At 36.7% G+C, this 230,686-nt stretch carries 224 protein-coding genes, 17 tRNA genes and 36 pseudogenes (1 of these 277 cut by a window edge); 232 read left to right on the forward strand and 45 right to left on the reverse strand.

The features are described 5' to 3' along the window. The first annotated feature begins 12 nt into the window (after window positions 1-12). The 15 genes from JCM19034_RS06080 to JCM19034_RS06150 all read left to right on the forward strand — a co-directional run bounded on the left by JCM19034_RS06080 (window position 13) and on the right by JCM19034_RS06150 (window position 1,458). Window positions 13-88: transfer RNA gene (locus tag JCM19034_RS06080), tRNA-Ala, on the forward strand. 26 nt (window positions 89-114) lie between these two features. Further along, a tRNA-Ser gene (locus JCM19034_RS06085) sits at window positions 115-207 on the forward strand. 100 nt (window positions 208-307) lie between these two features. Then, window positions 308-381 (forward strand) — tRNA-Met (locus tag JCM19034_RS06090). Between the two features lie 8 nt (window positions 382-389). Continuing rightward, window positions 390-466, forward strand: a tRNA-Asp gene (locus tag JCM19034_RS06095). A gap of 16 nt (window positions 467-482) precedes the next feature. Next, window positions 483-567 (forward strand) — tRNA-Tyr (locus JCM19034_RS06100). A gap of 6 nt (window positions 568-573) precedes the next feature. Then, a tRNA-His gene (locus tag JCM19034_RS06105) sits at window positions 574-649 on the forward strand. Between the two features lie 5 nt (window positions 650-654). Next, window positions 655-729 (forward strand) — tRNA-Gln (locus JCM19034_RS06110). Window positions 730-732: 3 nt separating this feature from the next. Continuing rightward, window positions 733-804, forward strand: a tRNA-Gly gene (locus JCM19034_RS06115). A gap of 53 nt (window positions 805-857) precedes the next feature. Next, window positions 858-928 (forward strand) — tRNA-Gly (locus JCM19034_RS06120). Window positions 929-939: 11 nt separating this feature from the next. Then, window positions 940-1,013 (forward strand) — tRNA-Ile (locus JCM19034_RS06125). Between the two features lie 4 nt (window positions 1,014-1,017). Next, window positions 1,018-1,089, forward strand: a tRNA-Asn gene (locus JCM19034_RS06130). Window positions 1,090-1,093: 4 nt separating this feature from the next. After that, window positions 1,094-1,183, forward strand: a tRNA-Ser gene (locus tag JCM19034_RS06135). A gap of 12 nt (window positions 1,184-1,195) precedes the next feature. After that, window positions 1,196-1,270: transfer RNA gene (locus tag JCM19034_RS06140), tRNA-Glu, on the forward strand. 13 nt (window positions 1,271-1,283) lie between these two features. After that, window positions 1,284-1,357: transfer RNA gene (locus JCM19034_RS06145), tRNA-Lys, on the forward strand. Between the two features lie 19 nt (window positions 1,358-1,376). After that, a tRNA-Leu gene (locus JCM19034_RS06150) sits at window positions 1,377-1,458 on the forward strand. Window positions 1,459-1,629: 171 nt separating this feature from the next. Here JCM19034_RS06150 and yidD read toward each other — a convergent pair. After that, the gene (gene yidD / locus JCM19034_RS06155) at window positions 1,630-1,857 is read right to left on the reverse strand and encodes a membrane protein insertion efficiency factor YidD (protein WP_062048149.1); all 228 of its coding nucleotides are present in this window, start codon (window positions 1,855-1,857) and stop codon (window positions 1,630-1,632) included. A 164-nt stretch (window positions 1,858-2,021) separates the two neighbouring features. Between yidD and comGC the strand changes: the two genes are divergently transcribed. The 9 genes from comGC to JCM19034_RS06190 all read left to right on the forward strand — a co-directional run bounded on the left by comGC (window position 2,022) and on the right by JCM19034_RS06190 (window position 5,056). After that, window positions 2,022-2,336 (forward strand): competence type IV pilus major pilin ComGC, encoded by a 315-nt coding sequence (gene comGC / locus JCM19034_RS06160; protein WP_370621828.1) that lies wholly within the window; start codon window positions 2,022-2,024, stop codon window positions 2,334-2,336. Continuing rightward, window positions 2,336-2,770: a competence type IV pilus minor pilin ComGD gene (gene comGD, locus JCM19034_RS06165; protein WP_062048153.1), complete on the forward strand. Its 435-nt coding sequence runs from the start codon at window positions 2,336-2,338 to the stop codon at window positions 2,768-2,770. Before comGC ends, comGD begins: the two co-directional genes overlap by 1 nt. A gap of 22 nt (window positions 2,771-2,792) precedes the next feature. Then, window positions 2,793-3,080, forward strand: coding sequence for a hypothetical protein (locus JCM19034_RS06170; protein WP_062048155.1), 288 nt, complete (start codon window positions 2,793-2,795; stop codon window positions 3,078-3,080). Continuing rightward, entirely contained in the window at window positions 3,064-3,297 is a 234-nt protein-coding gene (locus tag JCM19034_RS06175) for a prepilin-type N-terminal cleavage/methylation domain-containing protein (protein WP_062048157.1), read from the forward strand. Before JCM19034_RS06170 ends, JCM19034_RS06175 begins: the two co-directional genes overlap by 17 nt. Window positions 3,298-3,337: 40 nt before the next feature. Continuing rightward, window positions 3,338-3,508 carry a ComGF family competence protein gene (locus tag JCM19034_RS20880; protein ID WP_231686868.1) on the forward strand — a complete coding sequence of 57 codons (171 nt, stop codon included), beginning with the start codon at window positions 3,338-3,340 and terminating at the stop codon, window positions 3,506-3,508. Next, window positions 3,501-3,890 (forward strand): competence type IV pilus minor pilin ComGG, encoded by a 390-nt coding sequence (comGG, locus tag JCM19034_RS06180; protein ID WP_062048158.1) that lies wholly within the window; start codon window positions 3,501-3,503, stop codon window positions 3,888-3,890. The genes JCM19034_RS20880 and comGG overlap by 8 nt, the downstream gene beginning before the upstream one ends. Then, a complete protein-coding gene (locus tag JCM19034_RS06185; protein ID WP_370621829.1) occupies window positions 3,880-4,386 on the forward strand; it encodes a shikimate kinase in 507 nt (168 codons plus the stop codon). Before comGG ends, JCM19034_RS06185 begins: the two co-directional genes overlap by 11 nt. 89 nt (window positions 4,387-4,475) lie before the next feature. Beyond that, a complete protein-coding gene (locus JCM19034_RS21625) occupies window positions 4,476-4,631 on the forward strand; it encodes a YqzE family protein (protein ID WP_156323903.1) in 156 nt (51 codons plus the stop codon). 182 nt (window positions 4,632-4,813) lie between these two features. Then, window positions 4,814-5,056, forward strand: coding sequence for a DUF2626 domain-containing protein (locus JCM19034_RS06190; protein WP_062048161.1), 243 nt, complete (start codon window positions 4,814-4,816; stop codon window positions 5,054-5,056). An 80-nt stretch (window positions 5,057-5,136) separates the two neighbouring features. On the opposite strand, the gene JCM19034_RS06195 is transcribed toward JCM19034_RS06190, so the two are convergent. Next, window positions 5,137-5,772, reverse strand: a complete 636-nt coding sequence (locus JCM19034_RS06195; RefSeq protein ID WP_062048162.1) for an MBL fold metallo-hydrolase — start codon at window positions 5,770-5,772, stop codon at window positions 5,137-5,139. A gap of 224 nt (window positions 5,773-5,996) precedes the next feature. Between JCM19034_RS06195 and JCM19034_RS06200 the strand changes: the two genes are divergently transcribed. Further along, the gene (locus JCM19034_RS06200; protein ID WP_062048163.1) at window positions 5,997-6,182 is read left to right on the forward strand and encodes a DUF2759 domain-containing protein; all 186 of its coding nucleotides are present in this window, start codon (window positions 5,997-5,999) and stop codon (window positions 6,180-6,182) included. 82 nt (window positions 6,183-6,264) lie between these two features. Here the strand turns inward: JCM19034_RS06200 and JCM19034_RS06205 are convergent, their stop codons facing one another. Further along, on the reverse strand, window positions 6,265-7,059 hold the full coding sequence (locus tag JCM19034_RS06205) for a YqhG family protein (RefSeq protein WP_062048165.1): 795 nt from the start codon (window positions 7,057-7,059) through the stop codon (window positions 6,265-6,267). Beyond that, window positions 7,037-8,704, reverse strand: a complete 1,668-nt coding sequence (locus tag JCM19034_RS06210; protein WP_062048166.1) for a DEAD/DEAH box helicase — start codon at window positions 8,702-8,704, stop codon at window positions 7,037-7,039. The genes JCM19034_RS06205 and JCM19034_RS06210 overlap by 23 nt, the downstream gene beginning before the upstream one ends. Window positions 8,705-8,960: 256 nt before the next feature. Between JCM19034_RS06210 and JCM19034_RS06215 the strand changes: the two genes are divergently transcribed. Further along, window positions 8,961-9,977 (forward strand): LCP family protein, encoded by a 1,017-nt coding sequence (locus JCM19034_RS06215; protein ID WP_062048167.1) that lies wholly within the window; start codon window positions 8,961-8,963, stop codon window positions 9,975-9,977. 86 nt (window positions 9,978-10,063) lie between these two features. Here the strand turns inward: JCM19034_RS06215 and JCM19034_RS06220 are convergent. Further along, window positions 10,064-10,449, reverse strand: a pseudogene (locus JCM19034_RS06220) (rhodanese-like domain-containing protein). 213 nt (window positions 10,450-10,662) lie between these two features. On the opposite strand from JCM19034_RS06220, the pseudogene JCM19034_RS24660 reads away from it, so the two are divergent. Next, window positions 10,663-11,495 (forward strand): annotated as a pseudogene (locus JCM19034_RS24660) (biotin/lipoate A/B protein ligase family protein). 107 nt (window positions 11,496-11,602) lie between these two features. On the opposite strand, the pseudogene dat reads toward JCM19034_RS24660, so the two are convergent. Continuing rightward, window positions 11,603-12,432 (reverse strand): annotated as a pseudogene (dat, locus tag JCM19034_RS06230) (D-amino-acid transaminase). A 381-nt stretch (window positions 12,433-12,813) separates the two neighbouring features. Here dat and JCM19034_RS06235 point away from each other — a divergent pair. From JCM19034_RS06235 to JCM19034_RS06250, 4 genes and pseudogenes are all read left to right on the forward strand, one after another. After that, window positions 12,814-15,371, forward strand: a pseudogene (locus JCM19034_RS06235) (vitamin B12-dependent ribonucleotide reductase). A gap of 287 nt (window positions 15,372-15,658) precedes the next feature. Next, window positions 15,659-16,684, forward strand: coding sequence for a spore photoproduct lyase (splB, locus tag JCM19034_RS06240; protein WP_062048169.1), 1,026 nt, complete (start codon window positions 15,659-15,661; stop codon window positions 16,682-16,684). Window positions 16,685-16,822: 138 nt separating this feature from the next. Then, window positions 16,823-17,240 (forward strand): annotated as a pseudogene (gene mntR, locus JCM19034_RS06245) (transcriptional regulator MntR). Between the two features lie 147 nt (window positions 17,241-17,387). Further along, window positions 17,388-18,284, forward strand: a complete 897-nt coding sequence (locus JCM19034_RS06250; protein ID WP_062048171.1) for a patatin-like phospholipase family protein — start codon at window positions 17,388-17,390, stop codon at window positions 18,282-18,284. 114 nt (window positions 18,285-18,398) lie between these two features. On the opposite strand, the gene JCM19034_RS06255 is transcribed toward JCM19034_RS06250, so the two are convergent. Further along, a complete protein-coding gene (locus JCM19034_RS06255) occupies window positions 18,399-18,782 on the reverse strand; it encodes a hypothetical protein (protein ID WP_062048172.1) in 384 nt (127 codons plus the stop codon). 199 nt (window positions 18,783-18,981) lie between these two features. On the opposite strand from JCM19034_RS06255, the gene JCM19034_RS06260 reads away from it, so the two are divergent. From JCM19034_RS06260 to JCM19034_RS06420, 34 genes and pseudogenes are all read left to right on the forward strand, one after another. After that, window positions 18,982-19,449, forward strand: coding sequence for a YqhR family membrane protein (locus JCM19034_RS06260; RefSeq protein WP_062048174.1), 468 nt, complete (start codon window positions 18,982-18,984; stop codon window positions 19,447-19,449). A 67-nt stretch (window positions 19,450-19,516) separates the two neighbouring features. Next, window positions 19,517-19,954, forward strand: coding sequence for a type II 3-dehydroquinate dehydratase (gene aroQ / locus JCM19034_RS06265; protein WP_062048177.1), 438 nt, complete (start codon window positions 19,517-19,519; stop codon window positions 19,952-19,954). Then, a complete protein-coding gene (locus JCM19034_RS06270) occupies window positions 19,951-21,021 on the forward strand; it encodes a Xaa-Pro peptidase family protein (protein ID WP_062048179.1) in 1,071 nt (356 codons plus the stop codon). The genes aroQ and JCM19034_RS06270 overlap by 4 nt, the downstream gene beginning before the upstream one ends. Window positions 21,022-21,110: 89 nt before the next feature. After that, on the forward strand, window positions 21,111-21,668 hold the full coding sequence (efp, locus tag JCM19034_RS06275; RefSeq protein ID WP_062048182.1) for an elongation factor P: 558 nt from the start codon (window positions 21,111-21,113) through the stop codon (window positions 21,666-21,668). Between the two features lie 374 nt (window positions 21,669-22,042). Continuing rightward, window positions 22,043-22,448: pseudogene (locus JCM19034_RS21630) on the forward strand (transposase); the annotation flags it as partial. Window positions 22,449-22,858: 410 nt separating this feature from the next. Continuing rightward, window positions 22,859-23,140, forward strand: a complete 282-nt coding sequence (locus JCM19034_RS06285) for a DUF2619 domain-containing protein (RefSeq protein ID WP_062048186.1) — start codon at window positions 22,859-22,861, stop codon at window positions 23,138-23,140. A gap of 19 nt (window positions 23,141-23,159) precedes the next feature. Further along, window positions 23,160-24,089: a stage III sporulation protein AA gene (spoIIIAA, locus tag JCM19034_RS06290; RefSeq protein WP_062048773.1), complete on the forward strand. Its 930-nt coding sequence runs from the start codon at window positions 23,160-23,162 to the stop codon at window positions 24,087-24,089. Then, complete coding sequence (spoIIIAB, locus tag JCM19034_RS06295) at window positions 24,086-24,598, forward strand: stage III sporulation protein SpoIIIAB (RefSeq protein ID WP_197276356.1); 513 nt, start codon at window positions 24,086-24,088, stop codon at window positions 24,596-24,598. The genes spoIIIAA and spoIIIAB overlap by 4 nt, the downstream gene beginning before the upstream one ends. 15 nt (window positions 24,599-24,613) lie before the next feature. Then, window positions 24,614-24,820, forward strand: a complete 207-nt coding sequence (spoIIIAC, locus tag JCM19034_RS06300) for a stage III sporulation protein AC (protein WP_148296518.1) — start codon at window positions 24,614-24,616, stop codon at window positions 24,818-24,820. A gap of 11 nt (window positions 24,821-24,831) precedes the next feature. Continuing rightward, a pseudogene (gene spoIIIAD, locus JCM19034_RS06305) lies at window positions 24,832-25,220 on the forward strand (stage III sporulation protein AD). A 23-nt stretch (window positions 25,221-25,243) separates the two neighbouring features. Further along, window positions 25,244-26,422, forward strand: coding sequence for a stage III sporulation protein AE (gene spoIIIAE, locus JCM19034_RS06310; protein WP_062048190.1), 1,179 nt, complete (start codon window positions 25,244-25,246; stop codon window positions 26,420-26,422). 12 nt (window positions 26,423-26,434) lie between these two features. Further along, complete coding sequence (gene spoIIIAF, locus JCM19034_RS06315) at window positions 26,435-27,091, forward strand: stage III sporulation protein AF (protein WP_062048192.1); 657 nt, start codon at window positions 26,435-26,437, stop codon at window positions 27,089-27,091. Then, window positions 27,088-27,216, forward strand: coding sequence for a hypothetical protein (locus JCM19034_RS23980; protein WP_269431668.1), 129 nt, complete (start codon window positions 27,088-27,090; stop codon window positions 27,214-27,216). The genes spoIIIAF and JCM19034_RS23980 overlap by 4 nt, the downstream gene beginning before the upstream one ends. Further along, complete coding sequence (spoIIIAG, locus tag JCM19034_RS06320; RefSeq protein ID WP_231686837.1) at window positions 27,213-27,758, forward strand: stage III sporulation protein AG; 546 nt, start codon at window positions 27,213-27,215, stop codon at window positions 27,756-27,758. The genes JCM19034_RS23980 and spoIIIAG overlap by 4 nt, the downstream gene beginning before the upstream one ends. Window positions 27,759-27,784: 26 nt before the next feature. Further along, a pseudogene (locus JCM19034_RS06325) lies at window positions 27,785-28,405 on the forward strand (SpoIIIAH-like family protein); the annotation flags it as partial. Between the two features lie 197 nt (window positions 28,406-28,602). Continuing rightward, window positions 28,603-28,970: pseudogene (locus JCM19034_RS06330) on the forward strand (hypothetical protein). 142 nt (window positions 28,971-29,112) lie between these two features. Continuing rightward, window positions 29,113-29,622, forward strand: a complete 510-nt coding sequence (gene accB, locus JCM19034_RS06335) for an acetyl-CoA carboxylase biotin carboxyl carrier protein (protein ID WP_062048196.1) — start codon at window positions 29,113-29,115, stop codon at window positions 29,620-29,622. Between the two features lie 17 nt (window positions 29,623-29,639). Then, the gene (gene accC / locus JCM19034_RS06340; RefSeq protein WP_062048199.1) at window positions 29,640-31,007 is read left to right on the forward strand and encodes an acetyl-CoA carboxylase biotin carboxylase subunit; all 1,368 of its coding nucleotides are present in this window, start codon (window positions 29,640-29,642) and stop codon (window positions 31,005-31,007) included. A gap of 22 nt (window positions 31,008-31,029) precedes the next feature. Beyond that, window positions 31,030-31,428 carry an Asp23/Gls24 family envelope stress response protein gene (locus JCM19034_RS06345; protein ID WP_062048201.1) on the forward strand — a complete coding sequence of 133 codons (399 nt, stop codon included), beginning with the start codon at window positions 31,030-31,032 and terminating at the stop codon, window positions 31,426-31,428. Window positions 31,429-31,917: 489 nt separating this feature from the next. Next, complete coding sequence (nusB, locus tag JCM19034_RS06350) at window positions 31,918-32,319, forward strand: transcription antitermination factor NusB (protein ID WP_062048203.1); 402 nt, start codon at window positions 31,918-31,920, stop codon at window positions 32,317-32,319. Continuing rightward, on the forward strand, window positions 32,319-33,164 hold the full coding sequence (folD, locus tag JCM19034_RS06355; RefSeq protein WP_062048205.1) for a bifunctional methylenetetrahydrofolate dehydrogenase/methenyltetrahydrofolate cyclohydrolase FolD: 846 nt from the start codon (window positions 32,319-32,321) through the stop codon (window positions 33,162-33,164). The genes nusB and folD overlap by 1 nt, the downstream gene beginning before the upstream one ends. 8 nt (window positions 33,165-33,172) lie before the next feature. Further along, the gene (xseA, locus tag JCM19034_RS06360) at window positions 33,173-34,528 is read left to right on the forward strand and encodes an exodeoxyribonuclease VII large subunit (protein WP_062048209.1); all 1,356 of its coding nucleotides are present in this window, start codon (window positions 33,173-33,175) and stop codon (window positions 34,526-34,528) included. Window positions 34,529-34,532: 4 nt separating this feature from the next. Continuing rightward, window positions 34,533-34,772 carry an exodeoxyribonuclease VII small subunit gene (locus JCM19034_RS06365; RefSeq protein WP_062048211.1) on the forward strand — a complete coding sequence of 80 codons (240 nt, stop codon included), beginning with the start codon at window positions 34,533-34,535 and terminating at the stop codon, window positions 34,770-34,772. Beyond that, the gene (locus JCM19034_RS06370) at window positions 34,766-35,653 is read left to right on the forward strand and encodes a polyprenyl synthetase family protein (RefSeq protein ID WP_062048215.1); all 888 of its coding nucleotides are present in this window, start codon (window positions 34,766-34,768) and stop codon (window positions 35,651-35,653) included. Before JCM19034_RS06365 ends, JCM19034_RS06370 begins: the two co-directional genes overlap by 7 nt. Window positions 35,654-36,336: 683 nt before the next feature. Next, window positions 36,337-36,945 (forward strand): hypothetical protein, encoded by a 609-nt coding sequence (locus JCM19034_RS06375; protein WP_062048218.1) that lies wholly within the window; start codon window positions 36,337-36,339, stop codon window positions 36,943-36,945. A gap of 10 nt (window positions 36,946-36,955) precedes the next feature. After that, complete coding sequence (gene dxs, locus JCM19034_RS06380) at window positions 36,956-38,842, forward strand: 1-deoxy-D-xylulose-5-phosphate synthase (protein ID WP_062048220.1); 1,887 nt, start codon at window positions 36,956-36,958, stop codon at window positions 38,840-38,842. 1 nt (window position 38,843) lies between these two features. Next, entirely contained in the window at window positions 38,844-39,671 is an 828-nt protein-coding gene (locus tag JCM19034_RS06385; protein ID WP_156323904.1) for a TlyA family RNA methyltransferase, read from the forward strand. Window positions 39,672-39,793: 122 nt separating this feature from the next. Next, on the forward strand, window positions 39,794-40,243 hold the full coding sequence (gene ahrC, locus JCM19034_RS06390) for a transcriptional regulator AhrC/ArgR (protein ID WP_062048778.1): 450 nt from the start codon (window positions 39,794-39,796) through the stop codon (window positions 40,241-40,243). A gap of 13 nt (window positions 40,244-40,256) precedes the next feature. Then, window positions 40,257-41,975, forward strand: coding sequence for a DNA repair protein RecN (recN, locus tag JCM19034_RS06395; protein ID WP_062048227.1), 1,719 nt, complete (start codon window positions 40,257-40,259; stop codon window positions 41,973-41,975). A 134-nt stretch (window positions 41,976-42,109) separates the two neighbouring features. Then, window positions 42,110-43,348, forward strand: a complete 1,239-nt coding sequence (spoIVB, locus tag JCM19034_RS06400; RefSeq protein WP_062048229.1) for a SpoIVB peptidase — start codon at window positions 42,110-42,112, stop codon at window positions 43,346-43,348. Window positions 43,349-43,614: 266 nt separating this feature from the next. Then, window positions 43,615-44,429, forward strand: a pseudogene (spo0A, locus tag JCM19034_RS06405) (sporulation transcription factor Spo0A). A gap of 179 nt (window positions 44,430-44,608) precedes the next feature. Further along, complete coding sequence (gene steA / locus JCM19034_RS06410) at window positions 44,609-45,727, forward strand: putative cytokinetic ring protein SteA (protein ID WP_062048231.1); 1,119 nt, start codon at window positions 44,609-44,611, stop codon at window positions 45,725-45,727. A 1-nt stretch (window position 45,728) separates the two neighbouring features. Beyond that, a pseudogene (locus JCM19034_RS06415) lies at window positions 45,729-46,393 on the forward strand (glycosyltransferase family 2 protein). Continuing rightward, window positions 46,390-47,172 carry a hypothetical protein gene (locus JCM19034_RS06420; RefSeq protein ID WP_062048236.1) on the forward strand — a complete coding sequence of 261 codons (783 nt, stop codon included), beginning with the start codon at window positions 46,390-46,392 and terminating at the stop codon, window positions 47,170-47,172. The pseudogene JCM19034_RS06415 and the gene JCM19034_RS06420 overlap by 4 nt, the downstream one beginning before the upstream one ends. A gap of 9 nt (window positions 47,173-47,181) precedes the next feature. Here JCM19034_RS06420 and JCM19034_RS06425 read toward each other — a convergent pair whose 3' ends face one another. Next, complete coding sequence (locus JCM19034_RS06425; protein ID WP_062048240.1) at window positions 47,182-47,460, reverse strand: DUF2627 domain-containing protein; 279 nt, start codon at window positions 47,458-47,460, stop codon at window positions 47,182-47,184. Between the two features lie 330 nt (window positions 47,461-47,790). Here JCM19034_RS06425 and lpdA (JCM19034_RS06430) point away from each other — a divergent pair. From lpdA (JCM19034_RS06430) to JCM19034_RS06500, 16 genes and pseudogenes are all read left to right on the forward strand, one after another. After that, window positions 47,791-49,213 (forward strand): annotated as a pseudogene (gene lpdA / locus JCM19034_RS06430) (dihydrolipoyl dehydrogenase). 21 nt (window positions 49,214-49,234) lie between these two features. Continuing rightward, a complete protein-coding gene (locus JCM19034_RS06435; RefSeq protein WP_062048241.1) occupies window positions 49,235-50,233 on the forward strand; it encodes a thiamine pyrophosphate-dependent dehydrogenase E1 component subunit alpha in 999 nt (332 codons plus the stop codon). 14 nt (window positions 50,234-50,247) lie between these two features. After that, window positions 50,248-51,230: pseudogene (locus JCM19034_RS06440) on the forward strand (alpha-ketoacid dehydrogenase subunit beta). Between the two features lie 12 nt (window positions 51,231-51,242). After that, window positions 51,243-52,495 (forward strand): annotated as a pseudogene (locus JCM19034_RS06445) (dihydrolipoamide acetyltransferase family protein). A gap of 343 nt (window positions 52,496-52,838) precedes the next feature. Beyond that, window positions 52,839-53,222: a hypothetical protein gene (locus JCM19034_RS06450; protein WP_062048243.1), complete on the forward strand. Its 384-nt coding sequence runs from the start codon at window positions 52,839-52,841 to the stop codon at window positions 53,220-53,222. A gap of 530 nt (window positions 53,223-53,752) precedes the next feature. Beyond that, a complete protein-coding gene (locus tag JCM19034_RS06455; RefSeq protein ID WP_062048245.1) occupies window positions 53,753-54,214 on the forward strand; it encodes a hypothetical protein in 462 nt (153 codons plus the stop codon). Between the two features lie 188 nt (window positions 54,215-54,402). Then, window positions 54,403-55,515 carry a metal ABC transporter solute-binding protein, Zn/Mn family gene (locus JCM19034_RS06460; protein ID WP_062048246.1) on the forward strand — a complete coding sequence of 371 codons (1,113 nt, stop codon included), beginning with the start codon at window positions 54,403-54,405 and terminating at the stop codon, window positions 55,513-55,515. A 121-nt stretch (window positions 55,516-55,636) separates the two neighbouring features. Next, window positions 55,637-56,062, forward strand: coding sequence for a BrxA/BrxB family bacilliredoxin (locus tag JCM19034_RS06465; RefSeq protein ID WP_062048247.1), 426 nt, complete (start codon window positions 55,637-55,639; stop codon window positions 56,060-56,062). 146 nt (window positions 56,063-56,208) lie between these two features. Continuing rightward, on the forward strand, window positions 56,209-56,538 hold the full coding sequence (locus JCM19034_RS06470; RefSeq protein ID WP_370621830.1) for a hypothetical protein: 330 nt from the start codon (window positions 56,209-56,211) through the stop codon (window positions 56,536-56,538). A 658-nt stretch (window positions 56,539-57,196) separates the two neighbouring features. Further along, window positions 57,197-58,225 carry a cache domain-containing protein gene (locus JCM19034_RS22930; protein WP_231686838.1) on the forward strand — a complete coding sequence of 343 codons (1,029 nt, stop codon included), beginning with the start codon at window positions 57,197-57,199 and terminating at the stop codon, window positions 58,223-58,225. Window positions 58,226-58,286: 61 nt separating this feature from the next. Next, complete coding sequence (locus JCM19034_RS22935; RefSeq protein ID WP_231686839.1) at window positions 58,287-59,426, forward strand: AraC family transcriptional regulator; 1,140 nt, start codon at window positions 58,287-58,289, stop codon at window positions 59,424-59,426. A gap of 568 nt (window positions 59,427-59,994) precedes the next feature. Continuing rightward, window positions 59,995-60,672 carry an ABC transporter permease subunit gene (locus JCM19034_RS06480; protein WP_370621831.1) on the forward strand — a complete coding sequence of 226 codons (678 nt, stop codon included), beginning with the start codon at window positions 59,995-59,997 and terminating at the stop codon, window positions 60,670-60,672. Window positions 60,673-60,715: 43 nt separating this feature from the next. Then, on the forward strand, window positions 60,716-61,615 hold the full coding sequence (locus JCM19034_RS06485; protein WP_062048249.1) for a carbohydrate ABC transporter permease: 900 nt from the start codon (window positions 60,716-60,718) through the stop codon (window positions 61,613-61,615). 32 nt (window positions 61,616-61,647) lie between these two features. Then, window positions 61,648-63,276 (forward strand): extracellular solute-binding protein, encoded by a 1,629-nt coding sequence (locus JCM19034_RS06490; RefSeq protein WP_062048251.1) that lies wholly within the window; start codon window positions 61,648-61,650, stop codon window positions 63,274-63,276. Between the two features lie 55 nt (window positions 63,277-63,331). Further along, a pseudogene (locus tag JCM19034_RS06495) lies at window positions 63,332-64,400 on the forward strand (glycoside hydrolase family 105 protein). A gap of 131 nt (window positions 64,401-64,531) precedes the next feature. Then, a tRNA-Arg gene (locus JCM19034_RS06500) sits at window positions 64,532-64,603 on the forward strand. A 149-nt stretch (window positions 64,604-64,752) separates the two neighbouring features. Here JCM19034_RS06500 and JCM19034_RS06505 read toward each other — a convergent pair. Continuing rightward, on the reverse strand, window positions 64,753-65,997 hold the full coding sequence (locus JCM19034_RS06505) for a DNA polymerase IV (protein WP_062048252.1): 1,245 nt from the start codon (window positions 65,995-65,997) through the stop codon (window positions 64,753-64,755). A gap of 182 nt (window positions 65,998-66,179) precedes the next feature. Between JCM19034_RS06505 and JCM19034_RS06510 the strand changes: the two genes are divergently transcribed. Continuing rightward, window positions 66,180-66,252, forward strand: a tRNA-Val gene (locus JCM19034_RS06510). Window positions 66,253-66,424: 172 nt separating this feature from the next. Here JCM19034_RS06510 and JCM19034_RS06515 read toward each other — a convergent pair. Further along, window positions 66,425-66,625 (reverse strand): helix-turn-helix transcriptional regulator, encoded by a 201-nt coding sequence (locus JCM19034_RS06515; protein WP_062048254.1) that lies wholly within the window; start codon window positions 66,623-66,625, stop codon window positions 66,425-66,427. A gap of 702 nt (window positions 66,626-67,327) precedes the next feature. Further along, window positions 67,328-67,660 carry a YolD-like family protein gene (locus tag JCM19034_RS06520; protein ID WP_062048256.1) on the reverse strand — a complete coding sequence of 111 codons (333 nt, stop codon included), beginning with the start codon at window positions 67,658-67,660 and terminating at the stop codon, window positions 67,328-67,330. 349 nt (window positions 67,661-68,009) lie between these two features. On the opposite strand from JCM19034_RS06520, the gene JCM19034_RS06525 reads away from it, so the two are divergent. The 20 genes from JCM19034_RS06525 (at window position 68,010) to murF (ending at window position 85,397) form a co-directional block, all read left to right on the forward strand. Next, on the forward strand, window positions 68,010-68,789 hold the full coding sequence (locus JCM19034_RS06525; RefSeq protein ID WP_062048258.1) for a hypothetical protein: 780 nt from the start codon (window positions 68,010-68,012) through the stop codon (window positions 68,787-68,789). 10 nt (window positions 68,790-68,799) lie between these two features. Next, the gene (locus JCM19034_RS06530) at window positions 68,800-69,261 is read left to right on the forward strand and encodes a hypothetical protein (protein WP_062048260.1); all 462 of its coding nucleotides are present in this window, start codon (window positions 68,800-68,802) and stop codon (window positions 69,259-69,261) included. Between the two features lie 98 nt (window positions 69,262-69,359). Continuing rightward, a complete protein-coding gene (locus JCM19034_RS06535; protein WP_062048262.1) occupies window positions 69,360-69,863 on the forward strand; it encodes a CBO0543 family protein in 504 nt (167 codons plus the stop codon). A gap of 92 nt (window positions 69,864-69,955) precedes the next feature. Then, window positions 69,956-70,171 carry a hypothetical protein gene (locus tag JCM19034_RS06540; protein WP_062048264.1) on the forward strand — a complete coding sequence of 72 codons (216 nt, stop codon included), beginning with the start codon at window positions 69,956-69,958 and terminating at the stop codon, window positions 70,169-70,171. Window positions 70,172-70,386: 215 nt separating this feature from the next. Beyond that, window positions 70,387-70,518, forward strand: a complete 132-nt coding sequence (locus JCM19034_RS23985; protein ID WP_269431669.1) for a hypothetical protein — start codon at window positions 70,387-70,389, stop codon at window positions 70,516-70,518. A gap of 16 nt (window positions 70,519-70,534) precedes the next feature. After that, window positions 70,535-71,245: a sensor histidine kinase gene (locus JCM19034_RS06545; RefSeq protein ID WP_062048268.1), complete on the forward strand. Its 711-nt coding sequence runs from the start codon at window positions 70,535-70,537 to the stop codon at window positions 71,243-71,245. Then, window positions 71,214-71,864 carry a response regulator transcription factor gene (locus JCM19034_RS06550; protein ID WP_062048270.1) on the forward strand — a complete coding sequence of 217 codons (651 nt, stop codon included), beginning with the start codon at window positions 71,214-71,216 and terminating at the stop codon, window positions 71,862-71,864. The genes JCM19034_RS06545 and JCM19034_RS06550 overlap by 32 nt, the downstream gene beginning before the upstream one ends. A 107-nt stretch (window positions 71,865-71,971) precedes the next feature. Then, on the forward strand, window positions 71,972-72,901 hold the full coding sequence (locus tag JCM19034_RS06555) for a DUF4198 domain-containing protein (RefSeq protein WP_082393794.1): 930 nt from the start codon (window positions 71,972-71,974) through the stop codon (window positions 72,899-72,901). A gap of 66 nt (window positions 72,902-72,967) precedes the next feature. Beyond that, window positions 72,968-73,759, forward strand: a complete 792-nt coding sequence (locus JCM19034_RS06560; protein ID WP_062048274.1) for a copper resistance CopC family protein — start codon at window positions 72,968-72,970, stop codon at window positions 73,757-73,759. Between the two features lie 128 nt (window positions 73,760-73,887). Continuing rightward, entirely contained in the window at window positions 73,888-74,328 is a 441-nt protein-coding gene (locus tag JCM19034_RS06565) for a copper resistance D family protein (RefSeq protein WP_062048276.1), read from the forward strand. 475 nt (window positions 74,329-74,803) lie between these two features. Continuing rightward, on the forward strand, window positions 74,804-76,111 hold the full coding sequence (locus JCM19034_RS06570; RefSeq protein ID WP_231686840.1) for an ABC transporter substrate-binding protein: 1,308 nt from the start codon (window positions 74,804-74,806) through the stop codon (window positions 76,109-76,111). Continuing rightward, complete coding sequence (locus JCM19034_RS22940) at window positions 76,105-76,473, forward strand: hypothetical protein (protein ID WP_231686841.1); 369 nt, start codon at window positions 76,105-76,107, stop codon at window positions 76,471-76,473. The genes JCM19034_RS06570 and JCM19034_RS22940 overlap by 7 nt, the downstream gene beginning before the upstream one ends. A 340-nt stretch (window positions 76,474-76,813) precedes the next feature. Next, entirely contained in the window at window positions 76,814-77,818 is a 1,005-nt protein-coding gene (locus JCM19034_RS06575; protein ID WP_062048278.1) for a DUF3231 family protein, read from the forward strand. Between the two features lie 585 nt (window positions 77,819-78,403). Further along, the gene (locus JCM19034_RS06580) at window positions 78,404-78,730 is read left to right on the forward strand and encodes an ATP-binding protein (RefSeq protein WP_231686842.1); all 327 of its coding nucleotides are present in this window, start codon (window positions 78,404-78,406) and stop codon (window positions 78,728-78,730) included. Further along, window positions 78,705-79,307 carry a histidine kinase dimerization/phospho-acceptor domain-containing protein gene (locus tag JCM19034_RS06585; protein ID WP_062048281.1) on the forward strand — a complete coding sequence of 201 codons (603 nt, stop codon included), beginning with the start codon at window positions 78,705-78,707 and terminating at the stop codon, window positions 79,305-79,307. Before JCM19034_RS06580 ends, JCM19034_RS06585 begins: the two co-directional genes overlap by 26 nt. Then, window positions 79,298-80,266 carry an STAS domain-containing protein gene (locus JCM19034_RS06590; RefSeq protein ID WP_062048283.1) on the forward strand — a complete coding sequence of 323 codons (969 nt, stop codon included), beginning with the start codon at window positions 79,298-79,300 and terminating at the stop codon, window positions 80,264-80,266. Before JCM19034_RS06585 ends, JCM19034_RS06590 begins: the two co-directional genes overlap by 10 nt. A 128-nt stretch (window positions 80,267-80,394) precedes the next feature. Then, entirely contained in the window at window positions 80,395-80,805 is a 411-nt protein-coding gene (locus tag JCM19034_RS06595; RefSeq protein ID WP_231686843.1) for a uracil-DNA glycosylase family protein, read from the forward strand. Between the two features lie 685 nt (window positions 80,806-81,490). Then, window positions 81,491-82,585 carry an AI-2E family transporter gene (locus tag JCM19034_RS06600; protein ID WP_062048779.1) on the forward strand — a complete coding sequence of 365 codons (1,095 nt, stop codon included), beginning with the start codon at window positions 81,491-81,493 and terminating at the stop codon, window positions 82,583-82,585. Between the two features lie 249 nt (window positions 82,586-82,834). Continuing rightward, window positions 82,835-83,914 carry a D-alanine--D-alanine ligase gene (locus JCM19034_RS06605; RefSeq protein ID WP_062048285.1) on the forward strand — a complete coding sequence of 360 codons (1,080 nt, stop codon included), beginning with the start codon at window positions 82,835-82,837 and terminating at the stop codon, window positions 83,912-83,914. A gap of 112 nt (window positions 83,915-84,026) precedes the next feature. Next, entirely contained in the window at window positions 84,027-85,397 is a 1,371-nt protein-coding gene (gene murF / locus JCM19034_RS06610; protein ID WP_062048287.1) for a UDP-N-acetylmuramoyl-tripeptide--D-alanyl-D-alanine ligase, read from the forward strand. Between the two features lie 215 nt (window positions 85,398-85,612). On the opposite strand, the gene JCM19034_RS06615 is transcribed toward murF, so the two are convergent. Continuing rightward, window positions 85,613-86,413: a sensor domain-containing diguanylate cyclase gene (locus tag JCM19034_RS06615; RefSeq protein WP_082393802.1), complete on the reverse strand. Its 801-nt coding sequence runs from the start codon at window positions 86,411-86,413 to the stop codon at window positions 85,613-85,615. Window positions 86,414-86,732: 319 nt separating this feature from the next. Here JCM19034_RS06615 and JCM19034_RS06620 point away from each other — a divergent pair, with 319 nt between their 5' ends. The 3 genes from JCM19034_RS06620 to JCM19034_RS06630 all read left to right on the forward strand — a co-directional run bounded on the left by JCM19034_RS06620 (window position 86,733) and on the right by JCM19034_RS06630 (window position 88,633). Further along, window positions 86,733-86,972, forward strand: a complete 240-nt coding sequence (locus JCM19034_RS06620; protein ID WP_062048291.1) for a hypothetical protein — start codon at window positions 86,733-86,735, stop codon at window positions 86,970-86,972. Between the two features lie 112 nt (window positions 86,973-87,084). Next, window positions 87,085-87,780, forward strand: coding sequence for a hypothetical protein (locus JCM19034_RS06625; protein WP_062048293.1), 696 nt, complete (start codon window positions 87,085-87,087; stop codon window positions 87,778-87,780). Window positions 87,781-88,012: 232 nt separating this feature from the next. Beyond that, the gene (locus JCM19034_RS06630) at window positions 88,013-88,633 is read left to right on the forward strand and encodes a polysaccharide deacetylase family protein (protein ID WP_082393804.1); all 621 of its coding nucleotides are present in this window, start codon (window positions 88,013-88,015) and stop codon (window positions 88,631-88,633) included. Window positions 88,634-88,732: 99 nt separating this feature from the next. On the opposite strand, the gene JCM19034_RS06635 is transcribed toward JCM19034_RS06630, so the two are convergent. Together JCM19034_RS06635 and JCM19034_RS06640 are read right to left on the reverse strand one after the other, a co-directional pair. Then, on the reverse strand, window positions 88,733-89,230 hold the full coding sequence (locus tag JCM19034_RS06635) for an ImmA/IrrE family metallo-endopeptidase (RefSeq protein ID WP_062048295.1): 498 nt from the start codon (window positions 89,228-89,230) through the stop codon (window positions 88,733-88,735). A gap of 69 nt (window positions 89,231-89,299) precedes the next feature. After that, a complete protein-coding gene (locus tag JCM19034_RS06640) occupies window positions 89,300-89,641 on the reverse strand; it encodes a helix-turn-helix domain-containing protein (RefSeq protein ID WP_062048297.1) in 342 nt (113 codons plus the stop codon). Window positions 89,642-89,797: 156 nt separating this feature from the next. Between JCM19034_RS06640 and JCM19034_RS06645 the strand changes: the two genes are divergently transcribed. From JCM19034_RS06645 to JCM19034_RS06665, 5 genes are all read left to right on the forward strand, one after another. After that, the gene (locus JCM19034_RS06645) at window positions 89,798-90,013 is read left to right on the forward strand and encodes a helix-turn-helix domain-containing protein (RefSeq protein ID WP_370621832.1); all 216 of its coding nucleotides are present in this window, start codon (window positions 89,798-89,800) and stop codon (window positions 90,011-90,013) included. A 124-nt stretch (window positions 90,014-90,137) separates the two neighbouring features. Next, window positions 90,138-90,503, forward strand: a complete 366-nt coding sequence (locus tag JCM19034_RS06650; RefSeq protein WP_062048299.1) for a hypothetical protein — start codon at window positions 90,138-90,140, stop codon at window positions 90,501-90,503. Window positions 90,504-90,816: 313 nt separating this feature from the next. After that, the gene (locus JCM19034_RS06655) at window positions 90,817-91,230 is read left to right on the forward strand and encodes an alpha/beta hydrolase family protein (protein WP_062048301.1); all 414 of its coding nucleotides are present in this window, start codon (window positions 90,817-90,819) and stop codon (window positions 91,228-91,230) included. A gap of 83 nt (window positions 91,231-91,313) precedes the next feature. Next, window positions 91,314-91,805, forward strand: coding sequence for a S9 family peptidase (locus tag JCM19034_RS06660; RefSeq protein ID WP_062048303.1), 492 nt, complete (start codon window positions 91,314-91,316; stop codon window positions 91,803-91,805). 141 nt (window positions 91,806-91,946) lie between these two features. Next, window positions 91,947-92,360, forward strand: a complete 414-nt coding sequence (locus JCM19034_RS06665) for an NUDIX hydrolase (protein ID WP_269431674.1) — start codon at window positions 91,947-91,949, stop codon at window positions 92,358-92,360. A 103-nt stretch (window positions 92,361-92,463) separates the two neighbouring features. On the opposite strand, the gene JCM19034_RS06670 is transcribed toward JCM19034_RS06665, so the two are convergent. Beyond that, window positions 92,464-93,237, reverse strand: coding sequence for an AraC family transcriptional regulator (locus tag JCM19034_RS06670; protein WP_062048307.1), 774 nt, complete (start codon window positions 93,235-93,237; stop codon window positions 92,464-92,466). Window positions 93,238-93,363: 126 nt separating this feature from the next. On the opposite strand from JCM19034_RS06670, the gene JCM19034_RS06675 reads away from it, so the two are divergent. Together JCM19034_RS06675 and JCM19034_RS06680 are read left to right on the forward strand one after the other, a co-directional pair. After that, window positions 93,364-94,317, forward strand: a complete 954-nt coding sequence (locus tag JCM19034_RS06675) for a DMT family transporter (RefSeq protein ID WP_231686844.1) — start codon at window positions 93,364-93,366, stop codon at window positions 94,315-94,317. A 141-nt stretch (window positions 94,318-94,458) separates the two neighbouring features. Beyond that, window positions 94,459-95,226, forward strand: coding sequence for a sugar phosphate isomerase/epimerase (locus tag JCM19034_RS06680; protein WP_062048312.1), 768 nt, complete (start codon window positions 94,459-94,461; stop codon window positions 95,224-95,226). A 109-nt stretch (window positions 95,227-95,335) separates the two neighbouring features. Here JCM19034_RS06680 and JCM19034_RS06685 read toward each other — a convergent pair whose 3' ends face one another. Then, the gene (locus tag JCM19034_RS06685) at window positions 95,336-96,949 is read right to left on the reverse strand and encodes a glutathione ABC transporter substrate-binding protein (RefSeq protein ID WP_062048314.1); all 1,614 of its coding nucleotides are present in this window, start codon (window positions 96,947-96,949) and stop codon (window positions 95,336-95,338) included. Between the two features lie 353 nt (window positions 96,950-97,302). Between JCM19034_RS06685 and JCM19034_RS06690 the strand changes: the two genes are divergently transcribed. The 4 genes from JCM19034_RS06690 to JCM19034_RS06705 are packed head-to-tail and all read left to right on the forward strand — an operon-like array spanning window position 97,303 to window position 101,178. Further along, window positions 97,303-98,199 (forward strand): ABC transporter permease, encoded by an 897-nt coding sequence (locus JCM19034_RS06690; RefSeq protein WP_062048316.1) that lies wholly within the window; start codon window positions 97,303-97,305, stop codon window positions 98,197-98,199. Window positions 98,200-98,214: 15 nt separating this feature from the next. After that, window positions 98,215-99,135 carry a nickel ABC transporter permease gene (nikB, locus tag JCM19034_RS06695; RefSeq protein ID WP_062048318.1) on the forward strand — a complete coding sequence of 307 codons (921 nt, stop codon included), beginning with the start codon at window positions 98,215-98,217 and terminating at the stop codon, window positions 99,133-99,135. Between the two features lie 23 nt (window positions 99,136-99,158). After that, window positions 99,159-100,184, forward strand: a complete 1,026-nt coding sequence (locus JCM19034_RS06700; RefSeq protein WP_062048320.1) for an ABC transporter ATP-binding protein — start codon at window positions 99,159-99,161, stop codon at window positions 100,182-100,184. Further along, window positions 100,165-101,178, forward strand: coding sequence for an ABC transporter ATP-binding protein (locus tag JCM19034_RS06705; protein ID WP_062048322.1), 1,014 nt, complete (start codon window positions 100,165-100,167; stop codon window positions 101,176-101,178). The genes JCM19034_RS06700 and JCM19034_RS06705 overlap by 20 nt, the downstream gene beginning before the upstream one ends. 60 nt (window positions 101,179-101,238) lie before the next feature. Here the strand turns inward: JCM19034_RS06705 and JCM19034_RS06710 are convergent. Beyond that, window positions 101,239-102,199: pseudogene (locus tag JCM19034_RS06710) on the reverse strand (ABC transporter permease). Further along, complete coding sequence (locus JCM19034_RS06715) at window positions 102,199-103,110, reverse strand: ABC transporter ATP-binding protein (RefSeq protein ID WP_062048324.1); 912 nt, start codon at window positions 103,108-103,110, stop codon at window positions 102,199-102,201. Before JCM19034_RS06715 ends, JCM19034_RS06710 begins: the two are co-directional and overlap by 1 nt. Before the next feature lie 190 nt (window positions 103,111-103,300). Here JCM19034_RS06715 and JCM19034_RS06720 point away from each other — a divergent pair, with 190 nt between their 5' ends. From JCM19034_RS06720 to JCM19034_RS06740, 5 genes are all read left to right on the forward strand, one after another. Continuing rightward, window positions 103,301-103,879: a TetR/AcrR family transcriptional regulator gene (locus JCM19034_RS06720; RefSeq protein ID WP_062048326.1), complete on the forward strand. Its 579-nt coding sequence runs from the start codon at window positions 103,301-103,303 to the stop codon at window positions 103,877-103,879. Window positions 103,880-104,007: 128 nt separating this feature from the next. Then, window positions 104,008-106,155 carry a YhgE/Pip family protein gene (locus tag JCM19034_RS06725; RefSeq protein ID WP_062048328.1) on the forward strand — a complete coding sequence of 716 codons (2,148 nt, stop codon included), beginning with the start codon at window positions 104,008-104,010 and terminating at the stop codon, window positions 106,153-106,155. Then, on the forward strand, window positions 106,152-106,628 hold the full coding sequence (locus tag JCM19034_RS06730; RefSeq protein WP_062048336.1) for a YhgE/Pip family protein: 477 nt from the start codon (window positions 106,152-106,154) through the stop codon (window positions 106,626-106,628). Before JCM19034_RS06725 ends, JCM19034_RS06730 begins: the two co-directional genes overlap by 4 nt. A 593-nt stretch (window positions 106,629-107,221) precedes the next feature. Next, window positions 107,222-107,653: a disulfide oxidoreductase gene (locus JCM19034_RS06735; RefSeq protein WP_062048338.1), complete on the forward strand. Its 432-nt coding sequence runs from the start codon at window positions 107,222-107,224 to the stop codon at window positions 107,651-107,653. Then, window positions 107,654-108,115 (forward strand): co-chaperone YbbN, encoded by a 462-nt coding sequence (locus tag JCM19034_RS06740; RefSeq protein WP_062048340.1) that lies wholly within the window; start codon window positions 107,654-107,656, stop codon window positions 108,113-108,115. Between the two features lie 60 nt (window positions 108,116-108,175). Here JCM19034_RS06740 and JCM19034_RS06745 read toward each other — a convergent pair whose 3' ends face one another. Next, window positions 108,176-109,399 (reverse strand): helix-turn-helix domain-containing protein, encoded by a 1,224-nt coding sequence (locus JCM19034_RS06745; protein ID WP_062048342.1) that lies wholly within the window; start codon window positions 109,397-109,399, stop codon window positions 108,176-108,178. A 207-nt stretch (window positions 109,400-109,606) separates the two neighbouring features. Between JCM19034_RS06745 and JCM19034_RS06750 the strand changes: the two genes are divergently transcribed. From JCM19034_RS06750 to JCM19034_RS06880, 32 genes and pseudogenes are all read left to right on the forward strand, one after another. Next, a complete protein-coding gene (locus JCM19034_RS06750; RefSeq protein ID WP_231686845.1) occupies window positions 109,607-110,971 on the forward strand; it encodes an MFS transporter in 1,365 nt (454 codons plus the stop codon). 570 nt (window positions 110,972-111,541) lie between these two features. Further along, window positions 111,542-111,727 carry an HU family DNA-binding protein gene (locus JCM19034_RS06755; RefSeq protein ID WP_062048344.1) on the forward strand — a complete coding sequence of 62 codons (186 nt, stop codon included), beginning with the start codon at window positions 111,542-111,544 and terminating at the stop codon, window positions 111,725-111,727. Window positions 111,728-111,733: 6 nt separating this feature from the next. After that, a complete protein-coding gene (locus tag JCM19034_RS06760; protein ID WP_062048346.1) occupies window positions 111,734-112,648 on the forward strand; it encodes an ATP-binding cassette domain-containing protein in 915 nt (304 codons plus the stop codon). A 5-nt stretch (window positions 112,649-112,653) separates the two neighbouring features. Next, on the forward strand, window positions 112,654-113,439 hold the full coding sequence (locus JCM19034_RS06765) for an ABC transporter permease (RefSeq protein WP_231686846.1): 786 nt from the start codon (window positions 112,654-112,656) through the stop codon (window positions 113,437-113,439). 425 nt (window positions 113,440-113,864) lie between these two features. Beyond that, on the forward strand, window positions 113,865-114,911 hold the full coding sequence (locus JCM19034_RS06770; protein ID WP_062048348.1) for a ring-opening amidohydrolase: 1,047 nt from the start codon (window positions 113,865-113,867) through the stop codon (window positions 114,909-114,911). After that, complete coding sequence (locus JCM19034_RS06775) at window positions 114,908-115,915, forward strand: amidohydrolase family protein (protein WP_062048350.1); 1,008 nt, start codon at window positions 114,908-114,910, stop codon at window positions 115,913-115,915. The genes JCM19034_RS06770 and JCM19034_RS06775 overlap by 4 nt, the downstream gene beginning before the upstream one ends. 26 nt (window positions 115,916-115,941) lie before the next feature. Beyond that, the gene (locus JCM19034_RS06780) at window positions 115,942-116,769 is read left to right on the forward strand and encodes an ABC transporter permease (protein WP_062048352.1); all 828 of its coding nucleotides are present in this window, start codon (window positions 115,942-115,944) and stop codon (window positions 116,767-116,769) included. A gap of 1 nt (window position 116,770) precedes the next feature. Further along, window positions 116,771-117,565: an ABC transporter ATP-binding protein gene (locus JCM19034_RS06785; protein ID WP_062048354.1), complete on the forward strand. Its 795-nt coding sequence runs from the start codon at window positions 116,771-116,773 to the stop codon at window positions 117,563-117,565. A gap of 15 nt (window positions 117,566-117,580) precedes the next feature. Next, entirely contained in the window at window positions 117,581-118,657 is a 1,077-nt protein-coding gene (locus JCM19034_RS06790; protein WP_062048356.1) for an ABC transporter substrate-binding protein, read from the forward strand. Window positions 118,658-118,723: 66 nt separating this feature from the next. Further along, complete coding sequence (locus JCM19034_RS06795) at window positions 118,724-119,347, forward strand: cysteine hydrolase (protein ID WP_062048359.1); 624 nt, start codon at window positions 118,724-118,726, stop codon at window positions 119,345-119,347. 26 nt (window positions 119,348-119,373) lie between these two features. Further along, window positions 119,374-120,240, forward strand: coding sequence for a PucR family transcriptional regulator ligand-binding domain-containing protein (locus JCM19034_RS22945; protein ID WP_062048362.1), 867 nt, complete (start codon window positions 119,374-119,376; stop codon window positions 120,238-120,240). A gap of 56 nt (window positions 120,241-120,296) precedes the next feature. After that, entirely contained in the window at window positions 120,297-121,034 is a 738-nt protein-coding gene (locus JCM19034_RS22950; protein ID WP_231686847.1) for a CdaR family transcriptional regulator, read from the forward strand. A gap of 37 nt (window positions 121,035-121,071) precedes the next feature. After that, window positions 121,072-121,266 carry a hypothetical protein gene (locus JCM19034_RS22955; protein WP_231686848.1) on the forward strand — a complete coding sequence of 65 codons (195 nt, stop codon included), beginning with the start codon at window positions 121,072-121,074 and terminating at the stop codon, window positions 121,264-121,266. Further along, window positions 121,263-122,279, forward strand: a pseudogene (locus JCM19034_RS06810) (amidase); the annotation flags it as partial. The gene JCM19034_RS22955 and the pseudogene JCM19034_RS06810, both read left to right, overlap by 4 nt. Further along, the gene (locus tag JCM19034_RS06815) at window positions 122,260-123,108 is read left to right on the forward strand and encodes a fumarylacetoacetate hydrolase family protein (protein WP_062048365.1); all 849 of its coding nucleotides are present in this window, start codon (window positions 122,260-122,262) and stop codon (window positions 123,106-123,108) included. The pseudogene JCM19034_RS06810 and the gene JCM19034_RS06815, both read left to right, overlap by 20 nt. Window positions 123,109-123,124: 16 nt before the next feature. Continuing rightward, window positions 123,125-123,247 carry a hypothetical protein gene (locus JCM19034_RS23990; protein ID WP_269431670.1) on the forward strand — a complete coding sequence of 41 codons (123 nt, stop codon included), beginning with the start codon at window positions 123,125-123,127 and terminating at the stop codon, window positions 123,245-123,247. Between the two features lie 35 nt (window positions 123,248-123,282). Continuing rightward, on the forward strand, window positions 123,283-124,755 hold the full coding sequence (ggt, locus tag JCM19034_RS06820) for a gamma-glutamyltransferase (protein ID WP_231686849.1): 1,473 nt from the start codon (window positions 123,283-123,285) through the stop codon (window positions 124,753-124,755). 603 nt (window positions 124,756-125,358) lie between these two features. Beyond that, window positions 125,359-126,027, forward strand: coding sequence for a response regulator transcription factor (locus JCM19034_RS06825; RefSeq protein WP_062048372.1), 669 nt, complete (start codon window positions 125,359-125,361; stop codon window positions 126,025-126,027). A 1-nt stretch (window position 126,028) separates the two neighbouring features. After that, entirely contained in the window at window positions 126,029-127,018 is a 990-nt protein-coding gene (locus JCM19034_RS06830) for a histidine kinase dimerization/phospho-acceptor domain-containing protein (RefSeq protein ID WP_062048374.1), read from the forward strand. Between the two features lie 11 nt (window positions 127,019-127,029). After that, window positions 127,030-127,404 (forward strand): cell wall metabolism sensor histidine kinase WalK, encoded by a 375-nt coding sequence (locus tag JCM19034_RS06835; protein ID WP_062048376.1) that lies wholly within the window; start codon window positions 127,030-127,032, stop codon window positions 127,402-127,404. A 213-nt stretch (window positions 127,405-127,617) separates the two neighbouring features. Continuing rightward, window positions 127,618-127,779, forward strand: a complete 162-nt coding sequence (locus JCM19034_RS21635) for a hypothetical protein (protein ID WP_156323907.1) — start codon at window positions 127,618-127,620, stop codon at window positions 127,777-127,779. Window positions 127,780-127,795: 16 nt separating this feature from the next. Then, window positions 127,796-128,475 (forward strand): annotated as a pseudogene (locus JCM19034_RS06840) (zinc metallopeptidase). Between the two features lie 153 nt (window positions 128,476-128,628). Beyond that, the gene (locus tag JCM19034_RS06845) at window positions 128,629-129,087 is read left to right on the forward strand and encodes a DUF5392 family protein (protein WP_062048378.1); all 459 of its coding nucleotides are present in this window, start codon (window positions 128,629-128,631) and stop codon (window positions 129,085-129,087) included. A gap of 910 nt (window positions 129,088-129,997) precedes the next feature. Continuing rightward, the gene (locus JCM19034_RS06850) at window positions 129,998-131,266 is read left to right on the forward strand and encodes an extracellular solute-binding protein (protein ID WP_062048380.1); all 1,269 of its coding nucleotides are present in this window, start codon (window positions 129,998-130,000) and stop codon (window positions 131,264-131,266) included. Between the two features lie 114 nt (window positions 131,267-131,380). Further along, the gene (locus tag JCM19034_RS06855; protein ID WP_062048382.1) at window positions 131,381-132,262 is read left to right on the forward strand and encodes a carbohydrate ABC transporter permease; all 882 of its coding nucleotides are present in this window, start codon (window positions 131,381-131,383) and stop codon (window positions 132,260-132,262) included. Between the two features lie 46 nt (window positions 132,263-132,308). Further along, window positions 132,309-133,154, forward strand: a complete 846-nt coding sequence (locus JCM19034_RS06860) for a carbohydrate ABC transporter permease (RefSeq protein WP_082393822.1) — start codon at window positions 132,309-132,311, stop codon at window positions 133,152-133,154. A gap of 83 nt (window positions 133,155-133,237) precedes the next feature. Beyond that, window positions 133,238-133,672 (forward strand): hypothetical protein, encoded by a 435-nt coding sequence (locus JCM19034_RS06865; RefSeq protein WP_231686850.1) that lies wholly within the window; start codon window positions 133,238-133,240, stop codon window positions 133,670-133,672. An 87-nt stretch (window positions 133,673-133,759) separates the two neighbouring features. Further along, window positions 133,760-135,243, forward strand: a pseudogene (locus JCM19034_RS06870) (alpha-N-arabinofuranosidase). Between the two features lie 42 nt (window positions 135,244-135,285). Continuing rightward, window positions 135,286-135,510: a DUF6171 family protein gene (locus JCM19034_RS24665; protein ID WP_370621848.1), complete on the forward strand. Its 225-nt coding sequence runs from the start codon at window positions 135,286-135,288 to the stop codon at window positions 135,508-135,510. Between the two features lie 220 nt (window positions 135,511-135,730). After that, on the forward strand, window positions 135,731-136,138 hold the full coding sequence (gene sufU, locus JCM19034_RS06875; RefSeq protein WP_062048387.1) for a Fe-S cluster assembly sulfur transfer protein SufU: 408 nt from the start codon (window positions 135,731-135,733) through the stop codon (window positions 136,136-136,138). A 15-nt stretch (window positions 136,139-136,153) separates the two neighbouring features. Next, entirely contained in the window at window positions 136,154-136,270 is a 117-nt protein-coding gene (locus tag JCM19034_RS22960) for a CobW-like GTP-binding protein (protein ID WP_231686851.1), read from the forward strand. Further along, a complete protein-coding gene (locus tag JCM19034_RS06880; protein ID WP_231686871.1) occupies window positions 136,216-136,905 on the forward strand; it encodes a GTP-binding protein in 690 nt (229 codons plus the stop codon). Before JCM19034_RS22960 ends, JCM19034_RS06880 begins: the two co-directional genes overlap by 55 nt. A 419-nt stretch (window positions 136,906-137,324) precedes the next feature. Here JCM19034_RS06880 and JCM19034_RS06885 read toward each other — a convergent pair whose 3' ends face one another. Continuing rightward, window positions 137,325-138,503: a GTP-binding protein gene (locus JCM19034_RS06885; RefSeq protein WP_062048391.1), complete on the reverse strand. Its 1,179-nt coding sequence runs from the start codon at window positions 138,501-138,503 to the stop codon at window positions 137,325-137,327. A gap of 152 nt (window positions 138,504-138,655) precedes the next feature. On the opposite strand from JCM19034_RS06885, the pseudogene JCM19034_RS06890 reads away from it, so the two are divergent. From JCM19034_RS06890 to JCM19034_RS06920, 8 genes and pseudogenes are all read left to right on the forward strand, one after another. Beyond that, a pseudogene (locus JCM19034_RS06890) lies at window positions 138,656-139,854 on the forward strand (GTP-binding protein). 15 nt (window positions 139,855-139,869) lie between these two features. Further along, complete coding sequence (gene dcd, locus JCM19034_RS06895; RefSeq protein WP_062048393.1) at window positions 139,870-140,412, forward strand: dCTP deaminase; 543 nt, start codon at window positions 139,870-139,872, stop codon at window positions 140,410-140,412. A gap of 229 nt (window positions 140,413-140,641) precedes the next feature. Next, window positions 140,642-141,019, forward strand: a complete 378-nt coding sequence (locus JCM19034_RS06900) for a hypothetical protein (protein WP_062048396.1) — start codon at window positions 140,642-140,644, stop codon at window positions 141,017-141,019. Next, window positions 140,977-141,732: pseudogene (locus tag JCM19034_RS24670) on the forward strand (cache domain-containing protein); the annotation flags it as partial. The gene JCM19034_RS06900 and the pseudogene JCM19034_RS24670, both read left to right, overlap by 43 nt. Continuing rightward, window positions 141,733-142,608 (forward strand): methyl-accepting chemotaxis protein, encoded by an 876-nt coding sequence (locus JCM19034_RS24675; RefSeq protein ID WP_370621849.1) that lies wholly within the window; start codon window positions 141,733-141,735, stop codon window positions 142,606-142,608. A 193-nt stretch (window positions 142,609-142,801) separates the two neighbouring features. Continuing rightward, on the forward strand, window positions 142,802-143,563 hold the full coding sequence (locus JCM19034_RS06910; protein ID WP_062048400.1) for an MFS transporter: 762 nt from the start codon (window positions 142,802-142,804) through the stop codon (window positions 143,561-143,563). Further along, on the forward strand, window positions 143,545-144,024 hold the full coding sequence (locus tag JCM19034_RS06915) for an MFS transporter (protein ID WP_062048403.1): 480 nt from the start codon (window positions 143,545-143,547) through the stop codon (window positions 144,022-144,024). The genes JCM19034_RS06910 and JCM19034_RS06915 overlap by 19 nt, the downstream gene beginning before the upstream one ends. A gap of 120 nt (window positions 144,025-144,144) precedes the next feature. Then, window positions 144,145-144,594, forward strand: coding sequence for an immunoglobulin-like domain-containing protein (locus JCM19034_RS06920; protein WP_062048405.1), 450 nt, complete (start codon window positions 144,145-144,147; stop codon window positions 144,592-144,594). Between the two features lie 74 nt (window positions 144,595-144,668). Here JCM19034_RS06920 and JCM19034_RS22965 read toward each other — a convergent pair whose 3' ends face one another. Beyond that, the gene (locus JCM19034_RS22965) at window positions 144,669-145,586 is read right to left on the reverse strand and encodes an L-lactate permease (protein ID WP_062048407.1); all 918 of its coding nucleotides are present in this window, start codon (window positions 145,584-145,586) and stop codon (window positions 144,669-144,671) included. Next, window positions 145,561-146,337: an L-lactate permease gene (locus JCM19034_RS22970; protein WP_062048409.1), complete on the reverse strand. Its 777-nt coding sequence runs from the start codon at window positions 146,335-146,337 to the stop codon at window positions 145,561-145,563. The genes JCM19034_RS22965 and JCM19034_RS22970 overlap by 26 nt, the downstream gene beginning before the upstream one ends. A 278-nt stretch (window positions 146,338-146,615) precedes the next feature. Here JCM19034_RS22970 and JCM19034_RS06935 point away from each other — a divergent pair, with 278 nt between their 5' ends. The 6 genes and pseudogenes from JCM19034_RS06935 (at window position 146,616) to JCM19034_RS06960 (ending at window position 152,061) form a co-directional block, all read left to right on the forward strand. Continuing rightward, the gene (locus JCM19034_RS06935; protein WP_370621833.1) at window positions 146,616-147,125 is read left to right on the forward strand and encodes a DUF2243 domain-containing protein; all 510 of its coding nucleotides are present in this window, start codon (window positions 146,616-146,618) and stop codon (window positions 147,123-147,125) included. Next, window positions 147,122-147,927 (forward strand): annotated as a pseudogene (locus JCM19034_RS06940) (cytochrome c oxidase assembly protein). The gene JCM19034_RS06935 and the pseudogene JCM19034_RS06940 overlap by 4 nt, the downstream one beginning before the upstream one ends. 111 nt (window positions 147,928-148,038) lie before the next feature. Beyond that, a complete protein-coding gene (locus JCM19034_RS06945) occupies window positions 148,039-148,683 on the forward strand; it encodes a CBS domain-containing protein (protein ID WP_231686852.1) in 645 nt (214 codons plus the stop codon). 11 nt (window positions 148,684-148,694) lie between these two features. Then, on the forward strand, window positions 148,695-149,507 hold the full coding sequence (locus tag JCM19034_RS06950) for a pyruvate, water dikinase regulatory protein (RefSeq protein ID WP_062048413.1): 813 nt from the start codon (window positions 148,695-148,697) through the stop codon (window positions 149,505-149,507). Window positions 149,508-149,720: 213 nt separating this feature from the next. Beyond that, window positions 149,721-150,278, forward strand: coding sequence for a glycerol-3-phosphate responsive antiterminator (locus tag JCM19034_RS06955; protein ID WP_269431671.1), 558 nt, complete (start codon window positions 149,721-149,723; stop codon window positions 150,276-150,278). A gap of 135 nt (window positions 150,279-150,413) precedes the next feature. After that, window positions 150,414-152,061 (forward strand): annotated as a pseudogene (locus tag JCM19034_RS06960) (glycerol-3-phosphate dehydrogenase/oxidase). A 98-nt stretch (window positions 152,062-152,159) separates the two neighbouring features. On the opposite strand, the gene JCM19034_RS23995 reads toward JCM19034_RS06960, so the two are convergent. Then, complete coding sequence (locus JCM19034_RS23995) at window positions 152,160-152,552, reverse strand: glycosyltransferase (RefSeq protein ID WP_062048418.1); 393 nt, start codon at window positions 152,550-152,552, stop codon at window positions 152,160-152,162. A 14-nt stretch (window positions 152,553-152,566) separates the two neighbouring features. Beyond that, a complete protein-coding gene (locus tag JCM19034_RS06970) occupies window positions 152,567-153,343 on the reverse strand; it encodes a glycosyltransferase family 4 protein (RefSeq protein ID WP_062048421.1) in 777 nt (258 codons plus the stop codon). A gap of 326 nt (window positions 153,344-153,669) precedes the next feature. On the opposite strand from JCM19034_RS06970, the gene JCM19034_RS06975 reads away from it, so the two are divergent. From JCM19034_RS06975 to JCM19034_RS24695, 15 genes and pseudogenes are all read left to right on the forward strand, one after another. Beyond that, window positions 153,670-155,814, forward strand: a complete 2,145-nt coding sequence (locus JCM19034_RS06975) for a cellulase family glycosylhydrolase (protein ID WP_231686853.1) — start codon at window positions 153,670-153,672, stop codon at window positions 155,812-155,814. Window positions 155,815-156,008: 194 nt separating this feature from the next. After that, window positions 156,009-158,078, forward strand: a complete 2,070-nt coding sequence (locus JCM19034_RS06980; RefSeq protein ID WP_062048423.1) for a bifunctional aldolase/short-chain dehydrogenase — start codon at window positions 156,009-156,011, stop codon at window positions 158,076-158,078. Window positions 158,079-158,189: 111 nt separating this feature from the next. Continuing rightward, window positions 158,190-158,339 (forward strand): hypothetical protein, encoded by a 150-nt coding sequence (locus JCM19034_RS24680; protein ID WP_370621834.1) that lies wholly within the window; start codon window positions 158,190-158,192, stop codon window positions 158,337-158,339. Window positions 158,340-158,367: 28 nt separating this feature from the next. Then, on the forward strand, window positions 158,368-159,417 hold the full coding sequence (locus JCM19034_RS06985) for a rhamnulokinase family protein (protein WP_370621850.1): 1,050 nt from the start codon (window positions 158,368-158,370) through the stop codon (window positions 159,415-159,417). Beyond that, the gene (locus tag JCM19034_RS24685) at window positions 159,387-159,590 is read left to right on the forward strand and encodes an FGGY-family carbohydrate kinase (protein ID WP_370621851.1); all 204 of its coding nucleotides are present in this window, start codon (window positions 159,387-159,389) and stop codon (window positions 159,588-159,590) included. The genes JCM19034_RS06985 and JCM19034_RS24685 overlap by 31 nt, the downstream gene beginning before the upstream one ends. A gap of 23 nt (window positions 159,591-159,613) precedes the next feature. Further along, entirely contained in the window at window positions 159,614-160,870 is a 1,257-nt protein-coding gene (gene rhaA / locus JCM19034_RS06990) for an L-rhamnose isomerase (RefSeq protein ID WP_062048425.1), read from the forward strand. A gap of 175 nt (window positions 160,871-161,045) precedes the next feature. After that, a complete protein-coding gene (locus JCM19034_RS06995; protein ID WP_062048427.1) occupies window positions 161,046-161,765 on the forward strand; it encodes a (Fe-S)-binding protein in 720 nt (239 codons plus the stop codon). Window positions 161,766-161,779: 14 nt separating this feature from the next. Beyond that, window positions 161,780-163,205, forward strand: a pseudogene (locus JCM19034_RS07000) (LutB/LldF family L-lactate oxidation iron-sulfur protein). Continuing rightward, window positions 163,205-163,915: a lactate utilization protein C gene (locus JCM19034_RS07005; RefSeq protein ID WP_062048429.1), complete on the forward strand. Its 711-nt coding sequence runs from the start codon at window positions 163,205-163,207 to the stop codon at window positions 163,913-163,915. The pseudogene JCM19034_RS07000 and the gene JCM19034_RS07005 overlap by 1 nt, the downstream one beginning before the upstream one ends. A gap of 181 nt (window positions 163,916-164,096) precedes the next feature. Next, window positions 164,097-164,843, forward strand: a complete 747-nt coding sequence (locus JCM19034_RS07010; protein WP_370621835.1) for an ABC transporter ATP-binding protein — start codon at window positions 164,097-164,099, stop codon at window positions 164,841-164,843. 122 nt (window positions 164,844-164,965) lie between these two features. Further along, window positions 164,966-165,274, forward strand: a complete 309-nt coding sequence (locus tag JCM19034_RS07015) for a hypothetical protein (RefSeq protein ID WP_062048430.1) — start codon at window positions 164,966-164,968, stop codon at window positions 165,272-165,274. A 289-nt stretch (window positions 165,275-165,563) separates the two neighbouring features. Beyond that, complete coding sequence (locus JCM19034_RS07020) at window positions 165,564-165,734, forward strand: YozQ family protein (RefSeq protein WP_231686854.1); 171 nt, start codon at window positions 165,564-165,566, stop codon at window positions 165,732-165,734. A gap of 17 nt (window positions 165,735-165,751) precedes the next feature. Then, a complete protein-coding gene (locus JCM19034_RS07025; protein WP_197276358.1) occupies window positions 165,752-166,054 on the forward strand; it encodes a YtxH domain-containing protein in 303 nt (100 codons plus the stop codon). Between the two features lie 343 nt (window positions 166,055-166,397). Further along, window positions 166,398-166,844: a hypothetical protein gene (locus tag JCM19034_RS24690; RefSeq protein WP_370621836.1), complete on the forward strand. Its 447-nt coding sequence runs from the start codon at window positions 166,398-166,400 to the stop codon at window positions 166,842-166,844. A 95-nt stretch (window positions 166,845-166,939) separates the two neighbouring features. Then, window positions 166,940-167,275: a mechanosensitive ion channel family protein gene (locus JCM19034_RS24695; RefSeq protein WP_370621837.1), complete on the forward strand. Its 336-nt coding sequence runs from the start codon at window positions 166,940-166,942 to the stop codon at window positions 167,273-167,275. On the opposite strand, the pseudogene JCM19034_RS24700 reads toward JCM19034_RS24695, so the two are convergent. Continuing rightward, window positions 167,184-167,626: pseudogene (locus tag JCM19034_RS24700) on the reverse strand (transposase); the annotation flags it as partial. The gene JCM19034_RS24695 and the pseudogene JCM19034_RS24700 sit on opposite strands and share 92 nt — an antisense overlap. A 397-nt stretch (window positions 167,627-168,023) precedes the next feature. Between JCM19034_RS24700 and JCM19034_RS07045 the strand changes: the two are divergent. From JCM19034_RS07045 to JCM19034_RS07070, 6 genes are all read left to right on the forward strand, one after another. Beyond that, window positions 168,024-168,506, forward strand: a complete 483-nt coding sequence (locus JCM19034_RS07045) for a BCCT family transporter (protein ID WP_082393868.1) — start codon at window positions 168,024-168,026, stop codon at window positions 168,504-168,506. 136 nt (window positions 168,507-168,642) lie between these two features. Then, window positions 168,643-169,194, forward strand: a complete 552-nt coding sequence (locus JCM19034_RS07050) for a DUF4309 domain-containing protein (RefSeq protein ID WP_062048441.1) — start codon at window positions 168,643-168,645, stop codon at window positions 169,192-169,194. Between the two features lie 175 nt (window positions 169,195-169,369). Then, the gene (gene dapD, locus JCM19034_RS07055) at window positions 169,370-170,092 is read left to right on the forward strand and encodes a 2,3,4,5-tetrahydropyridine-2,6-dicarboxylate N-acetyltransferase (RefSeq protein ID WP_062048443.1); all 723 of its coding nucleotides are present in this window, start codon (window positions 169,370-169,372) and stop codon (window positions 170,090-170,092) included. A 91-nt stretch (window positions 170,093-170,183) separates the two neighbouring features. Further along, entirely contained in the window at window positions 170,184-171,392 is a 1,209-nt protein-coding gene (locus tag JCM19034_RS07060) for an aspartate aminotransferase family protein (protein WP_231686855.1), read from the forward strand. A 3-nt stretch (window positions 171,393-171,395) separates the two neighbouring features. Next, the gene (locus JCM19034_RS07065) at window positions 171,396-172,517 is read left to right on the forward strand and encodes an N-acetyldiaminopimelate deacetylase (RefSeq protein ID WP_062048447.1); all 1,122 of its coding nucleotides are present in this window, start codon (window positions 171,396-171,398) and stop codon (window positions 172,515-172,517) included. 110 nt (window positions 172,518-172,627) lie between these two features. Further along, the gene (locus JCM19034_RS07070) at window positions 172,628-172,876 is read left to right on the forward strand and encodes a YkuS family protein (RefSeq protein WP_062048449.1); all 249 of its coding nucleotides are present in this window, start codon (window positions 172,628-172,630) and stop codon (window positions 172,874-172,876) included. Window positions 172,877-173,042: 166 nt separating this feature from the next. Here JCM19034_RS07070 and JCM19034_RS07075 read toward each other — a convergent pair. Further along, window positions 173,043-173,863: pseudogene (locus JCM19034_RS07075) on the reverse strand (mechanosensitive ion channel family protein). A 307-nt stretch (window positions 173,864-174,170) separates the two neighbouring features. Here JCM19034_RS07075 and JCM19034_RS07080 point away from each other — a divergent pair. Then, window positions 174,171-175,289, forward strand: coding sequence for an N-acetylmuramoyl-L-alanine amidase (locus JCM19034_RS07080; protein WP_269431675.1), 1,119 nt, complete (start codon window positions 174,171-174,173; stop codon window positions 175,287-175,289). Window positions 175,290-175,359: 70 nt separating this feature from the next. Here the strand turns inward: JCM19034_RS07080 and rnjA are convergent, their stop codons facing one another. The 4 genes from rnjA to JCM19034_RS07100 form a co-directional block, all read right to left on the reverse strand. Beyond that, on the reverse strand, window positions 175,360-177,027 hold the full coding sequence (gene rnjA, locus JCM19034_RS07085) for a ribonuclease J1 (RefSeq protein WP_062048452.1): 1,668 nt from the start codon (window positions 177,025-177,027) through the stop codon (window positions 175,360-175,362). A 3-nt stretch (window positions 177,028-177,030) separates the two neighbouring features. Next, on the reverse strand, window positions 177,031-177,240 hold the full coding sequence (locus JCM19034_RS07090) for a DNA-dependent RNA polymerase subunit epsilon (RefSeq protein ID WP_062048454.1): 210 nt from the start codon (window positions 177,238-177,240) through the stop codon (window positions 177,031-177,033). Between the two features lie 398 nt (window positions 177,241-177,638). Beyond that, the gene (def, locus tag JCM19034_RS07095; RefSeq protein ID WP_062048456.1) at window positions 177,639-178,187 is read right to left on the reverse strand and encodes a peptide deformylase; all 549 of its coding nucleotides are present in this window, start codon (window positions 178,185-178,187) and stop codon (window positions 177,639-177,641) included. A 197-nt stretch (window positions 178,188-178,384) separates the two neighbouring features. Then, on the reverse strand, window positions 178,385-178,588 hold the full coding sequence (locus tag JCM19034_RS07100; protein WP_062048458.1) for a YjcZ family sporulation protein: 204 nt from the start codon (window positions 178,586-178,588) through the stop codon (window positions 178,385-178,387). 228 nt (window positions 178,589-178,816) lie between these two features. Between JCM19034_RS07100 and JCM19034_RS07105 the strand changes: the two genes are divergently transcribed. The 6 genes and pseudogenes from JCM19034_RS07105 to lpdA (JCM19034_RS07125) all read left to right on the forward strand — a co-directional run bounded on the left by JCM19034_RS07105 (window position 178,817) and on the right by lpdA (JCM19034_RS07125) (window position 184,797). After that, on the forward strand, window positions 178,817-179,470 hold the full coding sequence (locus JCM19034_RS07105) for a YkyA family protein (protein WP_062048460.1): 654 nt from the start codon (window positions 178,817-178,819) through the stop codon (window positions 179,468-179,470). 489 nt (window positions 179,471-179,959) lie between these two features. After that, window positions 179,960-181,044: pseudogene (gene pdhA / locus JCM19034_RS07110) on the forward strand (pyruvate dehydrogenase (acetyl-transferring) E1 component subunit alpha). 3 nt (window positions 181,045-181,047) lie between these two features. After that, window positions 181,048-182,025, forward strand: a complete 978-nt coding sequence (locus tag JCM19034_RS07115; RefSeq protein ID WP_062048462.1) for an alpha-ketoacid dehydrogenase subunit beta — start codon at window positions 181,048-181,050, stop codon at window positions 182,023-182,025. A gap of 74 nt (window positions 182,026-182,099) precedes the next feature. Next, window positions 182,100-182,384: a biotin/lipoyl-containing protein gene (locus JCM19034_RS24705; RefSeq protein WP_370621838.1), complete on the forward strand. Its 285-nt coding sequence runs from the start codon at window positions 182,100-182,102 to the stop codon at window positions 182,382-182,384. Beyond that, the gene (locus tag JCM19034_RS07120; RefSeq protein ID WP_370621839.1) at window positions 182,326-183,384 is read left to right on the forward strand and encodes a dihydrolipoamide acetyltransferase family protein; all 1,059 of its coding nucleotides are present in this window, start codon (window positions 182,326-182,328) and stop codon (window positions 183,382-183,384) included. The genes JCM19034_RS24705 and JCM19034_RS07120 overlap by 59 nt, the downstream gene beginning before the upstream one ends. 3 nt (window positions 183,385-183,387) lie before the next feature. Then, window positions 183,388-184,797, forward strand: coding sequence for a dihydrolipoyl dehydrogenase (lpdA, locus tag JCM19034_RS07125; protein WP_062048464.1), 1,410 nt, complete (start codon window positions 183,388-183,390; stop codon window positions 184,795-184,797). 410 nt (window positions 184,798-185,207) lie between these two features. On the opposite strand, the gene JCM19034_RS24000 is transcribed toward lpdA (JCM19034_RS07125), so the two are convergent. The 3 genes and pseudogenes from JCM19034_RS24000 to JCM19034_RS07135 form a co-directional block, all read right to left on the reverse strand. Next, window positions 185,208-185,330: a hypothetical protein gene (locus JCM19034_RS24000; protein WP_269431672.1), complete on the reverse strand. Its 123-nt coding sequence runs from the start codon at window positions 185,328-185,330 to the stop codon at window positions 185,208-185,210. Between the two features lie 210 nt (window positions 185,331-185,540). Further along, window positions 185,541-185,933 (reverse strand): hypothetical protein, encoded by a 393-nt coding sequence (locus JCM19034_RS07130; RefSeq protein WP_062048467.1) that lies wholly within the window; start codon window positions 185,931-185,933, stop codon window positions 185,541-185,543. A 108-nt stretch (window positions 185,934-186,041) separates the two neighbouring features. Next, a pseudogene (locus JCM19034_RS07135) lies at window positions 186,042-187,081 on the reverse strand (aromatic acid exporter family protein). A gap of 105 nt (window positions 187,082-187,186) precedes the next feature. Between JCM19034_RS07135 and JCM19034_RS07140 the strand changes: the two are divergent. From JCM19034_RS07140 to JCM19034_RS21650, 3 genes are all read left to right on the forward strand, one after another. After that, window positions 187,187-188,011, forward strand: coding sequence for a polysaccharide deacetylase family protein (locus tag JCM19034_RS07140; RefSeq protein ID WP_062048471.1), 825 nt, complete (start codon window positions 187,187-187,189; stop codon window positions 188,009-188,011). A gap of 76 nt (window positions 188,012-188,087) precedes the next feature. Then, the gene (locus JCM19034_RS21645; RefSeq protein ID WP_156323909.1) at window positions 188,088-188,522 is read left to right on the forward strand and encodes a hypothetical protein; all 435 of its coding nucleotides are present in this window, start codon (window positions 188,088-188,090) and stop codon (window positions 188,520-188,522) included. Between the two features lie 113 nt (window positions 188,523-188,635). Further along, window positions 188,636-189,064: a hypothetical protein gene (locus JCM19034_RS21650; protein WP_156323910.1), complete on the forward strand. Its 429-nt coding sequence runs from the start codon at window positions 188,636-188,638 to the stop codon at window positions 189,062-189,064. A 198-nt stretch (window positions 189,065-189,262) separates the two neighbouring features. On the opposite strand, the gene JCM19034_RS07150 is transcribed toward JCM19034_RS21650, so the two are convergent. Next, window positions 189,263-190,738, reverse strand: a complete 1,476-nt coding sequence (locus tag JCM19034_RS07150) for an aminotransferase class I/II-fold pyridoxal phosphate-dependent enzyme (RefSeq protein ID WP_062048473.1) — start codon at window positions 190,736-190,738, stop codon at window positions 189,263-189,265. A 206-nt stretch (window positions 190,739-190,944) separates the two neighbouring features. On the opposite strand from JCM19034_RS07150, the gene JCM19034_RS07155 reads away from it, so the two are divergent. Beyond that, window positions 190,945-191,217 carry a UPF0223 family protein gene (locus tag JCM19034_RS07155; protein WP_062048475.1) on the forward strand — a complete coding sequence of 91 codons (273 nt, stop codon included), beginning with the start codon at window positions 190,945-190,947 and terminating at the stop codon, window positions 191,215-191,217. 64 nt (window positions 191,218-191,281) lie between these two features. On the opposite strand, the pseudogene JCM19034_RS07160 reads toward JCM19034_RS07155, so the two are convergent. Continuing rightward, window positions 191,282-191,907: pseudogene (locus tag JCM19034_RS07160) on the reverse strand (YktB family protein). A gap of 238 nt (window positions 191,908-192,145) precedes the next feature. On the opposite strand from JCM19034_RS07160, the gene JCM19034_RS07165 reads away from it, so the two are divergent. Beyond that, on the forward strand, window positions 192,146-192,340 hold the full coding sequence (locus JCM19034_RS07165; protein ID WP_062048477.1) for a hypothetical protein: 195 nt from the start codon (window positions 192,146-192,148) through the stop codon (window positions 192,338-192,340). Window positions 192,341-192,536: 196 nt separating this feature from the next. Further along, window positions 192,537-193,336, forward strand: a pseudogene (locus tag JCM19034_RS07170) (inositol monophosphatase family protein). A 23-nt stretch (window positions 193,337-193,359) separates the two neighbouring features. Here JCM19034_RS07170 and JCM19034_RS07175 read toward each other — a convergent pair. Then, window positions 193,360-193,557: a YlaF family protein gene (locus JCM19034_RS07175; RefSeq protein ID WP_062048479.1), complete on the reverse strand. Its 198-nt coding sequence runs from the start codon at window positions 193,555-193,557 to the stop codon at window positions 193,360-193,362. 233 nt (window positions 193,558-193,790) lie between these two features. Between JCM19034_RS07175 and typA the strand changes: the two genes are divergently transcribed. Both typA and JCM19034_RS07185 read left to right on the forward strand, forming a co-directional pair. Then, window positions 193,791-195,629, forward strand: a complete 1,839-nt coding sequence (typA, locus tag JCM19034_RS07180) for a translational GTPase TypA (RefSeq protein WP_062048481.1) — start codon at window positions 193,791-193,793, stop codon at window positions 195,627-195,629. 25 nt (window positions 195,630-195,654) lie between these two features. Beyond that, complete coding sequence (locus JCM19034_RS07185; protein ID WP_062048484.1) at window positions 195,655-195,990, forward strand: YlaH-like family protein; 336 nt, start codon at window positions 195,655-195,657, stop codon at window positions 195,988-195,990. Between the two features lie 120 nt (window positions 195,991-196,110). Here JCM19034_RS07185 and JCM19034_RS20900 read toward each other — a convergent pair whose 3' ends face one another. After that, window positions 196,111-196,272 carry a YlaI family protein gene (locus JCM19034_RS20900; protein ID WP_082393836.1) on the reverse strand — a complete coding sequence of 54 codons (162 nt, stop codon included), beginning with the start codon at window positions 196,270-196,272 and terminating at the stop codon, window positions 196,111-196,113. A gap of 182 nt (window positions 196,273-196,454) precedes the next feature. Here JCM19034_RS20900 and JCM19034_RS07190 point away from each other — a divergent pair. Further along, window positions 196,455-197,808, forward strand: a pseudogene (locus JCM19034_RS07190) (PhoH family protein). A 63-nt stretch (window positions 197,809-197,871) separates the two neighbouring features. On the opposite strand, the gene JCM19034_RS22975 reads toward JCM19034_RS07190, so the two are convergent. Together JCM19034_RS22975 and JCM19034_RS22980 are read right to left on the reverse strand one after the other, a co-directional pair. Continuing rightward, a complete protein-coding gene (locus tag JCM19034_RS22975) occupies window positions 197,872-198,132 on the reverse strand; it encodes a hypothetical protein (RefSeq protein WP_231686856.1) in 261 nt (86 codons plus the stop codon). Further along, window positions 198,084-198,338, reverse strand: coding sequence for a hypothetical protein (locus JCM19034_RS22980; RefSeq protein WP_231686857.1), 255 nt, complete (start codon window positions 198,336-198,338; stop codon window positions 198,084-198,086). Before JCM19034_RS22980 ends, JCM19034_RS22975 begins: the two co-directional genes overlap by 49 nt. Window positions 198,339-198,417: 79 nt before the next feature. Between JCM19034_RS22980 and glsA the strand changes: the two genes are divergently transcribed. Then, on the forward strand, window positions 198,418-199,344 hold the full coding sequence (gene glsA, locus JCM19034_RS07200) for a glutaminase A (RefSeq protein ID WP_062048486.1): 927 nt from the start codon (window positions 198,418-198,420) through the stop codon (window positions 199,342-199,344). A 121-nt stretch (window positions 199,345-199,465) separates the two neighbouring features. Further along, window positions 199,466-199,746: pseudogene (locus tag JCM19034_RS07205) on the forward strand (YlaN family protein). Window positions 199,747-199,879: 133 nt separating this feature from the next. On the opposite strand, the gene JCM19034_RS24710 reads toward JCM19034_RS07205, so the two are convergent. Both JCM19034_RS24710 and JCM19034_RS07210 read right to left on the reverse strand, forming a co-directional pair. Then, the gene (locus tag JCM19034_RS24710) at window positions 199,880-200,023 is read right to left on the reverse strand and encodes a hypothetical protein (protein ID WP_370621840.1); all 144 of its coding nucleotides are present in this window, start codon (window positions 200,021-200,023) and stop codon (window positions 199,880-199,882) included. Beyond that, window positions 200,020-200,772 (reverse strand): heme A synthase, encoded by a 753-nt coding sequence (locus JCM19034_RS07210; protein ID WP_370621841.1) that lies wholly within the window; start codon window positions 200,770-200,772, stop codon window positions 200,020-200,022. Before JCM19034_RS07210 ends, JCM19034_RS24710 begins: the two co-directional genes overlap by 4 nt. A gap of 290 nt (window positions 200,773-201,062) precedes the next feature. Here JCM19034_RS07210 and cyoE point away from each other — a divergent pair, with 290 nt between their 5' ends. The 19 genes and pseudogenes from cyoE (at window position 201,063) to JCM19034_RS07295 (ending at window position 224,474) form a co-directional block, all read left to right on the forward strand. Beyond that, a complete protein-coding gene (cyoE, locus tag JCM19034_RS07215) occupies window positions 201,063-201,995 on the forward strand; it encodes a heme o synthase (protein ID WP_082393870.1) in 933 nt (310 codons plus the stop codon). Between the two features lie 64 nt (window positions 201,996-202,059). Further along, window positions 202,060-203,097, forward strand: a complete 1,038-nt coding sequence (coxB, locus tag JCM19034_RS07220) for a cytochrome c oxidase subunit II (RefSeq protein ID WP_370621842.1) — start codon at window positions 202,060-202,062, stop codon at window positions 203,095-203,097. Window positions 203,098-203,118: 21 nt separating this feature from the next. Beyond that, on the forward strand, window positions 203,119-204,990 hold the full coding sequence (gene ctaD, locus JCM19034_RS07225; RefSeq protein WP_062048488.1) for a cytochrome c oxidase subunit I: 1,872 nt from the start codon (window positions 203,119-203,121) through the stop codon (window positions 204,988-204,990). A 3-nt stretch (window positions 204,991-204,993) separates the two neighbouring features. After that, window positions 204,994-205,616, forward strand: a pseudogene (locus JCM19034_RS07230) (cytochrome (ubi)quinol oxidase subunit III). 108 nt (window positions 205,617-205,724) lie between these two features. After that, complete coding sequence (locus JCM19034_RS07235) at window positions 205,725-205,964, forward strand: cytochrome C oxidase subunit IV family protein (RefSeq protein WP_231686858.1); 240 nt, start codon at window positions 205,725-205,727, stop codon at window positions 205,962-205,964. Between the two features lie 327 nt (window positions 205,965-206,291). Continuing rightward, the gene (locus tag JCM19034_RS07240; protein WP_062048490.1) at window positions 206,292-206,834 is read left to right on the forward strand and encodes a DUF420 domain-containing protein; all 543 of its coding nucleotides are present in this window, start codon (window positions 206,292-206,294) and stop codon (window positions 206,832-206,834) included. A gap of 306 nt (window positions 206,835-207,140) precedes the next feature. Continuing rightward, window positions 207,141-208,460 (forward strand): glycoside hydrolase N-terminal domain-containing protein, encoded by a 1,320-nt coding sequence (locus tag JCM19034_RS22985; protein WP_231686859.1) that lies wholly within the window; start codon window positions 207,141-207,143, stop codon window positions 208,458-208,460. Further along, entirely contained in the window at window positions 208,454-209,293 is an 840-nt protein-coding gene (locus tag JCM19034_RS22990) for a hypothetical protein (RefSeq protein ID WP_231686860.1), read from the forward strand. Before JCM19034_RS22985 ends, JCM19034_RS22990 begins: the two co-directional genes overlap by 7 nt. Before the next feature lie 228 nt (window positions 209,294-209,521). After that, window positions 209,522-211,536 (forward strand): annotated as a pseudogene (locus JCM19034_RS07250) (beta-galactosidase). A 322-nt stretch (window positions 211,537-211,858) separates the two neighbouring features. Then, window positions 211,859-213,649 (forward strand): sensor histidine kinase, encoded by a 1,791-nt coding sequence (locus JCM19034_RS07255; protein WP_062048493.1) that lies wholly within the window; start codon window positions 211,859-211,861, stop codon window positions 213,647-213,649. Continuing rightward, window positions 213,642-215,168, forward strand: a complete 1,527-nt coding sequence (locus JCM19034_RS07260) for a response regulator transcription factor (protein WP_062048495.1) — start codon at window positions 213,642-213,644, stop codon at window positions 215,166-215,168. The genes JCM19034_RS07255 and JCM19034_RS07260 overlap by 8 nt, the downstream gene beginning before the upstream one ends. A 126-nt stretch (window positions 215,169-215,294) precedes the next feature. Beyond that, a pseudogene (locus tag JCM19034_RS07265) lies at window positions 215,295-216,150 on the forward strand (manganese catalase family protein). Window positions 216,151-216,523: 373 nt separating this feature from the next. Then, on the forward strand, window positions 216,524-217,447 hold the full coding sequence (locus tag JCM19034_RS07270; RefSeq protein ID WP_370621852.1) for an ABC transporter permease: 924 nt from the start codon (window positions 216,524-216,526) through the stop codon (window positions 217,445-217,447). Window positions 217,448-217,460: 13 nt separating this feature from the next. Beyond that, entirely contained in the window at window positions 217,461-218,369 is a 909-nt protein-coding gene (locus JCM19034_RS07275; protein ID WP_062048500.1) for a carbohydrate ABC transporter permease, read from the forward strand. Window positions 218,370-218,453: 84 nt separating this feature from the next. Then, window positions 218,454-218,600: a hypothetical protein gene (locus tag JCM19034_RS22995; RefSeq protein ID WP_231686861.1), complete on the forward strand. Its 147-nt coding sequence runs from the start codon at window positions 218,454-218,456 to the stop codon at window positions 218,598-218,600. A gap of 53 nt (window positions 218,601-218,653) precedes the next feature. Next, window positions 218,654-220,156: an ABC transporter substrate-binding protein gene (locus tag JCM19034_RS07280; protein ID WP_231686862.1), complete on the forward strand. Its 1,503-nt coding sequence runs from the start codon at window positions 218,654-218,656 to the stop codon at window positions 220,154-220,156. Window positions 220,157-220,417: 261 nt separating this feature from the next. Next, a pseudogene (locus JCM19034_RS07285) lies at window positions 220,418-223,219 on the forward strand (glycoside hydrolase family 3 C-terminal domain-containing protein). A 66-nt stretch (window positions 223,220-223,285) separates the two neighbouring features. Next, complete coding sequence (locus JCM19034_RS07290) at window positions 223,286-223,810, forward strand: hypothetical protein (protein ID WP_062048502.1); 525 nt, start codon at window positions 223,286-223,288, stop codon at window positions 223,808-223,810. A gap of 22 nt (window positions 223,811-223,832) precedes the next feature. Continuing rightward, entirely contained in the window at window positions 223,833-224,474 is a 642-nt protein-coding gene (locus JCM19034_RS07295; protein ID WP_062048504.1) for a YesL family protein, read from the forward strand. A 230-nt stretch (window positions 224,475-224,704) separates the two neighbouring features. On the opposite strand, the gene ytvI is transcribed toward JCM19034_RS07295, so the two are convergent. Continuing rightward, a complete protein-coding gene (gene ytvI, locus JCM19034_RS07300) occupies window positions 224,705-225,763 on the reverse strand; it encodes a sporulation integral membrane protein YtvI (RefSeq protein WP_062048506.1) in 1,059 nt (352 codons plus the stop codon). Between the two features lie 221 nt (window positions 225,764-225,984). Between ytvI and JCM19034_RS07305 the strand changes: the two genes are divergently transcribed. Continuing rightward, window positions 225,985-226,251: a hypothetical protein gene (locus JCM19034_RS07305; protein ID WP_062048508.1), complete on the forward strand. Its 267-nt coding sequence runs from the start codon at window positions 225,985-225,987 to the stop codon at window positions 226,249-226,251. Between the two features lie 208 nt (window positions 226,252-226,459). Here the strand turns inward: JCM19034_RS07305 and JCM19034_RS07310 are convergent, their stop codons facing one another. Then, window positions 226,460-226,816, reverse strand: a complete 357-nt coding sequence (locus tag JCM19034_RS07310) for a YugN family protein (protein WP_062048510.1) — start codon at window positions 226,814-226,816, stop codon at window positions 226,460-226,462. A gap of 153 nt (window positions 226,817-226,969) precedes the next feature. On the opposite strand from JCM19034_RS07310, the gene JCM19034_RS07315 reads away from it, so the two are divergent. The 5 genes from JCM19034_RS07315 to JCM19034_RS21655 all read left to right on the forward strand — a co-directional run bounded on the left by JCM19034_RS07315 (window position 226,970) and on the right by JCM19034_RS21655 (window position 229,393). After that, window positions 226,970-228,100, forward strand: coding sequence for a CAP domain-containing protein (locus tag JCM19034_RS07315; protein WP_082393838.1), 1,131 nt, complete (start codon window positions 226,970-226,972; stop codon window positions 228,098-228,100). 63 nt (window positions 228,101-228,163) lie between these two features. After that, window positions 228,164-228,640, forward strand: a complete 477-nt coding sequence (locus tag JCM19034_RS07320; RefSeq protein ID WP_062048514.1) for a YlbD family protein — start codon at window positions 228,164-228,166, stop codon at window positions 228,638-228,640. After that, window positions 228,609-228,848, forward strand: coding sequence for a YlbE-like family protein (locus JCM19034_RS07325; RefSeq protein ID WP_062048516.1), 240 nt, complete (start codon window positions 228,609-228,611; stop codon window positions 228,846-228,848). The genes JCM19034_RS07320 and JCM19034_RS07325 overlap by 32 nt, the downstream gene beginning before the upstream one ends. A gap of 127 nt (window positions 228,849-228,975) precedes the next feature. Continuing rightward, entirely contained in the window at window positions 228,976-229,248 is a 273-nt protein-coding gene (locus JCM19034_RS07330) for a hypothetical protein (RefSeq protein ID WP_062048518.1), read from the forward strand. After that, window positions 229,235-229,393 carry a hypothetical protein gene (locus JCM19034_RS21655; RefSeq protein ID WP_156323911.1) on the forward strand — a complete coding sequence of 53 codons (159 nt, stop codon included), beginning with the start codon at window positions 229,235-229,237 and terminating at the stop codon, window positions 229,391-229,393. Before JCM19034_RS07330 ends, JCM19034_RS21655 begins: the two co-directional genes overlap by 14 nt. On the opposite strand, the gene JCM19034_RS07335 is transcribed toward JCM19034_RS21655, so the two are convergent. Beyond that, window positions 229,380-229,997 (reverse strand): RimK family alpha-L-glutamate ligase, encoded by a 618-nt coding sequence (locus tag JCM19034_RS07335; RefSeq protein WP_370621843.1) that lies wholly within the window; start codon window positions 229,995-229,997, stop codon window positions 229,380-229,382. The two genes, JCM19034_RS21655 and JCM19034_RS07335, sit on opposite strands and share 14 nt — an antisense overlap. After that, window positions 229,994-230,152 (reverse strand): hypothetical protein, encoded by a 159-nt coding sequence (locus JCM19034_RS24715; RefSeq protein WP_370621844.1) that lies wholly within the window; start codon window positions 230,150-230,152, stop codon window positions 229,994-229,996. The genes JCM19034_RS07335 and JCM19034_RS24715 overlap by 4 nt, the downstream gene beginning before the upstream one ends. Before the next feature lie 190 nt (window positions 230,153-230,342). Between JCM19034_RS24715 and JCM19034_RS07340 the strand changes: the two genes are divergently transcribed. Continuing rightward, window positions 230,343-230,686, forward strand: partial view of a YlbF family regulator gene (locus JCM19034_RS07340; RefSeq protein WP_062048520.1) — the 5' portion only. It continues 94 nt past the right edge of the window; only the first 344 of its 438 coding nucleotides appear in the window; its start codon is at window positions 230,343-230,345; its stop codon lies beyond the right edge, outside the window.

Here is a 230,686-nt window from a genome sequence, read left to right on the forward strand (position 1 = left end):
ATAATGAGTAAAGGGGCCTTAGCTCAGCTGGGAGAGCGCCTGCTTTGCACGCAGGAGGTCAGCGGTTCGATCCCGCTAGGCTCCACCAATTTTTGGCTTGATGTTTTAATACACGGAGGAATACCCAAGTCTGGCTGAAGGGATCGGTCTTGAAAACCGACAGGCGGGTTAAACCGCGCGGGGGTTCGAATCCCTCTTCCTCCGCCATTTTCAACGAGTAACACTGACGCATGATAACGTCATTGAATAAACGAGAAGAGGAGATGTCCTCTACTTATAAAAAACATCATCTATTACTATGTAACGTCGCGGGGTGGAGCAGTCTGGTAGCTCGTCGGGCTCATAACCCGAAGGTCGATGGTTCAAATCCATCCCCCGCAATACCATTAGGTCCGGTAGTTCAGTTGGTTAGAATGCCTGCCTGTCACGCAGGAGGTCGCGGGTTCGAGTCCCGTCCGGACCGCCACTTTTTAATATAATATGGAGGGGTAGCGAAGTGGCTAAACGCGGCGGACTGTAAATCCGCTCCCTAAGGGTTCGGCGGTTCGAATCCGTCCCCCTCCACCATTTTTGGCGGTTGTGGCGAAGTGGTTAACGCATCGGATTGTGATTCCGACATTCGTGGGTTCAATTCCCATCAGCCGCCCCATATAATGGGCTATCGCCAAGCGGTAAGGCAACGGATTTTGATTCCGTCATGCGTAGGTTCGAATCCTGCTAGCCCAGCCATTTGCGGAAGTAGTTCAGTGGTAGAACACCACCTTGCCAAGGTGGGGGTCGCGAGTTCGAATCTCGTCTTCCGCTTATTCTAATCTTTGATCGTAAGGTTAGGGATTATGGGAAAAGTAAATCCTCATGCGGGTGTAGTTTAGTGGTAAAACCTCAGCCTTCCAAGCTGATGTCGTGAGTTCGATTCTCATCACCCGCTTTTGTTACTGTGGGCCTGTAGCTCAGCTGGTTAGAGCGCACGCCTGATAAGCGTGAGGTCGGTGGTTCGAGTCCACTCAGGCCCATCTTTCCACAGTAGCTCAGTGGTAGAGCTATCGGCTGTTAACCGATCGGTCGTAGGTTCGAATCCTACCTGTGGAGTCATGGAGAAGTACCCAAGTGGCTGAAGGGCGCCCCTGCTAAGGGTGTAGGTCGTTTACGCGGCGCGAGGGTTCAAATCCCTCCTTCTCCGCCAGTTATTTAGATTGGCCCGTTGGTCAAGCGGTTAAGACACCGCCCTTTCACGGCGGTAACACGGGTTCGAATCCCGTACGGGTCACCATTTTAATAAAGTGTGAGCCATTAGCTCAGTTGGTAGAGCATCTGACTTTTAATCAGAGGGTCGAAGGTTCGAGTCCTTCATGCTCATCTTTTGAATTTAATATTTTGCGGGTGTGGCGGAATTGGCAGACGCGCTAGACTTAGGATCTAGTGCCTTCGGGCGTGGGGGTTCGACTCCCTTCACCCGCATATAACACACAAAAAACACAAAGGAATCATTCCTTTGTGTTTTTTGTGTGTACAAACACGTTCACGGCAAATAACGATTTAATGATTAGTAAAGTAATTTGAGATATTGTAGTAGTCGGTAAATACTTTTAAAATCTATCTAAATGAAACGACTATTTTCTCTAATTATACTTATGTTTTTTCTTCCTTTTCAGGCACAGGGTCAATTCCTCCGGGGTGAAAAGGATGGCATTTGCTAATGCGTTTTATTGTTAACCATGTACCCTTTATGGCACCAAAGCGTTTGATTGCCTCTAATCCGTAGTGTGAACACGTCGGATAAAAACGACATGTAGGAGGTTTTAAAGGTGAAATAAAACGTTGATACCCGCGAATGATTAAGATTAATAGTTTTTTCATTACAATCTCCTAAATAAAATATTTATAAAATCATTGCAGGAATGAATGGATTGATGTCAAATAATGTATTATCAAATTAGAAAGGAGGAAGTATTTAAAAGCCCCAAACCAATCCCCATATCCCTTCTTTATCCTCACTCAAAATTCCTTCAAAACTTTAAGAGGTGATCACATTGAAAAAGGCAAATCAACAAGGTTTTACATTAGTTGAGATGTTAGTTGTGTTAATGATTATTTCATTATTACTTTTGTTGGTTGTACCTAATCTTACTAAAAATAACGATATTGCTCAAGAAACTAGCTGTGAAGCAACGGTTAAGCTTGTACAAGCACAAGTGTATGCATATTTTGTAGAAACGGGTCAAACGTTAAGTAATTTAGAGACATTAGTTGAAGAAAAGTATATTGATACGATCGAATGTCCAAATAAAACAAAGCTTACGCTTGATTTAGCAACACAAATCGTTTCTGTTGAATAATGGGTCAAAAAAATGGATTTACGTTAGTAGAAGTGTTAATGGTGCTTTCAATGCTTTCCCTTCTAGTAGTGATACCCCTACTCATCTTTCCAACAATGAACAATAATTCTTTCCATTCAGATGTAATAGCTAGACAAATTAAAGATGATCTTTTATTTGCTCAGCAAACGGCCATGTCTCAAAGTAGACAAACATATATTAGGTTTAGTCAGAATTCCTATCGAGTTCAATACTCAGTAACAGATATTATTATAGAAAGAGAAAATATCCCTCACCTTCAAGCACGTTCAAGCTCGCTTCCCCTATATTCGATATCATTTACTCCTTCTGGACATCCGACTCATTCAGGTCACTTTTTTGTTACTATTGGCGAACAAACATATCGGTATACTATTTATTTAGGAAAAGGGATGATTTCATATTCAAAACAATAAAGGTTTCACGTTAGTTGAGGTCATGTTTGCCTTAAGCTGTTTCGTGGTGATTGTGACTGTATTACTTCCTATTATGACATTCATTCAGCAAGAATATAGTGCCAATCGTCAAGAAAGAGAAGTGCTTTATCAATTAGAGAATTTAATGCATTATTATATGTTAACTGGAGATGTAAATGAGACAGCTGATAGGAGTGATGTTTCCTATTATGTTGAGCAGGTGAGCGAACAATTGATAAGGGTTTGTGCGAGTTGGCAAGCGGTTAATGAGAGGGAATATGAGCATTGCTTTTATGTCACAGAGAAATAGTGGTTTTACTTTTTTCGAAATGCTTATCGTTATTACCGTTTTATTTGTGATTGTAACACTTATCCCAATGATTATGAAACAAGCAATTAATAACGTTAAATTTGATGTTGTTTCAGATCAAGAAGTGACCGTTTTTTTTCAGTATTTAGCCCGTGATATGAGAGAGGCGAAGCAGTATGAATTAGATGGAAATGCTATTTTGCTAAAAAAAAGGTAATCAAGATGAGATACGATATCAAATATGGAATAAGTCACAAATAAGGAGAACGGTAAACGGTTTAGGGCACGTCCTAATGTTGGAAGGTGTTCAAGCATTTCTTTGTGAGCAAGAGGACTTACTAATGCGTTGTCATATTGAGTTGCAAAATGGCCGATTATTTGATAGAACGATGATTCAAATGGAAGAGAGTGCAAAGCAAAATGAATGAACGGGGTTATGCTTATCCAATTGTGTTAATGTGTTGTTTTATGATAACGGCCATTGCACTTTTTCAAATTCAACAATATGTAACAGATAAACAGTTACTTAAAGGACAAGTCCAACAAATGAAGTTAGATTCACTAATACATTTAGCATATTCCGATGTGAAAGGAAAATTGGCTCAAGATGGAGAATTAGAACAAAATTTGACCTTTTCATATGAGGGAGGGGAGGTTACACTAGCATTTAGAGCAGAATATGATTATCTGCAACAGTTTACGATGATTGCTAGGCTTCATTCTGGAGAAATGAGACGTGCGTGGATTTACATTCATTATCATGAACTACGGATAGAGAGGTATGAGGAGGGTTCAATGGGTGGAATATAAAATGATTTATTTAATCGGGTTTATGGGGTCAGGTAAAACGACAGTTGGTGCAGCATTAAGGGAACAAATAGCGGCAAATGTAGTTGATACGGATCAATGGATTGAAAAGAGGGAAGGTCGTACGGTTAAAGAAATTTTTGCTGAAAAAGGAGAGGCTTATTTTCGCAATTTAGAAACAGAGGCACTGAAGGAAATTAAGGATAATCATTTGATTGTTACAACAGGGGGTGGAATTGTTAGTCGTAAAGAAAATAGAGATTTGATGAAGGATAGCGGTAAAGTGATTTATTTGGAATGTCAAATCGAGGAGTTACTAAGACGGTTGAAAGACGATGCCTCTAGGCCTTTACTACAAGATCAAGATCAAGAAAAAATTGTTGAATTGTTTTATTCACGTAAAGTCTTTTATGAAGAAGCTGATCTTACAATTGATACGACAAAAAAAGGAATAGAAGAAATTGTTTCAATAATCGATAAGTGGCTTAAAAAGTTCTAAATTGGTTATACTACTTGTAATATAAAAGAGGTGATGTACATGTCGATCAATGATTATGTCAAATACCTAACACAGCAAGTAGTAGAAAAATGAATCGACCAAGCGAAGTGAGACGCATGGAGAAAGAGGAACGAAAAAACAATCGTCCTCCTCTTTCTTCTCATTTGTTTGGGATGTTACCATTCGCTTTATCGATGTATATAAAAAAAGAGAAAAAAAATGATCAGGTTGGACAATTAAAGTAAAAGTCGTTTTCGTTCAGTGTTTTATTAGAATAACTATTTAGCTTTTTCTTATATGACACAGTTTTGACAATGATGAAGCATTTACAAGAAACCGAACTATGTATATAATGATCATGTATTCATTATCGGTATGTTGCCATTTTGACAGAAACTGTAACTTATATGTGGAGGAGGGATAAAGGATGGATCGTATGTATCGAGTCCTTGCATTTTGGACAGGGATTTTTTCTGTACTGTTTTTTGTAGGTGATATGTTTAACATGGCATTGTTGTTTTTTGCACAAACAGGTGCTTTAGTTGCATTAAGTTATTTAAATTTATCAGAACGTGTCTATATATATATATTCGGTGCCTACTGTACAATTTTCTTTATTGGGTTCACGGTGTATTCAACATTTTTACTAGTTCCAAGCTTTGGTCATTAATGCTAGTACATACAAGAGACAAGCGAAGACAGACGTTATACGTTTGCCTTCGCTTTTTCTTTGAAGGAAGAGGGGGATGTCTAGAACCCAGATAAGAAAGGATTATGGTCCATTTCTTGACCAATGGTCGTTGGTCTACCATGGCCACATGCGACGACCGTCTCTTCTGGCAAGTCAAGTAGCTTTGTATGGATTGATTTTAATAATTGTTCGTGGTTTCCACCTGGTAAGTCAGTTCGACCAATACTTTGTTCAAATAATACATCTCCTGAAAAAATAATGGACTCATCCTTCATGTAATACGAGACACTGCCAGGAGAATGCCCAGGTGTTTCTAAGATTTCAAATGTAAATGAATGAATGGTTAAGGATTTTTCCGAATTAATCAAAAAATCCGCATCTTGAATCACAATAGGGTTATCGCTCATAAAGCGTTGGGAGCCATTTAATGTAGAATCTCCGAGCCAATGGCCTTCTAGGTGGTGAATGTGTGTAGGACAAGAAAATGCTCTCCTAACATCATCAACAGCCCCGATATGGTCAAAATGAGCATGTGTTAATAAAATAGCAAGGGGTTGCAATGATTCTTGTTTGAGCCATTCAACAAGCTGTGGACCATCGCCACCAGGGTCAATGATAATCGCTTCATGTTCGTCATTTTGAATAACATAGGCATTTGTTTGTAATGGTCCTAAAGGTATCTGCGTCCATTTCATATAATAACAATCCTCCAATTTTTATGTTGATCTTATCATACATGAACAATAGCATCTCGACAAACGTAAAAAATAAGAGTAAAATGATTTAAAGAAGTGTAATCTAAAAAGGAAAATCAAGTTGTACTAAATTTGTCAAAAATATAAAAGGTAACAGCTTTGATATTTCCTATAATAGAAAATAAGTACGATTCGTTTTGGAATTACATAAGGAGGGAAATCCGTTGTTTTTATCAATTACATTTTTAATTATTGCACTAATATGTGCTGTAGCTATCTTCCGTGAAATGCGTAGAGCGAACTTTTTTGCGGTTGGATTTGCAGGAATTTCATTTGTTGTTTTTGGGTGGTTTGCAATTGCAACGATCGTAGAATATATCCGTACTGGTGGAGGCGGCGTTCCACACTAATTGGAGAATTAAGTGAGTCAGGGGTGTGCTCTTGACTCACTTTTTTATTTCATGTAAGGAGCTTGTGTAATACGAATGCAACTTAAAATACTTGTTGTGTTAAGTAAAAAATCCCACCGTTGATAATAGACACATCAACTTTCGGTTTGTATTGCTCTTCTAATGCTTTTCTTTCGATTTCATAGGCTTCAGGCTTCTCGTCATAATCCTCATAAAAGGCCTCAAGCAATGTTAAATCATTCTCCCATCTTTGGATTGCTTCCTTTGCCCATCGATCATCTTCATTCTCAATAAACGTTTGAATCATTTTTTGAATGCGAATGAGACCACTCCGAGGTGTAATGAGTGGTGTTAATGTAAAACAATAATCTGGAATAGTTGGTGTTAGTGATTTTTGCTTTAATTGTTGAAAAAACTGAGGGACAATTTGTCCGTGAATAAGATTGAGTCCGAGCGATAGAAATACATCCTTTTTACGGTCACATTGAAAGGAAACTTTCGCGTTAACACATAACCAAGGATGTAATGATTGCGATTGTGCCTCAGACGTCTCAGTATGTTCGTATAATCGAATAAATGCTCCTAATTCTTGAGTTGCTTGAAAGATTTGTTTAAGTCTTGGTGAACCAAAATAAACTGGTTCCCCTTTTATATCGTCTGGTGCTTCCTTTGAATCAGTAATAAAAGTGATTTTCATTGGTTGTGGAACTGCACCAGTCTTTTCTAGATAGTGCCAATAAAAAGGGCGATTCATTAAACGTTTATCAAGGCCAATAGAAAGTTGGACAGTCATGAAGCCTGTCCGGTTTTCTATTAATTCACTATCATTTGCTTGGAAGAATCGCTCTAAAAAATTATGAACTTGAGACTGTTGCATCAATATCACCTTCTTCTCCGTTTGCTTCTTTCATAATCGCAGCTAAATGATCGAATTTAATCCGCATCTCACCTTCATTTTCAGATGTTAAAAGAATATCTTGAACGTGTTCTTCGACATTTGTTAATTCAATCTTTGTTAAAATAGCGTCTAATTCGCCAATAACTGCTTCAAATAAATGAATTTTCTCGTACAACAACTTTAAGATATGTTGTTCTACTGTGTCTTTAACTGCAAAGTTATAAATGTGTACATCCTCCTGTTGACCTAGTCGATGGATTCGACCAATCCTTTGCTCAATCCGCATAGGATTCCAAGGGAGGTCATAGTTAATCATATGACTACAAAATTGTAAGTTAATTCCCTCTCCGCCAGCTTCAGTTGCAATAAGAACTTTCGCGTGTTGCTGAAAGAGCTGCTTCATCCAATCTTTTTTTCCACGCTTAAATCCACCGCGAAACGGGACTGAAGAAATACCATTTTGTTTTAAGTACCATTGTAAATAAAGCTGAGTGGCACGATACTCAGTGAAAATGATCACTTTCCCATCGATCGATTGGATTAGTTCTAGCGCCTTCTCGGCTTTAGCATGTCCTTCTACTTGACCTATATCTTCTAAAAGTGTTTTAGCTAATACAGCTTCTTTCCCGTTCTCTTTAGCACGCTCGACGATGTTTTTTAACGTCATAAAGGCAGCTTCACGACTGCTGCATATTTCTCGTTTTAGTGTCAATAAACCAAAATGATTAACCTCGCCTGCTAGCTGTTCGATACGGTTATAGAATGCTCGTTCAGAAGGGCTAAACTCTATATCAATCGTTTTGACGATGCGTTTCGTCCATTCAATTCCGGTTTCTTCTCGGCGATTTCGAACCATTACCTTATTCACAAGCTCTTTTAATTTTTCTTCATTTCGCGGTGAACGTTTAGAAGAACGAAATTCTTTTTCAAACGAAGAGCTAGCACCTAGATGCCCTGGTTTCAACAATGATACAAGATTAAAGATCTCTTCTAATTTATTTTGTACAGGTGTAGCAGTTAATAGTAAGCAGAATTTTTTCTTTAAACGTTTAACAAATTCATAGTTTTTCGTTTTAGGATTTTTTAATTTGTGTGCTTCATCTATTATGACAAGATCGTACGGCTGATTCATGACAATATCGTAGTGCGGTTGGCGTTTGGCTGTATCGATTGAAGCAACTACAATGTCACATTGCTCCCAAACGTATGCTTTTTTTTGGGCTACTGCAGGGATTTGGAATTTTGAGTTTAATTCTATTGCCCATTGAGAAACGAGTGAAGCCGGTGCTAAAATAAGAGCTTTTTTGACAAGTCCACGTATTAAATATTCCTTTAATATAAGTCCTGCTTCTATCGTTTTTCCTAAACCAACTTCATCAGCTAAAATAGCCTTCCCATTCATTTCTTCCACTACACGATTTGCTACTTCAATTTGGTGAGCATAAAGGGAAAGGTTTGGTAAATGATTAGGAGCAACTAAACCATGAAACTCTGGGATAATCTGATTTTCTTCTGCTTCATAGGCTAGTTTAAAAAGCTCCCAATTAGCCCATGGGCCATCCTGATCAATTCGATCAAGAAAACCTTCATTCCAATTTTGATCAAAATGAATATCGATATTCATCAACGATCATCCTTTCTTGTTGCATCAGAATTTATAAACGATTAAGAAGCAGCCTATTTGAAAAATACTATTACATCGTTTTACAAACTCTTAATAAATATAAATGTATATTGATAGTATGCACGATTGTCGAAATGTTATAAGTGATTTGTAATAACTTTGTAATTAGGAATTTCTATATAAATTGCGTCGAAATATGATATGATAAGAAAATGATTAAAATAATAAATGTAAAATTAAAGAAGGACGGAATGTAATGAAGAGGAGAGAAGTTCATAGGTCGAAAAAAAGGAAAAAATGGGTGTTACGAATATTTATTTTGTTAATGCTTATTTTTCTTTGTGTGGCAGGCTATATTTATGTCGAATATTACCGAAGTATGAAAGCAAGTGAAGCAGAGTTAGGTATTACGGAAGAGAAAGAGCCAGAAGAGTTTAATGGAGCAGTTCCTAATGAATTAGGCAAAGTCAATATTCTATTATTAGGAATTGATGAATCAGACCCAAATGCACCAGCCAGAACAGATACGATAATGGTTGCACAGTTTGACCCTAAAGAAAATACAGCAAAACTAATTTCAATTATGCGTGATATTTATGTTGAGATACCTGGTTATCGAAATTATAAAGTGAATACGGCATATTTTTTAGGTGGTGCCGAGCTTTTGCGAGAGACATTAGGTCATAATTTCGGAATTGATCTTCATTATTATGCTCTTGTCGATTTTACTGGATTTGAAGCAGCAGTTGATGCCCTTGCACCAAATGGAATTGAAATTGATGTAGAACGAGATATGTCCGAGAAAATTGGTGTTGAGTTAGAACAAGGTCATCAAACCTTGAACGGAAAGGAATTGCTAGGCTATGCGAGATTCCGTGCCGATGAGGAAGGAGATTTTGGACGAGTTCGTAGACAACAGCAAGTGTTAACTGCATTAAAGGATGAAATTTTTAGTTTTGAAGGAATTACGAACTTACCTAGCGTTGTTGGTACGGTGCAACCTTATATTAAAACGAATCTACGTAATCGTGAAATATTAGGGCTATTATCAGATTTCGTTTTGAATCCACCTGATGAAATTGAAACATTACGTATACCATTGGATGATACGTATGTAGACAATTATTATAGCCATGCAGGAGCTGTGTTGGAGCCTGACTTTGAGCAAAATCGTCAAGCAATCGCCAAATTTTTAGGTGAGGAGCAAGATTCATCTTTTGGAACAACAGACGATTTTCAACCTGAAGAAGAGCAAGTGGAGCAAAGCTTTTAGATGCAAGAAAAACGTATAAATTATTTCTTCTATAGATAGTGTCAGCAATTCGTATCCAAAAAAGAAACAACGTTAGGATTACATCCTTAACGTTGTTTCTTTTTAACTTTTCCAGTCCATTTTTTAAAGCCACCCTTTAGGTGGTATAAGTCTTCGACGCCGTGTTTCTTTTTTAAAATTTGTGATGCCTGTTTGCATCGAGCACCGGACTGACAATATAGATAAACGGTTGGTCCTTTCTAATTTCATTTAAGCGTTGACGTAGCTGTGACATCGGAATGTTTCTCGCACCAAGTATATGGCCGCCTTCATATTCACGAGTCTCTCTAACATCAATCAATTGGGCTTTGCGATAGCCTTTAATAAAGTCTTCCTGTGATAATGGAGTTAAATATTTAGGTGTGTGAATAAAGCGAAAATAAATGGTTAAACCAAGAAGCATTAGTAAGATAATTAATAATATTAGATCCATAAAAACGTGACACTCCTTTTGTCTGCTGATTTCATAGTGAGTTCGTATACACAACCATAAATTATGATAGCTTGTTACATGCTCGTACCTATTATATCGACCTATGTTCTGTTTCGCAATCCTTGAGGGTACTAGATAAGTCAGGCAAATAGATTTTTTAAATAAGCTTTGGTAGAATTGAAGCAGTTTATATAAGGAAAGAAGAGATGTGTCATGAAAGAAACTTGGAGATTCATTGATTCGGGTAATTGCCCGCCGTCTTATAATATGGCATTAGATGAAGCGTTATTAGAATGGCATAGCAAAGGATTCATCCCTCCGACCATTCGTTTTTACGGCTGGAATCCAGCAACATTGTCAGTCGGTTATTTTCAAAAGGTGAAAAAAGAAATTAATATGGCCAAGGTTAAGGAATACGGATTAGGGTTTGTTCGTAGACCTACTGGTGGACGCGGTGTTTTACACGATCAAGAATTAACGTATAGTGTAATCGTATCTGAAGAGCACCCTGCTATGCCAGAGTCAGTGACAGAGGCGTATCGTGTCATCTCAGCTGGGATATTAGAAGGATTTAAGTATGTCGGGCTTGATGCTTATTTTGCGATTCCACGTACCGATGAGGAAAAGCTAGCGTTAAAAATCCACGCTCTGCTGTTTGTTTTGATGCTCCTTCGTGGTACGAACTAGTTGTTGAAGGACGAAAAGTAGCAGGTAGTGCCCAAACACGACAAAAAGGAGTTATTTTACAACATGGCTCGATTATTTTAGATATAGATGAGGATAAGCTATTTGACCTTTTTCTCTACTCAAGCGATAGAGTGCGTGAAAGAATGCAACGAAATTTTAAAAAGAAAGCTGTAGCGATAAATGCTCTTAAAGAGACACCTATTTCTTTAGAGGAGGCAAAGGAAGCCTTTAAAATAGGATTCGAAAGGGGATTAGACATTCAGCTTGAACCTTATACGCTAACGGCAGAGGAAAATGCCTATGTACAGAAAATCGCTTCTGAACGATATGAGCTCGATGAGTGGAATTACCGAAAATAAGTTACGGTTGATCGTGCTTTTTCCAAAGTGAATCTAGCAGTTATTCTTACACGATTATTGAAATAGAGTGTGCAAAGGTCTTTATTTCTTTTGCACACTCTGTATATTTAGTAGCATTGAAATAATTGCTGTAATTTTTTTGTGACAGGTCCGATTGGTAGTCTTATGTTCATGTCCCCTTTTACTTCTGTAATAGGTAAAATTTCGACCATTGTGCTTGTTAAAAAGGCTTCATCAGTATGTTCTAAGACCTCATAAGGAAATGGTTCTTCAATTACTTTAAAACCATTATCTTTCGCTATTTGAATAACAATTTGACGTGTAATGCCATTTAAGATATGATTTGTTGCTGGGTGTGTATAAAGAACCTCGTTATTAACTAAAAAATGTTCGAAGACGATCCTTCTGTTAAAATTGTATCGCGATGGAGGATTGCTTCATCACAATGATGATCAGCCGCATTCCGCTTAGCTAGCACGTTACCTAATAGGTTAATGGTTTTTATGTCACACCGTAACCAACGTATATCTGGTTCTAACCATACTGTGGCATGTTCGTTTATCGTTTTAGGTAGTGGTTGGCAAAAAGCGGTCATTACAGGTGTTGTTTCTCTTGAATAGAGATGATTTCTTGGTTCACAGCCCCTAGTTATTTGTATGTATAAGCTACCGTTTACTAGTTTATTTTTCTCAATAAGTGCTAGCATACTTTCTTTTATTTTCTCGAGACTTTTAGGTAGAGGCAAATCAAGCTTTTTGGCACTTTCTTTTAAACGATTCAGATGCTCGTCTAGAGCGAAAGGTTCGGTGTTGTAAATTCGAATAACTTCATAAATTCCATCGCCGAAATAATAACCACGATCATCAAGTGGGATACTTGCTTCTGCTTTTTTACGATAGAATCTTGCAAGAGTATATAATCCATTGTATACCTCCAAACGTAGTGATTTACATACTTACTAGATTATAAGAGCTTCACCATTAATAAGAACAAAAAAAGTTTTTTTTGTCAATTTTAAAGTAGTGATGCCTGTAAGTAGTAACAGGACTGGGATCGACTGATTTTATTTACATGCAACAAATAAAATAGTGCAAATTTCTTTATTTTCCTTATAATATGGCTCGAAAACTATCTAGTTCTCGAATTTCTTTGCTTTTTTAAAGTTGACAAACAGATGCTGGGTTGTTCCATATAACTATATATGGTGTATTGTTTAGAAATATGAACACAATATATTGATTAAACTAGGTAAGTTGTGGTAAGCTAACCGAAGAATTTAAAAAGGATCATTTTTGATGATGAAGGAGAGGAAAATTGAATGGCTATGACGATGTCAAATGTGATGCGTCTTGATATAGAGCGCTTGAATAAAGATATTGAGTTGTTCCCGCAAGTACATCCGATTACGGAAGACATGACGATGACGAAGAAGGGTGTTTCTCGTCTAGTTATGCTCGATCGTTATACATTTAAGGATACGGAAAAAAAGACATTAAAGGATGGAGACTTCGTTGTCTTAACCGTAAAGGACGATCCAAAGTTTCCTGCTAGAGGATATGGTTTTGTCCTTGAGGTAAATCGTGCTGATAATCAAGCGAAGGTGTTAGTGGACGAAGAGTTTCGTGGCGTATTAGAAGGGGAAGAAGCGGAATCGGGCATTGTATACCGTTCGCTTGATACGATTGAGAAACCATTAGAAATTTATTATGAGCAAATTGCCAAACGTAATGCGACTGGACTAGCTTCAGTAGAAATAACAGAGGAAAAACAGCAGGAGTCCTTTGAACGATTTTATAAACAATTAGTATCATTGAACTTTATCCCTGCTGGACGTGTTCTATATGGTGCTGGTGCAGAAACAGATGTTACATATTTTAATTGTTATGTAATGCCATATGTAAAGGATTCTCGTGAAGGGATTTCAGAGCATCGAAAGCAAGTTATGGAAATTATGAGTCGAGGTGGTGGTGTTGGAACAAATGGCTCAACGCTACGCCCACGTAATACGTTAGCTCGTGGAGTAAATGGAAAATCATCTGGTTCTGTATCTTGGCTCGATGATATTGCTAAGTTAACGCATTTAGTAGAGCAAGGTGGTTCTCGTCGAGGTGCCCAAATGATTATGCTTTCTGATTGGCACCCAGATATTATGGAATTTATTATTTCAAAAATGCAAAATCCACGCATATTACGTTTTCTATTAGAAAATACAGATGATATACAAATTCAAAAGCTCGTAAAAGATAAATTGAAGTTCACACCATTGTCAGAAGTTGAAGAAGCGATGTATCAAGGCATCGTAAACTTTAAGGCAATTGATGGACAAGGTGGCTTTGATCCTAAAGTGATTAAAGAAGCAGAAGAGAAGCTGCACACTGGCGGAACGTATAGTGTAAATAATTCTGAATTTTTAACAGGTGCTAATATATCTGTTTGCTTAACGAAGGAATTTATGTCAGCGGTAGAAAATGATGAAGAGTATACATTACGATTCCCTGATGTAGAAAATTATACAGAAGAAGAGATGAAAGCTTATAATGAAAAATGGCATGAAATTGGTGATGTTCGTGAGTGGGAAGAGCTTGGTTATCGAGTTCGTACGTACCGTATAATCCGAGCAAAGGAGCTTTGGAAGCTAATTAATATTTGTGCGACGTATAGTGCAGAGCCTGGAATCTTCTTTATTGATAATGCTAACGATAAAACAAATGCGAAAGCTTATGGTCAGAAAGTTGTTGCGACTAATCCATGTGGAGAACAACCATTAGCACCGTATTCGGTTTGTAATTTAGCTGCTATTAATTTAGCTGAGATGGCAAACAAAAATACAAAAGAAGTTGATTTTGCAAAGCTTAAGGAAACAGTTGAAGTTGGTGTACGCATGCAAGATAATGTCATTGATGCGACCCCATATTTTCTCAAAGAAAATACGAAGCAAGCAAAAGGAGAGCGTCGTGTTGGCCTTGGTGTCATGGGACTTCATGATCTACTCATTTATTGTGAGACGGTTTACGGTTCGGAAGAAGGAAATAAACTTATTGATCAAATTTTTGAAACGATCGCAACGACAGCTTATCGCACTAGTATCGAACTTGCAAAAGAAAAAGGAAGCTTTCCGTTTTTAGTAGGGGAAAACGATAAAGAGACGAAGCAGCTTCGCCAAGCGTTTATTGATACTGGCTATATGAAGGAAATGCCAGAGGATATTCGTCAAGGTGTGTTAGAGTATGGAATTCGAAACTCGCACTTATTAACCGTAGCTCCTACAGGAAGCACAGGAACGATGGTCGGAGTATCAACTGGACTTGAGCCATACTTTTCTTTCTCTTATTTCCGAAGTGGACGGCTTGGGAAATTCATTGAGGTAAAAGCAGGAATTGTCGAAGAGTATTTACAGATGAATCCGGATGTAGATCCAAACAATTTACCTGAATGGTTTGTATCAACGATGGAATTACCTCCTGAGGCACATGCTGATGTACAATGTGTCATCCAACGTTGGTTGATAGCTCTTTATCAAAAACAGTAAATGCACCACGTGGCTATACGGTAGAGCAAGTTCAAGCTGTTTATGAGCGGCTATATAGTGGTGGGGCAAAAGGCGGTACTGTTTATGTTGATGGAAGCCGTGACACCCAAGTCCTTTCGTTAAAAGCGGAAGAAAATACGTTTGATGATGATGCTGTAGAAGAAAACACGGAGCAGGAGAATAAAGTTGTTCTTGTTAACACGATTAATGATGTTCGTTCAACGAATGTCACATATGGATCAGAGGTTGGGAACACGTGCCCTGTATGTCGTGAAGGACAAGTAGAAGATATTGGTGGATGTAATACGTGTACAAGCTGTGGTGCACAATTGAAGTGTGGTTTGTAATAAACGATAATAGCCTGAAGATACGATATTTTAAATAATATGAAGAAATACCTCTGTGGACATGATTATTGTCTGTAGAGGTGTTTTTTATTGCCTAAAAGGAACTAGAACACGTAATTTTTTGTGAAGTTCAGGAGGGTTCCTTAGGAGGTGTACGCATATTCGCCATAGCGGTATCGCCTCGGTACACTTTTTGGAGAAAGAATAATAATTTTCCCAGTATTTGTAATGGCTGAAAGGAGCGGATAGGACCAAACTACAAATAAAAAAGAAAAGAGGAACATGTTATGAAGCCATTTCAGCCACAGCTCATTTATATTGAGCCACGTGCACTTGAATATCCATTGGGAAGGCAATTATTGGAGAAATTTAAAAAGCAAGGCCTTGAAATACGTGAGACAACCTCTCATAACCAAGTACGTAATATCCCTGGAAAAAATGAATTACAGCAATATCGAAACGCTAAATCAACATTAGTCATTGGAGTAAGAAAAACGTTAAAGTTTGATACGTCTAAGCCCTCTGCAGAATACGCCATTCCACTTGCAACTGGTTGTATGGGACATTGTCACTATTGTTATTTACAAACTACTCTAGGAAGTAAACCATATATTCGTACGTATGTAAATATTGATGAGATTTTTGACGCAGCAGATCAATATATAAAAGAACGTGCACCAGAGATCACGCGTTTTGAAGCAGCGTGTACATCGGACATCGTAGGCATTGATCATTTAACTCATACGTTAAAGAAAACGATTGAACATATTGGCCAAACGGATCATGGTCTGCTTCGTTTTGTAACTAAATACCATCATGTTGATCACTTATTAGATGCTAATCATAATGGGAAAACACGCTTTCGATTTAGTGTTAATTCTGATTTTGTCATAAAAAAATATGAGCCTGGAACTTCTTCATTTTTAGAAAGAATTGAAGCGGCAAGTAAAGTGGCTAAAGCAGACTATCCATTAGGTTTTATTATTGCTCCACTTATTTTACATGAGAATTGGAAGGAAGGTTATTTAGATTTATTTGAACGACTCGAAGCCATCTTACCTCCCTATGCTACGAAGGATTTAACGTTTGAACTCATCCAGCATCGATTCACAAAAACAGCCAAAAACGTCATTAAAAAACGTTACCCTAAAACAACATTAGAAATGAATGAAGAGGAACGTAAATATAAATGGGGCCGATACGGTCGTGGGAAATATGTTTATAAAAATGAAAATGCACAAGAGTTAAAAGAGACACTTGAAATGTATGTCCAACGTTTTTTCCCAAAAGCAAAAGTAGAGTATTTTACTTAATTCATCACTATCCATTGTCCTACTTCACTTATTTGTGTAAAATAAGAGTGTTATACTGCAATGATGTTTGCATTTATTTACTTGAATGTTGCGTGTGCTAACGGTGTGAACATTGCATAGAAAATTGGAGGGGACACAATGCCAACACCTAGTATGGAAGATTATTTAGAAAGAATATATATATTAATTGAAGATAAAGGGTACGCACGAGTGTCCGATATTGCAGAGGCATTGGAGGTTCATCCTTCGTCTGTAACAAAAATGGTACAAAAATTAGATAAAAAGTGATTACTTAATTTATGAACGATATCGTGGGTTAGTGTTAACCAATAAAGGCAGGAAAGTTGGTAAGCGTCTCGTATATCGCCACGAGCTCTTAGAAAATTTCATGCGCATCATTGGTGTAGATGATGAATTCATTTACCAAAACGTTGAAGGTATTGAACACCATTTGAGTTGGGAAGCAATTGATCGCATTGGAGATCTCGTTCAATATTTTGAAGAAGATCAAAAACGTTTAGATGAATTAAAAGTGATTCAGCGTCAAAATCAGTAAGGTAATAATACTTTAGATTTTTTTCTTTAAATAAGGTGATTGCATGACCTGCTAACACCTTTTTTATTTTAAAATGAAATTTATTATACGAATCAAGCACCATTTATCTAAAATCGAACATAGTCTTTATTAGGAGGCGATGTGAAGGTGAAGGTAGATGGTGTTTTTGCTGGAGGCGGTGTTAAAGCCTTTTCGTTCATCGGAGCATTACGGGTAATGGAGGAAAAGGGATTTGCATTTGATCGTGTTGCAGGGACTAGTGCTGGTTCAATCATTGCAGCACTTGTAAAGGCTGGATACACAAGTGAAGATTTACATGTCTTGTTAGATGAATTAGATGTGGAGTCATTTAAAGATGAACGGATTTCATTATTACCATTTCCGATTGCAAAGTGGATTCATTTATATTTTAAGTTTGGGCTTTACCGCGGCGATGCCTTAGAAAAATGGTTAAAAAAAGCTTTAGAGAAAAAAGGGATAAGGACATTTGCTGATTTACCACCAAACTCTTTGAAAGTGGTAGCGTCAGATTTAACTAGAGGGAGAATGCTCGTTTTGCCTGATGATTTAATGCAATATGGGGTCATTCCGGAGAAATTTTCAGTAGCGAGAGCGGTTCGGATGAGTTGCAGTATTCCGTTCTTTTTTGAACCAGTGAAATTGTATAGCCGAGGTAGTAGCCGAAAACCTTCCTATATTGTCGATGGAGGAATATTAAGCAACTTTCCGATTTGGTTATTTCGGAATGGAAAATTAAAGATGTATCGCAAACCGGTTATCGGTTTTCAATTAACACCGAAAATAAGTGAACTTCCTAGGAATAAAATGAAGAATGCAATTGATATGTATCGAGCGCTATTTGAGACAATGAGTAATGCACATGACTTACGCTATATTGATGAAGAGCATGCTAAAAATATTGTATTTATTCCCGTATTAGATATTAAAGCAACGGACTTCGAATTAACAGAGGAGCAAAAAAAAGAACTGATTACATTAGGTCGGAAGGAGACAGAAGAGTTTTTACGTGATTGGAGTTATTGAATCTAAAAATTATAACATTTCCACCTACTATGAGCGAATCAACTCATAGTAGGCTTTTTTAATGAAATCGTACATACATTAAGATACATTAAGTAAATTGGGTCTGTTTTTTCTCTAAAAGAGAGCACGATTTTTTTTCTTGTTTTTCTTTCCCTCAATAACCTTGAAATTATGATCTGTTCGTTTTTTACGAATGAGTGATTCAGTTTTTGATTTTGTATTAATTGGTTGAATATTCGTATTTCGTTTTGTTGGTCGATTATGATGTCTACTAGTCTTTTTCGCTTTACGAATTTGACTTCTAGTTGGCCCCGTTCTTTTCGGAAAAAGTGGTATTCCATAACGTTTAGACATAACGAATCGATAAACGAGAAAAATTAGCCCAACGATTACAACGATCCATAATAATTGTTGAAGTAAGGCGATCGGATTAAAAAGAAGTCCAATAACCGCAAAGACTAAGACTACAGGTAGCACAAATTTCATTATGGAATTCATTTCATCCACCTCCAAACGGATAATAATGTATGATTTAACGTTGTAAACGTAATCTCTTTATTCTATATCTTACTCTGATAATCCTCTTTTTTGCAATATGAACATCTAGTTGACAATATACCCGAATCAAATGAAGTTTAATCATTATAGAATGTGAACTAACATATTTGGGACATACTATTAACCGGAGGTGCTGTACATGGAAAAACAAGTAGTTGATCAACAAATGTCATATGCAGCTAAGGTGGCTTTAATTGGTTTTTTCGGTGGTTTAATTTGGTCCCTAGTAGGGTATTTTGCCTTTTATTTTAAGTTTATTCGTGTAGGGCCAGCTTTAGCACTCATGCCGTTTGTTTTAGGTGATTGGAAAGATACGTATATTGGGCAGTTAGTTGGTATTGGTGTTATCTCCGTTATATCGATCGGAGTAGCCTATCTTTATAAGCTTCTATTGCAGAAGGTTAATAGTATGTGGGCTGGGGTAGCGTATGGCTTAGTATTATGGGGGATTGTTTTCTTTTTACTCAATCCTATTTTCCCGGGATTAAAGTCGGTTCCGAACCTTGACCTTAATACAATTATTACGTCGGTTTGTTTATATGTTCTATATGGTACGTTTATCGGTTATTCTATATCGTTTCAATATGTAGAAGAAAAACTAAAATAAGACAAGGTAGGATTCCCCAGAAATTATGGTACAATACGAATAAGTTCGTAGAGAGGGGAGAATCCTTTTGAGATCAATTTATGTGATTAATGGACCTAATTTAAATCGTTTAGGTTTACGTGAGCCTGACGTATACGGTCATGATACGTTAGCTGATTTAGAAAATTTTATAGAAAACGTAGGAAAACAGCATCAATGTGAAGTGTTATGTTTTCAATCAAACGAGGAAGGCCAAATGATTGATTGGATTCATGAGGCTGGAGATAAAGGTGCAGGTATTATCATTAATCCGGGTGCGTATACTCATTACAGTTATGCGATTCGTGATGCAATCGCTAGTGTATCCGTACCAATTATAGAAGTACACATTTCGAATGTGCATGCTAGAGAATCGTTTCGACATCATTCGGTTACAGCAGCAGTTACAAAAGGTCAAATAGTTGGCTTAGGGTTTAAAGGGTATGAATTAGCATTATTAGCTTTATTGGAAGGTGAGGATTTATGAACCGAATAGAGTTGTTACGAGAGAAATTAAAGGAGCATGATATCGACGCATTGCTCATAACAAGTTCCTATAACAGACGTTATATTGCAAATTTTACTGGTACAGCTGGTGTTGTGCTAATCACAAATAAGGAAGCACTATTCATTACAGACTTTCGTTATATTGAACAGGCCAAAGAGCAGGCACAAGGATTTGAAATTGTTGAGCATACGGGACTAATCTTTCATGAGGTTGCCAAGCAATGTAATCAATACAATGTGAAGAAACTCGGCTTTGAACAAGCACATGTTACATATGAATATTATCAGCTAATTAAGCAAGCTTTAGAAGAAACAACGCTTGTACCGGTTAGTGGATTAGTTGAAGAGTTACGATTAATAAAAGATGCAAACGAAATAGAGAAAGTTCAGGCGGCGGCACAAATTGCTGATGCTGCTTTTGATCATATTCTTTCTTATATTCGCCCTGGTATAAAAGAGATTGATGTAGCGAACGAACTTGAATTTTTTATGCGAAAAGAAGGTGCAACTAGTTCATCCTTTGATATTATTGTAGCTTCAGGCTATCGCTCTGCACTACCACACGGTGTTGCAAGTGAAAAAGTGATTGAGAAAGGTGAACTTGTTACACTTGATTTTGGTGCATTGCTGAATGGCTATTGTTCAGATATTACGCGGACAGTCGCTGTCGGTGAGGTGACAGACCAGTTAAAGGAAATTTATCAGACTGTACTTCAAGCTCAATTAAGAGGAATGGAAGGGATTAAACCTGGTTTAACAGGAAAAGAAGCTGATGCATTAACACGTGATTATATAGAGGATAAAGGTTTTGGTGCCTACTTCGGTCATTCGACTGGTCATGGTTTAGGCATGGAAGTTCATGAGGAACCTCGTTTATCCAAACTTTCAAAAACTGTGTTAAAGCCAGGAATGATTGTAACGGTTGAACCCGGTATTTATATTACTGGTGTTGGTGGGACTCGAATTGAAGATGACACATTAATTACAGCAGATGGAAATCGTTCTTTTACTTATTCACCAAAGGAATTATTGTACGTTGGTGAATAATTGAAAAATGACAGAGAAAGTTTTACCAAGCTGTGGTATAGTAGATAACGTTATAATATGTCAAAGCTCGGAATATGGAGGATAATCAAATGATATCAGTAAATGACTTTAAAACGGGATTAACAATTGAAGTGGATGGTGGAATTTGGCAAGTAATTGAATTCCAACACGTAAAGCCGGGAAAAGGAGCAGCTTTCGTTCGTTCAAAGCTACGTAACTTACGTACAGGTGCGATCCAAGAAAAAACATTCCGTGCGGGTGAGAAAGTTTCAAAAGCACATATTGAAAACCGTCGTATGCAATATTTATATGCAAGTGGCGATATGCATGCGTTTATGGATAACGAAACATATGAACAAATTGAGCTTTCAACTACACAAATTGAACATGAGCTTCAATTTTTGAAGGAAAATATGGAGGTTCAAATTATAAGTTACCAGGGTGAAACGCTGGGTGTTGAAGTTCCGAATACAGTTGAATTAGAAGTAACAGAAACAGAACCAGGTATTAAAGGGGACACAGCTTCAGGTGGTACGAAACCAGCGACTCTTGAAACAGGATTAACAGTACAAGTACCTTTCTTTGTAAATCAAGGTGATGTGCTTATTATTGACACACGTTCAAGTGCATATGTATCACGTGCATAGTTGAATTCATACAAAATAACTATAGGAATCCGAAATGGTTAATAACCTTTTCGGGTTTTTTTTAATAAGTTTGGAAAACCCCCTGCTATGCCGGGGGTTCAGAGAGTTATAGCGTGGTATTAAAAAACATCACTTCATGGTAGAATAAGTTGGTTTCCCGACCACTTCATCTCACCATAAAGGATGTATGCCCTGTAAAGGACATGAATAAATTAGCACACACAACATGGAATTGTAAGTACCTCATATTGATAGGAAATCATCCTCCGACCACGCTACCGGGATGGGGGGCACGCTTTGGGCAGGAGGGCGTTGAACTAACCGGCACGCCGGTGGATTTCAACCTGCCCTCCCCTCCCGTCCGCTGGATAGTGATGTGTTTGAACAAATCTGCCTTACACCAAAGCACCAAGAGTAAAAATCATCAAAAGCTAGTTCTACGGCACATTTGGCAAGATGCTTTGGATGAACCGAACATCTACGATACAGATATAAATAAACAGATTTATGCAAAGCGTAAAGAAACAATTGAACACGTCTTTGCCGATCTGAAACAAAAGCATGGTTTGCGTTGGACCAACCAGAAAGGGTTGGAAAAAATTCAGTGCAAGCGATGCTTGTTTTTGCTGCCATGAACCTAAAAAAATTAGCCAACTGGCACTGGAGAAACACACATCCTCCAGTGTCACCAACAGAAAATAGAAGAAATAACGTAAAACGCTTTTGAGAATCAACTTCTCAAAGGCGTTTTGTCTACGGTCTGAAGAGGATGGGACATAACAAAAGTGTTTAGCTGAGAATCCGAACAATTTAAAAACGTAGCGGATGAAATATACGTAGACTCCTGCGGGATGGAAAGTAAAGGTGAGACCCCGCAGTGCGTAGCACGAGGAGCTCGCCAGCTTCCCGCGGAAAGCGAAGTGTATTTCAGGAGCGGTGAATGTGCTCCACCCTGTATTTGTTCGGATTCTCATTTATTAAAATACTTTTTGTCCCAACCTCTTTGATTTATTGGTTGAAAAGAATGGAAACCAATTTTCCCTTACCTTACCTTCGCAATTGATTTTCATAAATGACGATAAACGTATATGAAAAGATCTGTTTATAAAATCTTTAAAGGGAAGAAATAAGGTTCTTAATTTCACCTTTATCACATAGGTTGTACAAAGTGAGTGTATTGGGGTGGCAGGATGAAAACATGGTTTTTTTCTATTGAGATAGCATTATTAATAATGGTTGGCTTACGAGTGGTATCAGGTTTAATTGAATTAACAGCAGCAATGCTAATGATGCGCTTTAATAGTGTCGAAAAAGCAATTGCAATAAATGCAGCATTAGCAATAATTGGACCAACAGTTTTAGTTCTATCGATTACGATTGGTTTAATTGGGATGAAAGATCAGCTTTCTTTCATGAAAATTGCATTTATTGCATCAGGCGTATCGCTCATTTTAGTTGGTCTTTCAAAATAAGAAAGGAGGAGAAGACATGATCCACGAAATTCATCCTATTTTACCTGATTCGATAAAACAATTGCTTAAGCAACTGGATCAAACGGTTTTCTCAAAAATAGAAGAAATACGCTTACGAGTCCATAAACCATTAGAGGTAATTGCAGCTGGGCTTCCTCATTACCCTCGCTATAGAGGTGATGTTTATGTTGTAACACGAGAGGAGGCCAAGTATGTGCTCAATCAACTAAGTCAATATTCAATTTACGCCTTTGAAGAAGAGCTACGTCGTGGCTTTATAACGATAAAAGGTGGTCATAGGGTTGGTTTGGCGGGGAAAGTTATTTTAGAAAAAGGTCATGTAAAAACGTTACGAGATATAAGCTCATTTAACATACGGATCGCAAGACAAGCTATTGGTTCAGCAGAGCCTTTAGTATCAAAGATCTATGAAGGACGCTGGTGTAATACGCTTTTAATCGGACCACCACAAACAGGAAAAACGACACTATTGCGAGATTTAGCACGAATTGTTAGCAAAGGATTTGATAAGAGAAAAATACCAGCATTAAAGGTTGGGATAGTCGATGAGCGCTCTGAAATTGCAGCAAGCTTACACGGTGTTCCTCAACTAGAGCTAGGTGCACGTGTTGATGTGTTAGACGGTTGTCCGAAGGCTGAAGGAATGATGATGCTTATACGTTCGATGAGTCCAGATGTTCTCATCGTTGATGAAATTGGAAGAAAAGAAGATGTGTTAGCCGTTCAAGAGGCACTTCATGCAGGTGTAAAAGTAATGACAACGGCACACGGGTATTCACTAGAAGAGATTGAGAAACGTCCGTCGTTAAAGCCATTATTTGAAATGAATGCCTTTGAGCGTTGTATAGAATTAACTCGAACCCATAAGCCAGGTGTAATAAGAAGAATTAGAAACCAGGATAAGAAAGATTTGGTGACCGTGTCGTGAAACTATTAGGTTCTCTGATGATCATTATCGTGACAACGTGGATTGGATTTGAATATGCCAAACGTTTAAGTGACCGGCCAAAACAATTAAGACAATTAAAGGTTGCCGTTCAATCGTTGGAAGCGGAAATGATGTATGGCCTTACACCTCTAGCAGAAGCTGCAGATCACATTGCGAAACAACTTCCGAAGCCGGTAAGCACGCTTTTCCAACGTTTTTCTGAAAAGCTTTTTGAGAAGGAGTGCAGTGCTTTTGAAGCTTGGCAAGCTAGCATTAAAGATGTATGGAATACAACTGCTCTATTAGATAGTGAGCGTGAAGTGATGCTGCAGTTTGGTTCAACACTTGGCCAACACGACCTTGAGCAACAGCAAAAGCAAATTCATTTAACATTAGCACATTTGGCAAGAGAGGAACAGGAAGCAAGAGAGAAGCAGCATCGTTATGAAAAGATGGTGAAAAGCTTAGGCTTCTTAGCTGGGTTATTGGTCGTCATCTTATTGGTGTAAGGAGGAGGAGAGGTTGTGATGTATGATGTGAACACCATCTTTCAAATTGCGGGAATTGGCATCGTCGTCGCGATGATTCACACGGTCTTAAAGCAGATGGGAAAAGAAGATTGGGCACATTGGGTGACATTAATAGGTTTTGTTGTTGTATTGTATATGGTCGCAACGATCGTTGATGATTTATTCCAAAAAATTAGAGGCGTGTTTTTGTTTCAAGGGTGAGGTGAGTAGCGATTGATATTATTCAAATTGTTGGGTTAGGTTTAATCGCAACCTTCCTAGCCTAGTAGTCAAAGAGCAAAAGCCGATGTTTGCCTTTATGCTGACGGTATTTGTAGGTGTATTAATCTTTTTATTTCTTATCGATGAGGTTGTCAAAATCATTGATATGCTAGAAGGTATAGCCGAGCGTGCGGATCTCAATATGATGTACTTACAGACGATTTTAAAGATTATTGGGATCGCCTATATTGCCGAGTTTGGGGCACAGATTGCAAAAGACGCTGGACAAGCTGCTATAGCTTCTAAAATTGAACTAGCTGGGAAAATCTTGATACTTGTCCTTGCGATTCCTATTTTAACAGCTGTGATTGAAATGGTGTTGTCATTATTGCCAACCTAAAAAGAAGGTTGAGGTGCTCTTTATTGAAGCGAATATTGTTCATTATACTAGTTGCTCTTTTTTATTTAGTAGTACATCCAATCGTTACGTTCGCTGAAGAAGAAGGAATACAGGAAGAAGGGTTTATTGAACAGCAAGTTGACAATTTACAATTAGATGAGATAGGGGAATACTGGGAAGAATTATCACGCGATTACGGCGGATTTCTCCCAGAAAGCCAAAAAGGATCACTCATGGAGTTTATAAGAGGGGACAAGCAATTTTCAATAAAAGAATGGGGAATTGGCTTCATTAAATATTTTCTCCATGAACTACTTGTAAATGGGAAATTGCTAGGATCGCTCATTCTTTTGACCGTTTTTTGTATGATTCTTCAATCACTGCAAAATGCATTTGAACAACAAACAGTCAGTAAGGTTGCTTATGCCATGACGTATATGGTGTTAATGATTATTGCCTTAAATAGTTTTCGTGTGGCCATAACGTATGCAACAGAAGCGGTTAATTCGATGATTCATTTTATGATTGCCTTACTTCCACTTATGCTGGCGATGATGGCGGCGATTGGAAATATTACAACAGCTGCTCTTTTTCACCCGTTAATCATTTTCCTTGTGAATATAAGCGGTTTGTTAATTCAAAAAATCGTTTTACCGTTATTGTTTCTATCAGCGGTTTTAAGCATAGTTAGTACCCTTACAAACCATTACAAAGTGTCGAAGCTCGCAACCTTTCTAAGGAATGTAGCTGTTGGGGCTTTAGGAATATTCTTAACCGTATTTCTTGGTGTTATTTCCGTACAAGGTGCAGCAACAGCGGTTACAGACGGTGTTACAGTTAGAACTGCGAAGTTTTTAGCTGGAAACCTCGTACCAGTTGTAGGAAGAATGTTCACTGATGCAGCAGATACGGTCATGAGTGCTTCACTATTGCTAAAAAATACGGTCGGGTTAGCGGGACTTGCGATTTTGTTAATGTTATGTGCTTTTCCAGCACTAAAAGTCCTTTCACTTGCGATTATTTTTAATTTATCAGCGGCTATTTTACAACCGCTCGGAGGTGGACCAATTATTGAATGCTTATCGATCATTGGTAAAGCGGTAATATTTGTATTTGCGGCTTTAGCTGTTGTTTGTTTGATGTTCTTTTTAGCTATTACAATCATGATCGCAGCTGGTAATGTGTCATTAATGGTTAGGTGAGGAGGTAAACATGTGGGAAGCTTAACAGGATGGTTGACGACGATAATTTTAATTATTTTGTTAGCAACAATTTTAGAGATGATCCTTCCAAATTCACATATGCAACGATATGTGAAGATGGTCGTTGGACTGTTATTATTAGTTGCTATGTTGCAGCCGTTGTTGTCGATTTTTACCGAGGATGTGGATGAATGGCTAGTTTCATTATCGATTCAAACGGATGAAACAGAAAAAATCGTGCATGAAGCAATAAATTTGCAAAAAAAAGAGATAGAGTTGGGACAACGTGCATATATTTCTGAACAGATGGCTGTCCAATTAGAGAATCAAGTAAAAGAAGGATTAAAAGAAGGATATGATTTGGAATTGGCAAGTGTTGAGGTTGAACTAGTATGGAAAGAAGGTCTTGAAACGATGCACGATGCGATGGAGGCTTTAGAGAGTATTCATACGTTTGTTTCAAAGGAATTAGAAGAACAGCAAGAGACAGAGGTAGAGATCGTTCAACCTGTTCATATTCAAGTCACACAGACAAATCATAAAGAAGACGTAGAAGAAAAAGAGGAAGAGGATCCATTGGAAGAAGTTCAACAATTCCTTGCTCATAATTGGGATGTGCCAGAAGAAAAGATTATTGTTGCTTGGGAAGGGGGGAAACAAGCAAAGTGAAACAAAATGAAGAAAAGGATCAAAAATGGCTCCAGTCTTTAATGAAAAAACCTGATAACGGAAAAAAACGTCGGCTCCCTCTCCATTATTTGGTCTTGCTTGGTTGTTTAGGTGTTGCCTTATGATTACAGGAAACCTTCTAACCCATCAAGATAATAACGATCAAACTTTGCCTGTTTATAACGAAGAAAAAGATGAATCGGCTCAGGTTGAGGAAGCGTTTAAAAGGGACAGTTCTCCAGAGCCAAACTCAATGGAAGATTATGAAATGCGCTATGAAAATCAACTCAAAGAGTTATTGGAGCAAATGATTGGGTTATCAGATGTTTCCGTCATGGTGAATTTAGCTGAAACGGAACGAGCGATTTATGAAAGAGATAGTGTGACGAAAGAACAGCTAACAGATGAAACAGATCGCGAAGGTGGTCAGCGATCTGTAGACGATCGTACGAAAGAGGAGCAAGTTGTCATTATTCGAGAAGGTGATAAGGAAGTTCCAATCCTTACTCATAAAGAAAAACCAGAAGTAAAAGGGGTGCTCGTTGTTGCTCATGGAGTAGATAATGCCAATACAAAAAGTCAAGTTGTTGAAGCAGTAAGCCGAGTATTAGATGTACCAACACATCGTATTTCTGTAATGCCAAAGAAAACTAAGGAGGGTTCTTAAATGGTCTTAAAAAACAAACAGTTTGGTTATTAACGATGCTTAGTCTTATTATTGTCCTATCAGTCTATTATGTTATTCCGTCAGATCCATCGCAAAACGATTTTGCTTATTCCGATGAGGATCTAGACACGGCCCCAGAAAGTGAAGCAAATGAAACTGATGGTGAAAATATAGAAGAAAGCGAAATTGAAAATAATGATGCTAATGCTGTTTTAGGTAATATCGCGGATGAACTTGATTTAAATTTTGAAGAAGGAGAATATGGGGAAATATCAACGATTTCATCCAATGAAACGTTTACGACGATCCGCATGGAAATGCAAGCAAACCGTGACCGCCTAAAAGAAGAATATACGAAAATTCGGGCATCTGAAGAAGCAACTGCTGAAGAAAAGGCAGAAGCTCATCAGTTAGAGGCAGATTTGCACCAACTTCAAAATGATGAAGTTGTTTTGGAGCAATTGATTATTGCCAAAGGGTTTGATGATGCACTAGTGTTAGCAGATCAGGAGCAAGTTCGAGTGCTCGTTCAAGCAGAAGAGCTCACGAGAGAACAGGCAAATGAACTATTACAATTAACTATTTCACAGCTAAGCCTTAACTTAGATGAAACAAGTGTTGCTGTTGGACATACAGGTGGCCAATAATAAGGTGTTATGATTTAGAAAGGCTCTATCTGTTTTTCAGATAGAGTTTTTTCTACCATATGAAATAAAGACTTTTGTAACAACATACCACCATACTTAGAAGAAAAACAGATAGCGTTTTTTTTCAAGTAAAGATGACTGTACGATCGTTCTTTGATATAATACGCAAAGATCATAAAATGAGGAGCGATTATGAAATGGAATGGAATGATTTAACTGAAGGAGCGAAAGCAGTACTTGAGCAAACGCGTAATATGAAAAATGACCATATTCAAATTGTAGAGTTTGAAGTTGGCTTTGAGCAACAAATTGAAGATGAGGAAGAAGGTACATATAAAGTATCGATCAAGAGGAAGATTATCAAAGCTTAAAGCGATATACGCAAGAAAACGAGTATGGCGATAAATATCATATGGCCCGCAATAAAAATATTGTTAAAATCATCTTATTAGAAGACGGAAAGATCCCTGAAAATTTATCTGAGTTTCCAGTATTCCGTCAATATAAGAAAGATTATACTCCTCGTACAGCTGATATCGAGGTAAGCGAGGAAGAGTCATCTTAAAAAAGCATAAGCAGGATTATACGTCTGTTTTGTCGAATGTAAGTAAAATCAATTTTTAGATGAAATTAATTATTGATAAGACGTAGCAAAACTGCTAATAAGCTGTTTTTACGTTTTTCAAATAAAGGAGTGCAAATGTGAAATGTTAACAGTAAATGAATTAAAGGATTTAATTAAAGCATTAGATGAATCAAATGTGGATGAGTTGAAATTTGAGCAAGAAGGTTCAAAGCTTGTATTAAGAAAACAAAAAGAGGTTCAAGTAGTTGGACAAGCACCAGTAGCTATTCAGCAAACGGCTGCTCCAACACCGGTAGTTCCACATGCTTCACCTACACAAGCAGCTCAAGCTCCTCAAACTTCAAAAAGTGAAGGTGAAAAAGTGCAAGTAACACAAGCAACAAACGACAATTTACATACTATTACATCACCGATGGTTGGAACGTTTTATTCTGCTCCGTCACCTGATTCTGACCCATATGTGTTAAAAGGTGATCAAGTACAAGCTAATTCTGTAGTATGTATTGTTGAGGCAATGAAATTAATGAATGAAATTGAGGCTGAGGTAAGCGGCAAAATTGTTGAAATTTTAGCTGAGAATGGGGAGCTTGTTGAATACGGTCAACCATTATTTGTAGTGGAGCCTGCATAAAATAGGAGAGAGAGCACATGATTAAAAAAGTATTAATTGCTAATAGAGGGGAAATTGCGGTACGAATTATTCGTGCATGCCGCGAAATGAATATTGAAACGGTAGCGGTTTATTCGGAAGCGGATAAAGATTCGTTACATGTCCATTTAGCAGATGAAGCGTATTGCATTGGTCCTACTGCTTCAAATCAGAGCTATTTAAATGTCACAAATATTATGAGTTTGGCAACTTTAACTGAAGTAGATGCCATCCATCCAGGGTACGGTTTTTTAGCAGAAAATGCTGATTTCGCTGAAATCTGTGCTGCATGTAATATTACATTTATCGGCCCGAGCCCAAGTGCAATTAGTCAAATGGGAACAAAGGATGTTGCCCGAAAAACAATGGAAAAAGCGGGTGTACCGATTGTTCCTGGTTCAAAAGGAATCGTGGAAACTGTAGAAGATGGGCTAGAGGTGGCTAATGAAATCGGATTCCCTGTTATTATAAAAGCAACAGCTGGGGGCGGCGGAAAAGGGATACGTGTTGCCCGGACACCAGAGGAGTTAAAAAAGGGAATGAACATTACCCAACAAGAAGCTGCAACAGCTTTTGGAAACCCAGGCGTTTATATAGAAAAATATATTGAAGATTTTCGCCATGTTGAAATTCAAGTATTAGCGGATTTACATGGAAATACAATTCACTTAGGTGAACGTGATTGTAGTATTCAACGCCGATTACAAAAGCTTCTAGAAGAAACACCTTCTCCGGCTATTTCCGAACAGAAAAGACAGGAGATGGGTGAAGCGGCTGTGAATGCTGCTAAGGCAGTTCAGTACGCGGGTGCTGGTACAGTTGAATTTATTTATGATCATAATAATGGTGATTTCTATTTTATGGAAATGAATACCCGTATCCAAGTAGAACATCCTGTTACAGAAATGGTTACAGGAATTGATTTAATAAAAGAGCAAATTCGCGTAGCTAGTGGCGAAGAACTTTCCTATAAGCAGGAAGATATTACGTTTTCAGGCTGGTCAATTGAATGCCGTATAAACGCTGAAAACCCAGCTAAGAATTTCATGCCAGCACCAGGTCGGATCCAGCAATATTTGGCACCGGGTGGTTTAGGTGTTCGTGTGGATTCCGCTGCTTATCCAAATTATATGATAACACCATATTATGATTCGATGATTGCAAAAGTCATTACCCATGGTGCAACTCGAGAAGAAGCAATCGCCAAAATGATTCGTGCTTTAGAAGAATTTGAAGTAGAAGGACCAGGAGTTGAGACGACCATTCCATTCCATTTACGATTATTGCGTCATGAAACATTTGTTTCAGGCCACTTTAATACAAAATTCTTAGAAGAACATGACGTTATGTCGGTTTCACTCGATTAAATACTAAGTAGGAGGGAAGACTATGAACGAAAACAATGGTTTAGAGTTGGAAGAGCAAAAATCAGAGCTTGGGAAAGTAGAAATTTCTCCAGAAGTTATTGAAGTGATTGCGGGGATTGCTGCCTCAGAAGTTGATGGTGTGGCGACAATGCGCGGGAATTTTGCTACAGATGTTGCCGAGAAGCTTGGACGAAAGAACCACGGAAAAGGGGTTAAAGTCGAGCTTGAGGAAGATGGTATTATTATTGATGTATCAGTAGTGATAACTTACGGGGTAAGCGTTCCTAATGTAGCTAACTTGATTCAATCGAACATTAAGCAAGCATTACAAACGATGACTGCAATTGACGTTCAAGCAATAAATGTTCACGTTGTTGGCGTTCAATTTGAGACCATTGAACAAAATCCAGAGGAAGTGTAATCATAGAGTTGGAGACAGCCTTGGGGGAACCTTAGGCTGTCTTCTTTTATCAGTTGGTCACTCTGTGAGTACATTTTAGTTCCTTAATGCCGGGAGTTTTCCTTCCAAATGACTTAGGGGAATAAAATAAAAAAAGTACAGAATATTAAAGGAGGAGAAATGAAAAGCCTGAAATGAAGTTAATATATTTTACTATTCAATATTTGGTAGGTGTGTTAGTGAAAAATAATCAACGATCCAACTAATGTCTTACTATAAGCAAATTAGTGATTATAAACATTACCTTGAGAATTACTGGTCTCCTAAAATGCATCGGACCAATAAACAAATTAGTCAAGATACTTTTAGTAAGGGAATACTTTTTTACGATTAACTGAAATAATGCTTTTATAAATGTTAATGCACGTAAAAGGCGTTGTTCTTTGAAAAGAAAACATGGTATGCTATCAACATAACAAATGCAAGTTAACGGTAAAAGGAGTCAAACGAATGAATCGAAGAGTAGCGAGGTTACGAGCTGCGCAGGCTTTGTACCAAATGGATCTAGCAAAAAGTGATAAGGAACAGGCAATCGAAAGTGTCTTAGATGAGGGAGAAGAAGCTAGTGAGTTTTTCTTAGAGCTAGTTAATGGGACGAGTAATTATTTACCTGAAATTGATGAAATCATCACACACAGTTTACAAGGCTGGACAATTAGTCGAATGGGACTTGTTGATCGTGCAATTGTGAGAATGATGGTATTTGAAATGAAATACATAGATGATATTCCTGTCAATGTCACATTAAATGAGGCGATTGAGCTTGCAAAAGCGTTTGGCGGTGAAGAATCAGGGAAATTTGTGAATGGTGTGCTATCTAAAGCACTTGAAACAATTAAGGGGGAAGAGTAATGAGTGCACAATTATTAAATGGAAAAGAGCTGGCTTCAAAAAAAAGAGAGCAGATGAAAGAAAAGGTTCAAAAATTAATTTCTCAGGACATTACGCCTGGACTTGCTGTTATATTAATTGGGGAAAATCCGGCTTCACAAACCTACGTTCGAGCAAAGCAAAAGGCTTGTGCTGATGTTGGTATTTATTCGAAATTAATTGAACGTTCGGATCGTATTTCTGAAGAAGAACTGTTAAATGAAATTGATCTATTGAATCAAGACCCAGCGATTGATGGTATATTAGTACAATTACCTTTACCGTCTCACATTTCTGAACAAGCAGTTATTGAGCGAATTGCACCTGAAAAAGATGTTGATGGTTTTCATCCGATTAATATTGGAAAAATGATGACGGGTGAAGATACTTTCTTACCGTGTACACCTTATGGCGTTGTCGAAATGCTTAAAGAAGCTGAGCTTCCGTTAGAAGGAAAACATGTTGTTGTCGTTGGCCGTAGTAATATTGTCGGAAAGCCAGTAGGTCAATTGCTGTTAAATGAAAATGCAACGGTTACTTATTGCCATTCACGTACAAGGGATATGAGAGCTTTAACAACTCAGGCAGATATCTTAATTGTTGCAGTAGGGCGTCCAAAATTTATTAAAGCAGATGACGTGAAAGAAGGATCCGTAGTTGTTGATGTCGGGATTAACCGTGTTGATGGGAAGCTTTGTGGAGATGTAGACTTTGATGAAGTGAAGGAGAAAGCATCTTATATTACACCAGTACCTGGCGGTGTTGGACCGATGACGATTACGATGCTTTTAGAAAATACGATACAATCCGCACAACAACGGAAATAGGTGATCAGATGTCCGCTAAATCGATATTTACGATTACGGAGTTAACTCGATATATTAAAAATCAATTTGAGTATGACCCTATTTTACAAAACGTTTGGATAAGAGGAGAGCTTTCAAATGTCAAGCGCCATAGTCGGGGACATATTTATTTTACTGTGAAGGATGAAAACTCACGTGTTCAAGCGGTCATGTTTGCTGGTCATAACCGTTATTTAACGTTTGATCCTGAAAGCGGAATGAAAGTTTTAATCCGTGGAGAAATGAATGTCTATGAGCCTTATGGTCAATATCAGCTTTATGCAAAAGAAATGCAGCCTGATGGAATCGGGAACTTATTTCTTGCATATGAAAAGCTGAAGCAAACGCTTGAAAAAGAAGGGTTGTTTGCAGAGGAAAGAAAGAAGCCTATACCACGTTTTCCTGAGCGAATTGCTGTCATTACGTCACCAACAGGAGCTGCAATACGTGATATTGTGACAACGATAAAGCGTCGGTACCCAGTTGCCCAAATAACGCTACTCCCTGCACTCGTCCAAGGAGAACAAGCACCAGCGTCTATTCAGAAGGCGATTCAGCGTGTTGAAATTGCAGCCTGCTTCGATGTATTAATTATTGGGCGTGGTGGTGGATCTATAGAAGAGCTTTGGGCTTTTAATGATGAAAGTGTAGCAAGAACAATTGCTGCTGCTCGTGTTCCTATCATTTCAGCTGTCGGCCATGAGACAGATTTTACGATTAGTGACTTTGTAGCAGATTTACGTGCACCAACTCCGACAGGTGCAGCCGAATTAGCTGTACCTGATATTCTAGAGTTAAAACGGCAATTAAACGATTTGACATTACGGCTTAACAGAAGAGTTAATGAAGTGATTTCCCGGGAAAAAGAGCGTCATCGGAGAGCTTCAAGGTCGTATGCGTTCCGTTATCCTGAGCAATTACTCAAACAAAAGGAGCAACAGTTGGATGTGACATTAGATCGTTTAAAACGAGCAATGGAAAATCGCCTCGTTCAGCCAGTACATATACTACAAAGGCTTGATCAGCAATTAGTATCTGTACACCCACAACATCAATGGAAACAAGTAAAGGAACAACAACAAAGGCTAAAAGATCGATTAAAAGTCTCGATGCTAGAACAGCTTAAACGTAAGCAGATTCCTTTTGAACAGAAAATGAATGAATTAAAGCTTTTAAGTCCCCTACGATTAATGGAACGTGGTTATAATCTGACTTATGATGAGAATAATAAGTTAGTTAAATCTGTGAAAAATGTAAAGAGGGGTTCACAAATAACGGTCAGATTAAAAGATGGGTTTGTTCACAGCAATGTCGAAAAGGTAAGTTCGTTTATGGAGGAGGAATAAAGCTATGATAGAACAGAAGGAAAAATCATTTGAAGAAGCGATGTCAGAACTAGAAAAAGTGGTTGATAAGCTCGAACAAGGTGATGTACCTCTTGAGGAAGCGATCTCGATGTTCCAGGAAGGAATGCTATTGTCGAAGCTATGCCATGAAAAACTTGAAAAGGTCGAGAAACAAATGGATCAAATTTTGCACGAGGATGGCGAAGTAGAAATCTTGAGCTTCCAGGAGGAAGAATCATCGTGAAGGAGCTTACTACCTTTTTAAAGTGCAGTAAACAACTTATAGAAAAACGACTTCCCGAGCATATAAATGCGATACAGGCACCTGAACAATTAAAAGAAGCAATGCTATATTCTTTAAATGCAGGAGGGAAGAGAATTCGTCCTGCATTTGTATTTGCAACTTTACAAAGCTTTGGCGTTTCAATGGAGAAAGGTCTTGATGTAGCTTGTGCATTGGAGATGATTCATACATATTCGCTTGTACATGATGATTTGCCTGCAATGGACGATGATGATTTGCGAAGAGGGAAACCTACAAATCATAAAGTGTTTGGTGAAGCATTGGCAATATTAGCTGGAGATGCATTGCTAACGTATAGCTTTGAGGTTATTGCTAATTTAGATGCAGCTGTTTCCACTACTCAGAAAGTAGAGCTAATTCGTGAAATTTCACAAGCTGCCGGCCCAGCAGGTATGGTTGGCGGTCAGGTAGCTGATATGGCAGGTGAGGATCAGCAACTTACATTAGATGAACTCATCTTTATCCATCAACATAAAACAGGTGATTTATTAACAGCATCTGTTATGTCTGGAGCCATTTTATCTGGAGCAAATGTAGATGAAATGAAGCAATTGCGGAACTTCTCCAGGGAGCTTGGGCTGATCTTCCAAATTAAAGATGATATTCTAGATGTTGAAGGTGATACGGTATTAATTGGAAAGCCTGTTGGGAGTGATCAAAACAACAATAAAAGTACATATCCCAATTTACTAGGATTAGATGCAGCAAAACAAAAACTTTCTGAGCATATCAAGTTAGCAAAGGAATATATATACGATATCGAGATAGATTCTAAGCTGTTAGTGGATTTAACTGAATATGTAGCAAATCGTGACCACTAAGTCCACCTATTACCATTGAGATTTTCATAGACAGCGTGATATAATGGTCTAACACGAGAGTGGTGCAGTATTCTAGTCAGTCCTCCAATTTTGAAGGCGGGCCTAAAAATCCGCCAAAGGGCACATCGATGAAGCTCCTTGTTTTGGCTTGAGGCGCCAGCCTTGGGTTTAAGCTGGGAGAAAAGGTAAAAGGGCGATCCACAAAGGCATGTGGGCGTTGACCCTTTTACTGTGGAGGCCTAAATATCCGTTCAATATTATATTGAGTAAGGAATTTGGGTATGAACCTGTAAGGCAAGTAGGGACTTGTCTGCAGCGTAGCCTGCCTTGAGTGGAGAACGAGGGGATTATAGAACAAGAAATATTTTGATTGTCGGCCAACAATCAAATATTTTACCTATATGAAATCGTCTCTGCAAAAGAGGATAAAAGATTGGCACGGGATTGCTGAGGAAAACTCCTAGACTGTTCGAACGACATTTAAAGAGGATTGCAGTGTAGACTAAGTGGTAATCCAGTCTGGCGACTGGCGACAGCGCCAATCTCAGTTTAAAGGGAAACCACCAGTGCGGCGACGCATTGGAACTGAGATGGGAAATCCTACTGGACCTAAGCTACAGAGTTTACTCTTTAAATGACCACTCTCTTACATAAAATCCCTTAAAAAGGTGACGACTAAATAAATGAAACATATTCAAAAATCGATACATTGGAGTATTTGGATTGCCGTTATCACATTGGTGCTAGCGGCTATTTTTTCAGTTATTTCAACGTTCATATTAAGCGGTGTAACGTGGGCTATTGGAACTATTATTGTGTTTATGATTGTTGTTATAGGTGTCTTCTTTGATACAATAGGTGTAGCAGCTACGGCTGCAGATGAAAAACCATTTCATGCAATGGCATCTGAACGATTAAAAGGTGCGAAACAGGCTGTTCAAATAACACGGAATGCCGATCGTTTCGCTAATTTTTGTAACGATGTCATTGGAGATATTTCCGGTATTATTAGTGGTACCGCATCTGCCTATGTAGTTCTTCAGATAGCTATGCGTATAGGATACGGAGATACATCTGTACAATACTTAGCGATTTCTGTATTATTTACTAGTGTGGTGGCAGCACTTACAGTTGGTGGAAAGGCGATCGGAAAAACACTTGCTATACATTATTCGACGCCGATTATTTTCCAGGTTGGTAGATTATTATATCTTTTAGAGGTAAGATTAAAGATTAAAGTATTCTCTACTAATAATGGGAAAAAGAAAAAAGATAAATTGACGCGAAAGTGAGGGTTCCTTTATGAATCTAGAGGAATTTACAGACCCAAGCGAATTAAAGCATTATTCTAATGAACAGCTTAAGCAACTAGCGAATGAAATTAGACAATTTTTAATTGAAAAACTATCCGTAACAGGTGGTCATTTAGGACCCAATTTAGGTGTAGTTGAATTAACACTTGTATTGCATCAGTTATTTGAAAGTCCAAAAGATAAATTTATTTGGGATGTTGGGCATCAAGCGTATGTTCATAAAATTTTGACGGGAAGGGCAGGTCAATTTGACCAACTTCGTCAATATAAAGGTTTGTGTGGTTTTCCAAAGCGTAATGAGAGTGAGCATGATGTTTGGGAAACAGGTCATAGTTCTACATCGCTATCTGCAGCTATGGGAATGGCGACTGCTCGTGACTTAAAGGGTAGTGATGAATCCGTTGTTGCTATTATTGGAGATGGTGCCCTAACGGGTGGTATGGCTCTAGAAGCATTAAATCATATTGGTCACGAGCAAACAGACATCATTGTTGTCCTCAATGATAATGAAATGTCGATTGCTCCTAATGTTGGTGCTCTTCATAATGTTCTTGGGCGTCTTCGTACGGCAGGGAAGTATAAAAAGGCGAAAGAGGAGCTAGAGCAATTAATTAAAAAAATACCGGCGTTTGGTGGTAAAATAGCTGCAACAGCAGAGCGTGTGAAGGATAGTTTAAAATATTTATTAGTATCAGGAATATTCTTTGAAGAATTAGGCTTTACGTATTTAGGTCCTGTTGATGGACATGATTTAGACGATTTGGCTGAAAATATGAAATACGCGAAAAAAACAAAGGGGCCAGTGCTGGTTCATGTACTTACGAAAAAAGGAAAAGGCTACAAGCCGGCTGAATTAGATGCAAAAGGGACTTGGCATGGGTTAGGTCCGTATAAAATGGAATCTGGTGAAGTTGTTAAAAAGCCAGGTCCACCTAGCTATAGTGGCGTTTTCGCTGAAACGTTGAAAAAGATTGCACGAGATGATAAGCGAATTGTCGCCTTGACAGCTGCAATGCCTGGTGGGACGAAATTGGATGTTTTTGCGAAGGAATTTCCAGATCGGATGTTTGATGTTGGAATTGCTGAGCAGCACGCAACAACGATGGCGGGCGGTTTAGCTACACAAGGGATGAAACCAGTCTTTGCTGTCTATTCAACGTTCCTGCAACGTGGGTATGATCAAGTTGTACATGATATTTGCCGACAAAATTTAAACGTTATGTTTGCAATTGATCGTGCTGGTTTAGTAGGAGCAGATGGTGAAACGCATCAAGGCGTGTTTGATATAGCATTTTTACGTCATTTGCCGAATATGAGAATTTTAATGCCGAAAGATGAGAATGAACTTCAGCATATGATTTATACAGCAATACAATACGACGATGGACCGATTGCTGTTCGTTATCCGCGTGGAAATGGTTATGGCGTGAAAATGGACAAGCAACTTAAAAACGTGCCGATAGGTAAGTGGGAAGTTCTAAACGAAGGTTCAGATGCTTGTATTTTGACATTTGGTACGATGATTCCTGTTGCGGAGGAAGCGATCAAAACGTTAGAAAAGCAAGGTGTATATGTTAAGTTAGTAAACGCTAACTCCGTTAAACCGCTTGATGAAGCATTGTTACATGAAATAGCAAAGCAAAATATTCCTGTACTTACGATTGAAGAAGCAGCATTACAAGGTGGTTTTGGTAGTGCGGTGCTTGAGTTTTTCCAAGAAAATCAATATATGGTAACGATGAAGCGTATGGGAATTCCTGATGAATTTATTGAGCATGGTAGTGTAAAGGAACTACTTGAAGAAGTAGGATTAACTTCAGCTAATGTAGTCGATCAGCTGGATACTTTATTGCCAAAGCGTAGACAAAGGGCGTAATATAATGGCTAAGAAAGAAAGAGTTGATGTATTACTAGTTGAACGTGGTTTAGTTGAAACGAGAGAAAAGGCGAAGCGAGCAATTATGGCTGGCCTCGTTTTTTCTGGTACTGAACGACTCGATAAACCAGGTTTAAAAGTTGAGCAAACAACACCATTACTAGTAAAAGGAAATGTTATTCCATACGTTAGCCGTGGTGGGTTGAAATTAGAGAAGGCTCTTCACGTTTTTTCAATCACACTTCAAGATAAGCTCGTCATTGATATTGGTGCATCTACTGGCGGCTTTACCGATTGTGCTTTGCAAAATGGTGCTAAAAAGGTTTATGCGATTGATGTCGGTTATAATCAACTCGCTTGGAAACTGAGACAGGATGAGCGTGTGATCGTAATGGAGAGAACAAACTTCCGTTATGTTAATCGAACTGATTTACAAGAGGGGTTACCAAACTTTGCTTGTATGGACGTTTCATTTATTTCACTTCGCTTAATCCTTCCTGTATTAAAGCAATTGTTGCAACCTTCGAGCGATGTTATTGCGTTAATTAAGCCACAGTTTGAAGCAGGCCGTGAGCAGGTTGGGAAGAAAGGAATTGTACGAGATCCTAACGTACACCGAACTGTTATTGAACAAATGACGACGTTTGCTGTAGAAGTGGGGTATTCAGTATTAGGACTGGACTATTCGCCGATCAAAGGTGGAGAAGGGAATATTGAGTTTTTACTACATTTACAAGTGCAAGAGGAAGCGAGTAAAGCGAAGATTAGTCAAGCTGTATCGATTGAGACGGTTGTAGAACGGGCTCATAATCAGTTAAAATCGGTTTAGAAGAGGTGCTATGGCACTTCTTTTTTTAATAAGAAGTGTTTCTAGATTTTCTTATTGTATTCTGTCTAATTTATGTAGATAATGAAAGTAGTGAGATATGAAGAGAAAATAGGTGAATGGTTATGAATAAAGGACAACGTCATATTAAAATTCGCGAAATTATTACGAATAATGAAGTGGAGACTCAAGATGAATTAGTCGAACAATTAAGACTAGCTGGCTATAATGTGACACAGGCAACGGTATCCAGAGATATTAAGGAGCTCCACCTTGTAAAAGTTCCGATGATGGATGGGCGTTATAAATATAGCTTGCCGGCTGACCAACGTTTTAATCCTTTACAGAAATTAAAGCGTTCCCTTATGGATAGCTTTGTTAGTATTGATCGGTCTGAGAACTTAATAGTCATGAAAACACTGCCAGGTAATGCAAATGCGATTGGGGCGTTAATTGACAACTTAGATTGGCCTGAAATTATGGGGACGATTTGTGGAGATGACACGATATTAATTATATGTAAAACGAAAGATAAAGGTTTGTCATTAACTGAACGCTTTTTAGAAATGCTTTAGGAGTGATGTAGGCGTGTTAGTCGAACTGTCGATTAAACATTTTGCCATTATTGATCAAGTAACGGTAACCTTTGATAAAGGGCTAACGGTTCTTACTGGAGAAACGGGAGCAGGGAAATCAATGATTATCGATGCGATTGGTTTATTATTAGGTGGGCGAGGTTCATCCGATTATGTTCGATATGGTGAACAACGTGCAGAAATTGAAGGCCTTTTCCAGGTTGATGAAGGTCATAGAACGTTAGAAAAAGCAAAAGAGCTAGGAATTGACGTATCTGACCAAATGTTTATTCTACGCCGGGATATTACAGCTCAAGGGAAAAGTATTTGCAGGATTAATGGGAAGTTAGTAACGATTGCCATTTTACGAGAGGTTGGACAAGCACTTGTTGATATTCACGGCCAGCATGAGCATCAAAGCTTATTACAGCCAGAATATCACATTCAAATGTTAGATGAATTCGCTAAGGAACCTTTGGCGAGGACGAAGCAGGAATATAAGGAGTTATACCAAAAAGTCCTTCAGCTTCAGAAAAAAATCAAACAATTTAGTACAAATGAACAAGAAATGGCTCAAAAAGTTGATTTGTATCAATTTCAGCTAAATGAAATTGAAGAAGCGAAGCTCGAGCCATTAGAGGATGAGCGGCTCCTAGAAGAACGATATAAATTGCAGCATAGTGAAAAGTTATTTACATTGTTGCAAGATAGTTACCAAAGCTTATACGGAGAAAATAGAGGGTTAGATTTTCTATCAAATGCTTCAGCTCATTTGGAGGAAGCAGCAACGATTGACAGTGAGCTTGCTGATTTACATGAATCAGTCAGTAACAGCTTTTATTTATTAGAGGAAGCGGCATTCACAATTAGGAATAAGATGGAACTTATAGAATTTGATCCTGCGAGATTAGAAATTGTAGAAAGTCGTTTACATGAAATCACACAGCTTAAGCGGAAATACGGGTCAACAGTTGAAGAAATAATGGAATATGCCGCCAAAATCGAAGAAGAACTTGACTCAATTGTACATAAAGATGATCGTTTAACAGAAATACAAGCTGAATTAGATGCAACTTGGAAAGATTTATATGTCGAAGCTCAAACATTAACAAAATTAAGAAAAAAATCAGCTCAAACATTAAAAGAAGAGATTCATGCTCAGCTAAGGTCACTTTATATGGAAAAAACGCAATTTGATGTTTCGTTTAAACCACACCCAATTACAAAAACCTCACCAACTATTGATGGTCAAACAATAACATTTACTGAGGATGGCATAAATGAGATTGAGTTTTATCTATCAACAAATCCAGGCGAACCATTAAAGCCTTTAGCAAAAGTTGCATCTGGTGGAGAAATTTCTCGGATTATGCTTGCAATTAAATCAATATTTTCCGATCAGGAAGGGATAACATCGGTTATCTTCGATGAAGTTGATACAGGAGTAAGTGGTCGGGTTGCTCAAGCCATTGCAGAAAAAATACACCGAATATCAAGTGGTTCCCAAGTGCTTTGTATTACTCATTTACCACAAGTAGCTGCAATGGCAGATACTCATTTGTATATTTCAAAGGAAGAAGTTGACAATCGTGTAAAAACATATGTCAATACGCTAACTAAAGAAGAGAAAGTTAATGAAATAGCACGAATGATTTCAGGTGTAGAAGTAACTGAATTGACGAAACAACACGCAAATGAACTTATTCAGTTAGCGGAAACGTTAAAAGTGTAAAGATTACAAAAGCTAACCAATTAAGGTTAGCTTTTTTCTGTTTCAGAAGTTATAAATGTGGAGTCGCAAGGCAACATTAGTATTACAGCCATCTTTGGAGGTGTGTGGGCAAAGGAGCTAGGAGAGTGAAGTGGATGAGAGGCGATGTAATTAGAAAGGGAATCGGAGTTGTTTTGCTTATTTTTGTTTTAAGTATAGGACTTTCAGAAAACGTCCAAAAATGGGGTCAAGTCCCTACTAGTATGACCGTTTTTGAAGGGGATGTTACGCCCATTACTGAGGCAGTTAGTGAATTAAATGCTGTTCCTGTTTCAACTGAGTCCGTTGAAGAGACAGGCCAAGTAAAGCTAGAGGTTGGAAATTTCCCTATAAAAAATATCGATGTATCAGTAATACCAAAATTAGAAGTCATACCAGGTGGTCAATCAATTGGCGTTAAATTAAATACAGAAGGTGTTCTCGTTGTAGGTCATCATCTAGTTGAAACGGATGATGAAAGTATATCACCTGGTGAAGAGGCTGGAATTCAAGTTGGAGATATGATTACTCATATTGATGGGGAAGAAATCCAACATATGAGCCAAGTTGGGGAATATGTTCAGTCAGCTGGTGATGAAGAGCGTACATTAGATATTCGTTTAAAGCGTGATCAAAAAATATATGAGAAAACATTAACTCCTGTAAAAGCGAAAGGAGAGCATTCGTATCGGATGGGCTTATACATTCGCGATTCGGCAGCAGGTGTCGGCACGATGACTTTTTACGATCCAGATACAATGAAATATGGTGCACTAGGACATGTCATTTCTGATGTGGATACGAAAAAACCAATAGTCGTTCATGATGGTCAAATTGTACGTTCATCAGTAACGTCAATTGAAAAAGGAAGTAATGGTGACCCAGGCGAAAAATTAGCAAGTTTAACAAAACAGCGTGAAAAGTTAGGTTCAATTGAAAAAAATAGTTCTTTTGGCATTTTTGGCACGTTAGATAAAGTCAATTTGAAGAATAAATTATATGATGAAAAAATGCCTGTATCATTATCAACGCATGTTAAAGAAGGACCTGCCAAAATATTAACCGTTGTAGAGGGAGAAGAGGTTCAAGAGTTTGACATTGAAATAATCAGTTCCGTTCCACAACAACAACCAGCTACAAAAGGGATGGTAATTAAAGTAACGGATCCGAAACTTCTTGAGGCTACAGGAGGGATTGTACAAGGGATGAGTGGAAGCCCAATTATTCAAGATGGGAAACTAGTTGGAGCTGTCACTCATGTTTTTGTAAATGATCCGACATCTGGGTATGGTTGTCATATTGAATGGATGCTTGAAGAAGCAGGTGTACTTCAACAAGAAGCTAAAGCGAGTTAATCGTTTTAGCTTCTTGTTTTTTAATATTTTTCTATTTGTTTTAATCATGGTGTGATATGATGATAATATAAAGATTATTCGACAAATACGATAAAAAGATAGATGTCAAATGACGAATGATATCGAAAACGTGAGGAATCTGAAGAAAAACACAGTATTTATAAAAAAATCAAAATAAAAATAAAAAAATTAGAGGAAATGTAGCGTTGATGTCGAACTTATAGTGTAGAGTATGAATTATTACTGTAAACCAGAGGAGGATTTTTGTGCAAAAGGTGAAAGTTTGTATTGCAGACGATAATCGAGAATTAGTTCATTTGTTAAATGAGTATATTTCAGCTCAGAGTGATATGGAAGTGATTGGAACAGCCTTTAATGGTCAAGAATGTGTTAGTTTAGTGGAAGATAAGGAGCCTGATGTTTTAATTTTAGATATTATTATGCCACATTTAGATGGTCTCGCTGTTTTAAAGCGATTAAATACATTAAAGCTAAAAAATAAACCAAATATTATTATGTTAACCGCGTTTGGACAAGAGGACGTAACAAAAAAAGCTGTTGAATTAGGTGCGTCATATTACGTTTTAAAACCATTTGATATGGATGTGTTAATTACAAATATTCGTGATATTGGTGGTCAAAATCAATCGTTTGTCCAACCTACTACATCTTCCAATTCGTCATCATTTATTTCATCAAAATCTGATGGTTTACAATCAATGGTGGCTTGAATTTAGATGCGAGCATTACGAATATTATTCATGAAATCGGTGTACCAGCTCATATTAAAGGGTATATGTATTTAAGAGAAGCGATTACAATGGTTTACAATGATATTGAATTGCTTGGTTCGATTACGAAAGTATTATATCCAGATATCGCTAAAAAGTTTAATACAACTTCAAGTCGAGTTGAACGAGCTATTCGTCATGCGATTGAAGTTGCTTGGAGTAGAGGGAACATTGATTCCATATCGTCATTATTTGGGTATACGGTGAGTCATTCAAAAGCAAAGCCGACTAATTCTGAATTTATTGCAATGGTTGCAGATAAATTAAGAATTGAGAATAAAGTATCCTAATTTGTTTCATGAAGTAAGGCAGCAAAAAAGGTTAAATCCTTTTTTGCTGCCTTATTCTTTTTTTATAAAAAGAAAAATAGAGATAGCTTAAACAAATCCAAAATTAGCTTTCAAGTTAACTCATAAGAATGGCTGTATTCGTTCATATTATAGACAAACGATTAAAGAGGGTAATGAGTATGAACGAACCAATTTATGGAGTAGTATATGAACATCAACAAACTAAGAAATTACTCCAATATGTACCGAAAAAAAGTATCGTTTTTCTTTGGCATTGTGATTTAGATGGAGTGGCTGTAAATGGGTTACTCGAAGCAGAAGTAAAAGCAATTATTAATATGTACCCGACGTATAGTGGTACATTCCAACATCGCCATGTTGAAACCTTATTAGAAGCAGGTGTAGCGGTGTTTGATGTGAAGGATATGTATCGAAAAAGAGTAAAACTATATCATGGTCAAGAAATGATGATTGACCGAAACGAACTCTACCTCATTGAAGGCTTAAAATCATATAAAGTAGCTACATTAGAAGCATATGATGAAACATTATTACGCAAGAAAGATGTTGATGCACGTCAACACTATTCTTCGTGCTATGAGCAATTCGTTCTAAATACAATTGACTTTGCTAAAAGAGAGCGTCACTGGTTTCAATCAAAGCCAGAGCTGCCTAAAAGTTTAGACCAATTAAGAGGCGAGCAAGTGTTTATTGTCGCTCGCAATACTGACTATGAAAAAGATATTGAAGCACTTCGTCCGATTCTTAAGAAAAAAGAAATCATCGTTATTGCTGTTGATGGGGCAGCGGACGGGCTTTTAAAACATCAAATCAAGCCTAACTTTATTACTGGAGATATGGATTCCATTAGCAAGAACGCCCTATTTTGCGGAGCTACGATCATTTGTCATCAACATCCATCTGGCAGGTCACCAGGGAAAGAACGTGTTGACGAATTAGGTTTAGATGCAGAGAGTATCCGTTTTGTTGGTACAAGCGAAGACGTCGCCATTATGGCATCCTATTGGTCTGAAGCGAGTCGAATTTTCCTCATTGGTTGTCGTATAGGTATGGAGGAGTTTCTTGAAAAAGGACGTCATGGCATGGGAGCAACCTGGTTAGCACGTGTACAAGCTGGAGAGAAAATAACAGATCTAAAAGGAATACATCATGTTGCTTCAAACTCCCTTTTGAATGTTGGCCTATCTGAAAAAGCGGAACGTTCTAAAATACTTGATTATGTTCGTTCATTTTTTCAAGAACGCTTTTATGCATGGAAGAAAAAAGAGGTGCTATAGCATGTCAGTATCGATTGTTATTCCAGCATATAATGAAGAGAAGTATATCGTAGAAACGTTACAATGTTTAAAAAAACAAGAGCAAAAGAATATAGAGGTCATCGTTGTTGATGATGGAAGCGTTGATCAAACAGCAGAGCTTTCAAAAGAGTTTGCTGATCAAATTATACGTCTTCCTAGTAACCAAGGGAAAGGCTCTGCCTCCAAGCGGGCTGGGCAAAAGCGGAAGGACAATATATCGTTTGTTTAGATGCTGATTTACAATCAAGTGCGTTAGAATATGTGGAATTGTTGAAACCTGTTCAAGCAAATCATGCAGATGTTTGTTTATCAATCATACAACCGAGGGGAAAAGCGGGATTTGGTGTTGTTAAAAGAAGGGTACAAACATTAATTCATCAAAAAACAGGGGTGCGACTGCAAGCTCCGCTATCTGGGCAGCGTGCCTTTCATCGAAAATGGTTACCGATTTTATTAAAGAGGTGCTATCAAGGATTTGCTGTCGAAGCACAAATGACGGTTGATTTACTCGAAGCAGGAGCGACCATTTATGAAATCCAAACAACGATGACCCATAGAGAAATGGGAAAAACGTTAAAGGGCTATACTCACCGACTGAAACAATGGTGGCAAATTGAAAAACAGTTAAGGAGCGCAAAAGTATGAGCTGGTTCATTTTTTATATTTTAGTTGCTCTAATCAGTTATTTTTCATTTATGAAGGCTCGTTTTGTTGTTAAAAATTATGAAGGAGAAACGATACCTTATAGCATCGGTAGTTTTCTCGTCATTTCAATACTATTTAGTGTTTTATTTTATTCTGATGTAAGTGAGCATCTTTTTCAAAGCATATTTTATTTAATCATGATCTGGATTTTTGGACTATTAGATGACATTTATGGACAAGCTTACCCAAAAGGATTAAAAGGCCATATTCGCTATATGAGTCAAAAGCGTCGAATGACGACGGGGATTGTAAAAGCGGTTGGGACAACTCTTGTATCGATCCAGCTTATTTTAACATGGGGTCTTACATCATATGAAGCATTGGTTGCCTTTTGGCTTCTTGTAAGCTTTCCACATGTGATGAATTTATTTGATACAAGACCATTGAGAGTATGGAAGATAGCATTTGCTTTCACTTCTCTGTTTTTGATTTTTGCTACACCCGATCGCATGACTTTGGGGCTTATTGGAGTTGTGTTTGGTATATGGTTTATATTTGAAGGAACAAAATGGGCATTGCTCGGTGATAATGGAGCGACTTTTATTGGAGCATTATTAGCTGTACTATTTATTCAAGTAAGTCCATTCGTTGTGCAAATAAGTATGAGTATCGTAACTGCTTATTGCATTTGGTATGCCGAACGAGGATCTTTTTCTAAGGTAATTGAAAGTGTAAACATATTGAAAGCTATAGATCAGCTTGGTATAAGAAAAACGTGAATAATTTCATCATAAAGGGTAATCGAACAGCATGTTAGTCTGTCTCGTTACCCTTTTTTTGTGCAAACCGTGGAGCAATTTTGCCATTTTTTTATCTCGATAAAATATAAAGCCACCGATAAAGCTAAGCCCAGCTAAAAATAAGATAATTCCTACAAAAAACTGCAATGTCAATGAAGGATATGGCGTTAATAAAATTTGAAAAATGCTATCACGCATTAGTTTAATTCCGTAACCAGCGATAATGCCTGGTATGACTAAAATCATTAGTGCAATGAAACGTCCCATTTCGATCCCTCTTTTAATTAATTTCTATATATATTTTAACGTATATACGTTATGAAGTATATGAATGTCCCCTGCAAAAATGTGGCAAAATAAAAAATAATAGCAACCTTTAAGACCAAGTCATAAAAATAGTGGCATAGCGATCCGGTTTTGAGTACAATAGAAAGAGAAGGAATAAGCAAGAGAATCGCGTTACGTCCCTTTTCTAAAGATAGTGTAAAGCGACTTCCTTTACATATTAGTTAGAAAATGAAATGATATTAATATAGTTATAAAGCTCGCAAGTCATAAATATTATAGGACGAGCATGTTTTCTAGAAGGAGGACGATATGGCAGAAGAATTTGACCTAGTCATCTTAGGTGGAGGTACTGGTGGTTATGTTGCAGCTATAAGAGCAGCACAACATGGATTATCTGTTGCGATTGTTGAGAAGGAAAAGCTCGGTGGAACGTGTTTACATAAAAGGTTGTATCCCAACGAAAGCTTTGTTACGTAGTGCAGATGTTTTTCAAACAGCAAAAAAGGCAGATGCTTTTGGGATATATACAGGTGAGGTATCGTTTGATTTTAAACTCGTGCAAAAACGGAAGGATGAAGTCGTAGAAAGGTTGTACAGTGGTGTAAAGCATTTAATGAAAAAAGGAAAAATTGCTGTATTTGAAGGAGTGGGACGACTGTTAGGTCCATCGATTTTCTCCCCATTACCAGGAACGGTATCTGTAGAGCATCATGACGGTTCGGAGAATACGATGCTGATTGGAGAAAATGTGTTAATAGCAACGGGATCATCTCCTCGTACGTTAGCTGGTCTAGATATTGACGGAAGCTATATAGTAACTTCTGATGAAATGTTATCACTTCAAAAACTACCAGCTTCAATCGTCATCCTTGGTGGTGGTGTGATCGGAATTGAATGGGCATCAATGCTCGCAGATTTCGGTGTTAATGTGACAGTCCTTGAGGCTAGTAAACGGATTTTACCGAGTGAAGATGAAGCGATTGCTAGTGAAGCTGCACTTTTGTTAGCGAAAAAAGGCATTCAATTTTTGGTTGATGTACAGGCTGCTGTTACAGAAATCGAAAAGAGCGGTGAAGGTGTTCGTATCCCATTTGAACATGATGGTGAAAATAAGTTCATTGAAGCGGAGAAGCTATTACTATCCGTTGGTCGCAATGCTAATGTACAAGGAATTGGATTAGAAAATACAGATATTGAGGTAATAGATGGAGTTATTTCTGTGAATGATGTATACCAAACGAAAAATACGCACATTTATGCGATAGGTGATGTCATTGGTGGAATGCAGCTTGCCCATGTTGCTTCACACGAAGGGATCATTGCTGTTGATCATATCGCCGGAAATAATGTAGAGCCTTTACAGTATGACCACGTTCCTACATGTATTTATAGCTCACCAGAAATGGCACGTGTTGGGTTAACAGAGGAAGAAGCACGCAAGCGCGGGCTTCACGTTCGAACAGCAAGCTTTCCATTTAAGGCAATTGGAAAAGCCCTTGTCCATGGAGAACCAGAAGGGTTTGTAAAAATTGTAGTTAATGAAGATGATGATGTATTAGGTGTGCATATGATTGGGCCACATGTTACGGATATGATTTCAGAAGCTGCTTTAGCGAAAGTATTAGATGCTTCGCATATAGAGCTTGCTGAGACGATCCGCCCACATCCGTCTTTATCAGAGGTTATTGGAGAAGCTGCACTTGCAGTTGATGGTAAGGCTATTCACCTTTAATCGAAAGAGGAGGTTACTAAATTGAGTGAATATCGTCATGATCAGTTAGGATTATCGGATCAGGCAGTTATTGAAATGTATAAAAAGATGTTGTTAGCACGTCTAATTGATGAGCGTATGTGGCTATTAAATCGTTCTGGGAAAATTCCCTTTACTGTTTCGTGTCAAGGGCAAGAGGCAACACAGGTTGGTGCTGCGTTTGCCTTAGATCAAGAAAAGGACTATATTTTACCATATTATCGCGATATGGGTGTTGTACTGTCATTCGGTATGACGGCTCGTGATCTAATGCTTTCGGCGTTTGCCAAGGCGGAAGATCCAAACTCAGGCGGGCGGCAAATGCCTGGACACTTTGGTAGTAGGAAAAATCGAATCGTAACAGGTTCTTCCCCTGTTACAACTCAAGTACCACATGCAGTTGGAATCTCTCTGGCAGGTAAGTTAGAGAAGAAGGAGTTTGTCACATTTACGACGTTCGGTGAAGGCTCATCAAATCAAGGCGACTTTCATGAAGGGGCAAACTTTGCTGGTGTACATAAGCTTCCGGTTATTTTCTTATGTGAAAATAATCAATATGCGATTTCTGTTCCTGTTGAGAAACAGTTAGGTTGTGCACGTGTATCTGATCGTGCAATTGGTTATGGTATGCACGGTGAAACGATTGATGGTAACGATCCACTTTCTGTTTATAAAGCAGTTAAGGAAGCTCGTGAACGCGGATTACGTGGAGAAGGACCAACGTTACTTGAAGCAATTTGTTATCGTTTAGCACCACATTCAAGTGATGATGATGATCGGTCATACCGTACGGCAGAGGAAGTGGACGCAGCCAAGAAGAAAGACCCGATTAAGACATTTGCAAATTACTTAATTGATAACGGAATTCTTGATGAAGCTGGAATCAATGTTATTAAGGACGGTTTAGCGCGAGAAGTTGATGAAGCAACCGATTATGCAGAAAATGCACCATTTGCTGACCCTGAAAGTGCGCTAATACATGTCTATGATGAACAGGCTTAGAGGGGGAGAGAAAGATGGCTGTACGATCTTATATTGAAGCTGTAACATTAGCTTTGCGTGAGGAAATGGAACGAGATGAAAAAGTATTTGTATTAGGAGAAGATGTTGGAGCACGTGGGGGAGTATTTCGTGCGACAAATGGTTTGTATGAGCAATTTGGTGAAGAGCGTGTTATTGATACACCCTTAGCAGAATCAGCGATAGCCGGTGTTGGAATTGGTGCAGCTATGTATGGGATGCGACCTGTTGCAGAGATGCAATTTGCTGATTTTATTATGCCAGCTGTTAACCAAATCGTTTCAGAAGCAGCAAAAATCCGCTATCGCTCGAACAATGATTGGAGCTGTCCGATTACGATTCGTGCTCCATATGGAGGTGGAATTCACGGTGCTCTCTACCACTCTCAATCAGTAGAGGCATTATTTGCAAATACACCTGGTCTGAAAATTGTCATGCCTTCAACTCCATATGATGTGAAAGGTTTATTAAAGGCTGCGATTCGTGATAATGATCCTGTGTTATTTTTGAGCATAAACGAGCGTACCGCCTTATTAAAGGGGAGGTACCAGATGACGATTATACTCTGCCAATCGGCAAGGCTGATGTGAAGAAGGAAGGCTCAGATATAACAGTTATTACGTATGGACTAGCTGTTCACTTTGCTCTTCAGGCGGCAGAACGATTAGAACAGGATGGGATCTCTGTACACATATTAGATCTACGCACGGTTTATCCACTTGATCAAGAGGCAATTAAAGAAGCAGTAAGGAAAACAGGGAAAGTATTGCTCGTAACAGAAGATAACAAAGAAGGTAGCATTATGTCTGAGGTTTCAGCGATTATTGCAGAGTATTGTTTATTTGATTTAGATGCACCGATCAGGCGAGTTGCAGCACCTGATGTACCGGCAATGCCGTATGCACCTTCGATGGAAAAATACTATCTTATTAATCCAGATAAAATTGAAAAAGCAATGCGTGAGCTAGCTGAATTTTAGGAGGGATTTGCGATGACAACCGAAATGACCATGCCACAGCTTGGAGAAAGTGTAACCGAGGGAACGATAAGTAGATGGTTAGTTGAGCCAGGTCAAACGGTCAATAAATATGAACCAATCGCAGAAGTGTTAACCGATAAAGTTAGTGCTGAAATCCCATCTTCGTATACAGGTACGATTAAAGAATTACTCGTTTCAGAGGATGAAACAGTAGAGGTTGGGCGAGCGATTTGTATGATTGATGTTACAAATAGTGTCACGGTTGAAGAACAAACAAATGATATACCAGTTAGCGAACAAAATAGTGAACATAATCATGAAGAAATTCAGTCACAGAAACGTCGCTATTCACCTGCCGTTCTGAGACTAGCATCAGAGCATAACATTGACCTTGAGTCAGTAACTGGAACAGGTAAAGGCGGGCGCATAACTAGGAAGGATATACAAGCAGTGGTCGATAGTGGTGGTGTACGAACGCAAGCACCAGCAGCAGAGCCACAAAGAGAAGAGTTGAAGCAACGCTCTGTTGTAACACCAAAGCATGTGACATCTTCAGGTGATATTGAAATCCCATTGTCGAATACTAGAAAAGCGATTGCCGCTAATATGGTTAATAGTAAAAAAGAAGCACCACATGCATGGATGATGGTTGAAGCTGATGTAACAAACTTAGTTCAATATCGTAACGCAATTAAAAATGAGTTTAAGCAGAAGGAAGGCTTTAATATAACGTTTTTGCCGTTTTTCATTAAAGCGGTTGTAGAGGCTTTAAAAGAATTCCCGGAAGTAAATGCGGTTTGGGGTGGCGATAAAATTATTCAGAAAAAAGAGATGAATATTTCAGTCGCCGTAGCAACAGACGATGCGTTATTCGTTCCTGTTATTAAAAACGCTGATGAAAAATCAATTAAAGCAATCGGACGAGAAGTGAATGAGCTAGCGAGTAAGGCTCGCACTGGGAAACTATCTGCTGATGACATGCAAGGTGGAACGTTTACAGTTAATAATACAGCTCATTTGGTTCAATTCTTTCTACGCCAATTTTAAATTATCCACAAGCGGCTATTCTTTCAGTAGAATCAATTGTGAAACGGCCTGTTGTGATCGAAAGTGATACTGGTGATATGATTGCGATACGCAGTATGGTTAACCTATGTTTGTCGCTTGACCATCGTGTACTAGATGGTCTAATATGCGGTCGTTTTTTAGGTCGTGTTAAGGAGATTTTGGAGAATACGTCAAAGGATAACACCTCGGTTTATTAATTGCTCGAGTTCATCTTATTTGATTCCGTGCTTTTAAACATTACATTTCATACGTTCAAAGGCACAGTACAACTACAATTCATAACGATTGAGGGGAGAAAGACTGTCTAGGCAGACTTTCTCCCTTCTTGTACAGAAACACTTAACTTAGATTTCGTTTCCTTGAACAATGGTCATGTGAGATTAACTGATTGAGAAGTAAATGTGTTTATGTAGTGTTTTTTTCAAAGCATTTATTACTATTATATGGTATCATTAGATGTAAAATTCTTCCTTGATGAATAAAGCAGCTTCGTGTAACAAAAGCTCTTTTAGTTTGATATAAGGAATGGGAGGCATTTAAATGAAAAGACCTCTTGGAGTATCATTGATAAGTTATTTCTATATCTTTGGTGCAATAGTGTTATTATTTTCAACTATTTTTTATAATACTGATGCTAATTCCATTGGTATATCTGAACGGTTTGGCCTGCCAAATGCACCTGAACGATTGTTTAGAGTTATCGTAGCATTATTTTCACTAATAATGGTCTATGGCTATATTCGATTGAAAAAATGGGGCTTTTGGATAATGATAACTTATTCAGTTACTTTCGGAGTAATTAGTTCTCTACTCATAACTATTCAATCACAACAGCCATATACAGGTAATCTGATTTTGTCAATAGCTGTAGTTGCATATACAATTTATGTGAAGAAGACATTTTTCAAAACTGGCGTTCAATAACGAATACCAGTTGTTTCTATTTGGGAGTTGCTCAATCCACGTCTCTTTTGCTTTACATCGACCACTCACGCCCTTTCAAGGTTAGAAATCTGAGTGAACAAATGGGGATGAGTACTGCCGCCAGGAATACAGTAGATAGGTTGATGCTCAGTTTTTTTAGCAATTTTCGGGTATAATTCAACTTGCCACAATCATGACAAAGATCCCTTTTTCTGTATTTTCCATTACGATTCACACTAACATTGCCACAATGAACACAACCTCCTCCTTTGTTGAAGAGTGTTTCCCTAATTGACATATCTTCATCCGTATTTTTACTCGGTCATACAACTTTTGTTTCTCGTGTTTGGTAAATATGAGAAATCGGTTAAAACCCCCCTATGGCAGGATTTTAGAGTTTGATTAAAATAGCAACTGTCTAATACGAAGTGAGCCTATTTACAAGGTAAGAAAGTGCGGAAATTCGCATGGTTTATGTTAAAGATGGCTACACTAATCCATGACTACATAAAGGAAGGGATGACCAAAAAATGAAGTCGTATAATAAGTTATTTTTTATTGGACAAAGTTTGCTTCTTGTCCTTTTCGTAATTTCAGCTTTTTCATTCGTACATGCTGAGGAAAATACAACGGAACATATCGATTGTAAACATGAATGTGAAATGCAATTTCATCAAAATTATCATGTGCACCTCGACTTTTACTACGACTTATTGGCAGAAAAATATGCTCCTGAGCAAGTAGATCAGTGGAAGGAGATAAAAAAGGAACGAGATTTGTTAAAGAAAAAATGGAAGGAAGCAAAGAAGCGTGGTGAGTTAGATAGGAACGACCTTTTCAATTCGGAATGGATAGAAAAGCATCGTAACATTCAAGAAAAGTTTACGAAGGCTGTTGAAAAACGTGATGCCAATGAGATACAAGAAATATTCCCTAAGTTGATAGCACATTATGGGGAAATGAATGACATTTGGAAAAAGGCCTTAGAGTAAAAAAATAAAAAGCTGTTCCTATCATTGTTAAGGAACAGCTTTTTACTTGAAGAATGGCTTCTGCAACTATAAAATACCTCTATTTTACGTAATTAAATAATATGATGATAATAGTTTACAAATAGGAATAATTACGATATAATTCTTTATTGTATCAAACCGTAATGATTACGAAAAGGGGAGAGAGTATGAAGCCTACATATTATTTATTAGCGCTAATTCTAGTATTTTCATCGTTTTTAGCTGCTTGTGGCGGTACAGAAGAAGAGCCAGAAGAAGTAGTAACTGATGATGATAGTCATGTTGAAGAAACAATTGAACCGTTAGAAGTATTCACAACTATTTTTCCATTAGAGGATTTTGCGAATAAAATCGGTGGCGAATTTGTTGAAGTGACAAATCTCGTACCAGTTGGAGCAGATGCCCATACATTTGAACCAACGCCACGTGAAATGATTGATGTTGCCGAAGGAGATGTATTTATTTATAATGGTGCTGGCCTTGAAGGGTTTGCTGATGCGTTAATTGAAACGTTGGAAGGGGAAGACATCCTAATCGTTCAAGCATCAACAGGAATCGATTTAATCGATTTTGATGACCACGGTCATGAGCACGATCACGATGGAGACGACCACGACCACGGTCATGAGCACGATCACGATGGAGACGACCATGACCACGGTCATGAGCACGATCACGATGGAGACGATCATGACCACGGTCATGAGCACGATCACGATGGAGATGATCATGACCACGGCCATCACCACCATCATCATGATGAAGATCCACATGTATGGCTAGATCCAATATTAGCAATTACGTTAGCCGAAAATGTTAAAGATGCTCTTGTTGAGTTAATGCCAGAACAAGAAGATCTATTTACAAACAATTTTGATTCATTGAAAGAAGAGCTTGAGCAGATTGATGCTGAATTTCAAGAGATGGTAGATGCTGCTAGTAAGAATACGTTTATCGTATCTCATGCTGGTTATGGATACTGGAAAGAACGTTACGGACTAGAACAGATCGGTATTTCCGGAATTTCTCCAACTCAGGAGCCTTCTCAACGTGAAATTGAAGATATTATATCACATGCTGAGGAAAATGAATTAAAGCACATTATGTTCGAGCAAAGTATTCCGACGCAAATTGCTGAAGTTGTTAAAGATGAAGTAGGTGCCGAAGCGTTATATTTACACAATTTAGAGGCGCTAGTTCAAGAAGATGTTGATAATAACGAAGATTATCTTTCATTAATGAGACGAAATATTGAGGCTTTAGAAACTGCTTTGCAATAGGACAAAAACAGCCGGCATTTGGCCGGCTGTTTTCTTTCTTGGAGCAAAACGATTGGTTTTATGAAAAAAAGAGGGTACAATAAAAAGAAAACCGCAATGTGACTGAGAGGTGGCTGAAGTTATGGAGTTTAATTTCTTTATGAATGATGTTGTACAGGTTGCACGTCAAGAAATGGTAGAAGCCGGTTATGAGCAGTTAATGACAGCTGAAGAGGTCGATCAAGTGCTAAAACAAGATGGTACGACACTTGTAATGATAAATTCTGTTTGCGGCTGTGCCGGAGGAATTGCTCGACCAGCAGCAGCATACATCAAAAATTATGATACAAAACCTGACCGTTTCGTAACTGTATTTGCTGGTCAAGATAAAGAAGCAACTGCTCGTGCACGTGATTATTTTGAAGGATATCCACCTTCGTCTCCATCATTTGCTTTACTGAAAGACGGTAAAATTCAAATGATGGTTGAGCGCTACGAAATTGAAGGCCATGAACCAATTCAAGTTGTACAAAAATTAGAAAAGGCTTTTGATGAGTATTGTTCATAATCATTAGCGAATTAGCTTTATTCAGATGGATGATTCTGAATGGGGCTTTTTTTGTTAGAAAATGTTCAATTTTCGTACCCTATGTTCATTATTCCAGAAATTATGGTATAATGCCGTTACGTAAATAAAGGAGAGTGTCAATTAACATGCAAGCATTATATGATCAAATTCAAGTGTATTTAAACATGGAGGAAGAGATTACTTTTAAGGAGTTTCAATCGTATTACCAGCAGGTTTTAAACGCTCTTGATGAACAAGGAGATTCATTAGATGAAGAAATGATTTGGAAAAGCCTCTTCATTGTGGAAAACGTCATGACAAATGCAGAAGGTCGAGCAAATGCTAAGGCACCTGAAGCGAAAAAATATAAAAAAATGGCTCAGCGTCTTCAGCTTTGGGCGAAAAACTTGGCACAACGCTTGGGGATCTTGGATATAGTGAAGAAGATATTAGCGAACGCTTTAATAGCATGTTAGAAGAGGGAGCACCAGAACAAGCATAGTTATTACCTGAAAGATAAGCATGATGCTACAAGGATATGACTTTGTAGCATCTTAATTATAAAACGGATTCTTATAATTAATGACAACGTTGTTAGTAAAGGGATTAATCTATAGTATATATTAGATTGCTTATTTATTTTTGCAATTCGAGATATAAGATCTACTTTTACAAAACATATAAAACACTTACCTCTAGCCTGTGCACAAAATGCATGAAAGCCAAGGTGAATATTTGGAGTTGTTTATTTGGTTGTGTTATATATGATGAGGACAAGAGAGCTTTCATATATATCATTTTCGGTTATTATATTAAAAATTGATTATTTAGTTAACCAGGATACTTAGGGGGTTAGTTAGTATCAAATATAACTAGGGTTATCAATATTGATAATTTACGAGAGTATTACGGTAAACTATTATAATGGCAAACCTTGCAAGTTCAAATAATTCACTATTTACAACATCAATATTACAGCTACTGTCTCTTTTTTTGATCGTTTATTAGAGTGATTTTTAGGTGGAAAATGGTTACTAAAAGGAATGTTTAGTATAAATGTGGAATTAAAGTATAAGAGAAGGATTGTATTGATTAATTTGTAAGCGCTTTATTAGTAAAGGAGGGTGGTCAAGGATGAAACGATTTCCGCTAATGTTGCAATTGATTGTCATTCTATTTTGCATTATGGCTCTTCCTATTGCTATTTTAACTTGGTACAGTGGTGAACAAATTGTCCAGAATTCAGAGCATGCTATTGCGGAATCCTCTTTAGCCGAATTAAACGCAAATCGAATGCTCTCCGAAAATGCAATGAATAATTTAGCCCAAAATACTGTAGCACTTACAGGTACAAATATTTTTGACCGAATTCATTCTTATAAGAGCTTCACAGAAATAAATTCAAATTTTAAGCACGTATTGGATGCACGTGCAGTATTGAGAGAACTCATGCAATTGAAACGAAGGGGCGAAGGGGTATATTCTGTTTTCTTTTATTTAAACGAATCGGACTATGTCGTATCTACTGATAAAGGGATCACCAATTTGGAAAAATATGAATCAATCGATTGGATACAAGAAGCCTTACTAGGGAGAAGGGGAATAAAAGGTGTCTGGTATTCACGCAAGCTTGACTCGGGAGTAAACGTCGTATCCTATGTATTGCCACTCAATCAACTTTCAACAAATACGACTGGAACAATCGTTGTAAATGTAACGGAGAGTGAATTCGGGAATTATTTTCGGTCATCTGATACTAGTAAACAGGAATATGTCATTATGGATTCAGATGGAACGATCATCTCTCATAGTGACAAGAGTAAGTTATTGGAAAGGGGCACAAACGATCCGTATCTTCGTGAAATATACGAGCATGAATTGACTGAGGGTTATATGTTCCGAGAACTTGAAGGTGAGCGATTGTTGTACACATGGACTCATTCTAAGAGATCTGAGTGGGTAAACGTGGGTGTGTATTCAGTTAACGAACTGATGATGACGACACATAGCTTACAAAGAAATATCATTTTGCTTACTGTCTTTATTATCTTAATAGGAATTATCTTAACGGTTTTTCTAGCCACATGGTTATCTAAACCTGTAAGGGATTTAGTCCGAAGTTTGAGTTTGCGTACGAACTTAGGAATAAAAAGGAAGAAATGAGCTAGCTTTTCTTGACGTCGCTTTTAAGAAAATGCAGGAAAAGGAAGAGGATCTTCAAAAGATGCTAAATATACGTGAACACGATTCCCATAGTCTTGCTATTTATAATTTGTTAAGAGGGGAATGGTCTTCACGTGCAATTGAAATGTTCTCAGCTCCTTGTTTTCTAGTCGTAGTCGTCTCGATTGATCAATACAGGGACTATGTTAATAAGAATAATCCAGAGACTCGCAGCTACCATTGTTACCTTTTTACATCAGCTTGCAATCGTTTGTTTCCGGAAAATGTGACGGCCCGATGCGTTTATCAAGGAGATGGTAGCTTTGTCATCGTACTGAACTATGAGCAGAGTAAAGGTGACGATTTCGATGCCATCATTCATACTTCTCTTCTAGATATTATGAATAAAGCAGAGGAACACTTAACTCGTTCCGTAACGATCGGTGTTAGTAGTCCTACAATGAACATTGATTTGGTATCCGTTCGTTTCGCCGAGGCGATGGAAGTTATAAAGCATCGTATGATCAAAGGAAGTGGAGGTATAACTTACTGGAGCAAGAAAAAAGAGCATGACAAAAAGTATATTTATCCTGTTAACAGTGAAAGGCGTATTCTTAATTTTATGGATAATGGTGACCTTGACAGTATTCTAAAAGAATTGAGAGTTATAAGTGATGAAATTCGTTATGCTGATTACATTTCCTACGATAATATTTTGTTTATTTATCATCAATTAGTAGGTATTTGTATTAAACACCTTAGAGAGAATAATGTTAGTACAACGCGAATTTTTGCCGGTAGAGATAACATCTATACATCTCTTGCCTCGGTCGATACATTGGACGAGCTTGAGAAATATCTTGTCCGTTTTTTTGAAGATATTATGCAGTACCTTACGAAGCCAGCCGTCCAGACAAACGATTATGGGGAGAGTATCTTAAGTTATCTAGACCGTCATTATTGTGAAGAAATTGATTTCGAGGTTATGGCGGAGGATATTGGAATTAGTTACTCCTATATGCGTAGGATCGTCTATGAGATGACAGGTCGTAGCTTAATTGAGCACCTTAATATTCGTAGAATTGAGAAAGCAAAACAAATGCTTGTCGAATCCAACTTAACGATTGCACAAATTGCGTCCACTGTCGGCTACAATAATGCACAAAGCTTCAACAGGTTTTTCGGAAATTTGAAGGGATGACCCCAAGTAATTATAAGCAGGCTAAGTCTTCTTAAAACGATGAGCTGTTTTTTCGGTTTTTACCGATAAAGACAGCTTTAATTTTTGATTATGCTAGTAAATAATGATCATTTCTGATACTTAAAACCCATGAAACGTCTAGTTTGTATCAATTATAAAAGGAGCAAATCAATATTCAAGATTTACGCTACCATTTATCTGGATTATGATTATGACAAACCTCGCTAGCCACATAAAAGGCGAAGCTGAGGAACTTGCATAAGGGAGGTGAGACTTTGAAAGCAAAGATCGATACAAATGTAAATCAAGGAAATGAAACCGCTTTATATTTAAAGCATGAGAAGAAGGCATCATCTATTATCTTCGCCGTGATTGGCAGCTCTATTTTCTATTAACGATTCCATTATTATTTGCATTCGTATTTAAGTATTTACCGTTATCCGGCCTCTTAATTGCTTTTCAAGATTACAATATTTTAAGAGGGTTTTGGGCTAGTGAGTGGGTTGGATTTGATGTTTTCAGAGATTTATTTTCTCGACCCGATTTTGGAAAAGCAGTACGCAATACTTTGTTGCTTAATATGTCCGATCTTATACTCAGTTTTACGATTCCAATTATGCTCGCATTACTAATTAATGAAATAACGGGAACCGTGTTTAAACGTGTGAACCAAACGCTCCTCTATCTTCCGCATTTTCTCTCATGGGTAATTATTGGAGCTCTTGCTTATCAATTATTGGGATTAGGTAGTGGTATGGTTAATAACCTTATTGAGCAACTTGGAGGTAATCGGATTCCGTTTCTTCAGAGTGACCTCCATTGGTTGTTTAGTTACCTAGCTATTGGTGTATGGCAAAGTATGGGGTGGGGAACGATCATTTACCTAGCTGCGATGAGCGGTGTAAATCCTGAGTTGTATGAAGCGGCAACTGTTGATGGTGCGGGGCGCTGGCGTAAGATGTGGCACGTTACGTTACCTTGTATCCGACCGACAATCGTCGTCTTATTAATTATGAGTTTGGGTCATGTGATGGGTGGTTCCTTTGAAAGAGTATTCGCTTTACAAAACATGGCTACTACCGAATTTACAACAACAATCCCGATTTTAGTATTCCGTTGGGGGATTGAAAATGGTGATTATAGTCGTGCAACTGCACTTGGACTATTCCAAGCTGTCATCGGCCTTATTCTCGTATTAGTTGCAGATCGAATTGCAAAAAAGCTAGGTGAAGATGGATTGCTTTAGTTGAGACTACGATAATCACACTGATTTAGAAAGGAGGTAAAAAATGAAATCATCCGATAGGAGCACTTCCGTTAAGCGATCTGGGCGCTTTGACATATGGGATGTAGTCATTCGCCTAACGTTAATTGTTGCATCTTTGACGTGCTTGTTGCCATTTGTCCATGTTGTTGCAAAATCGTTAAGTGATGATGCTTATGTGGTCGCAAACCGAGTGTTTCTTTGGCCAAGAGGATTCACTTTTGATGCTTATTTTCAAATATTCTCAGATCAAAGTATTTTGCAATCACTATATGTAACCATTCTTATTACCGTGTTGTTCACAGTTTTGGGGATGATTGTTACCATTTGTGCAGCATATCCGTTATCTCGTAAACAATTGAAAGGGCGCACTTTCATTACCATTATGTTTATGATGACTTTATACTTCACTGGTGGTATTATTCCAGATTATTTACTTATTAACAATCTAGGTATGCTTGATTCGATCTGGTCGCTTGTCCTTCCAGGGGCATTTAGTGCCTTCAATCTACTAATTTTAAGAAGTTCAATTACTAGCACAGTTCCAGTTAGCTTGGAAGAATCAGCACGTATGGATGGAGCAGGACATTTCCGAATTCTATGGAGTATCGTCCTTCCATTAACAAAGCCAATTTTGGCAACGTTATCCCTTTTCTATGCGGTCGGTCGTTGGAATGCCTATCAAGACGCTCTATTTTATATTAAGTATGAGACAGCGTTACGACCATTGCAGTTAAAATTGTATTATCTCGTTGTACAAGCGAGCGAGAGCTTTCAACTTGAAATGACGTTTGTGCAAACGAGCAGCCCTGAAGTGCTTAGAGCAGCAGTTGTGGTCTTTGCAACACTTCCGATTATTTGTGTGTATCCGTTTATCCAGAAGTATTTTGTTCGAGGCGTTATGATTGGATCTGTTAAGGAATAGTATTGAAATTTAAATGAAAATGGGGGATATCCATGAAAAAAACGAATTTCTTTATAATTGTAACCGCTTTATTCCTGCTTGGCGGCTTTTTAGCTGCTTGCTCAAGTGACACTACTACTAATAATGATGATGAGTCACAAACTGCAAATGAAAATGGTCCTTTACCAAGTGATGGTGACATGAGGTTTGAAGAAACAGTAACCCTCGATATCCCGGTCTATGATCGAGCTTTTGAAGGTTGGAATGTAACCGACAATTTCTATACACGTTGGATTCAAGAAGAGTTTGGTGAAACTCACAACGTTGATGTCAATTTTGTCCCAATCGCACGGGCCAATGAAGTAACCGATTATCAACAATTGCTTGCTGCTGGTAATGCACCAGATATTATTTTCCATTACGATATGCCTCAAGCACTAGCTTATTATGGTGCCGGTGTGATGCAGCCGTTAGATTTGGACGAAATTGCTGAGTATGCTCCAACATATTGGGAAAATTTAAGTGAAACAATTGAACAATACGGTGTTGTTGATGGAGAAAATATTTTCTTCTTTGCTGAGCGACCAGATATCACGAACTTTGTAACAATTATTCGAAAAGACTGGGTAGAACAGGTTGGGATGAAAGTAGAAGATTTAACAACACTTGAGAAGGTTAATGAATTGGCTATGAAATGGAATGAAGCTGGACTTGGTAAATTAGGTGGTGGATTGACAGCCAATGTTTACAATTATAACTATGCTTTTCGTGACTGGCCAATTGAACCAGAATATCGTGCTCTTTACTCGGATCTCATGGTAGCAGACTTTACGACCGAAGACACAGAACGTTGGCTTCGTAACTTAAGCTATCAATATCACAACGGTTTAATTGACCAAGAGTTCTATTTACGCATGGACGGTAATCAAATTAAAACAGAATTCGTCGCGGGTAGAACCGGGACATATGGGGAATACATTTCTAGCAACACGGATATCTTTGAAGCGACGCTACAAAACAATCCCGAAGCCGAATTTGCTGTTATTCCTCCACATGCACCAGAAGGTCGTGTACCTCAAGGACGTGCTGATTGGCCATTTGGGTTAATTATGGGTATTAATGAAGCGGCGACCGATGAGGAACGAATTGCAGTATGGCTTTACCTAGAGTGGATGAGTCAGACAGATAACTTATTCTTCCTACAAAATGGAGTTGAAGGTGAGAACTATACGCTTGATGATAACGGTTTCCCTGTGGCAAATAGTGACTTTAACGGAGAGTCAGCACTTGCTATGAACAATAATAAGGACTATTGGGCACTTGTGACGGAGGCACCTTATTTTGGTACTGATGAATTAACGCGTGAAGCGATGAAAAACTTCTGGTCTCCTCCAGGTTATGAGTATATTGTAGAAGATTTATTCAGGTACCAAGACGAGACAAAAGAGTACTCTACATCAGACGCCTTGTTCACAGTTGTTATTGAAAGTCAAAACGAATACCAGGCAGACTTGAATGCACTATTCCAAGAGCTGTACTTAAAGGTTGTACTTGGTCCAGAAGACAAATTTGACGAGGAGTATGAAGCTGCTAAGCAACAATATCTTGATGCTGGCTATCAGGAAATACTTGACGAAAAACAGGCAGCAATTGATGCAGGAAATTACAATTATATTGAATAAATTAGACAAACAATTAGAGCCCCTACTTCTAAGTAAGCTCTTGATAGGAGGAAACATGAAGCTGACGATTGAACAAACTTCGGATGAATTGAGGCAAATGGTAGATCGTGTGGTGAACTATACGTTTGAGATGGACTTGACGTGGGAATGGCCCGGAGGAGTAGCTTTCTATGGTGTTAGTCGTGCCTATGATGTGACAGGAGAAAAGGCATATTTGGAGCGAGCGAAAGATTGGTTGATGAGTATTTGAAAGTCGGACTCCCTGCTTGGACCGTGAATACATGTGCAATGGGACATATACTCCTTTCCCTTTATAAAGAAACAAAGGATCAAAAATATCTCGATATCATTTTAAGCAAACTCGACTATTTGGAAAATAAAGCGTTACGATTTGGCGATCGTGTACTTCAGCATACGGTGTCAACTAATAACGATTTTGCTGAACAGTGCTGGGCAGATACGTTGTTTATGGCCGCTTACTTCCAGCTTCGCACCGGTGTGTTATTAGAGAAAAAAGCCTTGATTGATGATGCACTTCACCAGTTTAAATGGCATATTGAATATTTGCAGGATGAAAACTCGGCCCTTTGGTATCATGGCTATAATCATATTAAGAAAAATCATATGTCGGGAATCTACTGGCTCGTGCTAACGCTTGGGCCGCTTATACAATGTCAAGAGTGGGAAGAGTGTTGCCAGAAGCTTATTTGTACCCGCCATTTATGCACATTGGATGCTCATTGCGTGATCAGTTGGCCGCCAGTAAAAAGTTGCAAAAGGAAGATGGGCTTTGGGGTACCGTTCTTGATTTTCCAGATTCATACGGCGAAGTGTCGGCAACGTCAGGTATTGCTGCAGCGATGGTTATGCAAGGTAATCCTCTTCACGGAAAGTACGTTCAGAAGGCACTTACTGGTATTTTAAACAACATCGCTGATAACGGGCGAGTATTGAATGTTTCTGGTGGAACAGCTGTTATGAATGACATACAGGGATATCTTGATATAGACCGGAAGTGGGCTCAAGGATGGGGACAAGGATTAGCACTTGCTTTTCTTTCGTCTGTTATTGAAGTAATCAATTTTAATGAAGCGAACTCTGATCGTAACGTGAACGTTAAGTAAGAAAACGATAGATATAATCATATTTTATTTTTGGAGGAGTTTCATTGCTGTACATGCATTGAAACTCTTTTTTGCGGATAGAATCTAATTGACTTTTCAACGTCATCACGATAAACTATTAACTGTCGCATGCGCCTATGGTGAAAGGGATATCATTCAAGATTCCGGTTCTTGCGTTGTAGGTTCGAGTCCTACTAGGCGCGTTGTTATACGGAAAGAGACCTCATTAGCATATTAAGAGCTAAGAGGTCTTTTTTTAGTTTATTAAAAATTGGATGAATATTAAATCCGCAGAAATAAGCTATGGAAATCAAAGAAAAGGGTATCTAAGACACTACGCACTTTTCTGCATCTATTTGTAATGTCCGCCGATTTTTTTGGCTCGTTCTTTTGCTTGACCAGCCGGGGTGAGTGATACCGCACGAAAAATGGCTGCTTTACCAAAGCGCTGATTAATCACATCCATGGTTTGCCCAATTCTCTCCTTGGTATCTGCATCAGTCTCAAATAAACTCAATTGTCGTGTATGGCTAGAGCTTAACTTCGATAAGGTTACTCCTATTTGCCGAATTGGCTGACCTGACCAAAAATGCTTAAACAATGGAACGGCGACGGCGTAAAGGTCTAAGCTATAATCACTCGGATACGGCAAAGGGCGTTGACGCAAAAACGAGAACGGCTGTTCAAAATTAGCCCCTTTTGCAAAGACTTTTATCGTTGCTCCTAGCTGCTGTGATTGCCGAGCACGCGAAGCGACTTCTTCGCATAGCTCAAGGAGGACTACTTTTATTTCGCTTAAATGCTCATAATCACGTGGCAATGTCATCGCATGGCCGATGTCTTTCGCTTCTCTATTAGATGAAAAATCAGCGACAAGAGGGGAATCATCATATCCATTTGCACTCAGCCATAAAACATGGCCCGGAATACCCCACTTCTTTCTAATTCGTTCAAGTGGTGTTTGGGCGAGCTGTCCAATTGTTCGAATCGCCATATTGTGGAAGTGTCGCTCCATGCGGCTACTTACGCCAAAAAGGGAGCGAATCGGAAGTGGCCACATATGCGTAACGACATCTTTCTTCCGTAGTGTAAAGTGTCCGTTTTTCCGTTTCTTCGCAAAACGGTCACAAGCCATTTTTGCCAAAAGCTTATTGTCGCCAATGCCAATTCGAGCAAATACTCCCGTCTCAGCTAAAATTGTCTCTTGTATTAACTCAGCAAGAGCATCAACAGATTCATATGCATGAAGGCAGCCAGTCACATCGACAAATTGCTCGTCAATCGAGAAAGGCTCAACTAAATCGGTAAAACGATACAAAATTTCTGTAATATGTACAGATACTTTGACGTATGTTTCCATTTTCGGTTTAATAATGAATAAGTCTGGACACTTTTGCTGAGCCTCCCAAAGCCGTTCAGCGGTTTGGACACCATATTTCTTTGCGATTGGACAAGCCGCTAGAATTACCCCACTACGCCGCTTAGGGTCACCAGAAACGACCGTTGGTTTCCCTTTTGATTTTGGGTAAAAGTTCTTCTCGATCGAAACATAAAAGGATTCCATATCAATTAAGAAAACCGTTTGTTCCATCTCCATCCCCTCAATTCAGTTGATGTGTTTCATTCATAAGATGTGTAAGGAAATACTAGTACATATAGTATATACGAACGTTAGTCTTATTCAAAGTGAAAAATATGGAAGGAGGGAGAGGGGATATGAAAAGGATTGACTTTGGTCATCTTTTTTGATAGAATGAATTTTGTCGTTAATAATAACATGATCCGTTAGCTCAGCTGGGAGAGCGCCACCTTGACAGGGTGGAGGTCACTGGTTCGAACCCAGTACGGGTCATTGGGTGCCAAACCCGTGAAATCCTTCTGGAACAAGGATTTCTACGAAAACATCACTTTAAGTGGTGTTTTTTTGTGGATAAAAAGGAAGTTTGAAAGTTTAGATCACATAAATAGCGAAAGGATAGTCGATCCGCAAAAGTGGGGTATATGTTCGGGTAATAAAAAGAGCCTCACGCTTGTGGGGGCTTCAATTTATCTTTGTTTTGATCATAAAATCCAACTAACTTTAATGCGGTATCTAAGGTAAGCCTTCCAATCTGAATCTTTCCTTTTCTTAATCTTGAAATGGTACTTTGCTGAATCCCTGTCTCCTTACTTATGATATAGGATTTAATATCAGAATCGATTAATATCCTTATTTTCTCTTTCATGTAAAGACCTTCTTTTCCTTATTATTTTGTTGTCACAGTAATATCTTTGAAAAGTTCTGTTACTTATTATATCGGTGGGAAATTTGTGAAAATTAAGTGTAATATTTTCAGTGGATTTAAAAATTTTTGAATAAGTAGCTAATTATCATTAGTGCATTACTGTTTGCTGAAAAATTGGATAAAGAACATAACCAACCATTTTCCTTTTGAATGAACTCTAACAAATGATTTAAATCGAACCGTAAAGTTGAAAAAGTAGCGCGGTGAATAAAATTTAAGGGACGATTTGAAAGGGAGTGGAGGTTAATGTCAAATTAACAGACAGACGTATGCATATATGATTGGGACATTATTGTAGAATCCCAAATGTTAACGAAATTTACGAGGATCATGAAGATTTCCGAACATTAAATGCCTTATTGAAAATTACTCTGTTTATCCAATAGCATTATTTGAACTTTTAGTAAGTTTTTTTTTGCGGTATATACAGCCTAATTAAATATACTAGAATTCTTTTTGGACTAATTATATGTCTCTATTTTATTTTTATATATTTATTACCAGAATAAAGGATGCACCCAGCAATACCTTGGTTATATTCTGATAGCTAGCATTGCTAATTGAAGTGTTAATTTGATCGGATAAGAACGCTAAATACATTTCTATTTACCCTTGAATGTAGGTTTACCCTTCAAACTTGGCTTAAATTCTATCTACACTCATCAAACAGTCAACCTTAATGGTTATGATGTCATCCTTAGTTAGGATTTTCATGTATTTTTGCTGTCGATCTACTCGATCAATGATACCAATAACTTCTTTAATAAATCCGTCTTTCCAATATACAACTTTAACATCAATCTCGTTATTAAGGCTATCCATCATGACAAATCCAATCTCTGTTATCACTTGTTCATCAAGTGAAGGTTTAGGCACCTTGTCTTGCTCCGAATACCATTGTTGTAAAGCTTCGCTGTGTTCGGGAAGAATAAATTGCATATGCCACAGCTTATTACCTCTTTGTAGCTTTTTCATGTGATCACCTCATTTCTATTATATACAAACAACTGTTCTTGCATCAATGAAAAGGACTTTCATTCAGCTCAAAGCATTATCCTTAGTGCTTTTTAACGGTGAAAGAGTGTTCAAATTATACCTATTTGCGATAAGCACTGATATTTGTAAATGACCTTGGTCTTGTTAAGACAAAACGTGAAGTATTATGAAATGCGAGATGATTTGTCGGGAAAGTACCAAGAAATCGAAAGGAAGTGCTTCATCAACGAAGACGGGGCGTTTTTAAAGAAACAGGAGGATTATAAGAATAAAAATACTAAATGAAGTAAAAAATAAAGATTAACTCATGGGAAGTTGAGGTTTCATCATGAACAACTTTAATCCAACGGAAAGAGTACGACGTTTTAAAGCACACGTGAGTCCTATCGGTACGACACAACTTCATTTAAGAAATCCTTATATTATTGCATGGTGGTCAGCTGCCTTCCCTGGTTTTGGTCACCTTCTTTTATCGAAGTACCTTAGAGGTTATGCTCTGTTTCTTTGGGAAATCCTTGTAAATAATATGACGAATTTAAACCTTTCAATGGTTTACTCTTTTACCGGTAATATTGAAATGGCGAAGGAAGTGCTGGAGCCTAGATGGTTTCTCCTGTATATTCCCGTTTACCTTTATGCGATTTGGGACAGTTATCGGACAACTGTTGATATGAATAAGGTATTCCTATTAGCAGAACGAGAAAACGCTACCTTTAACTCGTATACTATGGGTTCTTTAGAAATTAATTATCTAGATAAAAGAAGGCCACTCAATGCAATAATTTGGTCTATTTTTACACCAGGGTTAGGGCAACTATATATCCATAGAGTATTAACTGCAATTTTTACGATGGGTTTTGTGATTTTTTTTATATACTTTTCAAACGTTCTTGTTGCCATTCAGTTTTTACTTTTGGGTGAAATTAGTCAAGCAACACAAGTTGTTGATCCACAGTGGCTGTTATTTCTACCTTCTCATTACGGGTTTGCTATCTATGATTCATACATCAATACAGTAGAAAATAATAAGCTTTATGAGAGTGAACAACGTAAATTCCTAAATGAACATTATCAACGATATCGTGTGACATTTCCCGTCAGTAGATGAGGTGAACTAAATGCAAATATTCTCTACCTTCGAGCACTCAACATATTTAGAATTAGCTATTACATCGTTAGAGAAACTAGGTGTAAAAAAGGATCACATACTCGCTGTTCCCCTCGAGAACCGAGTAGAGGAAAGAAGGTTATTTGATACACTTCATAGGGCAGATGGTATTAGTCTATTTGATAAAGGAGCCGCTATAGGAACTGCCTTCTCTGTTATTGGTGCAAGTGTAGGTTTTATTTTAGAGTGGGGTCCTATTTATTGGGGGTTAATCGGAGCAGCAGGTGGATTCATCCTAGGCTTCATCATTGACTATATCATTTTTAAAGTTGTTCATAAAAGGAGAAAGGTTGTAAAAGGTAAACAATCAGAAGTTGTTCTCGTTGTCGGCTGTCCAAAGGAATTAGTTGAAAAAGTAGAAGATGTACTTTGGGATCACCTTGCTCTGGGGGTTGCTAAAGTTGACGAATAATGACTAGTTCCAAGTTATACTTGCGATTTTAAGGTAAGATATCTACTCATATTATCTAAATAACATGGCACACTATATGTTAAAGGGGTGCTTACATTATGAATGGAAATAAAACAAAGGATAAATTTATCTTACGAGCCTTATTTGTTTTAGGAATTGGCCTGTTACCAATTGTCTTCAGGAAACCACCAATAAAAGATTGGCTTCTAGTTTTTCTATGGAATGCATTTACGAACGGGTTTATTGATACGGTTGTTGTTTCTCACAAAGTAGTAAAGTATCCTGTAAGGTTATTACCAAAAATATTTAAAACAAACATCTTGTTTGACTTTTTGTTATACCCTATTATGACTGTCGTATATAATCGTTTCACAGCACGAGACAAACCGTTAATTATATTTTTAAAATTATTTTGCCTCACAATACCAATGGTCTTAATAGAACTATGGGCAGAAAGAAAAACGGGGTTAATAAAATTTAAAAGAGGGTGGGAATGGTATCATTCATTTATTAGTCTTACTATCAAATCTCTATTGACTAGACTGTGGATAAGCTGGGTAAGGAAAATGGAAGGAAAGCAATATAGTGAGCTTCACACCTGACTACTTCATCCCCCTATTGTAAAGCAGCGGTCCCAGTTTGCAATTATATCGCAACTGCATCGTGACAATTAATCGACATTTTGAGGATTTCGTTGCACGAATTTATCGTATGGACAATCAAAGCTAGACCAATTGTGGATACCGCAATCAAGAAATATATATCGGCAGTTCTATATAAGGTATCTAATAATGGTAGAGGTGCCACTTTATTTGCAATTATTATAGTGATTTTCGCATTCTCTTTTCTTACAATTGTTTTTAACTTTTTAAATGAAGTGGAAGTGAACAACTTTCAAATGAAGCAATAGCTATAGTTTAGTCGTTTGTGTTTGTTACTATATCATATATGAGCTTAGATAAAGGCCTTCAACATACGCCAAATGTATAAAATGGTGTATGTTGAAGGTCTTTTTATTAACAAGCTGAATACCTTTTAATGAAGAAATACAAATATTTTATGTTCGACGAGGTAGAACCTGTCGTCTATTTTATAATTTGATGTACAAAAAAATAGGAGTTGAAAATGACTTATAAACAAATCAAATGGCTTATCCTTCTCATTCCGACGTTAACAAGTGCTGCTTGGGAATATGTTCGGCATGAATATTTACTTCCATACATTTCTATGGAAGTAGGGAACTTACTCTCCCTGTGATTGTTTTTTAGTAACAATGATCGTTGTTGTTAAACTATTTACTCAATTAGAGCAGATGAAAGAAGAGCTAGAAAAACAGAAAGCACAAAAATCAATTCTTGAAGAAAGAGAAAAGCTTTCACGTGAACTACATGACAGTATTGCCCAGTCACTATTTCTTTTATCTGTTAAAATGACTAATTTAGAGAATAATGAAAGGAAATTGAAGAATGTAGAGCTATATCAAAATGTTAAAAAGACAGTCAAGCATGTTCATGAAGACGTGAGGCAAGCCATTTGGAAGCTGAGACATTCTCCTGATAAAAAATCACTTCCTTGGAGTGATATAGTAGGAGCCTTAATTGATCAATTTAGAGAAGAAACGAGTAACAAGATGAATGTTGAATGGACATTACGAGATTCCTCTATAACGGCTAAAGAAAAAATAGAGTTATATGCCTGTATAAAGGAAGCATTGATGAATATTAGGAAGCATGCGAATAACGGTGAAGTTTGGCTGACATTAAAAGAAACAAAAGATGGCTGGCTTTGTATGATTGAAGATGATGGAAATGGGTTTGATCCAAACTCGATAACAAAGGGGAAATACGGTCTAGCTATTATGAAAGATCGTGCAAAGGAAATGGGATGGCACTTAACTATTAATAGTAGCAACGAAAGAACAAAAATACGGATACAAAAGGAGAACGATACGGATGGCACGATCAATTCGAATACTCGTAGCTGATGATCATGCACATGCACGGGAGGCCATTCATGAGCTTTTAAGCTTGCAAGAGCATTTTCAAATTGTCGGTGAGGCAACTAATGGTAGAGAGGCGATTAAATTAACGGAACAACTTATGCCTAACCTCATTTTAATGGACATTAACATGCCGCAAATGGATGGATTAGAAGCAACAAAACAAATTAAAGAAAGGTTTCCTAAAGTAAAAGTGGTCATTATCACTGTTTCAGATGAAGTAACCAATCTATTTGAAGCCTTAAAAAAAGGGGCTCAAGGATATTTGTTAAAAAATATCGATCCTGCAGCCTGGTATGCCTATTTACAAGCGGTTGCTGATGATGAAGTTCCGATGTCTAAGGACTTAGCAAATAAAATCCTTAGAGAATTTACTACACAAAGAGAAACGATAGTAGAAAAGACCCCACTCTCTGCTCGTGAAAAAGAGGTACTTGAATTAGTGGCAAGAGGAAATACGAACAAACAAATTTCAGCCCACCTCACTATCTCACAATACACCGTTAAAAATCATCTAAAAAACATCTTACAGAAATTACATTTAAAGAATAGAGTTCAGTTAACAAGGTACGCCTATAAAAATGGATGGATTGAAAAAGAATAATTTACTTCCCGGCCGCTAATATAGCCCGTTCGAGTGATAGTTGAAATCATTTGTTTCTATTATAGTAATAAGGACTTACAAAACCTAGGAGGCTATATTATGAAAAAATGTTATCTCTCGTTTTAATGGGTGTACTTCTATTTGCGGTTCTGTTTACTCAAACCACGGTAGCTCATGACGGATGGTCTCAAACGAATTCGCCTATTATAGAAGCAGGTGAAGTATCTTATGTTGAGCTATTGTTTGGAAATCATTCAAACGACCATGCTAGTTATCGCATCGATGGAACGTGGAATTCAGACAACTCAAGCGTATTTGTCACGACACCGACTGGGGAGAAAATCGATATATCAGATACATTATTTTACACTGGAGAATTGTCTGAGGTCGATGGAGCACAGGCAGGAGTTAATAACTATTATGTAGCCTCATTTTCTTCTTCGACTCCTGGAGCATACATCGTCTCGGTCGAGGGAGATAGCATATTCGCTCACGGTGATGAAGCAAGCAGAACATTACGAAATGCAAAATCATTTGTAGCGATTAACGATATTCCAGTGATAAGCCAAGTTAAAGATTTTGAAGGGTTTGATCAACAAGTAAGTCCTGATCGAGCAGAGTTTGTTCCGTTGTTTAACCCAGCTGCGATTACACCTGAAGAAGAACTATCAGTTGCCTTGTTTTTGCACGGGGAGCCGTTAGCAGACACAGACGTTTCTTTAATACGCCGAAGTACATCTGATGCAGAAGTAATTACAACAAATGCAGATGGGATTGCAACTTTTACTGTGGGCGAGGCTGATTACTATTTAATGAGAGCGAAGCCTTATACAGATGAAGGAAAAGAAGGAGAGTTTGATAAAACAAATTATGAAGCGACAATGACGTTCGTTGTACAAAATGGAGCGGGCCATACAACTGAGGAACTGTCTAATAACACGACAGAAATTTTACAAAACCCATTTCTTTTAGTTTCGATTTTCTTGTTTCTCGGGTTGTTAGTATCCCTCATTCTATTGTTTAGAAAAAGTAAATAAAAAGAAACGAAGCAAAGGAACGGTTCATCCAAATAACGTTCCTTTGCTTCTATGGTGGTGATACGAATGAAAAAGCCGATCCCTTTTATTTTCCTGCTATGTTTTATATTATTATTGATTCCTTATAAAGTGAATGCACATGCATACCTTGATCACTCTATGCCTACTCAAGAGGCAGAGCTTGAGGAATCCCCAAATGAAATCCGTCTTAAATTCACGGAACCGATTGATACGAATGTAAGCACAGTTACAATAAAAACCGAACACGGTGAATTGATTGAAGCGAAGCAGCAGGGAGAAGACAATATTTGGTTAGTGTTAGATGTTTCACCTTTACAAGATGGGATTTATTATGTCGATTGGCAAGTGCTCTCACTAGATACTCACGTAACTGATGGCTCCTATCGATTTTCTGTCGGAGTTGAGCTACCACCAAACCGTCCAGCTGAAACGATTGCCCTTGAGGAATATACGGAGGAACGACAAGTAAATGAAAATCATACATTTAACTGGAATATGGTTCTGCGAACGATAGATGTAATCGTCATTACAAGTATTGCGGGATTGTTTTTCTTCACGTATTGGATCATAGATGAAAACTCTTTAAAGACAGTTAAAATGAATAGAATTACAATTACCATTTGTATCATTGGGCTAGCTCTCTTCTTACTAACAGGGTTTGGACATTTATACATTCGTGCACAACCATTTACACAAGGAACATGGACCAATCTTGATTTTTGGAGGACGATGGGAGTATTAGCTACCTCCACGGTCATAGGGGTTGTGTCATGTATTCGTCCAATATTATTAGGTGCTTCGCTAATTTTTTTATCAAATCACACTCAAAATGGGTAACGAGCTTCTTCGTTTTATTATTAATTTTAACTTTTCCACTAACTGGTCATGCTCTTCAATTTAATATGGTCATATCTCATTTTTTGCACTTACTTGCCTCGGCAATATGGTTTGGTGGGTTGTTAGGTTTGATTTTCTATTCCTTTCGATTAGGAAGAACTTACAAAGAGTTATTGCTTTTTCATAAAATGCTAAAACGTTTTTCCGTTATTGCTTTTATCATGATACTAATGGTATCAATGACAGGATTTTTATTAAGCCTTTCTTACGTGCCATCATTGGAGTCCCTTCGTTCTCATGATTATGGGGGTGTTCTGTTATGGAAGCTTATTTTCTTTATCCTAGCTTTAATAATCGCAGGAGTTCATCGCTTTATTTTGTTACCAAAGCTATTAAATACTGGTGAAGAACATGAGAAAAACATGCCTAAATTTCTTTGGGCCATTAGGTGTGAATTATTGGCTGCATTGACCGTAGTTATTCTAGCAGGGGTATTATCAACGTCTTCCCCTCCTGTAAATAGCCATGAACATCAGGTTCCTACTAAACAAGAGCATCATAATCATTAAGTAAATGATTTTCCCCCTTCAGGACAAGAATGCAACGATATGTGAGGATAATGCTAGCAAACATCATTACTTACAAATTAGATCAAGAACTAGTATTGCTTTTTTTTTTGCTAATTAAATTTATTTTAAAGAGAAAGTTTTTGTAAACGCATACACAATTAGTGCATGAATCTACTTGTAATCATTGTGGTATTCCACTGATACTATTTTCGTTATGATGAATGTAAATTGAGGAGCTAAACGATTTACTAATCATACAGATACCTTTAACTTGTAATCCGTAACTACACAAAATTGCACTATTAATTCTCGCCAGTGAGCTTATTAGATTCCTACGTAGGTTACACAGCTTACAATTCCAATTTGATCATTCTGTTGTCAAGATTATTTGTTGAGAAAGGGATGGGTAGGACTTTGTGCAATAACTGTGTTATACATCTAATAATAAAAAAGGTACCATAAGGAGGTTAATGTAATGTCTAAATTATCCAAGAAATTAATAGGTGGAATCATTACGTTAGGGTTATTGTTACTTATTATAGCTTGCAGTAGTGAAGAAAATATGACTGAAAACCAAAGTGAGCAAGATATACTTGATGGGGACTTAGAACCGATAACATTTTCATTTTTTGCAGCAGATACGAATCAAGATTGGAATGGAATGGATACTGAAATTGGGCAAGTAATTTTACAACAAACAGGTGTAACGTTAGAAGGTGATTTTGCTCTAGGAGACCCAGCGGAACGAATTTCACTGTTTGCCGCAAGTGGTGATTACCCACATTTCGTCTTACCAAAAGGTGACGGTAACTTGTTAGTTGAGGCTGGTGCAATGATCGATTTACGTCCACTTATTGAAGAACATGCCCCTAATATTCAGAAGGTATATGGAGATTATTTAAATCGAATGCAATGGAGTGAAGACGACGATTCGATATACTTTTTAGGTACTTATCCAGTTGATCAACAAAACTGGGAGCCAGGACATAGCTTTTGGTTACAGCATGAAGTTGTAAAAGAATTGGGATATCCTGAGATTAATACAGTTGATGATTTTGAAAACGCAATCAAAGAATATTATGAAATGCACCCTGAAATTGATGGTCAACCAACGATTCCGTTAACGTTGCTAGCAGATGATTGGCGTATCCTCATTTCTGTCACAAACCCGGCTGGATGGACTACAGGTGCACCTGATGATGGAGAGTGGTTTATCGATGAAAAAACACATGAAGCCATGTTACGTTATCGCCGTCCAGAGGAAAGAGAATACTTCCGTTGGTTAAACCACATGAACGCAGAAGGATTACTTGATCCAGAATCATTTGTTCAACAAGAGGATCAATACAAATCGAAAATTGGCTCGGGTCGTGTTCTAGGATTAATTGATGCGGACTGGTCAATAAGTGAATCGCAAACAGCTCTTCGAGAAGCTGGTAAATATGAGAGAATGTATGGAGTTTATCCAGTAACATTAGATGAAAGTTTTGAGCCACGTAACTTTCAAGATAACGGTTATATCCCATCTTGGGGGATTGGAATAACAGTTGACAATCCAGATCCTGTTCGTGCCATTCAGTTTTTAGATTGGATGGCTTCAGAAGAAGCACAAATATTAAATAATTGGGGAATTGAAGATGTTCATTACCAGCTTAATGAGGAAGGTGTTCGGTATTTATCATCTGAACAACGTCAAGAACGTTTAAGTGATAGTAGCTTTCGTAAACGTACTGGTATTGATATGTATAAGGCTTACGGACACATTATGGGGATGGCGTGCTAGATTCAACTGGTCAGCCATTTACGATAAATAGTCGTGAGGAATTAAGAGAAGATTATACTGAAATCGAAAAAGAAGTTTTAGATGCTTATGGTGTTGAAATATGGGGAGATTTATTTCCAGATGGTGATCAATTTCCTGTAAAGCCATGGGGAGTCGCATGGGAAATAAACTGGGATGCCAGTTCACCTATTAATGTTCCATTTCAACAAATTCAAGATACGATGTATACACGTATTCCGGAAGCGATTTTAACCGAGCCAGGGAATTTTGATTCAGTGTATGATCGTTTTATGGATGAGATTGAAGCACATGGTGTCTATGAAATGGAGGAGCATTTTACAGAGTTGATCAAAAACGAGTAGAGCTATGGAGTGATTAATGAGTTTTGTGAAAAGTAGGGAGTAAGCATGTGATATTAAGAAGTAATCAGAACAAGGGTAGAAGTCTAGTTGCCTATATAAAAACTGCACCTTCACTTGTTAGTGAATCTTTCAATTGGAGGTGCTAAATGGAACTTTCCCCTAGTGTATCCACGTTGTCCTTTTTCAAAATGAACTAAAAATAAATGGTATCCTTCTTGTTTGTAAACAGCTTGTCAAACGGCCACCTCTAATCTTCCTTATGAATCATTATAAACAATGTTTAGAATACGAATTGAAGCACATACTAAGTAAAAATAATGAATAAGGAGCAACATGAAAAATGCTTAAACCATTCAATTTAAGTACGCATCCTACAGAAAAATTAACATCAGTTGAAATGGGGAAATTATGGGCTACCTACGCAGGAAATACGATGGCAATGCCCATTTTAAAATATTACCTTCAGTACGTTGAGGATAATGATATTAAGACGTTATTGGAAAATGCCTTAACATTAAGTCAGGAATTTGCAAAGGCTATTAAGGAGATTTTTAAAAGAGAAGATTTTCCTATTCCAAAAGGATTTTCGGATAATGATGTTAATTTTAATGCACCTCGTTTATTTCACGATGAGTTTTATGTCCATTATTTAAAATATACGGCAAAAGCGGGTATGAGTATTTATAATGTAGCCCTACCTCTTGTATACAGAAGTGATGTAAAAGAATTTTATAGATATTGTATTGATTCGACGATGGATTTAATGGATTCAATTAAAGAAATCTTAATGAAAAAGGGCCTAATTATTAAACCGCCTTATATTCCCATTCCTGAAGATGTTGAGTTTGTGAAAGAAGATTTTTTAAATGGTTATTTCGGTCACGTCCGTCCTTTACATGCATTAGAAATTACACATATGTACGACAACATTGAAAACAATGTAACAAGTAGAGCATTGATTAGAGCATTTGCTCGATTGGCAAAGGATGAAAAGATTCGGGAGCTGTTTAAAAAAGGAGAAAAACTGACGACTACACATATTGAGAATTTAACTGAAAAGCTGCATAAAGAAAATTTGCCATCACCATCTCTAATTGACGATTTAGTTACATCATCTACTATTCCGCCATTTTCGGAAAAACTGATGCTATCTCATAAAATGGATATGTTTTCGATGAAGATGAGATCGTTTGGAAACTCAATAGCCGTCAATGGTCGACATGATATAGGCTTTCTTTATGCGAAATCGTTAATGAAAAACGCCGCTTTTGTTGAGGATGCGATGAAAACGTTAATTGAGAGAGGATGGATGGAGCAGATACCATTTGCAACGGGAAGAATATAACTTTGATGGTGTTTAAATCAAGACAACATGTACATAGCTTTCTAAGGAGGACATTGAAATTCTTCGTATGTAGGTGTAAAAGATACCAGAGAAAGTAAACTCATATTCTATGGGGAAACAGTAATTAGCGTAATGTTTGTGAGCGTTAGTCAAATCGGAACGATCATCGTTACTGTTTCCCATTGATGTTTGTTTTCTCATTAAATAGATTACCTGCTGTTTATCCAACCTTAACATTCCCCATATTGCTCCTGCAAATTGAATTCTAATGCTTGTACTACGTTACTCATCCTCAGGTGTTATGGCTATACATTCTTCATGATCGAATTGATTAGATCAACTATATTGATAGAGCCATATCAATATACTTTTAACAATAACCAAATTTTCACCTTATTAGTTGAATAATACTATGAAATAAGGGGCCTGTCTTATTGATGCTCATATAATGTTACATTATATTAAAAAGGGAGTATGAAATGAATTGAATTTTTTTATTTCTATTTTATAATATTGTATATGGCTAAGAATATGACAATACGTTCTGAAAATGATATCTTTCTTGCTGTTAATTCGGTACGATGTATGGCTAATTCTATTACATTTTCAAAAGTAGATTTACAAAAAGTAATCGTGTCTGTTTCTGAATTAACTCATAATATATTAGATCATGCGGGAGGTTTAGGAGAATTCTCATGTGAGTATATTTCAGATAAAGGTTTAAAAATAACTGTTCAAGATTATGGAACAGGGATCAAGGAAATTGATAAAATTCTAAATGGAGACCCAAACTTTAATAGAAAAGGACTAGGATTGGGGCTACTAGGAGCTAAAAGATTGATGGATGACTTAAAAATTGATACATCAGAAAGGGGGACAACGATTATTGCAATTAAATGGAAAAGCAGTTGATGAAATAATTGTGAAAGAAAAAGAGGATCTTGCGAATGACCGATTAGCAGCTGTTGGCCAAATAGCAGCGGGGATTGCACATGAAGTAAGAAATCCACTGGCTTCTGTTAAAGGTTTCCTCCAATTATTAAAAGAAGAACAGCCTCATGAATACCTTGATATCGCTTATGAACAACTAGAGAATGCACTTGATACGATGCAAAATTTATTAAATGTGTCAAAGCCTGATATGGAAGATGAAAAATATTATCCTATTAATTTAAGCTCGGAATTAGAATCAATTTTATATTTATTTCAAGATAAAGTGTATGAAGTACAAGTTAACAAAGAATTTCGTGATGTACATACAACCATCTATGGTAAGAAAAATCAGTTAAAAAAGGCACTTTTTAATCTTTTGAAAAATGCCTTTGAAGCAATCAAAGGTACTGGATCTATTACAATTAAACATTTTGTTGATCAGAATCAATTAGTTATATCTATCTCTGATACAGGAGTAGGTGTACCTAAGGATAAGCTCAAATTATTGGGTACACCTTTTTCACATCAAAAGAATCAGGTACAGGTATGGGGTTAACCCAAGTTTATACGACGGTGTATGATCATCAAGGTGTAATAAAAGTGCATAGTGAAATAAATGTAGGAACAACTTTTACATTGTATTTTCCTATCCCCATAAAGCAAGAGTTAGGAGTGGTGAAGTTGAATTTAATGTTTGAAGAAAATCAAGAATTTAAAGAGTTTTACTTAACAAATCAGAAAAAGTTTGCTGATTTGTTAAGTGAAGAAGGTAGTAGTGTTTTCGAGAGGATGAAAGAAACAAATGACTTTGATAATCAGTTTCTTTTAGCAGCCACACATAAAATTATTTTATTATTAAACGATACCGATGAATACGGCCTAATTATGCATGCTAAAGAACATGGAAGGAATTGGGCAGAACTCAATTTAGAGTTAATTCTTATAATGGAATGGTTTCAGACTTTCCGTAAGTTATATTGGGACTTTATTTATAATTACTACGAAAATAAACAGGTCGAACATAAGGAATTTTTTGAATTAGAAAGACTAGTCAATTATAAGTTAGATACGTATTTGAAACATTTTGCATCAAGTTTTTCAGAGTATACCCAGCAAGTAATTTTATCACAAAATGAGCTAATTGATGATTTAAGTGTACCAATTATCCCAATATCTAATGAGATGGCAATATTACCTATAGTTGGTTCTGTGGATACTCGTCGTGCAAAAAACATCCAATTGAAATCTTTAGAGCAAATCCACAAACAAAATTTCCAACATATTATAATTGATTTATCGGGTGTTGCCTACATGGATACGGGCGTATTAGACCACCTATTTAATATCGTAAACGGGATAAGGATACAAGGTTGTCAAACAGTATTAACAGGAATTCGACCAGAAATAACAAATACGATTGTAGAACTAGGGATTGATTTACATGAAAAAGTGGAGACGAAAGGAACCTTACAACAAGCAATTGCTGACTATAATGTAAGCATACTAAAAAGTTAAGATTTGCTATAACCCACCTTTTATCTGAATGTACGTCATATGGCCTCTCATAATTGTCAAAATTTAAAGTTATATTTCCCTATAACTAGATGAATACTACAATTGACTTTGGAGAGTAAATATGCTCGATGTTAAGCAATACGTACGAGCTAAAAGGTGGGATAAAGGGTGTGTCGACATTTCAAGATTATTTATGGCCAGAAGAACCTACACCGCTTGAGCAAATAAACTGTTGTGAATGTGGTCTTAATAAACATGGTTCAAGGATGATCTGGGGAGAAGGAAATCCAGAAGCACCGATAGTGGTTCTTTTAGATAATCCAGTTGCACGTGAAGATCGAGAAGGAAGTCCAATTGTATGTGGTACTAGACAAACACTTCAAAATGTCATTCATCAAGTTGGCTTAGATGTAACTAATTTATATGTTACCTATGTGCTAAAAAGAAGACCAGTTCGAGCTTATGATAAACCTACAGTAAGAAAAAGTTGTATAAGACATCTATATTTTCAACTAGAGGTAAAAAGCCATTATTTATAATGTGTTTAGGAAATGTTGCTGTCCAGTCTTTTTTTGAAGACGATGCCGTAGATGTTAAATCTTTACGTGGAAAGCTTCATGAGGTTAAAGGCTTTAAGACAGCGGTAGCTTATCATCCTTTGGCAGTTAGACGAAGACCTAACTTATGGCCTTCCTTTTTAAATGATTGGAAAACACTCGCTAACCTTTATTGCACAACATAATTAGCAGATGTAAGCAGTTGGCACATACGACCAATTGCTTTTTTACGATTTTTAATTTCATTATGTTTGTACTTCATACTTCATTGATCATATACACTTTCTAATGCTTTATAGCGTGGAAAGTAACTTTATAAGTGGAATGAGATGAATCATGAACAACTTTAACCCTACTAAAAGGAGTTCGCAGATTTAAAGTGTACGTAAGTACAGTCTGCACTACAGGGTTGGGAAAAAGGGGAGAAGTGGTGCTTGTCGTAGATTGTCCTGATGAATTAGTAGAGAAAGTGGAAGGGTACTTTGGGAACAGCTTGCACAGGTATTGCTAAAGTAGGTGAGGTTGATAGATGGTACATTAACTTGATATGAAAAAGTCAAAAAAGTGGTTGAAATGATCGTTAATTTTAACAATTTAGCAATGATAATGGTAAAATAGAGTTATTGAAACTAAAAGGAAGCGTTTAATGTTAGCGGAGGAACAGATTATGTATAAAAAGGTGTTACAAATCGGATCGATCATTATCATGCTATTTCTAATCATTTATTTAGGAACATTAGTTGATTGGATTTTCAAACCTCTTGTCGTTTTTGTACAAACGTTATTTATCCCTATTTTGTTTGCAGGTATTCTCTATTATTTACTAAGGCCTCTCGTCCGTGTTCTAAGTCATAAATTGCCACGTGCTTTAGCGATAGTAACTATATATATTGCTTTAATTGGAGTACTGGTAAGTTTAGGGTCTTTAATTGGACCAGAGCTACAACGTCAATTTAGCAATTTTATATCTAGTATGCCCTCGATAGTAAAGGAGCTTCAGTTGCTCATTGCACAGACGCAGGAAAATGAATCTGTGCAACGAATTGGCTTAGGAGATTTATTAAATTGGCAGGATCAAATTGAACAGTTAGGAGCCGTTCTTGGCGGGGTCATTGGTGAGTTAGCTACAAATATTATGGGCTTTATAGGTACTGTATTTAACACATTGCTTTTGTTTATTATTATCCCTTTTATCCTTTTCTATTTGTTAAAGGAAGGGGAGAAACTTCCCAATTACCTATTAAAGTTCGTTAGCAAGGAAAAACAAGGTGAAATAAAACCGATCTTAACGAATTTAGACCAAACGTTAAGTCGATACATACAAGGTGTGTTACTTGTTTGTTTATTTATCGGTTTGTTATATTATATAGGTTTTGTTAGTATCGGTTTAGAATTTGCCTTAATTTTGGCGATCTTTGGAATGGTAACAAATGTCATACCATATGTTGGCCCTTGGATTGGGGCAATTCCATCTGTTATTGTTGCGTTATTGCATTCCCCGATGCAAGCTGTACTCGTTCTCATTATTGTAGTCGTGATTCAGCAAATAGAAAGTATTTTCGTTCAACCACAGGTCATTGGTCGGACAATGTCGATACACCCAGTAACGGTTATGATCTTAGTATTAGTAGCAGGAAGGTTTATCGGAATTGTTGGAATGGTACTAGCGATCCCAACATATGCTGTTGTTAAAGTAATAGCCACTCATTTTTATCGATTATGGAAAGTTAGAAGTAGTGGTAATGAAGAAGTTAACGGATGATGATGTTAGACATTCAAATGTGTAAGCCTGTCGTAAAAGTGTTTCACTTATACGGTGGGCTCATTTTAATGATTGTCATTTATTTGATAGTAATTTAAGTAATACAACCGACAAAAAGAAGTGTTATGTATAATTAAAATGTCTAATAGGAGTTAGCAAAGACAGACTAGTATAGTAGTTAAAAATAAGTATTTCTTTTATTAGCCGTAATGTTACAATAATAAAGGAAAATCATTGTGGAGGGCGAGCATGAAGATTAAACTTGGTTTATTATACGGTGGCAAGTCTGCCGAACATAAAGTATCATTACAAACAGCAAAAGCAGTTATTCAAGCATTAGATTTAACGAAATTTGAGATTCATCCAATTTATATTGCAGAAACAGGTGAGTGGATAAAAGGTGCACAGCTTTTAGGCCCTGTAGCGGATGTTAAAGAGCTTCAATTACATGACGGAGAGGTTATTTCTTCAGTTGCGTTAAATACAGAAATTTTTCCAGCGAAAGAAGCTGATGAAACGAAGCTTGATGTAGTATTTCCGTTACTTCACGGACCTAATGGAGAAGATGGTACAGTTCAAGGCTTATTAGAATTATTAAACATTCCCTATGTCGGTAATGGCGTATTGGCTTCAGCAGTTGGAATGGATAAAGTGATGATGAAAAACATATATGAGCAGGCTGGCATTAACCAAGCGAAGTATGTATGGTATATTCGTTCTGATTGGGAAAAGGATGCAGAAGCAGCATACAAAAACGTTGAAGAAACGCTTGGCTACCCTTGCTTTGTAAAGCCAGCCAATTTAGGCTCAAGTGTTGGTATAAGCAAATGTAAAGATCGAGAAAGCTTAGTTAAAGCCTTTAAACTTGCTTTTGAATATGATCGGAAAATTATTGTTGAAGAAGGTATCGAAGGACGCGAAGTTGAAATAGCTGTTTTAGGAAATGATAACCCACAATGCTCAGTTGTCGGTGAAATTGTTCCGAAGACAGACTTTTATGATTATAAAGCGAAATATGAGGATGGAGATACCGGACTTATTATTCCTGCAGCTATTACTGAGGAAGAATATGAAGCAATTAAGAATGTAGCGATCCAATCATTTAAGGCACTTGATTGCTCTGGATTAGTTCGGGCAGACTTCTTTTTAACTAAGGATGGAGAAGTCCTCATGAATGAAGTGAATACGATGCCTGGATTTACACCATTTAGTATGTTCCCGATGCTTTGGCAGGAATCAGGTATACGATACTCCGAGCTAATTGAAAAGTTAATAGAGCTAGCAGTAGAGCGTCACGAGGAAAAGCAGAAAATAAAACACACTTTTTAATAGCAGAGTAAATCGATTTTGAATCATTCAATTATGGTTTTAGAGTCGCTTTTACACATATGCTTCTAAGAAAAGACGTTTCGCGTTTTTCTTACAGAAAGGGGCGATGGTAATGTTACGTAGACAATTGAAGGATATTGCGTCTTGGGTAAACGGGGAAGTCGTTTTTATAGACGATCATTCTGTTAACGTTGCAGGTGTTTCTACAGATACTAGAACAATCGTAGCAGGAAATTTGTATATCCCGTTAGTTGGAGCAAATTTTAATGGGCATAACTTTGTACAGACTGCTGTTGCCAAAGGAGCTACAGGCGTTCTTTGGCAAAAAGATCAACCACAGCCACCTACAGACGTACCAATAATTTATGTAGAGGATACATTGGTCGCATTACAAGAATTAGCTAAAAAATATATAGCAAGTCTTTCAACAAAGGTCGTCGGTATTACAGGAAGTAACGGGAAAACAACTACGAAGGATATGGTAGCATCTGTCCTTTCCACGACGTACAAAGTACAAAAAACGGTAGGAAATTATAACAATCATATCGGCCTACCTTTGACGATCCTACAATTAGAGGAAGATACAGAAATCGCTGTATTAGAAATGGGAATGAGTGGTCGTGGTGAAATTGAACTTCTTTCTGAAATAGCTAAGCCAGAGGCAGCAATTATTACGAATATTGGCGAAGCACATTTACAAGACTTAGGTTCACGTGAAGGTATTTCCGAGGCGAAGTTTGAGATTACAGCAGGCTTGGCGGGAAATGGGACACTTATTATTCATGGTGATGAGCCATTATTAACTAAGAAAGTAGTTAATAGCCCGTTTAACGTAGTCACATTTGGTAGCTCAAAAAATAATGATTACTACCCGGCCGTAATCCATACGGAAAGTAATGGTACTTATTTTAAAGTGAGTGGAGATAACAATATTGAGTTGTTTATTCCTGTTCTAGGCAAGTTTAACGTTTTAAATGCTTTAGCAGCGTTCGCGATTGCGAAGCATTTTGATGTATCGCTGCAAAATATTCAATTAGGGTTGGAAAAGCTTCAGATTACGGGAATGCGTACAGAATTGATTACAGGAAAGAATGGAATTACAATCATTAATGATGCGTATAATGCCAGTCCAACATCGATGCGAGCAGCTATAGATATGTTAGTTCAGTTAACGGGTTATGAGAAAAAGCTCGTTGTTTTAGGTGATATGCTTGAATTAGGTGAAAATGAGGAGAACTTTCACTATGAAGTCGGTCAAGGGATCAATGAACAAGAAATTGATTATGTCTTCACGTATGGCAGACTTGGGAAGAAAATTGCAGATGGAGCCATAGAGAATATGACTAAAAATCGAGTACTAGCATATGATGATAAACAACAATTGATCGCAAAAGTACAAGAAATGGCGAAGCAAGGAGACATTTTATTAGTTAAAGCATCAAGAGGTATGAAATTAGAAGAGGTTGTTCATGCGTTTACGTAAGTAGAACAGTTTACTAGTAAAGGCACTAAAAAGGGGCGTGAAATGGAGCTTTTTCAATGCCTATTCATGAAAAGTATAGTAGATTTATCAAAGTTAGAAGAATGGGTGGGCTGTCACTAGTTCGTCTTAAAACTTAGTGCTGTTAGGTAGAGGCTTACTTATCTGATGATAATATAAGGGGGCATTGAAATGGTTTATGCCATTTTAATGCCTTATTAATGTTTTGTGGGATACAGAACACATCGATTTTTGCCACTTTTCTTCGCTTCATACATTGCATTATCAGCTTTTTTTAGCAATGTCTTTAAGATAAGACCATCTTGTGGAAAGCGAACGACTCCAATACTAACGGTGATGTTGACTTTAAATTCAAAGTTATTCCAATTGGATATGGAGCTTATCAACCTTTTTGTCAGTTCGTTAATTTTATCTTCTTCAATAACGTCGTTAAGGATGATTACAAATTCGTCACCACCTAAGCGAACAGCAATATCATGGTCGGATAGGTACATTTTTATACGAATTCCAACCTCATTTAAGATGGTGTCACCAACATCATGACCGTAGTTATCATTAACCTCTTTAAAGCCATCTAAATCTAATAGTAAGATTGTACCTTGATTGAACGATGATTCGAAATGATCATATAAATAGCTACGGTTATATAAATTTGTAAGAGAATCGAAAGTACTTTTCTTTTCTAATTCAATCACATACGTAATTAAGTTTGCACATTTTGTTAGTAAATCCATGTCGGCATTAGAAAAGCGGTCGGGTCTATTATCTAATGCACATAACGTTCCGAACATTTCACCGTCTTGATAGAAGATAGGCACTCCGATGTAGGATTGGATTTTTAATTTTGATGTTAATGGAAGGTGGCTAGTAAATGGGTGATGAAATGCATCATTAATAAGAAGTGGTTCACCGTTTCCTAAAAAAATTTGTTGGCAATACGATTCACGCAAATCGATAGTAAATCCATCTTCTATTTCACTGCCTAATCCCTTGTCCAATACTTTTATAATTGAAAACGTTTTTTTGTCATATTTGATATAAAATACATCTTACCTTCAATAAGTGAGTTTACAAGCTCTAATAAATCGTTAGCTGTTTGTAGTTTCATAATATCCCCTTTATTCTATTAGTCCTCATTATAAATTAACACTAGGAAAAAACCAAGTAAAAAAGGAAATAGTAATAGTTGAAAATCTCTTTAATCGAAATCGTACGTCTTCGATCATTAATTCGAACTTTATACTTAGAGATACAAGTGAAATTACATTACATGCACAAAACTATGAGGTTAACAATTTTGATGGTGGAAATGCTAGAATGTTAATTTGGGACTTTACTGGAAATGATGTGGATAAAGTTCAAATTATAGTAGATGGACAGATCATTCGCGAAAGCCATACGTTAAGTCCTAATGTATCTTCTTATAGCGTACCTGTACCAAGTGTTGTAACAATCCAAGGATTAGAAGGACAAGCAAATTACGCCGTTAAATTCCCAGAAAGAAAATACACACTATTTAATACAGTTTCCCCTGGGGAACCAATACCTATACGCTGACACCTAGTGTGCTACCTTAATTTAATTTATTGTAAAATGTAAAATAAAGGATTGTTTACAGGGCTAATCGTAGTATAATCGTTTTCTGTTCTAAAAAGGGGAGGTAGTTAAGATGAAGAAAATCATGATGTTATTATTTATGGCACTTATGATTAGTGCACTTGTTGCTTGTGGATCAGATTCATCTGTTGAGGAAGATGAGTCAGCTGATGTCGATTCGGAGGAAGAAGCAATTGGTGAAGATGAATCAAATGAAGATGAATCAAATGAAGAAGATTCAATTGAGGATGAAGAAGTAATCGAAGAGGGAGATCAAACAGTTGAAGTGGAAAAGGGTTTGTTAAGTGTTGAGATCACGATTCCCGCTTCATTTTTTGAAGGGCAAGAACTAGACGAGATTATAGAAGATGCGAAAGCGGATGGTATCGAAGAAGTGCAGAAAAACGACGATGGTTCACTTACGTATAAGATGTCAAAGTCAACACACAAAGAGTTTTTGGCTGAATTGGAGACATCTCTTCAAGAGAGTATGGAAGAATTGAAGACGAGCGAAGATTTCGTTTCTATCGTTGATATTACAGCAAATCGATCGTTTTCCGAATTTTCATTAGTTGTTGATCAAGAAGCGTTTGAAAATAGTTTTGATGGTTTTGCGATTTTAGGATTAGCGATTGGTGGAATGTACTATCAGCTATTCGATGGTGTTAATCCGGAACAGTATGAGGTTACGATTGAATTGGAAGATGCTGAATCGGGCGAAGTATTTGATACTGTAACGTTCCCTGATGCACTAGAAGAAGAGAATTAATAAAATAAGAAACACTTCAATAGTAACAGAAGATTACTACTGAGGTGTTTTTGCTATAAAGAGTCCAGAATAAAATTGTGCTGTTATTGTGAAAATGAATGATACAGGAGTAAGATTTACTACTGAATTGGAGCTGAAGTCCAAAATGGTTTTTCTAATGCTAATCAATGATGATACGTTTTATGAAGAAATAGAGAATAGGAGGATATTTAAAATGAATAAAAGTCCATGAGTGACAACAAACCGTGTTGTGTACAACACAGAAGACCGTAGAATATTGACGAATATTACGAAGGGAAATAACTCAAAGAGGAGAGAGGTTGTTTTAACATTTGATGATGGTCCTAGCAAATATCTTGAATTATTTTTAGATGTACTAAAGGAAGAGGAGGTACGAGCCCATTTCTTTTGGGAAGCCCGTCTGCTTCATCATAAACGACCTTGGAAACGTGTGCTTGAAGAAGGCCATCAAATAGGTACTCATGGGCATCGTCATTACAATTTAACGAAGTTTACGCTAGACAGGCAAATAGTAGAGTTGAAGAAAAGTATTAAGGCGATTGAACAGATTACAAGTAACAAAGTACATTATTTTCGTCCACCATTTGGGCAATATAATGAGGACACGATTAAAGCAGCACAAAACTTAGGATTACAAACAGTATTGTGGGAGATTGCATCCTTGGATTGGGAACTAAAAGAAAAACCTAGCCAAATAATTGACAATGTTGTCGATTATTTGCAAGATGGTGCCATCATACTACTACATGAATTGCAACAGACGTTGGAGGTTTTACCTGATTTAATCAAAGAAATAAAGAAAGCCGGTTATTCGTTTCGTACACTCAATTAAAATGGGATGAGAGAAGTTTAGCTACTTTCGTTATTCATTATGTTTGTTAAAAAATGGGCGAACATTAACATACCATTCACGAAAGGGAGTTAATCGTTCTCATTTAATTGTAGTGTTAGCTTTAAAAGAATTAGCGGCACCTAAAACGTTTTGCTGTTGAATAGTGTTTAATCGTTCATATATAAATGATTGCGGAAGCTGGAAAATCTCGACTAGTTCTGTTATAGAAGTGATATGGGGCAAATAATCATCTAAGATATAACGCGGCATTGAGGCGTAGAGGGCAAAGGAATGAGCTTGTCTTTCTTGGAATTGAACAAAATCTCGATTTGTAAAGCGTTGGTCATTACTATGTTCAAAGAAATGAGCCATTTCGTGGAAAAAATCGTAACGTATCCCTTCGATTGATTGATATTTATTTAGATAAATGAGGGCACATTCATCATCATAAATACATCTACTTCTTAGGTTGTAATAAATAACCTTAAAGCTTAATATGTTACTTAAGTTAGAAATGGAAAGGTCCGAAACCGTTTTTATATTTAGCTTTTGATACAACCTTATGATTCGTTCTTCACGAAATGAGGAAGTAGACACAAGAATCACCTCCGTGCACGTATTTGAATCATTATAAAAGCGGTTTTTGTTTATAAATAAGTGAATATATCAGTTATTATGATTTTTTTCTTCTCTATTCTCTTGTGCAAACTTTCTTCTCCAGCTACGGAATTCTTCTAATTGTCTTTCTAAAAATTCTTTTTCTTCCTCAGTCAAAGGGTCTGTTCCATGAGAAAATGCAACATGAATTGGTTTTTCCTCAACTGTACGTCCTAACAGATAGTCTGTACTAACATTAAAATAGTCGGCTAGTTTCTTTAAAGTTTCATTATCAGGCTCCGTTCTACCTATTTCATAATGTCCATAAGTAGCTCTTGAAACACCTATTTCTTTTGCGACATCCTCTTGCCGTTTATTTCCACGTAACTGTTTAAGTTTTTTTGATAACACTGCAACTCCCCCATAATGGCATCGTTAACTTCTCTCATTATAGATACAAAATGTATCCATATACATGATTTCTCTGAAAAGTATCATATTTTATGTTGATAATACTTTTTGTATCATATATAATTGAAAATAGTTTCTATTATATGTAAATAAGGGGTGTTTCGTATTAAACGAATAAAATTAATTAATGAAAGGAAGAAACGACAATTAACTAGAGAAGAGTTAGGAAGTATTTTAGGAATTTCAGCAATTTATGTACGGAAAATTGAAAACGGTGATAGAAATCCAGGTCGAAGAACAATGGTAAAGTTTGCAGAGTTTTATGGAGTCAGCGAGAGGAAATTATTTCCTGAATTATTTGATGTACGATAATATCCCCACATACCTTTTTCCCACAGGTTTTTTTTACTTATTGAAATAATGCCCATTTCTGTTTAATTCTAATCCATTCATATAATATGTAAATGCTGACTGTAAAGATTGAAAGGAGAACAAAATGAAAACAGCACCTTTGCAATCATATAATCAATTTGAAATAGCACTTATTCTAGATTCGTTACGACAGTATATCGATAAGGTATCAATACCATCAGCACGAATCATTTTTACTGATTACATAAAAGTAGTCATCCATGGTAATCAAGTGCAATTAGATGGTATGGGTATGGAACACATATTTTGTGCATTAATGTTTAAAGCTGAGGAAATGTCTTTACAATTAAGTGAAGAACAGTCAGAAGTAGTCAAGGTAAAACAAATGGCCAAAGAAATTAGGGAGAAAAGAATTCTTTCCAGCAAACATTTTATCAAACATATATGCTCAAAGAAAGCTTTCAATCCACAATATAGGAACTCGGAATAGAGGAGTAAGTATGGTGTAGTAGGTCCTCTTTTTCAAAACGGTGTGCTCTAATATGGCAAAGTTTCTTTCCATTTTTTGTTTTTAAATATAGCCCCGTGTGGATGCTCTTGTGGAGCATAGGTTTAAACCGTAATCAATTCTTCGCCTATTTCAACCTTTTTGTTCGTATTTTCCATTGCTTTCTATTTCAATTTGGTGAACATATAGATTTTTGATGTATATATTCATTGTACAAGGGAAATGAGAGCAAAAAGAAGGAATGTACCTTACTCTTATTGAAAATGTAGTGAAAAATGAGAAGAAGGTGCGACTTATGATAACAAATCTTGATTCATTTATGGATTCATTTTATGAAGAGGAAGTGAAAGCAAAGCAATTAAATCCGCAGGCCTTAAAGGGAAAACTACAACAGCTACTAGGGCAGTTTTCCTTTCCGGAAATGAATAAACCTATTAAAGTTGAAGTAAAGGAATTTCAGACATATAGACGCGAACGATTTCTCATTCCTTCTTTTATGGGGCTAATGATCCCACTTTACGTATTAACACCTAATAGAGTTCAAACAAAGTATGCTTCTGTTATTGCATTACATGGTCATGGTTATGGGTGTAAAGAAATTGTTGGTTTACGAGAGGATGGTTCACAAGACCTTGAATTGTCCGGAATCCATCGCCATTTTGCGGTTGAATTAGTCAATAAAGGGCTGAAAGTGTTCGCTCCCGACTGATAGGATTCGGAGATCGACTGCACTCAAAAGATGTAGAAAAAGGGAAGCAGAACTCTTGCTATTCTTTAGCGACATTGTTATTAATGAGCGGCAGAACACTAGCCGGTTTACGTGTAGCAGAAACAAGACATTTGCTAGATTATTTCAATACGTTTACAGATGTAGACCAAAATCGTATTGGGATGTTGGGATTTTCCGGAGGAGCACTTGTCACTGCTTATACTGCTGCTCTTGATGAACGTGTAAAGGCAACCGTTTTAACTGGATTTACAAATACATTTAAGGGAAGTATTTTACGTAGCGACCATTGTATAGACAATTATATCCCGCACATGTTCACTTTCGGAGAGCTACCAGATTATATAAGTTTAATATGTCCACGTGCTTTATTTGTTGAATCTGGAGAGAATGATCCGCTCTTCCCAATTAATACTACAAAGGTGGCAATCAATCATCTTAAGAATGTATTTGAACAAGCTACTGCACGTGAGCAGTTTTCTTTTGATATATTTCCAGGGAAACATGAGGTTAGTGGCAGGGAGTCATATGAATGGCTTGTTTCAAAACTAAGTTAGCATTCTTGGAACTATTTTTAGAAAGTGGAGAGCAACGTTCGGATGAGCGTTGTTTTTTTAACAAATAGAAATAACCTGTAAACAAATGGGAATATCATAGATAACTATTATGTTCATGAGTATTCGGATTGGGTAAATGCAATTGTTCTAACAAAGGAAAATAAAGTCGTGTTAGTTGAACAATACAGACATGGTGGAGAAGACTTCTTTTTAGAAATCCCAGCTGGGAAAATAGAAGGAAATGAGACAAATGAAGAAGGAATTGAAAGAGAGGTGCGAGAAGAAACGGAGTATATTTCAAAAATGAAACCGATTAAATTAGGAGAATTTATGGTTAACCCATCCACACAAAACAATAAAGTCATTACGTATCTCCTAGTAGATGCTGTTAAAGAGTATGAGCAAAACTTAGACGATTTAGAAGAAATTGATACGACGTTAGTTGATTTTGATAAATTGGGTGAATTATTAAAAACGAATCACATTAAAAAACAGTTATTTACGGCCAATGCTTACTTTATGGCTAAGGATTATTTGCTGAGAAATGAGGCTTGACCCAAAAAGGGGGTCAGACCCCTTTTAGAGCAGTAATTAAAATATGTTTTCATTCGAGAGCGGATTTTGAATAGAGCACATTCGTCATTCCATTCCATTTCTATTAGTTTTTCTTACGAAAACTTCCAGGAGACATACCATACTTCTTCTTAAATACTTTATGGAAATACGGATAACCGCTAAAGCCACAGTTTTCAGCTATTTGATCAAGTGTCATTTGCGTATATTTCATTTGGTCAATAGCTGCCAGAAGCCGAATTTCTTGTGCATATTCAATCATTGTTTTTCCAACGCTACTTTTAAATAAGTGAACAGCTCGAGATACACTAAGCCCAACATGATTAGCAACTTCTTCAATTTTAAATGTCGTTAAAGCATGCTCTTCAATATAACGCATCATTTTCGTTACGGTAAATGGGCGGCTATATGTAGCTGAAGTCTCATTTACGGCACGCTCCAATGAGACGCAAAGTGCCTGTAATAAGTAATCACTCAATTCATTACTCCTTTCAGTCGAAGGACGTCTACTTTCAATAATAATGTGACGCCAAAGACTAAGGAGCTTTTCATCAAGTTCTATTCTTGAGACAGTTGGTTTTGCCGAGCGTTGCCACCATTGATCGATCCATTCACCATAACAAAATAAATAATAGTCTCCGCTGTTTTGCCCTTCTTCAATACGAAGTTCATAATGATCTCCTGGTTGAATAAGGAGTAAATCGCCTTTTTCAATAGAGATTTTATGTTTGTTTACAATGACTTCACAGCTGCCCTCTGTTTGCAAGCGGAATAAGTAATCGCTTAATACTGTATTTTGAAATACATAGAACTGCTTCGTATGATATGAAAAATCACATAAGCCAATTGAGATCATCATTCAATCGCCTTCCTTTAATAAATAGCAAAATAGTAGAGGTCTCATTATATCATGGAAGCTCATGACATTTCATATCAAGCTATGATACAATCGAGGTGCTTTGTTTCTTTGCAGTGATTAACAAAAGTGAAAAGAGGCTATACAACAATGAAATCGGTTTATTTGTATTTTGTAGGTTTAATTTCTGTTTCCATCATATGGGGTGCCAATTTTGGGATATCACGTTGGGCGATGGATGTGATTTCAGCGGAAATTTTCGTGTTTTTACGTTTTGGTCTTGCCGTACCACTCTTATTTTTACTGCTTTATAAGCTGGAAGGTAGTGTAAAGGTAGAGAAAAAAGACATTTGGAAGCTTATATTGATTGGCTTTATCGGAGTGACAGTTTTAGAGATTCTTGTTATGTATTCAATCAAGTTCACCACATTGGCGAACGCTTCTTTATTAAATGTTGCACCATGGCCAATATTTGTTGCACTGTTCGCTCCTCTATTTACAAAGGAAGTGTTAACAAAACGAATCGTTATAGGTGGTGCAATTGCGTTTGTAGGGGTTTCTCTAATTATTTTAGGTGGAGGCGAAGGCTTTGATTTATCCTCACAATATATGTTAGGGAATTTATTTGCTTTACTAGTCAGCTTGATAGGAGCTCTCTTTAATTTAGCATGCATGCCATTAATGCAAAAATATTCAGCAATGCGTGTAACAACATGGTATGTGTTGTTTGGATCATTGTTGTTAATCCCATTTACATTTGGAGGTTGGAGTGACGTTCAATGGTCAAGCTTAACGTTTTCGGTTTATAGTGCGATTATTTTTAACGTTATAATATGTACGATTGTTGCGTTTGTCGTTTGGAATATTTCGATGAAGAAAGTAGGAGCTACAAAATCAAATTTCTTTCGTTACGTTGTCCCAGCCGCAGCAGCAATAGCAGGTGCTTTGTTTTTTGGTGAGGCGATTATGTTCACACAGATCATTGGTGCTTTCGTTATTATGCTCGGATTAATATGGATTGGTTTAGAACGAAAGGGTACAGATGAGAGAGTTCGTTCAAATGATGTAAAAATAGCCAATTAATAAGAATGAGAAAAGAGTAAAATAGTAGATGTTTTAAGGAGATTATTTATGTTCAGATAAGCAAATAACAGATATGATGAAGCAAATAGATGATTTAAAGTCATCGTTATTATATCCTATGCAAAGAAAGAGGGCTATATTATGAAAACGATACCAGTAGCAGTACAGCTATTTACATTACGTGAAGAATGTGAAAAAGACTTTGCAGGAACATTAAAGAAAGTAGCAGATCTTGGCTATAATGGAGTTGAATTTGCTGGGTTCAATGGGTTATCTGCAAAAGAAGTAAAGGTGCTTTTAGATAATTTAGGACTACAAGCAGCATCAAGTCATGTTCCACTTGACCAATTACAAAATAATTTCGATCAAGTGATAGAAGATCAAAAGACGATAGGCAGCAAGTATGTTGTTTGTCCGTATTTATTACCAGAACAACGCACAGAAGAGTATTATCAAGCTCTTATTCCGTTTTTAGAGGAAGCAGGTGCAAAATGCAGAGAAGAAGGAATTACGCTTTGTTATCATAATCATGATTTCGAACTTGAGCGTTTGCAAGATGGTCGAATGGCACTTGAAGCTATTTTTGATGATACGAGTGAAAGTAACCTCCATACGGAACTTGACGTTTATTGGTTAACAAAAGCTGGTCATCAGCCAACAGAATGGATTGAACGATATAAAGGAAGAACGCCAATCGTCCATTTGAAGGATATGACGACTGATGACGAGCAATTTTTCGCAGAGCTTGGAACGGGTGGAGTCGATATTGAAGCCGTTTTAGCTAAAGGAGAAGAAGCGAACGTCGAGTGGTGGGTTGTTGAGCAAGATGTTAGCCGCCGTACACCGTTAGAAAGTATTGAAATTAGTATAAATTATTTAAAGGAACGGTTGCCATATTTAACGAAATAATCAAAAACCCAGTGAATGACTTCACTGGGTTTTTGATTATAATTTTTTGACTTATACAAATAGAAACCGCCTTGAGAGACTAATCTCAAAGGCGGTTTTTGAATCTTTATTACTGCTCTAACGTAACATTTTGAAGTTTTAAAATTTGAGTTGGAGTTTGCTCTAATCCTTTTACTTCCTCACGTACTCCTAATAAGAAGTGTTGGTGTAGTGTATAAATCATTGGAGCTTCTTCAACTAGAAGATCTTGTGCTTGACGATATAAATCTAAGCGTTCTTCTTCATCAGTACTACGACGAGCTTCCTCAAGTAAGCCATCTAATTCGTCATTTTGAATGAATGTACGGTTACCAGGGTCACCAACTTGTGTTGAATGGAAAACACCATACATACCATAATCAGCATCACCAGTTACAGTGGTCCATCCTAAAATAAACATATCATGCTCTCCGTTAGCCGTTTGCTCTAAGTATGCTCCCCACTCAAGCGTTTGAACGTCCACGTCGATGCCAATTTGTCTTAATTGCTCTTGAACGTTAGTAACTGTATCTACACGTTCACGGTTATCATTTGTCCATAATGTTGTGCTAAAACCGTCAGGATACCCAGCTTCTGCTAGTAATTCTTTTGCTGCTTCAGGATCATATTCTAGTCCTGATTGATTTTCATCATAACCGAAGACAACTGGTGCAATTGGTCCAATTGCTGGTTGAGCAGCTCCATAGTAAATTCCTTCAACAATTTGCTCTTTATCAATCGCCATTGAGATCGCTTGACGAACACGAACATCATCAAATGGTTCTTTATCTAGATTAAAGCCAATATAAGATAACGCAACACTTTCTTGCTCGTTAACATATATGCCGTCAGTTGCTTCAACACGACTTACATCTGAAGGGCTTAGAGGGTCAGAAATATGTGCGTCGCCAGTCTCAAGCTCAGCAATACGCGTTAGATCTTCCGGTACAACTTTAAACGTTACAGAATCAAGCTTGACGTTTTCACCCCAATAATCTTCATTGCGTACTAATTTAATTTCTTGTCCAGGTGTCCAAGATTCAAATTTGAAATAGCCTGTTCCGATAGGGTGCTCGTTAATTTTCGAACTCGGATCTTGACCATCTTCCATTGCAGCATAATCAGCTTCAATTAATTCTTTAGAAATCATACCGCCAGCTTCGTGAGCAAGGTGTGCTGGTAATGGTGCAAATGGGTATTCTGTTTCAATTTGAACAGTATATTCGTCGATTACTTCGACATTCGTTACCATTTCATATAAAAATGATCGTGGAGATGCGACCGCTGGATCTAAAATACGATCAAAGTTTGCTTTTACAACCTCAGCATTAAAGTCTGATCCGTCATGGAACTTTACTCCTTGACGAAGCTCAAACTCCCAAACAGTATCCTCAATTTGCTCCCAGCTTTCAGCAAGACCAGGATGCAAGTCAAGATTCTGATCTGTTTTAATTAAAGATTCATAAATATTGTAAGCGATATTCGTTGATGGTGTATCGTTCGAACCGTGAGGGTTAATTTCAACTGCATCAGATAGCATTGCAACAATTAAATCGCCGCCTTCGGCACCTTCAGCACCTTCTGAAGCTTCCTCTCCTTCCGTTTCATCATCAACTGGATCTGATTCATTTCCTCCACCACATGCAACTAGTACAATACTAAGCATTAGTGAAAGTGCAAGAAAAAGTAAAGAATTTTTTGACATTTTTCATCTGTGTTATACCTCCCCAATTTTTTAAAAACTTTAAGAATGAAAAACAATAGTAATATAACTTATTTATTTGAAAAAGACAAGTAAATATGTGAAATATTCTCACAATACTTCTGGCAAGATACATTAATTGCTCATATTTTTTAATGATTAAACGCTTTAAACCACTAAAATACCGTTACTAACTTACTTAATAAATATTAGTTTTAACCTATATATATTATTCAAGTAAAATATTTTTTCTTTTTAAATCAATGACTACATGATATAATCATTCGGGTATAGTATAATCTATTGTATTTTTATAAAATTACAACCATTTTTAATGAAAGGAATGACTAAAGGTTATGACACAAGAGGTTACGAACGATGCTACCATTTCAAACCAACCACCTAACCCTCGCATAAATAATTGGAAAACTTTTTATAGAAAAATACGAAAAAACCGTGGGGCAATGGTAGGCGGTATTTTAATTGTAGTATTTATTATTGTTGCACTCATCGGACCGTACGTTACACCTTACGGACCTTACGAACAAGACTATTCAGTTAGACTTGATAACCCTTCAGCAGATCATTGGTTTGGAGCTGATCACCATGGCCGCGATATTTTTAGTAGAATTATTCACGGAATGGGAATTACTTTATATATTGGATTTTTATCCACTTTCATAAGTGCTATTATAGGTACTTTTTTAGGAATTATCTCTGGATATTATGGAAAAAGTACCGATGCTATTATTATGCGTATTATGGATGTGCTATTAGCTTTTCCTGGTATTTTACTAGCTTTAGCGATTGTTAGTGTACTAGGTCCTAGCACACAAAATGTCATTATTGCAGTTGCTATATTTTCAATCCCTGTATTTGCACGTATTGTACGAGGGTCCACATTATCAGTAAAAAAGTTGGAATACATTGATGCTCAAAAAGCTTTAGGAGCAAGTGATTTTAGAATTATTTTTATGCATATTTTCCCAAATATTACATCGCCTTTAATCGTTCAATTAACATTAAGTGTTGCAACTGCGATTTTGACAGCAAGTGGTCTGTCATTTATTGGTTTAGGTGCTCAACCACCTTCGCCAGAGTGGGGAGCAATGCTAAGTGATGGACGAAATTATATATTTGATGCCGGACATGTCGCCTTTTTCCCAGGGTTAATGATCGTCATTGTCGTTTTAGCATTTAATATTTTTGGAGACGGATTACGAGATGCACTCGATCCGAAGATGAAAAGCTAGAGAGGAGGTCACACTTTGTTTAAATTTATTATACGTCGTCTATTACAAACGATACCTGTATTATTTGGAGTATCAATTATCGTTTTTAGCTTAATGCATTTAATTCCTGGTGATGCCGCCCAAGTGATAGCTGGTGAAAGTGCATCTCCAGAACAAGTTGAGCAAATGCGTGAGCGTTTAGGGTTAAATGATCCATACCCGGTTCAATATTTTAATTTTATTAGTAATGCTGTACAAGGTGATTTAGGAAATTCTGTTCGAAATGGTCGTCCAGTTACTGAAGAAATTAGCGGACGTTTCGGGACAACAATTGAGCTTGCGATCTATAGTACAATCCTTAGTGTATTTATCGGTTTAATTGCCGGTGTTATTTCAGCAACACGCCAAAATTCTTTTATGGATGTCGGAATCATGATTATCGCTTTGTTTGGTTTATCAATGCCAAATTTCTGGCTTGGATTAATGTTAATCAAGTGGTTGGCAGTCGATCATAGCATATTCTCACCTTCTGGATGGGGAGCATTCAAACAGATGGTTTTACCAGTTGTTACATTAGGTACGTCAGGTGCCGCAATTGTTGCGAGGATGACACGGTCAAGTATGCTTGAAGTCATCGGACAAGATTATATTCGTACTGCAAGGGCCAAAGGGGTTCGTGAACGTACCGTTATTTATCGGCACGCTCTTAAAAATGCACTTATTCCGGTTGTTACGGTTGTTGGTTTATCGTTTGGAACGTTATTAGGTGGAACGATTATTGTAGAGCAAGTTTTTGCAATTAACGGTATGGGTAGGCTTATGGTTGATTCGATTCGTTCGCGTGACTTCCCAATCGTTCAAGGTACTGTATTAATCGTTTCATTGTTATTTGTTTTAGTGAACTTAATGGTCGACATTGCGTATCGACTTTTAAATAAACGGATTGATTTAGATTAATTTTTTGAAAGGGAGTGAGATCAATGAGTGGGAATAAAGCGATCATTGAAGTGAAAGACCTCCAAACCTCCTTTTTCACAAGTGAATTAGAAGTGAAAGCTGTTGATGGAGTGACATTTAGTGTACCAAAGGGTAAGACGCTTGGTATTGTTGGTGAATCTGGATCGGGGAAAAGTATAACATCACTGTCAATTCTGCGTTTAATACAAGAGCCAGGAAAGGTTGTTGGCGGGGAAGTCATTTTTAATGGAGAAGACTTACTCAAAAAAACGGAAGCGGAAATGCGTAAAATTCGTGGTAATGAAATATCAATGATTTTTCAGGAGCCAATGACATCATTAAACCCTGTCTACACTGTAGGACAACAAATTGGCGAGGCATTTCAAATCCACGAAAAGCTTGGTAAAAAAGAAGCGATTAAGCGCTCAATTGAAATGTTGAAATTAGTCGGCATACCTTCCCCCGAAAAACGTGTTCATCAATATCCGTTTGAATTATCAGGTGGTATGAGACAGCGTGTAATGATTGCGATGGCTTTAGCTTGTAATCCACAACTATTAATCGCCGATGAACCGACAACGGCACTTGATGTAACTATTCAAGCTCAAATTCTAGAGCTAATGAAGGATTTACAAGACCGGCTTGGCATGTCGATTATTATGATTACACATGATCTCGGTGTTGTAGCAGAAACGTGTGATTACGTCGCTGTGATGTATTGTGGGAAAGTGGTCGAATACGCATCCGTTAAAGACTTATTTAACAACCCGAAGCATCCATATACAGTCGGACTACTGAATTCTTTACCACGCCATGATGAAGATGTTGAGGGAGAATTAGAAGTAATAAGGGGCTCCGTTCCATCTCCAGCAGATATGCCTAAGGGCTGTCGTTTTGCCCCAAGATGTCAATTTGCTAGTGATATCTGTCGTGAGAAATTACCTGATTTGGAGCAAGATGATAACGGAAATCAAATCCGTTGTTGGATTTACTCTGAGGAGTGGGATGGCGAGTCGGAGGTGAACGTTTATGAAAAAAGAACTACTTAAAGTAGAGAATTTAAAACAATATTTCCCTATTAAGGGAGGCTTACTCGGGCGCACCGTTAATCATGTTAAAGCTGTTGATGATGTTTCCTTCACTGTTTATGAAGGGGAAACGGTTAGCATTGTTGGGGAGTCTGGCTGTGGAAAGTCTACAACGGGACGTGCCATTTTACGCTTAGATGAACCGACTGATGGGAATGTTACATTTAATGATGTGGATTTACGAGGTTTAACAAAACAGCAAATGCGAAAAATGAGAAAAGATTTACAAATTATTTTCCAAGATCCATATGCTTCAATAAACCCACGTCAAACAGTACGCCAAGTACTTGAAGAAGCGTTAAAAATTCAAAACGTTGTACCGAAAAATGAGCGTTCAGCTAGAATTAGTGAATTGATGGAAACGGTAGGACTTGGTGCACACCAAGCAGATCGCTATCCTCATGAATTTAGTGGAGGGCAGCGACAACGGATCGGAATTGCTCGTGCTTTATCTGTCGACCCCAAATTAATTATTTGTGATGAAGCTGTATCTGCATTGGACGTATCGATTCAAGCACAAGTTATTAACTTATTGAAACGCCTACAAGAGGAATTTCAATTAACGTATTTATTCATATCACATGATCTTGGTGTTGTGCGTCATATTTCTGACCGTGTCATTGTGATGTATTTAGGACGAATTGTTGAAATTGCTGATAAAAAATCACTTTTTGAAAATCCACAACATCCTTATACGAAAGCTTTGTTATCAGCAATCCCAGTACCAGATCCAGAGAAAAAGAAAGAACGGATTATCTTAAAAGGCGATGTTCCTTCTCCAATAGACCCACCAACTGGCTGTCGTTTTCATACGCGTTGTCCATTTGCAACAGAGAAATGTAAAACGGAAACGCCACAATTGCGTGCGGCAGATTATATGAAAGAAGGACATCAAGCAGCCTGTCACTACATGGAAGAAATCAAAGCGGGCACAAAAGAGCCTAATTACGTATAAATAATGAATGGGACCGAGCATTTTCGGTCCCATTTGTTTTTCTAGCAATCTGTAAAAGCGTTATGCTGCAACATCTCGCTTAGAGAAAACTGTGAATGCGAGGATGTGGAAAATGAAAAAGTATATAAGTAAGAGAATAATAGAAAACGTTATCGTCATCCTTCAACTGGGGGATTCCATCAAAATAGACCGATAAGTCTGTATTTGAAAACAAGATATATTTTGCCCAATCAAATTGTTCGGCAAGCAATAGAGTAGCTGCTGCCCCCGAAAAAAATAAAAATAAGGAAAAACCAATTGCTAAAGAGTTATTACGAAAAACAGAAGAAATCATAAATGCCATTGTGGCAATCATCAATATATCAATTGAATAAAGCAAATAATGGGTAATTAAATGAAATACGATATTGCGTTCAATCACTTCACCACTATGGTAGGCAAGATGAAAGCTCTCTTCAGATGGAAAACCAAATAACAGTGCACCGATAAGGCTTGAGAAAAGAAAAACAATAATTAACAGAGATAGACCAAACAAAATCACGGTAATATATTTTGAGAGTAATATCTTTACCCGACTAATCGGTCGAACTAAAAGGAATTTGATTGTCCCTGAAGTAAATTCTGAAGCGACAATACCTGCTGCGATAATGATCGTAAATATTCCGCTTATGCTGATGAAAGAAGTGGCATCATTTACGAATGTCCATATCGTTTGTTCTGAGGTTGGAGCGATATTGTTTTGCAAACGGTACTCATTTAAGGCAATATCACGCTCGTAATAGGTTTGCAAATTACCATAACTAGTTGATGATTGCAATTCTGCCAAAAATTCTCGATCTTCAGCGATTGTCGTTTCAAGCTCTTCTTGCCAATTTTCGTTTGTTTCGGGCGATGATTGATTATCTAAATATTTATATATCGCCCCCATTCCAATCATTCCTAGGATGAGAAACCCGATCATAACAAATGTGCTCGTACGTTTAAATAGCTTCACCCATTCGTTTATTATTAACTTTACCATCACAATTGCCCTCCTTTAGCTGATGTGACTTCGAGGAAACGTTCCTCTAATGTCTTCATTTGCTGTTTAACTTCGTAGATAGAAACATTCTCCTCAACTAACTTTTTAATAAGCTTTGGAATTTCCTCTTTCGTTGTTGTAATGGAAAACCCTTTATCATTAAAGGTGACGTCCCATTCTTGTTTTAGCGATAACTGAATGCTTTCTATAGTGCTTGTTTCAAATACGTAAACATTATGTTTTTCTTCAACAAAATTACGAACATGTTGAATATCGGTTAACGTTCCTTTTTGAATGATGGCGATCCGGTCACACATCATTTCCATTTCAGATAGTAGATGACTAGAAACGATAACACTCATCCCTTTTTCCTTTGTTAAAAATTGCAAGTGGTCACGAATTTCCCGAATACCTGCCGGGTCTAAACCATTTGTTGGTTCGTCTAAAATGAGTAATTTCGGGTCATGAAGCAAACATTGGGCTAACCCTAATCTTTGCCGCATTCCTAACGAATACGTTTTGACCTTTTCATGAATACGTTCCGTTAATCCAACTAACTGGACCATCTGATCAATTTTCGTCTTATTAATTCCTTTATGCATTCGTGCATATTGTTTCAAATTTTCATAACCTGATAAATGTTTATACATTTCTGGGTTTTCCACAATTGCACCAACATGTTGAATTGCTGCCTCAAAGTCGTTCTTTATGCTTTTATTACAGATGACGATATCTCCTTTTGTCATTCCAATTAAGCCAACGATCATCCTAATGGTCGTCGTTTTTCCAGCACCATTTGGTCCGAGTAATCCGAACACTTCTCCTTCGTTTATGGAAAAACTTAAGTTGTTAATAATCGTTTTTCCTTTAATCGTCTTATGAACATTTTTTAATGAAATAACTTCATTCATCTTTCTTCCTCCAATCAACAATTGTACTTTTGTATTAGTGAACTATTTAGATAGTACACTAATACAAAATGAATTGTCAATACTCAATTTAAATTGATAAGAGCATTGCATTCTTTTTTTGTATATGCTATTTTAGATTAAGACTAATTGACCAAAAAACTATTTTGGTCGAAATAGGAGGAAGGACAATATGGGAACGGATAAAAAACAATTAATTATGGATGCTGCAACGAAGTCTTTTTCGTTGTTTGGCTACAAAGCGACTACAATGGATCAAGTCGCGAAAATTGCAAGAGTTGGAAAAGGAACGATATATACGTATTTCTCGACAAAGGAAGAATTGTTAATGGCTATTATTGAACACCTAGCTATAGAAATGAGAGAAGTTGCGAACGAATCGATTTATCCAGGAGCATCCTTTGTTGAGAATTTTAATGCTGCGTTAAGCGGTATTGTGGAATTTCGTGAAAAGCATGAACTTATTGTGAAGCTTTCCCAGGAATTGAAGGAGATTGGTACACCAGCTGTAGCTGAAGCTCTGCAATCAATGGAGGATGGGATTTGCCAATATATTGAAGTACGTATTCAAAAGGGGATTGATAATAGATCATTACGTCCATGTGATCCAAAAGTCACTGCTTTTTTAATGTTTAAAATGTATATGAATCTTGTTAGCGATTGGAAAGAACGTCATGGTGCTTTGTCCAAAGATGAGGTTGCACATTTAATGAACTTTTATTTCATGGAAGGTCTAGCTCCACTTGACTAATAGGAGGGGCTCATTTAAATTTTGCAGAACTTTTGTTTCTTAATATTGTTCCGTAGTCATCTATTACTTTTTTTTGAATAATATCGACTAGAATACTAAATTAGTCAATGTTCTTTGGGGGTGAATCAATGAAACATGCATGGCAGATTTTTATACAAGATTTACGAAATATAAAACGAGTTCCTCTCATTGGATTTTTGCTCGTTGGATTAGCGATTTTACCATCGTTATATGCATGGTTTAACTTAGGGGCAGCTTGGGACCCGTATGCAAATACGAAGGGGATTCAGGTAGCGGTTGCTAATTATGATCAAGGAACTGAAATAGATGGAGAATATGTCAATATTGGTGAGGAGTTAGTTGAAAAGTTAGAAGGTAATGATAATTTAGGATGGGTATTTGTTTCTAAAGAAGAAGCAGAGAGAGGAGTAGAGCTTGGTGATTATTATGCAAGCATCTTTCTATCGGAACGCTTCACCGAAGAGTTAACAAATGTATTAGATGGTGAGCCGCATCAAGCTGAAGTACAATATATCGTTAATGAAAAAGTAAATGCGATTGCACCTAAAATGACTTCAACAGGAGCGTCAACAATCGTCAATCAAATCAATGATCAAATTATTGAAGAGATAACTAAAGTTTTATTTCAAGAATTCGATAAGCTTGGGATTGAACTTGAAAAGGATTTACCGACTTTCCGTCGTATAAAACAGACGATTTATCAGCTAGAGGAGCGATTTCCAGAAATCAATGAGTTAGGTGAGTTGATCATTAATATTGATGACAATTGGGATAAAGTCGAAAAGAATTTCGATACTATATTGGCTATTGAAGAATCGTTACCAACTATTCATGATGGATTAGAACAAATTTTACGGTTAGAGGAAAACTTCTCTCAATTGTATGTACTAGCCGATGGCATAAAAGATTTAGAAGCAGCAATCGAAAGTTTAACAAAAGCGATTGTTGAGATAAAGGGTATGACTCAACGGTTTTCCGATGTTGAAGACTATTTGGAAGAGATGTTAGATACGATTCAACAAGCAAACGAGCAAATAAATGATATGCAAAATCATTTACCGAGTGAAAATGATGTAAATATCACATTTGAATCATTTTACGATGCACTTGACGAAGCAAATGAGGCAATTTCCGAATCATTAGCTCATTTTAATCATCTAATAATGATTTCGACAAAACCGTTAATCGTTATGATTGACTCATTAGAGAACGAAGAAGATGTTGAGAAAGTAGAGAAGTTGCTTGCCGATTTAGATAAGGAGTTAATCTCACAACGCCAGATGTCAAACCAAGCAATAGACATGTATACTCTTTTATATGAGATTACAGGTGATACAGATATTCTGGAAGTGATTGAATTGCTTGATGAATTAAATGAAAGTATAGAAACGATGCAATCAATCGTTGATCATGCACAGCTTCGAATTGAAGAAGAAGAACTTCCAACGTCTGATGAAATTAATCGGTTACGCCTACAAGTAGAACATATGGAACAACTGATAAGTAATGGTCAGCACTTATTAGATGGTGATTGGATAAGCAATGCAATGGAGCAAGTTGATCGCGAAATATCATTTGAGCAAATGGAGTCGTTAAATGAAGCTTTAACGCTTGCAAGCGAAATGACGTCGGCAAGCGAGGAGAAGATAGAAAAAATGATTGAACGCTTACCTAAAGTTGAGCAAACAATCAATGAAACCGTCAATTCAGTCGAGGAGAAGCTTCCAGTCGTGGTAGAACGAATAGAAACATTGAATGAATTTGTTCAGGATGTTTTACCTACTATTGAAGAGCACGTGAATGATGTTGCCAAATGGATTCGTACTGAACTTCCTACAATCGAAGAGAAATATCTTGAATTTATGGATACGTTAGATGAAAAACTACCGTTAGCTAAAGAAGCGGTTAATGAGCTAGCTACATTTAGCCGTGATCAATTACCAGAAACGGAGCGATTAGTAAATGAGATGGCTGATAGAATTCGAATAATTGAAGAGAATGATTACCTTGACGAACTGATTATGCTACTTCGAAATGATTTAGATCAAGAAAGTGAATTCTTTGCAAGTCCGGTTCAGTTATTAGAGGAGAAAATGTTCCCAATTCCAAACTATGGCTCAGCGAATGTACCATTTTATACAACGTTATGCTTATGGGTGGGTGCTCTACTACTGTCCAATTTAATTACGACGAATTTGCATAAAGACGATTATCAAATAGAGTTTCATCTCGAGATGTTTATTTTGGGAGGATGATCCTCTTTATCGTTGTTGCCGTGCTGCAAGGTACAATCGTTAGCGTTGGCAACTTATTTTTATTAGGAATCTATGCTGCACATCCGGTTTGGTTACTCATTTTTTCGATCATTATTGCAATCGTCTTTATGACGATCGTTTATACATTTGCATCCATACTCGGTAATATCGGAAAGGCATTAGCAATTGTGCTTTTAGTATTACAACTATCGAGTGGGGGTGGAACGTTTCCGATTGAAGTAGCTCCACCATTTTTCCAAATGCTTCACCCGTTTATGCCATTTTCTTATGCAATTAATTTATTGAGAGAAGCAGTTGGAGGAATAATTCCTTCGTTAGTTTTGAAGAATATTTTAATGCTGACAGCTTTTTGGATGACAGCTTTAGCAATGGGTTGTTTATTGAAGCCTGTTTTAGAAGGAAGAATTGAAGAAACAGTACAAAAGTCAAAATCAAGCAGGTTAGTAGATTAGTTTCACTTTTGAAGAAAAACGAAAATGGCTTATTGAATAATTTTTTATAAAAAGAGCAGCTCTATTGCTAGACGTAACTAACAATAGGGCTGCTCTAAATAAAGATAGTAGTTCAATTAAGAAGGATTGGCAGTGCACTCTACTCATTTCAAATTTCAGAAAGTGGTTTACTGTTGCTTCTATTTCACCGACTAGAATTTGTTAATTGTAATTGCTACTTCAATGTCGTTCGCTTGCATTCCATTTGATGGCGAACTTGGTAATCGCTCTACGATAGCGATGTTCCACATGCTAGTAATGATCATTATAGAATGAACTGACTAATAATGTATACCTGTGAATACTAATTGACTAGTTTTATAATAATGGTTTAAATGTATTGACTAGTTTATAATAACTGTAGGGAGAACATGAAATGAAGTACACTTAAGTGTCATAAAATGTTCAAGATCCAATCAAGATCTTTATTTACGGTTGCTAGAGAGAGATATCTGTTATTAATACTAGTGAATGGTTATTCCTATATTGTACTTCTTACGAATAACGTGCTAATTTATAATAGAGGATAGAACAATTGACTATTGAGGTGAAAAATGAAAAACCAATCAATAAATAGCGATCAATTTCTTTTTTTTGCATGGGGAATTTCTTTGATCGCAACAGCAGGGAGTCTTTATTTTTCGGAAATTGTCGGCTATATTCCATGTGAGCTCTGTTGGTATCAACGTATTTTTATGTATCCGTTAGTTATTATCTTAGGTGTTGCAGTCGTAAAGAAGGATGTGAAACAAGCCTTATATTCTGCTATTTTCTCTAGTATAGGAGTCGTTATTGCCCTTTATCATTATTTAGTGCAGAAGGTGCCAGCAATGAGCCAGCTGGATTCTTGTGGATTAGTTCCTTGTACGGGCCAGTATATTAATTGGTTAGGTTTTATTACCATCCCATTTTTATCTTTGATTGCGTTTAGTCTTATTTTTATTATCAGTTTCGTCATTCTTGTAAAAGAAAGGAATTTAAATTAAATGAAAAAAGTGGTCATATTCTTACTAATTGTGATTGCCATTTTTGGAGCTTTAGCGATTGTCAATCATATTTCAACAAGTCAAAAGGTTGAAGGTAACCCATACGGTAAAACAAATTTAAATCCTGCTACGATAGATCAATTAGATAATCCAACTTACCAAAATATTATTCTTCCGGATGATCTTGAGATAGCAATAAACAACGGTGAATCGATGACCGTTTACTTCTTTCAACCGACATGCCCAGCCTGTGTAGCTACGTCGCCTATTATCGTGCCGATGGCAGAAGAACTAGGGATTGACTTAAAGCTGTATAATCTGCTTGAATTTGAGGATGGTTGGATTGATTATGATATAGCTGCTACACCAACAGTAGTACATTTTGAAAATGGAGAAGAAGTAAGCCGCATTGGATATGTAGAAGAAGATCTATATCAAGAATGGTTTGAACAAATTAATTAGTGTAAAGCTACTAATGAGCATATATCGTTAGTAGCTTTTTTGTGAATTTGTTTTTATATCTTATAATCTCTGACTTTGACGATATTTACGTGGTGTTACCCCAACAAATTTTTTAAATACTTTTGTAAAGTGGCTCTGATCATGGAAATTAAGCCAAGTATATATTTCAGAAATAGTTGTATTTGTATAAATAAGTAATCGTTTTGATTCTTCGATTTTTTCACGGATAATATACTCACTAATAGAGATACCGACTTCTCTTTTAAATAGTGTTGACAAATAATTCTCGTGCATGTTTACTAATTCTGCTAATTTCAGTAGCGTTATTTTCTCATACAAATGCTGGTATATGTAAGACTGACATTTGAGGATAGGGGGTGAATATTGTCTTCGCTTCGTTTCACTTACTTTTTCAGTAAAGGTATAAAGAGCCTTATTCATTAATTTGAAAGCATCCTTAGAATGTTGTAATTCTTCTAGTTCTTGTATGAACAAATCACTCATTGTATAAGCCGTCTCAGGATGGACACCTCCTTCAATAGACGCTCTTGTAGCCAGAGTAATGACTGATATACTTAAATTTTTCACGTTACGTAAATGGCTCTTCTTGGATAGAACTCCTGCTCGGCCATCAGGTCTATTAAGCCATTTAGTTAGTTCTTCCTTTTGACCATCTTTAATGGATTGCAAAAGTGCTTTTTCCCAACTGTACGTATTATGAAATGAGTTCTCTTGTCTGCTTTTTGAAACAAGAATGTCAGGGTTTTCTTTTATGATAGTTTCACTTTCGTCTATATTATGACCAATAATATCTTCTAGTTTGACTTTTTCCGAGGTAATCATGTAAGTAACTAACATTCCAAGTTGTATTAGTTTGGATTTTTTTACTATTTCTAAAGAGTGATAATAATAATCCAAAGTTTGATATTTCACTTTTAAATGAAGGTCGTGAATCAAACCTTGGATATTATGTTCGGACAATTCATATTCGAGTGTAGGTCCTAAAAGCCAAATTCCTTCATGTTTTTTTCCAACTTTCAATGAGATGAATTGTTCAAAATAGGGAGTTGACTTATACACTGGTTGATAAGATGGATCTCCATGAAAGGATAAAGATTTGAATAACTCACTGCGTGTTGCATAAATTGGGTTAATCACTACAAATTGCGGGTAACTAATGATCGTATTATCGCTATTATTTATATATGATACAGGTATTTTAAGCGTTTGATAAATTAGTCGACCAATGTAGTGAATATCTTGGTAAGACGATAAATGTTTCATTTAAAACACCCTCCTGTCCCATCAACAATTATGAAAACGCATACAAAAATAGAATTAAATTTACAATAATTATGAGAATTATACCATAATTTATTAGATGCAGCGATTACAATATGATCAATCAATCGTGAAGGAGGTTTGCAACGGTTCGTAATATGTTCACTAACACATCAAAATTTAGACATTGTTATGATAGGGGGAAGTGAAATGGCAGGAGCATTACGTAAAGAAGAAGAGAATTTTGCAAATGGAGGCAGTCCTTCACAAGGCAGTAATATAAACTTTAAAGAAAAGTTTGGTTATGGATTAGGGGACTTAGCCAGTAATTTGGTCTTTGCGGCAGTATCATCCTTTTTGTTGTTTTATTATACGGATGTAGCAGGTGCATCTGCAGCGATCGTTGGAACGATTATTTTAGTTTCGAGATTTTTAGATGGATTTACGGATATTGGAATGGGAGCTTTGGTTGATAAGACAACGTCAAAACATGGAAAAGCTCGTCCATGGCTTTTGTGGATGGCAATTCCATATGCAGTATCTGCATTTCTTTTATTTACTGTTCCTGATTTTGGTCCAGTTGGTATGCTTATCTATATCGCAATTACGTATAACATTGTTCATATTATTTATACAGCTATAAACATTCCATACGGTGTTTTAAATGCCCGAATTACTCAAGATCAATACCAGCGTTCGTCTTTAAATATTTTCAGAATGTTTATGGCTGTTGTTGGTTCAATAATCATTATGAATGTAACAATCCCGCTAGTAGACTTTTTTGGTGGTGGAAAGCAAGGCTGGTCAATTACATTTGCTCTTTTTGGAATCCTAGCTGGTATTCTGTTTCTTGTTACTTTTTTTTGGACCAAAGAGAGAATTGAAAACGTACAACAATCAAAGAATACCGTTTCACTAAAAGTTGGTGTGAAATCATTATTAAAAAATAAATATTGGGTATTAGCAGTTATTTTTGCCTTAGTAATATATACAGGTAACGGCCTTGGAGGAGGATTAGGTGTATATTACGCTCAATACATTTTAGATAATCCGGCATTAGTAGGCCCGCTAGGATTAGCAGGAATGTTCCCTGTAGTCATTGGCTTAATCTTTGTTGGTCCAATTATAAAAAAATTTGGTAAACGGAATTCAATGATTGGCGGTTTATTGTTTGGACTATTAGGAACTGTTGTAATATTAATTGATCCAACTAATTTCTTATTTGTCTTAATAGGTTCTGTCATTCGAGGCATTGGTGGAGTACCAGTAGCAGCATCGTTTTTTGCCATGCTTGCTGATACAATTGAATATGGTGAATGGAAAAGTGGGGTGCGTACGGAAGGTCTTGTTTACAGTGCTGGAAGCTTTGGTACAAAGGTTGGTATGGGCTTAGGAGCTGCTATTATGGGCTGGTGTCTAGCTGCAAGTGGTTATGTAGGTGGAGCAGTGGAGCAGTCTAGTAGTGCTATTACAATGATTGTATTTTTGTTTGTCTGGGTTCCTGTTATTTTTACAGTTATACAGCTTACAATCTTAGCTTTTATAAATTGGATAAAATCTATCCAAGCATTTTGAAAGAATTAAATGAAAGAAAGAATGGATGATTAGGAATATATAGTTCATAAAGCCGATAATGGAGCTGGGTCTCCTTATTGGCTTTTTTCATTAAGATTGGAAGCACGTATCCTGAATGGATTTGATAAGTCTTGGATAATATGTGTCCTAAAACTAACGATGTAATGATAAGTAATTTTTTTAGAAGGTTTACATGTAGTGTTGACATGTAAAATAAAACGATGGTAACATTTCTATAGACCGACAGTCGGTCTATAGGTGAGGTGATTTATTGAGGGTAATAAAAAATACAGTACAACGGTGCAATGAAAAAAACGAAAGGTTTTGCTGGAACGACTTATCAAGACATATTGGGGGAAATAGGAATTGCTAAAGGGACGTTTATTACTACTTTCAATCGAAAGTGGAAGTAATGGATGGGATTGTCAGGTGCTTTATAAATAAGGGAGTTACGGACGTTGAACGCGTCGCAAAAAACTCGGGTTTAAAAGTTCCTGAATAACTTTTTCATATTCTAATGTCACAAAATCAAGATGATCAAAAGATGCAAATTAGAAGGAGATGATTCAAATGAATAAAGAGGAATTGGTACATCTAGTATCAGGACAGTCAGGTGTAGAAAAAGATATTTGTGAAAGAGTATTAAACGCTTTTGAAGAGGTGCTAAGTGACGAGTTAGCCCATTCAAAGGGGTTTGGGGATGCTCTGGATAAAGTACAACAATTAGTAAGCTTTTTCAATAAAAGGAAAGGGTGATTTACGTTGGTTCCGATTATCGTTGTCGATGATTTTGTAAAGAAATACGGCAACTTTACGGCCGTTGATCATGTGTCCTTTGAAGTGGAAAGTGGTACTATTTTTGCTTTCTTAGGGCCTAATGGGGCAGGAAAAAGTACGACTATAAATACGCTATGTACGATTGTTGATAAGAACGCTGGTACGTTATTAATTGATGGAAAAGATGTAAGTGAGCAGAAGGAAGAAGTGAGAAAGATGATTGGCGTTGTTTTTCAAGATTCTACATTAGATGCAAAAATGACTGTTGAAGAAAATTTAATGATGCATGGGCACTTTTACAATATGTCTCGAACATTAATGAAGGAAAGAATAACATTTGTATTAGAGTTGGTTGAAATGCTTCCATGGAAAAAAGCGATGATTCAACAACTTTCAGGAGGGATGAAGAGAAGAGTTGAGATAGCGAGAAGTCTTTTGCACCTTCCAAAGGTGTTGTTTCTAGATGAACCGACGACAGGTCTCGATCCTCAGACGAGAGCGAATATATGGGAGTATTTAATCAAGCTTCAAAGGGAGCATCAGATGACGATTTTCTTAACGACTCATTATATGGATGAGGCTGAAATCAGTGATCAAGTAGCCATTATGGATCATGGAAAAATTGTTGCACTTGATACTCCACAACGATTAAAACAATTGTACACGAAAGATAGAGCTGCGATTGTGAGTGATGATCCAGTTAAATTTGCTGCAGTGTTAACTGACGAAGGCTTTCGTTACGAAAAGAATCGAAATACATTCAATATTGAAGTTGAACATTCTTCACAATTAATCCGCTTTTTAACAAAATACCAGCCGCTAATTTCTGATATTGAAATTAAGAAAGGAACGTTAAATGATGTCTTCCTTACGATAACAGGTAAAGAGATGAGGGGGTAAATAGAATGCGAGTCGTGTTTGCATTGTGGAGTCGACATGTACGATTGTTTATACGTAATCGTGTTCAACTCGTACTTATTTTGATTATGCCAATTTTCTATTTGTATCTATTAAGTGCTATTTTTCAAAGCACACAAATTACAAATACGGTTAGTTATGTATTAGCAGGGATCATCATTATTGTCGTTTTTCAAACCTCACTAAATATTGCGACTTCGACGATTGATGATATTGTTTCAGGTTATATGAAAGAAATTTTGGTAAGTCCGGTAAAACGAGTTCAAATTGCGATTGGACAAATTTTAGCATCAACAACGATAGCAACATTTCAGGGGATCATGATTTTAATAGTCGGTGCCTTTATTGGTATGACTTATACTTCAGTGTTTACGCCAATTGCATTAGTTGCGTTTATGATATTTGTTGGTCTTGTGTTTTCATCGTTTGGCCTCTTTTTAGCAGCATCGATAAAAAATGCACAAACATTTCAAATTGCTTCAACTGCTATTACGATTCCGGTTACGTTCTTATGCGGTGTCTATATACCTCTTAGTTTACTTCCAGAAGGGCTACAAATGTTGGCTTTATTTAACCCAATGACCTATGCCGCCTCTTTCTTTCGTACCCTTAGCTTAGAAAAAATGTCTCAGCCAATTGATGAATTACTCGTTGAACAGCTTGCTTTTGAAGTTCATACTTTTATCATTACACCACAAATGAGTATTTGGATCATTGTGGCGTTTCGGTTTACTGTTTTTAATCCTTTCAACCTTTGCTTTTTCAAAAGTTGATTTTTCAAGTATGAACCGTGGAAACGTTCAAAAAGATATATTCCAACAATAGTAAAGTTAGATTGTCACATAAAATGAAGTGTTGATATGAAATGAGAAAAAGTCAATTTAACTCTGTTCATTATCAGATGAGGGAGAAGTGTTTGTTCTAATTAAAGGTTTTTTATATCAAATATTTATATGAACTAGAAGACAGAGTCATAGATGCTCTGTCTTTTTTGTGTCGGTAATGATACAACGCTTGGTCTTTTTCAGTAGATAAACTTACAACAAAGTAGAAATAATCTGACGAAACACTATAAAATTATCAATATTCAACAAAAAAGAAATTCAATTATGTCAAGTTGCCCTAATTAATCTCTGTTTTCTAAGTGCTAACATAATGTCATAGAAAAAAAGCTACTAAGAAAACAGAGGTGGTACAGATGAACTATCAATTAATTCGCTGTGATATGGAGCATCCAGGTGATGTATCCTCTTTACAATCGTTACTAGAGAAAGGGAAAGTGAAAGCAGAAACAATTAAAGCGATCATTGCACAAACAGAAGGAGACGGCTATGCAAGAGGGTATGCGACTTTAGCGTTTCAAAATCTACTATCTTCATATTTAGAAATAAGTAAAGAGGACGTTTTTGAGCAAATTCCAATGATGATGATTGGGAAAACAGGTGGTTTAATGACGCCGCATTATACTCTTTTTATCAAAGAGGACGATTGTATTGAATGGGTTTCAGAAGAGAAACGATTTGCCTTCGGGGTGGCATCGACACCGATTTTGAAACGTAATGAAATAGGCACAGTAAAGCAAGTTGATTATGTGACTGAAGCAGTAATACAAGCGATGAAAGAGGCAAATATCGATTCTTTTGAAGATGTGAAATGTGTGGAGGTGAAATGTCCGTGGGGAGACGGAGGGAGTTTAGCGAAGGCCGCTTCAGCATTAGGGTCTGCCATTGCTTTAAAGGAGATCGAACGTCATAAAGTTTCTCAGGATAGCTTAAATCAAGATCACTCTCTTTTTTCTTTAAAAACCTCTGTATCTGCCGGGCAGGAGCAGGTTTCCGCTCGTGTTATCGTTATGGGAAATTCACGTTCCTCCTCAAGTGATTTATACATTGGGGCTGGTGTAATGGAAGATGCTCTTGATCTGAATGGGTTAAGAGAAGCCTTTGTAAATGCTGGATTAGAAGGCGGTACACCTTTATCTGATGAGGAGAGGGAAAGGGTTGTCCAAGTATTTGTAAATGCAGGAGCGGATGCACTGTCTACCGTTCGCGGAAAGCGGCATACAATGCACACCGATGCATTAGCAATGCATTCAGGTATATTAGCGAAAGCTGTTGCCAATGCGGTTGTTGGTAGTTTCGTTGGGGAAACGCGTATTTTATGTTCAGCTGGATCTGAGCATCAAGGACCACAAGGTTCTAATTTAGTTTCACCTGTTATTCGCGTAAAGGGGGATGCTCTATGAAATTATCAGGTTGGATGAACTATCACGCTCACATTGATAAAGGGTTCTTACCTCCGCCCTTTCGTTATAAAGATGCACCTGCACCAACTCGAGCAGAATGGACACGAGAGGCAAAAATGTTGATGACCAAAAAAGAAATAAAGGAAGCAGCTGAAAAAGCATTAGCGAAAATGCAATATTATGGAACCGTATATGTACGGACTCATGTTGATGTTGATCCATTATTTGAATTAAGGGCGGTTGAAGCACTGAAGGAATTACAAGAAGAATGGAAAGACCGGATTGTAATCGATTTGATCGCTTTCAATCAAGAGGGATTTGATCGTTATCCTGAGACTGAAGTGTTATTAAAAGAAGCAGTGCAGTTAGGTGTTCAAGGGATTGGTGGACATACAAGTATGGATCAAGAAGGCCAGAAACATATTGACAAAACGATTCAATTAGCTTCTCTAGCCAATCTTGATTGGATTGAATTTCATACAGATGAAACAGGTCGGATTGATGATTTTAACCTTCCTTATTTAGCAAAGGTGACGAAGGAACATGGACTTGGCTCAAAGGTTACGGCCATTCATTGTTGTTCACTTGCTAACGTTGAAGAAAAAGTAGCGATGGAGGCGATAGAAGCAGTTGCGGATTCAGGAATGACCGTGACAACTTGTCCAACCGCGATTGCAACACGATCTTTAACTCGAGTAAAGGATTTAGCTAATGCTGGAGTAAAAATTCAGATTGGTTCAGATAATTTACGTGATCATTTCAACCCGCTAGGAAGTGGCAATATGCTGCAATACGGTCAATTGCTTGCATATGTACAGCGTTTTTACGAGCCTGAGGAAATGAGTGAAATCATCAATTGGCTGTCAGCTCGGCCCGATCTAGAAACGGTGCAAGAGAGGTTAAAGGAAATTAAATATTATCCGACGTATGATCTAAAGCTCAAAAGTGAATTGTTAGCCGAGGCACCAGCACCTGTATCACTTAAAGCGCAGGTTGCTCTGTAATCTTTATTTGAAGGGAGGATACGTAAATGGAGAGTAAGACAGAAGTGGCTATTATGAAAAAAATAGATAGGAGTGAAAAACGAGTTGTGACAATTCCTAGATTTGTTTGGGCGTTGCTTACATTATTAGGTGCAGTGGTAGTATGGCAAATGTTGACGATTTTATTAGATATACCGAGTTATCTTTTGCCATCTCCTTTAGATATTGGGACACGATTTGTACTAGATTTTCAAATGTTATTTTCACATTCAATCACGACAGTGACAGAGGTGTTACTAGGGTTTAGTCTAAGCCTAGTCATCGCCATCCCGCTAGCAATTTCAATCGTCTATTCTCGTTATCTGGCTAATTCCTTATATCCAATTTTAATCGGAATTCAATGTATACCGATGGTATCGATTGCACCAATTCTAGTCATTTGGTTTGGCTATGGTTTAACGACTAAAATATTGCTTGCCTGTTTAATTTCATTCTTCCCAATCGTCATTAACTCAGTTGTTGGCTTTCGGTCATTGGACAAAGATATGCATGATTTAGGAAAATCAATTGGTATCTCAGAATGGAAGGTTTTCTTCTATCTTCGCCTCCCTAACGCTTTACCTCACTTATTTGGTGGGTTTAAAGTAGGGATAACTTTAGCAGTTGTTGGTGCAATTGTCGGAGAGTTTGTTGCTTCTGAGCATGGGCTTGGCTATTTACAGTTAACCGCAAATGCCCGGTTAGATACGCCGCTTGTGTTTGCAACATTAGTCGCACTAGCGATTATCGGGATGCTATTATTCAGTATTGTTCATCTATTCGAACGAATACTTATGCCTTGGTACCACGAAAATAAAGCCGGAGGAGGGAGATAAAATGGCTATTAAATTAGATCTAGCAAATGTCGGAAAAGTATTTCAAACGAGAACCGGAAATGTCGAAGCATTAAAAAATATCTATCTCTCGGTGAAACCAGGAGAATTTCTATCTGTCGTTGGTCCAAGCGGTTGTGGGAAAAGTACCATCATGAGAATTATTGCGGGACTTGATCGACCAACAAGTGGAAATGTGTACTTGAATGAAGAGCCACTTGGTAAAATTGCTAATGGCGTCGCTGTTGTCTTTCAAAAGGATGTTCTACTAGCATGGAGGACAATTTTAGATAATGTTTTATTTCCACTCGAATTAAAGGGGATAACGTGGTTTGATCGACCTAGCCGGCAAACGAATCGTTCAAAAGCATTAGAATTGTTAGAGTCAGTTGGATTAAAAGGATTTGAAGACAAATATCCACATGAGCTTTCAGGTGGTATGAGACAACGGGTTGCCATTTGTCGTGCTCTTATTCAAGATCCCAAGCTTTTACTGATGGATGAACCTTTCGGAGCACTAGATGCGTTAACTCGTGAACAAATGATGTATGACTTATTAAAGTTATCTGACAAATATGGATTTACGACTATTTTTATTACTCATAGCATAGAAGAAGCGGTATTTTTATCAGATAAGGTTGTTGTTATGTCTGGGAGACCTGGAACTATTTTAAAGGAAATACCAATAGAATTGGAACGACCAAGAAGTAGCGAATCACGAGCAAATTCATATTTCAATACACATGTCCGTGAGATTCGCTCCATCTTCCAATCACAAGGGATTTTAGCTGAAGCATAAAAGGGGGAAATAATTATGAAAATTTTTTTAAAATTCTTACTACTAATGCTGCTATTGATCGTAACATTAGCTGCTTGCGGTAAAAGTGATGCCATAGAGAAGACAGAAGATCAGTTATCTGGTATGAATGATTCGAATGAAGAGATTGGCGAGGGTAACACTGGAGATGGAATCACAATTGGAGAACCTGAAGTAACAAATGTAACATTACGGTTAAATTGGCGCTTTAAAGGCGAATTCTCACCATTTTTTGTTGCACAAGAGAAAGGTTTTTTTGATAAATATGGCTTGAATGTGGATGTGCTAGAAGGTAATGGTTCAACTAGTACGATGCAAGCTGTTGCTCAAGGACAGGATGATTTTGGTGTTACTTCAACCGTTGAGCCATCACAGGGGCTCGTTGAAGGAATGCCTATTAAAATGATTGCTTCCTATATGAACCGTTCTCCAATCATGATTGCCTCACATCCAGATACACCAGTTGAGACACCGAAGGATTTAGAAGGAAAAAGCATTGCGATGGCGATAGCCTCAACTTTTACAAATGTGTATCCATTTTTCTTAGAAAGTAATGAAGTTGATGAATCATTAGTTAATTCTGTACAGGTTGAAAGCTCAGCTCGCAACGGCTTGTTTTTAACTAAAGAAGTTGATGCGGTTGCCATCTTTTCGACAAACGAATACCCGCTCTTTGAGAAGGAATTAGATGTAGAGTTAACGTCACTTTATTTAGCAGATTTTGGCTATGACTTAGCTGGTTTAACATTGATCGGAAATGAGTCGTTTTTAGAAGATAATCCGAATACGGTGAAACGGTTTTTAGCTGCTATTGATGAGGCGTTTGAATATACACTTGCTAATAAAGAAGAAACTGTAGAATTAGTGATGGAACTTTTCCCGGATGCGATGGACGCCGAAACAGCCCTTATGCAGCTAGAATTTCTAGAAGAAATTGCTTTGTTTGAAGACGTACCTTATGGATGGATGTCAAAAGAGAATATGGAGGATACGTTAGATATTTTAGAAATAAGTGATTTAATTTCAGAACGTTATGACGTTGAACGCTATTTCACAAATGAATTTTTTGAATAAAAGAAGAGAGGTTCAAAGGGAGAATCCCTTTGAACCATTCGTCCTATATAGCAGGAGGAGATAATTTTGCCATATGATTCAAAATATTTATGCCAAACGTTGCAATCAGCTTTAGTTGTTGTTGATATGCAAAATGACTTCGTCGCAAATGGTGGTGCTTTTCATCAATCGGGATTTTGTGTTAATCATTATCAAGCACTTGAACCGATCATTATTTCCTTGATCGAACGAGCACGTAATGAGAACATACCTGTCATTTTTTTAAGAATGGTCCATACAACAGAAAATGATAAAGAAGGTGCTTGGGTTCAAAGAAGAAAAGCTAGAAAACATCCTAATAGCTGTCGAGAAGGAACATGGGGGAGTGAGTTTTATCATAAATTGCAGCCTAAGTTTGGTGATTATGTAGTTGAGAAGCATCGGTACAGTGCTTTTTTAAATCCTGCATTTGAGGAACTATTACAATCATTACATATAAAAACGTTAATACTGATAGGAATTAATACGAATACATGTGTCGAATCAACGGCAAGAGATGCCCATCAACGTGATTATCATGTTGTAGTAATTAAAGACGCGACAACGTGTGCGTTTAAAGATGCTTATCAGCCTTCTCTTACAACAATTGAGCGACATTTTGGTATCGTCATTTTAAGTGATGAATGGCATGAATTATATGGGGTAAGGTGAATCTAATTCGGTTGGAGGTGGTTCAGGTGACTGATGTAATGAATCGTCGAGGATTAACAGTTAAAGGATTGCTTGAACTTGGACCTTTAGAAGGAGCAAGACTTGTTGCGGGGAAAGAAAACTTTAATCAAGTGATAAGTCGTGTAAATATCATTGGCTCTCCTGATGTATTAAATTTTGTTAGACCGCAAGAATTTATTATGACGACAGGCTATCCATTTCGTGACCAAATGGAAAAGCTTGTGGCAATGCTGCCTCAATTAAAAGAAAAAAATGTAGCAGGGATTGGCATTAAAGTTCAACGATTTATTCCAGAAATCCCACAAAGCTTTATTGATAAGGCTAATGATTTGCAATTTCCTGTAGTTGAGATTCTACCAACAGCAGTATTTTCAGATATTGTTAGGGTTGCGATGGAAGAAGTATTTTATCAAGAGTCTGAGCACTTAATTACGTTATATAATCGCGTTCAAGAATGTACAAAAGAAATTGCAGCTGGCAAAGATATTAAAGATGTCATTTATCTTTTAGAAGAATTGGTCGGTAATCCAGTGGTCGTTTATGATTATGAACGAAAGATTATTGCTCCGTTACTAGAAGAAGTATTGGAAGATTATGAATTAAAAAAAGTAGCACAATTATTAGAAAAAAAGGCTGGTAGTGGATTAAGGAAAATAACGATTAGAGATGAAACATTCTCAGCCATTGCGATCCCGCTCATAGCTGATTCGACATTGAATCATACTGCATTTATTGCTTGCATCGAAACGAATTATGAACTAACAGAAGTAGATTGTTTAACGATTGAAAAAGTAAGTACGTTGTTAAACATGGAACTTGCAAACATTGCTGCGAGAAATAAAATTGAAAAAAATATATTAACCAATTTTTAAAAGATCTACTATTAGGGGAAATAACTTCTGATGTGGATCTGGAAGTTAGAACGCAAATGTTAGAATTAGATTTTGAAAAAAAATGGTTTCAAGTACTTGTGATTGACGTAGAAGACAAAACGATACTAAAAGAAGAATTTTCTTATATGATTGCGACGTTATCGAAGGCAATAAAAGGGCAACTGTTTGGAACGGTTTTATTAGGTGAATTTACTTTATTATTAATTGACTATACTCAAAAGTCGCTGCACAAAAGTTTCGTTTCCATTAAAAAAGAAGTGGATCGCTTCATGAGCTATAAAAATATACAAGATCGCTATACACTATGTGTTGGTGATGAAGTAAAGACGATCAAGGGGATTCATGAAAGCTACAATCGTGCTGTTAAGGTGAACTCAATCCGTCAACATTATACGACAGAGCAAAAGGTTATTCATTATCAAGATTTACATCTATTTCGATTGCTCTATTTAATTCCAGAAAATGATGAGCTAGTTCAATATACTGAAGAAATTTTAGGTGTATTAGAAAAAGCGTCAAAGAAATCAGTTAACTATATTGAAACACTTGAAGCTTATTTTCAAGCAAACCGCAATATTCGTCAAACAGCAGAAGATCTGTACACGCATTACAATACGGTCGTCTATCGTATGGAAAAAATTTCGTCGTTATTAAATGCTACGATTGATGATCCGGAAGTAAGTCTAGAATTACAAGTTGCCTTGAAACTTAGAAAAATGAAACAAATTCAATCAGAAAAAGTAAGACCGTTTGTTCATCAGAAGTATTCTTAGCAGGCTATAGGAAAGTTGATAATTAAGGAGGAAAGCAATGGATAAATGGAATGCGTTTAGACAAGATCAGTTAAACATAGTTGAAACAGATCGAGGGTTATTTAAGGGAAAATCATTTGCAGTAAAGGATGTTTTTGCTGTGAAAGGGCTTATTGCTGGAGCTGGTAACCTGATTGGGAGAAGACTCATACAGCAGCGAGGGATCATGCAGTCGTCGTCAAAAGGTTATTAGATGAAGGAGCCGTTTTAGAAGGCACCACTCATACAGATGAGCTGATGTTTAGTTTAAATGGTGAAAATGTTCATTATGGAACACCGGTTAATCCAACAGATATTACACGAATACCTGGCGGTTCATCTAGTGGTTCAGCAGTAGCGGTTGCCTCAGGTGCAGTTGATTTCGCACTTGGTACAGACACAGGTGGATCTGTTCGAATTCCCGCAAGCTATTGTGGTGTCTATGGGTTTAGACCTACGCATGGAGCAGTTTCAATAAATGGAGTGATTCCGCTTGCGAGGCGATTCGATACGGTAGGATGGATGACAAGAGAGATTGATCTACTTATTGAAATAGGCTCACATTTAATTGAACAAAGCAAAGAAAAACACTCAATTGAAAGAATGATTGTACCAGAGGATATACTAGAGCTTTGCAGCAACGAGTGCCAACAGGCATTTGCCAAACAAATTGAAAAAGTAAAAGCGTTTGTGAAAAACATCGAATCTCGTCGGATTGGGTCAGACGGAATAGAGCATTGGTTACATACTTTTCGAACATTGCAAGGTTATGAAGTATGGCAAGAGCATGGACGATGGATCGAGGAGAATCAGCCGAGCTTTGGGAAAGATATTGACCAACGATTTAAGTGGTCAAGTACGATTACTAAGGCTGAATATGAACAAGCGAAATTGGAGCAGGAAACTTGCAAAGATCAGTTATTACAGCTAGTAGATAATGATTGTTTTATTATAATGCCGACATCACCTTCTATCGCACCACCGTTACATGCAAATGGAGAGCAGTTAGAGAAACAGCGTAAACGTACATTACTAATGACGTGTATTAGTGGAATAACAGGTGCTCCACAAGTGTCTTTGCCTTATATGCAAGTTAATGGTCTTCCTGTAGGATTGTCGTTAATTGGGGCACCGAAGCAAGATTTAGTAATGCTTGATTGGGTGAGACAATTTGAAAGAGAAGAAAAGAAACTGGAGGAATCTACAATTGAAATTAGCCACTATTAATTATCACCAGAAGGAACAGGCAGCAATCGTAACAAATGAGGGATATCTATTAATTGAAACAATCAATAAATTAGAAGAGAAACAATGGCCAACAACTGTTTTTGAATTGATTATAGATCAAACGATAAAAGAGGTAACCGAATGGTATGAGCATAGTAAGCAAATAGCAAGCTATGAGAAGGTAGAGTTTAAAGAAACACAGCTAGCACCACTTTACCGACAGCCGCGAAAAATTTGGGGAATAGGGATGAATTACTTGGATGGGAAGCCTGATCACGTTACAGCTTATACTGACCCAGTAAGCTTCATGAAACCAGATACTAGTATAATCGGAATGAATGATACAATTCACATTCCTAAAGGATCGACCAATACAACAGCTGAGGCAGAGCTAGCGATTATCATCGGAGAGCGTTGCAAAGACATAAATGAAGATGATGCACAGAAATACATTGTTGGGTATACGTCTGCTCTTGATATGACTGAGGCAGATATCCATGCTGAAAATCACCGTTATTTAACACGTGCCAAAAGCTTTGATACGTTTTTAAGTTTTGGACCTTATTTACTAATAAATGAAGCAGAGGAATTGTCAGAATTAACAATATCTACTGTGTTGAACAATCATGTCCAGTTTGAAAATAGTGTAGAGCATATGCGCTATCATCCTCATTATATCGTTGCGTTTCATTCAAAAGTGATGACACTTTTACCAGGAGACGTCATATTAACAGGGACACCAGGGGCTGTCGTAATAAGAGACGGTGATGTCGTCGAGGCACATGTTACTGGGAATCAGACTTTAGTTAATGTAACTAAGCAACAATAGGGAGGAGGCATAGAGTATGAAGACGTACCGGCCAACAACGATGGCATCTAATGTGATGGTTTCAAGTCCACATTATCTTGCTTCACAAGCAGGAGTTTCTGTCTTACATGATGGAGCAATGCCCTTGAAGCAGCAATAGCTGTAGCCTCAACTTTAGCCGTTGTCTATCCTCATATGAATGGAATAGGTGGTGATGGCTTTTGGCTTATTCATGATGCAAAGCATAAACGAATTAGTGGTCTTAATGCAAGTGGGAGAGCCGGCGAGCGGGCGTCTATCTCCTTTTATCGAGATCAAGGTTATACGAAAGTGCCGACGAGAGGATATTTAGCAGCAAATACAGTTCCGGGTGTTGTTGATGGATGGGAAAAAATCTATCACTATTCACAAAGGTATTTGTCTGGTACGTTCGCGTGGTCTACTTTACTAAAATCAGCAATTACTTATGCAAAAGACGGATTTCCGGTTACACCGAGCCAATATCATTGGACCGTTAATAATATTTATAACGATCAAACGAATTTACAAAACTATGAAGAATTTAAAAGGATCTTTTTAAATAACAATAATCAGCCTTTTCAGTATGGTGAATTAATGACAATACGTGATTTGGCTTGTACGTTAGAAGAAATTGCTGAAAAGGGTGCTCGTTCCTTTTATGAAGGAGTTATAACAAAAGCGATTATTGATGACCTAAAGAATAATGGGGGTCTTTTGACAGTGGATGATTTCTCTACTCATCAATCGGAGTGGATGGAGCCTCTTTCTGTTCCGTATCGTGATTATACTGCGTATAATCTTCCACCTAATACTCAAGGAATGACATCATTGGCCATCTTAAACATGTTAAATCAGTTTGACCTTCATCACATTGAAGAAGGTTCTGCAGATTATCTTCATGTTATAGTTGAAGCGACAAAACTTGCTTTTCGTGATCGTGATCAATGGTTAACCGATCCTCTTTTTTCTGATATACCTATTAAAGACTTGCTTTCTGTTAATAGAGCACAAGAGTTAGCGAAGCAAATTCAAATGGACACTTCATTTAATTATGAAAAACTTCTCGATCCAAAAGGAGATACAGTTTGGTTTGGTGTCGTTGATCAAGCAGGCAATGCTGTTTCTTGCATTCAAAGTATTTACCATGATTTTGGTTCTGGTATTATTTCAAAAGGAACAGGGGTGCTTTTGCAAAATCGCGGTAGCTTCTTTTCACTAGAACCGGAGCATGTCAACAAACTAGAGCCTCGTAAACGTACGTTACATACACTAAATCCGGCTATCATTGTTGATGAAACAGGACCAGTTCTTATATATGGTACGATGGGTGGCGAAGGACAGCCACAAACTCAAGCGGCACTTGTAACTAGAATGATTGATTACGGTATGACGCCTCAAGAAGCAATTGAAGCACCAAGGTGGTTATACGGTCGGACGTGGGGAACAGAATCAAATAACATTAAGATTGAGTCGCGTTTTTCAAAGCAAGTTATCAATGAATTGAAACGACGAGGTCATCCAACGGAAATCGTTGCCCCTTTTACCGACATTATGGGGCATGCTGGAGCGATTTTAATCGATAGGGAAACTGGAATGAAACATGGGGGAGCCGATCCGAGAGGGGATGGAATGGCAATAGGTTTTTAGAAGAATAACTAACAATATAAAATCATAATTCATCTTTTGTACATTCACAATATACTTTTTGAAAATAAAGTAGTTGTAATTATGAATATTATTGATATGAATAATAACAGATGATGTTGTGATAATAGTTGATACGTTGCTATGGGTGGGCCGATTCCTGCAGGAGGAAAGGGTAGGTTGAAATCCACCGGCGTGCCAGTTAGTTCAACTCCCTCCTGAAGAAAGCGTGCCCCTCATCCTCAAAAGCGGGTTCGAAGTGCTGTATCGTGACAAATCTCTTTTTAAAAAACTTGTTGACCGTCTCGCTTTTGCGAGACTTTGTCGACAGACTGACCTAGTCCTCTTATTAGAGACTAGGTTTTTTGTTTAAAAACCCAACTATAATCATTATAATCTCATCGTTTACGAACTCTATCCAACACGTCTGAATATTGCTACTAACTCTTTACGTGGAATACTTTTTTGTGAATCAGAATCTGACGAATATACGTTTTTCGCTATACATTCTCTAAATGCTGAGATGAGTGTGAATTCATAATCAGTTCATATTACTGTGCTATTCTTGTATATAATTAATTTATATTGTAAGAAAGTTGGGATGAAATGAATCGAATATTAGTTGTTGATGATGATCCGCATATTCGGAAATTAATTCGGCTATATTTAGAAAATAGTCAGTTCGAAGTTATTGAAGCTGTTGATGGTAAGGAAGCATTGGAAATTATTTCAGGTGAGCAAGTAGATCTAGCAATTGTTGATGTAATGATGCCGAATAAGGATGGGATTGAGTTAACGGAGGATATACGCTCCTATTTAGATATTCCGATATTAATGGTGACAGCTAAAAGTGAATCCAAAGATAAAGTCAAAGCTTTTCGTGCTGGAACGGATGATTATGTCGTAAAACCATTTGATCCACTTGAATTACTTTTAAGAGTTCAAGCACTATTAAAAAGGTATAATATCGCAACAGAGAACCAAGTTACAATTGGTTCGACTACTATAAATTTAGAAAAACATATTGTTTGCTCAGATGAACATTCAATTTTACTAAAGAAGAAAGAATGTGAATTGTTATTTGTACTAGCAAGTATTCCAGGGAAAATTTTTACTAGAGCACAGTTGATTGAAAAAATATGGGGATTTGATTATGAAGGAGACGAACGAACGGTTGATGTACATATTAAACGTCTTAGAGAGAATGTCAATGTGTTTCCTGACTTAGCAATTACAACAGTAAGAGGCCTCGGGTACCGGCTAGAGGAGGTGTAAGGTGTTAAATAAAAGCTTGTATGTTCGTATTGTTTTAATCTTTATTGGGATTGTTACGATAAGCCTTGTGAGTGCCTTCTTCCTCTCTTCCGTTTTTTTTCATCGCGAAGTGATCTTTGATGGTGAAATAGATAATATAACTAAAGGTGTAGCAGAAATAATCGAACTAACAGAAGTTGATACGATTCCACAATTGATGGATACAATTGATTCGTATTTATTTAAAACTGTAATCGTGAACGAACAAGGTGATGTGTATGAAAAAAATGGGGAGATAAGCAATCTGCTTTCTACTGATTTGATTAGTCAAGTAATGTATTTGGATAAAGGGGAATCGTATATATTGCCTTATGAAGGAAGAGAAGCAATTCGCATTGTAGGATTACCTGTTTTGATAATGGACGAAAGGCATGCTCTTTTCGTTTATATTAATTATGAAAATGAATTGAATAGCATTAAAAAAGTTGTTTTCTTCTCATTATGCCTTGTAATGTTAATTGGAAGCATTCTCATTTTATTAGCATCGCGGTATTTGGTGAATCCGATTAAACAACTAACAAAAGCTGCGAAAGAGATGGCTAAGGGGAATTTTTCAGTTAGAATTAAAGATAAACGTAAAGATGAAGTTGGAGAATTAATAACTAGTTTTAACCATATGGCTTCGGAAATGGAGAAGATTGATGACATGCGTGAAGATTTTGTTAGTAGTGTTTCACATGAAATTCAATCACCTATTACATCGATTAGGGGTTTTACAAAGGCTATTAAAGATGAAGTTGTTCCAAAGCAACATCAAAAAGAATATTTAGATATTATTTATCAAGAAACAGGACGTTTATCACGCCTAAGCGAAAACTTGTTAAGACTAGCCTCACTCGATTCCGAGCAACACCCTTATCATCCTGAAACTTATCGGTTAGGTGAACAGATTAGACGAATTGTTGTCGCGACAGAGCCTTATGGAAAGAAAAAAATATTCACATATCTTTAGAATTAGAAGAAATGAATATACATGCGGATCAAGATTTAATGGAGCAAGTTTGGCTAAATTTAATTACAAATGCGATTAAGTACACTTCTTCCAAAGGCCAAGTTACGATTGGAATGAAACTAGAAATAACAGATATTGTTGTACGAATTCAAGATACTGGAAAAGGGATACCAGAAGGTGCGATACCGAAATTGTTTGACCGCTTTTATAAAGTTGACAAAGCTAGAAGCAGTTCAACAAACGGGAGTGGTCTAGGTTTATCAATTGCAAAGCGCATCCTCGACATCCATCATTTCCCAATTGAGATCATTAGTGAGCAGGGAATAGGATCGATCTTTATTGTTCGAATACCAAATCGTAATAATACGCTCGAGGGTTTGTCTTAAATCAATTAGAGAAAAACGAAAGATGTAAAATGATTCAAAGCTTGTCTAAAAGGTTCCACTTTCAGACAAGCATATACTACCATTAAGCTTGAGCACGAGATTGTTAAGCGATCCAACATTTTTCATACTTTTACTAATGTCAGTTCATCTTCAGTTCATATTCTGCATTTATAATAAGTACAGAGATTTATCCTACTTGGAGTTGATGATAAGATGAAAAATGGAATTGTTGGCAATAATGATTATAAATACTCGTTGGAACAATTTGTTGATGCAATTGTACCGAAACCAGTTAAACAAATCGTAAGGGAATTAAGAGAGCGAGGAATTGAAGCTGAATGCTGTAAAAGGAAGTCATTCGGTTCCATGAGATAATAAAGGAGTGAGATTTATGTTTTTTCATCCGATGGACTTTTTAATATTTGCAGCTTTAGGGTTAGCGTTATGGGCACAAGCAAAAGTGAAAGGAACCTTTGTAAAATGGTCAAATGTGACGGCCTCATCTCGTTTAACAGGGGCAGAGGTAGCACGGATAATATTAGAAAAGGAAGATCTCTCTCATGTTAAGGTTGAACGTTCACGTAACGGTGCTCTTTCTGACCATTATGATCCTACGGCTAAAACCGTTCGATTATCTGCACCAGTTTATGAAGGGAATTCAATATCATCGTTAGCAGTTGCTGCTCATGAAGTAGGGCATGCGATTCAAGATGATACACGATTTGGAATGCTTGTGTTACGTCACCGGCTATTTCCAGTAGCTCATTTTGGTTCACAGTTAGCACCATTATTGTTTATAGGAGGTTTTTTACTTAATTTAACCAATTTAATAGGAATTGGAATTGCATTGTTTGCTGGTGCTGTTCTTTTCCAAGTTGTTACGTTACCGGTTGAATTCAATGCAAGTCATCGTGCAAAAGGAAGCTCATTGAGTTTGGGTTTATTTCGAATCGTGAAGAAAAAGGGGTTGGAAATGTACTAAACGCAGCAGCTTTGACTTATGTTGCCAGCACGTTAATGGCGATTTTACAATTAATCAAATTTATTATGATTTTTCGAAATAGAAGATAACATTATTCTTATTATAAATGAAGGGACATCATATATGAAAACCGGGACTTCCATCATTTGAGGAACTCAAGACTTTTAGTTTGGCCATGTCCAATAACACACTAGGTGCTCATGCCACTTTTAATATGAAAAAGTAATCAAGAGGTGAAAAAGATGCTGTCTTTCAAAGTAAACGAAAAATACTCAACCTATATTTCAAAAGAACTGGTTAAAATACAAAGTGAAGTTAAACCATTTATTCGAAAAAGCAGTATTTATACTTTTATATCCATTCCACTCATTACTTTTTCGACACTTTACTTAGGGATAATCTTCTTTCAATTGGGGATTAGACAGGAATTGTTACTCGTCGTTTTACTAGCGGCGATAGCGGGATCATTAGGCTTAGCTTTGTTTAAAGAATCAATGCATATAAATAAAGAAACGGTGAGCAAAAGCATAGAGTATATGTCAAATAGAATTTTGAAAAGCTCTCTTATTTCGGAATCGTCGAAAGATCGTTACTTAGATCAATTACATTCCGACCCAGTTAGAGGACTCAATACCTTTTGTCAATTTTTAGAACAAGAAGAACGAGTAAAAAAAATGGAGGAGAGTAAAATTGGTAAATAATAATGTGCTTTCTTTACTAGTTAAACGTGATCATGGATAAAAGGGATAGGAGTTTATGAACTCCACCTTTTTTATTTTCAATTGCTTCTGTTCAATAATCCCCATAGTTTTAAAGGTAATACTCCTATATAAGACTTCCTCTCATATGGATCATCACTATTTAGAGAAAATTTATATAATTAATGAAATAAAGTGTTAAGGAAAACAAAATATTGATTAACACACGTAACTGGAAATTATGTTAAGTTAAATTGATTAATTATTCACTTGAGTAATTAGCTACGATAAAAATTAGAATAAAAGATAGTAAGTTGTCTACTTACAGTATACATAAATTTAATAATATGGAGATTAATTCTTATAATATAATTAATATTTATTATATAAGTAATATAATAGTTAAATAAACTCAATGGATTATATAAATATGTTTATTAAATAATTATATGATACATTTAAATTATTATGTGAAACTTTTTATTGAAATAAGTTAATGAGAATGACACAATTGCTTAGTATAATAGTTATTAAAGCGTTAAAAATGCAAAATCTTATCAGTAACTATAATGTTAATGAACTGTACGTATCTATTTAATGTAAATAAAAACATTAACTATAATAATAACATTAATAATTAATAAAAATGATGAGAAAATTGTTGCTAATCACAATAGAGTTATAATATAATAACTTACAACAGCTCATAAGTACAAATTATTATATAAGCGTTTGCATTTTAGGGCATGTTCGTACAAAAGACATGTTGTAATTTGTACTATTTGAAGAAGTGAAGGTGGTCATTTTTTATTCAAACGTATGAAAACGGCGCCATTGAACAAAATAATGACCAACAAGCTATTCAATTATATGAGTAAGTTAAGAAGTTAGTTATTTTAAAGGGGGAGAAACAATGAATAAGCAACTCACTTTTTTATTAGGAATTTCGTTTCTAGTTGTTGTATTAGCTGCTTGTGGCGGTGGCCAAAATAAAATTGATTTTTGGACACCATTAACAGGTGAAGATGGTGCGAATATGGACGCGATTGTACAAGCGTTTAATGAAACTGAGCCGGAAATTGAAATCAATCATGTTGTAACATCGGATTTGTATACTAACTTATACACGGTATTGAATTCTGGAAGTGGGATTCCGGATTTAACATTAATTCACGCAGATCGTGTACCGAACTTCGTTAAACAAGATTTACTTGAGACAATGGATGAGGTTATGGCATTACAGCCTGAATTAAAAGAAGAAAATTATATTGAAGAAGCTTGGACATCAGGAGTTGTTGACGGAACCGTTTATACGATTCCTTTGGATATTCATGGTAGTGCCATGTATTATAATAGAGAACTTTTACAAAAGTATGGTGTAGAGCATTGGTTAGATGATGACGTTGTCACTTTTGATGAAATGCTTGAATTGCAAGGGCAATTAGATGAAGGGCAATACGTATTAAATGATGCATTAATTGGTTGGGTTATTATGGCACAACTTCAAAACTTAGGTGGCGATGTTGAAGATGAGAATGGCAATCCTGCCGTAAATACTCCTGAAATGAAGCAAGCAATTGAAGCGATTAAAGAGTTAGCTGATAAAGGATTAATGACACCATATGGTGAGGATGGCTATTTATTGTTCCAATCAGGGGATGTAATCTTCTCAACAGACGGAACTTGGAGTTCGCTTGGGCATGGAATGGTTGAAGATTTAGATTTCGGAGTAACAAACATTTATGCATTTGAACCAGATGTGTTCCATAACAGAGCGTCTTCTCACTTATTTTCGATGTTAAAGAGTGACGAGCGTACAGAAGAAGAAGTAGCCGTTATTGCTGATTTCCTAGAATTTGTCCGTGAAAATTCAATGGAGTGGGCTGAAGCTGGTCAAATTGTAGCAAGTGTTGATGTTATTGAAAGTCCAGAGTATGAGAATTATATGCAACACTTCTTTACGAAAAATGAGAAACAAGAAAACTCATTATATATTTATACGTATGAGCACTACCCATATGTAGCAGAAGCAGTGGACACGTATGCACCTGACTTAATTCATGGACAAATGGATATTGATGAAGGTCTTGCTGAAATGCAGTCATTTGTTGTTGATCGTGTTGAGCAAGGAACGTTAGATTTAGAAACTGTAATAGAAGAATTAGAGGAAGAAGAAGAATAGATGTACTGCAAGTAATGTGCCATTTATTTTGAATGGCACATTACATTTAAACAAAGGAGAGTCTGTCCAAAAGACACTCCATTTGTTTTCTTACACAAAGGAGGTTGTATAACGGTGGAAAAAAAGATCAATTGGGCTCCGTTGGTTTTTATAGGTCCTCATTTAATATTATTTGTCGTCTTTATTTTAATACCGTCTATTTATGGGATCTACGCATCTTTTACAAGATGGAATATGGTAGCAGATCCTGTTTGGGTTGGTTTAGACAATTATCGGACGATTCTCTTTAATGAGGAGTCTACATTTAACCGTCAATTTTTTAATGGGATGAAAAATACGTTTATTTTTGTCTTCTTTAGCGTTCCATTTATGATTATTATTCCATTATTAATAGCTGCTTCTTTGGAACATAAAGAAGTGAAAATGAAAAATATCTTTCAAACATTTATCTTTTTACCAGGACTTATCTCGATTTCTGCAGCTACTCTAATTTGGGGTCTAATTTTTAATAGACAATTAGGGATTGTTAATAATCTTTTTGGATCTGATATTGTCTGGACATCAACGCAGCCATATGCTTGGATCACGATCGTTGTCATAACGGTTTGGGCTGGTATTGGTGGAAATATGATTATTTATCGTGCTTCTATAAGTGGAGTATCCGAGGAGTTATACGAATCGGCAGAGATCGATGGTGCAGGACCTGTTCGGAAATTTTTTAGTATTACGTTACCGTCTATACAATTCCCGCTTATTTATACACTAATAATGACAACCGCTGGTGCGTTTAATGTATTTGCACAACCATTAATGATGACAGAAGGTGGACCACGTCAAACGACTACTGTTTTAATGATGTACATTCGTGATTTGGCGTTTAGTCATGGTGAATCTATTGCCGGTATGGCTTCGGCGATGGCAGTATTGTTAGGATTGGTCATTTTAGTTATCTCTGCAATTCAATATTATTTAATGAACCGCCATTCCACTTCTTAAGTGTTGTGTAGATTGTATTTTGATTAAGAAAGGTAGGGATAACCAAATGTTCAAAAATCTTAAACTCTCAAAATATTTAGCGTATTTTTTTCTCATATTAGTAAGTGCAATATGGCTCTTACCTGTTTTGTACGGGTTTACGACATCATTTCGTTCTCAAACAGAAGTTGTTAGTACGGGATTTCGCTTGTTGCCGGTAAACTGGATCGTAGATAACTATGTTGCAATATTGGAAAATACATCAACAGCTCCAATTTTGCAGTGGATCTGGAACTCAATTTTTATTGCGACAACACATACGCTTTTAGTTGTTATCGTCATTGCAATTACAGGCTACGGATATACTCGTATGAATTTTAAAGGTCGAGATATCTTATTTTTTACATTGTTAGCTATTTCCTTTTTCCCGAATGTTGTTAACATTATTCCATCCTATATGATTATTGACATACTTGGCTGGGTAAATACACCGTGGGCAATGATTGTTCCAGGTGTAGCAGGAATGGCAAATATCTTCCTGGTTAGACAGTTTATGAAGGGGATACCGAAAGAATTAGATGAGTCAGCTCGTGTCGATGGGGCTAGTGATTTTAGAATCTTTATTAGTATAATCGTTCCACTCATTAAGCCAATTTTGATTGTATGTGGTTTATTTTCCTTTGTCGGTTCATGGAACGATTTCCTCTGGCCAGTTATCGTTTACACTGATGTACAGAAAATGCCAGTAACGGCAGGTTTATTATTACTACAAGATGTTTATGGTAACTATCGAATGATTGGACAATTAATGGGTTCAGCCATTTTAGCGATCATTCCAACACTGTTGCTCTTCTTCTTTGCTCAAAAATATTTTGTTCAAGCAATAAAATTAAATGCAGGTTTAAAAGGCTAAAACTGCTCTCAGATATAATTGTGCTAAAATATAATAACAACTTGTTGTGGTAGCTTTATATTTAGTAAAAAGGATTGATGATAATGAGTGCTAACATGAAAATTAGCAGAAAGCTTGAACGAACATTTATGATCATAGGGGCAGCATGGAATTTAGTTATATCATTAGTAACGATGTTTCAGTACTATACATGGTTTCAACATGAAGGAGCTTTGAGGCTAGAAGAAACAGATATCAATACGATGATCGCTGGTTCTCAAATGGTGAATAATGTTTTGCAGGTTATCCTTATCTATTCTTTATTTATCTTTGTTGGAGCTATTGTGAACTTTCTAATAGCCGTAAAAGTCCAGGATGACGAGATTCAATATAAAGTACTTATATGGATCGGGGTTTGGTCTGCTATCATGTTAGCAATGATGGATATCGTCGGATTTGCTTTATACTCCATTGCGTTTGTTATGTATTTGGCAAAAAATAAAGCTATAAAATTAAAAAATGGTGAATCAACAGCTTAATTTTAAATAATCTGTTCATACTTGTTTAAAAGAACTTTCTAATTTAAACTGATGATGTACGTACGAATCTTTTTAGGAGGAGAGAGAATGTCAAATAAGGTAATTATTAATACAGATGTGAAAAAAGGAACAATTAACAAAAATATTTATGGCCATTTTGCTGAGCATCTTGGCAGATGTATTTATGAAGGCTTTTGGGTCGGTGAAGATTCAAACATTGAAAATACGAATGGGATACGTAATGATGTCGTTGAGGCATTGAAAAAGATTAATATTCCTGTCCTGCGCTGGCTGGTGGTTGCTTTGCTGATGAATACCATTGGAAAGATGGTATTGGTCCACGTGAAGATCGTAAACGCATGGTCAACACGCATTGGGGTGGTGTAGTCGAAAATAATCATTTTGGGACACATGAATTTATGATGCTTTGCGATATGTTAGGAGCAGAGCCATATATTTGCGGAAATGTCGGAAGTGGCACAGTACAAGAAATGTCCGAATGGGTTGAATACATGACGTTTGACGGTGAATCTCCTATGTCAAATTGGCGTAAGGAAAATGGCCGTGAAGAAGCTTGGAAGTTAAAATATTTTGGCGTTGGAAATGAAAATTGGGGCTGCGGTGGTAACATGCGTCCAGAGTTCTACGCTGATTTATATCGACAATTTCAAACGTATGTACGTAATTACGGCGATAATAAGATTTATAAAATTGCTGGTGGTGCGAATGTCGACGATTATCGCTGGACTGAAGTGTTAATGCGTGAAGCAGGACATTTAATGGATGGATTAAGTTTGCATTATTATGTTCATCCGCACGGATTTTGGAATAAAGGGTCAGCACTTGATGCTAGAGAAGAAGAATGGTTTATTACAATGAAGAAAGCTCTTCATATGGACGAATTAATTACAAAGCATTCAACAATAATGGATAAATATGATCCACAAAAACGCGTTGGGATGATTATCGATGAGTGGGGAACATGGTTTGATGTTGAGCCAGGTACAAACCCAGGGTTCCTATATCAACAAAATACAATTCGTGATGCACTTGTTGCTGGTTTACATTTTAACATTTTCCATGAACATAATGACCGCGTCCAAATGGCAAACATCGCGCAAACGGTTAATGTTTTACAAGCAATGGTGTTAACTGAAGGAGAAAAAATGATTTTAACACCAACGTATCACGTATTTGAAATGTATAAAGTCCATCAAGATGCTCAAAAGCTTGATCTTCATGTTGAAACAGATACGTATCGCCTAAATGACGAAGATCTCCCTTCTGTAAGCGCTACAGCTTCGAAGGATGCCGATGGAAACATTCATATAAGTTTTTGTAATCTTAATCCAAATGATGACAAAAACGTAACTGTTGAGCTTCGTGGTCTTTCTGACGATGTAAATATTGAAGGACGTGTATTGACAGCTGATGAAAGAAATGCTCATAACACGTTTGACAACCCAGAAAATGTAAAACCAGTTGCATTTAATGGTTATTCGTTAGAGGGTGAGCAATTAACGGTTTCATTACCAAATATGTCTGTTGCTGTATTAACTCTTAGTGTATAAATTGTGAGTGAAGAGCGAGTTAGAGGTTGTAAAAGCTGTCAAATGCAAATTGATAAAAATGAACCATTTGATTTTGAGACAAGTACCGATGCTAAGTTAGTATCAAAAAAAATATATGAAGAACGACTTTTACATTGTAAAAGCTGTACTTCTCTTCTTTATAAAAGTACTTGCCAATATTCAGGAGAGCTTATTACGTATCGAGCCCGTTTTTCGGATAAACAGTGTCCTTATCCACATAATCCGAAATGGAACAAGGTTAATTAAATGTCTTAACGATAGAAGCCTAATGAAGGAGTTACTCTCTTTTCATTAGGCTTTCTTTTGTTTTGAAAGTTGCTTTCGTTAAGAGAGATCAATGAGCAAATCTTTGCACCGGCATAATTTTGTATTTTTGAAAATTAACTTGTTAAAAGGTCATGTATTCTATAAAATATTTAATAAATCGTAATTATTACGTTTTACCCCTAGGAGAGGAGAGATTTGAATGTTAAATGATTTGTATAGGGCAGTTGTAATGGAACATGCGAAGAATAAGAGGAATTATGGTCGCCTGGTAGGGGGAAAGGTTAAATCGATCTATTATAAAAATCCAACATGTGGAGACTTGATCACACTCTATATACAGATTGATCAAGAACGGATTGAAGAGGTTTCATTTGAAGGGGTAGGTTGTAGTATTAGCATGGCCTCCTCATCGATGATGACCGAAATGATAAAAGGAAAACGTATCAATGAAGTGATCGTACAAATGAACGAATTTGAAGCTTTAGAGGATGAATCAATCGATTTAGGGGATGCACAGTCGTTAGAGGGCGTTCATAAGCTCCGTGCACGCCACAATTGTGCGTTGATGAGCTGGCAAGCTTTAGAGAGGATACTATCGCAGGAATAGGGAGATTAGGTGTCTATGAATAGAAAAACAGAAATAATCATATTAGCTGTTTTTTTGGGGAGCGGAAAAAGTACGTTATTAAAAAATTATTACGAAAAGAAAAGAATAACGATAGGCGAGCTGCAATTATGATGAATGAGGTTGGCCAAATTAGCGTTAACTCGGCAATCGTTCCAACTATCACGCCTCTAATTGAACTATTGGATGGCTGTATTTTCTGTTCAATTCAAGGAGAATTAAGTGTACAACTAAAAAGCTTACTAGAACAAAATAATCTAGATGTTATTTATATAGAAGCAACAGGACTAGCCCATCCTCTAGAAATTATTCATGAGTTAGCTGAATTAAGTTATGTCAAAGCTGTTATTACAGTTGTTCACGTAAAGCAATGGTTAAAGCAGAATATGTCTATTAAGCTAAGAAAATTAATGAAGGAGCAACTTCGATTTGCTGATGTTATTGTTATAAATCAGATCGATCATTTTGATGCAACAAAATACGGTGAAGTGGAGTTGAGCATTAGGTCTCTAAACAATAAGGCAAAAATAATGATATCAAAATTCGCTAGTATCAATTCCTCATTTCAGGAATTGTTTAGTAGAAAAGTTGACTTATCCAGTAATAGAAAAGAGTTTGATGCTGATATACACGATCAATTGCATGAGCATACATTAACGCTCCCATTTACAAAAGCAGTAAATCGTATACGTTTCACAAAATGGATAAAGCAACATGAAACTTTCTATATCGTGCAAAAGGCTTTGTAAAATTGGAGGAAACCCAGGCTCTATTTATTTAATCTTTCATATCGTGAAGTTATGTTTGAACGATTACGAGGCTCTAAAGAGTATAGTCCAATTCTTATACTAATAGGCGAAAAATTGAATCGTACAATAATTGAACATGAATTACAAGAATTATATGTCCACTAGCTAAAGTGAGGATGCACCTGCATTTTAATCAATTTATCCAAAAGAATATAAGACAATTCACATTACGTTCCACATTAAACTTATGTGGAACGTAAATTTTTGTCTTAAAAAGGTGGTAGTGCATGATTGAATTGAAGGTAGGTGTATGGTGTTCTAGTTTAATTGAAGAAGAGCGGTGGCTTTCTACGCTGTTTCACACTTTTAACAGAGCACCCACTATCATATAAGCAGAAATCCTTGTAACGGCTTCTTTCTTATTCAACAAAATCAGGCAATGGGTCGTGAAAACTTGACCAATCTTGTTTCATTTCTTCGTCTGTTAATGTACATAAATCGAGTGACTGTCTAATCTCCTCATGGTTCATATCAATACCTATTAAAACGAGCTCAGTAAGGCGATCCCCATAGACAGGATCCCATTTTTGTTGTAACTCAGGCTCTTCAGCTAATGTTTTCTTCATTTCTTCTTCACTATATGCCGCTACCCATTCTCCAGCACCTTGTAAAGTGACTGTTGAGCCTGTTTGTGAAATAAGGCCAACCATAGAGTTTCTAGTAGCAATCCATATAAAACCTTTAGCACGTACGACATCAACTGGCCAATCTTCAAGCCATGACATAAGACGCTTTGGATGAAAAGGCCGGCGTTTCCGGTAAACAAATGAAGATATTCCATACTCTTCTGTTTCAGGGGTATGTTCTTCATTTAATTCTTTTATCCAGCCAGCCCCTTGACTGGCTTTTTCGAAGTTAAATAGACCTGTGTGTAATATTTCAGTTAAGTCTACTTGTGAATAAGAGGTAGGAATAATGGTAGCATCAGGATTTAGTTTTTTCATGAAATCAATGATTTCACTTTTATCAATTTCACTAAGTGAATCCGTTTTATTAACGACAATGACATTAGCAAATTCGATTTGATCGATTAATAAATCAGAAATGTCGCGAACATCGTTTTCATCTGTACCGAGTTTACGATCTAAAAGTGTTTCTCCTGATGCGTAATCTTCCCAAAATTGAGTAGCATTTATAACTGTTACCATTGTATCTAATTGACACTTATTCGTTAAATCTATCCCCACCTCTTCGTCAATATACGTAAATGTTTGTGCAACTGGAATTGGTTCACTAATACCAGATGACTCGATCACAATATAATCAATTCCGCCTTCAGCAATTAGACGTTCGACTTCCTGCATTAAATCTTCACGTAACGTACAGCAAATACAACCATTTTGTAACTCCACTAATTTTTCTTCTGTTCTCGAAATACTTTGCTGTTTCACTAGTGCTCCATCAATGTTAATTTCACTCATATCATTAACAATAACAGCTACCCTTAAGCCTTGGCGGTTTTGGAGTATGTGGGTAAGTAATGTCGTCTTACCAGCACCTAAATATCCGCTCAAAACGGTAACGGGGATTTTTTTCATATGTTCCACTCCTAAATAGTAATTATTACGATTTAAATTGTAGACCTAAACTAACTTAATGTAAATAGAAAAGAAAAAAGTTTTGACATTCGTAAAAAGAATATAGTATTGTTATGTAAATAGTAATTATTACGATTTTCGTGGAGGTTAATATGAATACGAAAATTCCTGTTACAGTCCTAAGTGGTTATCTAGGTTCAGGTAAGACAACTTTATTAAATCATTTGTTAAAAAATCGTGATGGATTGAAAATTGCAGTGATTGTAAATGACATGAGTGAAGTAAATATTGATGCTGATTTAGTTCGACAAGGTGGGGGATTTCACGTACAGATGAAAAGCTAGTAGAAATGTCAAATGGATGTATTTGCTGTACATTACGAGAGGATCTATTAGTTGAAGTAGAGCGACTTGCAAAAGCAGGTGATATTGATTATATAGTCATTGAATCAACTGGAATTAGTGAACCGACTCCTGTTGCTCAAACCTTTTCATACATAGATGAAGAATTAAATATCGATTTAACGTCGTATTGCCGTTTGGATACGATGGTAACGGTAGTGGATGCCAATCGATTTTGGCATGATCTCCGTTCAGGAGATCGTTTATTAGACCGAAAAGAAGCGGTCGGTGAAGCTGATACGCGTGAAATTGCTGATCTATTAATTGAACAGATTGAATTTTGTGACGTACTTATTTTAAATAAATGTGACTTAGTTAGTGAGGAACAATTGGAAAAGCTTGAGTTTGTCTTGCGAACATTGCAACCAAAGGCGAAGATTATTCGCTCTGTTAATGCAGAAGTTAATCCGGAAGTATTACTTAATACTCATTTATTTAATTTTCAAGAAGCAAGTCAATCAGCTGGCTGGATTCGTGAGTTAACACAGGGACATCAGCAACATACTCCTGAAACAGAAGAGTACGGTATTTCATCGTTTGTTTATCGGAGTAGGTTGCCATTTCACTCAGTGCGTTTTAAAAATTATATGGAACAACTACCAGAAAATATTGTGCGTGCGAAAGGGATTGCTTGGTGTGCTACTCAAAATGATCTAGCGTTGCTCGTCTCACAAGCAGGACCTGCACTTTCAATTGAACCTGTTTCATTTTGGGTGGCAAGTTTACCGAAAGCGGAAAGAGAGCAACTATTGTTAGACAATCCACAGATTCTTGAAGAATGGGATCAAACGTATGGGGATCGTCATACAAAACTTGTGTTTATTGGAACGGAATTAGATCCAAAGGAAATTATAGAACAACTGAATCAATGTTTGCTATCAGATTCAGAGTTAACATTTAATTGGAAAACGATGGACGACCCATTTGAGTGGGATGTGCATCGAGCATAATAAGGAGAATAGAAATTGATAATATCAGGAAAAACCATTTTAGAGAAGTGGCAGAAACATGATTTAAAAATTTCACCGTTTGATCCAACGTTACAACTACAGCCTGCTTCTGTCGATTTAAGACTAGGTAATGACTTCAAAATAGTAAACGATCAAAAAGTTGATAAGCTATATATGGATAAACAGGCTGATTATAAATCGGTTGAAGTTGTTCAAAACAAGATTACGATTCCCCCGCAAACATTTATGCTTGCAACGACGTGTGAAACAATACAATTACCGAGCAATCTAACGGCCTTTGTTGAGGGACGAAGTTCGGTTGGTAGGCTCGGTCTATTTATTCAAAATGCAGGGTGGGTTGATCCGGGCTTTTGTGGGCAAATAACGTTAGAGCTCTACAATTCCAACCAAGTCCCAATTGAAGTGGAAGTGGGGAGGCGAATCTGCCAATTAGTCATTGCAAAGCTTGATAAGGAAGCAGACGAATACAAGGGGAAATATGTGAAACAAGTAGGAGCAACAGTTAGTCAGATTTATTTGGATCAGGATAAGGGATAAGAACTGTATATAAACACAGATCGTAGTATTCGGGTTGTCCACATAGGATAACCCGTTTTGTCATTTGTTTAGAGATAGATACAAGAGTAAATTTTTAGAATAATTAAATTTTTGGATATAACACCTTTTTATGTGCAAAAACTATGGAAATATACTATACTTCTATATGAAATATGAACTATAAATTTATTCATTTCATCAAGTGAAAAAGGAAATATGGAGGAGATTTTTGTCAATTAAAGTAAAGCTAGTAGTCTTATTTACCTCTTTGATAATGTTTATAGCTGTTGGTTTAGGAGGTCTTTCCATTTGGAATAGTTCTAATACAATTGAACTAGAAGCTGAGAGTAATATTACGAGTATTGCGTATGAAAGTGCAAAATTAATCGACGCAACGATTAAGCAGGAAACAAGCTTTTTATCAGCTATAGCCGAAAACTCCGTTATAACCGATGAAGAAAACAGACAAGCGTATTTTAATGAATTAGCTAAAAAATACAATTATGTTGATTTCTCTTTTGTTCGTTCCTCTGGACAGGTAGAATCATTGACAACAAATAGTGTATGGTCAAATGTAAGTGGGGAAGGTTTTTTGAAAGATCTTTAGCTGGTGAACCTTCTGTTTCAAATGTTTTTTTAGCATCTGAAAATCAAGAACCTCTTATTTCATACGCCGTTCCCATTTACGAGGGTACACAGATCGAAGGTGTTTTAATTGGGTCAAAAAGTGCACGACATTTATCAGATATAGTTGATGCAATTGATTTTGGAAACTATCAATCTTCAAGAGGTTTTGTTGCTAATCGTGATGGTACATATCAAGCTCATCATGAGTATATGTTAGTTGAATGGCAGTTAAATTTAATTGAAATGGCTAATATGAGAGAGCTAGTTGAGCAAGGGTTAGTTCCGGAAGAAGATGCTGATTTTTCGATCGAACCTCTAGGTCAATTATTCGCAGAAAAAATTAGTCAAGGGGAAGTTGGCATTGGGGAGCATTCTTTTGACGGAATTCGTACATTGGTAGGCTATGCACCTATTTCAGGAACAGATTGGGTCATAGTTATTGAGGTTGATGATAATGAAATTTTCCAATCGTTAAACGATCTTGTTGTCTTACTTATTCTATTAATTGTCGTTTTTGTAGTCATTGGTGTAGTAGGTACATATTGGGTAAGTCATTCATTGAGTAAGCCTATCAAGGCGGTTACAGGAGAATTAAATAAGCTAGCTAATTACGACTTGAAACTTTCTGATGCACTAACTAACTATGGAAAACGTAAAGACGAAATTGGCCATATGATTTTTGCGTTGGGAAAAATGCAGGCGAATTTTGTTGATTTAATCAAAGCGTCTAGAAAACTATCTGGTAAAGTATTAAAAGCATCCGATTTATTAACTGAAAGAAGTCAACAAACGGAACGTGCATCTAGTGAGGTATCTCAAGCTATAGATGGTATAGCATCTGGTGCTGTTGAACAGGCTGAAGATACCGAAAAGGGAGCAAACGAAATTCAATTATTGAGCGAGCATATGAATGATAATGTAAAACAATTAACGGTTTTAACGAATGCAATTAATAAAGTTACGACATTAAAAGATGATGGTGAGAATCAATTAACTGAATTGATGGAAAAGACAAAAGTCAATTCTCAATCTATTCAGGATATTAAAGGAATCATAGTAAATACTGATGAAAGTGCAGAAAAAATTGAGGCAGCTAGTCATATGATTCGTAGCATTTCCGAACAAACCAATTTGTTAGCTTTAAATGCGGCAATTGAAGCTGCACGTGCTGGTGAAGCTGGAAAAGGGTTTGCTGTAGTTGCTGATGAAGTACGTAAGCTTGCCGAACAATCAAATACATTTACGGAAGAGATTGTTCAAATTATTCAAGAATTAATAAGTAAAACGGAGCATGCTGTTTCAACGGTAAGTCAAGTAGAAGAGCATTCTGTTATTCAAGAACAGAGTTTAAGTAAAACAAGGTATCAATTTACTGAAATGGCAAAAGTGATTGAAAATATGCAAAAATCGGCAAATAAAATTACAAAATCTAGCGACGATATGCAATTAAAGAAGGAAGAGCTAGTTGGCTTATCGGTAATTTATCAGCTATTTCAGAAGAAAATGCAGCAACGACAGAAGAAGCTACCGCTTCAGTTGATGAACAAGCATCATCTATTCGTGAGATAGCTCGAGCTAGCGAAGAATTAGCTCAATTATCTATGGAAATGGCAAAAAATATTGAACAATTTAAATTATAATCCGTAGTGAAGACCATGGAAAAGGAGTGTTTCCTTTTTCTATGGTCTTCTTTCTATCATCAAAAAAATCAACATGCTATAATAAAAACGTATGCGTTTACAATAGAAGGGAAGTCATAAATGTGAAACGAACGCACTTGGCTTTAAATCGGTATGAGTACAAAGAATCACAAGTTTTCGCAACGACGAAAGATCATACTATTTTTTTAAGTGCTATTTTTTGTTTTTGGTTTTGTACATATGTATATATCCCTGTATTTTCACTCTATTTAGAGGCAATTGGTTTTACTTATTCAATGATTGGAATTATTTTAGGTAGTTACGGTGTAACACAGATTTTATTTCGTTTTCCCCTTGGAATTCTTTCCGATAAGCTCTATAGCATTCGGAAGCATTTACTTACAATCGGTTTTGTTGCAGGAATAATTAGTGGGGTATTTCTTTTATTCTTTGAAACATTTATTGCTATCTTTTTTGCTCGATTATTAGCAGGAATTACTGCAGCCATGTGGGTTATGGCTACAGTTCTTTATTCTCATTATGTAAGAGAACAATTTGCTGCTAAAGCGATGAGTCGAATCCAGTTTTTAACAGTGTTTGCACAGTTTATTAGTATGTTAGTAAGTAGTTACCTCGTTTATTATTTTGGTTGGAAATCACCATTTATAGTTGCAACAGTTGCAGCCATCGTTGGAACAATCCTTGCCTTACAAATTAAAGATTTCTCGGTTCAACATCAACGAAGTGTATACACGTTAAAACAGCATATAACTAAGACGCTTCAAATAAAAGGGTTAAGAATCATAACCTTGCTTTCATTAGGGCTCATTCAATATTATTTATTACGATTTTTGGTTTTTCACCAATGCTTGTTACTAACTTAACCGATTCTCCTAATGCAGTTACGGCTCTAGTTTGTGCATTTTTTATACCTCATGCTTTGGCGTCGGTTTATTTTATGATACGCACATTAGAGAAGCGGCTTCAACCGATCATACTAACCATTAATTTCATTGTCACCGCTTTGTTTGTTTTTCTTGTTCCCCTTTCTCAATCCTGGATGATTGTCGTACTGTTACATGGAGGATTAGGTTTAGCACTTGGTTTATTATTTCCACTTCTATTGGCAATGGTAGTTCAAGTCAGTAACAAAGAACTAAAGAATTCAGCAATGGGCTTTTACCAGTCTTTTTATGCAATAGGAATCATGCTTGGTCCTCTATTTGCGGGGGCAATTGCCGAGAAAACGAATGTAGCAAATGCTTTTTATTTTTGCGGTACACTTGCTATTATATGTGCAATTGTCGTGTATAAAGTAAAACTATACGTCTCGTATCCGAAGTAAGCAGAATAAGAATAAAATCATTTGTTGTTGTGAAAAGGTTATTGAAATCCAGTTCCTATTTAGTCTAAATTGTAACGAAATCATTAAATTCTTCGTTTTATGAATAAATAGGAGGTTTTGATGAAAACAAAATGGATGTATTTTCAATTAGTTATTCTATTTTTATTATTGGCTAGCTGTTCGTCTTTAACATTAGTAAAAAGCGAGTATGGAGATTTACCGTCAAAATTAGTGGAAGGTGCTGTTCAAATTACGATGACTGTAACTAAGCAGACAGCTAGCAGTTTAGAAGTCGAAATAGTAAATAGCGGAGAGTTAGAAATTGTTTCTGGGGAGTATTATCATATAGAAAAATTTCAAGATGATGATTGGTATGTTGTTCCGTTTCAAGATGATACGGTGTTTACTGATATAGGCTACTTACTAGAATCAGAGGGTGTCAAAGAACTATCTATACCGCTAGACCAATTGGCTATTGATCTTGATGAAGGGTTGTATCGAGTGAGTAAGGAGTTTTGGTACGATGGGCAAGGATATATTATTGCTGCTCCCTTTGAGATCGTTCACTAAGAAAGGAGCATAGAATTCTTATTTCCTTTATGCTCCTTTTAATTGATTTCGATAAATTTTTGGTTTCGCCAATTTTAAAAAATTATGATAAAGAGAAATCCAATCACTCCTGCTATGGAAGAATATAAGAGCATTGGTAAAATCGTTAAGCGAATGATCGTTCCTTCCTTTCCAACTAATCCCACAACTGATGCAGCTGCCACAACATTTAGTACACATATCATATTTCCTGCATTAGAGCCTAATATTTGGAGCGAAAGGATACGCTCAGGAGGAAGTACTAATTGATCTGCGACTGAAAATTGTAAAAGTGAAAACATCATATTACTGAATGTAGCACTACCTGAAATAAATGAGCCGAGTGCACCTATAAATGGAGCTACAAGTGGCCAACTGTTACCTAAATAGAATGCGGCTTGATTAGCAAGTTCAATTGGCATACTAACTAACCCCGCATCATTAACACCCGAATTAATAAAAATTCTAACCATAGGGACCGCAGAAAAAAGTGTAATAGCACTACCAATCAGCATTCCACTTGATTCATTAATTGCCCGGAGGATCATTTTTCCATTCAGTCTATGAAGAATGAAAGTGAGAACTATAACGATAAGAAAGATAGTACCTGGTAAGTAAAGTGGAGAGAAAGTAGCACTAATCGTTGTCCCAAGAATATTTGACCAACCAATGACAACTCCTTCTAGCCATGATTTAAAGGGGAACACTTCAAGTCTTGTAAGTACGAGTAAGATTCCAAGTGCTAAATAAGGAATCCACGCTAACCATAGTGGAATTGAGCGGACGTCATTACGAACTTCTGACTTTAATTTAATGGAACCAAGCCAGTCTTTATTCCAATTCTCCTTTTTATCAAAATCCCAATTTTCTTTCGGGAGTAACCAACCTTTTTTGATTGTGACTAGAACAATAAATAATCCGATAAGTCCGCCAAAGATAGATGGGAATTCAGGGCCAATAAACGTAGCGACCATCAATGCAGGAAATGTAAAGCTGATACCAGCAAAAAGAGCAAGCTTCCAAATTTTTAAGACCCTCTACCCATGATTTCTTTTTTCCAAAAAATCGGGTTAACATCATCACTAATACAAGGGGCATTAAAGTACCGATCATGACGTCTATTTGCATCGTCTGTGAAGCTATTATACGTAAATAACTAGTGAGGGAAGATTCAGTGATATACGTACTAGTCACCGCAGCCAATTCTGAACCCTCTTGAAGACCTTGCCCTACACCTACAATAACAGGTGTTCCAACTGCACCAAAAGAAACCGGACTGCTATCAGCTATGAGAGCAAGTGAAACAGCTGCTAATGGTGGAAATCCTAGTGCAACAAGAAGAGGAGCAACAATTGCTGCGGGAGTACCGAAGCCGGCTGCCCCTTCAATAAATGCCCCGAAAAGCCACGCAATGATAATTAGCTGAACTCTGCGATCTAGACTAATCCCAAAAAAGCTATTTCGTATCGCATCAATGGCTTTGCTTTCTTTTAGTGTATTAAGTAGTAAAATAGCTCCGAAAATAATGTACAAGATTGATAAGGCAATTAACACTCCTTCTATGGAAGAAGCTACTAATTGAACGAACGGAACTTTCCAATAGAAATAAGCCATTACCGCAGTAAAAAGTAAACTAATGGGCATCGCCTTCATCGCTGGCATTCGTAATACGATTAATAACAATAATACGATGATAATTGGAGATAGCGCTATTAAAGTAGACATTGTCATCACCACTAATTGTAAAATTTTTCTTTTGTTATTTTTTAGTATACTACAAATTTGCTCATCATTTCACAAACTTTCCTTTTAGAAAAATGGCAATTTAGTGACAAAAAAGAACACTATGTATCTCTATTGTACTAGTTTGATTCATTGATTATAAGACGTCCTTATTCAAATTGAAGTTGAGGTATTTTAGTGTTCCAGTTAAAAAGGATAAAAAAGGATCGTAATGCAAATAATACACAGAGATGTTTATTCTTTGATAGAAAGGTGATTAGATGGGTAATCAAACGAATGAAATAGTACGACCACCTCGTCTGCAAATGAAACATGTCTATCGAAGACGAAATTTTTGGTCAGGTTTTTTATTTGGTTTAGGAGTGATCGCTTTTATAGATGAGGTCATATTTCACCAATTGCTTCATTGGCACCATTTTTATGATTTAGCGACGACAAATATAGGGTTGATTTCAGACGGCTTGTTTCATGTATTAAGTTGGTTTGCAACAATTGCTGGTTTGTTCCTATTTGCAGACTTAAAACGACGAGGTAGTTTCTGGCTTAAAAGATGGTTTAGTGGGATATTCATTGGAGCAGGATCCTTTCAATTATACGACGGGACCATTCAGCATAAAGTGATGAAAATCCATCAAATTCGCTATGTTGATAATGTTTTTATTTATGATGTGATATGGAATGTATTAGCAGGACTGCTTGTCATTTTGGGGATCATGTTTTTTATAAGCTCGAAAAATGAGAAGAAACAATCAGGAGTTGCTGCATCATGATCGTACATCATCATACAAACAATTTTCCTGGTATCATTTTAGCCATTGTGTTTACAATTGCCTTACTTCTTTATTTGTTCGGTGTTTGGCATTCTAACCGTCGTTTTAAGCGGTGGAGTACTATACGCTCGTTATATTGGGTCATTGGATCAATAGGGGCAATTATCTCTGTTTATGGTCCTCTTTCACAGTGGCTCATACTGATTTTTCTGGACATATGGTTGCCCATTTATTACTCGGAATGCTTTCCCCTCTTTTAATGGTCTTAGCTGCACCGGTCACTTTGCTGTTACGAGCATTACCAGTTCATCTTGCACGAAATTGTTCAAAATGGTTACGTTCAAAACCGATTCATTTTGTCACAAATCCATTTGTTGCGTCGTTATTAAACGTTGGAGGCTTGTGGATATTATATATGACCGATCTATTTATCATGATGCATACGAACTCGTTCTTTTATTTATTCATTCATATCCACATCTTGTTGGCTGGGTATGTGTTTACGGCTTCAATGATTAATATAGACCCTTCTCCGATAAGAAGCAGTTATCTACTTCGTTCAATTATCTTAATTGTAGCGTTAGCTGCACACGGTATCTTAGCAAAGGTAATCTATGCCTTTCCACCAAATGGAGTTGATCGATTGCAAGCTGAGATAGGAGCAAAGTTGATGTTTTATGGTGGGGATATTATAGAAGCTGTTATTATTTTAATGTTATGTTACCAGTGGTATCGTCAAGCACGACCGAGAGTGCAAAATGATATTATTTATACGAATGATAGTCAGTTTAATAATTTGTAAATTAAACGTAAATAAAGTGTACATGATTGAAAGGAGTAGTATACGTAAATTAGATAATATGCTACACTATAAAACAATTATAAAGAGATATGAAGGGTTATGAGTAAGGGGATGGTCTTAATCGAACTTTCGGAGCGACAGCTTGAAATTATTGAAATTATAAAAAAGCATGAACCCATTACAGCGGAACAAATTGCCGAAATGTTAGGAGTAAGCAGAGCAACGTTACGTTCTGATTTAGCAGTGCTCGTTATGACAGGATATTTGAATGCTAAGCCGAAGGTTGGTTATTTCCTTGGCAAGACTGCTAAAAAAGAAGGTAATGTTCAACATCTCCTTGAAGAGTTAAAGGTGAAAGACATTCAAAGTCTACCTGTTGTTATTCAAAAGACGACAACAGTTCAAGATGCGGTCGTAACATTGTTTGTAGAAAACGTTGGTTCCCTTTTAATCGTTGATGAAGAAGGTTTATTAGAAGGGATTGTTACACGGAAAGATTTATTAAAAGTAACGTTAGGTAACGCGAATGCGATCACAATTCCAGTAGATATGGTAATGACCCGACATTCAAAGGTTGTAACAATAACCCAAGAGGAGTCAATCATTGAAGCAGCACGAAAAATGATTCATACCGAGGTTGACGGGTTGCCTGTCGTTCAGTTTAAAGATGGAGACAAAGAGAAAAAGCTAGTTGTTGGGCGAATTACAAAGACAAACTTGACTAAGGTGCTATTAGAATTAGTAACTGAAGCCTAGGGGGACTCATAGTGGGAGAAAAACAGCAAAAACCAATTATCTATGTTTGTTCAGATGCAGTAGGTGAGACAGCCGAAGCGGTTGCGAGGGCGACTATTCGTCAATTTTCAAGTAATGAAATTGAAATTAAACGGTTTGGACATATTCAATCAGACGAAGAAATTAGTCGGATTGTCCAGCAAGTAGTTCAAACATCAGGTATTATTGCTTATACACTCGTTCAACCAGAATTACGTGAAGTGATGAAAGCAGAGGCGATTGCCAAAGGGATTCGTGCAGTTGATGTTATGGGGCCATTAATGCAAGCATATGTTGATACATATAACGATTCGCCTAAGCAAAAGCCGGGTTTACGGCAAGTGTTGGATGATGAATATTTTCGCCGTATTGAAGCCGTTGAATTTGCCGTTAAATATGATGATGGAAAAGACGTGCGAGGTCTTTTATTAGCTGATGTTGTTCTTATTGGTGTCTCACGTACATCTAAAACCCCGCTCAGTATATTTATGGCACATAAAGGATACAAAGTCGCTAATTTGCCGATATTACCGACGATTCAGTTGCCAAATGAAATTTATGAAGCAACTACGAGTAAGTTAGTTGTTGGTTTAACGATTGATCCGCAGCATTTATTGAAAATACGAAAAGAACGTCTCAAATCATTAGGATTACCTAATGAGTCATCATACGCAGCAATTGATCATATTAAAGAAGAGATTAAACGAGCTGATTCTATTATGAGACAGTTGAAGTGTCCAGTTATAAACGTTTCAGACCGTTCTATTGAAGAAACTGCGAGTATTATAATGGATTATTTGACATAAATCGTTTATGAATATAAATAAACAATAATAAGTTCATAGTAGTTGGAGTAAGAAGCACGCAGCCACTGAGAGGATTGCGTGTTTTTGTATGAAATGGTGAATGTTATTAGTATTGTGGTATAGTGACGTAGATCGAGTAATACAGTGGATGAAAGGAAATAATACATGTATCTCTTTGTTTCTATAAGTAATGATGGAAAGGGTGCTTTGTCTTTGTTTGAAAATCAAAAGATACTTCCAGCTGTTCGTAACATGAAAGACTTTGAAACTTTTATTAAAAGTAATTATAAGTATGGCGTATTTCTAGAACTTCATCTGTCGCAATTAAAGAATGTTTTTGAAATGGCACACAAAAGGGAAAAGAAGATGTTTCTTCATGCCGATTTAGTTCAAGGATTAAAAAATGATGAATACGCAGCTGAATATTTATGTCAGGAAGTAAACCCATATGGTCTCATTTCTACGAAGCCAGGTGTGATTCTAAAAGCGAGGCAAAAAGGAGTGAAGGCGATCCAACGAATTTTTATACTAGACTCAAATGCTTTAAAGAGAAATATTACACTAATACAAAAGGCACAGCCTGATTTTGTTGAAGTTCTTCCTGGGCTTATTCCAAAAATAATTAAAGAAATTAATTATAAAACAGAACGTGATGTATTTGCAGGTGGTTTAATTGAAACGGTTGATGAAGTTGAAAATGCAATACAAGCTGGAGCAAAAGCGGTAACAACATCAAATATAAAATTATGGAAGTACTTTCACTCTTTTTAGAAGTATGGTATACTAAAAATAAGTTAATAGAATCGGTTGGAGAATAGGAGAGACCACATTCACATCGGAGTAATTCCTTTGTGCTTATGTGGTCTCTCCTTTTTTATTTGACAAAGAGGAGTGATTGAAGTGAGAGTGGAATTTTCAAGTTTAAAACGACTAGATATTGTCCATAACATGAAAGAAAAAGTTTACGATATACTAATTATTGGTGGTGGTATAACGGGTGCAGGGATTGCCCTTGATGCAGCTTCACGTGGTTTATCTGTTGCATTAGTAGAAATGCAAGATTTTGCAGCAGGTACCTCGAGCCGCTCAACAAAGCTCGTTCATGGTGGTTTACGCTACTTGAAAAATTTTGAGGTTGGACTTGTAGCAGAAGTGGGAAAAGAACGAGCAATTGTGTATGAAAATGGTCCCCATGTCACAACACCAGAGTGGATGTTACTCCCGATTTATAAAGGCGGAACATTTGGGAAATTTACGACATCAGTGGGCTTGCGAGTATATGATTTTTTAGCTGGAGTGAAAAAAGAGGAGCGTCGAACGATGCTTACGGTAGCAGAGACGATCAACAAAGAGCCATTATTAAATCAAGAAGGTTTGCTTGGTGGAGGGTATTATGTTGAGTATAAAACAGATGACGCCCGTTTAACGATTGAAGTCTTAAAGGAAGCAGTAGACTTTGGTGCTGATGCCATATCGTATGCTAAAGTTTCTAAGTTATTGTATGACGAAAACAGAACCGTTATCGGTGCTGAGGTGACGGATATGCTTCATAATAATCTCTCATTTAACATTAAAGCAAAGAAAACAATAAATGCAACAGGGCCTTGGGTTGATAAGATTCGGGAAATGGATCGATCAAGAAAAGGGAAGGTGCTACGTTTAACAAAAGGAGTGCATGTCGTAATCGATCAATCTCACTTTCCGTTAAAGCAGGCTGTCTATTTTGACACACCTGACGGAAGGATGGTATTTGCAATTCCAAGAGACAATAAGACGTATGTCGGGACAACGGATACATTTTACGATCAAGATTTAAGTAATCCTGTTATGACAGAAAAGGATCGAGATTATCTTATTGAAGCTATTAATGGAATGTTTCCGGACACCAATATTACGATCCATCATATTGAATCGAGTTGGGCAGGGGTCAGACCCCTTATTTATGAAGAAGGGAAGGACCCTTCAGAAATTTCACGGAAAGATGAAATTTGGCATGCAGACTCAGGATTAATGACAGTTGCGGGTGGCAAGCTTACAGGTTACCGCAAAATGGCTGAAACAGTTGTAAATGAGGCAATACGTGATTTAGATCGACCTACTTCTGCTTCGAAGACAAAAAAACTTCCCATTTCTGGTGGTCATGTTGGAGGTTCTAAAGGTTATAAGGTATTTTTCAGGGAAAGTATAGAACTTGCTGAAAAAGAAGGATTAACGAAAGAGCAAGCACGTTACTTAGTTCTACTTTTTGGATCGAACATAAAAACCGTCCTACACTTAAGCAAAGAACTAAAAGATCATAATGATTTTCATTTGCCTAAAGAGTTGTTTCTAGCATTACAATATACGATCAGATATGAAATGGTTGTGAAACCAGAAGACTTTTTTATTCGCCGCACAGGCTTCTTTATTTTAATATTGCCATGGTTGAAAAATGGAAAGAACAAGTAATTGAATGTATGGGAGATACATTGCAGTGGACATCTCAGGAAAAGAAATGTTTAAATCAGAATTAATGAATCAGTTAAAACGAGCTTCTACTCCAATTCAAGAATAAGAAATAAAGCGGGCATTTATTCATTAAATGAAAATGCCCGCTTTTTACGCTTATTTAAACTGAAGATTGTCTTAACGAAAAATAGCAAAAATAATCGTTTATTTTAATGAAAATAACTTAACTGTTTTAAGGTCATTTTGCATAGATTGAGTCTCTTTATACAATATTCTCCAAGTGTCAAGGATTTCACGTGCGACACGATCCCATGAGAATTGTTTTTCTGCTAATTTACGGCCATTTTCACCTAGTTTGGCACAAAAGTCATCATTATGAAATAAAGTAAGCAAATGCTCCACAAAATCTGATGAAAGTTGTGGCTGCATGACGATAATCCCTGCTTTATTTGCTTGGATAACTTCAGAACAACCACTTTCGTTTGTTGTAATAATTGGCAAACCAGATGCCATTGCCTCATAATGGGCACCAGTTAATAGTTCATGACAAGGGGATGGACAAACAAAAACATCAGCAGCAGGAAACCACTTTTGCAATTCGCTGTTATTGTTTATCCACTATGAAAGACTGGAATTTGTATTTTCTCAGCAAGTTCACGTAGATAGGAAATATATTCTCCATCATGATAGTCGTTATATGCTTGGCTGCTGACCATAATAAGAGCCATGTTTGGATATTTATCAGCTAGTTGCTTTATTGCTTCTAGGAAAATATCTACTCCTTTATTTGGTGAGAATTGTCCAGTTAAAAGAACAACTTTTTTATCGCTAATATCATATTCTGAACGAATGTTTTTCCTTATGTGTTGATTTTGTTGTGTGTTTTGGTGTGAAAATTGTTCGATTTTAACTCCTGAATAAATCGTTTTTAGTTTAGTTCTATCAATTTTAAAAAGTGTGGAAATAGTTTTTGTAATATTTTCATTATTTGTGATGATATGATCGAGTTGTTGAAGGATTTCGTTCGCTTCAAATCGTGTAAAATGCTCTCGTTTAAAAAAGTTAGAATGGATGCTCAAAACTAACTTTGAATCGGGAGCAACTTCTCTAATGGGTACGATTAGGCGAGCTTGGTTAAATATATGGATCAAATCGAACGATTCTATTTGAATAAATTGCTGAATCTCATTAACGGTAAGGTTTGAGCGGACATATCGAATAGAATCAAATGTCTCCTCCTCACCTATTGAGGGATATGCCGTACTTAAAATGGTTAACTGATGCTCATTCTTCAAATACTTACTTACTTCGTCAACGTAAGTTTGAATAGCTCCTCCTTTACTCCATGGTATGGGGCGTTTCTCGCCAACGATCATTAAGATGTTCATGAAAGAGCTCCTTTCTATTCCTGTTAATAGCTCAAAGTATACAAGTAGCTACATACTAGTGATTTATTAGGTACTAATAACTTATTCAATCCTCGATAATATGTGTTTGTCATTACTTGAGGATTTAAAAATGTTAAAAAAAGTACATGCATTTTTCTCTAATAAACACAGTATTTTCCTATATGAATCAATGTTATAGTCTGTTTTGAAAGCGTTTTCCTAAATTGAAGGGGGGAAAGAACAGGTTTCATTGTGAATAGCAACATCATGAGCTATTACTAATTTGTTAAATGCTTATTAATCATTTTATTAGGTAGGTGGATAAGTTGAAACGAACAATAGTTAAATCACTTTTACTAGTTTTAGCAGCAACGGTAATAGTAATAGTAGGTACAATGCCTGTTAGTGGGGAAAAAGATATGACTATTCATGAATATGTTAACAATATGCAGCCTGGATGGAATGTCGGTAATACATTAGATGCGGTTGGCGGTGAAACAAATTGGGGTAATCCAATGATTACTGAGGAACTTATTCAACAAATTGCAGCACAAGGATTTAAAAGTATCCGTATCCCAATCACATGGGAGCATGAACTAGGAGAAGGACCTGATTATGAAATTAATCCGACTTATTTAGCACGAGTTGAAGAGGTTGTGAATTGGGCTTTAGAAGCTGATTTATTTGTTATGATTAATCTTCATCATGATTCATGGTTGTGGGTAAATGAGATGGACGAGCCCAATGATCTCGTTCATCAGCGCTATGATGCAATTTGGAGGCAAATTGCAGATCATTTTAAAGATCATTCTATTAAATTAATGTTTGAAAGTATTAATGAGCCACGATTTGGTGATGGTTGGGGAGTTGCAGAAGGTGATCATGAAAAAGTAGATGCATTAAATCGTAGCTTCTTTCATATAGTAAGGGAGTCTGGTGGCAATAATGATACTAGACCGCTAGTGTTACCAACGATTGAGACTGCGTCTGATCAAGAGGACTTAGATGAGTTAAAGAGAACGATTGATGATCTTAATGACCCTAATTTAATTGCAACAGTACATTATTATGGTTTTTGGCCGTTTAGTGTAAATGTTGCAGGGCATACGACTTTTGATCAGGAAACTCGAGATCATATACATGATACATTTGATCGAGTTCACGAAACATTTGTAGACAATGGCATTCCTGTTATTGTCGGTGAGTTTGGTTTACTAGGATTTGATCGACATACAGGTGTAATCCAGCAAGGAGAGAAATTAAAATTCTTTGAATATTTAATTCACTATTTTAATGAGAAAGAAATTACTCATATGCTGTGGGATAATGGTCAACATTTTAATCGCCATACGTTTGAGTGGCAAGACCATGAGTTATATCAAATGATGAAGGAAAGCTGGGCAGGGAGATCAGCTGTTGCTGAGTCAAATTTGATTTTCTTAAACGCGGAAGAAAGTATTCGTGATCAAGAAATGTTGCTGCAACTGAACGGTAATACGTTTGAATCGTTATCTTTTAATGGACAAGAACTCCAAAAAGGTGAAGATTATCAACTACAAGGTGAAGTACTAACATTAAAAGCAAATTTGTTAGAGAGGATTACTGATCTAGATGTATTAGGATTTCAAGCTCATTTAACAGCATCATTTAATCAAGGGGCAAATTGGCGATTTGATGTTATATCATATAAACGTCCTGAGATGTCTGATGTTGAAGGGGGAGTTAGTGATTTCGGAATACCGACAGCCTTTAATGGAGATCAGTTAGCTACAATGGAAGCGTATGATGAAAGTGGAGCTGGTGTAGGACCACAAAATTGGACAAGGTTTAAAGAATTTGATTACGCTTTCAGACCAACAGGGGACGAGATTGTTCTGACACAAGAATTTTTCAACGAACTTCATGACGGTGTATTTTATTTAACGTTTCATTTTTGGAGTGGAGAAACAGTTGATGCCGTTTTGCGTAGAAATGGTCAAAGTGTCGGAGTAGAAATCTTGTCAGACGAAGAAGTAGAAGAAACACCACCAACATCACCTGAGAATTCAGATGCTACGGAAAACGATGAAAACGATGAAAACGATGAAAACGATGAAAACGATGAAAACGATGAAAACGATGAAAATGATGAAAACGATGAAAATGATGAAAACGATGAAAACGATGAAAACGATGAAAACGATGAAAACGATGAAAACGATGAAAACGGCGAAAACGATGAAAATGATGATGAGTCTGGTAACAATCGCAACGGAGAGTATAAGTCAAACAATCAGGTAAAAAAGAAAAATGGCACAAAGGGAGATTTTAAAACGATAGATAATATGACTCATGCAGATAATGAAGATCGTTTACCTAATACAGCAACAGACTTCTATTCGTTTCTGTTAAGTGGTGTTTTGTTGGTTGTTATAGGGTTTGCTTCTGTTTTTGTTTTTGAGAATGAGAAGCAAAACAGTAAGTTAATGTAAATATTTAGATTTTACTTGTCCTAAAAGGTCTGCAATTGACCATTTAGGACATTTTTTCGAAAGATAATCAACTAATTAACAATAGGAGTTTTAGTAAGATTCATTTATAAACAAAAATAAACAAACATATATACAATATAAAACAAAGGTGATATACTTTAATCAGAAGTAAAAACAACTTTATGGAGGTTATTATGGTACAAAATCGTTGGGATGAAACAAAAGCGGAAACAATAACGCCAGGGTTAGAAGAGCTTGTATATCGCTCTAATTTAATTGGGTCAGACCGTGCTGTTTGTAACTGGGGTGGCGGTAATACGTCAATGAAAACAACTGTGAAAGATTTTCGTGGCCTCGATATTGAAGTAATGTGGGTTAAAGGTAGTGGTTCAGATTTAGCGACAATGAAAGCGAAAAATTTCACAGGTTTAAATCTTGAAGATATCCGTCCGTTAATGGAACGCGATGAAATGACCGATGAAGAGATGGTCGCTTATTTGTCTCATTGTATGATTGATCATACACATCCAAGAGCTTCAATTGAGACTTTATTACATGCATTTCTTCCTTTTAAACATGTAGATCATACTCACCCGGATGCAATTATTAGTTTATGCTGTGCCGATAATGGGAAAGAGCTAGCTAAAGAAATATTTGGTGATCGTTTTGTTTGGGTTCCTTATGTAAGACCTGGCTTTACTTTATCTAAGATGATTGCTGAGGGAGTTCAACAAAACCCTAACGCTGAGCTTGTATTAATGGAAAAGCACGGCCTAGTTGTTTGGGGCGATACAGCTAAGGAAAGTTACGATAAAACAATTTCTGTCATTAATGAGGCTGAGGCATTTATAAATAAAAAAGCTGAAGGAAAACAACCTTTTGGTGGTAAGAAGTATGAATCGTTATCAAACGAAGATCAGCAAGATTTATTAGCTCAAGTATTACCTGTTATCCGTGGTGCTGTGAGTGACGAAAAGAAAATGCTTCTAACATATGACACGGATGAAGCGATTCTTGAGTTTGTTAATAGTCATGATGCTCCAGTCCTATCTCAAGTCGGTGCTGCTTGTCCTGATCATCTAGTTCACACAAAAATGAAGCCGTTATTTGTTGAGTGGGATCCATCTACAAATGATGTCGACAGTTTAAAAGAAGCTGTTAAGGCGGGAATTGAAAGATTTAAAGAAGAATACAAAGCCTATTTTGAAGAAAATAAAAATGAAGGCGATGTAATGTTTGAACCTGCACCACGTGTTATTTTAATTCCTGGAATTGGGATGGTGAACACAGGAAAGAATGTTACAATGGCTAATGTAAGTGGTGCTCTTTATCATCGTGCGATTTCTGTAATGAAAGGGACAACAGCCCTAGGTACGTTTGTTTCTTTAAATGAAAACGAATCTTATAATATTGAGTATTGGCCGTTAGAACTATATAAACTATCATTGGCTCCTGCAGAAGCAGAATTCTCAAGACAAGTAGCTTTTGTAACGGGAGGAGCTGGTGGAATTGGAAGTGAGACTTGCCGTCAGTTTGTCGAGCAAGGTGCTCACGTTGTTGTTGCTGATTTAAATTTAGAAGGTGCAAAGAAGGTAGCTTCGGAGATTAATGAGCAATATGGTGACAAACGAGCTATTGCTGTTAAAATGGATGTAACAAGTGAAGAACAAGTACAGGCAGCATTAAAGCAAGCCATTCTTACGTACGGAGGCGTAGATATTATCGTTAACAACGCAGGATTAGCTACTTCTAGTCCAATTGAAGAAACGACGTTAAAAGAATGGAACTTAAATATGGATGTACTTGGTACCGGTTATTTTCTAGTGGCCCGGGAAGCATTTAAAGTGATGAAGAGCCAAGCAATTGGCGGAAGTATGGTCTTTATCGGTTCAAAAAATTCTGTATATGCAGGGAAAAATGCTTCAGCATACAGCTCAGTAAAAGCACTAGAAGTTCATTTGGCGAGATGTATTGCAGCTGAAGGTGGTCAATATGGAATACGCGTAAATTCTGTATTACCTGATGCTGTCCTGCAAGGTTCAGCTATTTGGGGTTCAAGATGGCGTGAAGAACGTGCAGCAGCATATGGAATAGAGCCAGACCAATTAGAAGAACATTACCGTAAGCGTACAACGTTACTTGTAAATATTTATCCTAAAGATATTGCTGAATCGATTTTATTCTTCTCTTCATCTAAAGCAGCAAAAACAACAGGCTGTATGATTACTGTTGATGGAGGAGTACCAGCAGCCTTTACACGTTAATAGGAATCGATGTGATTGCCCTCTCCTTTCCTAGAATAAGGAGGAGAGGAATCTATTAAAATATTATTATGAAAAAGATTTATAAAGCGCTTACTTTTTTGAGGTGATAATATGGACCAAGGCTGTTTAGCTGTTGATATTGGGGCTTCTAGTGGTAGATTGATGCACGGCTACATTAAAAACGATAAACTAAAGCTAGATGAGATTCATCGTTTTGACAATAAAATGATTCAGAAAATGGCCATTTTGTTGGGATATTGATACGCTTTTTAATGAAATAGTAGCTGGTATAAAAAAATGTTCCCAATTACAAATAAATCCAGTTAGTATTGGCATTGATACGTGGGCTGTAGATTTTGTTTTGTTAGACGAAAATGATCAGCTATTGACAGATGCTGTTGCTTATCGTGATTCGCGTACTGATGGAATCATGGAAGAAGTAATAGCCATTATTAAAAAAGAACGGATTTATTTAGATACGGGGATACAATTTCAAAAGTTTAATACGATTTATCAATTATATGCGTTAAAGAAACAGCAGCCGGAATTATTAGATAAAGCGAAGACATTTTTAATGATCCCTGATTATTTTCACTTTCTATTAACGGGTCAAAAGGCGAATGAATATACAAACGCAACAACAACACAGCTCGTAAATGCTTTTACAAAGAAATGGGATAAGAAATTAATTGAAGCGTTAGGTTTACCTTTTGAAATATTTCAACATATTCTTTTACCGAAAGAAAAGCTTGGTTCGCTTAAACCTGAGTTAGCAAGTGAACTGGGGTTAGAGTTAGATGTGTTTTTGCCAGCAACACATGACACAGGCTCTGCTGTACTTGCTGTTCCTGAGAAGAGTGAAACCATTTATATTAGCTCAGGAACATGGTCGTTAATTGGAATTGAGAATTCCTTTCCAATTTGTATTACGAAAGCATTAGATTATAACTTTACGAATGAAGGCGGAGTCGATTACCGTTTTCGCTTCCTAAAAAATATTATGGGACTGTGGATGATCCAAGAGGTGAAACGTTTATACAACGATCACTATTCATTTGCTGATCTAGTTACATTATCTAAGCAATATGAATCGTTTCAATCAATTGTAAATGTAGATGATCAACGCTTTTTAAAACCTGACAACATGATTGAAGAAATTCAACAATATTGTAGAGAAACAAATCAAGAAATTCCTAGTGAGCCTGGTGAAGTAGCAAAATGTGTCTATGATAGTTTAGTAGAAAGCTATCAAAAAGCAATTGTAGAAATCGAAGAAATTGCTGAAAAAAATATGACACGATTCATGTTATCGGTGGAGGAAGTCAAAACGAGCAATTAAATCAGCTACTTGCTGATCGAACGAAGAAAGAAGTTTCAGCCGGTCCGATTGAAGCAACCGCTATCGGTAATGTCGTTTCTCAATTAATGGCTTTAGGTGAGTTAGATGAGATTACGGTCGCACGTCAGTTGATTGCTAAGTCATTTGATTTAAAACGTTTTGTGGCAAAATAAAGGTACAATAAGGAGGTAGATGAATGAGTAACAGTCAAGCATTTGAAAGTGCAAAAAAGGAATATGGACAATGGGGAATAAACATTGATGAAGTGTTTGAAACGCTAAAGAAAATCCCAATTTCAATCCATTGCTGGCAAGGCGATGATGTTGGTGGTTTTGAAGTGAATCGCGGTGAATTATCAGGTGGGATTGATGTAACGGGAAATTATCCAGGGAAAGCTAGAAATGCAGATGAACTTCGAGCTGACATTGAAAAGGCATTGTCACTTATTCCAGGTAAGCATCGGATTAATCTACATGCCATATATGCTGAAACGGATGGGGAAGTTGTCGAACGGGATCAGCTAGAGCCGAAGCATTTTAAGAACTGGGTTAAGTGGGCGAAAGAACGAGGGTTAGGTCTTGATTTTAATCCAACATTATTTTCTCACGAAAAAGCATCTGATGGCTTAACGCTTTCGCATCCTGATCCGGAAATTCGTCAATATTGGATCGATCATTGTAAAGCAAGTCGTAAAATTGGGGAATACTTTGGACGCGAATTAGGGACGCCATGTTTAACGAACATTTGGATACCTGACGGGTACAAGGATACACCTAGTGATCGTTTAACACCAAGACGCCGTTTACTGGAATCACTTGATGAAATTTTCGCAGAAACAATTGATAAGAACTACTTAGTAGATGCTGTTGAAAGTAAATTATTTGGCATTGGCTCGGAAGCATTTGTCGTTGGATCTCATGAATTTTATTTGAACTATGCACTGAAGAACAATATTAATTGTTTATTAGATACAGGACATTATCACCCGACTGAAATGGTATCTAATAAGATCTCGTCAATGCTCTTATTCTTTGATCAGCTCGCATTACACGTTTCAAGACCTGTTAGATGGGATAGTGATCATGTTGTTACGTTTGATGATGAATTGAAGGAAATTGCAATGGAAATAGTCCGTAATGATGCTCTTGATAAAGTAATGATTGGTTTGGATTTCTTTGATGCTAGTATTAATCGGGTTGCAGCATGGACAATCGGTACTCGTAATATGATTAAAGCATTGTTATATGCACTGCTACTTCCTCATCGGAAATTAATAGAGCTTCAAGAAAAAGGCGATTATACGAGACGGTTAGCTTTATTAGAGGAATTTAAAACGTATCCATTTGGAGTCATTTGGAATCAGTATTGTCAAGAAATGGGTGTGCCCGCTAAGGAAAATTGGTTGCAAGATATAGAGGAGTATGAAGAACAAATTCTATCAAAACGTTCTTAAATAAAGATGCAGTCAGGCTTGCTTGCTTGTCTGCATTTCTCCTTTTTACTAAATTATTTAGCCAATTGTAGTAAAGGTCTGCACAAATTCCTTATAAGAATGTATGATTATTGAAACAGCCTTGTTGTGACAAGTCATTTAAAATGAAGGATGCATAGAAATGAGGGATTAAAAGATGAAGGTCTCCTTATATATTACTTGCTTAGCAGATGTGTTTTATCCGAAAGTCGGGGAGCATGTCGTTGAAATCTTAGAACGTAATGGCTGTGAAGTAGACGTACCTCAGCAGCAAACATGTTGTGGTCAGCCTGCTTATAACAGCGGTTATCATAAAGAAACTCGTGATGTTGCCAAACATACGATCCGAACGTTCGAAAAAGCAGACTATGTTGTTATTCCATCTGGCTCTTGTGGGGCTATGCTTCATGAATATCCGCACTTATTTAAGGATGAACTAGAATGGAAGCAAAAAGCAGAAAAGTTAGTGGAAAAAACATATGAGTTTACGCAATTTATAGTTGATGTGTTAAAAGTGGAAGATTTAGGTGCCGTTTTTCCGAAGAAAGTGACCTATCATACATCTTGTCATATGACTAGATTATTAGGCGTAAAGGATACACCGATCAAATTATTAAACAACGTGAAAGGGCTTGAATATACACCTTTGCCAAATAAAGAGACGTGTTGTGGGTTTGGCGGTACGTTTTCAGTTAAAATGGTTCCGATTTCGGAACAGATGGTAAATGAAAAAATAGAGCATATCGAAGAGACTGATGCTGAAGTATTAGTAGGTGCAGATTGCGGCTGTTTAATGAACATTGGTGGGCGAATAAATCGTAGTGGAAAACAAATTCAAGTGATGCATATCGCTGAAGTATTAAATAGTCGATCGTAGAGGAGGGGATTGTAGTGGCAATGAAAATTAGTGAAGATCGCTTTTTTGATCGAGTGGATAAGGGCATTCATAATGACTTTATGCGTAAAGCGATGGTATCAGCACAAGATAGGTTAAAAGATCGTAAGCTAACAGCACAAGAGGAGTTAGGGAATTGGGAAGACTGGCGCCATTTAGCTGAAGAAATTCGTCAGCATACACTTGAGCATTTGGACTATTATTTAGAGCAGCTCGCGGATAATGTAACAAAGCGTGGTGGGCATGTTTTTTTTGCTGAAACAGCTGAAGAGGCCAATGAATACATTTCCAACGTCGTGAAGAGTAAAGAAGCGAAAAAGATTATTAAATCAAAATCAATGGTAACGGAAGAAATAAGTATGAATGAAGCTTTAGAAAGTCTAGGTTGCGAAGTGATTGAATCTGATTAGGAGAATATATTCTACAAATTGATGATCATGACCCGCCTTCACATATTGTTGCACCTGCTCTACATAAAAACAAAGAGCAAATCCGTGATACATTTAAGGAGAAGCTTCAGTATACCGATTCTTCACAACCAGAGGAATTAGCATTATTTGCTCGAGAACAGCTGCGTGAAGAGTTTTTAAAAGCTGATATTGGAATTACCGGCTGTAATTTTGCAGTTGCTGAATCTGGTGCGATTTCCCTTGTGACAAATGAAGGAAATGCTCGATTGGCAACGACTTTACCTGATACGCAAATAACAGTAATGGGAATGGAACGAATTGTTCCAACTTGGGAAGAGCTAGATATTTTAGTGAGTATGCTATGCCGAAGTGCAGTAGGACAAAAGCTGACGAGCTATATCACAGGCCTAACAGGCCCAAAAGAAGAAGGAGATGTAGATGGTCCAGAAGAATTTCATCTCGTCATTGTAGATAATGGACGTTCCAATATTTTGGGGACAGAATTTCAATCGGTTTTACAATGCATTCGTTGTGCAGCATGCATCAATGTATGTCCGATTTATCGGCATGTTGGTGGGCATTCCTATGGTTCTATTTATCCAGGTCCTATTGGTGCCGTACTTTCTCCGTTGCTTGGAGGCTATGATGATTACAAGGAGTTACCCTATGCATCAAGTTTATGTGCCGCTTGTTCAGAAGCATGTCCTGTGAAGATCCCACTTCATGAGTTATTAATTAAACATCGTCGAACAATTGTAGAAGAACAGAAAAAGAGCGGTTTTGGTGAAAAGTTTGCGATGCGTGGATTTGCATTAGCGGCAAGTAATCCAATGATTTTCCAGTCGGCAGTCAAATCAGCACCAATGGTGATGAGCCTTTCTCAAAAGGTGGGACAATTTCTAAAGGACCAGGCCCTATAAAGCCATGGACTGACATTCGTGATCTTCCTGAACCGAGTAAACAATCTTTTAAAAATTGGTTTAAAGAAAGGGAGAAAGGAGGACGACATTAATGGTAAAAGGGAATGTTCAGCATAAGGAGCGGTTTCTAAATAAGATTGCTAAAAATCTAGGGCGCGAGCGTATTAAGGACGGGGTGAAGCGGCCCGAATGGCAGAAACAGCCTCAGTACGATGTTTTTAAAGGAGAAACACAAGACCAGTTAGTTGAACGATTAATTGAGCAATGTGCACATATTCATACAACTGTGAAACAAGTGCCAAAAGACAATTTAATTGATGCACTAGAGGGAATTGTAAATGAACTATGTGCTAAATCAATTGTATATTGGGACGATCCTCGCTTTGATGAATATAAACTATCTGACTATTTACAAGCTTCAAAGTTAGATGCATATCGATGGGATGTTAATAGGGGTAATGATAATATTCAAAAGGCGGAACAAGCAGATATTGGGATAACATTTTCAGATATGACGTTAGCGGAATCTGGAACAGTCGTGCTTTTAAGTGATAACGGTAAAGGGCGATCGGTTAGTTTACTTCCAACTCATTATATTGCCATTATTCCAAAAAGTACGATCGTTCCACGAATGACTCAAGCTGCTGAAATGTTACACAAAATGCAACAGGAACAAGGTTCTGTTCCATCATGTATTAATTTTATTTCTGGCCCTAGTAATAGTGCAGATATTGAGATGAATTTAGTTGTCGGTGTACATGGGCCTATCCAGGCGTATTATTTGATTGTTGAAGACTGTTAAATAAGGAATGAAGGAGAAGATGGGTAAAAGAATCTTCTCTTTTCCCTTACAAAAAACAGCAATCACTCCCTTCTTTCATATACATATTCCTCTTGGGGTGGAAATCATACTATCGTACATATAATTAGAAGGAAAAACGATAAGGATGTAGAATAGAATAATCAGAGTAAAGGAAAGGGAAATGTCAAGAATGGTTATTTCATTAAATAAAGTCAGCTGGAAGCAGCAGCAAAAATTGATCGTCGATGAGGTTTCTTGGAAGGTAGAAAAGGGAGAGCATTGGGTTATTTTAGGATTAAATGGTTCTGGCAAGACATCTATACTCAATATGATAACAGGATACGTATGGCCTTCAAAAGGCAACATTCATGTGCTAGGACATGAGTATGGAAAAGTAAACATTCCCGAGTTAAGGAAATCAATCGGCTGGGTTAGTGCATCGTTAGACCAACAAGTAGCAAATCGGTTACACAATGTATTAGAAGTAGTCATAAGTGGTAAATTTGCTTCGATTGGTTTATACGAACAAACGACTGATGAAGATCGAAAAAAGGCACAACAATTGTTAAAAACATTGCGAATTGAGCAGTTATCGAATCAATTTTTTAACCAATTGTCTCAAGGAGAAAAACGGCGTGTTTTAATTGCGAGAGCTTTAATGGCAAACCCTAAAATACTTATATTAGATGAACCTTGTAATGGTTTAGACCTTTATGCGAAGGAACAGCTTTTAGAAATGTTAAAGATGTACGCAGAAGAAGAGAATGGCCCAACAATTATTTACGTTACGCATCACATTGAGGAAATGATTTCGTCTTTTACTCATGTTTTGCTAGTACGTGAAGGGAAAATTGTCGCAGCGGGAAAGAAACGCGATGTTCTAAATAATGAAACACTATCGAAAACATATAACTTCCTGTTGAACTAACATGGGAGCAGGATCGTCCCTGGATACATATTAAAGCATAAGCATTTCATTCGACCAGTCTCTGTGACGTTTTGTAAAATGATTTATATGCGATCACAGTTTTTAGAAATGAGGAGATATGATTGTTTAATGATTCATCGATGGATTGGAAAGATCTAGACCAAGATGAGTTTCGAATACTTGTTTATAAAACGATTTATGATTTAGAAAAACAAAATGCAATACGAGTTTTACCTCAATTTTTACGACATGTGTACGAAGAGTTTCGTATGGTCGAAATGGCTAAGCAAATGGGTGTCTACCCAGCAACATCATCAACGGTTGCGATAGCGGCTGAGCAATTAAAAATGCCGGTAGCGACCTATGAAGCGTTTTTAGATCAAGCTTGTACAAGAATTGAGCTTTTGTTACAAAAAGGAAAACATGAATAAGATAAGAGCTGCTAAAGATTTAGATCTAATGCAGCTCTTTTGTTTTTATTGCTTTAAAAACGTGTAAGTTGAAGAGTTTATCTAGACAGGTGAATTCAAATTTCGACGGTTAAATGTAATTTAATTGCTTTAAAAGTATTATGAATGAAAAGTTGAACGTATTAAACACAACAATAGAATGCTTTAAAATACGCTTTCACGTTTTTCTTACAGTCGAATAAAAGTAAAGTGAGTATTACATATTTAGTTATTTAACGTAAATACTATCGGAAGAAAGGAGATGAAGTCTTTGGATAAAGTAGATAAGCGAGCGGTTGAAAATGTATCTACGAAAACGTATCAACCGTCACATTATAAAAGCAATAATGATAGTGAAAAAGGGTTAGCTCTTACACATGAGCAGGTTTCAGATACATTTACAGAGGGTACTATTGAATATAAGAAGGAAAGAAATAAATGAATTGGGAGGGAAATGGAATGTTTCAGAAGAGATCCAATAATGGGATTATAACTGGTTCAATTATAGGTGGAATAGTTGGTGCCGCTAGTGTCATGATGCTAACAACCGACATGGGGAAGCAAGTTGTAAAAAAAGTTAAACGAGCTTATCCTACAATATCCAATACTTTACTTGAGTTGGGTGATGAATGGAAGGAAGAAGTGGATGATATTGTTAAGCAATCGAAACAACAATCGACTGCTAAAAGCAAAGAAGAATCATCGGATATTGGTTCATTAATCCAACAAGTGGTTGAACGTGATGAACAAGCATTGGAATAGTTTTATTTAGAGGTGAGGTCAAATGATTCTCACTTCTTTTTTTACTATGTAAGAGGTAAAAACGTTTTTATGTTTGTTGTTTACGTTCTATGTTAAAATGTACTATCGAGATTTTTACATAGAAGGTGAGAATAATGTTTGAGGTTCGGTGGCAATTATTTCTAAATTCTTTAAAACGTATCGAATGGTACGATATTGGAATTGCATTGCTTATTTTTATCATATTTTTGATTTTTAGAAAAATTTTTACAAAGTATATTTTTAAAATAGTATTATTATTATTAAAAAAACACCGACACCGTTATTTTCTAATTTGTTACTATCATTTGAAAAACCGTTACGAGTGTTTTGGGTTGTTTTAGGTACGTACTTAGCACTTATGTATTTACCATTTCATATTACAACGGTTGAGTTTGTCGCAACTGTTTACAAAACGATTATTATCATATTAGCTGGCTGGGGGATTTATAATTATACATCGGAACATTCATTATCACTTGTGAAAATCATTAGTAAAATTGAAGATGATGATGATAGTATGCTCATTCCTTTTGTTTCAAAAATTTTACAAGGAGTAGTTCTTGCACTTATCCTCTTGGCTGTTCTTAGTGAATGGATTGATATAAGTGGATTTATAGCTGGACTAGGACTCGGTGGCTTAGCGTTTGCATTAGCAGCCCAAGACACGATAGGCAACTTCTTTGGTGGTGTAATTATTATAACGGAGAAGCCTTTTAAAAAGGAGAATGGATTCAAACACCAACCGTCGAGGGTACAGTTGAAGATATAACATTTCGTAGTACACGAATCCGGACATTTGCTGATTCAGTTGTAACCATTCCTAATTCAACGCTCGCTAATGAGCCGATTACGAATTGGTCTAAAATGGGGAAACGACGAATTACGTTTAATTTAGGTGTTACTTATTCTACTCCTAAAGAAAAGCTAAAGCGATGTGTTCAAAAAATAGAGCAACTATTATATGGCCATGAACAAGTAGATAAGGAATTAATAATTGTCCGTTTTAACGAATTTAATGATTCAAGTCTAGATATATTTATATATTTCTTTACGAAGTCAATTGTCTGGGTCGAGTGGTTTGAGACTAAAGAAGATATTAACTTTAAGATCATGAATATTTTAAAAGAAGAAGGGGTATCAGTTGCATTTCCATCAAGAAGCATTTATGTAGAAAAGGCTGAAGAAGAAAACATTGAATAGAAAATGGGTTTGTCTCTAATTGGACAAACCTCAGAACTAGACAAAACGCCATTGAGAAGTTGATTCTCAATGGCGTTTTAACGTTATTTCTTCTGTTTTCTCCAGTGCCAGTTGGCTAATTTTTTTAGGTTCATTGCAGCAAAAACAAGCATCGCTTGCACTGAATTTTTTTCCCAATCCTTTCTGGTTTGTCCAACGCAAACCATGCTTTTGTTTCAGATTAGCAAAGACGCGTTCAATTGTTTCTTTACGCTTTGCATAAATCTCTTTATTTATATCTGTATGTCGTAGTTCGGCTTCATCCAAAGCACCTTGCCAATGATTTTTACTCTTGGACGTCCTAGTCAGAAGAATAAAGTTCTTTAACTTCATCGCCTGATCTAATTTACTAACAAGATGGTCTTTTTGGAACTAGCTTTTCAATCCAGACCATCTCCATTTGCAACCGCTTATCTTACTACTTTTTTGACATCATTGTCGGTCCACTCCTGTCCCTATTTTTCACTTTTATTATAGAAAAAATAGGACTTAGTCTCTTATTTGATTTGGCTCTAGACATAGCGGACGGGATGGGAGGGCCGACTCCTTCCGGAGGAAAGGGCAGGATGAAATCCACCGCCGTGCCGGTTAGTTCAACGCCCTCCTGCCCAAAGCGTGCCCCCATCCCGGTAGCCTGGTCGGAGGACGATTTCCTGGCAAAAAAATCTTCTATTGGGCTTGGTGGATATCGTGGTCTCCATTTGTGGGTATGTTTATTGCACGAGTTTCGAGAGGGCGAACGGTAAGAGAATTTGCATTTGCTGTACTTATTGTACCTTCTCTAGTTTGTGCATTTTGGTTCGCTGTCTTTGGTGGGACAGGCATATATCTCGAATTAGTCGAAGGATTAGCTGTGTCAAGTAACAGTTTAGAAACAGCACTCTTTTATGTATATGAACAGTTGCCAGGTGGAGCTATTTTGTCGGTTGTAACGGTATTGCTTATTACAACGTTCTTTCTTACTTCTGCTGACTCTGCGACCTTTGTATTAGGAATGCAAACGACAAATGTTGATATAAATCCTCAGACATTTATTAAAGTATCATGGGGAATAATATTAGCAGCTTCTGCCGTCGTATTAATGGCATCTGGTGGGTTAAATGCTTTACAAACAGCGATTATTGTAAGTGCCTTTCCACTTACGTTAATACTTCTTCTCATGAGTATCGTAAAGCATTTAAATCTGAAATGAAAGCAAAAGAAACAAAATGATAAGTTTCGCTTATTTTCGCGTGCCGGAGTGTTTTTTGTTTAATCACGAATAAAGGTGGGAATGGATACATATATAAGAAAATATATGGATAAGCACACTTTATGAGGTGAATGAAATGAAAGTAGTCAAATTGCTACTATTTAGTAGCCTATTATTCATAATGGCAAGTTGTGGACAAGTGTCAATTGAACTGAATGAGCAGGCAAATGCTGCTGTTAAATTGCATACTGAGTTAAGTGAAAAAGAAGTTGAGGAATTAAATGAATCGGAAATTTTAACGTTTGATTGGATTGAAAAAGGCTACAGTGGGATCTTTGCTCCAACAAATGATCAACTTGGTGAAACGTACGATGCGATTATAAAACGTGAAGGAGAGCCTATTGAAACTGGGTATTATGAAGGTGGAGTTTACTTACAATACGGGGAAGTCACATATTTTATTAATCCTGAAACAAATAAAAGCGTTGCAATTGCCCTTCAAATTGAGGATCAAGGATTAACTCATAAAGAGATGAAAAAGGCTCTTGGAACACCAGATATTAGTGAAATGAATGAAATGGACGGTTATTGGATGTTTTGTTACGATTTAAATGAGTATCAATTAATGTTCGAGGCAAAATCAGAAAAAGATACAATAGAGTATGTTTGGTTACGAGAAATTTTATAGTCATTACTAGTTAGAGGAATCTTAATGGGTGTTAGGATTTCTCTTATTTTTTAACCAAAATGAAAATCTTAATGGCAGCTAACAAAAACGTAAGGCGTTTTTCTTACGTTATGATTGCATTTTTAATGTTAAATCATTATCATTATGGAGAGATTGTTAATTAGGAGGATATAAAATGAAAATGATGGATGCTAACGAGATAATTCAATTTATCTCACAAAGTGAAAAGAAAACACCAGTAAAGGTACATATTAAAGGACAGCTTGATGCAATTGATTTTGGTACAGATACAAAAGCTTTTATTACAGGTAATGTTGGTGTTCTTTTTGGAGAATGGAGCCAAATTGAATCACTGTTAAAAGAAAATGAGCAATTAATAGAAGATTATGTTGTTGAAAACGATCGTCGCAATTCAGCGATTCCACTACTTGATATGAAAAATATTCAAGCACGTATTGAGCCAGGTGCAATCATCCGTGATCAAGTGGAGATCGGTAAAAATGCAGTCATTATGATGGGAGCGAGCATTAATATTGGTTCTGTTATTGGTGAAGGTACGATGATTGATATGAATGTTGTAATGGGTGGACGAGCTACTGTTGGTAAGAACTGTCACATTGGGGCGGGATCAGTACTAGCTGGAGTTATTGAACCTCCTTCTGCCAAGCCAGTTATCGTTGAAGATGATGTGGTAATCGGTGCAAATTGTGTTATTTTAGAAGGAGTTACTGTTGGAGCTGGTGCGGTTGTAGCTGCAGGGGCAGTTGTAACCGAAGATGTTCCTCCGAATACGGTCGTTGCTGGTACACCAGCTCGAGTTATTAAAGAAATCGATGAAAAGACAAAAGGTAAAACAGAAATTAAGCAGGAACTTCGTCGTTTAAACGAAGACGACTAAGGGTGTTCAAGAAAAGTGGCTTTGTCGAATTCGGCAAAGCTCTTTTCAACTATCAAAGTTTTCAATTAAGTATGGAAAGCAGGGGATGTCGTTGTCTACAAATTGGATAGAACGTGATCAACAAGCCATATTATCTACATATGGGCGACTTCCAATTGTCGTTAATCGTGGTGAAGGAAACTATCTATTTGATGAAGAGGATCGTAAGTATTTAGATTTGTTTACAGGTTTAGCTGTAAATATTTTAGGTCATTCGCATCCAACCGTGCTTGCTGCGTTACAAGAACAAGCACAGAGATATTTGCATATTTCAAATTATTTCTATAATAAGCCAGCTATCGCTTTAGCAGAGAAACTCATTAAGCTTTCTATTAACGGGAAGGTATTTTTTACCAATTCTGGTGCTGAAGCTACAGAAGCTACTTTAAAGATTATTCATAAATGGACGAAAAAGAATGATCATAATAAAAGTGGTGTGATTGTCTTAAAAAACAGCTTTCATGGACGTACATTAGGTGCATTAAAGCTAACAAGGCAAGCTGGCGTATATCAGGATTTTCCTGTCACATCTATGCCAGTATATGAAGTTGAAGCAAATAATTATGACGCGTTAAAAACGGTGTTTGAAGAGAAGCAGCCAGCAGCAGTCATTGTTGAGCCAGTTCTTGGATCTGGGGGAATTGTGACGCTAACAAAGGAATATTTACAACAAATCGAATCTCTTTGCAAAGAGTATGAGGCACTTTGTTGTATGGATGAAATTCAAACAGGAGTCGGTAGAACTGGTCGTTTCTTCGCTTATGAGCATGCAGAAATTACACCTGATATGATTTTATTTGCTAAAGGAATAGGTGGAGGTCTTCCATTAGGTGGTGTTATTGTAGCAGAGAAACATACTAGTTTGTTACAGCCTGGTGACCATGGAACAACATTTGCCCCGTCACCATTAAGTGCTGCATTAGGTAATGCGGTTATTGATGTTTTAATTGAACAAGGACAAATGGAAATAGGGACGAGCGTCGCAAATGAACTAGAGCATAATCTGTGTCAACTAAAGAAGAAATATCATGATCTCATAAGCGGTATCCGTGGAATGGGGATGATGATTGGTGTAGTCATGAACATGCAGCCAGTAGAAGTGAAACAGATCCAAACGAATCTGCTCCAACAAGGAATAATGGTAGATGTAACACAACAAACAATTATCAGGTTATTACCACCGATGACTTTAACAATGGTAGAAGTTCAACAATTTATTAAGAAATTTGAATTAGAACTTTTACGGATAAGGGGCACGTAAAATATGTTAGATGAAAAAGAGTTGATACAAATCCGTCGAGAACTTCACCAAATTCCTGAACTTGGCTTCCAAGAAGTAAAAACACAGCAATTTTTATTGGAGCAAATTCATCAGCTTCCGCAAACATTTTTGACAATCGAAACATGGCGGACTGGAGTTTTTGTTCATGTTTTAGGAAAAAATGCAAACAGGACGATAGCTTATAGAGCTGATATGGATGGATTACCAATTGAGGAGCAAACAACGTATGAGTTTAAGTCAAAGCATGTTGGCCATATGCATGCTTGTGGGCATGATCTTCATATGACAATAGCCCTTGGTGTGTTAGCTTATTTTGCGGTAAATCAACCTTCGTGTAATTTATTATTTATTTTTCAACCAGCTGAAGAAGGACCGGGTGCTGCTAAAGAGATGCTTCAATTACCTCAATTACAAAAATGGAAGCCCAATTCAATTATTGCCCTACATATAGCCCCTGATTATCCAGTCGGCTCAATTGCAATTAAACCTGGACTGTTATTTGCTAATACCTCCGAACTGTTTATAACATTAAGTGGAAAAGGTGGGCATGCTGCTTATCCACATACAGCCAATGATATGGTTGTAGCTTCTAGCCATCTTGTTACACAGTTACAATCAGTTGTTGCCCGTAATATCGATCCTCTAGATGCTGGAGTTGTGACGATTGGCGTTATTAAAGGAGGTACGAAACAAAATATAATTGCTGAACAAGCGGTCATTGAAGGGACAATACGAACACGTTCGATTGAAACAATGAATCGTATTAAGGAACGTATAGAGGCACTTGTACAAGGAATTGAGGCTGGATTTGAATGTCAGGCGGTAATAGATTATGGAGCAAATTACTGCCAAGTATATAATGACGAACATGAGACAAATTTGTTTATGGACTACTTACAAACAAAAGACGACGTCAATCTAATTGTCTGTTCTGAAGCAATGACGGGTGAAGATTTTGGCTATTTTCTAGAGGAAATTCCAGGATTTATGTTTTGGTTAGGGGTTGACACACCATACGGCTTACATGATGCCCGTATTGAACCGAGCGAAGAAGCTATTTCCTTTGCAGTTAAAACAATCATCGGTTATCTGAATCAAAATTAACAGAAATCTCTATACTACAAAAGAATCGCATTTATCATTTTTTGCTGTATATCACTCCATAAAATGGGGATAGTAAAAATGAACGTTATTACTTTTGTGGAGGTAAAGTTATGGCAAAAATTGGTGTGGAGCAGTCATTAACGGATGTTCAACAAGAGTTACAAGAAAGAGGATATGATGTTGTCCAATTAAAACAAGAGCAAGATGCAGCAGGCTGTGATTGTTGCGTAATTACTGGGCAAGATCAAAACGTTATGGGAGTTCAAGATGTTGTTACACAAGGATCGGTTATTAATGCTCACGGTATGACAGCACAAGAAATATGCCAACAAATTGAGCAAAGAGTAAGGCCGTCATAAGGAAAACGTGGAACGATGAATATAGTAATATTTGATTAAACAGAGGAGCTTTTGCGTGTTCGGAGTACAGCCTTTTTAAAAGGGAACGCTGGCTCCTTTTTAATAGGTAAATAAGCTAGTTAAAATAGTGAAAAAAGGCACTCTTTAAAATTGAGTGCCTTTGGTATTATTTCTTTTCAACATATACTTGATGAGGATATGGTATTTCGATGTTGTTCGCATCAAGTGCTTCTTTAAGTGCTTTTTTAAGTTTACGTTCAACCTCCCATTGCAGCATATTTTCTGTTTTAGCGACGATACGTATCACGATATCGGAATCACCTAATCCTTGTACACCGATCACGTCAGGTCCTTCTTTAATAGCCTCTTCTTCCATTGCAATTTTATCGCATACAGCTTGCATGACTGTAATAGCTTCATCAATGTTTTCATCGTAGGAAATGCTAATGTCAACTAACGCTCTCATATTTCCTCTAGAATGGTTACTTACACTTCCAATTTCGCGATTAGGTATATAATGCAAAGTTCCATCAAACTGCGTATTTGTGTGTTGCGTAGACCTACTTCTTCGACAATTCCGTCGATACTCCCAATTGTTACGTAATCACCAACATCAATTTGTTTCTCTAATAAAATAAAGAAGCCGGTTACCACATCACTAACTAGCCCCTGTGCCCCAAAGCCAATCGCTAACCCTACGACACCTGCTCCAGCAATTAATCCTGTAATACTCAGTTCGAAGATGTTCATAATAATTGTAATAAAAATAAAAATGAGTATGTATGAATAGGCATTTATACTAAGCTTTTCTAACGTTTTAACTCGTCCCGCGCTCATACCTTTTTCTGTTTGCATTTTGTTAAACCCACTAGCTATCATTCTCTTACCTATAGAACGTGTAATCAAAAAAGCTAGAATTGCTACTATAATTTGTACTACGCTTGTAAGAACAGATAGTACTAGCCCATCTCCTAGTAATTGAATCATCCATTGCTCCAATATAATCTCCTCCTCCTATTCACTATAACCGATTTTCTTTATGTTAAACAATTACTAACGTCACAACTTGTAGTTATGATTTTTCAAGGCATTTATCAATAAATGAGATATAACGGCTTTTTCAATAAGTGACAATGATCACCAAAAAAAACGAAACGATATATATAATAAGGAGGTGATAATAAATGAATGTCATAGACAAAAGGAATTCACTTGTAAGAAGTCAAACAAGCTCTTACAGAAGGAGAACAAAAAGTGCAATTCGTAATATTGCTATTCATCACAGTGCAACCACATCTGGAAGTGCGGAAGCTTTCGTAGATACCATGTAAATGAATTAGGTTGGCCCGGGATAGGTTATCATTATGTCGTTGATCGAGATGGAACGATAAGCCATTGTCATGATGTTGAAGTCGTGAGCTATCATGTTGGAAACAGTAATGGATATGCTGTTGGGATCTGCATGGTCGGCGATTTCCGGACGCAAACATTAACTAATGCACAACGCCAAGCGACACTCCGTTTAACGAGAAAATTAATGGATGAATTGAACATTACAGTTGATAATGTGTGGGGGCATGATGAATTTCCAGGGTATGCATGGAAACCTTGTCCATCAATTAATATGGAAAATTTCCGTAATCGCCTAATTAGAAGAGGAGGCACATTTGAGAATACGTCACTTGTGGAAAAAAGTGAGCTGAGAAACGAACATCGAGCTATCATCTCCATAGGTGACAGAGGAGGGGATGTTAAGGAAATTCAAGCAAGGCTAGATAAATTAGGATTTAATCCAGGTCCAATTGATGGAATTTTCGGCTTACAAACTGAAGATGCAGTTATCCGTTTTCAACGTGCAGCTTCGATAACGGTAGATGGAATCGTCGGACCTGAAACGAGGAAGCATTTAAATCAAATGGAACGTAATGGTGATCGAGAGTTAGCGTCACCTACTGATGAAACAAATAAAGATCATGCCATCTATGGACAAAGTACGAGAAGGATACTGAGGTTGTTACAGCCAATGATGAGGGGCGAGGACGTTCGTGAAGTTCAACAGAAAGTAGGGGCTGTACAAGATGGAATATTTGGACCTGAAACAGAAAGAAGAGTACAGCTGTTTCAACGAGATCAATCAATTCTTGTAGATGGAATTGTTGGTCCACAAACGTGGAGAGCCTTAGACCAAATAAATGAAAAAGACGGGGTTGGTTTTGAACGCATTCTCTCCTTGCAATCTCCTTTTATACGAGGTCAGGATGTGAGGCGTGTGCAGCGTGCGTTAAATGTGACAGTAGATGGGGTTTATGGGCCGGAAACAGAACAAGCTGTTAGAGTGTTTCAACAAAAGGAAGATATAACAGTAGATGGGATTGTTGGATCGCAAACATGGGGGAGATTATTTTCAGTATAGAAAGGAATAGTAAAACCCCTTAAAGGAATGAACAGTTCCTTTAAGGGTTAGTAAGCAAATAGTAAAGTTGTTACACTTCCATAATAATTGGTAAAATCATTGGCTTGCGTTTCGTACGCTCATATAAGTATGGACCGAGTAAATCTGTAATTTCGTTTTTGATTTCTGACCATTGAGAAGTCTTTCGTTCCATCACTTCGTTTAAATGGTTAGATAAAAGTTTTTGTGCTTCATGAATTAGATCACCTGATTCGCGCATATAAACGAAACCGCGAGAAATAATATCTGGGCCAGCTGTCACTTTAAATTCTTTCATGTTTAAGCTGACGACGACAACTACTAGCCCTTCCTCGGATAAAATTCTACGATCACGTAAAACGATATTCCCTATATCTCCAATACCGTTACCGTCAACATACACTGAGCCAGATGGAATTTTCCCTACAACACCAGCTTCATCAGGGTGTAATGCTAATACATCTCCATTATCCATAATAAAACAGTTTTGCTCGCTAATTCCACAATCTTGGGCTAACTTAATATGCATTTTTAACATGCGATATTCACCATGAATAGGCATGAAATATTGTGGTTTCATCAGTCTTAACATAAGCTTTTGTTCTTCTTGCCCACCGTGTCCGGATGTGTGTATATCATTTAATGATCCATGTATTACATCAGCACCGGCTCGATATAATTGATTGATTGTTTTACTTACACTAAGTGTATTTCCTGGGATAGGTGACGAAGAAAAGACGACTGTATCACCAGGAATAATTTGAATTTGGCGGTGAGTGCCATTAGCAATACGAGATAAAGCTGCCATTGGTTCACCTTGGCTACCAGTACACAAAATTGTTACTTGATTGTCTGGTAATTTGTTAAGTTGAGAGGTCTCAATAAAAGTATGTTTAGGTGCTTTGATATAGCCTAACTCTTGTCCAATTGTTAATGAAGATTCCATACTTCGACCAAATACAGCGATTTTTCGACCGTATTTAACCGCTGATTCTACCACTTGTTGAAGACGATGGATGTTCGAAGCAAAAGTTGCAAATATAATTCTGCCTTCTACCTTACGGAAAATATGGTCGATGCTTTCCCCGACTTTACGTTCCGACATTGTAAACTCGGGTATTTCACTATTTGTACTATCAGATAGTAAACAAAGTACACCTTCTTCACCGATCTTTGCCATTTTCGTTAAATTTGCTGGTTCTCCTACAGGAGTAAAGTCGAATTTAAAATCACCAGTATGGACGATATTTCCTGGAGGTGTCTTAACAACAATACCGTAAGCGTCAGGAATACTATGCGTTGTCCGAAAAAATGAGACAGACGTTTTTGTGAATTTCACAATTTGATCTTCGTGAATTTCATATAGCTTTGTCCTTCTAAGCAGACCATGTTCTTCAAGCTTGCCTTTTAATAGTCCTAAAGCTAATTTCCCACCATAAATAGGGATGTTAACAGCACGCAATAAATAAGGGATACCACCAATATGATCTTCGTGTCCATGTGTAATAAAAAGTCCCTTAATTTTGTCTTCATTCTTCACTAAATAAGTATAATCTGGTATGACATAATCAATTCCGAGAAGCTCGTCCTCTGGAAACTTAATTCCGGCATCGATTAAAATAATTTCATCTTGAAATTGGACAGCATACGTATTTTTTCCGATTTCTCCGAGTCCACCTAGAGCAAATACAGCTGTTTGATTATTTTTCACTTGTTTCATAAATTATCCATTCTCCACTTTGAATTCTTCTATTTGTTGTTCATATTCTAAGTATGGACCAGAGATTGGGGTAATAAACTCAATATTGTATTGGCGTGAGGCAAGTTTTATCCGAACATCTGCTTCACTTTCCGCTTCAATAAAGAGAGATTCCGTATATTCACGCACTGGAACCTCTGAAAAATTATCTTGATAATACACTTTAAAAATCATTTAGCTACCTCTCCTTACTAATCGTTATAGATTTATTATAAAGTAAATACTTACTAATTTCATGTTTTTATTTTATTATTCCAAAAAGAGGCGGCAAAATGATTAGGAGAAAGCGTCTGTTTGAAAGTATATTAGCGTTGAACTTCGATATATCGTTTCTTGGGAAGTAAATCTTTGCATTTTCTCAATAATCTTTTTCTCCAACGCTTTAACATCATATCCCACCTCCATTAGTAAGATTGTTCTATTTGTAGTATGTGTAGGAATTTGTTTGTTTGTTCAAGGGAATTATTGTAAATGGGAATGGGTTAAAGCGTTATTTAGATAGAAATTCTTATAAAAGTGTGTGAGGGAGGGCACTGGCTTTGCTTATTGAAAGCCCCACACAGTGCCTATCATTAAATTCCTTTTGGAAGAGGTTGTTTTAACTTATCTGTAAAGTTCTCGATTCGGTCATAAAACATGATTCCGTCGAGATGATCGAGCTCATGCTGGAAAACGATTGCTGCAAATCCTTTCAAACGTAATGTAACCTCTTTACCTTCAAGTGTTGCTGCTTTAACAGTTATCCTAGAATACCGTGGAACAATGCCAGAAATTTCTCTATCTACAGATAAACAGCCTTCACCACCCTCAAGATGGTTTTCTTCTATAGAATGACTAATAACTTTAGGGTTAATAATACCCATACTATACAAGTTATCTTGCTCATCTGTTGTATGAACAGCAAACATCCTTTTGGATACACCTACTTGAGGAGCGGCCAGGCCTACTCCTGGGCGTAAATTATATTTCTCCGCAATTTCTGGATCTTGGCTGTTCTTCACGTAATCAAGCATTTTCTGTAATAATTCTTTATCTTCGTCGTTTAAAGGTAATTGAACCTCTTTCGCTTTTTTTCGTAAAATAGGATCTCCTTCACGAACGATGTCTTTCATTGTTATCATGTATGTATCACTCCTTTAGTTTTACGATCACTGTACATATTTTTATTATACTATGTTATCGTTATTTGAAAAAAAGCAATGCTTAAAATGCTCACTGAAAACCATTATGATTATAAAAATAGCAGATTATTAATGGAAAATGTGTACAGCTATTGGGAGTAGCTGTACACATTATTATAGGGGGATAAGTGGACTGGTTATGCACCAAATTTTGAAGCGCCGACAATAATTAAAAGGATGAAAAGAACAACGATTAACGCAAATCCTTTTCCGTGACCACCGTGACCGTGACCGCCGTATCCGTATCCAGGTCCGTATGTCGCAGGTGCAACTTGAGTACCATAACCGTATCCACAAGGATCACTGCATACTGGATCAGCACCATAACCGTAACCAAACATGAGACATTCCTCCTTTTTTAATCAGATCGCAAAAGCTGCGATTCACTAATTACTTTATGCATGATACATTTAATCGGTTGGACGTTCGCCTAGGATAATGATCTAATTTTAAAGTACGAGCTCATAATTTATTAAAAATGGACATATGCTAGATTACATTTACATGATAGGAAAAGACGTGTATTGTTATATTTAGATATATGAATGGTTCATAAGGAGGGGAGTTGTATGAAGTACATTTTGTTTGCCATAGTATCAATTTTAACGAGCTTGATTCTTGTTGCTTGTGGTGGCAATCCAGCACAAGATGTTTATGAACATCTTGAATTGGCTGTTGAATTAGAGCAACCTTTCGAAGAGCAGCAACAACCACTATATCAGGCGGAAGAAAGAGAAAATGAATTGTTTGAAGAAATTATTACAGTGGGAACGGGTGAATTAAGTGAAATTGAGCCACTCGTTGAAGAGGCACTTGAATCAATTGAATCAAGATTATTAATGGTAGAGATTGAAGAGGAAAGTATAAATGTCAGCTTTGAAGAATTTAATGAAATAGAGCAATATAAAGAGCAAATTGCCCAAACTGAATTAGAACAGGCATTTACAGCCTTGCTTGATACAATGAATTCACGTTACGAGGATTACCAATTATTAAATGAGGCGTATAAAGATGCTGCTGAAGCAGACAAAAAATTATTTGAATCGTTTCTAGACGAAGAATTGACATTTGAACAATTACAAGAATACGTTGATACTGTCAATGAAAAATATGCTGAGGTGGATCAATACACCCAATCATTTAATGAGGCAACTGATTTATATAATGAAAAAAAGCGAGCGTTTTATGAGGCCGCTGATTTAAACATATCTTACGAATCGTAAGGTATGTTTTTCTTTTATTGTTTTATCACCCTGCTGGGATACAAAAGCAAAGCAAATTTAAACCAAGATGGACATTTGAAAGATTACAATTACTTAATTGTAGCTGTTATAAAAAATAGAATAATGAAATTAAAACTGTATTATAAAAACTTAATTGATATATAACACAGTTTTATTCAAAAGAGTGTAAGGAATGAAATGGAATTACCAAATGAAACAACAATACAAAAGGATTGACGAATTTATATAATGTAGGTTAGACTTATGTTCGAAGATAATTATTGTATTAGTTAACAGATGATTAGACTAATACAGTATTAGTGTTCAATGAATATTTTTAACACTGTAAGACTTGAAACCAAAATCGAACAACATCATCCGTAATGGATATAAGTTGATTGGGCATTATATGCATGAATGGTTAACAGTCTTGCGATTTTAAAATGAATGAATAGCAGGTTCTTATTTTTTAGGAAGAGGTGAAGGTTAGTGAGTACAAGAACGTTAGAACAGATTGAAAGTCAATTTGAAACGTTTCAAATTTTGAATGAAAATGGCGAATTAGTTAATGAAGAAGCAATGCCTGAGTTAAGTGATGAGCAGCTTCAAGAATTAATGAGAAGAATGGTGTACACACGTATTTGGGACCAACGGGCTATTTCTTTAAATCGTCAAGGTCGTTTAGGGTTCTATGCCCCAGTAGCAGGTCAAGAAGCTTCAATGCTTGGTTCACAATTTGCATTAGAGAAAGAAGATTGGATTTTACCTGGATATCGTGATGTTCCTCAAATTGTATTCCAAGGATTACCACTTTATCAAGCGTTTTTATGGTCACGTGGGCATTATCAAGGTGGACAACTTCCTGATGGGTTAAATGTGCTATTCCCGCAAATTATCATTGGTGCACAAATAATTCAAGCTGCAGGTGTAGCACTTGGTCTGAAGCGTAAAGGGAAAGAAAATATTGCGATTACTTACACAGGTGATGGTGGTGCTTCACAGGGGGACTTCTATGAAGGGATGAACTTTGCTGGTGCATATAATGCTCCTGCCGTATTTATCGTTCAGAACAATCGATTTGCTATCTCTGTACCTGTAGAAAAGCAATCTGCAGCAAAGACAATTGCTCAAAAAGCGGTTGCTGCTGGGATTGAAGGAATACAAGTTGATGGAATGGATGTTCTAGCTGTTTACAAAGCTACAAAGGATGCACGTGATCGAGCATTGGCTGGCGAAGGGCCATCATTAATTGAGACATTAACATATCGTTATGGACCCATACGATGGCTGGGGATGACCCTACTCGTTATCGTTCTTCTGAATTGGATGATGAATGGACGAAAAAAGATCCACTCGTGCGTTTCCGTAAGTTCTTAGAAAATAAAGGACTTTGGAACGAAGAGAAGGAAAATGAAGTCGTGGAAGAAGCAAAAGCAGATGTAAAAGAAGCAATTAAGAAAGCTGACGCTGCTCCTAAGCAAAAAGTAACCGACTTAATTGGTTTTATGTTCGAGGATTTACCAGCAAATCTTCGTGAACAAATGGAAGAATTTACAGCAAAGGAGTCGAAGTAACCAATGGCGCAAATGACGATGATCCAAGCGATTACGGATGCAATGCGTAATGAGCTTAAAAATAACGAAGATGTACTTGTGTTTGGGGAAGACGTTGGTAAGAACGGAGGTGTATTCCGTGCAACTGAAGGTCTTCAAGCTGAATTTGGTGAAGATCGTGTTTTTGACACCCCTCTTGCTGAATCTGGTATTGGTGGTTTAGCAATTGGTCTCGGTTTAACGGGTTTTCGTCCGGTAATGGAAATTCAATTCTTTGGTTTTTTATTCGAAGTATTTGATTCTTTGGCAGGTCAAATGAACCGTATGCGTTATCGTACAGGAGGTAAATTAACTTCACCAATTACTGTTCGTTCACCGTTTGGTGGTGGAGTTAAGACTCCGGAAATGCATGCTGATAGCTTAGAAGGGCTTGTTGCTCAAACACCTGGATTAAAGGTTGTAATTCCTTCAACTCCATATGATGCAAAAGGTCTTCTTATCTCAGCAATTCGTGACAATGATCCTGTTGTTTATTTAGAGCATATGAAATTATATCGCTCATTCCGCGGAGAGGTACCTGAAGAGGAATATACTATTCCACTAGGAAAAGCAGATATTAAGCGTGAAGGAAAAGATTTAACCATTGTTACATATGGAGCGATGGTACACTCATCTTTAAAAGCAGCAGAGGAGCTTGAAAAAGAAGGTATTGATGTTGAAGTTATTGATTTAATGACAATTAGTCCGATTGATATTGATACAATCATTGCATCCGTTGAAAAGACGAATCGTGCAATTGTTGTTCAAGAAGCACAAAGACAAGCTGGTATAGGAGCAAACGTTGTAGCTGAAATTACAGAGCGTGCAATTTTAAGCTTAGAAGCTCCTGTTAAGCGTGTAGCGGCACCTGATACTGTGTATCCTTTTGCAGCAGCAGAAGACGTTTGGTTACCGGATTACAAAGACATCGTTGAAACAGCTAAGGAAGTAATAAACTTCTAAATTGCAAAATGAGAAAGGAAAGATGACTGTCTTTCCTTTTATCTAATAGTTAAGAAACAAAGGAGGCACATAAGGTGGCATATCAGTTTAAATTACCGGATATTGGTGAAGGTATTCACGAAGGTGAAATCGTAAAATGGTTTGTAAAAGAAGGCGATGAGATAAAAGAAGATGATATCCTTCTTGAAGTCCAAAATGATAAAGCAGTTGTAGAAATTCCATCTCCTGTTGATGGGAAAGTTCTTGAAGTAAAAGTTGAGGAAGGTACAGTTTCAATTGTAGGAGATGTCTTACTGACAATTGATGCGGGCGATGCAAATCCTGCTGAGGAAGAAGCACCAGCAAGAAGAGAAAAGTGAAGCACCTGCTGCAAATGAAAAAGCAGACGAGCAGACTAAGACGGAAAAAGCTTCTGAAGCAGATGATAACGTTCGTGTTATTGCAATGCCTTCAGTTCGAAAGTATGCACGTGATAACGGTGTAAACATTGCTAATGTATCTGGCTCTGGTAAAAATGGCCGTATTATAAAAGAGGATGTAGATGCGTTCTTAAATGGTGACAATTCAGCTACGGAAGCAACGGAAGCAACGGAAGCTGTCACAGAGGATAATAAGTCGAAAGATACAGCTGCAAAACCTACATCTATCCCAGTTGGAGAACTTGAAGAACGTGTACCTTTAAAAGGTGTTCGTAAAGCAATTGCCAAAGCAATGGTTAATTCTAAACACACTGCTCCACACGTTACGCATATGGATGAGGTTGAAGTATCAGGATTAGTAGCACATAGAAAGCAATATAAGGAAGTGGCAGCTGAGCAAGGAACGAAACTCACCTACTTACCTTATGTCGTTAAAGCATTAACGTCTGCTTTACGTAAATTCCCAGCTCTTAATGCTTCAATTGATGATGCTAAAGAAGAGATTGTATATAAGAAATATTTCAACATCGGAATTGCAGCTGATACAGAGCATGGTTTATTTGTTCCTGTTATTAAAGATGCTGATCGTAAATCAATCTTTGCACTTGCTGATGAGATTAATGAGCTTGCTGCAAAAGCACGTGATGCTAAATTAAGTGGAGATGAGATGAGAGGTGGATGTGCAACAATTTCAAACGTTGGTTCTGCTCGTGGGTTATGGTTCACTCCAGTTATCAATCATCCAGAAGTAGCTATTTTAGGTATTGGTCGAATTGAAGAAAAGCCAGTAGTAAAGGATGGCGAAATTGTTGCTGCACCTGTACTAGCCCTTTCAATCAGTTACGATCACCGTCTAATTGATGGAGTAACAGCACAAAATGCATTAAACCATGTGAAACGCTTGTTAAATGATCCACAATTACTATTAATGGAGGGGTAAGAAATGGTTGTAGGAGATTTCGCAAATGAAGTAGATACTCTAGTCATTGGTTCAGGTCCTGGGGGATATGTTGCGGCAATTCGTGCAGCACAGCTTGGGCAAAAGGTTACTATAGTTGAAAAAGGGGATATTGGTGGCGTTTGTCTAAACGTTGGTTGTATTCCATCAAAAGCACTTATTTCAGCAGGTCACCGTTATCACAATGCAAAAGCATCTGAAGATATGGGAATTGTTGCTGAGAATGTTTCTATTAATTTTGAAAAGGTTCAAGAGTGGAAAGCTTCAGTTGTAAATAAATTAACTGGAGGAGTAGAAGCATTATTAAAAGGTAATAAAGTTGAAATTGTTAGAGGGGAAGCATATTTTGCTTCTGAGAACTCTGTTCGTATCATGGATGAATCTAGTGCACAAACGTACAATTTTAAAAATTGTATTATTGCAACAGGTTCACGACCAATCGAAATTCCGGCTTTTAAATATACTGAAAGAGTTATTAATTCAAGTGGTGCACTTGCCCTTAAAGAAGTACCGAAGAAAATGGTTGTAATCGGTGGAGGTTATATCGGAATTGAGTTAACTGGTGCCTTTTCAAATATGGGGACTGAAGTTGTTGTTCTTGAAGGTACAAAACAAATTCTTGGTGGATTTGAAAAGCAAATGGCTAAGCTTGTTGAACGTCGCTTGAAAAAGAATAAAGTTGACTTTAAGTTCGAGGCAATGGCCAAAAGTGTGGAAGAATCAGAAGACGGCGTAAAGGTAACTGCTGAAATCAATGGAAAAGAAGAGGTATTCGAAGCAGACTACTGCCTAGTAACAGTAGGGCGTAGACCGAATACCGATGAGATTGGTCTTGAACAAATTGGTGTTGAAATGACCGATCGCGGCATCGTTAAAGTTGATAAGCAATTACGTACTAGCGTATCAAATATTTTCGCTATTGGAGATATTGTTGCTGGCCCGCCACTTGCACATAAAGCTTCTTATGAAGGTAAGATTGCTGCTGAAGCGATTGCTGGTGAAAAATCAGAGATTGATTATTTGGCTATTCCTGCTGTTGTCTTCTCTGAACCTGAACTTGCAAGTGTTGGTTATGATGAAGAAGGTGCAAAGGAAGCAGGGTTTGATGTAGTTGCAGCCAAATTCCCATTTGCAGCTAACGGACGTGCTCTTTCACTAAATGAAACGGATGGCTTTATGAAGCTTATAACTCGTAAAGAAGATGGATTAGTGATCGGTGCACAAATAGCAGGTCCTGGAGCTTCTGATATGATTGCAGAGCTTGGTTTAGCTATTGAAACAGGTATGACGGCAGAAGATATTGCCTTAACGATCCATGCTCACCCAACTCTTGGTGAGATTACAATGGAAGCTGCTGAAGTAGCACTAGGTACACCAATTCACATCGTTAAATAAATGAAAAGACGACTAAAGAGGTTCTTTAGACGTCTCAGACCGTAGACAAAACGCCTTTGAGAAGTCGATTCTCAAAGGCGTTTTTACGTTAATTCGTCTATATATTAGTATGTCGTAAGTGGCATGCTTCATCCATGTTCCGTAGAACCAGCTTATGATGTTTTTACTCTTGGTGCATTGGTGTAAGACCAGACATGTCTGGCAAATCGATAAATTAGTATGTACTCGCGATCCCCTTCTCGGTTTGTCGTCCGCTGGAAGAAGCTGATCTTTTGAAATGTAACACTCATAGTATTCATCATAGATAAACTCATGTTTCTTAACATAACTCTGCGGTGTCATTGGACGCTTATAAGGTATGATAGTTCGTACTTCTTCATCAGAAAACTTCTTCGCAACAATTGGAATCTTTATCCGATATCTATGACAACTTCTTGCACTTTCATCATGATCTCTTTTAGTTGAACAAATAACTCGTGAAACACTTGACTATCGTGGAAATTGGCAGGAGTTACAATTGACGACTGGGTCAATACGCCGTCCTGCCAAAAGCGTGCCCCCCATCCTTAGGAGTGGGTTCAAAGTGCTGTATCGTGACAAATCTCTATACAAAAAGCCTGTCGACCGTCTCTTTTTTGCGAGACTTTGCCGACAGACTGGGACGTCTAAAGAGGATCTTTAGACGTCTTTTGATAACAAAAAAACCAAAGGAATAAAAGTCCTTTGATTTCTAATAAGAAAGGTTAATTATTAGTCTCTTTCGCCAAGAAAAAATGTAATAGTTCAGCCAAGATTGCCTCTTCTGTTAAAACGCCTTCCAATCTAACATGCTCTGTCTTACCTGTTAAAATAAGCATCGTTGGGAATTGATTAATTTCAAAAAAACGTATCGCATCTCGATCGTCCGCATCAACTATAATAATTGATGGGATTTCTTCATCATAATGTTGTTGCAAAGCTAAATAAGCATCATAATATGTATGTTCATCCTGCAGAGAGCTGGAATCAGAAAATAAAACGGTAATCGTTTCGTTATCGGGATAGTTTAAAGGATTTTCTTCGGTGGAGGCGACTGAAACACAAGCAGTTAAAATACACATTGTGCTAAATAAAATAAACATGAAGTACTTGTCCAAAGCAGTTCACTTCCTTTTTGCATACTAACGTTCCTTTCATTTTAGCACGCACGGTAAAGACTTATTCTAAAGTAACAAAAATGTAATGAAATAGAAATATTTTCAAGTCTATTCTGTTAAAGAAGGCTTGGAAAAGATATAAGTCGGATAACTTTTTTCTTCAATTGACACACGACGTTCATCGCTAGTAATTTGTGATAGATCGTTTAACACCCTTTGCAGAGACTGTAATTCAAGACATAATTGGTGAAGAAATAAATCTGATTGCTCATACGTTTCTTGCAGCTTTTTTAATTTTCCTAAATAAATAAAGTGTTCAGTTGTTAATTGATGGTAAGGGTCTTTTAATATCGAGGAAAAAGACTTAATCGACTGCTCAATAACTTCTTTATGTTCATCTATTAAATGATGATTCATTCTACTATGAGCTATTTTACCTAAGTGGAAAAGGATAAAGTGTAAATAATCCATTTTCTTTTGTAAATAACTAAATGAACGCCGCTCAAGCTCAGTGGAACGGCGATAAACCCATTCGTCAATTTGAAAGTGAATAAACTGATATGCCTTCATTAAATCATCTTGTAATAAACGGTAATGAACCGTCTTATTTTGATCATTTTGATTTAATTGGTCGTTCATAATAGCTAACAAGCAATCGGCGGCTTGAATAAAGAGCTTGTTTACTTTCTCTGATAGTATAGGGCCAAATTTTGGTGGTAAGATAAGAAAATTGATTAAGCTAGAAACGATAATACCGATAGAAGTACCGGAGATTCTTACTGCAAAATCTGAAATAATGTCAAATGATGTAGCTGGAATCATTGCAACAGCTGTTAACGTTGCCACGAGTGTTCCAGTATCAAGTTTCAATTTCAAGCAGGTCATAATGGTTAAGATTGAAACAATTGCATAAGTAAAAGGAGTTGGACCTAATACCATTGTTAGAACGATAGCAAATATTGCCCCTATTGCAGCTGCCGGTAAACGAATTAATCCTTTTTTATTGAGTCAGCAGCAGTCGGTTCAACAGTCACAATGGCTGTTACGACCGCAAAAGTTGGAGGGATATCGATGAAGTGACAAATAGTTGCTGTAAGTAAGACAGATAATCCTGTTTTCAATACTCGTCTTCCAATCAACCCTTTCATCGTCCGCCTCCATTATCTTTGAAATGATGAATATATAACAGCATAATACTAGTATGGCTTCTATTATTTCTTGTTATACTTATTAAGTGAGGGAGTGAGCTAAAGATGAGAGTTAAACGAACATATGGGTTTCTTATATGCTGTGTGCTAACGATGGTTAGTTGCAATCAAGTTGAAGAGACGAAAATAGAAGCGAATAATCAACTAGAGATAGCTGAACCGGAGGTTGAAGAGCAAGAAACAAATGCTGAGAATATAGTAGAAGGAATTGATGAGGAGCTTGAGACAGAATTAGAAGAATTAGATTACTATCGTGTGAATGAAGAAAATTGGAGTATAGAGCCGATTGACGATGGGAATGAACAAGTTGTTTTAGTAACAATTGACGATGCTCCTGATAAATATTCTATAAAAATGGCAGAAACTCTTGATAAATTAGGGGTGAAAGCAATATTTTTTGTTAATGGACATCTTTTAGATGACGACGGGAAACGAGTAGTTAAGGAATTACATAAGCGCGGCTTTGAAATAGGTAATCATACGATGAATCATCCTACGATGAGTGATCTAAGTGAGGATGAGCAACGATCAGAAATTGTTGAGCTTAACGACATTATTTACGAATTGATCGGAGAATATCCCCGTTTTTATCGTGCCCCATTTGGTGGTAATACGGATTATACGAATGAGTTAACCGCTGAGTTAGGGATGGTAAAAATGAATTGGACTTACGGTTATGATTGGGAGCCTGATTATTTAGAGCCAGAACCATTGGCGGATATTATGGTAAATGCACCATTATTACAAAATGGGGCTAATTTACTGATGCATGATCGAAAGTGGACGGCTGATGCATTAGAGAGTATTGTGCATGGCTTAAAGGAGAAAGGGTATGAATTTGTTGATCCAGAGCAGATCAAGACAAAATAGGTCAAAGTCTACTTGTTATTCAATGATGAGAACGGTAAAATAGGCGTCATATGACAATTTAGGAGGAGTCTTGGACGTGTGGAAGTCGATTATAATGCTCTCTTTTTGTTGTATTCTTTTAGTAGCTTGTCAAACCACTAATGATGAGCCAGAAAGAAGTGCAAATAATGGAGACGAATTAGAACATCAAGAGAATACTGATAATTCAGCTAGTAATGAAAGAGAGGAAGACGATACACTTCAACAATTATCTGTAGAGTGGATTAATGATCAAGCGTATTTTGCGGTTGAAGATTTACTTGAGATCGTTGAAGGTGATTATGAGTTTGATGAAATCCATCGGACAGTTAATATCGAAATTAATAATGATTATTATTATTTAATAGACGGGGTTCCGGTACTCGAGCGTAATGGTCAATATGTAGCGACCGACGACATCCATGTTAGAATTGTTGAGGATGAAGATGAGTACAATATTTATCTACCGATTGCTTTATTGAAAAAGGATTAGAGATTCCGTTAAATGAAGAAGATCATTTTGTTTCTTTCGATTGGTATGGGCCTACAAATAGAGTTGGTGGTCCACCAGAGGATTTTAATATTTTTGACTGGGATGTCGAGCAAATGGTGGAATACTTGTCGTTTTTAGAGCGGCCAATTAAAGGTGCACAAGTAAGTCGTCAAGCAAGTCATTTACCTGGTGCTCCAAGAGAGTATCGGAATGGATTTCATGAAGGGATAGACTGGTATGGATATGCAACCGGTGAAGTTATCACACCAGACACACCTATTTATGCTATGGCAGAAGGTATTGTTGTACGTGTTGATCATAACTTTGAAGAATACGAATCACCAGAAGAACGAAATAAAGATTTAGCTCTTACTGTAGAGCTGCAAGACACGCCAGAGTATATTTTTGATCGTTTACGAGGTATGCAAGTGTGGGTTGAATATCCAGGTGGAGTGATGAATCGCTTTGCTCATTTATCAGGTATTCCCGAAGATTTACAAGTAGGGATACAGTTGATGAAAATACGATTATCGGTTATGTAGGTAACTCGGGGACGAGTTTTTCTGTTGCTGGAGATGAAATGGGAGGTCTTCATTTACATCAAGATTTACTCATTTATGGTGACTTATTTTGGGAGCCATTTACTTTAGAAGAGACGTCGACAATTTTACAACGTATTTGGGATTAAATACAGCCTGCACAAGTTTTATCATTGCTCTTGTGCAGGCTGTTTTTTTAAATCATAATATCGGTTTATGTTCTTTAATAACACGTAACGTCTTGAACGTTTCGTCTTCTGGTCCTTGGACTGGTAAGCCGTTGTGTAAGTTTTCAGTAATGTATTGTAAATTTTCAGAAGTAATTATTTCACCTGGAATTAAAATTGGTATACCAGGCGGGTAAACCATGACAAATTCAGCGATAATGCGGCCTGCTGATTCTGAAAAAGGGATCCTTTCTGTTTCAGCATAAAAAGCATCTCTTGGTGAAAGTGATAAAGTGGGAATATCTGGAACTGAAACGGACTTTGGTGAATGTTCAAACGAAACGTCGTATTCACTTGCTAAGTGCTGTAAAGCCGTTAGTAAAATATTCATTTTTTCTTCCGAATCTCCAAGTGTAACAAGACAAAGGATATTATATAAATCAGACATTTCTACTTCAATAGAGTAATGCTCTCGTAACCAAAGCTCAACATCATGGCCAGAAATCCCTAAATTGCGCACTGAAATGATCAGTTTCGTTGGGTCTAAATCGTACGTTGCCGGAGTACCAAGTATTTCTTTGCCAACACACGTTAGTCCTGGTATTTCATTGATTTTTCGCCGAGTATCATTAGCAAGTTCAATCGTTTTAGACAATAGTTTGTGCCCTTTGGTTGCAAGCTGCATACGTGCAGTATCCAAAGATGATAGTAATAAATAAGATGTAGATGTTGTCGTTAACATACTGATGATAGCTTGGACTCGTTTGGGAGACACGAGCCCTTCCTTTACATTTAAAATGGAGCTTTGTGTCATAGAACCGCCAAGCTTGTGCACACTCGTAGCAGCCATGTCAGCCCCGGCTTGCATTGCTGATAATGGAAGTTCCTCATGGAAATGAATGTGGACACCATGTGCTTCATCAACGAGAACGGGGATTTCATATGAATGTGCAAGTTGAACAATTTGTTTTAAATCACCAGCAATGCCAAAATAGGTTGGATTAATTACTAATAATCCTTTCGCATCAGGGTGAACTTGTAATGCTTTTTCGACTGAGTCAACTGTAATACCGTGCGAAATTCCAAGGCTCTGATCGATTTCGGGATGAATGAAGATCGGTGTAGCCCCAGAAAAGATGATTGCTGACATAATCGATTTATGGACGTTTCTCGGTACAATTATTTTGTCACCAGGACCACACACAGCCATAATCATAGTCATAATGGCACCGCTCGTACCTTGGACAGAAAAAAATGTATGGTCAGCTCCAAAAGCGTCTGCAGCCAATTCTTGGGCATCTTTAATAATGCCACTAGGATGGTGAAGGTCGTCTAACGGAGCTATATTAATTAAATCAATTGCTAATGCGTTCTCACCAATAAATTGTTTGAATTCCGGGTCCATACCAGCTCCTTGTTTATGGCCAGGAATGTGAAATTGAATAGGTTGTTTTTCTGCGTGTTTTCTAACACCAGTGAACAACGGTGTATGATGTTGTTGTCGTGACAACGGGTTCACCTCTTTACGTACATAATCAAATGATAAAGCAAAATGAGTATATCAAAAAAGAGCATTAATTCCTAGTAGAGTATGTAAAGGCTTGTCTTTTTCTAAAGTTTGCGATTGAATAACATGGTAATGTTCATTTTTATACTAGTATTTATTTGAAAATGACATAATAGTTAAAGATAATAGATGTAAAGGGAGTGAAGTAAATGGATCGTTCTTTACCAATTTCGCTTGATTGGAGTACAGAAGAAGTAATTGATGTTATCCGGTTTTTTGAATGTATAGAATTAACCTATAAACAACCAGTCAGCCGTGTAACAATACTAAATAACTATCGGCGCTTTAAAGAGATTGTTCCTAGTAAAAGTGAGGAAAAAACGTTATGTAAGCAATATGATGGAGAATTTGGAATATCTACTTACCACGTTGTAAAGCGTGCTAGAGAAGGTAAGGAAGAACAGATTAAAAGTGTACGATAAACGTACAGCATTCTACATAAAAGTGCCTAAAAGCAGCGTTCTTTTAGGCACTTTACTTTTCCATTTATTGATTTGCACTCATGGCTGCTTTATATAGGGGTAACAATTCCTCATACGTATTTTTAACATAGCCTAAGAGCTTGTCTTTATCTTTGACAACTTTATCATCTGGTTTTAAATGTTTACCAACTAGAAACTCAGCTTTTTTGACATCTCTAAAACGAATAAGAGCTTGCTTTAACTCTTCCTCTGAATAATCGTTTAATCGTTTAGCGTCTTTTTTCATATGTCTAATGATACGACAGTTTCATTTGGCAGTGTTCTAAATAGGTCTAATCGTTCTAAAAACATGTTCGCTATTACTGCTTTTGAAGGTAACTCGTATATTAAAGCAAGCCAAATAAATAAATGATCGTCAAACAAACCAACTTGAAAATGGGGATGTTTTTTATAGCCACGTTTATTGTCTGCAATAGCTAACCATGTATCATTTGGTGGATTGACTGTACGTCTAGCGTGTCTGGCAATATGTAAATGCATTTCGTTGCCAATCATCATCGATAAATCGGTAGCTAGTTGGGCACCTATTTCATGGAATTTAGGTTGAATTCGGTTTTTAATTGCGTCCATCCGCTCATCTAAACCTGAAATATGAAATACTTGAAAGTCTTCTTTTGTAAAACCGTCCATGTGTAAACCTCACTTCTTTTTTTATGATAAAATAAGACTGTTACTCCAATATTATCATTATTGTATCATAGTAACGTTGTTGTCGAAAAAGATGTGCTTATTGAGTTTGCCAATCCTAAATCTTTCGTAATACTCTTGATTTTATTAGAATTTTAACTTAAAATAACTATAAATAACTGAAAATTTCGTCAAATGCTTAGGCTGTTATCCGAGCCATTTAGAAAAGGGAGTGTAGCAAATGGAACAATTAATGAATACGTTAAAACAAAATGACGGTCGAGAGAGAATTCCTGTGTTGCGTCTCGAATTAGATTATGAGCTCGTTACCTTACATGATGCAATGGTAAATGAAGATTTAGTAGCTATAAATAATGCTAAAAATCGATTACGACAGCTTCGAGCAGAATTAATTGAATATGGAGTGTTTCGCTAAATAGAATACTTGAGATGTGCACGATATATTCGCAAAGCACATCTCTTTTTATTAGGCGTATTACATATAACTTTTGGTGAAACTAATGAATGGATGTTTCGCTTTTTTTTCTAATTACTTGCTTCATTGGTATGATTAACGTCATAATAAACTATAGGTATGCAATGTTTATACTTAGAGGAGGTACGAATAAATAATGTCTAATGATTGGCGTGAAATTGAAAAGATAGCTAAAAAGTGGATTTATGAAGCGAGTGACCTCATTAAGGCTTCATTTGCTAAATCGATACATATTGAAACGAAATCAAATGAAAATGATCTTGTTACAGAAGTGGACAAGTCAATAGAATCATTTTTTTTCATAAAATAAAGGAAGCGTTTCCTGAACATTTCTTTTTAGGAGAAGAAGGTATTGCAGAGGAATTAGATTCATTAGAAGGGACTGTATGGTTAATTGACCCAATTGACGGCACTATGAACTTTGTCCATCAAAAATATAATTTTGCCATTTCTGTTGGGGTATATCATGATGGTGTTGGTATGGTTGGGTTAATTTATGATGTTATGACTGATGAATTATTTCATGCAGTACGTGGAGAAGGTGCTTACTTAAATGGAAAACCACTAGTTCCCGTAAAGGAAAGGCCTGTTGAGCAATCAATAATAGGGATTAATGCACGGTGGTTAGTTGAAGGAAAGAACCCTTACCGAATTCCTTTATCGGCATTAGTGCGCGATGTCCGTGGTACGCGATCAATTGGATCGGCAGCAATTGAAATTGCTTATTTAGCTGCAGACCGATTAGATGCTTATATTAGTGTAAAACTTTCACCTTGGGACTATGCAGCTGGTCTTGTTTTACTAGAAGAGGTAGGATGTAGAGCGTCAAATTTCCAAGGTAATCCACTTAGTCTATTGGAGCCAGGGACATTTGTTGCAGGCAAACCTCGTGTACATAAACAAATGATTTCGGCTTATTTAGGAGAAGAACATTAATGCTTAAAGCAAAGAGCCTGATGCTATGCATCAGGCTCTTTATTAACACTTTCTCTCACTTTTTTCTTCAATGTGAAGCCGAGTCCCATTGCTATAATAATGCCAGCAACAGCCAAAAGAAAGATAAGCATGCTTTTTTCAGCAACAGCGACTCCAATACTCATAATACATACGACAGTAATAATAGCCAACAGTAGAAATAAAAAATTTTCCTTCTTCATCGATGTCCCCCTATAGGCAATTCATAACTATAGTGTACCTGTTTATTAGAATAAGAAAAAGGCTTGAATATGTCAAAACAAGTAAAACTGATTGAATATAGCCACATTTTTTGTGCTGGAAATTAATTTTTCTATAAAGATGGTATTAGTTCTAAAGAAGAAACTTGCTAAAAGCTATCTTCACAAGTTATACTTGTACAGTTAAAGAACGTATAAGGAGAGAAAAAGATAACATGACCATTCGTAACGATATTCGAAACATTGCTATTATTGCCCACGTTGACCACGGAAAAACGACGTTAGTTGATCAGCTTTTAAAACAATCAGGTACGTTTCGTGAAAATGAACAAGTTGATGAACGTGCTATGGATTCCAATGCCCTTGAAAAGGAACGCGGTATAACGATTTTAGCGAAAAATACAGCGATCAATTATAATGATAAACGTATAAACATTATGGATACTCCAGGACACGCTGATTTTGGTGGTGAAGTGGAACGGATCATGAAAATGGTCGATGGTGTTCTCCTTGTTGTTGATGCATATGAAGGGTGTATGCCACAAACGAGATTCGTATTAAAGAAAGCTCTTGAACAGAAGTTAACGCCTGTAGTAGTCGTTAATAAAATAGACCGTGATTTTGCGAGACCGCTAGAAGTTGTTGATGAAGTGATTGACTTATTTATCGACCTTGGAGCAGAAGAGGACCAATTGGATTTCCCAGTCGTATTTGCTTCTGCAATTAATGGTACAGCGAGTTTGGACCATGAGAAACAAGATGAAAATATGAATTCATTATTTGAAACGATCATTAATGAAATTCCCGCACCAATAGATAATAGTGAAGAACCGCTACAATTCCAAGTTACGATGTTAGATTATAACGATTATGTTGGCCGAATTGGGATTGGACGAGTATTTAGAGGGACGATTAAAGTAGGTCAACAAGTGGCATTAATGAAATTAGATGGCTCGGTTAAGCAATATCGTGTAACGAAGATGTTTGGTTTTCTTGGGCTCAAACGCATAGAGATTGATGAAGCTAAAGCAGGTGATTTAATCGCTGTTTCCGGGATGGAAGCAATTAATGTCGGTGAAACAGTATGCCCATTAGATCACCAAGAGGCATTGCCAATTCTTCGAATTGATGAGCCAACGCTACAGATGACGTTTTTAGTGAATAATAGCCCTTTTGCTGGACGTGAAGGGAAACATGTGACTGCACGTAAGCTTGAGGAACGATTAAAGTCAGAGCTCGAAACAGATGTTAGTCTCCGTGTTGAAAATACCGACTCGCCGGATGTCTGGGTCGTCTCTGGCCGTGGGGAGCTTCATTTGTCAATTTTAATTGAAAACATGAGACGTGAAGGCTATGAGCTCCAAGTTTCAAAGCCAGAAGTAATTATTCGTGAAATTGATGGAGTGAAATGTGAGCCGATGGAGCGTGTCCAAATCGATGTTCCGGATGAATATACAGGTTCAGTAATGGAATCATTAGGAGAACGTAAAGGTGAAATGCTGAATATGACTAATAATGGAAGCGGCCAAGTTCGTCTTGAGTTTTTAGTTCCAGCACGTGGTTTAATCGGTTATACGACAGAGTTCTTGTCACAAACAAGAGGATATGGGATAATTAATCATTCATTTGATAGCTATGCTCCTATTGCTCCTGGACAAGTAGGGGGACGTCGTCAAGGTGTTCTTGTCTCAATGGAAACGGGAAAAACTAGTCAATATGGAATTATGCAAGTTGAAGATCGTGGAACTATTTTTGTTGAACCAGGAACGGAAATTTATGAAGGGATGATTGTTGGAGAGCATACTAGAGATAATGACTTATCAGTTAATATCGTCAAAATGAAACAACAAACAAACGTCCGTTCAGCTACGAAAGAAAATACAGTCACGATGAAAAAACCGCGTATTATGACTCTTGAAGAGGCATTAGAATATTTAAATGAAGATGAATATTGTGAACTTACGCCAGAATCGATTCGACTACGTAAGAAAATATTAAATAAATCGGAACGTGAGCGTGAGGAAAAACGCCGTAAGCTTGCTACAAAAGGGTAAGAGGAGAAAGGATAGGTGACCGGAAATGTTGGTCGGGAGCCCGCAAATTTCAGAGGAGAATTTGGAAAGCTTAAATTGGTTAATGAGAGCAACTGCCGAAAATCCGTGGAATGGCTTTTATGCTTTTTTAGTCATTGTTGCATTAGCCATTATCGTATTTAATCTCGGGTTTGCAAGAAAATTACCAATATTGAAGAAAATACTCGTCTATATTACGCTTTTTATCGGTTGTTTTGTTCTTTGGTTCCTAGAATTTGCTTTTGGTGCACCAATTATTGTTGTATTAATAATCTCAGGACTCGTTTTAGGAATTTACCGATTTCGTTTACATCTCCATCGCAAACAACAAAAAGGTGCATAATGAAAAAACCAGCTATCTTAGGCTGGTTTTTTCGTTGTGTTTATAATTTATGATGTGAAGTGTCATTTCGTTTATAAACAACCTCATCATTTACATGTAGCAGGAGTTTAAGAAATCAAGTTATTCTTTCGGTTGACGTCGTTCTTCGGTTTTCAATTTTATACGGTCATAACAGTCATCACACATATACGTATGAATCGGTCTATTTCGTAAACGTTTTGCCAAAGGTAAATCATCAGCTATTTTATCAATTTTATCACATATGACACATTTAACTCGCATGTTGAGTTTCCTCCTTTACCATTACTGTTATTGTAAGCAAAGAATGAATGAAAATCTACTTTAAAATTCACGTGAGTTTAAATTTCGATGACCTAGTATATAATTTTTCTTCTAGATTGCAAAGCTTGAACATACATTTTGAATACAAACACATCTTAGAAGCAGTTACTAAAATCAATGTTATCGAAACCGTAGTCAGGAGGCGGAATGTTGAAAAAATTTACGTTTTGGATACAAACGTGCTCTTACAAGACCCCTACTCCATTTATTCGTTTCAAGACAATGAAGTTGTTATACCAGCTGTTGTACTAGAGGAATTAGATTCAAAAAAACGTAATATGGATGAGATCGGTAGAAATGCTCGCAAGTTCTCAAAATGTATTGATAAATTAAGAGATGTTGGAAAATTGCATGACGGTGTGGAGTTAGAATCTGGTGGGGTATTACGAGTAGAGTTGAATCATCGTTCTTTTTTAAGATTAAAAGATTCCTTTGCGGAAATGACGAATGATAATCGCATTATTGCGGTTGCCCTAAATCTAATGATGGAAGAAAGAGAAAAGGAGGATGGAAAAGATGTCATATTAATAAGTAAAGATGCCCTTGTCCGAGTTAAAGCGGATGCACTTGGTTTAAAGGCAGAGGACTTTTTAAGTGACCGTGTCATTGAATTTGAACATGTTTATCCAGGTTTTGTTGAAGTATATGTAGATTCATCTGTTATGAAAAGTTTCTTTTTAAAAGGTGAAATTACTATTTCTGAATTAACGAAGCATCCTTTTTACCCACATCAATTTATAATTATGAAGGATGCACTTGGTAGCTCAAGTTCAGCTTTAGGTAAGGTGGAACCGGATGGGAAGAAAGTAAAACCTTTTTTAAATGAGCGAACAAGTCTGGGGAATTCGTTCACGAAATGTGCAGCAACGTATGGCGTTTGAATTACTCTTACGAGAAGATATTCACTTAGTGACACTAATAGGCAAGGCTGGAACTGGGAAAACGTTATTATCACTGGCAGCAGGTCTATTACAAACGGAGGACTTAGGGAAATATAAAAAGTTAGTGGTGGCAAGGCCAGTCGTTCCATTAGGGAAAGATATCGGTTATTTACCAGGTGAAAAAGAAGAAAAGCTACGCCCATGGATGCAGCCAATTTACGATAATTTAGAGTTTCTATTTAACACGAAGAAGCCTGGAGAGCTTGATCAAATATTAGCAGGAATGGGTTCTATTCAGGTAGAGGCTCTAACGTATATACGTGGGAGAAGCATTCCCGATCAATTTATTATTATTGATGAGGCACAAAATTTAACGAAGCATGAAGTGAAAACGATTTTAACTCGTGTTGGTGAAAGAAGTAAACTTGTTCTTATGGGAGACCCACAGCAAATCGATCATCCATATTTAGATGAATACAATAATGGGTTAACATACGTCGTTGAGCAATTCAAAGACCAAACTGTAAGCGGCCATATTAAATTAGTAAAAGGTGAACGCTCTGGACTAGCTCAGATTGCAGCAGACTTGCTATAAAGGGGAGGCATTTTAGCCCCTCCTTTAACAACGTATTGTAAGTTTTTTATGTTTAGAATTGGTTCAGTAGCATTTGAGCCGTCTCCAAATAGAGATGGCGGGACCATCCTCACGTAATGGCTTACCGTCTTTTGCGAAGCCTAGTAATGCATCTTTTGCATCACTAAAAGGTAGTGAGAACATATCGTTATTACTATACACTTCAATTGATGTTGGAGTTCCCTTAGGTTTTGCATTTTCGATAAAAGGAAGTAAAGGTATCGCATACTTGCCATTTATTTCTCGTTGCTTCTTATGCTTAATTTCATTTCCGTTTGAATGCAAGCGTGGTGGTGCAGAACCTTCAAGTATTTCTTTATCCCATTGAGCTGAGATTGCTTTTTATACGCAGTATCCTTATCTTCAGTAATCGACTCTTCGTTAAAGTATGTATCAAGATCAACCTTTCGCTCGTCAAATATCCAGACTGTTGGGTCAATCGTTAATGGATGTTGGACGTCACCATCAATAAAAAAAACAAATTCTTGCATAACTTTATCCCCCTTGACATGCTGTGTCATAATCAAGTATAAATGGTTTCAACAGATTTGTCACACTTGGAGGGATTTCATGGTTTGTCAATATGGTTCTGAGTTAAAGCGAATGGTTGAAGAAGTACGGGTACATACGAAAGATGGTAACTTAGCTGATTATATACCGGCATTAACGAAAGCAAACCGTGACGATGTTGCTGTGTCCATTTTTGATGGCCAGTCAACTTGTTTCAGTGAAGGAAATCATAAGCAACGATTTACGTTACAAAGCATATCAAAGGTTTTAACGTTAGCTTTAGCGTTGATGGATCATGGGAAAGAGGTTGTTTTTGATAAAGTCGGGATGGAGCCGACAGGTGATCCATTTAATTCAATCGCTAAATTGGAGTCGAATAAACCGTCCAAACCTTTAAATCCAATGATTAATGCAGGTGCGTTAGCTGTGAGTTCCCTCATTATAGGGGAAACGGTTGATCAAAAAGTAGATCGATTAATTGCATATGTCAGTCAACTAAGCGGAAATGAATTTTTGACATACAATGCAGAAGTTGCACAGTCTGAATATGAGACAGCTGACTTGAATCGATCGCTAGCTTATTTTATGAAACAACATGGAGTAATTGCTGGAGATATTGAAAAGCTACTGTTATTTTATACGAAGCAATGTGCGATTGAAGTCTCATGTGAAGACCTTGCTCGAATTGGTTATGTGCTTGCTAATGAAGGGAAGAACGAAGATGACATAGAAGTGATTCCAGCAGATGTTGCCAGAATCGTCAAAACATTTATGGTCACTTGCGGGATGTATAACGCATCTGGTGAGTTTGCTATAAAAGTGGGCATACCTGCAAAAAGTGGTGTATCAGGTGGAATTCTTTGTGCAGTACCTCATAAATTGGGGATTGGAATTTACGGCCCTGCATTAGATGATAAAGGAAATAGCATCGCTGGTATGAAGTTACTTGAATTCATTTCTAAGCACTACCAATTGAGTATTTTCTAGAAAGGCAGCTAAATATAATTGATAATGATTATTATAACCAATCTTTCTGATTAAAAGGATTGCTTTTTCTTACTAGAAAAGATACTATTAAGACAGGATTAATCATGAGGGAGGGGTCAAAGTGTCAGCCGAAATGGTGACTGGAGATAGAGAAAAAGCATTAGCCCTTCTGAAATCAGATGCGGAAAAAATCAGGCAGCTAATTGAGGTTCAAATGGAAAATTTAACGATGCCTCAGTGCCCTTTATATGAGGATGTTCTTGATACACAGATGTTCGGATTATCAAAGGAAATTCATTTTGCTGTCCGATTAGGTTTAATAGATGAGGAAGTTGGCAAAAAATTCTCGATGAACTTGAACGTAAACTAGCCGATCTCCATGATTCTACTACGAGAGCATAAAAAGTCAAGCTAAAATGTAGCTTGACTTTTTATTTCGCTTATAAAAGGTAGAGTTGGCAACCTGTTGTGCAATTTTTGCGAAAGCATGTTTAATCTCGTGACAATTGGTGAAAAATAACATCAATTAATGTAGTTAGTGTTTGCGTAATAGAATCATGACTAAGTAGCTTAACACCGCAAATAATACGGAAATAACCAGTGCATGTAATAAACCGATTGATAAAACATCATTTTGTGTAAAAACGACAGATACACCACTAATTAGTTGTACGGTCACAAGAATAAAACATAGGATGGACGCCATAGTAATACTTGTTCTTTCTTGTATTGTTTGATTGTCCAAATCATTAAAATGAGTAGCACAATTAAAAGAATCGATCCGGCTATTCTGTGGAAATAATGGGCACCTACCGGACCTGAAAATCCCGGAAATATCATCCCATTACATAATGGAAAGCCTGCACATGCTAATGTTGCCTGAGTATGTTTTACATAAGCACCAGTGTAAATAACAGCATAACAGTAAATAATCGTCAGAAAAACATAGGCTTTATAACGCTTGGATACTTGTACTATCACACGAATTCCCTTTGAATCCTCATATGCTAAGATAGTCAATAACACAACAGCAGCTAACGACATAGCCGATATTCCAAAATGAAGAGCTAGAATTGCTTTAGATTGTCCAAATACAACTGCACCTGCTCCAAGTAGACCTTGAAAAATAATTAAAATAACGGATAGGATTGCCATTAATCTTGTTTCTTTAACATGCTTTAATTGTTTCCAAGACCATAGTGCGAGAATAATAATTAATGCGCCGACAAGTCCTGATACAATTCGGTGACTATATTCAATAATTGTTTCAAGTGCTGGATTCGTTGGAATGACTTCTCCAAAGCAAAGTGGCCAAGTTGCTCCACATCCTTCTCCAGACTCAGTTTTCGTAACAAGGGCTCCTTGAATTAAAACAATTAAGACACCGATAGAGGTTAAGGTTCCAAAGATTTTTAATTTTTTATGCACGGTGATCACCTTTCTTGTATAAAAATGCTCAAAAATATGCTAGAGTAAGCTATGGTGTAAGACTACTTACCCATTGATCTTATGTAGATTTTTGTTAAAAGTCAATTTAACAATGATGAAGATTTTATGACATACATAATTGTGAAGAAAATGTGAACCTCATGATTTTAGTGAAACTATTAGGAATTTAAGATATAATGTCACTGTACTTGTTATTAGGTGAGGATATTTTACACCTAATTATTTTTTGTAAAGTTGTGTTGTTACCTTTAAAAGGAGGTGAAGAATTGATGAATAAGTCCAATACAGCGTTTCAGACAACGAAAGTGATCAATGCGGACTCATCAGTAGTGACAAGTCAGCAAAAATCTTGGAAAGACTACTTAGTTCTAGCGAAGCACGGAATTGTCACATCTAATCTTATTACAACGTTTGCTGGTTTTTATCTAGCTGTTGTTTATACAGGTGGGGGAATAAGCTCGCAACTTACGACGATGATCTTTGCTTTAGTGGGTGCAGCTCTTGTTATGGCTGGAGGCTGTACTCTCAACAATTATATTGATCGAGATATCGATCATATTATGGAGAGGACAAAAGAACGTCCTTCCGTAACTGGACGTTTTTCACCTAATCAAGTGTTAGTACTTGGTTTAGTTCAGTCGGCTCTAGGTCTAGCTTTTTTAGCACTAACGAACGCATCAGCTGTTGTAATAGGTTTGATCGGATTATTTATATACGTCGTTTTATATACAATGTGGACGAAGCGTACAACGACGCTTAATACAATAGTAGGAAGCTTTTCTGGTGCAGTACCTCCTCTTATCGGTTGGGCAGCAGTGGATGGTGGTTTACACATGTATGCATGGTTGTTATTTTTTATTATGTTTTTTTGGCAACCACCACATTTCCTAGCGTTAGCAATGAAAAGAGTAGAAGAGTATCGAGCAGCAGGCATACCGATGTTACCTGTTGTTGCAGGATTTGCTATGACAAAAAGACAAATCGTTCTCTATGTTGCAGCTTTATTGCCAGTATCGCTCATGCTCTATCCATTTGGGCTTGTCTACACGATTGTTGCCTCCATTCTTGGCCTCGGTTGGCTTGCAATAGGGCTAGCTGGCTTCAAGATGAAGGATGATATAAAATGGGCGAAGTACATGTTTGTCTACTCGCTCAATTATTTAACAATATTGTTTGTTCTTATGGTTGTTGTTCATATTTAATGATGTGAATAATAACTGAAGATATAATCATTAATACGAATGTTCGTATGAAAGCGAGGTTGAATTGTCTGATGAATCTTTGGAAAGCATCTTGGCGTTTCCTGTCTCTGTCATTGCTCGTTTTTTTCCTTTCGGGCTGTTTAGGAGAGACGAACTTAACTGCCTTGATCCAAAGGGTCCGCAATCAGAGTGGCTATTTGATAACATGCTACTTTCATTGTACGTAATGGCATTAGTCACGATTGTTGTATTTGCAATTTATTTTATTATTCTTGCAAAATTTCGTCGTAAACCTGGTGATGACGAAATACCAAAGCAAGTTCACGGGAATACAGCACTTGAAATTACATGGACTGTTATTCCGATTATCTTGCTGACGATTTTAGCTGTTCCAACTATTACAGGGACATTTATGTTAGCTGATATGGAGCCGGATCCAGAAGTGGGAGAAGATACAGTTTACGTTAAAGTAACTGGACACCAATTCTGGTGGCAATTTGATTACGAGGATGAAGGATTTACAGCTGGTAACGATGTGTACATACCTGTTGGAGAAAAGGTTATTTTTGAACTGCACGCTCAAGATGTAATACATTCATTTTGGGTACCAGCATTAGGTGGTAAGGTCGATACGATTCCAGGGATTACAAACCACTTATGGTTAGAGGCTACAGAGCCTGGTATTTACAAAGGAAAGTGTGCTGAGCTTTGCGGAGCATCACATGCATTAATGGATTTTAAAGTTATCGCACTTGAGCGTGATGATTATGATGCATGGGTAGAAGGAATGCAAGCAGATCAAGTTGAACCAACTGATACGTTAGCTCAACAAGGTCGTGAAGTATTTGAAGCACAATCATGTATTGGCTGTCATGCTGTTGGTGGAATGGGAACAGCTGCAGGTCCTGCTCTCACTGATTTTGCTAACCGTCAAACAATCGGAAACTACTTAGAGAATAATGATGAGAATTTAGAAGCTTGGATTCGTGATGCTGAAGCACTCAAACAAGGAGCTGTTATGCCAGCATACCCGGAAACTAAGCTTAGTGATGAAGATATGGAAGCTCTCATTGCTTATTTACGTTCTCTATCAATTGACTAGAATAAAAAGGAGGTTAACCCTTTGGCTACACATAAAAAGGAAAAAAGCGTCATTTGGGATTGGCTAACAACAGTAGACCATAAAAAACTAGGCATTATGTATTTAATTGCTGGGACGCTTTTCTTTGTAAAAGCTGGAATTATGGCGTTATTTATGAGAATCCAGCTCATGTATCCGCAAATGGATTTTTTAAGTGGTCAAACATTTAATGAATTTATTACGATGCACGGGACAATTATGTTGTTTCTAGCAGCGACGCCATTATTATTTGCATTTATGAACTTTGTCATCCCATTACAAATTGGGGCACGAGATGTTGCCTTTCCGTTTGTTAACGCTTTAGGTTTTTGGATATTTCTTTCAGGTGGTTTATTACTTAGTATGAGTTGGTTCTTTGGTGGAGGGCCAGATGCTGGTTGGACAGCTTACGTACCTCTATCAAGTCGTGATTACGCAGGAGTAGGACTTGACTTTTATGTGTTAGGCTTACAAGTTTCTGGTATTGGTACGCTAGTTTCTGCGATTAACTTTTTAGTTACGATTATTAACATGCGTGCTCCTGGTATGACAATGATGCGCTTACCACTATTTGTGTGGACTTCATTTGTTACATCAACGTTGATTTTATTCGCGTTCACACCACTAGCTGCAGGACTTGCACTACTAATGCTTGATCGTCTGTTTGATGGGCAGTTTTTTATAGCGAATATGGGTGGTAATGCTGTATTATGGCAACATATTTTTTGGATTTTCGGTCATCCGGAAGTGTACATTCTTGTGTTACCGGCATTTGGAATTATTTCCGAGGTAATACCGGCCTTTGCTAGAAAACGTTTATTCGGTTACACGGCAATGGTATTTGCGACAATGATTATTGCGTTTTTAGGGTTCATGGTATGGGCTCACCACATGTTTACAGTCGGAATGGGTCCTGTTGCAAACTCAATTTTTGCGATTACAACTATGACAATTGCTGTCCCTACCGGAATTAAGATTTTTAACTGGCTCTTTACGATGTGGGGTGGAAAGATTACATTTAACACTGCGATGATGTTTGCTTCTTCGTTCGTGCCGACATTCGTATTAGGTGGGGTAACAGGGGTTATGCTAGCGATGGCACCAGTTGATCACCTTTACCATGATACGTACTTTGTTGTTGCACACTTCCATTATATTATCGTTGGAGGTATTGTCCTTTCGTTATTTGCTGGATTATTCTATTGGTATCCAAAAATGTTTGGGCATAAGTTAAATGAAACATTAGGTAAATTGTTTTTCTGGGTTTTCTATATTGGTTTCCATTTAACTTTCTTTGTTCAACATTTATTAGGATTAATGGGTATGCCACGTCGTGTATACACATACTTAGAAGGACAAGGATTAGAACCATTTAATTTAATTAGTACAATAGGAACGTTCTTCATGTCAGCAGGTGTTATTATATTAGTTATTAATATCATTTACTCTGCAGTCAAGGGTGAGCGTGTAACTGAAGCCGATCCATGGGATGCTCGTACGTTAGAATGGAGTACACCAACACCGGTTCCAGAGTATAACTTTGCTCAAACTCCACAAGTACGTTCATTGGATCCTTTATTTTATGAGAAAATTCATGGAGATGGAAAGATGAAACCTGCAGAGCCAGTTGGAGACATTCATATGCCGAATGGATCAATTCTTCCGTTAATTATTTCTGTAGGATTATTTATTGCTGGTTTTGGTTTTATTATGATGAATATGGAGAATCCAATTATTTCTCCATTAGTTGTTGCAGTAGGTGGTTTAGCAATTACGTTTGGAGCGATGTTTGTTCGTTCGATTAAAGAAGATCATGGTTATTATATCCCTGCTTCAAAAGTGAAAGCAGATCTTAAAGAGAAGGGAGGAAACTAGGAAATGGCGGGTACAGTTGATACTTCAAAAGGGCTTCCCTCTCATCCTGAGAGAGCGACGCTTGAAGGGAAAAACAAGTTTCTCGGTTTCTGGTTCTTCCTAGGTGGGGAAACAATTTTATTTGCAACGTTCTTTGGTACGTACCTTGCCCTGAGAAATGGAGTTGCAGATGGCCCTTCATCACAAGATATGTTCCATTTACCACTCGTTTTCATAATGACAATGATCTTATTAACGAGTAGTTTAACAAGTGTTCTGGCGATGTTTGCGATGAAGAAGAATCAGTTCACAAAGTTTAAAGTATGGATGTGGATTACGGTTCTTTTAGGACTTGCTTTTATATCGTTTGAAATTTATGAGTCTACGAATATGTACATCAAGGCTTTGGATATTCAACAAGTGCCTTTTCCTCTTCATTTTATACGCTTGTAGGATTGCACGGTGCTCACGTAGCGTTCGGTTTATCTTGGATTATTGTTTTATTAATACGTTACAATAAATCTGGAATTACGTTGACAAATGCTCCTAAATTTTATGTAGCAAGCTTATATTGGCACTTTATTGACGTAGTGTGGGTATTTATCTTCACTGTCGTCTATCTCATGGGAGTAGGAGGAGGTCATTAATATGGCAGATCATTTAAGTCAGCCTTTTGAGAAGAGTGCAATGACGAATGAAGAAAAAAGACAAATTCAAAAAGAAAATTAAAAAAGCAAATCGTTGTCTTTGTTTTAATGATTTTCTTAACGCTTTTGTCATTTTTAGCGGTAGGTGCAGACTTAATACCACGTTCATTTGCTATTCCATTTATTCTTATTCTTGCAGTCATTCAGTTTGCTCTGCAACTGATATTCTTTATGCATCTTAAGGATAAGGATCACGGTTGGGCAACTGCGTTTATGATCTCAGGTATTTTTGTAACTGTACCGACAATTGCAGCTTTAATGCTATTAATCGGTGTTGTGAAATATTAAGTAGAGAAGAGTGGTCCTTGGATCACTCCATATCGTATACAAAACGCCTTTGAGAAGTTAATTCTCAAAGGCGTTTTTACGTTATTTCGTCTATTTACTGTTGTATATTAGGAGGTGTGTTTCTCCAGTGACAGGCTTCATCTATGTGACGTAGAACCAGCTTTTGATGGTTGATACTAGATGAGGGAACGCTAACGTATTTGGAGTAAAAAGGTGAGATTATAGCTTTTCATTCGTTCATGACATTGTAAATGATTTATTGTTTCTCCTCTATTAAGATTGTGTATAATAATGAGGATATAATTAGATTGAAGAGGAGATGGAATAATGGATCAATCAAATCATACGTTCAAAAAACGTAACTATAAACCTGCTATTATCATTATAACAATCATAATAAATGGTTTAGTTGCCTTGTTAGCCGGCTTACCTGGAGTGGAAAATTTTGATACATTTGATGTGACGATTTTACCGATGTTAAATGCTATTTTTAACAGTTTTACGTTTGTCTTTTTATTGATTGCATTTGTTGCTATAATACGTAAAAATGTAACATGGCATCGTCGTTTTATTTATGCTGCGTTTATCACAACGTCTCTTTTCCTTATTACATATGTTGCTCATCATTTTTTATCCCAATCAACGCCATATGGGGGCGAAGGCTTCATGGCGGGGTTTTACTATTTTATTTTGATTACACATATCGTACTTGCTGCTGTTATCGTTCCACTTGCGTTAACTTCAGTAGCTAGAGCGTGGAACATGGAAAATGAACGACATCGTAAAATTGCTAGATGGACAATGCCGTTGTGGTTATACGTCAGCTTAACCGGTGTGTTAGTGTATATTATGATTTCTCCTTACTATTGATTTCTCCTTACTATTGATTTCGAATAGTTACATTGAGTTCAAAAGCTACTCGCTTTTGAACTCTTTTTTTGAAATAGAATCAAGGTAACGGCCCTTCGTGACATATAATTTATATTGTGTCCGACTATTTTTATAGTAAACTTTTCAAAAATTTAGTAAAATATAAGTGATATAAAAATAGTCATGTAAATGATCAGTAATTATTAGGGTTTGTTTGGATTATGGCTATGCTATTATGAAAGTGCTTACAAATGGCTCCAAGTTGAAAGATGAAATGTGGATTGAACATTGAGAGGAGTGTAATATATGAAAACTGAATTAACTCACATTTATCCAGAAAGAGGTATAGTTAGCGTTCGGCCAGCTGAGCGTTGGGAAGAAGCATTAATTTCGGGAAACGGTGAAATGGGAGCCCTTGTTTTGGGTCAGCCTTTAGAAGAAACGATGATTTTGAATCATGAGAAATTGTACGAGCCGTTTCATGAGGAAATTGTACATAATCAAAATGTAGCACCGTTTTTACCTGAAATAAGGATGCTGATGAAGGAAGGGAAGTTCCGTGATGCAGCAGCTTTATTTTCAGAAAAATCTGGTCATCCCCTTTTATTCACAGATGCTTATCACCCCGCGTATGCATTAAAGCTCCGCATAAAGGAGGATGGGCATGTTGAACATTATAGTCGTTCTCTAAATTTCGAAACGGGAGAAGTGACGGTTCGTTGGAAAGATAACCGCGGTGCTTTTGAACGTAAGCAGTTTGTATCTCGATCAGATGGCGTTTTCGTGGTGACTTTATCTTGTACTGATCAGTTGATTGATTTGGACCTTTCAATTGATGATTACGTAAGAGATGAGAGTGTAAGAGAAAAACATTTGACAATAGAAGATTCATTCTTAACCTTTGCTTGTGCATATAGCAAGACAAAAAAGGGCTATGCAGGGTCAACGGTAATTTTAACACCTAAAGGTGGCAATATACAACGAAGTGATCATGGTTATAAAATAATTGGAGCTAAAGAAGTTGTTCTTCTAACGAAAATTGAGCCGATTGCTCATTATGATCAGCAGACTCCAGCAACTTTAGTTTCTATTAGAAAAACTCTGCAATCTCTCCTGGAAAATACGTATGATGATCTTTTAACAAATCATATACGAATTCATGGAGAATGGTTTAATCGAATGAGCTTTACGATTTGTGAAAAGGAGGAAGTAAAAAAGCCAACTGAAACATTATTACAACATGAGCAAACGTTAAATAAAGCTTTACTACAGCAGATGTTTGATATGGGGAGATATATTTTTATTTCAGCATCGGGGAGCTATCCACCTAATTTAGTTGGACTTTGGAGTGGGGAATGGCGACCTGCTTGGAACGGGGATTTCACAACTGATGCCAATGTGAACTTAGCGGTTTCTGCTGGTGGTATTGGAAATATGCCAGAGGCTCTAGAAGGTTACTTTCACTTAATTGAAAAAATTGTTCCAGATTGGCGTGTCAATGCTAAAACTCTGTTCGGGTGTCGTGGTATTTTAGCGGGCTCCAAAACAGATGGCAATCATAATATCCACACACATTTTGATACGGATTGGCCTTTAGCTTTTTGGACTGGCGGTGCACAGTGCTAGTAATGCCATTTTACGAATGGTACCAAATTAGCGGAGACGATGAGTTTTTTATCAATCGTGTCTTACCGATTATGAAAGAAATCTCCCTGTTTTATGAGGATTTTCTAACAGAATACAATGATGATGGTACCTTTATGTTTATTCCTTCTTATTCACCGGAAAATACACCAAAAATTTCATCCGAACTGCAAAATAAAGGATGGCAACCTAGTCAGGCTAGTATTAACGCAACGATGGATGTTGCAGCCGCTAAAGAACTATATACGACATTAATTGCTACGTGTCAGGAGTTAGGAATTGAGCAAGAGAATATTCCAAAATGGACAGAGATGTTATCAAAAATGCCCGACTATTTGATTAATGAGGAAGGAGCTTTAAAAGAATGGATTCATCCAAACTTAGATGATGAATACAATCATCGTCACATATCCCATTTATATCCAGTGTGGCCTGGGCATGAAGTGAATCCAGAAGAAACACCAGAATGGTTTGAAGCTTCAAAAGTAGCGTTAGAAATGCGAGGACGAGAAAATTACTCTGCTCATGGTGTAGTTCACTGTGCACTTGTTGCAGCTAGACAGAAAAACGCGGAACGAGTCGTAGATAATTTGAAGTTATTATTACAAGATGGCAATTATGTTCATTCAAGTCTTGTGACGTCACATAACCCAAATCGAGATATCTATAATGTTGATGCAAATTGTAGTTTACCTACGTTAGTTATTGAGATGCTAGCATACACTACACCGGGTTTAATTGAGCTGTTGCCAGCATTACCGAGTGAAATTTCTAAAGGTCAAATAACGGGTATTAGGCGAGGGGCCAAATTATAATCGATGAACTTCAATGGGATTTAAAATCAAGAACAATGAATGTTTCTTTAACATCAATTAAAGATCAAACAACTATTATCCGTTACAGAAAAGGAATGACTAAAGCAACTGTGTCCGGAAAAGAGAGCTTGCCTGTTCAAAAAGAAACTGATTTTATGATTCGTTTAGAAAAAGATTGTACCATTCAATTAGAAATTTTATTAACAGACTAAAGAGGAGTTGATCGTTATGTTTACAAAAATGCCATATGGTGGCGATTATAACCCTGAACAGTGGGATAAGAAAACGTGGGAAGAAGATATGAGAATGTTTAAGAAGGCAAATATTACTTCGTCCGTGTTCATATATTTTCCTGGGCACTAAGTCAACCTGATGAAGTGACTTATCAGTTTGAATGGCTAGATGAAGTGATTAATTTCTTACATGAAAACAATATTAAAGTTGGAATTGGTACTGGAACAGCAGCCCACCCAGCTTGGTTAGCGAAAAAATACCCTGATGTTCTACGAGTCGAATTTAATGGGATGAAACGAAAATTTGGAGGTAGGCATAATTCATGTCCTAATAGTCCATCCTATCGTAAATTCGCTAAGCGTTTAGTTGAGAAGTTAGTGGAACGTTATATTGATCATCCTGCAGTTTCGTTATGGAACATTTCTAATGAATTCGGTGGAGCCTGCTATTGTGAGAACTGTGAAAAGTCATTCCGAGTTTGGTTGAAGAAACGATATGGAACATTAGAAGAAGTGAATCGCGTTTGGAATACAAGGTTCTGGGGACATACATTTTATGACTGGGACGAAATTGTGGCTCCCAATTTATTAAGTGAACATTTTGCTGAAAATCGTACAATGTTCCAGGGCATATCTCTTGATTACGCTCGTTTTAATTCTGATAGTATGCTAGAGTGTTATAAAATGGAATATGATGTCATTAAACAGGAAAATCCAAATACGATTGTTACAACAAACTTAATGGGGGCATTTAAACAATTAGATTATTTTAAATGGGCAAAGCATATGGATATTGTTGCATGGGATAACTATCCAGCTTTTGATACTCCGTATAGCTATACAGCAATGATGCATGATTTGATGAGAGGTATTAAAGATCAACAGCCATTTATGCTCATGGAACAAACTCCGAGTCAACAAAATTGGCAACCTTATAATTCCTTAAAGCGTCCCGGCGTATTAAAATTATGGAGTTATCAAGCAGTCGCTCATGGTGCTGATTCCGTATTATATTTCCAGATGAGACGTTCAAGAGGAGCGTGTGAAAAGTTTCATGGGGCAGTAATTGAACATGTTGGTCATGAAAATACACGAGTATTTAAGGAAGTGGCTGAAATAGGTAAAGAATTAGTCGATTTATCTGATACGTTCGTTGGTTCAAGGTTGCCTTCAAAAGTCGCGATCGTATTTGATTGGGATAACTGGTGGGCTATTGAATATTCAAGTGGTCCACATGCAGATTTAAAGTATGTCGAACAAGTTCATAAATATTATGAAGCCTTGTTTAAACATAATATACAAGTGGACCTTATTAGTACAGAGTCAAATTTAGATCAATACGATATCGTGATTGCTCCGGTTCTATATATGGTAAAGGACGGATATGCTAAAAAGCTAGAACGCTTTGTTGAAGCAGGAGGAACGTTTTTGACGACGTTCTTTAGTGGAATAGTTGATGAAAATGACCTTGTCACGTTGGGTGGCTATCCTGGAGAGCTTAGATCATTACTCGGGATATGGTCGGAAGAAATTGATTCATTAGCTCTTGAGCATAAAAATCAAATCGTCATGAAATCAGAACTAGGTTTGTTACAAGGAAAATATGACTGTAACATGTTATTTGATTTAGTTCATTCTGAGGGTGCGAAAGTACTTGCTGAATATGGTAATGATTTTTATAAAGGCAGACCTGCGTTAACGGTTAATTCGTTTGGTAAAGGTCATGCATGGTACGTTGCAACGAATCCAGAACAGTCGTTTCTTGATCATTTACTACTCTTTATTTGTAAAGAGCAAAAGGTAGAACCTGTTTTAGAAACGCCTAATGGTGTAGAAGTGACTAAAAGAGTAAAGGATTCAAATGAGTACTTATTTATCTTAAACCATACGAATACGAATCAAACGGTTAACTTGGATAAGAAGGTAGAAGATTTATTAACGGGGCAAATATATCAAAATGATATCTCTGTAGATCAATATGGCTCATTATTACTAAAAGTGAGTGAGTAATATAAAAACTGTTTCAAAGGATTTTTCTTTGGAACAGTTTTTTCTATTGCTTAGAAGCTCTGTGAGTAGTCGTATACAGTTTAAATTGTCATGTGTTAAGATAGTCTTTCATGGAGTAATAATGTGCAAATCGAAAAAAATTGGCCTTATCAATAATACCTATTATAAACAAGCATCTAAAATAAATAGATGAATTCACTTTTAATTATTACGGTTTTTCTGTTAAAGTTAGTAACGTATAATCATTTAATAACTAAAAACAATAAAATCTTGTAAGCGCTTCCCGCTGTAGCCGAAGTGTAGGAAACTGGAGATAATAAAAATGGTAAGAGCTCTTAAGAGTAAAATGAACGATATTACTTTAAGAAAGAAATTGGTCATTTCATTTATAGTTGTCGTTTTTATACCTTTATTAATAGTCGGTTTATTTTTAACTTATGAATTAAGAAAGATGGCATTAGCGAATGTTGTGGAACAAGCTTCTTCTGATATGGATCGTATTCAAACTCGGATATCAGAAACATTATTGCCAGCAGTGTATATTTCCAATCATGCGTTAGTTGATGAAGGTTTAAAAAACATTGTCAATCGAGAGTATAAGACAACGTATGAAGTAGTTGAAGCATATAAAAGTTATACTGTTTTTGAACATAATATCCGCTTTTATAATGAGATTAGTAACATTCGTTTATATACGAATAATGATACTATGCTTAACAATTGGCGTTTTATACCACTTGATAAGGAATTACTTCAACAGGATTGGTTTCAACGTTCTGTTGAAGCAAAAGGAATGATGTTTTGGGAATACACAGAAAGTCATATTGGAAGACCGAATAGCACATTAAGTGTTACGAGATATCTTAAGTTTCAAGATGACTTATTCGGAGTTTTAGTAATTGATATAAGTACTGAGTATCTTAACTGGATATTATCACAAGAAATGCTACCAACTATGATTGTTGATAGTGAAAATAATATTGTTGCCTCAAACCAGTTTGAATTAATAGGAGGTAATTTAAACGAAAGTACTACTTCTGAGATGTTGTTACGTGGAGAAACGGGGATATTTCAAGATAGTGTCTTTGATGAATACTCGCAAATCATGGTTCAACCCATTCCGCTTGATTACAGCCTAAATCATTTAAGAATCGTATCGGTGTTACCGAATACAGACATTGTTGCTGATGCAAATCGATTAAGTAAATTAGGGTTTATCGTAACGATGATTAGTATTATAATCGCGTTCATTCTAATTTATATTTTCTCTCATTTAATTTCAAAGCGAATGTTAACGTTGAGCAACCACATTAAAAAAGTAGCTAAAGGTGATTTATCTACTGATTATCAAATTGCAGGAAATGATGAGATAGGCAAACTTTCAACACAATTTAATAAAATGACGGTAAGTATCCATCAATTGTTAAAAGAAGTGGAACAAAAAAATGAAGAAAAACGTGTATTAGAGAAACGTCAAGGCGAAATTAAATTTAAAATGCTTGCAAGTCAAATAAATCCTCATTTTTTGTTTAATACGTTAGAAACAATTCGAATGAAAGCTCATATGCGAGGTAATAAAGAAATCTCTCAAATAGTGAAACTTTTAGGGAAATTATTACGGACAAGTATTGAAATTGATAGTAAATTTGTAACTATAAGACAAGAAATGGATATGGTTAAGGCATATTTAGATATCCAAAGCTTTCGATTTGAGGAAAGGCTTGAATACGAAATGAATATAGAAGAGCAAATACAGGATGTTCTCATTCCACCATTAATTATTCAGCCTTTAGTTGAAAATGCTGTCATTCATGGATTAGAAAGTCATGCAGTTGGTGGGAAAGTAACGATTGAAGCCATAGAAATAGAAGACGCAATTAAAATTAACGTGATAGATAATGGTGTAGGTATAACAGATGAAAAAAGGCAGCAAATCATCCAATCTTTTACATCACATAATGAACAACAACGTATCGGTTTACGTAATGTTCATGAAAGAATTATTTTTGGTTTTCAGCAAAGTAAGGGACTTTCTATTGAAAGTCAGCCTAATAAAGGAACGTGCATATCGTTTATAATTCCAAAGAAATTTGAGGGGGATTTAGATGTATAAAGTGTTGATTGTTGACGATGAGCGAACGGTGAGAGAAGGGTTAAAGCATTTAATAGAGTGGGAACAATATGGATTTCAAGTAGTCGGATTAGCTAAAGATGCGGACGAAGCTTATGAAAAATTTTACGATTTATCTCCGAGTCTAGTCATTTCAGATATTAGAATGTATGGCATGAATGGTTTAGATTTAATTAAAAGGTTGCGTGAAAAAGATAAAAACTTTCAATGTATTATTCTTAGTGGTTATGCTGATTTTGATTATGCAAAGCGAGCTATTCAAAATAATGTAGCTGGTTACTTGCTAAAACCGATCTATGAGGAAGAATTAATTGAATATCTAGAAAAGGTTAAAAAAGAGCTTTCTAAACAAGAAGCCGTGTTGCAGTTTGCTGAAAGTGAAGAATCGAGAAAGAAAGAACAATTAATTCTTTCCTTATTTGAGCGTAAAGCATCAGTAAGTAAACAGGAAATGATAACATATCAGTTAAATTGGGAGCGTTATCAAGTTCTACTTATGAAGATAGAAAATTCTATTGAATACAAAATTAATTTTCGTCACCTGAAAAATGAGCTGAAATATTTAATAGATGAACATTCTGCCTTATTTATAAGTGAGCCGTATATTGGCCTGTTATTAAATGCAAGTACGTATCGTATGAAGGAGATCAACAAGCTATTTCATGACTTAAAGACTACACTAGAACCTTATACGGAAATGGTAACAGTTAGCTTAGGTGAAAGTGTATCGAATTTAGAGGATGTTTACCAATCATATAGAGATGCGTTTCAATTAATCCAAAGAAAGTTTTTCTTTCCTAAGGGACAACTTTTAATAGACAGTTTAGAAACGGAATGTAAAGGAAACAGTACGCCTATTGATGTTTCGGAAATCATTGATCAACTTTATTTTGCATTGGACATTGGAATTCAAGATAGTATGAAAGAAACAGTGAGTGATTTATTTGAATGGGCAATAGAAGATCGTTCAGAACGAACCATGAAAAAGAATATTGTATATGTTTTATCGACTGTATTTAACAAGTTACAAAAAGCGAAAGAAGACAAGGAAGAATATTTTATTTCAATGTTAGAAAAAGTTCTTGAAATTTATCAGCAACCTTCTTATGAAGAACTAACAAAAATGGTTAAACAGTTACTTGAAGATGTGTTAAATGAGCTTGAATATACTGATAGTGACCACCAACTCAAAAAATTACTTTTGTTGATTGAAAATAAATACAATGAAAATTTAAAATTAGAGCAGCTAGCTAAATTATTCAATTACAATAGTGCCTATTTGGGTAAGTTGTTTAAAAGTTATACAGGGGAATATTTTAATACGTATTTAGATAAAGTGCGAATAAAAAATGCAAAAAAATTACTTTTAAAAGGACAAAAGGTCTACCGAGTAGCGGAAATAGTCGGTTACAATAACGTTGATTATTTTCATAGCAAATTTAAAAAATATGAAGGTGTTTCTCCTTCAGTATATAAACGGAATATGTTACAGGAACCTTAATAACGAATTAAGTTAGCCTGTTGTTACTATTGAAGAAATAAAAGGATCACTTTTTCTCTTTAAGTATACATTTGGAAATGTTAACTAAAACTAAGCTTAATTCCAATACAAAGGAGAAGAGTGATCATGTATTTTTATAAAGAAGACCTTATCAATATGATCGTTGTAGATAAACCAGACCCACATGCCGCGAGAGTCCTTCAGGAAACGTTAGGTGGACAATTCGGTGAAATGCGGACAATGATGCAGTTTTCTTTTCAAAGTGCGAATTTTAGAGGGAAGGACAAGAAATATCGTGACTTAATAAGAGGTATTTTCTTAGAAGAACTTAGTCACGTCGAACTCGTTCAGTCTACTATCAATCAACTTTTGAACGAATCTGGCGGTGAGCTGCCCGGTAATCAAGCTAATGATAGTGCTCCATTAGATGATATGATAGACGACGGAGCAAATCCTCATCATTACATCATGGGCTAAAGCCTCCCTTCCTGTAGACGCTGCGGGCAATCCATGGAATGGGTCATGGGTATATGATCATGGGAATTTAGCAGCTAATTTACTTAATAACGTTACCTTAGAATCAACAGGTGTCCTGCAAAAATCAAGAATATATGAAATGAGTAATAATAAAACCCTTAGAGAAACGATTGCCTTTTTAATGGTTAGAGATAATGCACATCAAAATGCATTTGCCAAAGCTTTAGAGACTTTAGGTGTTAACTGGGGAAAATTATTTCCAATACCTAATTATGATTTGAATAAATACCCAGAATGTCGAAAATATGTCGATATGGGCTTCCATAATGCACAGTTTAATTTCAGATTAGATAATACGTTAATAGCTGATATTTTCTCAGGAACTACTCCAAGTAGAAATGGTGGAGAGTTATCTGTAACAGAACCACCTAAAGGATACCCGGTACCCGAAATGCCAGAATTACCAAATGAACATGCACCTGGATTAAATGATCTAAATAATTAGGAGTTTATTTTATGAAATGTACGAAAAGCTTGATGCTGCAAGTGATGCATTAAGCTTTTTTATGTATAACAATATTTCCTTTAATTATGATTTATTATGACAGCGTTCTCACATGTTTAAAAATGAATAAGGATTAAAGCAAAATGGATCAGATCACTAAAAATCATAGGAAAATCTCTAATTTGTATTGTGTAAACGCTTTAAGTGGCTATAATCCAGATGTGTAAGCGTATACATTTATAAATTTCTGCATGAATTTAGTTAAAATCATTGTGGTATTTATGTAAGACTAATTTCGTTATGATTAATTTGTAAAGAGGAGGGGGATATCGTGGATGCGAAGCCAGAGAAAGCGCCTTCAAAACCTGAGGTTATTGAAGTAAAGAAAAAGAGTTTTTGGAAAACGATGAAAAATCAAAAAATCCTATATTTAATGTCAATCCCAGTTGTTATTTGGGTATTTATTTTCAATTATCTCCCTGTGTGGGGATGGACAATGGCCTTCCAAAATTACCGTCCTGGAAGGGCTATTACAGAACAAGAATGGGTAGGCTTTGAGCACTTTATTCAATTATTTCAAGATGACCACTTTTATTTAGTACTAAGAAACACACTTGCGATGAGTGTGATGTTATTAATAGCTGGTTTTGTAATACCAATTTTATTTGCGGTTTTACTAAATGAATTAAAGGATTCAATATTCAAGAGGTCTGTTCAAACGGTTTCATATTTACCGCATTTTGTATCGTGGGTTGTTGTTGCAGGTATTGTAACGAAGATGCTTTCGACAGATGGTGGAATTATAAATGAAATCCTTGTTGGGTTAAATTTAATTGATCGACCGATACAGTTTATGGCGCAAGGCGAGTTGTTTTGGGGAATCGTGACTTTGGCAGATGTTTGGAAAGAAATGGGATGGAATTCGATTATCTTCTTAGCTGCTATGGCAGGGATTGATCCACAATTATATGAAGCTGCTAGAGTAGATGGAGCCGGCAGATGGCGGAGAATTTGGCATATAACGATACCTGGAATAAGACCGACGATCATGGTTATTCTAATCCTTTCTATTGGAAGTATGATTAGTATTGGTTTTGAAAGACAGCTCCTTTTAGGAAACTCACTTGTCAGGGAATATTCAGAAGTTCTTGAAATGTATGCGCTTAATTATGGTATCGGAATGGGAAGATATTCGTATGGTACGGCAATTGGAATATTTAATTCATTTGTCAGTATCACGTTACTCTTATTAGCTAATGGGATATTTAAGCGATTAACGAAGACAAGTGTAATGTAGAGGGGGGTTGGAAATGAAAAAAAAGTCTAGTCTATTTGCTACTAGTACATCTGAAAAAATCTTTGACATATCAAACTATATTATTATGTCGATTGTAATAGTCATCATGTTATACCCGTTTTTAAATGTATTAGCAATTTCGTTCAATGAATCGAGTGATACAGTTCGTGGGGGGATTTATGCATGGCCGCGAGCATTTACATTCGATAATTATCAAGTCATTTTGCAATACGATAGCTTAGTTACAGGCTTTATTAACTCAGTATTGCGTACAGTTATTGGTACAGTATTCGGATTATTTATTTGTGCGATGGTTGCATATGTATTAAGTCGACAAGATTTCCAGGCACGACGGTTTGTTTCGACTGTTATTGTTCTTACGATGTTCTTTAGCGGTGGTTTAATCCCAACGTATATGCTTATGCGAGATTTAGGATTAATTAATACATTTGCTGTTTATATCCTTCCGTTACTAGTAAGTGCTTGGAACATCATTATTATTCGGTCGTTTATGGATGGATTACCGTTTGCCTTACAAGAATCGGCGAAAATGGATGGAGCAAATGATTTCACCATATTCATGAGAATTATATTACCTATCTGTAAGCCTGTATTAGCGACCATAGCTTTATTTATTGCCGTTATGCAGTGGAATATGTGGTTTGATACCTATATATATAATAGTGCCAACGCATCATTAACAACATTGCAATATGAGTTAATGAAAATATTACAAAATACGTCAACGAGTGCAGGTATTGATTCTGTAAGGGGAAATCAAGGTGCAGATTTAATCAATCGTGTATCTCCGGAATCGGTAAGAATGGCCATTACGATTGTTACGATCGTACCGATTCTACTCGTCTATCCATTTTTGCAACGTTATTTTGTAAAAGGAATGACACTTGGAGCAGTAAAATAATACGTGTTTATTACAGGTGTACGATAAAAAGTACACCTGATAATAATAATAAAGTAACATACTAAAAAGGGGAGGTTTTGAGAAATGTCTCAAATGTACAGAAAATTATTAGGGGGAATCATTGCTGTCAGTTTACTAGTATTGATTGCAGCGTGTAACAGCAGTGAAGAAGGCACAACTGATAATCAAAGTGATCAAGATACACCTGATGTTGAACTTGATGGAGCCTAGAGCCGATTACATTTTCATTCTTTGCAGCAGATAATAATCCAGACTGGGATGGTATGAATACTGAAGTAGGGCAAGTGATTTTAGAAGAAACTGGTGTTACATTAGAAGGGGATTTTGCATTAGGAGATCCTGCTGAACGAATATCATTAATTGCAGCTAGTGGAGAATATCCTGACTTTGTCCTTCCTAAAGGAGATGGAAATTTATTGGTAGACGCAGGAGCAATGATCGACCTTCGTCCACTAATTGAAGAGCATGGTCCAAATATTAAGGAAGTTTATGGTGATTATTTAGAGCGTATGCAATGGAGTGATGAGGATGATTCCATTTATTTCTTAGGGACAAACCCTGTTGATGAGGAATGGTGGACTCCTGGTAATGGTTTCTGGTTACAGCATGAAGTTGTACGTGAGTTAGGGTATCCTGAAATTCGCACTGTGAAGGATTTTGAGAACGCTATCAGGGAATATTATGAAATGTACCCAGAGATTGACGGACAACCGACAATACCACTATCATTATTAGCGGATGATTGGCGCTTACTCATCTCTGTTACAAACCCTGCTTTCTGGGCAACAGGTGCATCTGATGACGGTGAATGGTATATTGATGAAGAAACACATGAAGCAATGTTACATTATCGTCGTCCAGAAGAGAGAGAATATTTCCGTTGGTTAAACCATATGAATGCTGAAGGATTACTTGACGATGAAGCGTTTGTTCAACAAGAAGATCAATATAAATCAAAAATTGCATCCGGACGTGTACTAGGACTTATTGATGCTGAATGGTCAATATCTGAGCCACAAACAGCGTTACGTGAAGATGGAAAATTTGAAAGAATGTATGGAGTATACCCTGTAACGTTAGATGAGAGCTATGAGCATCGTAATTTCCAAAGCACAGGATATTTACCTTCTTGGGGAATTGGAATTACAGTCGATAATCCAGATCCAGTACGAGCTATTAAGTTCTTAGATTGGATGGCTTCAGAAGAAGCACAAATTTTAAATAACTGGGGAATTGAAGACGTTCACTATCAACTTGATGAAGATGGTAATCGCTATTTAACTCAAGAACAGCGTGAAGAACGGTTAAGTGATAGTAACTTTAATAAACGTACAGGTATTGATATGTATAAAGCATATGGACCACATTATGGCGATGGAGTTTTAGATTCAACAGGACAGCCATTTACAATTAATAGACCTGAAACATTAAGAGACGATTATACAGAAGTAGAGAAAGAAGTTTTAGATGCATACGGTGCGGAAATTTGGGCAGATTTATTCCCAGATGGTGATCAATTCCCTGTTAAGCCGTGGGGAGCAGCGTGGGAAATCAACTATGATTCTGATTCTCCAATAGCATTACCATTCCAACGTGCACAAGATACAATGTTTACTCGTATTCCTGAAGCGATTTTAACTGAACCAGATAATTTTGATAATGTGTATGATCGCTTTATGGATGAATTAGATGCAATTGGTGTTGAAGAGATGGAACAACATTTCACTGACCTAGTACAGAAACGTGTTGAATTATGGAATAACTAATAATGGAAATAAGTGGCGTCTAATAAAGGTGAAATCAATCTTTTAGACGCCACCTTTATTTGTTTAGAACATTCCAATGATTGTACTAGATCAAATTAAAGTGTGGATTAAAATAGTAACCTGTTTTAAGGTTATGATAATATGAAATTAATATATGAATTTTGTTGGAAATCATTCGGTAGAGTGCAAGTCGTCTATGTATTAAGCTTACTATATATTGAAAGCGTTTTATTTTAATGAATGATAAAGGGGAGTTCTTAAATGACAAAGAAATATGATTTTCCATTTCAAAATCCCGATTTACCAATTGATGAGAGGGTTAATGATTTAGTTTCGAGATTTACATTGGAAGAGAAAATTACATTGATGCATCAATTTCAACCTGAAATTAAACGATTAGGCATTAAAGCACATAAACAAGGAACAGAAGCAGCTCATGGTATCGCATGGTTAGGAGAAGCGACTGTTTTCCCACAAAATATAGGGTTATCTCATACATGGAATCGCCATTTAATGAAACAAATTGGAGAGGTGATTGGTGATGAGGCACGTGTCTTTTATCAAAAGGATCCGGATGTGAACGGTTTAACATTATGGGCACCTACAGTTGATCTAGAGCGTGATCCTCGTTGGGGACGGACAGAAGAAGCGTATGGGGAAGATCCGACACTTGTTGGGGAACTTGCAACCGAGCTAGTAAAAGGAATGCAAGGGGATCATCCTGAATATTTAAAAACGGTTGCAACGTTAAAACACTTTCTAGGAAACAATAATGAAGTCGATCGTGGAGAATGTTCAGCTAGTATTGATCCACGTAATATGCATGAATATTATTTAAAGGCGTTTGAACCGGTTTTTATTAAAGGTAAAGCAAAATCGATGATGACAGCCTATAATTCCATTAATGGGACACCAGCATTACTTCATCCATATGTTAAAGAACTTGTAAAAGAAGCATGGGGAATGGATGGTTTTATTGTAAGTGATGCAGGTGATGTATTAGGAATAGCAAGAGATCATAAGTACTATGACAATCATGCCGAAGGTATGGCTGATACGATTAAAAGTGGGATTGATAGTATTACAGATGATAAAGAGGAGTCTTTAGAAGCAATTAGAGAGGCACTGCAGCAAGGGTTGTTAGTAGAGGCGGATCTCGATATAGCTTGAGAAATGCGTTCCGTGTTCGTTTTTGGTTGGGAGAATTCGATAAAGAGAGAAATCCTTATACAAATATTCCTGAATCAAAGCTGTTAGCAAAGGAGCACCAAGAGCTTTCGTACAAAGCAGCACAAGAACAGGTTGTTCTATTAAAAAATGAAGCAGAAACATTGCCTTTACAATCGTCAAATGTACATAAGGTTGCTGTACTAGGACCATTGTGTAATGATGTACATGCAGATTGGTATAGTGGAACGCCGTCTTATCGTATCACGCCATTAGATGGTATTCGATCAAAGATTGAAGAGAAAGAAGTTGTTAGTCATGAGGGCTATCATTTAGTGAAAATCCGTTCAAAACAGACTGGGCATTATATCGGGATTGATTCCGATGACGAATATAAGCTTGTGGCCGATAAAAATATAAATGATGCAGAGGTTTTTCAATTTACTGATTGGGGATGGGGAAGTCAAACATTAAAGTCAACGACAACGGGAAAATTTGTTACAACAGGTGATACGTATCTTACTGCAACGGCCGAGGAAGCAAGAGGCTGGTTTGTAAAGGAATTATTTACATTAACAAAAAAAGAAACGACGAAATTAAATGCATGGGATGGTCAATCGATTTGGATTGGTGAGAACGGCCGATTACAAATAGGCGATAATAAGATAGAGCATAGTGATTTATTTGAGATAGAGACCGTTGAAAATGGTTTAGAGGAAGCTGTGAAATTAGCCAGTCATGCGGATACGGCGATTGTTTTTGTCGGAAATAGTCCATTTATTAATGGGAAAGAAACGATAGATCGTAAGGATATTATTCTTCCACCAGATCAAGAACATTTAGTTCGTGCAGTTAAGGAAGTTAATAAGAATGTAATTGTCGTGATTGTTAGTAGTTACCCTTATGCAGTAAATTGCAGATGAACATATACCTGCCATTGTCTATTCTTCACATGCTGGACCAGAGCTCGGCTCAGCTGTTGCTGATGTTCTATTTGGTGATTATAATCCAGCAGGACGGTTAAGCATGACATGGTACAAATCTGTGGATCAGCTACCAAGTATTATGGATTATGATATTATAAAAGGGAAGAGAACATACCAATATTTTGATGGTGATGTCCTTTATCCATTTGGACATGGCTTAAGTTACACTCATTTTGACTATCGACAATTGAAATTGTCTTGTGATAAAGCAAATCAAAATGATCGTATACAAATTGAATTTACTGTTGAAAATAGCGGTACATTTGATGGTGATGAAGTTGTTCAGCTTTATGTGAAAGCAAACCATTCTCGTGTGAAGAGACCGTTAAAAACACTTAAGAATTTTAAACGCTTATCGATAAAGAGTGGTGAAAGTGCTCAAGTGAAATTCGAATTACCGGCTTCTGAGTTAGCATTCTGGGATGTTGTAAGTGAATCATATAAAGTAGAAACTGGCACCTATACGATTATGGTCGGAACCTCTTCAGCAAACTTACCGTTACAAACGACCATTGACATAATTGGAGATGAGTTAGAACAACGTACATTTAAGAATAAGGTTAAGGCCTTTAATTATGATGATTATCACAATGTTTACGTAGATGAAGGTGAAAATAGAGAATATTGTATTCGAACTAATGATCAAAATGGTTGGATCGGGTTTTACCAAAATGATCTTAGTTACCCGTTTTCGCAATGGAAAGTGAGAGTTTATAGTGAAGCTGCAGCCGAGATTCAGCTTAGAGTTGGAAGTGTTGATGGTGATATTATCGCTTCGATTGTGATTGATGGTACACATCAGTGGCAACAATTGCAAACAGATGTAAAAGAGGCTATATCTGAAAATTGTGTTGACCTTTATGTCGTTTTAAGAGGGGATATACAACTTAGCTGGTTACAATTATTATAAAATGATAAATGTAGGGTGTTTCTAGTGAGACATCCTACATTTAAAGGATATTAAAGGGTGTTTATATTGAGAAAACGTTTACTACTTCTCTTATTTAGTTTTGGATGTTTCCTTCAATTAGTTGGATGCAGTCAAAAAGAACCATCTTCTTTAACGATTATGTTTTTTTCAGATTTGCCATCTGCTCTAACAAATCCATTGACTGAATATACAGCGAACATATATAACGACCCTTCGATTGAAACAAATATTCATATGTATTTATCGTCCCCGGAAAAGCTAACGGTTGAAATGGTAGCAGGTGAAGCAGATATATTCGTTGTAGAGGACTGGATGTACAACATTATTTTTGACCCTGTCATATTACATCCATTAGATGAGATAGCGAGCAAAGAAGAAGTTAATCATCGATTTTACGGAACAAATGAACTTACAGGTGATAAGCATGTGTACGCACTTGAAATGAATAGTAATTCTAATCTTTTCAAGGAGTTAAATATTGAATACTCGGAGCCTCTTATTGCGGTAATGATGAGGGACCGAGAGTTAAACGATGTCGGTATTGATGTTTTAGAGCATTGGTATAAATGAATTTGTTTAAAGGATGAAGATGATGCAGAGAAATTTGACAGATACGCCACTTTATACGATAGCGGATTGGGTGATGAGATTAGCTTACATTAATTTGTTATGGATAGGCTTCACAATTATTGGGTTAGTACTCTTCGGTTTCTTCCCTGCAACTGTTGCAATGTTTACGATTATACGGCAAATGATTTTAAAAGAGGATGATATTCCGATTTTTAAAACATTTGTATCCGTTATGAAAAAAGATTTCATACGTGCAAATGCGGTAGGCTTAGTGGTAGCAGTCGTCGGATATATCCTTTATATCGATTTTCTTTATTTAGGTACTACTAGTGGATATTTGCATATGATTTTGTCGATTGTTTTTGTTTTACTAGCGATATGTTATCTAGCCGTCTGTTTAATGATCATGCCAGTGTTCGTACATTTTGATTTAACGTTTCGACAGTATTTTCAGCACGCATTTTTATTTGCATTACTTAATCCACATATTATGATTTTTATTGGTGTAGGCTTTTATGTTGTGTATCATGTCTTTAACTTTTTACCTGGCTTGACATTGTTTTTCTGTGGAAGTCTGCTAACACTATTTGTGATGTGGAGTGCGCTTTTAGCATTTAATCGAATTGAAAAGAAACAACAGAAGCTACAAATGAATAAAGAATGACAAATGATGCAATGCAAAGATAGATAATCTTTTGGGCATTTCGCTTTTAAAATTTTTACAGTTCCATAAGTTCAAATAAGTAAGCACAATAAACGCCTCTTCAAGCATGTGAAGGGCGTTGTAGCATATTAGTAGTATGAGGATTAACAAGAAAATAATCTGATACAGGAGAAAGCACTGGCATCGTTACAATGTTGTAAAAACGATGCCAGTGCGATTTGAATTTCTTATTATATTTTAAAATTCAGTTTAATAATGCCAGCTTCTTTTGCCGATGTAAAAGCAATGACTATGAGAGGTCCAATAATAAAACCTAACACCCCAAATAACATTAGACCTATGTACATGGCAATGAGTGTGGCTAATGGAGATAGACCAATTTGCTGCCCCATCACTTTTGGTTCAACTGTTCTCCGTATGACAAGTAATATTGCGGCTAGAATAAGTAGTTGTGTGCCCATGCTAATATTTCCTGCAAACAATTGAAAGATAGCCCATGGTGCTAAGATGGCAATTGACCCAATTAACGGAATAAAGTCGATAATCCAAATGACAAAGGCCATAATCAGGGCGACATCAGGTGCGATCAATAAAAGACCAATTAACGATACGACAAAAATAACTATACTAACAAGAAATTGTGCTTTTAAAAAGCCCCATAGGACATGCTTTAATCGCGATGTCATAAAGTTTACTTTTTCCTTTGTTTTATCAGATAAATAAGAGAAGAACTTACGTTTTAAAACAGGTAATTCAAGTAAAAATAAAAATAAAGCAATTAAATAAACGATGATTGATACAAGGTAACCTGGAATACTTGAAACAAACGCTGTTACGTCGTTTATAATATTTCGCTCATTAATCGTGTCACGAATGTCGTTTAATGTTCTGGTCACTAAAACGTTAATTTCTTCAACGAGCTCAGGTGGTAAATTGTCATATTCTTGTTCCATGTTACGTTGAAAATTAAGCCAGGCACGATTAATGTCATTAATGTGTTGTGGTAAATTTTCTACAATTTGTGAACCTTGGGTAATCGCTTTTGTAACAGTATAATAGCCAGCTAATCCAATAAAGCAAATAAATAAGGTGAAAACGATCATAACAGCTAAGTTCCGCTTTAAGCGAAGACGTTTGTGTAAAGATTCAACCGTAGGTGATAACAGCAAAGCACTGAAGAAGGCCACTAATAATGGAATCGATATTGGAATAATAAAATAAGCTGCAATCGCTAGAGCGATTAAGCTAATAATAAGGATAATTGTACGTTTAGTCATGAAAGCTGCCAATTTCGGACTCCTCTCTTCTACAAGAATGATATACGTTAGTCAAATGTTGGTTTGAAGAGTGTATATGTAAAACATGAGATCAAGACTGAACTCTTCATTCTATTATATTATGAAGCCATTTAATTGAACAGATATATATGTATTTCTATTCTTATGGTATACTCATTCAAGTGTTTAATCAATGTAAAGGGCTTTAATTTTGTGAAAGGTGTGTGTCTTTAGTGAAAGTAGTAAAATGGCTTGTTTTTATTAGCTTTCTAATACTAGTTGCTTGCCAATCACCTGATCCGTTATCGTTAACGCTAGTAGAAAACGATGAAGAATTAGTGGAGTTTGTGACTGACTATAAAAAAGCGATGGTTGATTCAGTTAATAACGGTCATATTAATGACGTCGAACCTTTTTTAATGGAAAATGTAAGTTTTTATCATTCATTAAGAAGATACGTAGATGATTTACATAGTAATGGTGCTAAAAAGAGCTATTAGAATTTAATGTAGAGAACGTATACGAAGATGAAGTAGGAGAGTACTATGTCGATGCATATGAATCTGTCGCTATTCGTTATCCTAATGATGAAATACAATTGATTGATCGTTATGTAACATTTGAGATGAACCGTCTTAAAAATGGAGCTTTAAGAATTGTAACGATACGGGAGCGTAAAGAAGAGTAAAAGAATGGCTGGCCATCCTTTTACTCTTCTTCTGATTCTAAATTCGCTTTAAGAAGCTCTAGCTTTTTATTACACTTATCAATAATTTGTTGTGGGAACTCCTCACCTTCATACTCAACACCGTGTGGATAATAATGCTTACCAAGAATTGGTGTCATTAGTTTTACAATCGTGTCCTCTTTTGGAATTTCCCCTTTAATAGCGTATGCAGGTACTCGCAAATAATAAGTGTTTCCTTGGTTTACGATTTTATAATCGAACATAACACGTTCATAGTCCCATTGACCTGCGTGAACAAGTCCAATTGATTCACATGCATATCGGAGAGTTTCAAATCGTAATTCTTTATCAGCTAATTCAATGTGATCAAACCTCACTGTTAATCCGCCTCCAATTGATCTTATATGTACTCTTTTAATGATAGTATGAATTAAGCATTGATGCAATCTTTAATCATGAATGTTTTGTGGAGATTTGGTTTCGACATATTGATACAACCTTAGAGGAAGGAACAACGATATGAAAATCGAATGAATATAGGAGTTATTTATTACAGAATTGAGGTGCCCTATGAAGAAGTTACTGATTATGGCTATACTCGTTTGTCTTCTTCTTTTTTTCTAATTATTGAGTCAGATGAACGGATGAGTAAGCCGATAAGCGAACCAGATGATTTCGAAATAGAAGACGTTCCATTGTTAGAAGATGAACAAAGCGTTGAAGATGACCCAGTAGATCATGAAGATGAAAATGAGGAACTAGATAGTAATGAGCAATCGTTAATTGGTCTCTTAAGTAGTGAAGTGATGGAGCGTTTTGGTGAGCCTGTTCGAATTGATCAGGCTATTTATTCATATGATTGGTGGATATACCCGCATGATGAGAAACCTACTTCTTATTTGCAAATGGGAATACAGGATGATCATGTTGTTACGGTATTCGCCGCTGGTGATCTAATCGATTCTTTCTATTCGTTTGCCGATACGTATGAGGAGTTAGATGAGTATTTTTCCTTTTCTAATCAAGTAGAGGTTAAAGCATCAAAAGGTCAATATCAATTTCAATTGAGTAATGAAGATCTAACCTCGAGGCCATTAGTTGAAGTTGATGGAGATTGGGTCCAGCTTTACTTTGATACGTTTACGGGCGAACTTTCAAGTATACGTGTTTTAGATGCTGATACGTTAGTAGAGATGAGGCCTTATTCGGTTTCCTATATTGGAGTGACACCTGAGAGACCGACTGTATCTAACGAGGTATGGCAGGAAGTTGAGAAAGGAGAAGCGAGGCAAATATTTGACTATTCAAATGTTATACGTGCTAGACACGGGTTAGAACCTTATAAATGGGAAGAGGATGTTTCCGTTGTTGCTTATGAGCATAGCCGAGAAATGAAGGAAAAAGAATATTTTTCGCATACATCGCCTGAATATGGCGAGCTAGATGATCGCTTTGATCGTAAAGACATTCGCTTTCGATTAGCAGGTGAAAATATCGCAGCAATGTATATGGATGGTTTAGCAGCAGTTGAAGGTTGGCTGAATAGTGAAGGGCATCGAGTTAATTTACTTCATGAAGAGTTTACTCACCTTGGTGTCGGAGTGTTTCAAGACTATTATACACAAAATTTTATGACGCCATGGGCAAACATAAATGAATGATCACCTCGGACTAGGCTCTTGCGTATAATATAGTAGTAAAAGAGCGTTTAAGGTGGTGATAAGATGAGCAAAAATGGACTTCATCCATCAGTTTTGCAGTTTAAAGAATTTATGGGAAGAAATCCTCATCTTATAAAAGAGGTAAGTGAAAATAATAAATCATTACAAGAACTGTTTGAAGAGTGGAGTGTATTCGGTGAAGAGCATGAACATTGGAGCACGTATATGACAACCGAAAAGGAACCAGATCGTGAAAATAGTGAGAATAATAAAGAAAAACAAGAAGAAACAACGAATGCGGGAGCAACCAATGCATTAGGTCAAATTATGGGGTTAGTAAGTAAGTTGAATTTCGATGATCTACAACAACATTTAAACCAGTTCAGCTCAGTTCTTGGAAATGTACAAAATGTGGTTCAATCCTTTCAAAAACAACCGGATCAAAAGCACCAGCAACCGAATGATCATCCTTTTCTTTTCGAAGAGATTAAGAAAGGTCGTGTAAGAGATGCGATTAGAAGTGCAGCAATATCTATATGAACAGCAGCCAGAGCTTCGTCAATTTATTAGACAACATCCCAATTGGTATCGTAAGCTTAGTCGTGATCCTTCGCAAATCTCACTGTTAGAAAAAGAAGCAAATCAATTTTATGGTCGGACATTCCCTCAAAGAGTTGAAAAAATGCAAGAATCATTAGGTCTTATTATGATGGTAATGGAAATGTTAAAAATGGGGCAAAATACTTGAACATAATAAATGTGAAAGCTTGATAAGTGGCATCTTCTTATCAAGCTATTTTTAATAGTAGACATAAAGAAATCACTCGTATAGGACTGTTTGTCTTGCACAAGATATACTAATAAGGGGTGTTAATATGAAACGTCATATAATAGTTATTGCAATTCTGTTTATATTGTCTTTATCAAATCATGCAGTTGCTAATAACAAATCAATTACTGTTGAACCAATTTTAAGTGTAGGATCTGTTTCGATTGAAACCGGAAATCCGTTACACCTAGATGTTGACTATCATTTGGATGGAAGTCAATTGTTTGTTGAGTGCCAATTAACTGGATTTTCATTTAAACGTGAAGCAGTAGGAACCTTCATCAAGAAAATGAAGGCATTTACGAGTGTATGTAGATGATGAACACATTGCAACGGTTTTTGAACCAGCGTTTTATATGCGAGATTTACCTAAAGGAGATCATGAAATTAAAATCCAAGTAATTCAAAATGATCACACTCCATACGAAGGATTAGAGGAAGTGTTATCGATTACGGTTGAGTAAACATTTCAGTAATATAACGATAAATGTAACCCTCGACCGAAATGCCTTGTTGTTGGAATCCTTGATTTCCAAACAGTGTATTAAACTCTAGAAAATAGTAATGTCCATCCACTTCTACTAAATCGAACCCAGCATGATTAATTCCAAGACGATTAGCTGTATGGCGGACAAGCTCAAGTGCAGCTTCGGGTATGTCATCAAATGAAATGTGGGCTCCTTTGGCAACGTTATTATGAAATGAATTCGATTGATTGATTCGCCAATATGCAGTTATAACATCATTACCAACAACACACACACGTAAGTCACGGTCGATCGGGAGGTACTCTTGAACATATAAATACGGATTTTGTTCAGCATACTCATGAAATTGTTCGTGTGTTTTAATTAAAAATACTCCTTTTCCCATTGAGCTGCGAATTTCTTTTGCAACAAACGGAAATGAAAACTCAGCAAAAACACGATTAACATTTTCCTGATTATTCCCTAAGATTAGTGTTTTCGGAACATGTTCCGGTACGACACTCCATAACCCTCTTGTCACTTCAATTTTATTAAATCCTAGTTGAATGGATTGAATACTAGGGAAAATGTTTTTCTTCATCCATAAACAAGTGCATTAACTTGCCAATTTTCAGGGAATAAACATATATCTGCTGTAGCAATTTTATCTCGTTCTTCAAACATGTGCTCAGGTTTTACATATTTAATGCCGGGAATGCCAATAGTACGAAATGGATTAAATGTAACGATATTCAATTTTTTGCACCTCTTTAGAAATAGTCAGGTAGAACATTTAGTTGCAAAGATGTTGTAATGAAAATCAATGTATAGATGGAAAAATTATATTCTTAGCATTATCTGCTGTCAATAAAATATGAGAAGATGTGCACATATATTGTGATTGATTTATTTCATGGTATACTAAACGAAGTAGGAGGTGCTATAAATGCTAGCAACAATGTCTACAATTGAGTTGTTAGACGGTGCAGAAGAGTTAGCCAATGCCGTTATTCAATCTGAAACATATAATGATTATATAGAAGCAAAAAAAATATTAGAGCAAGACGGTGAAGCACAAGCACTTATTGCTACTTTTAATCAATTGAAGGAACAATATGAAGATGTACAGCGGTTCGGTAAATACCACCCTGATTACGATAAAATTTCCACGGAAATTAGGAAAGCGAAAAGAGCTGTCGACTTATCTGATTCGGTTGTGTCGTTTAAAAAAGCTGAACGAGAATTAGAAAGCTTATTAAATGAAATTAGTGAGATTATTGCTCATTCTGT

Origin of the sequence: Bacillus sp. JCM 19034 (assembly GCF_001310635.1) — a bacterium.
Classification (GTDB): Bacteria; Bacillota; Bacilli; order Bacillales; family Bacillaceae_D; genus Halalkalibacter.

Excerpts from the sequence above, each read along its gene's own strand:
- yidD (WP_062048149.1), bottom strand. The coding sequence starts at position 1,857 with ATGAAAAAACTATTAATCTTAATCATTCGCGGGTATCAACGTTTTATT.
- comGD (WP_062048153.1), top strand. The coding sequence starts at position 2,336 with ATGGGTCAAAAAAATGGATTTACGTTAGTAGAAGTGTTAATGGTGCTT.
- JCM19034_RS06170 (WP_062048155.1), top strand. The coding sequence starts at position 2,793 with ATGTTTGCCTTAAGCTGTTTCGTGGTGATTGTGACTGTATTACTTCCT.
- JCM19034_RS06175 (WP_062048157.1), top strand. The coding sequence starts at position 3,064 with ATGTCACAGAGAAATAGTGGTTTTACTTTTTTCGAAATGCTTATCGTT.
- comGG (WP_062048158.1), top strand. The coding sequence starts at position 3,501 with ATGAATGAACGGGGTTATGCTTATCCAATTGTGTTAATGTGTTGTTTT.
- JCM19034_RS21625 (WP_156323903.1), top strand. The coding sequence starts at position 4,476 with ATGAATCGACCAAGCGAAGTGAGACGCATGGAGAAAGAGGAACGAAAA.
- JCM19034_RS06190 (WP_062048161.1), top strand. The coding sequence starts at position 4,814 with ATGGATCGTATGTATCGAGTCCTTGCATTTTGGACAGGGATTTTTTCT.
- JCM19034_RS06195 (WP_062048162.1), bottom strand. The coding sequence starts at position 5,772 with ATGAAATGGACGCAGATACCTTTAGGACCATTACAAACAAATGCCTAT.
- JCM19034_RS06205 (WP_062048165.1), bottom strand. The coding sequence starts at position 7,059 with ATGCAACAGTCTCAAGTTCATAATTTTTTAGAGCGATTCTTCCAAGCA.
- JCM19034_RS06210 (WP_062048166.1), bottom strand. The coding sequence starts at position 8,704 with ATGAATATCGATATTCATTTTGATCAAAATTGGAATGAAGGTTTTCTT.
- JCM19034_RS06215 (WP_062048167.1), top strand. The coding sequence starts at position 8,961 with ATGAAGAGGAGAGAAGTTCATAGGTCGAAAAAAAGGAAAAAATGGGTG.
- splB (WP_062048169.1), top strand. The coding sequence starts at position 15,659 with ATGAAGCCATTTCAGCCACAGCTCATTTATATTGAGCCACGTGCACTT.
- JCM19034_RS06255 (WP_062048172.1), bottom strand. The coding sequence starts at position 18,782 with ATGAATTCCATAATGAAATTTGTGCTACCTGTAGTCTTAGTCTTTGCG.
- JCM19034_RS06260 (WP_062048174.1), top strand. The coding sequence starts at position 18,982 with ATGGAAAAACAAGTAGTTGATCAACAAATGTCATATGCAGCTAAGGTG.
- JCM19034_RS06270 (WP_062048179.1), top strand. The coding sequence starts at position 19,951 with ATGAACCGAATAGAGTTGTTACGAGAGAAATTAAAGGAGCATGATATC.
- efp (WP_062048182.1), top strand. The coding sequence starts at position 21,111 with ATGATATCAGTAAATGACTTTAAAACGGGATTAACAATTGAAGTGGAT.
- JCM19034_RS06285 (WP_062048186.1), top strand. The coding sequence starts at position 22,859 with ATGAAAACATGGTTTTTTTCTATTGAGATAGCATTATTAATAATGGTT.
- spoIIIAG (WP_231686837.1), top strand. The coding sequence starts at position 27,213 with ATGATTACAGGAAACCTTCTAACCCATCAAGATAATAACGATCAAACT.
- accB (WP_062048196.1), top strand. The coding sequence starts at position 29,113 with ATGTTAACAGTAAATGAATTAAAGGATTTAATTAAAGCATTAGATGAA.
- accC (WP_062048199.1), top strand. The coding sequence starts at position 29,640 with ATGATTAAAAAAGTATTAATTGCTAATAGAGGGGAAATTGCGGTACGA.
- JCM19034_RS06345 (WP_062048201.1), top strand. The coding sequence starts at position 31,030 with ATGAACGAAAACAATGGTTTAGAGTTGGAAGAGCAAAAATCAGAGCTT.
- nusB (WP_062048203.1), top strand. The coding sequence starts at position 31,918 with ATGAATCGAAGAGTAGCGAGGTTACGAGCTGCGCAGGCTTTGTACCAA.
- folD (WP_062048205.1), top strand. The coding sequence starts at position 32,319 with ATGAGTGCACAATTATTAAATGGAAAAGAGCTGGCTTCAAAAAAAAGA.
- xseA (WP_062048209.1), top strand. The coding sequence starts at position 33,173 with ATGTCCGCTAAATCGATATTTACGATTACGGAGTTAACTCGATATATT.
- JCM19034_RS06365 (WP_062048211.1), top strand. The coding sequence starts at position 34,533 with ATGATAGAACAGAAGGAAAAATCATTTGAAGAAGCGATGTCAGAACTA.
- JCM19034_RS06375 (WP_062048218.1), top strand. The coding sequence starts at position 36,337 with ATGAAACATATTCAAAAATCGATACATTGGAGTATTTGGATTGCCGTT.
- dxs (WP_062048220.1), top strand. The coding sequence starts at position 36,956 with ATGAATCTAGAGGAATTTACAGACCCAAGCGAATTAAAGCATTATTCT.
- ahrC (WP_062048778.1), top strand. The coding sequence starts at position 39,794 with ATGAATAAAGGACAACGTCATATTAAAATTCGCGAAATTATTACGAAT.
- spoIVB (WP_062048229.1), top strand. The coding sequence starts at position 42,110 with ATGAGAGGCGATGTAATTAGAAAGGGAATCGGAGTTGTTTTGCTTATT.
- steA (WP_062048231.1), top strand. The coding sequence starts at position 44,609 with ATGAACGAACCAATTTATGGAGTAGTATATGAACATCAACAAACTAAG.
- JCM19034_RS06420 (WP_062048236.1), top strand. The coding sequence starts at position 46,390 with ATGAGCTGGTTCATTTTTTATATTTTAGTTGCTCTAATCAGTTATTTT.
- JCM19034_RS06425 (WP_062048240.1), bottom strand. The coding sequence starts at position 47,460 with ATGGGACGTTTCATTGCACTAATGATTTTAGTCATACCAGGCATTATC.
- JCM19034_RS06450 (WP_062048243.1), top strand. The coding sequence starts at position 52,839 with ATGAAAAGACCTCTTGGAGTATCATTGATAAGTTATTTCTATATCTTT.
- JCM19034_RS06455 (WP_062048245.1), top strand. The coding sequence starts at position 53,753 with ATGAAGTCGTATAATAAGTTATTTTTTATTGGACAAAGTTTGCTTCTT.
- JCM19034_RS06460 (WP_062048246.1), top strand. The coding sequence starts at position 54,403 with ATGAAGCCTACATATTATTTATTAGCGCTAATTCTAGTATTTTCATCG.
- JCM19034_RS06465 (WP_062048247.1), top strand. The coding sequence starts at position 55,637 with ATGGAGTTTAATTTCTTTATGAATGATGTTGTACAGGTTGCACGTCAA.
- JCM19034_RS06470 (WP_370621830.1), top strand. The coding sequence starts at position 56,209 with ATGCAAGCATTATATGATCAAATTCAAGTGTATTTAAACATGGAGGAA.
- JCM19034_RS22930 (WP_231686838.1), top strand. The coding sequence starts at position 57,197 with ATGAAACGATTTCCGCTAATGTTGCAATTGATTGTCATTCTATTTTGC.
- JCM19034_RS22935 (WP_231686839.1), top strand. The coding sequence starts at position 58,287 with ATGCTAAATATACGTGAACACGATTCCCATAGTCTTGCTATTTATAAT.
- JCM19034_RS06485 (WP_062048249.1), top strand. The coding sequence starts at position 60,716 with ATGAAATCATCCGATAGGAGCACTTCCGTTAAGCGATCTGGGCGCTTT.
- JCM19034_RS06490 (WP_062048251.1), top strand. The coding sequence starts at position 61,648 with ATGAAAAAAACGAATTTCTTTATAATTGTAACCGCTTTATTCCTGCTT.
- JCM19034_RS06505 (WP_062048252.1), bottom strand. The coding sequence starts at position 65,997 with ATGGAGATGGAACAAACGGTTTTCTTAATTGATATGGAATCCTTTTAT.
- JCM19034_RS06515 (WP_062048254.1), bottom strand. The coding sequence starts at position 66,625 with ATGAAAGAGAAAATAAGGATATTAATCGATTCTGATATTAAATCCTAT.
- JCM19034_RS06520 (WP_062048256.1), bottom strand. The coding sequence starts at position 67,660 with ATGAAAAAGCTACAAAGAGGTAATAAGCTGTGGCATATGCAATTTATT.
- JCM19034_RS06525 (WP_062048258.1), top strand. The coding sequence starts at position 68,010 with ATGAACAACTTTAATCCAACGGAAAGAGTACGACGTTTTAAAGCACAC.
- JCM19034_RS06530 (WP_062048260.1), top strand. The coding sequence starts at position 68,800 with ATGCAAATATTCTCTACCTTCGAGCACTCAACATATTTAGAATTAGCT.
- JCM19034_RS06535 (WP_062048262.1), top strand. The coding sequence starts at position 69,360 with ATGAATGGAAATAAAACAAAGGATAAATTTATCTTACGAGCCTTATTT.
- JCM19034_RS23985 (WP_269431669.1), top strand. The coding sequence starts at position 70,387 with ATGACTTATAAACAAATCAAATGGCTTATCCTTCTCATTCCGACGTTA.
- JCM19034_RS06545 (WP_062048268.1), top strand. The coding sequence starts at position 70,535 with ATGATCGTTGTTGTTAAACTATTTACTCAATTAGAGCAGATGAAAGAA.
- JCM19034_RS06550 (WP_062048270.1), top strand. The coding sequence starts at position 71,214 with ATGGCACGATCAATTCGAATACTCGTAGCTGATGATCATGCACATGCA.
- JCM19034_RS06555 (WP_082393794.1), top strand. The coding sequence starts at position 71,972 with ATGTTATCTCTCGTTTTAATGGGTGTACTTCTATTTGCGGTTCTGTTT.
- JCM19034_RS06560 (WP_062048274.1), top strand. The coding sequence starts at position 72,968 with ATGAAAAAGCCGATCCCTTTTATTTTCCTGCTATGTTTTATATTATTA.
- JCM19034_RS06570 (WP_231686840.1), top strand. The coding sequence starts at position 74,804 with ATGTCTAAATTATCCAAGAAATTAATAGGTGGAATCATTACGTTAGGG.
- JCM19034_RS06575 (WP_062048278.1), top strand. The coding sequence starts at position 76,814 with ATGCTTAAACCATTCAATTTAAGTACGCATCCTACAGAAAAATTAACA.
- JCM19034_RS06580 (WP_231686842.1), top strand. The coding sequence starts at position 78,404 with ATGGCTAATTCTATTACATTTTCAAAAGTAGATTTACAAAAAGTAATC.
- JCM19034_RS06590 (WP_062048283.1), top strand. The coding sequence starts at position 79,298 with ATGGGGTTAACCCAAGTTTATACGACGGTGTATGATCATCAAGGTGTA.
- JCM19034_RS06595 (WP_231686843.1), top strand. The coding sequence starts at position 80,395 with ATGTTAAGCAATACGTACGAGCTAAAAGGTGGGATAAAGGGTGTGTCG.
- JCM19034_RS06600 (WP_062048779.1), top strand. The coding sequence starts at position 81,491 with ATGTATAAAAAGGTGTTACAAATCGGATCGATCATTATCATGCTATTT.
- JCM19034_RS06605 (WP_062048285.1), top strand. The coding sequence starts at position 82,835 with ATGAAGATTAAACTTGGTTTATTATACGGTGGCAAGTCTGCCGAACAT.
- murF (WP_062048287.1), top strand. The coding sequence starts at position 84,027 with ATGTTACGTAGACAATTGAAGGATATTGCGTCTTGGGTAAACGGGGAA.
- JCM19034_RS06620 (WP_062048291.1), top strand. The coding sequence starts at position 86,733 with ATGTTAATTTGGGACTTTACTGGAAATGATGTGGATAAAGTTCAAATT.
- JCM19034_RS06625 (WP_062048293.1), top strand. The coding sequence starts at position 87,085 with ATGAAGAAAATCATGATGTTATTATTTATGGCACTTATGATTAGTGCA.
- JCM19034_RS06650 (WP_062048299.1), top strand. The coding sequence starts at position 90,138 with ATGAAAACAGCACCTTTGCAATCATATAATCAATTTGAAATAGCACTT.
- JCM19034_RS06655 (WP_062048301.1), top strand. The coding sequence starts at position 90,817 with ATGATAACAAATCTTGATTCATTTATGGATTCATTTTATGAAGAGGAA.
- JCM19034_RS06660 (WP_062048303.1), top strand. The coding sequence starts at position 91,314 with ATGAGCGGCAGAACACTAGCCGGTTTACGTGTAGCAGAAACAAGACAT.
- JCM19034_RS06670 (WP_062048307.1), bottom strand. The coding sequence starts at position 93,237 with ATGATGATCTCAATTGGCTTATGTGATTTTTCATATCATACGAAGCAG.
- JCM19034_RS06680 (WP_062048312.1), top strand. The coding sequence starts at position 94,459 with ATGAAAACGATACCAGTAGCAGTACAGCTATTTACATTACGTGAAGAA.
- JCM19034_RS06685 (WP_062048314.1), bottom strand. The coding sequence starts at position 96,949 with ATGTCAAAAAATTCTTTACTTTTTCTTGCACTTTCACTAATGCTTAGT.
- JCM19034_RS06690 (WP_062048316.1), top strand. The coding sequence starts at position 97,303 with ATGACACAAGAGGTTACGAACGATGCTACCATTTCAAACCAACCACCT.
- JCM19034_RS06700 (WP_062048320.1), top strand. The coding sequence starts at position 99,159 with ATGAGTGGGAATAAAGCGATCATTGAAGTGAAAGACCTCCAAACCTCC.
- JCM19034_RS06705 (WP_062048322.1), top strand. The coding sequence starts at position 100,165 with ATGAAAAAAGAACTACTTAAAGTAGAGAATTTAAAACAATATTTCCCT.
- JCM19034_RS06715 (WP_062048324.1), bottom strand. The coding sequence starts at position 103,110 with ATGAATGAAGTTATTTCATTAAAAAATGTTCATAAGACGATTAAAGGA.
- JCM19034_RS06720 (WP_062048326.1), top strand. The coding sequence starts at position 103,301 with ATGGGAACGGATAAAAAACAATTAATTATGGATGCTGCAACGAAGTCT.
- JCM19034_RS06725 (WP_062048328.1), top strand. The coding sequence starts at position 104,008 with ATGAAACATGCATGGCAGATTTTTATACAAGATTTACGAAATATAAAA.
- JCM19034_RS06730 (WP_062048336.1), top strand. The coding sequence starts at position 106,152 with ATGATCCTCTTTATCGTTGTTGCCGTGCTGCAAGGTACAATCGTTAGC.
- JCM19034_RS06735 (WP_062048338.1), top strand. The coding sequence starts at position 107,222 with ATGAAAAACCAATCAATAAATAGCGATCAATTTCTTTTTTTTGCATGG.
- JCM19034_RS06740 (WP_062048340.1), top strand. The coding sequence starts at position 107,654 with ATGAAAAAAGTGGTCATATTCTTACTAATTGTGATTGCCATTTTTGGA.
- JCM19034_RS06745 (WP_062048342.1), bottom strand. The coding sequence starts at position 109,399 with ATGAAACATTTATCGTCTTACCAAGATATTCACTACATTGGTCGACTA.
- JCM19034_RS06750 (WP_231686845.1), top strand. The coding sequence starts at position 109,607 with ATGGCAGGAGCATTACGTAAAGAAGAAGAGAATTTTGCAAATGGAGGC.
- JCM19034_RS06755 (WP_062048344.1), top strand. The coding sequence starts at position 111,542 with ATGAATAAAGAGGAATTGGTACATCTAGTATCAGGACAGTCAGGTGTA.
- JCM19034_RS06765 (WP_231686846.1), top strand. The coding sequence starts at position 112,654 with ATGCGAGTCGTGTTTGCATTGTGGAGTCGACATGTACGATTGTTTATA.
- JCM19034_RS06770 (WP_062048348.1), top strand. The coding sequence starts at position 113,865 with ATGAACTATCAATTAATTCGCTGTGATATGGAGCATCCAGGTGATGTA.
- JCM19034_RS06775 (WP_062048350.1), top strand. The coding sequence starts at position 114,908 with ATGAAATTATCAGGTTGGATGAACTATCACGCTCACATTGATAAAGGG.
- JCM19034_RS06780 (WP_062048352.1), top strand. The coding sequence starts at position 115,942 with ATGGAGAGTAAGACAGAAGTGGCTATTATGAAAAAAATAGATAGGAGT.
- JCM19034_RS06785 (WP_062048354.1), top strand. The coding sequence starts at position 116,771 with ATGGCTATTAAATTAGATCTAGCAAATGTCGGAAAAGTATTTCAAACG.
- JCM19034_RS06790 (WP_062048356.1), top strand. The coding sequence starts at position 117,581 with ATGAAAATTTTTTTAAAATTCTTACTACTAATGCTGCTATTGATCGTA.
- JCM19034_RS22950 (WP_231686847.1), top strand. The coding sequence starts at position 120,297 with ATGTTAGAATTAGATTTTGAAAAAAAATGGTTTCAAGTACTTGTGATT.
- JCM19034_RS22955 (WP_231686848.1), top strand. The coding sequence starts at position 121,072 with ATGGATAAATGGAATGCGTTTAGACAAGATCAGTTAAACATAGTTGAA.
- JCM19034_RS23990 (WP_269431670.1), top strand. The coding sequence starts at position 123,125 with ATGAAGACGTACCGGCCAACAACGATGGCATCTAATGTGATGGTTTCA.
- ggt (WP_231686849.1), top strand. The coding sequence starts at position 123,283 with ATGAATGGAATAGGTGGTGATGGCTTTTGGCTTATTCATGATGCAAAG.
- JCM19034_RS06825 (WP_062048372.1), top strand. The coding sequence starts at position 125,359 with ATGAATCGAATATTAGTTGTTGATGATGATCCGCATATTCGGAAATTA.
- JCM19034_RS06835 (WP_062048376.1), top strand. The coding sequence starts at position 127,030 with ATGAATATACATGCGGATCAAGATTTAATGGAGCAAGTTTGGCTAAAT.
- JCM19034_RS21635 (WP_156323907.1), top strand. The coding sequence starts at position 127,618 with ATGAAAAATGGAATTGTTGGCAATAATGATTATAAATACTCGTTGGAA.
- JCM19034_RS06845 (WP_062048378.1), top strand. The coding sequence starts at position 128,629 with ATGCTGTCTTTCAAAGTAAACGAAAAATACTCAACCTATATTTCAAAA.
- JCM19034_RS06850 (WP_062048380.1), top strand. The coding sequence starts at position 129,998 with ATGAATAAGCAACTCACTTTTTTATTAGGAATTTCGTTTCTAGTTGTT.
- JCM19034_RS06860 (WP_082393822.1), top strand. The coding sequence starts at position 132,309 with ATGTTCAAAAATCTTAAACTCTCAAAATATTTAGCGTATTTTTTTCTC.
- JCM19034_RS06865 (WP_231686850.1), top strand. The coding sequence starts at position 133,238 with ATGAGTGCTAACATGAAAATTAGCAGAAAGCTTGAACGAACATTTATG.
- JCM19034_RS24665 (WP_370621848.1), top strand. The coding sequence starts at position 135,286 with ATGCAAATTGATAAAAATGAACCATTTGATTTTGAGACAAGTACCGAT.
- sufU (WP_062048387.1), top strand. The coding sequence starts at position 135,731 with ATGTTAAATGATTTGTATAGGGCAGTTGTAATGGAACATGCGAAGAAT.
- JCM19034_RS22960 (WP_231686851.1), top strand. The coding sequence starts at position 136,154 with ATGAATAGAAAAACAGAAATAATCATATTAGCTGTTTTTTTGGGGAGC.
- JCM19034_RS06885 (WP_062048391.1), bottom strand. The coding sequence starts at position 138,503 with ATGAAAAAAATCCCCGTTACCGTTTTGAGCGGATATTTAGGTGCTGGT.
- JCM19034_RS24675 (WP_370621849.1), top strand. The coding sequence starts at position 141,733 with ATGCAGGCGAATTTTGTTGATTTAATCAAAGCGTCTAGAAAACTATCT.
- JCM19034_RS06915 (WP_062048403.1), top strand. The coding sequence starts at position 143,545 with ATGCTTGTTACTAACTTAACCGATTCTCCTAATGCAGTTACGGCTCTA.
- JCM19034_RS06920 (WP_062048405.1), top strand. The coding sequence starts at position 144,145 with ATGAAAACAAAATGGATGTATTTTCAATTAGTTATTCTATTTTTATTA.
- JCM19034_RS22965 (WP_062048407.1), bottom strand. The coding sequence starts at position 145,586 with ATGGTCGCTACGTTTATTGGCCCTGAATTCCCATCTATCTTTGGCGGA.
- JCM19034_RS22970 (WP_062048409.1), bottom strand. The coding sequence starts at position 146,337 with ATGTCTACTTTAATAGCGCTATCTCCAATTATCATCGTATTATTGTTA.
- JCM19034_RS06935 (WP_370621833.1), top strand. The coding sequence starts at position 146,616 with ATGGGTAATCAAACGAATGAAATAGTACGACCACCTCGTCTGCAAATG.
- JCM19034_RS06945 (WP_231686852.1), top strand. The coding sequence starts at position 148,039 with ATGGTCTTAATCGAACTTTCGGAGCGACAGCTTGAAATTATTGAAATT.
- JCM19034_RS06970 (WP_062048421.1), bottom strand. The coding sequence starts at position 153,343 with ATGAACATCTTAATGATCGTTGGCGAGAAACGCCCCATACCATGGAGT.
- JCM19034_RS06980 (WP_062048423.1), top strand. The coding sequence starts at position 156,009 with ATGGTACAAAATCGTTGGGATGAAACAAAAGCGGAAACAATAACGCCA.
- JCM19034_RS24680 (WP_370621834.1), top strand. The coding sequence starts at position 158,190 with ATGGACCAAGGCTGTTTAGCTGTTGATATTGGGGCTTCTAGTGGTAGA.
- rhaA (WP_062048425.1), top strand. The coding sequence starts at position 159,614 with ATGAGTAACAGTCAAGCATTTGAAAGTGCAAAAAAGGAATATGGACAA.
- JCM19034_RS06995 (WP_062048427.1), top strand. The coding sequence starts at position 161,046 with ATGAAGGTCTCCTTATATATTACTTGCTTAGCAGATGTGTTTTATCCG.
- JCM19034_RS07005 (WP_062048429.1), top strand. The coding sequence starts at position 163,205 with ATGGTAAAAGGGAATGTTCAGCATAAGGAGCGGTTTCTAAATAAGATT.
- JCM19034_RS07010 (WP_370621835.1), top strand. The coding sequence starts at position 164,097 with ATGTCAAGAATGGTTATTTCATTAAATAAAGTCAGCTGGAAGCAGCAG.
- JCM19034_RS07025 (WP_197276358.1), top strand. The coding sequence starts at position 165,752 with ATGTTTCAGAAGAGATCCAATAATGGGATTATAACTGGTTCAATTATA.
- JCM19034_RS24695 (WP_370621837.1), top strand. The coding sequence starts at position 166,940 with ATGGGGAAACGACGAATTACGTTTAATTTAGGTGTTACTTATTCTACT.
- JCM19034_RS07045 (WP_082393868.1), top strand. The coding sequence starts at position 168,024 with ATGTTTATTGCACGAGTTTCGAGAGGGCGAACGGTAAGAGAATTTGCA.
- JCM19034_RS07050 (WP_062048441.1), top strand. The coding sequence starts at position 168,643 with ATGAAAGTAGTCAAATTGCTACTATTTAGTAGCCTATTATTCATAATG.
- dapD (WP_062048443.1), top strand. The coding sequence starts at position 169,370 with ATGAAAATGATGGATGCTAACGAGATAATTCAATTTATCTCACAAAGT.
- JCM19034_RS07065 (WP_062048447.1), top strand. The coding sequence starts at position 171,396 with ATGTTAGATGAAAAAGAGTTGATACAAATCCGTCGAGAACTTCACCAA.
- JCM19034_RS07070 (WP_062048449.1), top strand. The coding sequence starts at position 172,628 with ATGGCAAAAATTGGTGTGGAGCAGTCATTAACGGATGTTCAACAAGAG.
- rnjA (WP_062048452.1), bottom strand. The coding sequence starts at position 177,027 with ATGAAACAAGTGAAAAATAATCAAACAGCTGTATTTGCTCTAGGTGGA.
- JCM19034_RS07090 (WP_062048454.1), bottom strand. The coding sequence starts at position 177,240 with ATGATTTTTAAAGTGTATTATCAAGATAATTTTTCAGAGGTTCCAGTG.
- def (WP_062048456.1), bottom strand. The coding sequence starts at position 178,187 with ATGATAACAATGAAAGACATCGTTCGTGAAGGAGATCCTATTTTACGA.
- JCM19034_RS07100 (WP_062048458.1), bottom strand. The coding sequence starts at position 178,588 with ATGTTTGGTTACGGTTATGGTGCTGATCCAGTATGCAGTGATCCTTGT.
- JCM19034_RS07105 (WP_062048460.1), top strand. The coding sequence starts at position 178,817 with ATGAAGTACATTTTGTTTGCCATAGTATCAATTTTAACGAGCTTGATT.
- JCM19034_RS07115 (WP_062048462.1), top strand. The coding sequence starts at position 181,048 with ATGGCGCAAATGACGATGATCCAAGCGATTACGGATGCAATGCGTAAT.
- lpdA (WP_062048464.1), top strand. The coding sequence starts at position 183,388 with ATGGTTGTAGGAGATTTCGCAAATGAAGTAGATACTCTAGTCATTGGT.
- JCM19034_RS07140 (WP_062048471.1), top strand. The coding sequence starts at position 187,187 with ATGAGAGTTAAACGAACATATGGGTTTCTTATATGCTGTGTGCTAACG.
- JCM19034_RS21650 (WP_156323910.1), top strand. The coding sequence starts at position 188,636 with ATGGTGGAATACTTGTCGTTTTTAGAGCGGCCAATTAAAGGTGCACAA.
- JCM19034_RS07155 (WP_062048475.1), top strand. The coding sequence starts at position 190,945 with ATGGATCGTTCTTTACCAATTTCGCTTGATTGGAGTACAGAAGAAGTA.
- JCM19034_RS07165 (WP_062048477.1), top strand. The coding sequence starts at position 192,146 with ATGGAACAATTAATGAATACGTTAAAACAAAATGACGGTCGAGAGAGA.
- JCM19034_RS07175 (WP_062048479.1), bottom strand. The coding sequence starts at position 193,557 with ATGAAGAAGGAAAATTTTTTATTTCTACTGTTGGCTATTATTACTGTC.
- typA (WP_062048481.1), top strand. The coding sequence starts at position 193,791 with ATGACCATTCGTAACGATATTCGAAACATTGCTATTATTGCCCACGTT.
- JCM19034_RS07185 (WP_062048484.1), top strand. The coding sequence starts at position 195,655 with ATGTTGGTCGGGAGCCCGCAAATTTCAGAGGAGAATTTGGAAAGCTTA.
- JCM19034_RS20900 (WP_082393836.1), bottom strand. The coding sequence starts at position 196,272 with ATGCGAGTTAAATGTGTCATATGTGATAAAATTGATAAAATAGCTGAT.
- JCM19034_RS22980 (WP_231686857.1), bottom strand. The coding sequence starts at position 198,338 with ATGCAAGAATTTGTTTTTTTTATTGATGGTGACGTCCAACATCCATTA.
- glsA (WP_062048486.1), top strand. The coding sequence starts at position 198,418 with ATGGTTTGTCAATATGGTTCTGAGTTAAAGCGAATGGTTGAAGAAGTA.
- cyoE (WP_082393870.1), top strand. The coding sequence starts at position 201,063 with ATGAATAAGTCCAATACAGCGTTTCAGACAACGAAAGTGATCAATGCG.
- JCM19034_RS07235 (WP_231686858.1), top strand. The coding sequence starts at position 205,725 with ATGATTTTCTTAACGCTTTTGTCATTTTTAGCGGTAGGTGCAGACTTA.
- JCM19034_RS07240 (WP_062048490.1), top strand. The coding sequence starts at position 206,292 with ATGGATCAATCAAATCATACGTTCAAAAAACGTAACTATAAACCTGCT.
- JCM19034_RS22985 (WP_231686859.1), top strand. The coding sequence starts at position 207,141 with ATGAAAACTGAATTAACTCACATTTATCCAGAAAGAGGTATAGTTAGC.
- JCM19034_RS07255 (WP_062048493.1), top strand. The coding sequence starts at position 211,859 with ATGGTAAGAGCTCTTAAGAGTAAAATGAACGATATTACTTTAAGAAAG.
- JCM19034_RS07260 (WP_062048495.1), top strand. The coding sequence starts at position 213,642 with ATGTATAAAGTGTTGATTGTTGACGATGAGCGAACGGTGAGAGAAGGG.
- JCM19034_RS07275 (WP_062048500.1), top strand. The coding sequence starts at position 217,461 with ATGAAAAAAAAGTCTAGTCTATTTGCTACTAGTACATCTGAAAAAATC.
- JCM19034_RS22995 (WP_231686861.1), top strand. The coding sequence starts at position 218,454 with ATGTCTCAAATGTACAGAAAATTATTAGGGGGAATCATTGCTGTCAGT.
- JCM19034_RS07280 (WP_231686862.1), top strand. The coding sequence starts at position 218,654 with ATGAATACTGAAGTAGGGCAAGTGATTTTAGAAGAAACTGGTGTTACA.
- JCM19034_RS07295 (WP_062048504.1), top strand. The coding sequence starts at position 223,833 with ATGCAGAGAAATTTGACAGATACGCCACTTTATACGATAGCGGATTGG.
- JCM19034_RS07315 (WP_082393838.1), top strand. The coding sequence starts at position 226,970 with ATGAATATAGGAGTTATTTATTACAGAATTGAGGTGCCCTATGAAGAA.
- JCM19034_RS07320 (WP_062048514.1), top strand. The coding sequence starts at position 228,164 with ATGAGCAAAAATGGACTTCATCCATCAGTTTTGCAGTTTAAAGAATTT.
- JCM19034_RS07325 (WP_062048516.1), top strand. The coding sequence starts at position 228,609 with ATGCGATTAGAAGTGCAGCAATATCTATATGAACAGCAGCCAGAGCTT.
- JCM19034_RS07330 (WP_062048518.1), top strand. The coding sequence starts at position 228,976 with ATGAAACGTCATATAATAGTTATTGCAATTCTGTTTATATTGTCTTTA.
- JCM19034_RS07335 (WP_370621843.1), bottom strand. The coding sequence starts at position 229,997 with ATGAAGAAAAACATTTTCCCTAGTATTCAATCCATTCAACTAGGATTT.